The organism is Pseudomonas sp. LPB4.O (genome assembly GCF_038383825.1).
Taxonomy (GTDB): domain Bacteria; phylum Pseudomonadota; class Gammaproteobacteria; order Pseudomonadales; family Pseudomonadaceae; genus Aquipseudomonas; species Aquipseudomonas putida.
Map to the genome: position 1 here is coordinate 127,501 of NZ_CP151298.1, position 230,686 is coordinate 358,186.

A 230,686-nucleotide genomic window follows, 5' to 3' on the forward strand; every position below is an offset into this window, starting at 1 on the left:
GTGAGTTGAGAAGCTTGCTGGAGGTATCAGAAGTGCGAATGCTGACATGAGTAACGACAATGCGAGTGAAAAACTCGCACGCCGAAAGACCAAGGTTTCCTGCGCAACGTTAATCGACGCAGGGTTAGTCGGTCCCTAAGGCGAGGCTGAAAAGCGTAGTCGATGGAAAACAGGTTAATATTCCTGTACTTCCAGTTATTGCGATGGAGGGACGGAGAAGGTTAGGCCAGCCTGGCGTTGGTTGTCCAGGTTTAAGGTGGTAGGCTGAAATCTTAGGCAAATCCGGGATTTCAAGGCCGAGAGCTGATGACGAGTTGCCATTAGGCGACGAAGTGGTTGATACCATGCTTCCAAGAAAAGCTCCTAAGCTTCAGATAACTGGGAACCGTACCCCAAACCGACACAGGTGGTTAGGTAGAGAATACCAAGGCGCTTGAGAGAACTCGGGTGAAGGAACTAGGCAAAATGGCACCGTAACTTCGGGAGAAGGTGCGCCGGCGAGGGTCAAGGACTTGCTCCGTAAGCCCATGCCGGTCGAAGATACCAGGCCGCTGCGACTGTTTATTAAAAACACAGCACTCTGCAAACACGAAAGTGGACGTATAGGGTGTGACGCCTGCCCGGTGCCGGAAGGTTAATTGATGGGGTTAGCGCAAGCGAAGCTCTTGATCGAAGCCCCGGTAAACGGCGGCCGTAACTATAACGGTCCTAAGGTAGCGAAATTCCTTGTCGGGTAAGTTCCGACCTGCACGAATGGCGTAACGATGGCGGCGCTGTCTCCACCCGAGACTCAGTGAAATTGAAATCGCTGTGAAGATGCAGTGTATCCGCGGCTAGACGGAAAGACCCCGTGAACCTTTACTATAGCTTTGCACTGGACTTTGAATTTGCTTGTGTAGGATAGGTGGGAGGCTTTGAAGTGGGGACGCCAGTTCTCATGGAGCCATCCTTGAAATACCACCCTGGCAACTTTGAGGTTCTAACTCAGGTCCGTTATCCGGATCGAGGACAGTGTATGGTGGGTAGTTTGACTGGGGCGGTCTCCTCCCAAAGAGTAACGGAGGAGTACGAAGGTGCGCTCAGACCGGTCGGAAATCGGTCGTAGAGTATAAAGGCAAAAGCGCGCTTGACTGCGAGACACACACGTCGAGCAGGTACGAAAGTAGGTCTTAGTGATCCGGTGGTTCTGTATGGAAGGGCCATCGCTCAACGGATAAAAGGTACTCCGGGGATAACAGGCTGATACCGCCCAAGAGTTCATATCGACGGCGGTGTTTGGCACCTCGATGTCGGCTCATCACATCCTGGGGCTGAAGCCGGTCCCAAGGGTATGGCTGTTCGCCATTTAAAGTGGTACGCGAGCTGGGTTTAGAACGTCGTGAGACAGTTCGGTCCCTATCTGCCGTGGACGTTTGAGATTTGAGAGGGGCTGCTCCTAGTACGAGAGGACCGGAGTGGACGAACCTCTGGTGTTCCGGTTGTCACGCCAGTGGCATTGCCGGGTAGCTATGTTCGGAAGAGATAACCGCTGAAAGCATCTAAGCGGGAAACTTGCCTCAAGATGAGATCTCACTGGGATCTTGAATCCCCTAAAGGGCCGTCGAAGACTACGACGTTGATAGGTTGGGTGTGTAAGCGCTGTGAGGCGTTGAGCTAACCAATACTAATTGCCCGTGAGGCTTGACCATATAACACCCAAGCAATTTGCGCCTAAGACGCCAAATTGTGGTGGTGAAGATGACACGAACCGAAAGTTCGCAACAACCCACAAATATCGCATATCCGGATTCGCTGGGCTGTCCATCTGGACATTCTGGCTACAGAATTTCTTGACGACCATAGAGCATTGGAACCACCTGATCCCATCCCGAACTCAGTAGTGAAACGATGCATCGCCGATGGTAGTGTGGGGTTTCCCCATGTGAGAGTAGGTCATCGTCAAGATTCATTTCGCAAAACCCCTATCTGCACATGCAGGTAGGGGTTTTGTCTTTAAGTAGGAACTACAGAGATTCGCAGGCACGTCCGAGTGACGGGCCAGCACACAGAATTTCTTGACGACCATAGAGCATTGGAACCACCTGATCCCATCCCGAACTCAGCAGTGAAACGATGCATCGCCGATGGTAGTGTGGGGTTTCCCCATGTGAGAGTAGGTCATCGTCAAGATTCAAACCCAAAGCCCCTGTCTGCAATGCAGACAGGGGCTTTGTCTTTTCCGGGCCTTAACTTTCAGCCCGATCGCGACACAAGGCCGCTCCTACACGGACCGCGTATCAGCAGCCACTTTCATTTCAGAACTGATAGCTGACCGTGGCGCTGACATTGCGCTCTTCACCCATGTAGCAGTAGTTCAGGCTGGCACATGAGGTGATGTAGCTTTCATTGGCAATGTTGTTTGCGTTAAGGCGCACATCCACGCCCTTGAGCCCAACCTTGCCCAGGTCATAGCCCAGCGAGGCGTCGAACAACGTGTAGGAAGGAACCTTCATGCTGTTTTCCGCATCCACCCAGCTGTAGCCCACATACCGCACTCCACCGCCCAGCCGCAGGCCATCCAGCGGCCCTTGGCGGAAGTTGTAGTCAGCCCACAGCGAGAACATCTGTTTTGGTGCCTGGGTTGGCGAATTGCCTTTGTTGTCCAGGCTGCCCGACGTCAGGCTCGGCATCGACCTGGAATATTCGATATCGGTGAAGGTGTAGCCGCCCAGCAGTTTGAGGCTGTCGGTCAGCTGCACATGTGCCTCCAGCTCCAGCCCTTGCGAGCGTACTTCACCTACCGGGCGATAGAAGTTTTCATCAGGCTGCTTCGAGGCCAGGTTTTCCTGCTCGATGCGGAACACCGATGCGGTAAACAGGTTGTCGCTGCCCGGAGGCTGATACTTGATACCTGCTTCCCATTGAGTGCCCTCAGTCGGTGCCAGCGGGCGGCCTTCCTGGTCGGACACGGTGTTGGGATTGAACGACTCCGAGTAGCTGACATAGGGCGCAATGCCGTTCTCGAACAGGTAGAGCACCCCGGCCCGGGTGGTGAACTTGGAGCGCTGATCGCTGACCTTGGTGTCGCTGTCGCGATTCTCCTCCGACACCTTCACCCAGTCCTGGCGAAGCCCCAGGGAGAAACGCCACTGGTCCAGCTCCACCAGGTCCTGCAGGTACACACCGGTTTGTTGCAAGCGCCGCTGGTAGCGGTTTTCGCCCAGTACCTGAAGGTTGCCATTGCCGTACTGCGGGTTGCCGGCGTCCAGCGGGTCGACCGAGCCATAACGCCATGCGACATCGGCCTTGCGCCGCTGGTAGTCGGTGCCCAGCAGCAGAGTGTGTTTGGCAGCGCCGGTGAAGAATTCCGCCTGCAGCATATTGTCGATGATGTACGAATGCAGGCGCTCGTCGCCGCCGGTATAGGCGCGGTTGAGGACGTTGCTGTCGGCATCTGCCCAGCCGGCTGAGTACACCTGGTCCATGGACACGTCCGAATCCTGGTAACGGAAGTTCTGCCGCGCCGTGAACACATCGTTGAAGCGGTGCTCGAACTGGTAGCTGAACGACTGTTGCGTACGTTCGTAGTTGTCGATGCCCGGCTCGCCCTCGAAGAAGTGGTCTGACAAGCGCAAGCCATTGCGCTTGTGCAGCATGCCGTCTGCAGGGTTGCCGCCGTGGTACCCTCCGTTAGGGTCGTGCTGCAGGTAAGCCTGAAGCGTGAGCGAGGTATCTTCGGTGAAATCGACGCTGATGGCCGGGGCGATGGTGTAGCGTTCTTCCTTGTTGTGGTCGAACTGGGTGTCGGACGCATCCGCCAGGCCTGTCAGGCGATAAGCGATACGCTGATCGTCATCCACAGGGCCGCTGAAGTCGAAACCCATACCACGCTGGCCTTGGGTGCCAACCGTGGCCTGAATCTGATGGAATGGGGTAAACAGCGGCTTCTTGGTGGTCAGGGCGACCAGGCCCCCCGGCGAGCTTCGCCCATACAGCACCGAGGAGGGCCCCTTCAGAATGTCGATGCGCTCAAGGAAGTACGGGTCTACCTGCATGGTGCTGTAGGTGCCGTTGTCACCCATCGATTTGAGCCCATCGACGTAGATGTTATCCACAGAACCGTCGTTGAAGCCGCGCATGGCCACATAGTCGTAGCGATGGGTGGCACCGTAAGGGTTGGTCAGTACCCCAGGCGTGTAGCGCATGGCCTGGGCAACGGTCTGTGAGCCCTGATCATCCATCTGCTGGCGAGTAACCACCGAGACGGATTGGGAGGTTTCCACCAACGGCGTGCTGGTCTTGGTCGCCACCTGGCTGTGGGTGGCGTTGTAACCCTCCATGCTGCCCAGCGCATTGCCGAGGGTGAACCCACGGATATCAGTGTCTGGCAATGACAGGGCGGCTTCCTGGGGTTGTGTCTGCAACACATAGCTACGTCCATCCTGGCTGACCGCTTCCAGGCCGCTGCCATTGAGCAGTTGGCGCAGCGCCTGGTCGGTAGCGTACTGCCCCTGCAGGCCGTTCGATTGCAGGCCATCGGTGAGCTGAGGCGTACTTGACAGGGTAATTCCGGCCTGGCGAGCGAACTGATTGAGTACGTCGGCCAGTTGTCCGGCCGGAATTGCATAGCGATGACTCACTTGGGCTGTCTCAGCCGCTGCGCAAAGTTGCGGAACAGCGGCCAGGCTCAAGGCAGTACCAAACAGCGCAGCCCGGATGGCATGGCGCAAGCGTGCTGATTGCAGGACAGGTCGATAATCATTCAAGTTGAGAGTGTGGGTTAACACCGGGTTGATAGGCATGAAGGGTCCGTTGAAGTGTTGAGGGCAGAAGGTGTCGCTTACTGTCCTAGCCGGACCGGGATTGAAAACCCGCCAGAAATCGTCAAGGCCTCATCAGGCCATGCTTTCTACACGTACCCACCAGCGTGTACGTTGGCGAAGCCTTACGGGCAGCGTTTGCGGCAGCAACTGAAGCAGCTGCTCCGGGTCTTCGAGGCGGAACACCCCGGACAGGCGCAAATCGGCAATTTCGTCGCTGCAGCCCAGGTAACCGTGGCGGTAACGGCTGACCTGCGCGAGGAAGTCGGACAGGCGTATGTCCTGGGTAACGATCAGCCCTTCAGTCCAGGCCATCGCGTCCATGTCCAGGTGCGTCAGCTGGTGCGCGCCTTGAGCATCCAGGCGCCAGTGCTGGCCGCCTTCAATCCACAGAAGGTGGCCATTGCCAGGCCGGTGGATCGCCACTTTGCCGTGGTTGACACTGACACGTGTGCAATCGTTGTCCTGGTAGGCCACAAAGCGCCCTGCGAACCCTTCCAGCAGTGCATCGCGGGTTTGTACCAGCACTGGATGCCCGGAGTTGCAGGTAATCATCAGCTCCCCCTGCTTCAGGCGAACCAGACGCTGCTGGTCATTGAAGGCCAGGTCCACGGCAGTGCGGGTATTGAGTTGCATCAGTGAGCCATCGGGCAGGGTGAAGACGCGTTGCTCACCGGTGCCGGTGGCATAGTCCGACGCCCACGCACTGATAGCATCGAGGTCTTTGGCCAGCCATGTCGCCGATCCCACCATGACAACGCCGCCAAGCAGCTTCAGCGCTTGCCGGCGGTGCAGGCGTTGCTGGCTGGCTTCCAGGGTTTGCAACGCCAACCCGGCACCGGGGACGGAGCGCAGGTCAAGGTCCTGATGCAGGTGCATCACCCGTTGCCAGGCCTGCTCATGTTCGTGGTGGGCACTGCGCCATTGCGCGCACTGTTGTTGCAGCGTCGGCTCATGCCCGCTCTCGCGCAACCGCAGCAGCCACTGGATGGCCTGTTTGACCGCTTTTGCATCAGGGCGTGCGGCAGTCATTGATTCAACACTCGTCTTCGTAGCGCAGCACATAGCAATGGTAGAGCGCATCGGCGATGTACCGCTCTACGGTACGCACCGAGATCCCCATCTGCTCGGCAATGGCCTGGTGCTTCAGCCCCTCGCATTGGGCCAGCAGGAAGGCGCGACGTACCTTGGGTTTGAGGCCGTCGAGCATGCGCGAGATACGCTCAAGCAATTCCAGCAGCAGCTCGCGGGTTTCGGCCGAGGGATACTGTGCTTGCGGCACATGGGCCAGTGCCTCCAGGTAGGCCCTGTGCAGTTCCTCGCGGCGCCAGTGATCGATGATCAGCCCACGCGCTACCGTGCGCAAGAACGCCCGAGGGGTGTTCAACTGCAGGTGTTCGCGGCGTTGCAGCAAGCGGACGAAGGTGTCGTGGGCCAGGTCTGCGGCATCGGCGGCATTGCCCAGCTTGCTGCGCAGCCAGGCGTGTAACCAGCCGTGGTGGTCACTGTAGAGCGTTTGCACGGAGTCGTTGCTGGGCATAGTGGAGGGCGCTGGCATCAATGGACATGAATGATAATTAGTCTCATTGTTGGCGTGACAGGGTCAATTTGCAACCCATCTCCTCGCGCCGCACGTAAAGCCAGTTACGGGCTAACGCGCCCGTTGCGCATCCAGATAATTGCGGATTACCAGCGCTCCGCTATTGAGGTGCCGGGCCAGCACGGCTACCGCCTCATCCACCAGCTTGTCGCTTGCCGCGTCTACCAGTGCGTTGTGATCGTCCTGGGTCAGCTTGCCCAGGCCCATGGATGAAAGATGAAAACGCAGGAAGCGCTCTTCTTCGTTCAGTTCGTTCTCAATCAGGCGCAGCAGCTTCCTGTTCGACGCCTTGCTGTACAGCGCCATGTGGAACAGGCGGTTCAGGCGGCCGATTTCGGCGTGGCGTGTTTCGTTCTCCAGTTGCTGAATATAGCCACGGGCGCTGGCGATATCGCTGGCATCAAGCAGCGGGATCGACTGGCGCAGCGCTTCGCTCTCAAGCAGTACGCGCAGGGCATAGGTGTCCACCGCATCCTCGCCGATCAGCGGCGCAACCACCGCACCCTTGTGCATCTCAACTTTCAGCAGCGATTGCGCTTCAAGCTGGCGCAGGGCTTCGCGCACGGGCATGCGGCTGACGCCAAACAAGGTGGCGAGCTCTTGTTGTCGCACGGCGGTGCCAGGGGGCAGGCGGCCATCGAGGATGGCGCTACGCAGGCGTTCTTCGATCACGGCACGGGCCTGGTGCGGCGACAGCTGCTCGCTGACCAGCACATTGCTCAATTTGATTTTCTCGGCCACGCGACGTCTGCCTCAACGATGACTAAAGTTGGATCCAATGACACTAGTTACAGCTTGTGGGGGTTGTCAAACCTAGGCCCGCATTGGCACGGGCGCCCAAAAGCGCGGCTATGGTGGATGAAGTCGCCCGCCAAAGGAAGCGGCCTATAGAAGGTTATAAACAGAAAGTGTAGGCCGGCTGACAGGCGGATGCATGATTGCAGGGTGCCATTGTTTTTTGCAGTGGCAAGCCGCACCATCGCTGCTTTCGACTGGCCTGCACAGGGCTTGGCAGTGGCGATATCCTGGATGTTCAAAACCGTTGTGCGACGTGTCGCCTTTGCCGGGCTGCTGGGCAGTCTGCTGCTGGGCGGCTTGCACGCGGATTGGGATTTCTCCCAGATCAGCCGCAAGTCGCAGGCCTTGTATGGTCCTCTGGGTGTCGGGCAGGGCCGTATCGATGCCTGGCAGAACCTGATGGCCACGCAAAAGCAGGGTACTGAGCTTGAGCAGCTGCAAGTGGTCAACCGTTTTTTCAACCAGCAATTGCGCTATGTCGAAGACATTGACCTGTGGCATGAGGTCGACTACTGGGCCACACCGGTGCAGGCACTGATCAAAGGTGCCGGGGACTGCGAGGACTACGCCATCGCCAAGTATTTCAGCCTGCGGCGCATGGGCATCCCCAGCGAAAAACTGCGCATCACCTACGTCAAGGCGTTGCGGCAGAATCGCGCGCACATGGTCCTGACTTATTATTCAAACCCACAGGCCCAGCCTTTGGTGCTCGACAGCCTCATGGATGCCATCAAGCCGGCAAGCCAACGTACCGACCTGCTGCCGGTGTATGCCTTCAATGGCGAGGGGTTGTGGTTGACGGGCGCCGCAGGCAACAAGAAGGTCGGAGACACCAAGCGGCTGTCACGCTGGCAGGATTTGCTGAAGAAAATGCAGGCCGAAGGGTTCCCGGCCGAGCCGGTTTACTGAAGGAGCACAGATGTCACTGTTCAAACAATTGCTGTTGGCCATTTGCCTGTTCCTGGTAGTCGCCTTCAGTGGCAGTTTCATGGTTAGCCTGGAAAGCTCGCGCAGCCAGTACGTCAACCAGTTGCGTTCGCACGCCCAAGATGCAGCGACCGCGCTGGCGCTTTCGCTGACGCCGAATATCGACGACCCGGCGATGGTCGAGCTGATGGTCAGCTCGATCTTCGACAGTGGTTACTATGCAAGCATCAAGGTCGTCGACCTGGGCTCCAACGCCGTACTAGTGGAGCGCCACGCCGAGCCGGACCCTGGCGGGGTACCGCGCTGGTTCGTGCACCTGATCGGCCTTGAGGCCGCCGGTGGCGACGCCATCGTCAGCCGCGGCTGGCAGCAGGCCGCGCGGGTGGAAGTGATCAGCCACCCGATGTTTGCCATTGCCAAACTCTGGCAAAGCGCCTTGGGCAGCCTGGGCTGGTTACTGCTGTGCGGTGCAGCCAGTGCCGTGCTCGGCGCCTTGCTGTTGCGCCGCCAGTTGCGCCCGCTGGACTATATGGTTGAGCAATCCCATGCCATTGCGCGCCGCGAATTTCTCAGCCTGCCCGAGTTGCCCCGCACACCGGAACTGCGCCGTGTGGTGCAGGCGATGAACCAGATGGTCGAGAAGCTCAAGGCGCTGTTTACCGAGCAGGCCGAGCGCAGCGAGCGGTTGCGTGCGGAGTCCTATCAGGACAGCCTGACCGGGCTCTCGAACCGCCGCTATTTCGAAATGCAGCTGAACACCCGGGTAAGCAACCTGGAGGACGCGCGCGCCGGCTACCTGCTGTTACTGCGTGTCCAAGGGTTGGCAGGGCTGAACGCACGCCTTGGCGGACAGCGTACCGACCAGTTGCTGCAGGCCGTGGGTGAGCAGTTGCGCCGTACCTGTGCCAGCTTCCCGGAAACCAACGACCTGATTTCCCGCAGCCGCGGTGGCGAGTTTGCCGTGCTGGCGCCGGGCATGGTGCATGAAGAAGCGGTAAACCTGGCCCAGGCCCTGGAGGCAACGCTGCAGAGCCTGCACGAAACGGGCGCCAGTGATATCGACCCGGTGGCTTGTATCGGCCTCGCGCCATTCAGCCCGGGTGATTCTCCACAGGCTTTGCTGAAGCTCGCCGATGAGGCTCTGGCCCGTGCCGAGAACCAGCCAACGCCGGGGTGGGTATGCCTTGAACAAGGCGTGGCTGCAGTGGCTGCCGATAGCCAGCACGCCTGGCATGAGCGGCTCGATCAGGCGTTCAAAAATGGGCATTTCGAGCTGTTCTTCCAGCCGGTGGTGGATTGCACTACGGTGCAACGGGTACTGCACCACAAGGTGATTTCCCGCTTGCAGGATGGCCAGGGCGAGGCACTGCCGGCGGGTCGCTTCCTGCCTTGGCTGGAGCGCTTCGGCTGGATGCCGCGGCTGGACGTGCTGGTGCTGGAGAAAGTGTTGGCGCACCTGCGTGGGCATGATCAGGTGCTGGCGCTGAACCTGTCCGCCGCTACATTGGCCGACCCCAAGGCCCTGCACCGCATCTTTGAACTGCTGGGCCAGAACGCGGCGCTCGGCCCGCGGCTGGTTTTTGAAATTGGCGAGGAGCAGTTGCCTGAGCAGGCGGCTCTGGAGCAACTCACCCGGCGCCTGCACGGGCTGGGTTTTGGCTTGGCGCTGCAGCGCTTTGGCGGGCGCTTCAGCATGATCGGCAACCTGGCGCACCTGGGCTTGGCGTACCTGAAAATTGACGGCAGCTACATCCGCAACATCGACCATGAGCAGCACAAGCGGCTGTTCATCGAGGCGATCCAGCGTGCAGCGCACAGCATCGACTTGCCGCTGATTGCCGAGCGGGTCGAGACAGAAGGGGAGCGGCGGGAGCTGCAGGAGATGGGGGTAGGCGGCATTCAGGGGCAGCTGGTAGGTGAACCTGCGCCTTGGCGCTGAGTTCTCGTACTGGCAGTTCCGGCCTTATCGCCGGCAAGCCAGCTCCCACAGGTACTGCGCCAACTTCAAAGCCAGTGCGGTACCTGTGGGTGCTGGCTTGCCGGCGATAGGGCCAGAGGAGCCACTGGAAAGCAGTGGCCAAACTGATCAGCGCTCGCGCAGCGCCTCCGAACGCGCCTTCATGATCGGCTTGAGCAAGTAGCTCATGATGGTCTTCTTGCCGGTCATGATATCCACCGTCGCCACCATCCCTGGGATGATCAGTAGCGGTTTCTCGTCAGTCCCCAGGTGGCTGCGGTCGGTGCGCAGCTTGATCAGGTAGTAGGTGGTCTTCTTGTCTTCGTCGGTGATGGTGTCGGCGCCGATCTGTTCCAGCTTGGCCTTGAGCCCACCGTAGATGGTGTAGTCGTAGGCCGTGAACTTGACGGTCGCCTCCTGGCCAGGGTGCAGGAAGGCGATGTCCTTGGGCAGGATCTTCGCTTCGATGACCAGCGTGTCGTCCAGGGGTACCACTTCAATGATATCGCTGCCAGGCTGGATCACCCCACCAATGGTGTTGACCAGCATCTGCTTGACGATACCGCGTACAGGCGAAGTGACCATGGTACGGTGCACCCGATCGTCCAGTGCCTTGCTGGTGGCCGTGGCCTTGTTCAGCTCGGTGCGCGCCTCGTTCAGCTGGGTCAGCGCTTCACTGCGGAATTTGCCTCGGGTTTCCTCGATCTTGCTTTGCACCTCGCGGATGGCCGCCTCGGCACGCGGGATGGCCAGCGCAGTGGAGTCCAGCTGGCCACGGTTCTCCACTTCGGCGCGGCGCAGGCGCAGCACTTCGACCTGGGAGATTGCGCCGGTTGCCACCAGCGGTTCTGACATGCCGATTTCCTTGCGCAGCAACTCCAGGCTGTTGGCGTACTGGGCGCGTTTGGAGCTGTATTCACGCAGCTCTTGCTGGCGCTGAACCAGCTGCTGCTGCAGGCCGCCAATTTCGTCCTGCAGTTGCTGGCGCCGGCTCTGGTACAGCGACTCTTCACTGGCCGCCTGGCTTGGTGCGGCTTTGCGCAGTTCTTCGTCGATCTTCAGCGGGCGGTCCTCTACCTCGGCACTCAGGCGTTCGACCCGCAGGGCCATGGATTGGCGGTCGGCCTCGGTCTCACCAACGTTGGAGGCGAAGCGGGTTTCATCCAGGCGCAGCAATGGCTGGCCCACTTCAACGATCTGCCCTTCCTTGGCGAAGATTTCGGCGACGATACCGCCCTCCAGGTTCTGGATCTTTTGCACCTTGGACGACGGAATGGCCTTGCCTTCACCCCGCGTGACCTCGTCGATGGGGGCGACGCTGGCCCACACGATCAAGAACACGAAGAACAGGATCACGCCCCAGATGGTCAGCCGCACAACCCGCGGTGCATCTTCGATCAGGGCCTTGTTGACCTCTGGCAGCGGCTGGCCGCCCAGTGAGTCGGAACCTTTGAAGTAGCGCCGCAGGCCATCCTTGAATTGCCCCATATCCAGCTTATGCAACACTGATCTGCCCCTTCTTCAGCGCATCCATGACCGCGGCTTTCGGGCCGTCGGCGACAATCTGCCCGCGATCGATCACGATCAGCCGGTCCACCAGCGACAGCAGCGAGGCCCGGTGCGTGACCAACAGTACCGTCTTGCTTTCCACCACCGCTTGCAGGCGCTGCTTGAGGCGCTCTTCGCCGGTGTTGTCCATGGCACTGGTCGGCTCGTCCAGCAACAGGATTTGCGGGTTGAGCAGCAGCGCACGGCCCAGGGCTACGTTCTGCCGCTGGCCGCCGGACAGGTTCTGCCCGCGCTCACCCACTTGCAGCTCGTAACCGTCCGGGTGCAAACGGGCAAATTCATGAACACCCGCCAGCTCGGCGGCCTGCAGGATCAGTTCGTCCTCGATGTAACGGGCACCGCTGACCAGGTTGTCGCGCAGGGTACCGGCCAACAGCTGGATGTCCTGCGGTACATAGCCGATGTTGTGGCGCAGTTCGCTGACGTCGATCTGGCGAATGTCCACGCCATCGACCAGCAGCGAGCCGCCATCGGCCTCGTACAGGCCGACGATGAGCTTGGCCAGCGAGCTCTTGCCCGAGCCACTGCGGCCGATGATGCCGACTTTTTCGCCGGGGCGGATGGTCAGGTTGATGTTCTTCAGCGCCAGGTTCTGCTGGTTCGGGTAGGTGAAATCAACCCCGCGGAACTCGACACTACCCTGCAGTACCTTGCGGCTCAGCGGGCGCTCCTCGAAGTTGCGCTCTTGCGGCAGTTCCATCATGTGGTCTGTGGCCACCATGGTGACCTTGGCTTGCTGGTAGCGGGCAAGCAAGCCGTTGAGCGAGGCCAGTGGCCCGAGCGCCCGACCGCTAAGCATGTAGCACGCCACCAGACCGCCCATGCTCAAGTTGCCGTCGATGATCAGGTACACGCCAACGCAGATCATCGCCACGCCAGCCAGCTGCTGGATGAGCATGGTGATGTTCATCGCCAGGCTCGACAGCACCTTCACGCGCAGTTCCAGGCGGCTGAGGGTGCCCAGGGTCTGCTCCCACATGTACTGGCGTTCACTTTCGGCGTTGTTGACCTTTACCGCATCCAGGCCGGCCAGGGTTTCGATCAGGCTGGACTGGCGCTCGGAGGCCAGGGCCATGGTCCGCTCCATGGTCGCCATCAGCGGCCGTTGCAAGGCATAGCCGATGCCCAGGGCCAGCGGGAAGGCAATGATCGGGATCCACACCAGGTGCCCGCCAATGATGGCGATGACGATCAGGATAAGAATGGTGAACGGCAGGTCGATCAGGCTGGTCAGGGTCAATGAGGCGAGGAAGTCGCGCAGGCCCTGGAACTCGTGAATGTTCTGGGCAAAGCTGCCGACCCTGGCCGGGCGGTACTTCATCGACATGCCGACGATGCGCTCGAACAGCGTCGCCGAGATGATCAGGTCGGTCTTCTTGCCGGCCAGGTCCAGGCAAAGGCCTCGCAGCCCCTTGAGGATCAGGTCGAAGATGTAGGCGCCGGCGATACCGATGGCCAGCACCCAGAGCGTTGACGTTGCCTGGTTGGGCACCACACGGTCATACACGTTCATCACAAACAGCGGCGCAGCCAGGGCGATCAGGTTGATCACCAGGCTGGCGGCGATGGCGTCGATATACAGCCACTTGCTGCGCAGCAGGGTATCGCGGAACCACGACTTTGCCCGCGGGATGAGGTTGCCGTGGTTGACGTCGAACTTGTGCTGCGGCTGGGCGAAGAATACCCGGCCGCTATAGTCGCTTTGCAGGGCTTCGCGGCTGACATGCACCTCGCCGCCGTCGCTCTCGCTGAGCAACAGGCGCGCGGTATCTTCGTTCTCCCAGCCTAGCAGGACGGCACTGCGGCCTTCCTTCAGCAGTAGCATCGCCGGCATGGCGATGCTCGGGATCTGCTCCAGCTTGCGCTGCAGCAGACGCCCTTGCAGGCCGGCCCGGGCGGCGGCACGGGGCAGCAGCTCGGGGCTCAGGCGCTGGGCGGGCAGCGGCAGGCCGGTGGTCAGCATGACCCGGCTGGCGGGTTTCTGGTGCAGGACACACAGGCTCAGCAGGCTATCCAGCAAGGGATCGTCATGCTGACTGCGTGGATCATGGCTGAGTTGGACTCGACTGACTTCAGATTCCACGCGGCGCTCTCTTCATCCTTGTGGTGGGTGGGGTGGGTGTGCCGCCGTTAAGTCTGGCCGGCTCGCCCTGGCTTTCAATGGTGCTGCAAAGCGGTGTAGGTGGGGCTACGACGCCCTTATGGCTGAGCAGACGGCCAATGGTCGCCTCGAATCGACACTGAGTAAACAATTGTACGTCGTTCATTGCTACCAGACTGCTCCCGAGCAGTGGGTGTTTCATTTTTGATCCGGTATGGGTACAGGCTGAAGCACTTTCAGCAGCATAGCCTGCCCGCCAGACAGTGAGTGGGCCGCCTATGATCGATCTTTGTCTTCGTCATTTAATGGGCGCTGATTTGTTGACGGTTTTAAAAGTGCTGATCGTTAAAATTCATCGTACAAAATCTGCTTGCACGCTTGGCGCTGGTTCAGAAATCGTCAAGGGTTTGCCATCATCGCCGTGTCAGTATCTGCGCAATCGTTCTCTATCTATCTGATCTGCGATGAAGCGTTGTTGCAGGCCGGGCGCTGTAAAAGGCTTTGGCGTTGGCTCGAACCCTATACAGCCCCGATGTTGCCTCGTTTGGACGCCCCGGCCTGTCCGGTTTCAGGCAAGGTTTGTGCTTGTATGGAGTTAGCAGCCTGGCGCGCGAAAGTAATCTGAAAATTGACGCGTGCAGGCTTGACGGTTGCCGATGGGCGGCTGTTCTGCAGCATTAGATGCCAATGTCCAGGCGTTAAAAACATTGCTCGAACTAGCGTTAAGCAAGCTTTCGATGATGTACGACATTTGTCCTCAATGAACGGTTGGCTAAGGTACAAATATCAATGTGACATTACATTGCCGATTGTTTAGGATGGCCTCTATAAGGTCAATAGTTTGGCATTTAAGTAATTCCAAATAGTTATAGGCGAAAAATTGACGCAATAAAGCGTCAAGAGATCATCGACATAGTTCCGCCTGCAGTGGCTTGCGAGTGCCGCTCTGGCATGGAAGTACCCATAGGGTCACACGGAGAGTCCAATGAGCAGCGTTGTAGCCATCGTCAAAAGCATTGTCGGCCAGGTTATTGCGGTATCCCCAGAGGGCATTCGTCGTGTGCTCATCGAAGGGGACCGCCTGCTGGCAGGTGAGGAAGTGCTCACTGGCCCGGGCGGCGCAGTTACTTTGGAGCTAGCCGATGGCCGTCTGCTTGACCTGGGCCGCGACAGCCAGTGGAGCGCCGATGCGCCTGACAGCAGCACCGACCTGAGCCAGGCGACCGCACAGGCCGCGCCGTCGGTAGAAGAGCTGCAACAGGCGATCGCGGCCGGTGTCGACCCGACTACCGAACTTGAAGCCACCGCAGCCGGCCCGTCCGCAGCGGGCGGCGGCGGCGCGCTTGGCGGTGGTCACAGCTTCGTGATGCTCGAAGAAACCGCGGGTCGGGTCGATGCTACCGTTGGCTTCCCGACGGAAGGGCTGGGCTTTGCTACCGTGCTCGACAGCGAAGAGGTTGGCTTGCTGGATACCACCAGCAATAACCAGGTGACTACGCCGACGATCGACACCAACGTTGCTACCGACCTGATTCTTGGCGCCACTCCTTCCATCAGCGAAGCGGGTGGCATAATCGTCTATACCGCCACGGTTGGCCAGGCACCGACCACCAACCTGGTCGTCACCCTGTCCAATGGTGCCGTAATCGTCATCCCGGCCGGGCAGACCAGCGGCAGCGTCAATGTCGTGGTCCCGGCAAATGACACGCCTTATATCGACGGTGGCCAGATCTCGGCAACTGTAACGGGTACCACTGGCGGCAACGGCCTGACGGTGACAGTGCCGCAAACGCCGGCAGTCACCCAGGTTACCGATACCATCGACACCACCACTGCGACGCTGACGGCGAATCCGTCGGTGACCGAAGGTGGCGTGATCACCTACACCGTGACCCTGAGCAACCCTGCCCAGACTCCGGTGACCGTTACGCTGTCCAACGGGCAGGTAATCACCATCGAAGCTGGCAAGACCCAAGGCAGCGTCGACTTCCAGACCCCGGCGAACGACGTCTACAACAATGGTTCGACCGTCAGTACCACGATCACCGGCGCTACCGGTGGCAACTTCGAGCAACTGACGCCGAACCCTGCACCGGCTGAGACGGTAATCAGTGACTCGGTCGATAACACGACCGCCACTCTGACTGCTTCGCCGAGCGTCACTGAAGGCGGCGTGATTACCTACACCGTGACCCTGAGCAACCCTGCCCAGACGCCGGTGACTGTGACACTGTCCAACGGCCAGACCATCACCGTTGAGGCCGGCAAAACCCAGGGCAGCGTTGATTTCCAGACCCCGGCGAACGACGTCTACAACAACGGCTCGACCGTCAGCGTCACCATCGAAAACGCCACCGGCGGTAACTTCGAGCAACTGACCCCGAACCCGACTCCGGCTCAGACCACGATCAACGACTCGGTCGATAACACCACTGCGACCCTGACCGCTTCGCCAAGCGTCACTGAAGGTGGCGTAATCACCTACACCGTGACCCTGAGCAACCCTGCCCAGACTCCGGTAACCGTGACCCTGTCCAACGGCCAGACCATCACCGTTGAGGCTGGCAAAACCCAGGGCAGTGTCGACTTCCAGACCCCGGCGAACGACGTCTACAACAACGGCTCGACTGTCAGCGTCACCATCGAAAACGCCACCGGCGGCAACTTCGAGCAGCTGACCCCGAACCCGACCCCGGCTCAGACCACGATCAACGATTCGGTCGACACCACCACTGCGACTTTGACTGCTTCGCCAAGCGTTACTGAAGGCGGCGTGATCATCTACACCGTGACCTTGAGCAACCCTGCCCAGACTCCGGTGACTGTGACCCTGTCCAATGGCCAGACCATCACCGTTGAAGCCGGCAAGACCCAGGGCAGCGTTGATTTCCAGACTCCGGCGAATGACGTCTACAACAACGGCTCGACTGTCAGCGTCACCATCGAAAACGCCACCGGCGGTAACTTCGAGCAACTGACCCCGAACCCGACTCCGGCTCAGACCACGATCAACGACTCGGTCGATAACACCACTGCGACCCTGACCGCTTCGCCAAGCGTCACTGAAGGTGGCGTAATCACCTACACCGTGACCCTGAGCAACCCTGCCCAGACTCCGGTAACCGTGACCCTGTCCAACGGCCAGACCATCACCGTTGAGGCTGGCAAAACCCAGGGCAGTGTCGACTTCCAGACCCCGGCGAACGACGTCTACAACAATGGTTCGACCGTCAGTACCACGATCACCGGCGCTACCGGTGGCAACTTCGAGCAACTGACGCCGAACCCTGCACCGGCTGAGACGGTAATCAGTGACTCGGTCGATAACACGACCGCCACTCTGACTGCTTCGCCGAGCGTCACTGAAGGCGGCGTGATTACCTACACCGTGACCCTGAGCAACCCTGCCCAGACGCCGGTGACTGTGACACTGTCCAACGGCCAGACCATCACCGTTGAGGCCGGCAAAACCCAGGGCAGCGTTGATTTCCAGACCCCGGCGAACGACGTCTACAACAACGGCTCGACCGTCAGCGTCACCATCGAAAACGCCACCGGCGGTAACTTCGAGCAACTGACCCCGAACCCGACTCCGGCTCAGACCACGATCAACGACTCGGTCGATAACACCACTGCGACCCTGACCGCTTCGCCAAGCGTCACTGAAGGTGGCGTGATCACCTACACCGTGACCCTGAGCAACCCTGCCCAGACTCCGGTAACCGTGACCCTGTCCAACGGCCAGACCATCACCGTTGAGGCTGGCAAAACCCAGGGCAGTGTCGACTTCCAGACCCCGGCGAACGACGTCTACAACAACGGCTCGACTGTCAGCGTCACCATCGAAAACGCCACCGGCGGCAACTTCGAGCAGCTGACCCCGAACCCGACCCCGGCTCAGACCACGATCAACGATTCGGTCGACACCACCACTGCGACTTTGACTGCTTCGCCAAGCGTTACTGAAGGCGGCGTGATCATCTACACCGTGACCTTGAGCAACCCTGCCCAGACTCCGGTGACTGTGACCCTGTCCAATGGCCAGACCATCACCGTTGAAGCCGGCAAGACCCAGGGCAGCGTTGATTTCCAGACTCCGGCGAATGACGTCTACAACAACGGCTCGACTGTCAGCGTCACCATCGAAAACGCCACCGGCGGTAACTTCGAGCAACTGACCCCGAATCCGACTCCGGCTCAGACCACGATCAACGATTCGGTAGACACCACCACCGCAACTCTGACGGCGACCCCTTCGGTGACCGAAGGTGGCGTAATCACCTACACCGTGACCCTGAGCAACCCTGCCCAGACTCCGGTAACCGTGACCCTGTCCAACGGCCAGACCATCACCGTTGAGGCTGGCAAAACCCAGGGCAGTGTCGACTTCCAGACCCCTGCGAACGACGTCTACAACAACGGTTCGACTGTCAGCGTCACCATCGAGAACGCCACCGGCGGCAACTTCGAGCAGCTGACCCCGAACCCGACCCCGGCTCAGACCACGATCAACGATTCGGTCGACACCACCACTGCGACTTTGATTGCTTCGCCAAGCGTTACTGAAGGCGGCGTGATCACCTACACCGTGACCCTGAGCAACCCTGCCCAGACTCCGGTGACTGTGACCCTGTCCAATGGCCAGACCATCACCGTTGAAGCCGGCAAGACCCAGGGCAGCGTTGATTTCCAGACTCCGGCGAATGACGTCTACAACAACGGCTCGACTGTCAGCGTCACCATCGAAAACGCCACCGGCGGTAACTTCGAGCAACTGACCCCGAACCCGACTCCGGCTCAGACCACGATCAATGACTCCGTCGACACCACCACCGCGACCCTGACGGCGAGCCCGTCGGTGACCGAGGGTGGCGTGATTACCTACACCGTAACCCTGAGCAACCCTGCCCAGACGCCAGTGACCGTGACCCTGTCCAATGGCCAGACCATCACTGTTGAGGCCGGCAAAACCCAGGGCAGCGTTGATTTCCAGACTCCGGCGAATGACGTCTACAACAACGGCTCGACTGTCAGCGTCACCATCGAAAACGCCACCGGCGGTAACTTCGAGCAACTGACCCCGAACCCGACTCCGGCTCAGACCACGATCAACGATTCGGTCGACACCACCACCGCGACCCTGACGGCTTCGCCAAGCGTCACTGAAGGCGGCGTAATCACCTACACCGTGACCCTGAGCAACCCTGCCCAGACTCCGGTGACTGTAACCCTGTCCAACGGCCAGACCATCACCGTTGAAGCCGGTAAAACCCAGGGCAGCGTCGACTTCCAGACCCCGGCGAACGACGTCTACAACAACGGTTCAACTGTCAGCGTCACCATCGAAAACGCCACCGGCGGTAACTTCGAGCAACTGACCCCGAATCCGACCCCGGCTTCGACTGTTATCAGCGACAGCATCGATACCGTAACCGTAAGCATCGTCAGCAACGGCAATGTGACCGAAGACCAGCAACCTTCCTTTACTGTGAAAGTAAGCCAGGCGCTGGACCGCCCGTTGACCGTAACTCTGTCGAACGGCGACACCGTGACGATCGAAGCCGGTAAGACCGAAGTCGAGTACAAGACCCCGGCTCAGGGCGATGACGTCTATCAAGACGCTGGATCCATCACCCTCAGCGTTACCGACGCTACCGTTCCAGGCGCCACCTTCGAGAAGCTGGACTTGGGTGGCCCGGCTACCGTTGAGGTCTCGGACACTGTCAGTGAAGTTGTGGCCAAGCTGACCGCGACCCCTTCGGTGACCGAAGGCGGCGAAATCACCTACACCATCACCCTGACCAACAAAGATGGCCTGCCGATCAACAACCACGGTGCCTTGACCTTTACGCTGAGCGACGGCAAAACCGTCATCACCGTACCGGCCAATGGCACCAGCGGTTCGATCACCGTCACTGCTCCTGACAACGTCTACGTCGGCAGCAACACCCCGGTGGTGCAGTCGATTGCGACTGTTGCGGGCGCGGATGTCGGCAAGTTCGAACAGCTGACCCTGGACCAGACCCCGGTCAGCACTACTGTCACCGACGAACCAGGTTCGGGCACTCCGGGCACCGGTAACCAGGGCGACCTGGTCCAAGTCACCATTACTGCCGACCAGACTTCGGTGGCCGAGAACGTCAAACCGACGTTCACCGTGCATATCAACCAACCGCTTGCTCACGACCTGGTCGTGACACTGAGCAACAACGCTCAGGTCACCATCAAGGCCGGCGAAACCAGCGCGCCGTACGAGCACGCTGCGCAGGGCGATGACGTTTACCAAGACGCCGGCGAAATTTCCCTCGGCATCAAGTCGGCGGTGGACGCCACCGGCGCTGCCTTCGAGAACCTGCAGTTGGGCGGTGACGCTTCGGTCAAAGTGACCGACACCATCGACGAAGTGGTAGCCAAGCTGACCGCGACGCCTTCGGTCACCGAAGGTGGCGAGATCACCTACACCATCACGCTGACCAACAAAGACGGTCTGCCGATCAACAACCATTCGGAGCTGTACTTCAAGCTGACCGATGGCACGACGGTTGTTGTGGCTGCCAACAGCACCACCGGTTCGGCCACTGCAACCGCACCGGATAACGTCTATGTTGGAGCTAACCAGCCGGTAGTTAACGCTATCGATGCCGTCAGCGGCGCGGATGCGTGGAAGTTTGAAAACCTGAACCTGGACAAGACCCCGGTCAGCACCCAGGTTACTGACGAGCCAGGCACCCCAGGCAACGAAGGCGATATCGTCAAGGTCACCATCACCGCTGACCAGGTTTCGGTCGCCGAGAACGTCAAACCGACCTTCACCGTGCACATCAACACCGCTCTGGCGCACGACCTGGTCGTGACCCTGAGCAACAACGCTCAGGTCACCATCAAGGCCGGCGAAACCAGCGCACCGTACGAGCACGCTGCGCAGGGCGATGACGTTTACCAAGACGCCGGCGAAATTTCCCTCGGCATCAAGTCGGCGGTGGACGCCACCGGCGCTGCCTTCGAGAACCTGCAGTTGGGCGGTGATGCTTCGGTCAAAGTGACCGACACCATCGACGAAGTGGTAGCCAAGCTGACCGCGACGCCTTCGGTTACCGAAGGTGGCGAGATCACCTACACCATCACGCTGACCAACAAAGACGGTCTGCCGATCAACAACCATTCGGAGCTGTACTTCAAGCTGACCGATGGCACGACGGTTGTTGTGGCTGCCAACAGCACCACCGGTTCGGCCACTGCAACCGCGCCGGATAACGTCTATGTCGGGACTAACCAGCCGGTGGTGAATGCCATCGACGCCGTCAGCGGCGCGGACGCGTGGAAGTTTGAAAACCTGAACCTGGACAAGACCCCGGTCAGCACCCAGGTTACCGACGAACCAGGCACCCCAGGCAACGAAGGCGACCTGGTCAAGGTCACCATCACGGCTGACCAGACTTCGGTGGCGGAAAACGTCAAACCGACGTTCACCGTACACGTCAACCAACCGCTGGACCACGACCTGGTCGTGACCCTGAGCAACAACGTGCAGGTCACCATCAAGGCGGGCGACACCAGCGCGCCATACGAGCACGCTGCACAAGGCGATGACGTTTACAATGACGCTGGCCAGATCAGCCTGGGCATCAATTCGGCGGTAGACGCCACTGGTGCTACCTTCGAGAACCTGCAACTGGGCGGTGCCGCTACCGTTCAAGTGACCGACACCGTCGACGAGGTTGTGGCCAAGTTGACTGCGACCCCTTCGGTCACCGAAGGCGGCGAGATCACCTACACCATCACGCTGACCAACAAAGACGGTCTGCCGATCAACAACCATGGCGCCCTGACCTTCACGCTGAGCGACGGCAAAACCGTCATCACCGTACAGGCCAACGGCACTACCGGTTCGATCACCGTGACTGCTCCGGACAACGTTTACGTTGGTAGCAACACCCCGGTGGTACAGTCGATCGCAACTGTTGCTGGCGCTGACGTCGGCAAGTTCGAGCAACTGACCCTGGACAAAACCCCGGTCAGCACCACCGTTACTGACGAGCCAGGCACTCCGGGCAACGAAGGCGACCTGGTCAAGGTCACCATCACTGCCGACCAGACTTCGGTAGCCGAGAACGTCAAACCGACGTTCACCGTGCACATCAACCAGCCGCTGGACCACGATCTGGTCGTGACCCTGAGCAACAACGCTCAGGTCACCATCAAAGCCGGTGATACCAGCGCGCCGTATACCCACGATGCGCAGGGCGACGACGTCTACAACGACGCCGGTGAGATCAGCTTGGGCATCAAGTCCGCTGTGGACGTTGACGGCCGTACCTTCGAAAACCTGGAGTTGGGCGGCTCGGCGAAGGTCGACGTCACCGACACCACCGACGAAGTGGTGGCGAAACTGACCGCCACCCCTTCGGTGACCGAAGGCGGCGAGATCACCTACACCATCACCCTGACCAACAAAGACGGTCTGCCGATCAACAACCATGGCGCCCTGACCTTCACGCTGAGCGACGGTAAAACCGTCATCACCGTACCGGCCAATGGCACTACTGGTTCGATCACTGTCGCCGCTCCGGACAACGTCTACGTCGGCACCAACCCAGCAGTGGTCAACTCCATCGCGACCGTTGCGGGCGCTGACGTCGGCAAGTTCGAGCAACTGACCCTGGACAAAACCCCGGTCAGCACCATCGTTACCGATGAGCCAGGTACCCCGGGCAACCCAGGCGGCAACAACGAAGGCGATCTGGTCAAAGTCACCATCACGGCCGACCAGACTTCGGTGGCCGAGAACGTCAAACCGACCTTCACCGTGCACATCAACACCGCTCTGGCGCACGACCTGGTCGTGACCCTGAGCAACAACGCTCAGGTCACCATCAAGGCCGGCGAAACCAGCGCGCCGTACGAGCACGCTGCCCAAGGCGATGACGTCTACCAGGATGCTGGCGAAATCACTCTGGGCATCAAGTCGGCGGTAGACGCCACCGGCGCTGCCTTCGAGAACCTGCAGTTGGGCGGTGATGCTTCGGTCAAAGTGACCGACACCATCGACGAGGTTGTGGCCAAGCTGACCGCGACCCCTTCGGTTACCGAAGGCGGCGAGATCACCTACACGGTTACCCTGACCAACAAAGACGGTTTGCCGATCAACAACCATTCGGAGCTGTACTTCAAGCTGACCGATGGCACGACGGTTGTTGTGGCTGCCAACAGCACCACCGGTTCGGCCACTGCAACCGCACCGGATAACGTCTATGTTGGAGCTAACCAGCCGGTAGTTAACGCTATCGATGCCGTCAGCGGCGCGGATGCGTGGAAGTTTGAAAACCTGAACCTGGACAAGACCCCGGTCAGCACCCAGGTTACTGACGAGCCAGGTACCCCAGGCAACGAAGGCGATATCGTCAAGGTCACCATCACCGCTGACCAGGTATCGGTTGCCGAGAACGTCAAACCGACCTTCACCGTGCACATCAACACCGCCCTGGCCCACGACCTGGTCGTGACCCTGAGCAACAACGCCACAGTTACCATCAAAGCGGGCGAAACCAGCGCACCTTACGAGCACGCTGCACAGGGCGATGACGTCTACCAGGATGCCGGCGAAATCACCTTGGGCATCAAGTCGGCGGTAGACGCCACCGGCGCTGCCTTCGAGAACCTGCAGTTGGGCGGTGATGCTTCGGTCAAAGTGACCGACACCATCGACGAAGTTGTGGCCAAGCTGACCGCAAGCCAGTCGGTCACCGAAGGCGGCGAGATCACCTACACCATCACGCTGACCAACAAAGACGGCCTGCCGATCAACAACCATGCGGAGCTGTACTTCAAGCTGACCGATGGCACCACTGTTGTCGTCGCGGCCAACAGCACCACTGGCTCGGCCACTGCAACTGCGCCGGATAACGTCTATGTTGGCGCTAACCAGCCGGTAATTAACGCTATCGACGCCGTCAGCGGCGCGGATGCGTGGAAATTCGAAAACCTGAATCTGGACAAGACCCCGGTCAGTACCCAGGTTACCGACGAGCCAGGCACGCCGGGCAACGAAGGTGACATCGTCAAGGTCACCATCACCGCTGACCAGGTATCGGTTGCCGAGAACGTCAAACCGACCTTCACCGTGCACATCAACACCGCCCTGGCCCACGACCTGGTCGTGACCCTGAGCAACAACGCCACAGTTACCATCAAAGCGGGCGAAACCAGCGCACCTTACGAGCACGCTGCACAGGGCGATGACGTCTACCAGGATGCCGGCGAAATCACCTTGGGCATCAAGTCGGCGGTAGACGCCACCGGCGCTGCCTTCGAGAACCTGCAGTTGGGCGGTGATGCTTCGGTCAAAGTGACCGACACCATCGACGAAGTGGTGGCCAAGTTGACCGCCACCCCTTCGGTCACCGAAGGCGGCGAGATCACCTATACCATCACGCTGACCAACAAAGACGGTTTGCCGATCAACAACCATTCGGAGCTGTACTTCAAGCTGACCGATGGCACCACTGTTGTCGTCGCGGCCAACAGCACCACTGGATCGGCCACTGCAACTGCGCCGGATAACGTTTATGTCGGCGCTAATCAGCCGGTGGTCAACGCTATCGACGCCGTCAGTGGCGCGGATGCGTGGAAGTTTGAAAACCTGAACCTGGACAAAACCCCGGTCAGCACCACCGTTACTGACGAGCCAGGCACTCCGGGCAACGAAGGCGACCTGGTCAAGGTCACCATCACTGCCGACCAGACTTCGGTAGCCGAGAACGTCAAACCAACGTTCACCGTGCACGTCAACCAACCGCTGGACCACGACCTGGTCGTGACCTTGAGCAACAACGCTCAAGTCACAATCAAGGCCGGTGAGACCAGCGCGCCGTACGAGCACGCTGCACAAGGCGATGACGTTTACAATGACGCTGGCCAGATCAGCCTGGGCATCAATTCGGCTGTAGACGCCACCGGCGCTACCTTCGAGAACCTGCAACTGGGCGGTGCGGCCACTGTTCAAGTGACCGATACCACCGACGAGGTCGTGGCCAAGCTGACCGCCACCCCTTCGGTTACCGAAGGCGGCGAGATCACCTACACCATCACGCTGACCAACAAAGACGGTCTGCCGATCAACAACCATGGCGCCCTGACCTTCACGCTGAGCGACGGCAAAACCGTCATCACCGTACCGGCCAACGGCACCAGCGGTTCGATCAGCGTGACTGCCCCGGACAACGTCTACGTTGGCAGCAACCCTGCAGTGGTCAACTCCATTGCGACCGTTGCGGGCGCTGACGTCGGCAAGTTCGAGCAACTGACTCTCGACAAAACTCCGGTCACCACCACCGTTACCGATGAGCCAGGTACCCCGGGCAACCCAGGCGGCAACAACGAAGGCGATCTGGTCAAAGTCACCATCACGGCCGACCAGACTTCGGTGGCCGAGAACGTCAAACCGACCTTCACCGTGCACATCAACACCGCTCTGGCGCACGACCTGGTCGTGACCCTGAGCAACAACGCCACAGTTACCATCAAAGCGGGCGAAACCAGCGCACCTTACGAGCACGCTGCACAGGGCGATGACGTCTACCAGGATGCCGGCGAAATCACCTTGGGCATCAAGTCGGCGGTAGACGCCACCGGCGCTGCCTTCGAGAACCTGCAGTTGGGCGGTGATGCTTCGGTCAAAGTGACCGACACCATCGACGAAGTTGTGGCCAAGCTGACCGCAAGCCAGTCGGTCACCGAAGGCGGCGAGATCACCTACACCATCACGCTGACCAACAAAGACGGCCTGCCGATCAACAACCATGCGGAGCTGTACTTCAAGCTGACCGATGGCACCACTGTTGTCGTCGCGGCCAACAGCACCACTGGCTCGGCCACTGCAACTGCGCCGGATAACGTCTATGTTGGCGCTAACCAGCCGGTAATTAACGCTATCGACGCCGTCAGCGGCGCGGATGCGTGGAAATTCGAAAACCTGAATCTGGACAAGACCCCGGTCAGTACCCAGGTTACCGACGAGCCAGGCACGCCGGGCAACGAAGGTGACATCGTCAAGGTCACCATCACCGCTGACCAGGTATCGGTTGCCGAGAACGTCAAACCGACCTTCACCGTGCACATCAACACCGCCCTGGCCCACGACCTGGTCGTGACCCTGAGCAACAACGCCACAGTTACCATCAAAGCGGGCGAAACCAGCGCACCTTACGAGCACGCTGCACAGGGCGATGACGTCTACCAGGATGCCGGCGAAATCACCTTGGGCATCAAGTCGGCGGTAGACGCCACCGGCGCTGCCTTCGAGAACCTGCAGTTGGGCGGTGATGCTTCGGTCAAAGTGACCGACACCATCGACGAAGTGGTGGCCAAGTTGACCGCCACCCCTTCGGTCACCGAAGGCGGCGAGATCACCTATACCATCACGCTGACCAACAAAGACGGTTTGCCGATCAACAACCATTCGGAGCTGTACTTCAAGCTGACCGATGGCACCACTGTTGTCGTCGCGGCCAACAGCACCACTGGATCGGCCACTGCAACTGCGCCGGATAACGTTTATGTCGGCGCTAATCAGCCGGTGGTCAACGCTATCGACGCCGTCAGTGGCGCGGATGCGTGGAAGTTTGAAAACCTGAACCTGGACAAAACCCCGGTCAGCACCACCGTTACTGACGAGCCAGGCACTCCGGGCAACGAAGGCGACCTGGTCAAGGTCACCATCACTGCCGACCAGACTTCGGTAGCCGAGAACGTCAAACCAACGTTCACCGTGCACGTCAACCAACCGCTGGACCACGACCTGGTCGTGACCTTGAGCAACAACGCTCAAGTCACCATCAAGGCCGGTGAGACCAGCGCGCCGTACACCCACGAGGCGCAGGGCGACGACGTTTACAACGACGCCGGCGAAATCAGTGTCGGCATCAAGTCGGCGGTAGACACTACCGGTGCGACCTTCGAGAACCTGGAGTTGGGCGGCGCTGCGAAAGTGGATGTCACCGACACCACCGACGAGGTCGTGGCCAAGCTGACCGCGACCCCTTCGGTTACCGAAGGCGGCGAGATCACCTACACCATCACCCTGACCAACAAAGACGGTCTGCCGATCAACAACCATGGCGCCCTGACCTTCACGCTGAGCGACGGTAAAACCGTCATCACCGTACCGGCCAATGGCACTACTGGTTCGATCACTGTCGCCGCTCCGGACAACGTCTACGTCGGCACCAACCCAGCAGTGGTCAACTCCATCGCGACCGTTGCGGGCGCTGACGTCGGCAAGTTCGAGCAACTGATCCTCGACAAGACCCCGGTCAGCACCATCGTCACTGACGAGCCAGGCACTCCGGGCAACCCAGGCGGCAACAACGAAGGCGACCTGGTCAAGGTCACCATCACGGCTGACCAGAACTCGGTAGCCGAGAACGTCAAACCGACGTTCACCGTGCACATCAACCAGCCGCTGGACCACGACCTGGTCGTGACCCTGAGCAACAACGCTCAGGTCACCATCAAGGCCGGCGACACCAGCGCGCCATATGAGCACGCGGCACAAGGCGATGACGTCTACAACGACGCTGGCCAGATCAGCCTGGGTATCAATTCCGCGGTAGACGCCACCGGTGCGACCTTCGAGAACCTGCAGCTGGGCGGTGCGGCTACCGTTCAAGTGACCGACACCACCGACGAAGTCGTGGCCAAGCTGACTGCGACGCCTTCGGTGACCGAAGGCGGCGAGATCACTTACACCATCACCCTGACCAACAAAGATGGTCTGCCGATCAACAACCACGGGGCCCTGACCTTCACGCTGAGCGACGGCAAAACCGTCATCACCGTGCCGGCCAATGGCACCAGCGGTTCGATCAGCGTGACTGCTCCGGACAACGTCTACGTTGGCAGCAACACCCCGGTAGTACAGTCGATCGCGACTGTTGCGGGCGCGGATGTCGGCAAGTTCGAGCAGCTGACCCTGGACAAGACTCCGGTGAGCACCACTGTCACCGACGAACCAGGTTCGGGTACTCCGGGCACTGGCAACCAAGGCGACCTGGTGCAGGTCACCATCACCGCCGATCAGACCTCGGTGGCGGAGAACGTCAAACCGACCTTCACCGTGCACGTGAACCAGCCGCTGGACCACGACTTGGTCGTGACCCTGAGCAACAATGCCCAGGTCACCATCAAGGCTGGCGAAACCAGCGCACCGTACACCCACGATGCGCAAGGGGACGACGTTTACAACGATGCCGGTGAAATCAGCGTTGGCATCAAGTCGGCGGTAGACTCCACCGGTGCCACCTTCGAGAACCTGCAGCTGGGCGGTGCGGCTACCGTTCAAGTGACCGACACCACTGACGAAGTGGTGGCCAAGCTGACCGCGACTCCTTCGGTGACCGAAGGCGGCGAGATCACCTACACCATCACCCTGACCAACAAAGACGGTCTGCCGATCAACAACCATGGCGCGCTGACCTTCACGCTGAGCGACGGCAAGACCGTCATCACCGTACCGGCCAATGGCACCAGCGGTTCGATCACCGTCACGGCTCCGGACAACGTCTACGTCGGCAGCAACCCAGCGGTGGTCAACTCCATCGCGACCGTTGCGGGTGCTGATGTTGGCAAGTTCGAGCAACTGACCCTGGACAAGACCCCGGTCAGCACCACCGTCACTGACGAGCCAGGTACCCCGGGCAACCCAGGTACCCCAGGCGGCAACAACGAAGGCGATCTGGTCAAAGTCACCATCACGGCCGACCAGACGTCGGTAGCCGAGAACGTCAAACCGACCTTCACCGTGCACATCAACCAGCCGCTGGACCACGACCTGGTTGTGACCCTGAGCAACAACGCTCAGGTCACCATCAAAGCCGGCGGCACCAGCGCGCCGTACCAGCACGCGGCACAAGGTGATGACGTTTACAACGACGCCGGTGAAATCAGCGTTGGCATCAAGTCCGCTGTGGACGTTGATGGTCGTACCTTCGAAAATCTGGAGCTCGGCGGCTCGGCGAAGGTCGACGTCACCGACACCACCGACGAAGTTGTAGCGAAGCTGACCGCGACGCCTTCGGTCACCGAAGGCGGCGAGATCACCTACACCATCACCCTGACCAACAAAGACGGCCTGCCGATCAACAACCATGGCGCGCTGACCTTCACGCTGAGCGACGGTAAAACCGTCATCACCGTACCGGCCAATGGCACCAGCGGTTCGATCACCGTCACTGCTCCGGACAACGTCTACGTTGGCAGCAATCCAGCGGTGGTCAACTCCATCGCGACCGTTGCGGGTGCTGATGTTGGCAAGTTCGAGCAACTGACCCTGGACAAGACCCCGGTCAGCACCACCGTCACTGACGAGCCAGGTACCCCGGGCAACCCAGGTACTCCAGGCGGCAACAACGAAGGCGATCTGGTCAAAGTCACCATCACCGCCGACCAGACGTCGGTAGCGGAAAACGTCAAACCGACGTTCACCGTGCACATCAACCAGCCGCTGGACCACGACCTGGTCGTGACCTTGAGCAACAACGCTCAAGTCACCATCAAGGCCGGTGAGACCAGCGCGCCGTATACCCACGATGCGCAGGGCGACGACGTCTACAACGACGCCGGTGAAATCAGCGTTGGCATCAAGTCGGCGGTAGACGCCACCGGTGCGACCTTCGAGAACCTGCAGCTGGGCGGTGCGGCTACCGTTCAAGTGACCGACACCACCGACGAAGTCGTGGCCAAGCTGACTGCGACGCCTTCGGTGACCGAAGGCGGCGAGATCACTTACACCATCACCCTGACCAACAAAGATGGTCTGCCGATCAACAACCACGGGGCCCTTACCTTCACGCTGAGCGACGGCAAAACCGTCATCACCGTACCGGCCAATGGCACCAGTGGTTCGATCACCGTCACTGCTCCGGACAACGTCTACGTTGGCAGCAACACCCCGGTAGTACAGTCGATCGCGACTGTTGCGGGCGCGGATGTCGGCAAGTTCGAGCAGCTGACCCTGGACAAGACTCCGGTGAGCACCACTGTCACCGACGAACCAGGTTCGGGTACTCCGGGCACTGGCAACCAAGGCGACCTGGTGCAGGTCACCATCACCGCCGATCAGACGTCGGTGGCGGAGAACGTCAAACCGACCTTCACCGTGCACGTGAACCAGCCACTGGACCACGACCTGGTCGTGACCCTGAGCAACAACGCTCAGGTCACCATCAAGGCCGGCGACACCAGCGCGCCGTACGAGCACGCTGCACAAGGTGATGACGTTTACAACGACGCTGGCCAGATCAGCCTGGGCATCAATTCGGCGGTAGACGCCACCGGCGCTACCTTCGAGAACCTGCAGCTGGGCGGTGCGGCTACCGTTCAAGTGACCGACACCACCGACGAAGTCGTGGCCAAGCTGACCGCGACCCCTTCGGTCACCGAAGGCGGCGAGATCACTTACACCATCACCCTGACCAACAAAGATGGTCTGCCGATCAACAACCACGGTGCCTTGACCTTCACGCTGAGCGACGGCAAGACCGTCATCACCGTACCGGCCAATGGCACCAGCGGTTCGATCAGCGTGACTGCCCCGGACAACGTCTACGTCGGCAGCAACCCTGCAGTGGTCAACTCCATTGCGACCGTTGCGGGTGCTGATGTCGGCAAGTTCGAGCAACTGACCCTCGACAAGACTCCAGTCAGCACCACCGTTACCGATGAGCCAGGTACCCCGGGCAACCCAGGCGGCAACAACGAAGGCGATCTGGTCAAAGTCACCATCACGGCCGACCAGACTTCGGTCGCCGAGAACGTCAAACCGACGTTCACCGTGCACGTCAACCAACCGCTGGACCACGACCTGGTCGTGACCCTGAGCAACAATGCCCAGGTCACCATCAAGGCGGGCGAAACCAGCACGCCGTACACCCACGATGCGCAGGGCGACGACGTCTACAACGACGCCGGTGAAATCAGTGTTGGCATCAAGTCGGCGGTAGACGCTACCGGTGCGACCTTCGAGAACCTGGAGTTGGGCGGCGCTGCGAAAGTGGATGTCACCGACACCACCGACGAAGTCGTGGCCAAGCTGACCGCAACACCTTCGGTCACCGAAGGCGGTGAGATCACCTACACCATCACCCTGACCAACAAAGATGGTCTGCCGATCAACAACCACGGTGCCTTGACCTTCACGCTGAGCGACGGCAAGACCGTCATCACCGTGCCGGCCAACGGCACTACCGGCTCGATCACTGTCACTGCTCCGGACAACGTCTACGTCGGCACTAACCCAGCGGTGGTCAACTCCATCGCGACCGTTGCGGGCGCTGATGTCGGCAAGTTCGAGCAACTGACCCTGGACAAAACCCCGGTCAGCATTCAGGTCACTGACGAGCCAGGTACCCCGGGCAACCCAGGTACCCCAGGCGGCAACAACGAAGGCGATCTGGTCCAAGTTACCATCACGGCTGATCAGACCTCGGTGGCGGAAAACGTCAAACCGACCTTCACCGTGCACATCAATCAACCGCTGGACCACGACCTGGTCGTGACCCTGAGCAACAACGCTCAGGTCACCATCAAGGCCGGCGACACCAGCGCGCCGTACGAGCACGCTGCACAAGGTGATGACGTTTACAACGACGCTGGCCAGATCAGCCTGGGCATCAATTCGGCGGTAGACGCCACCGGCGCTACCTTCGAGAACCTGCAACTGGGCGGTGCCGCTACCGTTCAAGTGACCGACACCACCGACGAAGTTGTGGCCAAGCTGACCGCCACCCCTTCGGTGACCGAAGGCGGCGAGATCACCTACACCATCACCCTGACCAACAAAGACGGTCTGCCGATCAACAACCATGGCGCCCTGACCTTCACGCTGAGCGACGGTAAAACCGTCATCACCGTACCGGCCAATGGCACTACTGGTTCGATCACTGTCGCCGCTCCGGACAACGTCTACGTCGGCACCAACCCAGCAGTGGTCAACTCCATCGCGACCGTTGCGGGCGCTGACGTCGGCAAGTTCGAGCAACTGACCCTCGACAAGACCCCGGTCAGCACCATCGTCACTGACGAGCCAGGCACTCCGGGCAACCCAGGCGGCAACAACGAAGGCGACCTGGTCAAGGTCACCATCACGGCTGACCAGAACTCGGTAGCCGAGAACGTCAAACCGACGTTCACCGTGCACATCAACCAGCCGCTGGACCACGACCTGGTCGTGACCCTGAGCAACAACGCTCAGGTCACCATCAAGGCCGGCGACACCAGCGCGCCATATGAGCACGCGGCACAAGGCGATGACGTCTACAACGACGCTGGCCAGATCAGCCTGGGTATCAATTCCGCGGTAGACGCCACCGGTGCGACCTTCGAGAACCTGCAGCTGGGCGGTGCGGCTACCGTTCAAGTGACCGACACCACCGACGAAGTCGTGGCCAAGCTGACTGCGACGCCTTCGGTGACCGAAGGCGGCGAGATCACTTACACCATCACCCTGACCAACAAAGATGGTCTGCCGATCAACAACCACGGGGCCCTGACCTTCACGCTGAGCGACGGCAAAACCGTCATCACCGTGCCGGCCAATGGCACCAGCGGTTCGATCAGCGTGACTGCTCCGGACAACGTCTACGTTGGCAGCAACACCCCGGTAGTACAGTCGATCGCGACTGTTGCGGGCGCGGATGTCGGCAAGTTCGAGCAGCTGACCCTGGACAAGACTCCGGTGAGCACCACTGTCACCGACGAACCAGGTTCGGGTACTCCGGGCACTGGCAACCAAGGCGACCTGGTGCAGGTCACCATCACCGCCGATCAGACCTCGGTGGCGGAGAACGTCAAACCGACCTTCACCGTGCACGTGAACCAGCCGCTGGACCACGACTTGGTCGTGACCCTGAGCAACAATGCCCAGGTCACCATCAAGGCTGGCGAAACCAGCGCACCGTACACCCACGATGCGCAAGGGGACGACGTTTACAACGATGCCGGTGAAATCAGCGTTGGCATCAAGTCGGCGGTAGACTCCACCGGTGCCACCTTCGAGAACCTGCAACTGGGCGGTGCCGCCACCGTTCAAGTGACCGACACCACTGACGAAGTGGTGGCCAAGCTGACCGCGACTCCTTCGGTGACCGAAGGCGGCGAGATCACCTACACCATCACCCTGACCAACAAAGACGGTCTGCCGATCAACAACCACGGCGCCCTGACCTTCACGCTGAGCGACGGCAAAACCGTCATCACCGTACCGGCCAATGGCACCAGCGGCTCGATCTCCGTGACCGCCCCGGACAACGTCTACGTTGGCACCAACCCAGCGGTGGTCAACTCGATTGCGACCGTTGCGGGTGCTGATGTTGGCAAGTTCGAGCAACTGACCCTCGACAAGACCCCGGTCAGCACCACCGTCACTGACGAGCCAGGCACTCCGGGCAACCCAGGCGGCAACAACGAAGGCGACCTGGTCAAGGTCACCATCACGGCTGACCAGAACTCGGTAGCCGAGAACGTCAAACCGACGTTCACCGTGCACATCAACCAGCCGCTGGACCACGACCTGGTCGTGACCCTGAGCAACAACGCTCAGGTCACCATCAAAGCCGGTGATACCAGCGCGCCGTATACCCACGATGCGCAGGGCGACGACGTCTACAACGACGCCGGTGAAATCAGCTTGGGCATCAAGTCCGCTGTGGACGTTGACGGCCGTACCTTCGAAAACCTGGAGTTGGGCGGCTCGGCGAAGGTCGACGTCACCGACACCACCGACGAAGTGGTGGCGAAACTGACCGCAACACCTTCGGTCACCGAAGGCGGTGAGATCACCTACACCATCACCCTGACCAACAAAGACGGCCTGCCGATCAACAACCACGGCGCCCTGACCTTCACGCTGAGCGACGGCAAGACCGTCATCACCGTACCGGCCAATGGCACCAGCGGTTCGATCAGCGTGACTGCCCCGGACAACGTCTACGTTGGCAGCAACCCAGCAGTGGTCAACTCCATCGCGACCGTTGCGGGCGCGGATGTCGGCAAGTTCGAACAGCTGACCCTGGACAAGACTCCTGTCAGCACCCAGGTCACTGACGAGCCAGGCACTCCAGGCAACCCAGGCGGCACCAACGAAGGTGACTTGGTCAAGGTCACCATCACGGCCGACCAGACTTCGGTCGCCGAGAACGTCAAACCGACGTTCACCGTGCACATCAACCAGCCGCTGGACCACGATCTGGTCGTGACCCTGAGCAACAACGCTCAGGTCACCATCAAGGCCGGCGAGACCAGCGCACCGTACACCCACGATGCGCAAGGCGACGACGTTTACAACGACGCCGGTGAAATCAGCGTTGGCATCAAGTCGGCGGTGGACGCCACCGGTGCGACCTTTGAAAACCTGGAGTTGGGCGGCGCTGCGAAAGTGGATGTCACCGACACCACCGACGAAGTCGTGGCCAAGCTGACCGCGACCCCTTCGGTTACCGAAGGCGGCGAGATCACCTACACCATCACCCTGACCAACAAAGATGGTCTGCCGATCAATAACCACGGCGCCCTGACCTTTACGCTGAGCGACGGCAAGACCGTCATCACCGTGCCGGCCAATGGCACCAGCGGTTCGATCTCCGTGACTGCCCCGGACAACGTTTACGTTGGCAGCAACCCAGCGGTGGTCAACTCCATCGCGACCGTTGCGGGCGCTGACGTCGGCAAGTTCGAGCAACTGACCCTCGACAAAACCCCGGTCAGCACCACCGTTACTGACGAGCCGGGCACCCCAGGCAACGAAGGTGACTTGGTCAAAGTCACCATCACCGCCGACCAGACCTCGGTGGCGGAAAACGTCAAACCGACGTTCACCGTGCACATCAACCAGCCGTTGGACCACGACCTGGTCGTGACCCTGAGCAACAATGCCCAAGTCACCATCAAGGCCGGCGACACCAGCGCGCCATATGAGCACGCGGCACAAGGCGATGACGTCTACAACGACGCTGGCCAGATCAGCTTGGGTATCAATTCCGCGGTAGACGCCACTGGTGCCACCTTCGAGAACCTGCAACTGGGCGGTGCCGCTACCGTTCAAGTGACCGACACCACCGACGAAGTTGTGGCCAAGCTGACCGCCACCCCTTCGGTGACCGAAGGCGGCGAGATCACCTACACCATCACGCTGACCAACAAAGACGGTCTGCCGATCAACAACCATGGCGCGCTGACCTTCACGCTGAGCGACGGCAAGACCGTCATCACCGTACCGGCCAATGGCACCAGCGGTTCGATCAGCGTGACTGCTCCGGACAACGTCTACGTTGGCAGCAACACCCCGGTAGTACAGTCGATCGCGACTGTTACGGGCGCGGATGTCGGCAAGTTCGAGCAGCTGACCCTGGACAAGACTCCGGTGAGCACCACTGTCACCGACGAACCAGGTTCGGGTACTCCGGGCACTGGCAACCAAGGCGACCTGGTGCAGGTCACCATCACCGCCGATCAGACCTCGGTGGCGGAAAACGTCAAACCGACGTTCACCGTGCACATCAACCAGCCACTGGACCACGACCTGGTCGTGACCCTGAGCAACAACGCTCAGGTCACCATCAAGGCCGGCGACACCAGCGCGCCGTACGAGCACGCTGCACAAGGTGATGACGTTTACAACGACGCTGGCCAGATCAGCCTGGGCATCAATTCGGCGGTAGACGCCACCGGCGCTACCTTCGAGAACCTGCAACTGGGCGGTGCCGCTACCGTTCAAGTGACCGACACCACCGACGAAGTTGTGGCCAAGCTGACCGCCACCCCTTCGGTTACCGAAGGCGGCGAGATCACCTACACCATCACGCTGACCAACAAAGACGGTCTGCCGATCAATAACCACGGCGCGCTGACCTTCACGCTGAGCGACGGCAAGACCGTCATCACCGTACCGGCCAATGGCACCAGCGGTTCGAGCACCGTGACTGCTCCGGACAACGTCTACGTCGGCAGCAACCCAGCGGTGGTCAACTCGATTGCGACCGTTGCTGGCGCTGATGTCGGCAAGTTCGAGCAGCTGACCCTGGACAAGACTCCGGTGAGCACCACTGTCACCGACGAACCAGGTTCGGGTACTCCGGGCACTGGCAACCAAGGCGACCTGGTGCAGGTCACCATCACCGCCGATCAGACCTCGGTGGCGGAAAACGTCAAACCGACGTTCACCGTGCACATCAACCAGCCACTGGACCACGACCTGGTCGTGACCCTGAGCAACAACGCTCAGGTCACCATCAAGGCCGGCGACACCAGCGCGCCGTACGAGCACGCTGCACAAGGTGATGACGTTTACAACGACGCTGGCCAGATCAGCTTGGGCATCAATTCGGCGGTAGACGCCACCGGCGCTACCTTCGAGAACCTGCAACTGGGCGGTGCCGCTACCGTTCAAGTGACCGACACCACCGACGAAGTTGTGGCCAAGCTGACCGCCACCCCTTCGGTTACCGAAGGCGGCGAGATCACCTACACCATCACGCTGACCAACAAAGACGGTCTGCCGATCAATAACCACGGCGCGCTGACCTTCACGCTGAGCGACGGCAAGACCGTCATCACCGTACCGGCCAATGGCACCAGCGGTTCGAGCACCGTGACTGCTCCGGACAACGTCTACGTCGGCAGCAACCCAGCGGTGGTCAACTCGATTGCGACCGTTGCTGGCGCTGATGTTGGCAAGTTCGAGCAACTGACCCTGGACAAAACCCCGGTCAGCACTCAGGTCACTGACGAGCCAGGCACTCCGGGCAACCCAGGCGGCAACAACGAAGGCGACCTAGTCAAGGTCACCATCACGGCTGATCAGACCTCTGTGGCGGAAAACGTCAAACCGACCTTCACCGTGCACATCAACCAGCCGCTCGACCACGACCTGGTCGTGACCCTGAGCAACAATGCCCAGGTCACCATCAAGGCCGGCGACACCAGCGCGCCCTACGAGCACGCGGCACAAGGCGACGACGTCTACAAAGACGCCGGCGAAATCAGCCTGGGTATCAAGTCGGCAGCCGACATCGGCGGCCGTACCTTCGAGAACCTGCAGCTGGGCGACGCGGCGAAGGTCAATGTCACCGACACCAACGACGAAGTCATCGCGAAACTGACTGCGACCTCGTCGGTCACCGAAGGTGGCGTGATCACCTACACCGTGACGCTGACCAACAAAGACGGCCTGCCGATCGACAAGCACGGTGCGCTGACCTTTACCCTGGACGATGGCAAAACCACCATCACCATCCCGGCTAACGGTACAACCGGCACTGCCACTGTCACGGCTCCGGACAACGTCTACACCGGCACCAACGCTCCGGTCGTGAAGGCTATCCAGTCGGTCACCGGCGCTGACGTCGGCAAGTTCGAGCAGCTGACTCTGGATAAAACCCCGGTCAGCACCGCCGTCACCGACGAGCCAGGTTCGGGCACTCCGGGCACCGGCAACCAGGGCGACCTGGTGCTGGTGACCATCACCGCCGACCAGACCTCGGTAGCCGAGAACGTCAAACCGACGTTCACCGTGCACATCAACACCGCCCTGGCCAACGACCTGGTCGTGACCCTGAGCAACAACGCTCAAGTCACCATCAAGGCGGGCCAAACCAGCGCGCCCTACGAGCACGCTGCCCAAGGCGACGACGTCTACAAAGACTCCGGTGAAATCAGCCTGGGTATCAAGTCGGCAGCCGACATCGGCGGCCGTACCTTCGAGAACCTGCAGCTGGGCGACGCGGCGAAGGTCAACGTCACCGACACCACCGACGAAGTCGTGGCAAAACTGACCGCGACCCCATCGGTAACCGAAGGTGGCGTGATCACCTACACCGTGACGCTGACCAACAAAGACGGCCTGCCGATCGACAAGCACGGTGCGCTGACCTTTACCCTGGACGATGGCAAAACCACCATCACCATCCCGGCTAACGGTACAACCGGCACTGCCACTGTCACGGCTCCGGACAACGTCTACACCGGCACCAACGCTCCGGTCGTGAAGGCTATCCAGTCGGTCACCGGCGCTGACGTCGGCAAGTTCGAGCAGCTGACTCTGGATAAAACCCCGGTCAGCACCGCCGTCACCGACGAGCCAGGTTCGGGCACTCCGGGCACCGGCAACCAGGGCGACCTGGTGCTGGTGACCATCACCGCCGACCAGACCTCGGTAGCCGAGAACGTCAAACCGACGTTCACCGTGCACATCAACACCGCCTTGGCCAACGACCTGGTCGTGACCCTGAGCAACAACGCTCAAGTCACCATCAAGGCCGGCCAAACCAGCGCGCCCTACGAGCACGCTGCCCAAGGCGACGACGTCTACAAAGACTCCGGTGAAATCAGCCTGGGTATCAAGTCGGCAGCCGACATCGGCGGCCGTACCTTCGAGAACCTGCAGCTGGGCGACGCGGCGAAGGTCAATGTCACCGACACCACCGACGAAGTCGTGGCAAAACTGACCGCGACCCCATCGGTAACCGAAGGTGGCGTGATCACCTACACCGTGACGCTGACCAACAAAGACGGCCTGCCGATCGACAAGCACGGTGCGCTGACCTTTACCCTGGACGATGGCAAAACCACCATCACCATCCCGGCTAACGGTACAACCGGCACTGCCACTGTCACGGCTCCGGACAACGTCTATACCGGCACTAACGCTCCGGTCGTGAAGGCCATCCAGTCGGTCACCGGCGCGGATGTCGGCAAGTTCGAGCAGCTGACGCTGGACAAGACCCCGGTCAGCACCGCCGTCACCGACGAGCCAGGTTCGGGCACTCCGGGCACTGGCAACCAGGGCGACCTGGTGCTGGTGACCATCACCGCCGACCAGACCTCGGTGGCCGAGAACGTCAAACCGACCTTCACCGTGCACATCAACACCGCCTTGGCCAACGACCTGGTCGTGACCCTGAGCAACAACGCTCAAGTCACCATCAAGGCCGGCCAAACCAGCGCGCCCTACGAGCACGCTGCCCAAGGCGACGACGTCTACAACGACGCCGGTGAAATCAGCCTGGGTATCAAGTCGGCAGCCGACATCGGCGGCCGTACCTTCGAGAACCTGCAGCTGGGCGACGCGGCGAAGGTCAACGTCACCGACACCACCGACGAAGTCGTGGCAAAACTGACCGCGACCCCATCGGTAACCGAAGGTGGCGTGATCACCTACACCGTGACGCTGACCAACAAAGACGGCCTGCCGATCGACAAGCACGGTGCGCTGACCTTTACCCTGGACGATGGCAAAACCACCATCACCATCCCGGCTAACGGTACAACCGGCACTGCCACTGTCACGGCTCCGGACAACGTCTACACCGGCACCAACGCTCCGGTCGTGAAGGCCATCCAGTCGGTCACCGGCGTGGATGTCGGCAAGTTCGAGCAGCTGACGCTGGACAAGACCCCGGTCAGCACCGCCGTCACCGACGAGCCAGGTTCGGGTACTCCGGGCACTGGCAACCAGGGCGACCTGGTGCTGGTGACCATCACCGCCGACCAGACCTCGGTAGCCGAGAACGTCAAACCGACCTTCACCGTGCACATCAACACCGCCTTGGCCAACGACCTGGTCGTGACCCTGAGCAACAACGCTCAAGTCACCATCAAGGCCGGCCAAACCAGCGCGCCCTACGAGCACGCTGCCCAAGGCGACGACGTCTACAAAGACGCCGGTGAAATCAGCCTGGGTATCAAGTCGGCAGCCGACATCGGCGGCCGTACCTTCGAGAACCTGCAGTTGGGCGACGCGGCGAAGGTCAACGTCACCGACACCACCGACGAAGTCATCGCGAAACTTACTGCGACCCCGTCGGTCACCGAAGGTGGCGTGATCACCTACACCGTGACGCTGACCAACAAAGATGGCCTGCCGATCAACAACCACTCGGCGCTGACATTCACCCTGAACGATGGCAAGACCACCATCACCGTGCCGGCCAACGGCACCGTGGGTACTGCCACCGTGGCTGCCCCGGACAACGTCTACGTCGGTGCAAACGACCCTGTGATCAAGTCGATCGCTTCGGTCAGCGGCACTGATGTCGGCAAGTTCGAGCAACTGACCCTGGACAAGACCCCGGTCAGCACCGCCGTCACCGACGAGCCAGGCTCGGGTACCCCGGGCACCGGCAACCAAGGTGACGTCACCACGGTCGGCATCACCGGCACCGGTTCGCTGACCGAGGGCGAAACCGGCCAGTACACGCTGACCCTGAGCAACGCCTCCAAGGCCGAAGTCACGATCACCCTCAGCTACAGCGGCACCGCCAAAAACGGTGAGGACTTCACCGGTGTCACCACCGTGAAGATCCCGGCCAACAGCACAGGCACCACGTTCAACATCGCTACCATCGACGACAAGCTGGTCGAAGGTACCGAGAACTTCGTGGTGAAAATCGAAACTGCCACCGGTGGCAACTTCGAGAACCTGCAGGTGGATAGCAGCAAATCGAGCGTGACTACCACCATCCTCGACAACGACCACCTGCCAGTTTCGCCTGGTGGCGCGGTGTTTGGCGTGGAAGACACCGACTACGTGTTCGCCTGGAGTGATTTCAAAGTCACCGATGCCGATGGCAACACCGGTCTGTCGGTGACCATTACCTCTATCCCCGGCGCAGGCAGCCTGCAGTTCTTCAACGGTACTGCCTGGGTGAATGTGACCGTTGGCCAGGTGGTGAGCCAAGCTGACATCATCGCCAAGAACCTGAAGTTCGTTCCGCTTCTCAACCAGTCGGGCTCGGATAACTACGGTGGCAATGGCGTGGGTAACCAGAAGGCCGACTACGCACAGTTCAGGTACAAGCCGAACGATGGCACCAACCTGGGCACAGAAGTGACCATGAAGGTCGACATCAGTCCGGTAGCCGACAAACCGACGCTGAGCTTCGGCAGCGCCGATATCGACTCCAAAGGCCTGACCAAGGAAGTCTGGACCAGCCTCAAAGGCCTGGGTACTGGTGGCAATGGCATTACCGGCGAGGACCTGAAGACGGTATTTGCCAACTCTGGCAACGCCAACTCCAGCAGCACTACTACCAACGTGCAGTCCGATGGCAGCGTCACTGCTGGCACCGGCTCGAAAACGTCGGGCCTGATCTACCTGGAAGCCGGCAAGACCTACACCTTCAGCGGTACCGCCGACGACAGCTTCGTGGTCACCATTGGTGGCAAGACTGTGGTCACGGCTACCTGGGGTGCCGGTGGCCAGGTTTCGGGTACCTTCACCCCGAACACCAGTGGCTACTACCCGATCGAGGTCTACCATGCCAACCAGTCTGGTCCAGGCAGCTATGACCTGAACATCCAGGTAGGCTCGGGTGCGGCCACGGACCTGAGCAGCTCGAACATCAAGATGTATCAGAACGTGACCGAGATGGCCAACGCTGGCCTGGGCGTGTCCGACCTGCACACCGTGAATGGTCAGAGCTACTACGACGGCTACAAACTAAACGAAGGGCCGGAAGGTGGCTCGGTGAAACTGGTTGGTATCAATACTGCCCTGACCGACACCGATGGCTCCGAAACCCTGAACGTTAGCCTCAGCGGCATCCCGAAAGGCACTGTACTCAGCGATGGTGCAGGCCACACGGTCACGGTAGGCAGCGCACCGGTGGATGTAACCGGTTGGAAACTCAGCGGCCTGACCCTGACGCCGCCGGCCTACTACAAAGGCTCGTTCGACATCACGGTCACCTCGACTGCCACCGAAAGCCTGGGCGGTTCGGCCATCACCACCGGCAACATCCCGGTGACGGTGTACGGCGCAACCTACAAGGCCAGCGTGGGTACTTCGGGCAACGACACCATGACCGGCAGCGAAGGCAACGACATCATCGTCGCCGACGTGTCGGGCCTGAACGTGGTCCAGGGCAAGAACTACAACATTGCCTTCATGGTCGACAGCTCGGGCAGTATGAGTGACCAGTCTGTTGCCACGGCCAAGGCCCAGCTGGCGTCCGTGTTCCAGACGCTGAAAGCGAGCCTGGGCTCCGACTCCTCCGGTACCGTGAACATCTTCTTGGTCGACTTCGACACCCAGGTCAACAAGAACGTGACGGTGAACCTGAACGATACCGATGCCCTGAGCAAGTTGCAGACGGTACTGGACTCGATGGTGGGCGGTTCTCGCTACGGCGGTGGTACCAACTACGAAGACGCGTTCAAGACCACGTCCAACTTCTTCAAGAGCACTGTGGCCTTGAGCAATTCTGGTGCGGAGAACCTCACCTACTTCATCACTGATGGCAAGCCGACTTACTACCAGAACGGGGAAAGCACCAACCCTCGCCTATGGACCAATGGCAAGTATCTGGATGACGTGGTCAACGTCAACAATTACAAGATTGGCGACACCTTCAGTGCCTGGGCCGACAGTACGCACAAGGTTGAGATCAGCAGTAACGGGCTCATCACCGTCTCTACCTACAGGAGTAATGGCAGGCTCGACTCGACCAAGGAGATCGGGACGATCCATGCCCAAGGTGATGGTACCTACGAGACCTCCGACCTGGCGGGTACTGGCTACGCTGACGCCTGGAACTATTACTACTCAGCGGCAGGTTCCACTGCGAGCTTTGCCGTACTTGGTGGCAAAGATACCGGTCTGAGCAAGGTGCAGGCGATTGGCCTGAACAGCGATGTCTCGCTCAGCGACCTGACAGCCTATGACACTGCTGGCAAGCCACAGGCCAACATCGACCCGGCCGACCTGGCCAAGGCGATTCTGGGCCACTCCGAGGCGATCTTGCCAGGTGCAGACACCATCGATGGCGGCAACGGCAACGACATCATCTTCGGTGACCTGATCACCCTCAATGGTGTCGTCAGCGAGGGGTATCAGGCCCTGCAGACCTACGTTGCGCAGAAAAGCGGTGTCGAAGCCAGTGCTGTTACCACCAGCAACGTGCACCAGTACATCACCGAGCATTACACCGAGTTCGATATCTCCGGTGCCAACGACGGCAAGGACTTCTTGTCCGGCGGCAACGGCAACGACATCCTCTTCGGCCAAGGTGGTAACGACACGCTCGATGGTGGCAGGGGTAACGACATCCTGCTGGGCGGTACTGGCAATGACACCCTGATCGGTGGCCACGGCGACGATATCCTGATCGGTGGCAGCGGTGCCGACACCTTCGTGTGGAAGGCGGGCGATTACGGCAACGACGTGATCAAGGACTTCAAGGTAGGCGAGAAAGACAAGATCGACTTGAGCGATCTGCTGCAAGGTGAGAAGGGCAGCACGATCGACAACTACCTGAAACTCACCACCGTGGAAGGCACGACCACGTTGCAGGTCAGCAGCGAAGGCAAGCTCAACGATGCTGGCGGTCTGGCAAATGCCGATGTGACCATCAAGCTTGAAGGGGTGAACTGGTCCAACACCACGGTCAACTCGTTGATCAGCGGTGCTGACCCGACCATCATCATCCACAACAAAGACAGCTGATGCGCTACAGGGCCGCTACGCGGCCCTTTCGCGACACAAAGGCCGCTCCCACACGGGTCTTTCCTGCCATCTGCTGACAGCGCATACTCTTGCGCCGGGCCTGCGCGCCCGGCGATCTTTGCCTATGCTGCTGTCTACCAACAAGGAACCAACGTGACGAGGGACACCGCCATGTTCTACGTGCAACGCGACGCCGCTGGCCAGTTGCTGCGGGTAGAAGCAGCTGCTTTTGACCAGTTCACCGAAATGCTCCCCGCCGACCATGCCGATATCCAGGAATGGTTTGCCGATGACGCCGTGGAAAACAGCCTCAACCAGCTCAAGCAAAGTGACCTGGACATGATCCGCGTGCTCGAGGACCTCATCGACGTGCTGACCGCCAAGGGGGTGTTCAAGATCACCGACCTGCCCGCCGGCGCACAGGCCAAGCTGCTCAACCGCTCCACCGCGCGCAAGGCGCTCAGCAGCCTTAACAACCTGATCGACGAAGAAGAGCAGGGTGGGCTGATCTGACAGCAGGGCAGCCCCGGCGACAGTGATATGGTTATGCTTTAAAGGTATTTAAAATATCGCGCTTATGACTTTATAGTCACATCCACTGCGTACCCGTCGACCAATCGATGCGCCGCACGACTTGAACCCACACGGGAAATCCCCGTGCGTTTCTGATCGTTGCGCGCCATTGAAGTCGCGCACTGCGTGGGAGTGATAAATGTCAGCCGCCTCGAACGCCTTGTCGACCATCGACAGCGCCCAGCCGCAAGTTTTCGAAATCCGCCCGTTCTCCGGTGCCGTAGGCGCCGAGATCATCGGCCTGGACCTGGCCAAACCGGTCAACGCCGAGGATTTCGCCCGTATCCATCGCGCCCACCTCGACCACCATGTGCTGGTGTTCCGCGACCAGCGCATCAGCCCGGAACAGCAGATTGCCTTCAGCCGCCGCTTTGGTGAGTTGCAGATCCATGTGCTCAAGCAGTTCCTGCTGGCAGGCCATCCCGAGATCCTGATCGTTTCCAACATCATCGAAAACGGTCAGAACATCGGCCTGGGTGATGCTGGCAAGTTCTGGCACTCCGACCTTTCATACAAAGCGCTGCCCAGCCTCGGTTCCATGCTGCATGCCCAGGAACTGCCAAGCGAAGGCGGCGATACGCTGTTCGCCGACATGCACAAAGCCTGGGACGCCGTACCCGACGCCCTGCGCAAAGTGGTCGAGGGCCGCAGTGCTGCCCACTCCTATACCGCCCGTTACGCCGAAACCAAATTTGAAGGTAACTGGCGCCCGAACCTGACCGCCGAGCAATTGGCGCAGGTACAGGAAGTTATCCACCCGGTGGTCCGCACCCACCCGGAGAACGGCCGCAAGGCGCTGTTTGTCAGTGAAGGCTTCACCACCCGCATCGTCGGCCTGCCAGACGATGAAAGCCGCGACGTGCTGCAACAGCTGTACGCACTGAGCGTGCTGGAGCAGAACATCTACCGCCACCAATGGCAGCCCCATGACCTGGTGTTCTGGGACAACCGCTCGTTGATCCACCTGGCCGCCGGCTGCCCCGCACACCTGCGCCGCAAGCTGTACCGCACCACCATCCAGGGCGACGCCCCGTTCTGACGACTGAGGACATCATCATGCGCAAATCCATCAGCCGCCTGGCGGCAAGCATCGGCCTGGGCGCAAGCCTGGTCGTTGGCAGCCTGGCTGCCCCTGCAGTGGCCCAGGCCGAAGGCAAGATCCGCATTGCCGAACAGTTCGGCATCGTCTACCTGCTGCTGAACGTGGTGCGTGACCAGCACCTGATCGAAAAGCACGGCAAGGAGCAGGGCATCGAAATCGACGTCGACTGGGCCCAGCTGTCGGGTGGCTCGGCCATCAACGACGCACTGCTGTCCGGTTCGGTAGACATCGCCGGCGCGGGTGTCGGCCCGTTGCTTACGGTGTGGGACCGCACCAAGGGTCGGCAGAATGTGAAGGCCGTGGCCTCGCTGGGCAACTTCCCGTACTACCTGGTCAGCAGCAACCCCAACGTGAAGACCATCGCCGACATCTCCAACAAAGATCGCATCGCCGTGCCAGCGGTCGGTGTTTCGGTGCAGTCGCGCTTCCTGCAGTATGCCGCCGCCCAGCAGTGGGGCGACAAGGAATACAACCGCCTCGACAAATACACCCTCGCCGTACCTCACCCCGATGCCACTGCCGCGCTGCTGGCCGGCGGTACCGAGCTGAACGGGCACTTCTCCAACCCGCCGTTCCAGGATCAGGTACTGGCCAACAAGGACGTGCATGTGGTGCTCAACAGCTATGACCTGCTCGGCCCCAACTCGCCGACCTTGTTGTTTGCCACCGAGAAATTCCGCAAGGACAACCCTAAAACCTACAAGGCCTTCGTTGACGCCCTGGCCGAAGCCGCAGACTTCGCCCAGAAAGACAAGGCAGCTGCCGCCGACACCTACATCCGTGTGACCAAGGCCAAGATCGACCGCGACGCGTTGATCAAGCTGATCGACAACCCGCAGTACGAATTCACCGTCACGCCAAAGAACACCTACAAGCTGGCCGATTTCCTCTATCGGGTAGGCGCCATCAAGCATAAGCCGGAATCGTGGAAGGACTACTTCTTCCAGGATGAACGCCCGCTGCAAGGGAGCTGATCGATCATGACCGCCCCATTGCCAGGCCACACGGCCAGCAACCTGAGCCGTGTCGCAACGCCGCCTTTGCTCAAGGTGGATAACCTCAGCCTCGAATACCGCACCGCGCAACGCGTGGTGCGGGCCACCCACCAGGTCAGCTTCGAAGTCGACCGTGCCGACCGCTTTGTGCTACTTGGCCCCTCAGGCTGCGGCAAGTCCACCTTGCTCAAGGCCGTCGCCGGTTTCATCCAGCCGCAGGAAGGGCAGATTCTGTTGCAGGGCCAGGCTGTCCGTGGTCCGGGCCCCGACCGCATAGTGGTGTTCCAGGAGTTTGACCAGCTGCCGCCGTGGAAAACGGTAAAGCAGAACGTCATGTTCCCGCTGCTGGTGTCGCGCCAGCTCAAGCGCGCCGAAGCCGAAGAGCGGGCACTGCATTACCTGGAGAAGGTCGGCCTGGCCGCCTTCGCTGATGCCTATCCACACACCTTGTCGGGTGGCATGAAGGCACGCGTGGCGATTGCCCGGGCCTTGGCCACACAGCCGAAGATCTTGTTGATGGATGAGCCGTTCGCCGCCCTTGATGCGCTGACCCGGCGCAAGATGCAGGAAGAGCTGTTGCTGCTGTGGGAGGAAGTACGGTTCACCCTGCTGTTCGTGACCCACTCCATCGAGGAGGCGCTGGTGGTCGGCAACCGCATCCTGCTGCTGTCGCCGCACCCGGGGCGGGTACGGGCCGAAGTGCACAGCCATCAGTACGACCTGGGCAGCCTGGGTGGCAGCGACTTCCAGGCCAGTGCCCGGCGTATCCACCGTCTGCTGTTTGACGAGGCGGACACCCCGCAACAGCCTGACGAGCTTGGCTTTAACGATATTCGCATCGCCTACTGACAGGAGCTTCAGCCATGACCACTACAACTGTACGCCAGGAATACGAGGTGCAGCTGGAGCCCCTGCTCAGTGTGCCTCTGGAACGACAACTGCCGTTGGCCCGGCGCCTGTGGCAGCAAGGCTGGCTGCGCAAGGCGGTTATCCTGCTGGTGATCGCTGTGCTGTGGGAGGCCGTCGCCCGCTATCAGGACAACGACCTGCTGTTGCCAGGCTTTTTGCAAACCGCCGCCGCCCTGTGGGACGGGATGATCAGTGGCGAACTGCCGGCCAAGGTTGGCGTGTCGCTGGTGATTCTGCTCAAGGGTTATGTACTGGGCATCGTCCTGGCATTCGGCCTGACCAGCCTGGCGGTTTCGACCCAGCTGGGCCGCGACCTGCTGGGCACATTGACCTCGATGTTCAACCCGCTTCCGGCCATTGCCCTGCTGCCGCTGGCCTTGCTGTGGTTCGGGCTGGGCGACAATAGCCTGATCTTCGTGCTGGTGCATTCGGTGCTGTGGGCTTTGGCGCTGAATACCTACGCGGGCTTTCTTGGCGTCTCGGAAACACTGCGCATGGCGGGCCGTAACTATGGCCTGAAAGGGCTGCGGCTGGTGCTGCACATCCTGGTGCCGGCGGCTTTGCCGTCGATCCTGTCGGGGCTGAAGATCGGCTGGGCCTTTGCCTGGCGCACCCTGATTGCCGCCGAACTGGTGTTTGGCGCCAGCAGCGGTAAAGGCGGGCTGGGCTGGTACATCTTCCAGAACCGCAACGAGCTGTATACCGACAAGGTATTTGCCGGGTTGGCGGTGGTGATCCTGATTGGTTTGCTGGTGGAAGGGTTAGTGTTCAACACCCTGGAGCGGCTGACCGTGCGGCGTTGGGGGATGCAGCGCTGACCTGTACTGGCCCTATCGCCGGCAAGCTGGCTCCCACAGGTACTCCACAGGTCGTGAGGCTTGTGGCTTTCCAGTGGGAGCTGGCTTGCCGGCGATAGGGCCAGTACAGGCTATCAACTCAGGTACTGAGCCGCCGCATTGCTCAGGATCTTGCCAATCTCTTCCCTCAATACCACAGGCTGCTCCACCACCAACCCATCCCCATGGCTCAACAGCCACCAGCGCAATGGCCAGCCGTCACTCACCGTGGCCCGCAACCGATGCCCATGCTCCAGCGCCGTCAGCTGCATGTCGCTGCTCAACGGTGCAACACGCAGTTGCCGCGCCAGTGCATCGCTGATCCGTGCCACCAGCTCCACCCCCTCACCCTTCGCCGGTTGCAACGCATCCCCCCGTAGGTGCGTCAGCAAGTCGAAGTTACCGCGCAACTCGCCCACCGCACTCGCCGACCAGTGCCAGCCGAACGGGATGCTCTTGTCATTGCGCTCCAGCGGGAATATCAGCGACAGCTCATTGAGGTCGCGCTCGACAGTGCGTTTGCTGACCGTGAAGCCGACATCGCGCAGGCCCCAGACAAGCTCGGCGCTGGTAATGCCGGGGGAGCGGTTGGGCAGCTGGCGCAGCAGCGCCCACTGACGGCTGAGGGTGGCGCGAGTGGTGGCGAACGGCAAAATGTAACGTCCTTGTCTAGGCTTGCCGCAACAGGATGGCGGCACGCGTGCTGTATGGCAATTGGCCACAGCCTGCTCAGATCAAGGAACTCGCATTTGGTTGCCGTGTGCCGATTCGTTCGCGACAGGTTTTGACGTGACGTCACGCAGAATCACGCCTCATCACAGCCGAAGGTTGGGGTTGTGCGTCGTTCAATGAGGATGAACATGTCTGCTGCCAGCAATATCCATTCGCTGCTTGCCCGCCTTCTTCCCGAGCGGGTCATTGCGCCACCGGCCCCGGTCGGGAGGCGACAGTGGCTGTTTGCCGGTGTGGGTCTGCCCAGCCAGCGCTCGATGCTGGTCAACCGCCTGGATGAGGCCAGCGACCTGCAGGCGGTGTATGCCGACCTGCGCCGCCAGGCGTTGCTGGGCAGCGTGGCGGCACTCAACGACCTCGGCTGGATCTGGCTCAACGGCAAGTACTGGCGTGCCGATACCGTGCTGGCCGGCCACCTGCTGCGCATGGCGGCCCTGCAAGGCAATGCCGCCGCTTGGTTCAACCTGGGGCAGCAGCATTACTTTGGCAAAGGCATCGACCCTTCCTACGTGCAGGCAGCGGAGTGCTATCGGCAGGCCTTTGAGCGGGGCATGCTCCACGCGGCCGCGGCATTGGGCGACCTGTATGAGGAGGAGGTGTGCGACGGCGACCTGGACTGGCAGGTCGACCTGGTTCAGGCCTACCACTGGTTCATGCGCGGGGCAGAGCGGGGTGAAGCACGCTGTCGTTTTGAGGTGGGTTACCGGCTGATGCACGGGCTGTATGTAGAGGCCGACCTGAAGGCCGCGCTGTACTGGCTGGAGCTGGCGGCAGCGGCGGGGGTGGTGCAGGCGGCAGAGGAGCTGGCGGTGCATTTCAGCAGCCGTGATGCAGCGCGCTATCAGGAATGGCGGGACCGGGCGGTGCAGATGGGCAGCACGCTGGCACTGACCATGAAGCTGGAAGACCAGATCCAGCCCTGATTTTCTGTTGCCTGTGCCGGCCTCTTCGCGGGAAACCACAAGCCTCAAAATGTGGGGTACCTGTAGGAGCGGGTTTACCCGCGAAGAGGCCGGCACAGGCTAAAAAATGAACAACATTTAACCCGGTTGTCCGTCGCCCACTGTTGACGACAGGGGGAGGGCAAGGCGTATATTGATAGTTAGCAAACTATGAATATCCTTGGTTTCCTTCATGTCCCTTGATCTCCTGCGCCTGCAAGTCAGCAGTGGCATGGTGGTTGCCGCCCGTCATTGGCGGCGCATCTGCCATACCGCCCTGACCGGTTACGGCATTTCCGAAGCCTGCGCTGCGCCGCTGCTGATGATCGTGCGCCTGGGCGACGGTGTGCACCAGGTGGCCGTAGCCCAGGCTGCCGGCCTGGAAAGCCCATCACTGGTGCGCCTGCTCGACCAACTGTGCAAGGCTGGCCTGGTGTGCCGCAGCGAGGACCCACTGGACCGTCGCGCCAAGGCCCTGAGCCTGACCGCCGAAGGCCGTGCCCTGGCCGAGGCCATCGAAGCCGAGCTGGTGCGCCTGCGCCGCGATGTGCTCAACGGTATCGACCAGGCCGACCTGGAAGCCACCTTGCGCGTGCTGCGCGCCTTCGAAGCAGCCGGCCTGGGCGGTACGGGCGGGGTGGCATGAACGGCTTCTTCAGCTCTGTACCACCGGCCCGCGACTGGTTCTACGGTGCGCGTACCTTCGCCGCCTCCATGATCGCCTTGTACATCGCGTTGCTCATGCAGCTGCCGCGCCCCTACTGGGCCATGGCCACGGTGTATATCGTTTCCAGCCCCTTCGTCGGCCCCACCAGTTCCAAGGCGCTGTACCGCGCCGTGGGCACGCTGCTGGGTGCCGGCGGGGCGATTTTCCTGGTGCCGCCGCTGGTGCAGTCGCCGTTGCTGCTGAGCATCGCCATCGCCCTGTGGACCGGCACCTTGCTGTTCCTGTCGCTGAACCTGCGCACGGCCAACAACTACGTGTTGATGCTGGCTGGCTATACCCTGCCCATGATCGCCCTGGCGGTGGTCGACAACCCGCTGGCGGTGTTCGACGTGGCGTCCTCCCGTGCCCAGGAAATTTGCCTGGGGATCGTCTGTGCGGCAGTGGTCGGCGCCATTTTCTGGCCGCGCCGGCTGGCCCCTGTGGTGGTCGGTGCCACCGGTAACTGGTTCACCGAGGCGATCCGCTACAGCGACACCTACCTGGCCCGCGAAGCCAGCGCCGACAAGGTCGGCGGCATGCGCGGGGCGATGGTCGCCACCTTCAACTCGCTGGAGCTGATGATCGGCCAGCTAGGCCACGAAGGTGCCGGCCCACATACCCTGAAGAACGCTCGTGAGCTGCGTGGGCGGATGATTCACCTGCTGCCGGTCATTGATGCGCTCGACGACGCACTTGTGGCCCTGGAGGGCCGTGCCCCGGCCCAGTTCGCCCAGCTTCAACCCGTGCTTGAAGCCGCGCGCGAATGGCTGAAAGGCACTGCTCACAGCGCTTCGGTAACGCGCTGGACCGCGCTGCACGAGCAGATCGACCGCCTGCAGCCCGGTGCCGCCGCGCTCGACCAGCGCGCCGAACTGCTGCTGTCCAACGCCCTGTACCGCCTGACCGAATGGGCTGACTTGTGGCAGGACTGCTGCACCCTGCAGCACGCCTTGCGTACCGACGATGCCAAGCCTTGGCGCGCGGTGTATCGCCACTGGCGCCTGGGCCGCCTGACGGCATTCTTCGACCGTGGCCTGATGCTGTACTCGGTGGCCTCTACCGTACTGGCGATTGTGGTGGCGTGCGGCCTGTGGATTGGCCTGGGCTGGAACGATGGCGCCAGCGCCGTGATCCTTGCTGCCGTGTCGTGCAGCTTCTTTGCTGCCATGGACGACCCGGCGCCGCAGATCTACCGGTTCTTCTTCTGGACGCTGATGTCGGTCATCTTCTCCAGCCTGTACCTGTTCCTGGTGCTGCCCAACCTGCACGATTTCCCGATGCTGGTGCTGGCGTTTGCCGTGCCGTTCATCTGTATCGGCACCCTGACCGTGCAGCCGCGCTTCTACCTGGGCACCTTACTGACCATCGTCAACACCTCGACCTTCATCAGCATCCAGGGTGCTTACGACGCCGACTTCTTCACCTTCCTCAACGCCAACCTGGCCGGCCCCGTTGGCCTGTTGTTCGCGTTCATCTGGACCTTGGTGATGCGCCCGTTCGGCGTGGAGCTGGCGGCCAAGCGCATGACCCGCTTCGCCTGGCGCGACATTGTCGAAATGACCGAGCCGGCGACCCTGGCCGAGCAACGCCAGGTGGGCGTACAGATGCTCGACCGCCTGATGCAGCACCTCCCGCGCCTGTCGCAAACCGGCCAGGACAGCGGCGTGGCACTGCGTGACCTGCGCGTGGGGCTGAACTTGCTCGACCTGCTGGCCTATATGCCGCGCGCCGGCCAGCAGGCCCGCGAGCGCTTGCGCACGGTGGTCGAAGAAGTCGGCGCGCACTACGCCGCCTGCCTGCGGGCCGGTGAGCGCCTGCATGCCCCGGCCGCGCTGCTGCGCAACATGGAACGCGCACGCCTGGCGCTGAACCTGGATGAATTGTACGAGCGTGGCGATGCCCGCACCCACCTGTTGCATGCCCTGAGTGGCCTGCGGCTGGCGCTGTTGCCGGGCGTGGAAGTGATGCTCGAACCCGCCGAACAACCGCAACTGCCCCCCGGCCTCGACGGAGCGCCCCTGTGATTGGTGAACTGGATATCAGCGGGGTGTTTCTACCCACGCTGCTGGTGATGATGTTTGGCACCTACCTGGTGTTCCTGGGGGTGCACGCGGTGCTGGTGCGCCTGCATTTCTACCGCCTGGTCTGGCACCGGGCGTTGTTCAACGTTGCTCTGTATGCCGTGCTGCTTGGCGCGGTGGACCACTTTTGCCGAAACCTGATGCTGCCATGAAAAAACCTTTGTTGACCTTGGGCCGTGTGGTCCTGACGTTGCTGGTAGTGACCTTCGCCGCCGTGCTCGTGTGGCAGATGGTGGTGTACTACATGTTTGCCCCCTGGACCCGCGACGGCCACATCCGCGCCGACGTGATCCAGATCGCCCCCGATGTGTCGGGGTTGATCCAGAAGGTCGAGGTGCGCGACAACCAGACCGTCAAACGCGATGACGTGCTGTTCACCATCGACCAGGACCGCTTCACCCTGGCCCTGCGCCAGGCCAAGGCCACCCTGGGCGAACGCCAGGAAACCCTGGCCCAGGCATCACGCGAGGCGCAGCGCAACCGCAAGCTGGGCAACCTGGTGGCCGCCGAGCAGCTGGAAGAAAGCCAGTCCCGCGAGGCCCGCGCCCGCTCGGCTGTCAGCGAGGCCCAGGTGGCAGTCGATACCGCCCAGCTCAACCTCGACCGTTCGGTGGTGCGCAGCCCGGTGGACGGCTACCTGAACGACCGCGCCCCGCGTAACCACGAATTCGTCACCGCCGGCCGCCCGGTGCTGTCGGTGGTCGACAGCACCTCGTACCACGTCGATGGCTACTTTGAAGAAACCAAGCTGGGTGGCATCCACATCGGTGATGCCGTGGACATTCGCGTAATGGGCGACAACACCCGCCTGCGCGGCCATGTGCAGAGCTTTGCCGCGGGCATCGAAGACCGCGACCGCAGCAGCGGCGCCAACCTGCTGCCCAACGTCAACCCGGCGTTCAGCTGGGTGCGCCTGGCCCAGCGTATTCCGGTGCGCATCGCCTTCGATGAAGTGCCGCAGGACTTCCGTATGATTGCCGGGCGCACCGCCACGGTGTCGATCATCGAGGGCCAGCGCCCATGAAGCAGCTGATCCTGGCCGGCCTGTGCCTGTCGCTGGGGGCCTGCATGATGGTCGGGCCCGACTATGAGGTGCCCAAGGACGCTGCGGTGCAACGCAGCGATCTGAGCGGCCCGCTGCGCCAGGATGCCGATAGCGTGGTCTCGGCGCCGGTGCCCGAGGACTGGTGGCAGCTGTATCAGGACCAGCGGCTGAACGCGCTGGTGCGTCAGGCCCTGGATGCCAACACCGAGTTGCGCGTGGCGGCGGCCAACATCGCCAAGGCCCGCGCCCAGGTCGAAGTGGCCGAATCGCAAGGTGGCTTCAATGGTGGCGTCAAACTCGGCGCCCAGCGGTTGCAGGAGTCGGGCGAAGCCTTCCTGCAGCCCGAGAAGGTACCAGTGGCCAACATTGGCGAGGCTATTATCAGTGCCTCGTACCAATTCGACCTGTGGGGTACCTTCAAGCGCGGCACCGAGGCCGCCAAGGCCAATGCCGACGCGGTGCAGGCCGCTGCCGATACCGCGCGTATCACCCTGGTGGCGGATGTGGTCAAGGCTTACACCCAGGTGTGTTCGGCCAACGAGGAACTCCACATCGCCCGCGAGTCGCTGGACCTGCAGGAGCAGAGCGTCACGCTCAACCAGCGCCTGCGCGATGCCGGCCGCGGTGATGAAACCCAGGTCACCCGTTCGCAGACCCAGTTCAAATCCTTGCGCGCCGAACTGCCACGCTTCAAGGCCGAGCGAGAAACTGGCATGTACACACTGGCCGCGCTGCTGGCCAAACCGGTCGACCAGTTGCCTGTCGGTACCGCCGATTGTGCCGAGCTGCCACACCTGAACCAGCTGGTCCCGGTGGGTGATGGCGCCGCGCTGCTCAAACGTCGCCCAGACGTGCGCCAGGCGGAGCGCCAGTTGGCTGCTGCCACCGCCTATATTGGCGTGGCCACTGGCGCCTTGTACCCGGACATCAGCATTGGCGCCCAGGTTGGCACTATCGGTATCCTGGAGAACCTCGGTGAGCCCGCAACCAACCGCTGGGGCTTTGGCCCGCAGATCAGCTGGAGCATCCCTACCAACGGCACCCGTGCGCGTATTCGCATGGCCGAAGCTTCAACCCAGGCGGCGTTGGCGAACTTCGATGGGGTTGTGCTGAACGCCATCCGCGAAACACAGACCCGCCTGGCGCAGTACAGCGCCCTGCTGGACCGGCGTGATGCCTTGGCCGAGGCAGAAAAATCGGCCAAGGAAGCGGCGGACCAGACCCACCGGTATTACCAGGCAGGGCGTGAATCGTTCCTGGCGGATTTGCAGGCCACACGCACCTATACCGACATGCGTGCGCAGTTGGCAGCGGCCAATAGTCAGGTAGCCATGGGGCAGATTGGGGTGTTCCTGGCGCTGGGTGGAGGCTGGAAGGACACCGCCAAGCCTTGAGGCCCAATCGCCGGCAAGCCAGCCCCCACTGATCAGCGCAGCTTCTGAGGGCGGCGGAATACTTGTCATCTGATTTGTAGCAAGATTTTTCATGAAATCTGCGTGGCACCCTTGAGGGAAGCAAAGTGGGAGTGAACAATGTTCTCTTTCGCATTCCCTTCGAGACTGGCCATGAAAACCCGTTCACGTCTGCTTGCCTGGTTGCCGGCTTTATTACTCGGCCCAGTGCTGGCGCTGTGCAGCTCCCTGGCGCTGGCCGAGTCCCCCGCCGAGGCCGGCAAAGCCCTGCACCTGCTGGACTACATTGGCGCCGACTACCCGCCGACCGTACAAGACGGCAAGGTGATCGACGAGGGCGAATACCGCGAGCAACAGGAATTCAGCGCGGTATTGGCCGAGCTGGTCAAAGCCCTGCCCGCAAATACCGAGCAAGCCGCGCTGGAGCAGGGCGTCCAGGCGTTGCGCCAGGCCATCGATCAGCGCCAGGAGGGCACGGCTGTCGCCAGGCAGGCCCGCCAGCTGGGCGCGCGCCTGGCAGTGGCCTACGAGGTCAGCCAGGCCCCGGTGATTACCCCGGACCCGGCCCGCGGCGCTGCGCTGTACGCGCAAAACTGCTCGATCTGCCACGGCGACACCGGCGCGGGCGACGGCCCGGCTGGCGTGGGCCTGGAGCCTGCGCCCGCCAACCTGCGCGATGTTTCACGCCTGGACCAGTTGAGTCTGTTCGACCTCTACAACACCCTGGCCCTGGGTATCGACGGCACCGAGATGCCGTCCTTTGCCGACCAGCTGGATGACCGTCAGCGTTGGGATATAGCCGCCTATATCGCCAGCTTCACCGCCAAGCCGGAAGCCGGCAAAGGCGACAAGACCTGGAACATCGCCGACCTGGCTCGCCAGACCCCGGCCGAAGTCGCCGCCAACGAAGGCAGCGCGGTCGTGGAAGCGTTCCGTGCCCAGCGAGCCCAGCCGCCGCAAGTCAAGCGCGGCCCGGCGCAACTGCTCGAATACACCGCCAGCACGCTGGACAAAAGCTTGGCCGCCTACCGCGCAGGTGACCACGACCAGGCCTATGACCTGTCGGTAGCGGCCTATCTGGAAGGCTTCGAGCTGGTGGAAAGCTCGCTGGACAACATCGACACCCAGGCGCGCAAGGACACCGAAAGATCCCTGATGGCCTACCGTCAGTCCCTGCAGGATGGCCTGCCCGTGGCCCAGGCCGAGCAGCGTCTGGCTGAGGCAAAAGGCAAGCTCGACCAGGCCGCCAAGCTGTTGGGCAGCGACGGCCTGAGCTGGTCGCTGAGTTATATCTCCGGTTTGCTGATCCTGCTGCGCGAAGGCCTGGAGGCGATTCTGGTGCTGGCCGCGATCCTGGCCTTCCTGCGTAACACCGGGCAGCAGTCGGCGGTACGCAGCGTCAACATCGGGTGGGGGCTGGCGCTGGTCGCCGGGTTCGCCACCTGGGCGGTGGCGGCCTATGTGATCGATGTGGGCGGCGCCCAGCGCGAACTGCTGGAAGGCTGCACGGCGCTGTTCGCCGCGGTGATGGTGCTATGGCTCGGTGTATGGATGCATGACCGCCGCCACGCTGCCGCCTGGAAGGACTACATCAAAAGCAGCCTGGTCAGCGGCGGCGGGCGCTTTGGCTTTGCCATGCTGGCGTTTTTCTCGGTGTACCGCGAACTGTTCGAAGTGATCCTGTTCTACGAAACCCTGTGGTTGCAGGCAGGCCCTGCCGGGCACCAGGCGGTGCTGGCGGGTGGCGCCACGGCGCTGGTGCTGCTGGTGGGCCTGGCCTGGGTGATTTTGCGCGGTTCTGCCAAGCTGCCGCTGACGCTGTTCTTCAGCATCAACGCCGCACTGCTGTGCGCGCTGTCGGTGGTGTTTGCCGGGCATGGTGTGAAGGCGCTGCAAGAAGCCGGGGTGCTGGGCACACGGCCGGTGGCGTTCTTCGAGTTCGATTGGCTGGGCATTCACGCTGATGCCTACTCGCTGTCGGCACAGGCGGTGGCCTTGCTGGCCATTGTGTTCCTGTATGGGCGCTCGTGGCTGGTGGAAAAGCGCAGGGCAACGGCCAACTGACCGGGGGCCGCGCTGCGGCCCATCGCCGGCAAGCCAGCTCCCACCCCGACCGCATCAGTTTCAAGCCATGTGCAATACCTGTGGGAGCTGGCTTGCCGGCGATGGGCTGCATGGCAGCCCCTTGTAATCTCGGTTCAGGCCGGCTGTGGCGCCTTGAGGATGTTCTGCAGCAGCTGGACACTGTCAACGGCGTCATGACCCAGGCTGGTCAGGTAGCCGCCATCGGGTTGATCGGTCAGTCCCTTCTCATGCAGGCGTTGCGCAGCGGCGACCAGGGCAGGGGCGGCGTTGCTGTTTATCTTGATGCCTTCCTGGCTGCTGTCGTGTTTGAACAGCGCGAGTACTTCCAGTTCAGCGATCAGATCGGGGGTAAAAGACATGGCGACTCCTGACTTCCAGACAAGGATGGCGGCACCGCTTACGGTGCCTGACCTTCGAGTGTAGTCGGGTTATTCGTCCTCGCCTTGATCCATCTCAGGGGGCAGCTCCGGCAGCGCCCGCAAGGCGTTCTCGTACCACTCGCCGTCGAACGCGCGGTCTTCCACCAGCATGTTGTCGATTTCGAAGGCCAGCACATGGGCCATCAGGTTGAGGATGTCCTCGCGCTCGTAACCGACCAGGGTCAGCTTGTTGAAGGTGGCCTTGGCCGCAGGCGGTTCGCCGCTTTCAATCTGGTTTTCGATGGCCTGGGTCAGTGTCGCCTCGGCGAAGGCTTCGTCGTCATTGTCGATGTCGGTGGGCTCGCTCATGGCGGTACTCCTGTGATGGGATGCACAGTGTGCCACGCCCGTGGCGGCAATGCCCGGGCATTGACGGGGTGCATGACGCTGGTCAGGGGCGGGCTTAGAGTCTATAAAAGCCGGGCCAACCCCTTACGGCCTGGAGGCTGTTACCTCATGCTCAAGCTTCATGGATTCTCGGTCAGCAACTACTACAACATGGTCAAGCTGGCCCTGCTGGAAAAAGGCCTGCCCTTCGAAGAAGTCACCTTCTATGGCGGCCAGGCGCCACAGGCGCTGGAAGTGAGCCCGCGGGGCAAGGTGCCGGTGCTGCAGACCGAGCACGGCTTCCTCAGCGAAACCAGTGTAATCCTCGACTACATCGAGCAGACCCAAGGCGGCAAGGCACTGCTGCCGGCCGACCCGTTCGGGCAGGCCAAGGTGCGTGAGCTGCTCAAGGAAATCGAGCTGTACATCGAGCTGCCGGCGCGTACTTGCTATGCCGAGTCGTTCTTCGGCATGTCGGTTGAGCCATTGGTCAAAGAGAAAGCGCGGGCCGATTTGCTGGCCGGCTTTGCCACCCTCAAGCGCAACGGTCGCTTTGCACCCTATGTTGCGGGCGAGCAGCTGACGCTGGCAGACCTGATGTTCTGCTTCTCGGTCGACCTGGCTTATGCCGTGGGCAAGAAAGTGCTGAACATCGACTTTTTGGCCGACTTCCCGCAGGCCAAGGCGTTGCTGCAGCTGATGGGCGAGAACCCGCACATGGCGCGGATCGTGGCGGACAAGGAAGCGTCGATGCCGGCCTTCATGGAGATGATTCGCAGCGGTAAACGCTAACCGGAGCTAGCGCTGAACCTGTAGGAGCAGCCTTGTGCTGCGAAGAGGCCGGTGCAAACACCTTCTATCCATGGTGTTTGCACCGGCCTCTTCGCAGCACAAGGCTGCTCCTACAAAAAGCAGGGCAGCGAGGCTGGCTTAACGCGAAGCCAGCAGGGCCTTGCCACGAACAACGGCAGCGCGTACCTGCGCCGGTGCCGTACCACCAATGTGGTCACGGGCATTCACCGAGCCTTCCAGGGTCAGCACGGCAAACACGTCCTGCTCGATCTGGTCGCTGAACTGGCGCAGTTCGTCCAGGCTCATCTCGGCCAGGTCCTTGCCGGTGTCCACGCCGTACTTCACAGCGTGGCCAACGATTTCGTGGCAGTCACGGAACGGCAGGCCACGGCGTACCAGGTAGTCGGCCAGGTCGGTGGCGGTGGAGAAACCGCGCAGGGCCGCTTCACGCATGATGGCGTGCTTTGGCTTGATCGCCGGGATCATGTCGGCAAAGGCACGCAGCGAGTCGCGCAGGGTGTCGGCAGCGTCGAACAGCGGCTCCTTGTCTTCCTGGTTGTCCTTGTTGTAGGCCAGCGGTTGGCCTTTCATCAGGGTCAGCAGGCCGGTGAGGGCGCCGAACACGCGGCCGCTCTTGCCACGTACCAGCTCTGGCACGTCCGGGTTCTTTTTCTGCGGCATGATCGAGCTGCCGGTGCAGAAGCGGTCCGGCAGGTCGATGAACTGGAACTGCGCGCTGGTCCACAGCACCAGCTCTTCCGAGAAGCGCGACAGGTGCATCATCGCCACGCTGGCAGCGGCGCAGAATTCGATGGCGAAGTCACGGTCCGACACGCCGTCCAGCGAGTTGCCGGCCACAGCTTCGAAGCCCAGCAGCTTGCAGGTCAGCTCGCGGTCGATCGGGTAGGTGGTGCCCGCCAGCGCGGCGCTGCCCAGGGGCATGCGGTTGGTGCGCTTGCGGCAGTCGACCAGGCGCTCGTAGTCGCGGCTGAGCATTTCGAACCAGGCCAGCAGGTGGTGGCCGAAGGTGACCGGCTGGGCCGTCTGCAGGTGGGTGAAACCGGGCATGATGGTTTCGGCTTCACGCTCGGCCTGCTCCAGCAGGCCCTGCTGCAGGCGGGTGATTTCGGCCAGGATCAGGTCGATTTCGTCGCGCAGCCACAGGCGGATATCGGTGGCCACCTGGTCGTTGCGGCTGCGGCCGGTGTGCAGCTTCTTGCCGGTGATGCCGATGCGGTCGGTCAGGCGTGCTTCGATGTTCATGTGCACGTCTTCGAGGTCGACGCGCCAGTCGAAGTTGCCGGCTTCGATTTCGTCCTGGATGGTCTTCAGGCCATCGATGATGGTGTCGCGCTCGGCATCGCTGAGCACGCCGACCTGCGCCAGCATGGTGGCATGGGCGATCGAACCCATGATGTCGTGGCGGTACAGGCGCTTGTCGAAATCGACCGAGGCGGTGAAACGGGCGACGAAGGCGTCGACGGGCTCACTGAAGCGGCCGCCCCAGGACTGATTGGTCTTGTCGGTGCTCATGGATTCACTCATTGCAGGCGTGAACGAAAAAGTGGCGCCGATAATAGCAGGGTTGGGCTGGCTGCCGCAGGGCGCCGGTCGAGAGAAATGCCCGGAAAATGGCAGAGAAGGATTTTAAGGAATGAACGGCAGTGTTCCACGGACCGTCTACAGTTGGACAAAGGACTGGCGGTGAATCTGCCGTCCGAGTGAATCTTTGGCCATCGCACCGGTCTAGAGCGTGACCGCAGTGTCGCTCGAACTACACCTGTCTACGCTATACCTGTGCGAGACTCATTCAGGAATCCAGCGCAATTATGAATGTCCTGATCGTTGATGACGAACCCCAAGGCCGTGAACGCCTCAGCCGGCTACTCGGCGAACTGGAGGGTTATACCGTGCTGGAGCCTAGCGCCACCAACGGCGAGGAGGCCCTTGCGCTGATCGAAAGCCTCAAGCCCGATGTGGTCCTGCTGGACATCGGCATGCCAGGCCTGGATGGCCTGCAGGTAGCCGCTCGCCTGTGCGAACGCGAGGCGCCGCCGGCGGTGGTGTTTTGCACCGGGGATGACGAATACGGTGCCGAGGCATTCAAGGAAAGTACCCTCAGCCATGTGACCAAGCCGTTCCAGGCCCAGGCGTTGCGCGATGCCTTGCGCAAGGCCGAAAAACCCAACCGCGCCCAGTTGGCGGCGCTTACCCGGCCGGCCAATGAAGGTGGCGGCCCACGTAGCCACATCAGTGCCCGCACGCGTAAAGGCATCGAGCTGATTCCTTTGCCCCAGGTGATCTATTTCATTGCCGACCACAAATACGTCACCTTGCGTCACGAGGCCGGGGAAGTGCTGCTCGACGAGCCGCTCAAAGCCCTGGAGGATGAATTTGGCGAACGCTTCGTGCGTATTCACCGCAATGCGCTGGTTGCCCGCGAGCGCATCGAACGCTTGCAGCGTACCCCGCTGGGGCACTTTCAGCTGTACCTGAAAGGCCTGGACGGTGATGCCCTGACAGTCAGCCGCCGGCATGTTGCCGGCGTGCGCAAGATGATGCAGACCCTCTGATACGGCGCCCGCATGGCAAGGGCTGCGCCCTTGTTCGCGGCTAAAGCCGCTCCCACAGGTGGATCATTGGCCTGTAGAGCGGCAGCTCACCCTGTGGGAGCGGCTTTAGCCGCGAAGAGGCCCTCAGGTGATCCACATCTGCAAGCGATAAAGGAGATGCTGTTATCATCGGCGGCATTTCTCTGGATCGGGGCGTTCCATGTCCACTCGCGAAATCCGCATTGCCACCCGTAAAAGTGCCTTGGCCTTGTGGCAGGCCGAATACGTCAAAGCCCGCCTCGAGCAGGTCCACCCTGGTCTGCTGGTGACCCTGGTGCCCATGGTCAGCCGGGGTGACAAGCTGCTCGACGCGCCGCTGGCAAAAATCGGCGGCAAGGGCCTGTTCGTCAAAGAGCTGGAAACCGCCCTGCTGGACAACGAAGCCGACATCGCCGTGCATTCGATGAAAGACGTGCCCATGGACTTCCCCGAAGGCCTGGGCCTGTACTGCATCTGCGAGCGTGAAGACCCGCGTGATGCCTTCGTTTCCAATACCTTTGACAGCCTTGAAGCGCTGCCTGCCGGCAGCATCGTCGGCACTTCCAGCCTGCGCCGTCAGGCCCAGTTGCTGGCGCGCCGCCCGGACCTGCAAATCCGCTTCCTGCGGGGCAACGTCAATACGCGCCTGGCCAAGCTGGATGCCGGCGAGTACGACGCCATCATCCTCGCCGCCGCCGGCCTGATCCGCCTCGGCTTTGAAGACCGCATCACCGCCACCATCAGCGTCGATGACAGCCTGCCTGCTGGCGGCCAGGGTGCGGTGGGCATCGAGTGCCGCAGTGCCGACCTCGAGATCCACGCACTCCTGGCGCCGCTGCACCATGCCGACACCGCCGACCGGGTAGTGGCCGAACGCGCCCTGAACAAACACCTGAATGGCGGCTGCCAGGTGCCGATCGCCTGCTACGCGGTGCTCGAAGGTGACCAGCTTTGGCTGCGTGGCCTGGTTGGCCAGCCGAGCGGGGGTACCCTGCTGGTGGCCGAAGCCCGTGCCCCGCGCGCTGCTGCCGAGACCTTGGGCGTACAGGTGGCCGAAGACCTGCTGGGCCAAGGTGCCGAGGCCATCCTCAAGGAAGTCTACGGCGAGGCCGGCCACCCGTGAGCCAATGGCGCCTGCTGCTGACCCGGCCTGCCGAGGACTGTGCGGCGCTGGCGCAAAGCCTGGCGGCAGCGGGGGTGGGCAGCAGCTGCCTGCCGCTGCTGGCGATAGAGCCCGTCACCGTGGAGCCCCGGCAACGTCTGCTGCTGGAAGGCCTGCATGGCTTCCAGGCGATCATCGTGGTCAGCAAGCCGGCTGCCAGGCTGTTGCTTGAGCAGCTGGCCGAAGCCGGCATGCAGCCGCCACGGCAAGGCTGGTTCACCGTGGGTGAGGCAACCGCTGCAGTGCTGCAGGGCGCCGGGCTGGAGGTAAACACTCCGCCGCGTGGCGATGACAGCGAAGCCTTGCTGGCGTTACCGGCCCTGCTTCAGGCCGTTGCCGTGCCTGCAGCGCGTGTCCTGGTCGTGCGCGGCGTCGGAGGTCGCGAACTGCTGGCAGAGCGTCTTGCAGAGCAAGGTGCTAGTGTCGAATATCTGGAACTGTATCGTCGCTGCCTGCCGGATTACCCGGCGGGCACCCTGAAGCGCCGCATCGAAGCGGAACGCCTCAATGGCCTGGTGGTCAGCAGTGGGCAGGGTTTTGAACATCTGCAGCAGCTGGCCGGTGCGGATTGGCCGCAGCTGGCACGCCTGCCGCTGTTCGTGCCCAGCCCACGGGTTGCCGAACAGGCCCGGGCCGCCGGGGCCCAACAGGTTGTGGATTGCCGTGGCGCCAGTGCCACGGCCTTGCTGGTAGCCGTGCAGCGCAGCGCTGCACCTGCCTCTTAAGGCGCTAAGCTGAACGCGATGCGCCCCCATGCAAAGGATGGATACGTGAGCGAGACTGTCTTGTCCAATAATGATCAGCCGTCGGCACAGGCGCCGGCGGAACCCGTCACCGCCCCACCTGCCAAGCGCTCCGGCAGTGGCCTGGCAGCGCTGGCCTTGCTGCTGGGTGCGGCCGGGGTGGCAGTAGGTGGCTGGGGTGTCTGGCAGGTACGTCAACTGCAAGGCAGCGAGTTCAACCAGGGCCAGCACATCGAGGCGCTCACCCAGCGCGCCGAAGCCCTGCAGCAGCGCGAACAGCAGATCAGCGCGCAACTGGCCAGCCTGCCGGCGGCCAGCGAGCTGGAAGACCGCCGGCGCCTGGTGGCGCAATTGCAGGGCGACCAGCAGCGTCTCAGCCAGCGCCTGGAAACCGTGCTAGGCGAAAGCCGCAAAGAGTGGCGCCTGGCTGAAGCCGAGCACCTGCTACGCCTGGCTACCCTGCGCCTGTCGGCCTTGCAGGACATCACCAGCGCCAAGGCCCTGGTCGAGGGCGCCGACGAGATCCTGCGCGAGCAGAGCGACCCAGGCGCATTCGCCGCCCGCGAGCAGCTGGCGCGCAGCCTGGCCACCCTCGGCAGCACCCAGCAACCGGACCGTACCGGCCTGTTCCTGAAACTGGCCGCACAGCGTGAGCTGGTACAGCAACTGAGCGCGCAGTCGCCCGAGTTCGACAGCAATGCCGATGCGCTGGGTGCCCTGACCGCCGACGGCGATGGTGCCAGCCGGCTGTCGCAGTGGTGGGCAGAAATCTCCAAGTACTTCCAGATCGACTTCAACGCGGATGAAAACGTGCGGCCGCTGCTGGCCGGGCAGCAACTGAACCAGCTGCGCCTGGCCCTGAGCCTGACCATCGAGCAGGCCCAGTGGGCGGCGCTCAATGGTGACGCCAAGGTCTACACCCAGGCGCTGGACGACGCCCGCAGCGTGTTGTTGGCCAACTTCAACGCCGACAACCCGCAAAGCAAGGCAATGCTTGAGAGCCTCAATGCCCTGGCCGATCAGCCGGTGTCGGTGGTTACCCCCGACCTAAGCGAAAGCCTGGCGGCCGTGCAGGCCTACATTCAGCGCCGTCACCTGCCGGCTGAGGCTGAAGGGGGCAAACCATGAAGCGTGTCTACCTGCTGGCCGTGCTGGCAATCGTGATTGCCGCGGCACTGGGTATTGCGGTCGCCAAGCACAGCGGTTACGTACTGCTTTCCTATGGAAGCTTCCGCTATCAATCGGGGCTGTGGGCGGCCCTGGCCGGGCTGCTGGCCGTGGTCGCTGTGTTGTGGCTGTTGCGTTACCTGGTCGGCCTGGTGCTGACCTCCAGCGGTGTGGTCAACCCGTGGTCGCGGCGTAATCGCAGCCGGCGCATCCGTCTGGCCATCGAACAGGGCCAGCTGGACCTTGCCGAGGGCCGCTGGGCCAGTGCTCAACGCCACCTGCACCGTGCCGCCGAGGCCGAGCGCCAGCCGCTGCTGTACTACCTCGGTGCCGCCCGTGCTGCCAACGAGCAGGGCCGCACCGAAGACAGCGACAACCTGCTGGAGCGCGCGCTGGAGCGTCAGCCGCAAGCAGAACTGGCCATCGCCCTGACCCATGCGCAGTTGCAGATGGACCGTGGTGAAAGTGACGGCGCCCTGGAAACCCTGCTGGCCATGCAGGAACGCCACCCGCACAACAGCCAGGTGCTGCGCCTGCTGCAGCGTCTGTACCTGGAGCGCGGTGACTGGTCGGCACTGATTCGCCTGCTGCCCGACCTGCGCAAGGGCAAGGTGCTGCCTGCCGCCGAGCTGGCCGCCCTGGAGCAACGCGCCTGGGGCCAGAACCTGAGCCTGGCCACCACCCGTGGCGAAGACGCGCAAAGCGCACGTCAGGCCCTGGAACGCGCCTGGCAGCAGCTGACCGCGGCCCAGCGCCAGGAGCCGCAACTGGTGCTGGCCTACGCTGAGCAATTGCGCCAGGTAGGTGCCCAGAACGAAGCCGAGCAGGTGTTGCGCACCGCCCTCAAGCGTGGATACGAAAGCCACCTGGCCCGCCTGTACGGCCTGGTGCGCGGTGATGACCCGGCGCGTCAGCTGCAAACCGCCGAAGGCTGGCTCAAGGATCACCCGCAAGACGCCAGCCTGTTACTGACCCTGGGCCGCCTGAGCCTGCAGAACCGGCTGTGGGGCAAAGCGCGGGACTACCTGGAAAGCAGCCTGCGCATGGAACGCAACCCCGAGGCCTGTGCCGAACTGGCTCGCCTGCTCGCTGGCCTGGGCGAGACCGAGCGCAGCAACCAGCTGTTCCAGGAGGGCCTTGGCCTGCTGGACGAGCGCCTGCTGGCGCTGCCCTTGCCAGAAGGCGTACGCGCCTGACCCACCCCAAAGCCCGCGCCAAGGTGCGGGCTTTGGGGTTGGGTAACTTTTCTACCGCTGCCAGTTAGATCTGCAGTGCAGTTCCTCAGCCGCCTCCTACCGTATCGCTTGAAATTTCCTACACCATTCAGCGACTTGTCGCTACTGTCGCGCCTTGATACAAAGCGCATCTTTCCTCTACCGTCTCACATCCCAACATCTTCCCCGGGACTTTCACCGCCCATGCTTCCGGCCCGTTTGCGCACCTTTTTCCTTCCTGCCTGCCTGGCCGCATTTGCGGTGCTGGTCGCGTCATACCACCTGGAAAACATACGGGGGTTGATGCCGTGCCCGTTGTGCTTCAGCCAGCGGCTGCTGCTAGCGGTGTACGCACTGCTGAGCCTGGCGGCGGTGCTGCAGGCACCAGGCACGCAGGGCACCCTCCATTACGCGCGGGCGACTCTGGGCTGCACGCTGGCTGGCGCGTTGCTGGCAGCACGGCATGTCTGGTTGCAGGGGGCCAGCGGTGCTATCCCTGTATGCCCGGTACCGATCGGGCGTGTGTTCGAGCAATCCTGGAGCGAGGCGGCGCGGCAATTGCTGCTCGGCGGCCCCGAATGCAGCTCGCTGACCTGGAGCTTTCTCGACCTGACGCTGCCTGAGTGGAGCCTGCTGGCCTTCCTGTTGCTGGCCGTGCCGCCCTTGAGTTGCCTGCTGGCGTATCGTTTCCGCACCCTGGCAAGAAGTTGACCTGGAACAAGGCTGGGCCACTAGCGCGACCAATGGCGTATTAACAGGGTATTAAACACTTGTATGAACTTTGTCCGCTGCGTACCTTGATGGGCAGCACGCGCGGGAATAATCTCCCAGCACGCATACCGAAAATACAACTGCTCGATGCCGTCCTGCTGATGTCACCTTTGTGCTGCGCGGTCGTGGTGCGAGGTGCAGCGGCATCTACCCAGAAGGGAAGAGATTGCCATGCTCGATAGTTGTCAGAATGCCCAGGAACGCTGGGGTGGGGTTCACGACCTGATCGACCGTTGGCTGAAGGCGCGCCAGGACCTGGTGCAGTCTTTCGGCGCACTGCGCGATTTGAAGCCAGCCTTCGCCGACAAGGACACCAACGGGGACTTTTGCGCGCTCCTGGTCGACTACGTTTCGGCGTGGCACTTCGAAGTTTGCGAGCAACTGGTCAGCGAGGCCAAAGCTTTCGGAGACGAGAAGGCGCTGAGGCTGGCCGAAGAAATCAACCCACGGATCAACGACAGTACCCAGATTGCACTGGCCTTCAATGACCAATGCACCAAGGGTGAGTGCAAGGACACCGAACGCTTTGCCGAAAAGCTAGGCAAGTTGGGCGGGCTGTTGCACGAGCGCTTCGAACTTGAAGACTGCCTGATCGAGGTGCTGCACAACGCACACAAGGAAGAGGGTGCGGTCCAGGCATGAGGGTTGGCGTCAGTCGCCAACCGCCAGCAATTCGATCTCGAACACCAAGGGTGTATAGGGTGCGATAAGGTCACCCGCGCCTTCGGCGCCATAAGCTTGCGCCGACGGAATTACCAGGCGCCATTTGGCCCCTGCGTGCATCCTTGGCAAGGCCACTTGCCACCCTTCGATTACCGAATCCAGGCTGAACCACTGGGGCGCCTGGTTCTGGTCGAACACCGAACCATCCGGCAGCCTGCCCACATAGCGTACCTGCACTTTGCCGCCAGCCTTGGGCTGCGCGCCTGTGCCTGGCTGCAGTTCACTGTAGAGCACACCTTCCGGTAGTTCGCGTACTCCATAACGGCCACGCTCGTTGGCCATGAAGCGTGTTTCGGCTGCCTGCAACTTCTGCGTGGCGGCGTCACCTTCCTGCGCTTCGTGTTGCTGGAGCACGGCCTGCATACGAGCCTTGTCGAGCTTCAAGGGTTGCCCCTGATAGGACTGCTTCAAGCCTTCGACCAGTGCGTCCAGTTGCAGGCCAGGCATATCCTGGCGCAGACGCTCACCCAGGCTGGCGCCCAGGCTGTAGGCGAGGTCATGGTCGTTGCTGTCGGCCATTGCAACTGGCACCAGCAGGCATAAACCTAATACAAGATATCGAGGCAATGCCCTGACTCCCAAATATCAGCAATGATTAATTCAGCAACTACACTTTCACGCAGCTGCAAGATAACAACTTTGCCCAGGCATGCAACGCGGCGTAAATATTACTGTCAACATGCCCTAGCGGCGGTAGCAGCAGAAGCATAGTATGAGCCGCAATCTCGTCAGCCAGGAGGTAAACCATGTCGGCCAAAAAGAAGCCAGTAAGTACGCCGTTACACCTGCTCCAGCAACTTTCGGGCAGCCTGCTCGAACACTTGGAAGATGCCTGCTCGCAAGCGCTGGCTGATGCGGAAAAACTGCTGGCAAAACTGGAAAAGCAGCGTGGCAAGGCCCAGGAAAAACTGCACAACGGGCGCCTGAAATTGCAGGATGCCGCCAAGGCAGGCAAAGCCAAGGCGCAGTCCAAAGCGCAAAAAGCCGTTGGTGAACTTGAAGGGCTGCTCGATGCCCTCAAGGAACGTCAAACCCAGACCCGCTCTTATATCCAGCAACTCAAGCGCGATGCTCAGGACAGCCTCAAGCTGGCCCAAGGTGTAGGCAAGGTTCGCGAAGCAGCAGCCAAAGCCCTTGACCAGCGCGCCGTCAAAACCACCAAGGCTGCCGCTGCCAAGCCTGCTGCCAGAACCACTGCAGCCAAACCTGCCGCGAAGCCAGCTGCCAAGGCTACTGCTGCAGCCAAACCTGCTGCGAAGCCAGCTGCCAAGGCTACTGCTGCAGCCAAACCTGCCTCCAAGCCAGCCGCTAAACCGGCTGCCAAGGCTACTGCTGCTGCCAAGCCAGCCGCCAAGCCAGCTGCCAAACCAGCTGCCAAGGCCACTGCTGCAGCCAAACCTGCCGCGAGGCCAGCTGCCAAGGCTACTGCTGCAGCCAAACCTGCCGCGAAGCCAGCTGCCAAGACTACTGCTGCAGCCAAACCTGCCGCGAAGCCAGCTGCCAAAGCGACTGCTGCCGCCAAACCTGCGGCCAAGCCTGCTGCCGCTGCCAAACCTGCAGCCAAGCCAGCGCCAGCCAAAGCCGCTGCCGCGAAACCAGCTGCGAAACCTGCGGCCAAGCCTGCTGCCGCCAAGGCTCCTGCACGTCCGGCCGCCAAGCCAGCTGCCGCCAAGCCTGTTGCCAGCAAGCCAGCCGAAGCCAAACCTGCTACGCCAGCCGTCAGCACCCCGGCCGCAGCAACCAACTCGGCCACCCCGGCCACCCCGGCCGCTTCGGCAGCACCTGCCAGCACCCCGGCTCAGGCACCGTCTTCGGCGTCTTGAAGCGCAGCCGCCGCGACGCGCAACAGATCCAGCGCGTCGTGGTGTCGGGCAGGGTCCGGCGCCAGCCGGGCCAGCCAGTCGTCCGTGGGCTCATGGGAGTCCGCGGGCCACTGTCGCGAGCATTCCTGCATACGCGCCAGCAGCGCTTTTTCTGCCTGTAATTCCAGCCCCTTCACCTGCTCACGCAACGCCGCCAGTTGCGTATCACCCGACGCTGATGCCCGCCATTGCTGGCGCAGGCTGCGTAACGGGCCCACCACTTCCCGCTGCCAGGGCTCGGCAATGTCGTGCAGGGCTTGTGCGCGCGCGTCCAGCAGGGCCACGCCACGTGCCTGCAGCCAGGTGGCGCACAGCAGCAGGCAGACATCGCCACCCTGCGCCTGTAGTTCAAGGCAGGCCGCTTCCACGCCGGGCCTCGCATACAGGGCCAAGGCGTAATTCCACAGGTCGGTGTGCATGGTTCCACTCGCGCTATGGGCCGAGGAAGCTGGTAGACTCCGCGACCATCATGATCAGACTAACCAATCTCACTTTACAGCGTGGTCCGCAGCGCTTGCTAGACGGCGCCGACATGACCCTGCACGCCGGTCACAAAGCCGGCCTGATCGGCGCCAACGGCGCCGGAAAATCCAGCCTGTTCGCCTTGCTGCGCGGTGAGCTGTCGCCCGATGGTGGCGATTGCCAGCTGCCCGGCGACTGGCGCATCGCCCACATGCGCCAAGAGGTCGACACCCTCGACCGCCTGGCCGTGGACTACGTGCTCGATGGCGATCTTCGCCTGCGCAAGGTCCAGGCCGAACTGGCTGCGGCCGAGCAGGCCCACGATGGCACCGCCCTGGCGCGCCTGCACAGTGAGCTGGAAGGCGCGGACGGTTATACCGCTGACGCCCGTGCGCGCAAATTGCTGGCGGGCCTGGGCTTCACCAACGAGCAGATGGACCGCCGCGTCGGCGACTTCTCCGGTGGCTGGCGGATGCGCCTGAACCTGGCTCAGGCGCTGATGTGCCCGTCCGACCTGCTGCTGCTCGACGAGCCCACCAACCACCTGGACCTCGACGCCATCCTGTGGCTGGAAGACTGGCTCAAGGGCTACCCCGGCACATTGTTGCTGATCTCCCACGACCGTGATTTCCTCGACGCCGTGGTCGACCATGTGCTGCACGTCGAGCAGCGCAAGCTGAACCTGTACAAGGGCGGCTACTCCGCCTTCGAGCGCACCCGTGCCGAACGCCTGGCGCAGCAGCAGCAAGCCTACGAGAAGCAGCAGGCACAGCGCGCGCACATGGAAAAGTACATCGCCCGCTTCAAGGCCCAGGCCACCAAGGCCCGTCAGGCACAAAGCCGGATCAAGGCCCTGGAGCGCATGGAGGAGCTGTCGGCGGCGCATGTCGACTCGCCGTTCGACTTCGTCTTCCGCGAGTCGCAGAAAATCTCCAGCCCGTTGCTGAGCCTGTCCGAAGGCCGCCTGGGTTATGGCGACAAGGCCATCCTCGACAAGGTCAAGCTGCAGCTCACCCCGGGTGCGCGAATTGGCCTGCTCGGGCCCAACGGCGCCGGCAAGTCGACCCTGATCAAGAACCTTGCGGGTGAGCTGGAGCCGTTGTCGGGCCGCCTGGTCCGTGGCGAGAACCTGGCGGTTGGCTACTTTGCCCAGCACCAGCTGGACTCGCTGGACGACAAGGCCAGCCCGCTGCTGCACCTGCAGCGTATTGCCCCCACCGAGCGCGAGCAGACCCTGCGCGACTTCCTCGGTGGCTTCGACTTCCATGGTGCCCGCACTGACGAGCCGGTGGTGAATTTCTCCGGTGGCGAAAAGGCCCGCCTGGCGCTGGCGCTGATTGCCTGGGAACGGCCGAACCTGCTGCTGCTCGACGAACCGACCAACCACCTGGACCTGGAAATGCGCCTGGCGCTGACCATGGCGTTGCAGGAGTTTGCCGGTGCTGTGGTGGTGGTGTCGCACGACCGTCACCTGCTCAAGAGCACGACCGATGACTTCCTGCTGGTGGCCGACGGCAAAGTCGAAACCTTCGACGGAGACCTGGACGACTACAGCCGCTGGCTGGTCGAGTACCGCCAGCGCAGCGCGCCGGCCAGTACGGCCCCGGTCAACCCGGACAAGACCGACAAGAAAGCCCAGCGCCAGGCTGCTGCAGCCTTGCGTCAGCAACTGGCACCGCACAAGAAGGCGGCCGACAAGCTGGAAACCGAGCTCAACCAGGTGCACGTGCAACTGGCCGAGATCGAGACCGCGCTGGGTGACGGTGGCCTCTACGAAGCGGCGCGCAAGGACGAGTTGCGTGACCTGCTGGCGCGCCAGACCAAGCTCAAGCAACGCGAAGGCGAGCTGGAAGAAGCCTGGATGGAAGCGCTGGAAACCCTCGAAAGCATGCAGGCCGAGCTCGAGGCGCTGTCCTGATGGAGGAACTGCGTTCGCTGCTGCCAGGGCAATGGATGGACACCTTCTGGCTGGGCTTGCAGATTCTGTTGATCCTGGTGGCGGCCTTCGTCCTGCAGCGCATCGTTGCTCGCGGGTTGAGCCGCCTGGGCCAGCGTTATCCGCTGCCGCCTGAGCTGCTGGTCCCGGTGCGTGGCGGCCTGCGCTGGCTGATCATGGGCAGCGCGCTGCTGTTTGTGCTGGAGCGCCTGGGGGTTTCGGCGACCGTGTTGTGGACGGCACTGTCCGGCTTTGTCGCGGTGGCGGCGGTGGCGTTCTTCGCCATGTGGAGCGTGCTGTCCAACCTGCTGTGCGCGGTGCTGATCTTCACGGTCGGGCCGTTTCGCATCGGTGATGTGGTCGAGCTGGTCGACACGCTGGACAAGCCGGGGGTGAAAGGGCGGGTGATCGCTATAAACCTGCTGTTTACCACCTTGCTGGAAATGCCCGAAGCGGGCGGGGCGCTGGTGCAGGTGCCCAATAGCCAGTTCTTCCAGAAGTCGGTCCGGCGCTGGCGCGGGGCCGAGGTACAGGCCCTGCACAAAGAAACAGCTGCCGAAGCCGACTAAACCTTTAATGGCCTCTTCGCGGGTACAGGCGATAGAAATCCATCAGAAATCGCTGGTTATTTTTTCACCAAAACCTTAGCTTAACCTTTTGCAACAAGTGTTCGAGCGAGGTGTGTGATGTCGATGGAAGTATGGTTGGGCTTCTTTGCCGCCTGTTGGGTGATCAGCCTGTCACCCGGTGCCGGGGCAATTGCCTCGATGTCCAGCGGCCTGCAATACGGCTTCTGGCGTGGTTACTGGAACGCTCTGGGCCTGCAACTGGGCCTGATTGTGCAAATCGCCATTATTGCCGCCGGCGTCGGCGCCATCCTGGCCGCCTCGGCCACCGCCTTCCAGGTCATCAAATGGTTCGGCGTTGCCTACCTCGTCTACCTGGCCTACAAGCAATGGCGCGCCTTGCCGATGGACATGTCCGATGAGTCCGGCGTGCGGCCTATCGGCAAACCGCTGAGCCTGATGTTCCGCGGGTTCCTGGTCAACGTCAGCAACCCCAAGGCGCTGGTGTTCATGCTGGCGGTGCTGCCGCAGTTCATCAACCCGCATGCACCGCTGTTGCCGCAGTATGTGGCAATCACCGTGACCATGATCACCGTGGACATGCTGGTGATGGCGGGGTACACCGGCTTGGCTTCGCGGGTGTTGCGCTTGCTGCGTACGCCCAAGCAGCAGAAGCGCTTGAACCGGACTTTTGCCGGGTTGTTCATTGGGGCGGCGACCTTCCTCGCTACCCTGCGTCGCGCGCCGATCTGATCGGGCCACGGGCGCAAACACAGACTCTGTAGGAGCAGCCTTGTGCTGCGAAGAGGGCATTGCAGCCGAAGATGATCTTTAGCCTTACCGGCCTCTTCGCAGCACAAGGCTGCTCCTACAGGGATTGCGGAGCGGCCTTTATTTTTTCTGCTTGTCTACCAAGCCCGTCAGCAAGTCCACCGGCATCGGGAAGACAATGGTCGAGGTCCTGTCGCCCGCAATCGCCCCCAGCGTCTGCATATAGCGCAACTGCATCGCCCCAGGCTCCTTGCCCAGCATCTGCGCCGCCTGCATCAGCTTCTCCGACGCCTGCAATTCCCCCTCGGCATGGATCACCTTGGCCCGCCGTTCGCGTTCGGCCTCGGCCTGCCGGGCGATGGCGCGTACCATCGATTCGTTGAGGTCGACATGCTTGATCTCGACGTTGGCCACCTTGATGCCCCAGGCATCGGTTTGCGCGTCCAGCACCTGGCGAATATCCGCATTCAGTTGCTCACGTTCGGCGAGCAGCTCATCCAGTTCGTGCTTGCCCAGCACCGCACGTAGCGTGGTCTGGGCCAATTGGCTGGTCGCCACCAGAAAGTCCTCGACCTGGATGATCGCCTTTTGCGGGTCGAGCACGCGGAAGTAGAGCACCGCGTTGACCTTGACCGAAACGTTGTCGCGGGTGATTACATCCTGTGGTGGCACATCCAGCACCACGGTGCGCAGGTCTACCCGCACCATTTGCTGGATCACCGGGATCAACAGGATCAGCCCCGGCCCCTTCACCTGCCAGAAGCGCCCCAGCTGGAACACCACGCCGCGTTCGTATTCGCGCAGGATGCGAAACGCCGACAACAGCAGCATCGCCAGCACGATCAGCACGGCAGTGAAACCCACTTGCATGAACATGGTTATTCTCCTTGCGCCGCAGGCGCGGCGGCGCTCACGTCCAGCATCACGCCATGGCGCGCGGTCACCCGCACGTTCTGGCCAGCTTGCAGCGGCGTTGCGCACTGCACTTGCCATTCCTCGCCCTGGGCCAGTACCACGCCACGGAACGGGTTGCCTGCCATCACTTGGGTGACGGTGACCAGGCTGCCGACCAGGCTGGCGTCACCGCTGACCAGCGCCCGTTGACGTGCCTTGAGGGCCATGCCCAGCACGCCGCCGATCAACAGCGCCGAGAGCACTGCCAGGCTACCGATCAAGGCCAGCGGGATGCCGTAGCCGGGTGCGTCGGTGTCGATCAGGATCAGCGCGCCGACCACAAAGGCAACGATGCCGCCAAACCCGACCACGCCGAAACTGGGCAGGAAGGCTTCGGCGATCATGAAAGCGATGCCCAGCAAGATCAGCGCCACCCCGGCGAAGCTCACCGGTAACAGCTGTAGGGCGTACAGTGCCAATAGCAGGCAGATGCCGCCGACCACGCCTCCCACGGTAGAGCCGGGGCTCATGAATTCGAACAACAGGCCGTACACCCCGACCATGATCAGGATCAGCGCCACGCTCGGGTTGGTAATGACCGCCAGTACCCGGGTGCGCCAATCCGGCAGGTGCTCCACCAGGCTGGCGCCGGCTGTCTGCAACTGGTGTGGCTGGCCGGCGGCCTCCAGCGTTTTGCCGTCGAGTTTGCGCAGCAGGGCGGGCAGGTCGTCGGCTACCTGGTCGATCACATTCAGCCGCAAGGCTTCGCTGGCAGGAAGGCTGACAGCCTCGCGCACGGCCTTCTCCGCCCAATCGGCATTGCGCCCGCGCAGCTGCGCCAGGCCGCGGATGTACGCAGCGGCATCGTTGACCTGCTTGCGTGCCAGGGTTTCATCATCGCTGCCTTTGGTCTTGTCGTCCTTGGGCGCACCTGGGGGGGCGCCAATCTGTACGGGTGTGGCGGCCCCCAGGTTGGTCCCGGGGGCCATCGCGGCAACATGGCTGGCGTAGAGAATATAGGTGCCGGCGCTGGCAGCGCGGGCACCGCTTGGGGCCACGTAGGTGGCAACCGGCACGGGGCTGGCGAGAATCGCCTTGATCATCTGGCGCATGGCGCTGTCCAGGCCACCTGGGGTGTCCATGCGGATCACCACCAGTTGCGCGCCCTGGGCCTGGGCCTGGTCGAGGCTGCGTACCAGGTAGTCGGCGCTGGCCGGGCCGATGGCATCATCGATGCCCAGCACCCACACTGCACCGGGCGCTGCCTGGCCACCTGGCGTGATGCCAAGCAGCAACAGCAGCAACAGCCAGCGCCAGCAGCGGGCGATCACCTGTCGTCACCTCGTTTGGCCCTATTACACAAGTTTAGCCCTGGCTGGCGCCAGCCGGCCTAAAATTGGAGATTGGGGGGCGAAACCGGAGGTGCATCATGCGTATGGCAAAGACCCTGCAGGCCCGCCTGGACAAGGCCAACTGCGACTACGACATCATTCCCCATCCACACTCGGCCACCAGCCTGGAGTCGGCCCGTACGGCCGGCGTGCCCGCCGAGCGGGTCGCCAAGTCGGTGATGCTCGATGACCGGCATGGCAACTACATCATGGCCGTGCTACCGGCCAACCGGCATCTGGACATGACCAAGGTGCGCATGTCCGGGGCCTGGCAATTGACCCGAGAAAGCGGCCTGCCGAGCTTGTTCGGCGACTGCGAGCGCGGCGCCGTGCCGGCCCTTGGCGACGCCTACCAGATAAAAATGCTGCTTGATCCGAGTCTTACTCGCCAAGGCGATGTCTATCTGGAGGCGGGTGACCACGATCACCTGATCCACATGAGCATGGAGCAGTACATGAAATTGGTGCCGCACGCCGAAGTGCGCGAGCTGTGCTGATGTTTTCACACCCATGCCAGACGGGCGTCGTGGACGGCCTGCCTGGCGCTCAGGAGGAACCATGGAAGCGCCGACCCATCCCTTTGCCGACCTGTTCAAGCAGTTGGGCTTGCCCGACGATCCCGAGAGTATCGATCAGTTCATCACCAGCCATTCTCCGCTGAAGAACGAGATAAAGCTGGTGGATGCGCCGTTCTGGACCGACTCCCAGCGTGCTTTTCTCAAGGAAAGCATCATTGAAGATTCCGATTGGGCCGTGCCCTTCGATCAACTCAACGAAGCGTTGCGCCGCCCCCGAAAATAAAGCGCCGAGCGGCACCTGACGAGTGATTGGTCGTTGCTATGCTCAGGAAAACAATAAGGGGATAGCGCGATGAAAGATCCCTATGCACCAGGTTTCTGGTGCTCCGTGACGATCCTGGGCACCCTGACGGCCAGTTACTTCTATGGCATCAGGCAAACGCAACAGATGAACCAGGCTGTGCACTTCCTGTATGCGGCTGCCGCTGTCACGGTGGCGGTGGTATTGGTGGCGCTGACCTGGATCGCCTGGCAACAGTTGCACCTGAACAAGCGCGAAGTGATTCAGGGACGAACGTTGCTCACCATCTGGAACACCAAGGTGGCGCTACGCCGCGTCGAGACAGTATTCGACCGCTATTTCTGGGGCAGCTACTGGCATTCGGGGCGCACGTTCGAAGAAGTCATGGGCGAGCTCAAGGGCACGCCGCTGGAGCAGAGCCTGGATGCGCTGAAGCGACAGTGCCGGGTACTCGACCGTGAAATCCATGACCACCATCACCATTGGCTGGCCAATGCCCGCGACCTGTCCAGCGTGGCCCAGGCCATGGCTCGTGAACGCTACCAGCTGGACCTGGGCGAGCCAACCTGCAGCGGCAATGGCAATACTGCCGTGCTCAACCGTGACCTGGAGGTGCTGGTGTACACCTGGTCGGCGCGCCTGCGCAGCTTCGACCATCAACTGGACGAGCTGGAGCGCGCCTACCATTGAGGGGCGTCATTCGCCGCGGATGTACTGCTCCAGCTGCTGAATCAGGCTGGCTTGTTCGGTGATGGTTTCCTTTACCAGGTCGCCGATCGACAGCAGGCCGAGCAGCTTGCCGTTGTCGACCACCGGCAGGTGACGCAGGTGACGGTCGGTCATCAGGTTCATGCAGAAATCGAGATTCCGCTTCGGTTCCACGGTGACCACGGGTGCGCTCATGATTTCGCGCACCGGGGTGGCGGCGGAAGAGCGGCCCTTGAGGACCAGTTTGCGCGCATAGTCCCGTTCACTGACGATACCCACCACCTGGTCGCCCTCGACCACGGGCAACGCACCGACGTTTTTCTCCGCCAGCACTTTCAGGGCGTCGAGCACCGAGTCATCCGGGCCGATGGTGTAAACGGTCTGGTGCTGGGACTTGGTCTTGAGGAGTTGTTCGACGGTCTTCATACGGGCCTCTGCGGGTGAAAAAAGCGCTGTCTCGGAGTAACTAAAGCATCCGGCACGGCGCTCTGCACGGCAATGCAGGAAACGGCATGGAGTCGATTGAAAAACGTCATCAGCCGACATTGCGCCTACGGGCAACCGGTCGCGGCCACCTCCTGGCTCGCTTCCTTGAGTGCCGCGGCCACAGCGGCGGCATCGTTGGCGGTATACACCCGCCCGCCGGTGTTGCTGGCTGCGCAGTTGGAGCCGGTGCTGGCGCTGATGTTGACTACGTTGATGCGCAGGCGCGGCTGGTTTTTGGCGATCTGTTCCGACACGCTGCACACACTGGTACCGCAACTGTCCCGGCCATCCACGAACATCACGATCACGCCATCCCGATCACGGCCGTTCATCTTGCTGGCGGCTGCTTGCAGGCTGATACCCAGCCCCGTCCCGCCACGTGCGTTCAGGTCGGCCACCCGCTTGACCAGGTCTGCGCGCTGGCCTTGGCCAAAGACGCCGTGGTCCACCGGGCTGCGGCAGCCATCGAAGGTTACCAGGCGCATGTCCACGGCCTTGTCCAGGTCGCCGATCACTGCGGTCAGCGAGCTTTTTGCCACGTCCATGCGGGTGAGCCGTTGCGGCTGGTTGTTGGCCAGCAGTTCGTCAACGTAAGGAATGCGGGCCAGCAGGCCGATGTACCAAGGGTCATCTTCCTTTTTCACCCTGATGCGCTGGTCCATGGAGCCCGAGGTGTCCAGCACCACCGCAAACTCCGATGCCTGGAAGGCGCCCCCCGGGGTACAGATTGCAGTCTGCGTATAGCCCTGCCAGCGCTGGTACAGCACAGGCCAGCTGCTGTACAGCCAGTAGAGCAGGAGCAGTAACAGGCCAAACAGCAGCCAGGGCCACAGGCGCAGGCGGCGGCGTTCGGTCATCACCACGGTTCGTGTCCGGGTGGGCTTGGGGGTTGATGCGGGTTTTGGCTTGGCCGGCGCTGGCTGTCGCGGTGCCGGAGGTGGCGACACCACGGGCGGCGCAGCGACAGGTGCCGGCTGCCCCCAGCGAATCACCAGGGGTTCGTCGTTGATGCTGTACAGGTTGGCAAGGTCGGGTCGGCCGATCAGTGTGCGCAACGCTTCGGCTGCGGGCGCCTGGCCGCGCCGTTGCAGCTCATCGGCCAATTGGCTGACGGCTGCCTGGCGCTCTTCATAGCGCTTGAGCAAGGCAGCCTGCTGCTCTCGGCCGAGGGTGGCATACAGATGCGGTTGCCCCTCCAGTTCAGACCACCATTCCAGCACACCGTCGCGGCCCTGCCGGGGTATTGCGTACAGGTGAGCGATGCCCGGCGGAAAGTGCTGACGGATCAACGCCACCCTGAGTTCGAGCGCGCTGGCAGCATCCTGGCTGGCGTGGGTGTCGCGGTTTACCCTTTGCATGTTTTGTCCTAGTCGCAATCGGCTGTGCTGGAGACTTCCTGGCTGGCAAGCTTGATGGCCGCGGCAACCTGCCCGGCATCGCTGGCGGAATAGATGCTCCCACCCGTACTCTCGGCCACACAGCTGGCCAAATTGCTGTTGCTGATGTCGACCAGATTGACGCGCAACCTCGGCTGCTCGCGGGCAATCCGCTGCGCCACTGCACACACGTCCTGTTCACAGCCGTCGGCACCGTCGATGAACATCAGGATCACCCCATCGCGGTCGCGACCGTTCATTGTTTTGGCCGCCACATCAAGGCTGGCCGCCAGGGCGGTGCCATCATTGGGTACCAGTGCCTGGATACCTTTGATCAATGCCGGGCGCTGGGCCAGGGTGAACACGCCGTGGTCCAGCGGCGCGCGGCAGCCATCGAAGGTCACCACGCGCATATCCACCGCCGGGTGCAGGTCGTTGATCAGGTGGGTCAGGCTGCTCTTGGCCACGTCCATACGCACCGGGGCCCGGGTAAGTTGCGCGACACGCTGCTGATCGATGTTCGGGTCGTCATTGATGTGCTGGAAGAACCATTGTTCGTCTTCAAGGGTGGTGGCGACGTTGAGTTGCATTGAACCCGATGTGTCGAGCACCACGGAAAATTCGGGCGGCTGTATGCGGGTGTCTTTCACGCAGGCGAAGGGCGTGGCGGGGCGGTTGCCAAGCCAATGCTGCAGGTAGGGCCAGCCGAACCACAAGGCCAGGGCCAGCAACAGCAGGCCGAGCAGTGGCAACAAGAACCATGGCAGCCATACCCAGCGCCGACGTACCACGGGCGCGGGGCGTGGCGGCAGCGGTGTGGGCGACGGCTTGACCGGGGCAGGTTCGGCCCAGCGCACGACCAGCGGTTGGCCGTTGATGCTGTACAGGTTGTTCAGGTCGGCAGGCCCGATGAGCTTGCGCAGCAGCGCCGCATCGTTGGCCTGGCCCAGGCTTTCCAGTTTGCTTACCAGCTGGTGTACGGCTTCCTGGCGCTCGTCGTAGAGGCGCAGCAAAGCGGCCTGTTGCTCGGCGCCGAGGTCATGGTATCGGTGCGGTTGGCCTTGCAGTTCCGACCACCATTCGCGCAGGCCATCCTTGCCGTTGCGTGGGGTGGCAAACAGATGAGCGATGCTAGGCGGAAAATGCCTGACGATGATCGCCATGGCCTGTTCGAGCACCCGCAGGTCGTCCTTGGCGGGGCTGGTGTCGCGGGTGACCCGCTGCATGTGGATATCCTGAGAAGATTCGGCAGCCGAAGCTGCCGATGAGGTTTTACTCGTAACCCAGGCTCAGCTGAAGGCGGCTGACCTGTTGTTGAAGGGCCGCGAGCTTCTGCTTGCGGGCTTCGATCTGGGCGTTGCTGGCATTTTGCGAGGGTGCGGCCTGGTTAGCCTTGAGCTGTTGCTCCAGGCCGGCGATCTGCTTTTGCACATCGCTCTTGTTGCCATGGCGCGCCTTGAGCGTGCCCAGCAGGTCGTTCAACGATTTTTCCAGGCTGGCCTGCTGCCGCTGCTGGCTTTGCAGGTCCTGGCGGGTCGAGGCCTGCAGTGCACTCAGTTGTGCGTACACCTCGTTGAACTGGCGGTTCTGCTCCTTGGCGCTGAGCAGCTCCTGTTCGCTGTTGCGTACACCCTCGGCATAACCTCCGCCGTAATCGCAGTTGAGCTTGCCGATCAGGCTGGCGCTGCTGTCGGAGGCATTGCACTGGGAGGCAGTGGTCGCACAACCGGCAAGGCTGGCCAGCAGTGCCAGGCACAGGCAGTTACGTAGAAACATGGCGTGCACTCCTTCAGCCCAGGGTGATTGCCGAACGCTGGCTGTAGAGGCCATCGACCTCCTGCTGCAGCGAGGCGACCTTGGTGTTCATCTTGGTGATCTCGGCTTCGACCTTTTGCACTTCGGCCTGGCTGGCGCCGCCATCACGTTCAAGCTTGGCCACCTGCTGGTATTCGGTAACGCGTTTTTTCATGTTGGTCAGGTCTTTGCGCATCAACCCGATGTTCTGGTCGATGTTGGCGATATCCCGCTGGGCCTTGGCCTTGTCCAGGGTCTTGGCTTTCATGCTCTGCTGGATGCTGGCAATTTGTTGCTTGTCGTCGTTGATGACGCGTTGCAGCGTATCGCTGCGCTGCGCGACCTTGGCGGTTTCACCCTGCACTTCGGTAGTCATCGCGTTCAGGCGCTCGGTGGTATCGGCATATTTCGCCCGGCGCTGATCAAGGTAGTAGTTGGCGCCCATGGCCACACCGCACGCGCCGACACCGGCAATGATCGAGCAGGCTGCCTTATTGCCGGAGTTGGACAGCATGCAGGCAAGAATGCCAGCGCTGGCCGCGATGGCACAGGCCTGGAAGCCCGATGTGGTAAAGAACTTGGCATCGTTGCCGCTGGTCAGGCGCGGATCGACAGTGCCCTGGCTACCTGTCATCGAGCTACCGGTATTGGCACAACCGGTAACGGCCAGGCAAGCAGCCATCAGCAGACCCAACCAAGGGTTGATACGGGTGGATGTAGGGAAGTTCATGGTGGCTCCTGGATGTCCTTGGGTCAGTGTGCGACGGTCTTGCAGCTGTTCAGCCATGCGTTGGCATCAATCTTCTGTGTCTTGAGGAACGACATCTGGTTGGCCCAGTGGGTACGCAGGTAGGGCGACAGGTCCTTGAGGTTCTTGTTGGCTTTGAACGAACCGTCCAGCACCGGCACCTGGGCTTCGAGCAAGTCCTTGCCGTACAGCGAACCCGACTCCACCAGGGAGCTGGCGTAGTAGCGGCTGAGCTTGTGCAGGCGCTCCTGCTGCTCTTCGAGCTTGACCTTGCGCACGCCACAGGTCGGGTCTTCTTCGCCGGCTTTGCAGTTGCTGGCGTAGTTTTTCTGCAAAAAGTCCAGGTACTGGCCGTCGTCGAGCATCTTGGTGCACAGGAAGGCGCCCAGGTTGAGGCTGGCGCGAATCGCCTGGTCTCGGGCTTCCTGCTGCTGCTGGTTGCTGGCGCGCAGTTGGTTCTCGACGGTCTTGAGCTGGTTCTTCAGGGCTTCGTCTTCCACGTTGGAGGCGAGCTCTTCCAGCGCCTTGACGGTGCCTTTCTGCTTGCTTTCGGCAGCCGGTTGATCGCTGCCCAGGTTGCTCCAGCTCTTCTCGATGTTTTTTACCCGGTCGCGCGAGGTGAGGGTCGGGGAAACCATGGCCAGGCGCAGGCCGTTGGTTTTCTTGGCCACTGCACCCTCGGCGTTGTAGTACGGCTCTTCCTGGCGCAGCGAGGTGCGCAGGTCGCCTTCGCTGGTCAGGTAGTTGCCACCGCGCACCACATAGCCACCGGCCTGGCCGTGCTGGCGGTCGAGCTTGTTCAGGCGGAACGGCTCGAACATCATCTCGCTGGCATTGCCGAGCATGTCATGCAGGCCCAGCGGGTTGGGCTTGAGCAGCCCGCTCAGTTGCAACTGGCCGTTGGCGGACTGCGCGCCGGCGAACCACTCGTAGGCATTCAGGCCTTCGGGCATGGGGTAGCGGCCATCGCGGAACTCGGCCGTGCTGACTTGCAAACCGCCACGCGCGGCGAATTCCCACTCCACCTCGGTTGGCAGGCGCAAGAAGCCTTGGGCGCCATCTTCTCGGGGCAGCTTGTCGGGTGCATTGGCACGCAACCAGCGGTTGTACTTGTCGGCAGCCTGCAGGGCGTCCAGCCACGACACCGATACAATCGGCAGGCGCTGCTTGTTGGAGGCGGTCGGGCAGGTTTCGTCCATCAACGCCCTGTACTGCAGCTGGCTCATCTCGTATTTGGCCAGCAGGTAGTAGCGCGACTTCTCACCTTTGGCACTGGTGAAACTGCCGGCAATGAACGCCGGGCGGGTCTGCTCGACATAGCCCCACTCGGCGCTGTCCTGGCCGATGTTGATGGGGTAGTCGTCCAGCGGGCCGGCCACCGGGATCATCACCTTGCGAAACACCATGGCGCCGTCACACGGCATGGGCAGCACCACGTCATCGGCGTCGGCCATGGGGTTGTAGTATTTCTCTTCCCAGGTCGCCGCTGTGGCTTGCAGCGCAAAGCCGAGAGCAAGTGGCGCCAGAAGCAGGCGGCTGTAGGCTTTAGAGTTCACGTAGGCTCTCCGCAGGTTGTATGCGTATGGCACGCAAGGCGCCGATCAGGGCGACCAGGCCGGCGACCAGGAAGGCCAGCAGCAGGGCGACCAGGCCATGCCATACGGTGATGTGACAAATGAAGGCGCCGGTTGCCTGGCTGCTGACCAGCAAGCGGTCGAACAGCAGGCTGCCGAGGTAGTAGCTGCCAAGGCCGCCCAGGTAGCCCACCAGGCTCAGCACGAGTGCTTGAAGCACCACGTAGGCCGATACCGCGGGGCTGCTGAAGCCCAGCAGGCGCAGCACGGCCAGGTGGCGGCGCTTGCGATCGATGTTGGCCAGGAAGGCGCCGACCAGCGAGGCGATGCAGCCGATCAGGGCGGCCCCGGCAATAACGCTGAAAATCAGCCCGAGCACGTGGTTGATTGCCTTGACGCTGTTGATTTCTGCCAGGCGGCTGGCGGTTTCGATGCGCTGTTCGTTAAGCCAGCGCTCCAGCGGTGCCACGCTGTCGATGTCCCGCGCATAGACCCGGGCCCGGGCGTAGCCGACGTTCAGGGCATCAAGGGCCTGGCCACTGCTTGCCCCGAGGCTGGCGACCAGATAACCGTCGCGATAGTGTTCCAGCTCCATCAGCAGCTCGGGGCTGACGAAGGCTGCAGGGCGGGCGAAGCGCACCGAGCTGACGATGGCACGTACCTGCAACGTGCGCTCGCCACGCTCGTTGACTTCGTTCAGGCGCCGGGCAACGCGCAAGCGCAGGGTGTCACCGGCCTTGGCGTCGAGCCGTTCGGCGGCTCGTTCGCTGAGAATCACCTGGTCGGGCGCCAGCTCACTCAGATCTGTTGCCAACAAGGGATCGCCGGCCCGGGTAGGGATGACCTCGACGTTGTCGGCGAAGCGGCCGTGTGTACCCAGCAGGTCGGCCTGGGTGTTCAGCGAGCGGGTCTGGCCGATGGCGAAGCCCACCTCCGGGCGTGCCTGCAACCGTTGCAGCCAGGCTTGGTCGAAATGGCCGCTGCTGAGCATCTTGACCTCAAGGTTTCGGGGGTCGCTGAGCAGTTCCTGTTGCAGTTGGCTGACCACCCCGTGCTTGAGGCCGAACAGCAACAACAGCGGGGCAATGACAGCGACCAGCGAGGCCGCCATGCACAAGGAAACGTTACGGTCGTGCCAGAGATCGGCCAGGGATAACCGTGCCAGCAGTGCCAGGCGTTTATGCCACGGGTTCAAAGCGTGTTTCCCCTTGACCGTTGATGGCACCCAGGCGCGGCAGGCCGAAGCGTTCGACCAGTGCCCAGTCGTGGGACACGACCAAGGCGCTCAGCCCTAGCTCAGCCACCAGCTGCAGCAGCAGTTCGAACAGCCGCTCTGCATTGTGCGGGTCGAGCGCGGCGGTGGGCTCGTCGGCCAACAGCACCCGGGGTTCATGGGCGATGGCACGCACGCAGGCCACCCGCTGACGCTCGCCGATGGACAGCGCCTGGGGCAGCTTGCCCAGCAGCGGCGCCAGGCGCAGTGCCTCGACAGCCTTGTCCACCGCCGTGCTGGCAGGTGGCAGGCCGAGCAGGCGGCGTGGCAGCAGGATGTTGTCGCGCACACTGAGAAAAGGCAGCAGCCCGCCGTTCTGCAGCACAAAGCCCAGCTCGCGCGAACGCAATGCCGCCAACGCTGGCTGCTGGTCGCTGGCCAGCAGGCTGGCCACGTCCTGGCGTTGCGGGCCAAGCCTGTAGTGCGTCAGTTGCTCAGGCTTGAGCAGCAGGCCAATGGCCTCCAGCAGTGTGCTCTTGCCGCAGCCGCTCTCGCCCGTGATGGCACGCACTTCGCCGGGTTGCAGGCACAGGGCGTCCAGCCGTACCCGGTGAGCCTGCGATCCTTCGCCTCGAACGACTAGTAGTCCCTTGATATCGAGCATATGGGGTCAGGGCATCATTTCCAGCGGTACCGGGTAGACGTTGTCGCGGCTGTCACTGCCCGGCGCCAGGGCAACCCAGCGGTCGACATCGGCGTTGTAGCGTTGGTAATGGCGCAGCTTGGTGCTCAGGCTACGGATGAATTTCTCCTGGGCCAGGCCATCCCAGCCCTTCCAGGTTTCTTCGTCCAGGTTCAGCACTTCGCTCTGGTAGGGCAGGTCTTGCAGGTACTCGCCAAGCACGCCCAGGTCTGCCACGCGAGTGGTCGAGCCTTGCTTCAGCTGGTTCGGGTCGGCACCCATGGTCGCGGCAACCGAGCGCAGGCGGGTGAACATTTCGTCTGGTGAAATCATGCCTTCGTTGGCGGCATCCAGGATCTGCTTGAGTACATCGCTCAGGTCGCTGAGTTGGGCCTTGGTCAGCAGGACGCGCACATCGGTGGTCGGCACGTTCTGTTTGATCAGGTCGCGGTCGCTGATCCAGGCCTGGAACACCGGCGGCGCCTGGGTACCGTTGGCCTTGCCCAGGTAGGCCAGCTGCATGGCGTGGCCGATCAGTGCGGCATCCTCGAGCATTTTCTTTTCGGCAGGGTCGGCCTTGGCATTGTTTGCGCTGCCGATGGCCGCCTCGCCCATGTAGGCCGCCCGCACTTGCTGGGTGATGGCGGCAGCCAGGCCGTCGACCTTGCGGCCAAAGGCCTCCACATCGCCGGCATTGACCGGGTAGTACAGCGAGGTGTTGGTGCCCGGGTAGTTCGACAGGGTGCGGTACTGCGCTTCGGCGGAGCTGTGGTTCTTGGCGCCGCTGGGGGTTTTCAGGTGCAGGGTGTACAGGGCCACGCCAGGGTTGCTGGCTTCGATCTTGACCTGTTCGGCGCCAAGGCCGGTGCTCGACAGCTTGTCACCCCCGTCAATGGCGCCGGCATCGGTGATCAGCACCACATAGCGTGCGCCAAACTGGCTCCAGTCGATCTGGTCGACGGCAGACATGACACCGGCGTAGGCATCTTCGTTGAACTCGCTGCTCGACACCTTGGCTTGCTTCAGGTCCGCGACCTTGGCCATGAAGTCGGCACCGTCCTTCACCGTGTTGGGGTCGGCGTACATCTTGCTGACGTATTCCAGGCCCGGCACGGCTTTGGTGCTGGAGCGGTAGGCGACCAGGCCGAACTTGACCTGCTTACCGAGGTTTTCCTTCTCGATCTGCCCGTACACGCGCTTGATCGCCTCGCGGGTGCGGTCGATGTACGGGTCCATCGAAATGGTCGAGTCGATGACGAACACCACGGCCGCGCTGAACGCCTTCAACTGCTGGTTGGCAGCGGCCTGGGCAGGCGCAGGTGTGGCGGCTGCGGCACTGTCGGCCTTGCTGACCGAAGCCACATTGAGGATGCGCGTGCGGAAGCCTTCCTCGGTCATCACTTCTTCGCCGCTGAGCACGGGCAGCAGGTAGAAGTTTTTCTGCAGGTCGACGAAGTATTCGGGCTCTTCGGCCAGCACGCCGGGCGCCTCGGTGCCGTGCTTGAGCTTGGCGCGTAGCGGGGCCACATGGCTGACCGGGTCGGGGGCGTTGAGAATGCCTTCGAGCTGGTTGCGCTCCTTGAAGAACATCAGCCGATCACGGTTGGCGGGGTTGGTAAACGCCAGGGTCAGCTGCATTTTCCATTCGACGGTGCAATCGGCAGGCAGCCAGCCGATGCTCTTGCCCTGCGTGTCAGGGCCGACCCGCAGCCACTCGCGGGCGTCAGCCTGGGCGCGTTCGTACACGTAGAAGCGGCTGAAGGTGGGTTGCGCGGCGCCAGGGGCAGCCCCGGCGTTATCGCTCAGCTTGCAGCCCGGCGTGGTCAACACGCGCTGGAACAGGGTTTTCTTGCCGTCCTGCAGCAGGGGCTTGTCGGCCGCCTGCAGGGCAGGGCTGAGCGACAAGGCCAGCAGCGCGGCGCCAATGCTACGCATCTTCATGGCTTGAGCTCCTCGTAGCGCTGCTTGGCTTCGGCGTTGTTTTCATCGAAGCTGAGGATGGTCTCGTACCAGGAGGCTGCGGTGGCGGCTTCCGGCGCCTTGAAGCAGTTGCTTGGCTGGTGGTACTTGGGGTCGTATTCGTGAGCGTAGGCCGTGGCGATCTGGATGTCACCGGCATTGGCGCGGTTGGCATACAGGCGCTGGGCCACATCGCACTGGTCGTTGGCCTTGGCCAGGCTGATCACTTCAAGCAGTGCGGCGCTGTCCGGTTTGCTCTGGATGCACGACTGCAGGAACGCCAGTGACGTCTGGCCTTGCATGCTTTCCAGCGAACAAGGTTTGGCCGCGTCGGCCTGTGCGACGGGCTTGTCTTCAGGCGGCACGGCTGCAGTTGCTTCGCCTGCGCTGCGGTTGAACCACCACCAACCGCCCCCGGCGGCAAGCGCCAGCAGGATCAGGGCCAACAGGGGCAGCACCCACTTCTGGCCTTGCTTGGCAGGCGCCTTCGGCGGCGGTGCCACAGGTGCCGGCTGGGGGGCTGGCGCGGCTTCGGGCTCGGGTTCTGGCGCCACTGCCGGAGCAGGCTCAGGGGTGGTCACCGCAGGTGGCTCGACAATCACCGTCGCGCTGGGCAACGGTGCCGGGGGCGGCGATTTCTCCAGCGCTGGCCCAGACTCGACAGACGCGATGATGGCGCTGTTGATACGCACCATGCCAAGGTCGCTGCGCCCGGTCTGCGGGTCGCTGACCTCGATGCGGAAGGTGGCGGTACCGCTGGCTTGCAGCAATGGGTTGATCAGGTTGGGGCCGATCCGCGTTTCGATGGCCGGGGCGCCTGCGACAGCATTCATGCCATCCAGGCGGAACCAGTGAGCCACTTTGGCCCAGTGCCCGCCATCATGAAGAAACTCGTGGGACTGGCTACTTTGCAGAGAGCATTGCAGCCCTTCGCTGGTGCCTTCCCAGCCGGTGATCCGCAACAGGCCTTGGCCTGGTGTGTTCACGTCCAGTGGCAGCACATCAACTCTGATACCCATTGCAATCAACTCGCTTGAAAGGTGTTCAGCAGCACCGCCAGCTGGCGTCGCTGCTCGGTGGTGATTTCCGGGTCCGCGCCACTTTTGGCGTTTTCCTGGGTCAGCCAGGCCAGGCTCGACAGCCAGTCGATCTGGAAGCTCTGCTCCTGGTTGGACGGCTCTTTCGGGAGCACTGGCAATTCGCCCTGGGCGAAGGTCTGGTAGGCGCCGAATACGGGTTGGCCCTCACCCAGCAGGGCGGTCGGGCGCTCGCTGACAGGTTTGCCCAGCAGGTCGAACCAGGACAGGAAGTCCCGCATGGCCAGTTGCACGGTCAGGACCTGGCGCTGGACTATCTGGTCACGGCGCACGCCGTTGAAAATCCGGCGCATGACGGCGGCATCCAGTTGTTCGATGAAGGCCGGTCGGCGTACTGCACTGACCAGTTCCTCGACCAGGGCCTCGACCACTTCGCGGCTCATGCGCAGGCTGCTCAGGCGCAGCGGTTGCGTACCCAGCTCGCGCATATGCTTGATCCACGCCTTCAGCGCCGCGCGTACAAAGCGTTGCTCGGAGTTGAGGCGCTTGGCCACAGGCTTGGGGGCAACTGCTGGCGTTGCCGAGGCAGTGTTGCCGAACACGTTGCCGAAGTTGAGTGCCGGGGCCTTGTTGGCCGGGGCCCTGACGGCGGGTTCCGGCTCTTCGCCGGCCTCGCCGTCAATGCCGTCGATGTCGTACACACCGCCCAGGTACAGTTCACGCAGCTGTTCGACAGGCACCTGCAAGGCATGGATCAGTTCGCTGATCGCATCCGGGTCGGCGCCCAGGTTGTCGAGCAGGTACTGGGTTTTTTCACGCTTCTTGTTCAGCAGTTGCTCGAAGTCTTCCTCGCGCCAGGTGTTCAGGCCGTGCTCCAGCAGGTCGGTGCGGCACTGTTCCAGCTGTTCTTCGATACGGGTGAGCTTGAAGTCGATGTTGCTGATGCCCCGGAAGCTGCCACTGAAGCGGGTGATCCCGCCGTCATTCAGTTCGAGCATCGCGGCCCAGGCGTCAGCCGGGTCCTTGATGTGCCGCAGCACCGACGGGCTTTGCGCGAAGCATTGTTGTAACTGTACAAGGCGCGGTGCATGGCGCTCGTTCAGGCTGGTTTCTTCGCCGTTGCCGATATCGCGCTCGATGAACGCGGTATCCAGGCGCGGCTTGCGCACCAGGTAGGTGTTGTTGAACGGTACCCCGGACCAGTCTTTCATCCACTCCTGGCTGCCGAAGCGCTCGATCATGGTCAGCTTCATCATGTTCTCGCAGCCTTCGGGCAGCTGCCCTTCGCTCAGGGCGAGCGTGTTGCCGATGAAGCCATCGAGCATGGTCAGCGCCCAGATCAGGCCGGGGGTGCGCTGGCTGCGTTCTTTGGGCGTGGCGCCCTGTGTCTTGTGGATCCAGCGGGTCAGCACCGGCCCCACGCTGACCACTTCGCTTTGCTTGAACGAACTGGTGCACAGCACCAGGCCATTCATCTGCTGGGCGTCGGTATAGCGCTCGAACAGATAGGCGACCTTGCCCCGCAGGATCAGGCTGGCGGCCGGGTTGACCTCTTCGACCACGTCCGGGCTTGCCGCATCTTCGATACGCAGCAACTTCTGGCGAGTGCGGTAACCGGGGAAGTCGAGCAGGTCGACTTCTTCAACGACCGGGTCCTTGGGGCTGTTGGTCAAGCGGAAGGTCATCTCGGCAGTCAGTGCCGCCAGTTGCGCGACCGACAGTGTCACGCTCCCCTGCACCTTGTCGCCCTGCAGCGGCAGTACGTTTACTGGCAGGTCGCGGCCAGTACCCAGGCGGCCGAGAATATCGACGTTCATGATGCTGTTGGCCTGGGTGTAGGCGCCGTTTTCTTCCTTCACCAGCACGCTCAAGGGGGCGTAGACGGTGTCGGGGAAACCCAGTTTCTGCAGGCTGCCGACCAGCAGTTCATAAATTTCGGTGAGGGCGTCCTGTTCGCCCCACAGTACTGAAAACAGCTTGGCACGCTGGCGCGGGTTCAGGCGTGGTGCCAGCTTGATCACCCGTGGCCAGTAAAGCTCGTTGAGCTTGCGCACCGACTTTTCGTAGTTGCCTTTGAGGTAGTCCCACAGGGCGACCACGTCATCGCCGTTGACGCCCGGTTGCAGGCCTTCGTTCTCGCGGCCCTCGAAGCCGGCCAGCAGGGTCTGGATGCGTTCGTCTGTATAGGTGTAATCCAGCTTTTCCTGGTCGAAATCCTCGAACCAGGCATTGGACAGGATCTTTGCCACTTCGATTTCGCTGAACAGCTTCAGCTCGACCGGATGGTTGGCATCCGGGCTGGGTCTGGCGCGCCGGCTGAAACGGGTGACCAGGCCGGTGGCTTCCTTGCCTAGGCCGGTCGGGTTCACATGTTCGATGAAGTCCAGGGTGCGGCCGCCGAAATCGGTTTCCAGGCGGCCACTGCGGTCAGCGGCCAATGCCGAGATCAGGTACGACTTGCCCGCCTGGGACAGGCCGAAGAAGCCGATCACCATGGGTGTGGAAGCGGCACGCTGCAGGTCCTTGGCGCGGTTGCGGGCCTGGCGTAGGCGCAGGTTGAGGCCATCGGCCTCGGCCTCGACACTGGCGGCATTGCCACGCACCTGCTCGATCCATTCCAGCGCCTCGCCGGCGCCTTTGTGAATGGCGCCCCAGGCACCCATCAACTGCTGTTGCTTTGGCGTAAGGTCGCTCATTTTCCTTTGACGTTCCCGCTGTCGAGCCAATAGTCGCTGTCACTCAAGCTCATGGTTGGCATGGTGTTGAGTGAGAGTTCAAGATCCCGGTCGAAGTCGAAGTCGGCATCCTGGATGTTCGATTCCAGCTTCTGGATGACCAGCTTGTCGCTGATCAGCCCCTGGTCGCGTTCTTCCTGTTCGAACTGCTCGACTTCAAGGCGGATGCGCAAAACCGGCGCTTCGCCATTCTTGCCGATCGCCCTGGAGAACGCTGCCTTGCCCGAGGGGGTGAAACGCAGCGTGTAAAGCGGTGAGGCCGACCAGCGCTCGGTGGCCAGTTGGCGGTAACCCAGGTGCAGGTCGCCGCGCATCTCCAGCCAAGGCGTACCACGCTCATCGCCTTCGCCGACGATGGGCAGTTCGATCAGGCCTTTATCAGACTTCAGGTCGTGGTAGAGCACGTCGTGATACTTGATGGTGCCGGCAGCGTCGATCTGGCCAAAGTGCTTGATGATCGAGTAAGGCTTCAGCGCGGCGGTGCGGAAATAGAAGTTCGGCACACTGTGGTTGGAGCACAGCAGGCAGATCATCGCGCCCACCGATGCGGTGCTCTTCGGGTCGTCGATCAGGCCGTTGCGATGGAACGGGTACCAGCCGCCGGTGCGGTAGTTCTGCATCGGCAGAATGCGCCCGGGCGGCAGCGGCAGGCGCTGGCGGATGAACGCCTGAATGCCTGGCAGGCGCGATGGCCGCCCCGTCAGCAGCAGCATGTCGCAAGGGTACTTGGCGACCACTTCGCACAGTTCGGCAAGTGCTCTGGTGACGTTGATCTGGCCGCCGATGAACGCGGCGTGCACCTGTTCGAGGTCGAAGGTGATCGGCGTCTGCAGCAGGTCAAGCGTGCCATCGCGGCCCACTTCGCGGCGCACGGCGGCGTCGACGTACGCCAGCACCTTGTCGCTGACAACGGCTTCACCCAGCGCCTGCTGCCAGGTTTGCTCGACCGCGGCGGGTGGCAGGGCCGGGTCGAACTGCTCGTAGGCCTTCAGCAGTGCGAGGCCCAGCGGCACGAACACTTGCAGGTTCAACTGCTGGCGCAGCAGGCGTTCCTGGACGGTGGCTCCGCCGTTCCCGCACAGGCTCGACATCAACGCATCCGGTGCCGGCACGCCGGCATTGCGCAGCGCGTTGGCGAAGGAGGGCAGGATGAACTCCTGGATCACATCCAGCAGGATGTCATCGCCCGCAATCTTGAAGCCGTCACGGAAGCGCTGGTTCGGCACGATGTGCGCGTTGGCGCCGGCGCCACCGCCGGTGCCCCGATCCAGGCGGTAATCGGTAATCACCAGGTCCGTGGTGCCGCCGCCTATGTCGATGGTCGCCAGGGTGATCTGTTCGTGCTCAAGCTTGTCCGGGCGGGCCAGCGTGGCAAAGAACTCCTCCGGGTGACCGGCAAAGTTCTCGTTGACCTCGTTGTACAGGTAGACCAGCTGGCCGCAGCTGGCTTCGTCCCACTCCACACGCACGCTAGGGAACGGGGTGCGGGTCGTGACGCCCTTGCCTTTGAACGGGTTGCTCTCGTCCTGGTGCCAGCCCAGGCTCTTCCACACCAGGCCAATGGCCTCGTACAGGCGGTTGCTGAGCAGGCTGCGCTCGGCCTGGGGCATGCCTGGTGGAACGGTCAGGGTAATGCTGTTGAGCAGGCGCGGCACCCGCGCATGGCCCTGGCGCGAGCGCTGCGCCGGGCTGTTGATCTGGGTCAGCGCCTGGGTCACCACTTCGGCCAGCATGAAGGTCATCAGGTTGCTGCGCGAATAGCGCGGGTTGAAGACCGGCATGTCGAAGGGCTTGAGGTACAGCGGCTGGCCACGGTCGTTGATCAGGTTGGCGAACGGCGCGGCGACGGCCATTGGCTCCTTGTCGGTCTTGACGTAGGCGGTGTTGAAGCGCCAGCCATGGCCGTAGGCCTTTTCATCCCACAGGTAGCGTTTGGGGCTGGAGAGGCCGGTCGAGCCTTCGGTGCCGCGGTTGCGGCTGGCCAGGCGGCTGGCTTCACCGCCGACACGGGCGATGGTCGGCCACTGGAAGGCATTGTGGCGGCCGCTCTTGATCGACAGGTGGTCTTTGCCGAAGGCGGCGTGGGTGAACTCGACCCGGCTCTCGAAAGCCTGGTTGTAGACTTTTTCCGGCTCGCTCAGGTCGCGCAGTGCCAGTACGTAGTTGTGGCGCATGCCCGAACCCGCCTGGCCATGGTCCTCGATGAGGATGCCGCAGGTGCGCGAGTTGCCGACGTCCAGCACCAGGTCTACCGGGATCGGCTTGACGATGCCATTGGCCTCGTTGGCGATCACCTTGATTTCCGGGATCTCGACCTTTGGCTTTTCGTTGCTCTGCTCGGCCGGGACCGGGCGGCGCAACAGGCTCAGCAGGTTCAGATAGTGGCCAAGGTGGCGGTTGCCCTGCAGGTCACGATCCAGGCGTTCGCGCGTCCACTCGGCACGCGCCTCGGTGTACACCTCCACCAGCCAGTCGCGGATCCATGTGTGCGTCAGGAACCAGCCATATTCGCGGGCACTGCACGCCAGCTTGAACGCCACGCCCGAGCGCACGTCGTCTTCGTTGGGCGCCAGGTACGGTGCGCCGGTAACCACTGGCATGGTGCGGCTGTCGAAGCCGAGGGTGAGGCGGTGGGTGTTGCCGTCGACATCGGGCTCCGCGAGCTTGACCAGGCGCATGCGCGCCCAGTTGTTCGGGCCTTCGTCAAAGCGATAAGGCGGCGTGAAACGCAGGACCGGGATCGGCAACCAGATCCCGTCCAGCAGCTTCAGGCTGTCTTCCATGGGCAAGCGGAAGTGGCTCTCTTCGCTGGTGTCGAACTCCACCTGCACCACTTTGTCTGGCTCGGGCTCGTAGAAGTCCTTGTACTCCTTGGACCACAGCAGGCGTGTCGGCACCATGCCGTTGTTGAGCTGGACGAATTTGCCGGTCTGCTCGCCATCCGGGCCAAGACGCAGGGCGAAATCCATGAATTGAATTCCGGTATCGCTGACCAGCGTGACCGTTTCTTCGAACTGGGTGATTTCGGGCAACATCTTCTGCGTTTCTCGTCTGATTAGCCGGCTTTTTTCATTTGAATGTCGAAGCCTTTGGCACCGTAGTTGGCGTTGCAATCGGCAGCGCCGTTGGCGTTGGCTTTGCAACCCACTTGCGGCAGGTCATAGCTGCTGCCATCGGCGCAGGCGGCCTGGCCGGAACTGTTGATCGACAACAGGCCGCCTTGCATGGCTGCGGCAACTGGCGCATGGCACTGCACGTTGTCCGGGCGGGTGACCGTGGCCTGGCCCTTGCCGTTCTGGAAGTCGTACTTCAGGCGCAGGGGTTTGCCAGTGCCGGCTTCTTGAATGCCTGCACCCGCCCAGTTGCCGTTGAGGAAGTCCGCGTTGCCGTCGGCCGCATCTGGCGGAATGCTCAAGTCATCAGGTTGCGGCGGCTGAGCGCTGGTTTGCGCTTGCTCATCGGCCAGCTGTGGTGGCGCAGGGGGCGTGTTCCCTGGCGTTGATGCCTCGGGCCCGCCTGGCGGTGGCGTGTCGGATGCTTGCTCTGGCGCTGGCGGCTGCTCCGGCGCTGGCGGTGTTTCTGGCTTGCCCTGCGCAGGGGTGTCGGCATTATCCGCCGGCGCTTGGCTATCGCCTTGTGGCGCGGCACCGCCTGCATCGGCTGAGCCGCCCGGCAGGCCCGCCGGGTTGCCATTACTCACCGCCACGTCCGGGGCAGCTACACCCGTTGCACCGTTCGCAGCGCCAACAATGCCCGACGATTGTGTAGGCACTTGGGCTTGGTAGTTGTTTGATGCAGAGGTATCGCGGCCAAAGTCCGGGATGCCTGGACCGGAAAGGTTGACCCCAGGGATGCAGCCGCGCAGCCCGAACAACAGCAGGAGCAGCAGCGCCAGCAGCAACAGCAAGGGCAGCAGCCAGCGCCAGTTGCGCCACCACGGCAGGCGTGCGACGGCAGCGGCTGGCGCTACCGCTGCTGCTGCCGCCGGCGCAATGGGCGCGGCTGGGGGAACCGGCGGCGTGGCCACGGGTTCGGCGATGGGTGCGGTGCGCGGATACAGGCAGTGCAGGGGCTGTCGGCTGCGCTCGGCACCGGCATGGATGAAGCCCCAGAAGGTCAGTACAGGGCGGCCATCGACCAGGTAGACGAAGTTTTCGTCAGGGAAGGGCACGACACAGGTCAGCAGCTTGCCGAACACCGCGTTATCACCTTCGGCGGCCTTTCTGGCCGTTGCCGAGGGTTGGCCGTTGGCATCCAGGCCAAGCAAGGTGTTGCTCAGGGCGTTGATCTTGGTTTGCAACACCTCGAGCTGCGCACGTGCTGGCGCGCGTTCTTCCTCGGTGGCGCTGCTCCAGGGGATTACATCGCCTGGGCGGTCGCTGTACCAATCGATGGTGCGGCCCTGCTCATCGCTCTGCGGGATGGCCAGGTGCTCGATCAGCTCCGGGTGCTCCGGGTACTTGCGCCGAATCGCTTCGCGAATCTGCAAAGCAGCGCGATAGACGGGTTGGCCAGTCTCGCCCAATGCGGTGAAGTGCTCACTTCTACCGCTGCGTAGTAATACTCCGCGCATCCTTGTAGACCTACCTAGTCTATTAGCCGAATCCATTCGGTATCCATTAAACAATACCGAAAAACCGAGTCACACTAATGGCAAAGTGCTTTTTTCGTCAATTCATATGGATGGCTTTTTGACGTCAAAGGACGTTTTATCCGGTTACACTCCGCCTGGTCCGATCAACGGCATCGGCAACTCATCATCGACGAATGGAGCACGAAGAGCATGAGCCTTTGGGATGACCTGAAGAAAAAGGCCTACGATGCCAACCCGGAGCTGGCCGCCAAGGCCGCCCAGGCGTTGGAAAAGGCCAAGGACCTGGCGGTGGAGGCCGGGCAGAAAGCCGCGCCCTTGATCAAGGAAGCCAGTGACAAGGCCGCAGGCTACGCGCAAGAGAAAACGCCGTTGCTCAAGGCCCAGGCCCTGAAGGCGATTGACGATGCCAAGCAGCGTCGTGCCCAGCTGCAAGAGCAGGCCAAGCGCGACAAGGCCGCGCGCGCGGAAATGATCCGCACCATGTATGACATCACCCTAACCCCGGAAGACGTCAATTTCGTCGAGGAACCGTTCAACCATTTTGAGCGGCAGTTGATGTTTTTCGTGCGTAACGGCGAGGTGCTGGAAAGCGAAAAGCGCAACCAGACGCACCTGGACGCCTACCACTCGCACCGCACCACCGGTGGCCACATGTGGCAGGGCACGGGCCATACCGGTAGCAGCTCATCGACCATGCAGGTCACTGCGCACAATGTTCAGGAGCACGAGTTCTGGGTGCGCCTGGAGAATGGCACCGAGGCGTGTTTCCAGCTGAACAACAATGGTGTGCGCCTGCGCCCTGGGCAGTATGTGAGCATGGCGTTTGTGCGCAACGCCAATCAGGACATGGGGCAGATGGTGGCGCTGTACAACCATAACGCCGGGCAGAACTTCGTGACCCTCTCGCCGAGGCAGATCAACCAGCAGTTCCAGCTTTACTTGAAAGAGCCTGGCATTTTCAACGCCAACGAAGTGAACGGTACGCGCGACAGGCTGCTGCAGGCGCTGGACAAGCGTCTGGGCGAACTGGCCAGGTACATGGCGTTGCACGGTGACAGGCGTGCCGGCCAGTTGATAGAAGGGCAGGCGGAATAAACGAAAAAGCCCCGGGAGATGTCCCAGGGCTTTTTTGATATGGCGCACTCGGCGGGATTCGAACCCACGACCCCTGCCTTCGGAGGGCAGTACTCTATCCAGCTGAGCTACGAGTGCAACGCGCACGCATGATACCCATCTGTGTCGTTGACGTCCATCGCCTTGATCTGTGGCCTTTTTCCTCTTTTTGCGCAGGCGGCTTTTGCGGGCCACCGGCCTGCGCAAATTTATCTATCCATATGCGATATCAATATTTCCCACACCCTTCTTATGCCCTCTATCCTCTGGTCACAACTTGTCATAACAAGTCATCGATCAGCGAAGAGACCCCATGGCCGAACTGCTCCCCCTGTCCCCGGTACCGCTCTATACCCAGCTCAAGGAACTGCTGCGCGAGCGCATCCTCGACGGCACTTATCCACCGCATAGCCGCATGCCCTCGGAAAGCGAACTGGGCAAGGCCTTCGACGTCAGCCGCATCACCGTGCGCCAGGCGCTGGGCGACCTGCAGAAGGAAGGGCTGATCTTCAAGATCCACGGCAAAGGCACGTTCGTCGCCAAGCCCAAGGCGTTCCAGAACGTCAGTACCTTGCAGGGCTTGGGCGAGTCGATGACGCAGATGGGCTACGAAGTGATCAACCGCCTGCGCAGCTTCCGCCATGTGCCGGCCAACGCATTGGTTGCCGCCCGGCTGCAGGTCGAGGAGGGTAGCCTGGTCACCGAGATCCGCCGGGTGCGCCTGATCAACCGCGAGCCGGTGTCGCTGGAGCTGACCTGGCTGCCCAAGGCTGTCGGCGAAAAACTGGAGAAGGCCGACCTGGTCACCCGCGACATCTTCCTGCTGCTGGAAAACGACTGCGCCATCGCCCTTGGCCACGCCGACCTGGCCATCGATGCGGTACTGGCCGACAGCGACCTGACCCAGGCGCTGGATGTTGAAGAAGGCTCGCCGATCATGCGCATCGAGCGCCTGACCCATGCTGCCGACGGCACGCCGCTGGACTTCGAACACCTTTATTACCGCGGCGATGCCTTCCAGTACCGCCTGCGCATTGATCGCCAGAAAGGGGGCAAGGCATGAGCATCCAGACCCAGGACTACGACATCATCATCATCGGTGGCGGCACGGCCGGGCCGATGGCGGCGATCAAGGCCAAGGAGCAGGACAAAAGCCTGCGCGTGCTGCTGCTGGACAAGGCCAACGTCAAGCGCAGCGGTGCCATCAGTATGGGCATGGACGGCTTGAACAACGCCATCATCCCCGGCCACGCCACCCCCGAGCAGTACACCAAGGAAATCACCGTGGCCAATGACGGCATCGTCAACCAGGCCACCGTGCATGCCTACGCAACCCACAGCTTTGAAACCATCGAGCAACTCGACCGCTGGGGGGTGAAGTTCGAGAAGGACGAGACCGGCGACTACGCGGTGAAGAAGGTTCACCACATGGGCGCCTACGTGCTGCCAATGCCCGAAGGCCACGACATCAAGAAGGTGTTGTACCGCCAGCTGAAGCGTGCCCGGGTGGAGATCAGCAACCGCATGGTCTGCACCCGTGTGCTGCTCGATGGCGAAGGCGCCGCCGCGGGTGTGCTGGGCTTCGACTGCCGAAGCGGCGAGTTTCGGGTGGTGCGGGCCAAGGCGGTAATCCTTGCCTGCGGCGCCGCCGGGCGCCTGGGCCTGCCGTCGTCAGGCTATTTGATGGGCACCTACGAGAACCCGACCAACGCCGGTGACGGCTACGCCATGGCCTACCATGCAGGCGCCGAGCTGGCCAACCTCGAGTGCTTCCAGATCAACCCGCTGATCAAGGACTACAACGGCCCGGCCTGTGCCTACGTCACCGGCCCGCTGGGTGGGTACACCGCCAACAGCAAGGGCGAGCGCTTCATCGAGTGCGACTACTGGAGCGGCCAGATGATGTGGGAGTTCCACCAGGAGCTCGAAGGCGGCAATGGCCCGGTGTTCCTCAAACTGGACCACTTGGCCGAAGAGACCATCCAGAACATCGAAGAGATCCTGCACAGCAACGAGCGCCCCAGCCGTGGCCAGTTTCACGCCGGGCGTGGCACCGACTACCGCCAGCACATGGTCGAGATGCATATCTCCGAGATCGGTTTCTGCTCCGGGCATTCGGCGTCGGGCGTGTGGGTCAATGAAAAGGCCGAGACCAGCGTCAAAGGGCTGTATGCCGCGGGCGACATGGCTGCGGTGCCGCACAACTACATGCTCGGCGCCTTTACCTATGGCTGGTTTGCCGGTGTGAACGCCGCGCATTACGTGGCCGGGCGCGAACTCGCCGAGGTCGATGCCGCGCAGGTCGAACGCGAGCGCGCGCGGGTGTTTGCCCCGCTGCAGCGTGAGCATGGCCTGCCGCCAGCCCAGGTCGAGTACAAGCTCAGGCGCATGGTCAACGACTACCTGCAGCCGCCGAAGGTGACCAAGAAGATGGAAATCGGCCTGGCGCGCTTTGCCGAGATCGAGCGTGATCTGGAGCAGATGAAGGCCAGCAACCCTCATGAACTGATGCGTGCGATGGAAGTGTCGGTGATTCGCGATTGCGCCGAGATGGCGGCGCGGGCCTCGTTGTTCCGCGAGGAAAGCCGCTGGGGCCTGTACCACCACCGGGTGGACTTCCCTGAGCGCAACGATAGCGAGTGGTTTTGCCATTGCCACCTGAAAAAGGGCGAGAACGGTGAAATGACCAGTTTCAGGAAGGCCGTCGAACCCTACCTGATCGCCCTGGATGCCGATGAACAGACCGCCTATGACCGGTTGCGAGTGAAGGCTGATGCAGCGTGAATGAGGCCATCAGCCTCTGCAAAAAACAGAACGAGGGCCACAGGCCCCAAGGACTCCGTGAAATGGCCTACCAGCCGCAAGAAATCTTCTTCCGCAGCAGCGCCCCGGTCACCATCGACGAAGACAAATGCATCGCTGAAAAAGGCTGCACAGTGTGTGTCGAGGTCTGCCCCATGGACCTGCTGGCGATCAACCCGGCCACGCAGAAGGCCTACATGGCTTTCGACGAATGCTGGTACTGCATGCCCTGCGAGAAGGACTGCCCCACCGGTGCGGTGAAGGTCGACATCCCGTACCTGCTGCGCTGATTCATCCTGCCATCCGGCGAACCACCGGACGCCCTCCTGCTGTGCCCCTCGTTTCCCACCACCCAAGCCGGGCGGCGGAGACGACCCCAACTCTTATAACGATTCGAGGGGAAACACCCATGCGCCTTGTTGCAACCGCGGCCGGCCTTGCGCTGGCGCTCACTGGCCTGAGCGCCAGTGCCGAAACCATACGCATCGCCATCGGCACCCAGGACACCACCATCAACTGCGCCACCGGTGGCCTGCTGATCCGTGAGCTGGGCCTGCTGGACAAGTACCTGCCGCACGACGGCAAGTACAAGGATGCCACCTACCAGATCGAGTGGAAGAACTTCACCAGCGGTGCGCCGCTGACCAACGAAATGGTCGCCGGCAAGCTCGACTTCGGCGCCATGGCCGACTTCCCGGGGTCGTTTAACGGCGTTGCCCACCTGGATGCCGGCAAGCGCAGCCTGTTCATCAGTGTGCTGTCGGGCAGCGTGCATGGCAGCGGCAACGGCATCGTCGTGCCCGCCGCCTCCAGCGTGCAGTCGCTGGCTGAACTCAAGGGCAAGACCATTTCGGTGCCGTTCGCCTCCACTGCCCACGGCATGCTGTTGCGCGCCGTCGCCGCTCAGGGCTGGGACCCACAGAAGGATGTGCGGATCATCGCTCAGGCACCGGAGATCGCCGGTTCCGCGCTGCGCAGCAACCGCATCGAGGCCCACGCCGACTTTGTACCGTTCGCCGAGTTGTTCCCCAACCGCGGCTTCGCCCGCAAGATCTATGACGGCGCCCAGGCCAACGCACCGACCTTCCATGGTGCCCTGGTCGAAGCCGATTACGCGAAGAAGTACCCGGAAGTGGTCACCGCCTACCTGCGCGCCAGCCTTGAAGCCGACCGCCTGATCGCTGCGCAGCCTGAAAAGTACAGCGAGTTGATCGAGAAGGTCACGGGGATCGAAGCCGAGGTCAATTACCTGTTCCATGGCCCGCTCGGCCTGCAGACCCGCGACCTGACCTGGAAGCCTGAATACCGGCAGGCAGTGGCTACATCCATCGATACGCTCAAGCTGCTTAAAAAGACCGACCGGGGCCTGGACACCGACAAGTTCATCGACGACCAGTACATTCGTGCGGCCTTCAAGGAGGCTGGCCTGGACTACGACAAGGCGCTGAAAAATTACGACCCGCTGCCACTCAAGGCCAATGACGCGCTGACCGGCAAACCGATCACCGACTTCAGCCGCCTGGCGCAGATCTGGGTGCGTGGTGAAGACAAGGTCCGCCACTACGCTTCGCCGGAAGCGGCCCTTGGCGCCCTGGCCCAGTTGGAGCAGGAGGGCAAGGACATCCGCGCCATCTACGCCCAGGCCGCCGACAGCGGCATCAAGTTGCTGGCAAACCAGGCCTGGTTCGTGCGCAACGGTAAAGGCGAACTGGCGGCGTTCCTGCTCAAGGACCAGGCCGAGCAGTATGCCAAGGCCCATGGTGGCGAGGCGCTGGACTTCGTCAGCGCCAACCAGAAGCTGGTCGCCCAGCGCTGACCGGGAGGCACCGACATGACCCGCAACCTCAAGCGCTGGCCGGTGCGCCTGGCGTCGCTGCTGGCCTGCCTGCTGTTCTGGCAGGTGGCGGCAAACGTGAAACTGGACCTTGGTCTGCTGACGTTCACCTATGTCCCCACACCCAGGGCGGTGCTGGACGCTGCCTGGCAGTTGCTGACCTCCAGCACCCTGCTGGCGCACCTGGGCAGCAGCCTGTCGCGGGTATTTGCCGGTTATGCCACTGCGGCACTGGTTGGCGTGGCCCTGGGGTTGCTGATCGGCCGCTTGAAATGGGCTGAAGATACCCTGCTGCCGCCGCTGGAAGTGCTGCGGCCGATTCCGGCGGTGGCGTGGATCCCGCTGGCAATCCTGATGTTCCCGTCGTCGGAACTGTCGATGGTGTTCATCACCTTCACCGGTGCGTTGTTCCCCATCCTGCTCAACACCGTGCATGGCGTCGAGGCCGTCGACCCGCGCCTGGTGGCATCGGCGCGCAGCCTCGGTGCCGGGCGCTGGGCGATCCTGCGCGAAGTGGTGTTGCCTGGGGCGTTGCCGAGCATCGTCACGGGCCTTGCCATCGGCATGGGTACGTCATGGTTCTGCCTGGTCACTGCCGAGATGATTTCCGGGCAGTTCGGCATCGGCTACTACACCTGGGAGTCCTACACCTTGCAAAACTACCCGGACATCATTGTCGGCATGCTGCTGATCGGCGTGCTGGGCATGGGCAGCAGCGCCCTGGTCAAGCGCCTGGGGGCGTTGGCCACGCCGTGGTACCGCACGCGGGGGGCCAGTTGATGAACAGTCATCAACAGGCGCAGGGGCGTATCGATGGTCGTGGCCTGTCGATTCGCCTGGGGCACGGCAGCGAAGCGTTCGAGGCGGTGCAGCGCCTGGACTTTGCCGTGGAGCCGGGCGAGTTCGTCTGCATCCTCGGCCCCTCCGGTTGTGGCAAGTCGACGTTGCTCGGCGCCCTGGCCGGCCACCTGGTGCCCAGCAGCGGCCAGTTGAAGGTGGACGGCCAGACCGTTGCCGGGCCGTCACCGCAGCGGGGCATGGTGTTTCAGCATCACACCTTGCTGCCCTGGCGTAGCGTACTCGACAACGTGGCCTTCGGCCTGAAGATGCAGGGCCTGGGCCGCGCCGAACGTCACCGGCAGGCTCGCGAGATGCTGCAACTGGTGGGGCTGGCCGACTTTGCCGGGCGCTGGCCCAACCAGCTGTCCGGCGGTATGCAGCAGCGGGCCGAAATCGCCCGGGTGCTGATCAACCGCCCACGGCTCTTGCTGATGGACGAACCTTTCGGCGCACTGGATGCGCAAACCCGTGCCCGCATGCAGGAGCTGTTGCTGGATATCTGGGCCAGCATCCGCACCACCGTGGTGTTCGTCACCCACGATATCGACGAAGCGCTGTTCCTCGCCGACCGCATCCTGGTGATGAGCCCGCGCCCCGGTCGCTTTATCGAAGACCTGCGCCTGGACTTTGCGCGCCCGCGCCGCGCCAGCCTGCTGACCAGCCCTGAATTCACTCACCTCAAGCGTCACTGCCTGGCGTTGCTGCGCCACGAGGAAGGCCGCGAACTGCCGCGCCTGACCCCGCTGGGCCTGCCGGACACTGACCACCCACCGCTACGGATCGCGCTATGACTGACCGAACGACCGACAACCCCGACATTCTTGCCCTGTTGCCTCGTCTTGATGCCAGCGACGCTGGCGTGCGCCGCATTGCCCTGATCGAGCTGGCCGACCTGGAAGACCCGGATGGCTTGCCTTGGCTCACCGATGCCCTGCTGGTGGACGCCGCCGACGAGGTGCGTGCCGAGGCCGCGCGCCTGCTTGAGGCCTGGGAAGAACCCGAAGTTGTGCAAGCCCTGTGCGCTGCGCTGGCCGATGGCGCCGAGCCGGTACGTCTGGCAGCTGCGCAGAGCCTCAGCGAACTCAAGAGCCTTGAGGCCGGCCAGCTGATCCTCCCGTGGGTCAAACACGCCGATGCCTTCGTCCGCGCCAGTGCCCTGCGAGCCTTGCGCGAGCTGCGCCTGCAGGATGCCGCCGACCCTGCGCTGCTGGCGCTGGCCGATGACGACGCCACTGTGCGGCGTGAGGCAGTGGGCATTCTTGGCTGGCTCAAGCACCAGCCGGCGTTGCTGGCGCTGGCAGCGCTCGCCGAGGCCGAGCCGGACACCGAGGTGCGCCGCGCGGCCATCGGCGCGCTGGGCCTGGCCCGGGACAACTCGGTGTTGCCTGCGTTGGTGGGGGCATTGACTGACCAGGCCTGGCAAGTGCGCGAGGAAGCCGCCACCACGTTAGGCAAGGTCGGTCAGGACCAAGCAGGGCCGGCGCTGGTGGATGCCCTCGCCGATGACTTCTGGCAGGTACGCCTACGGGCAGCGCGCTCACTGGGTCGGCTGCGCTATGCCGCTGCACTGGACGCGCTTGGCGCGTTGCTTGGCCATGGCATCGCCAACCTGCGCAAGGAGGCGGCGCTGGCGCTGGGCGAGCTGGGCCAGGCGCGTGCTTTGCCGGTGCTGCAGGCCGCCGAGGCCGACAGCGATCCCGAGGTGCGCAAGGCTGTGCGGATTGCCTTGGCGCAACTGCGCGGGGCTGCCTGATGAACGCCCCGCAAGCCATTCGCAACCTGCGCGGGCCAGGGCAGTTGGTACTGCAATGGGAAGACGGCGAGCGCAGCCTCAGCCACACCCGGTTGCGCGGTGCTTGCCCTTGCTCACAATGCCGAGCGGCGCGCCTGTCGGGGGAGATCAGCCTGGTGCGCGACGATGTGCGCGTGGTGCAAATCGAGTCGCAAGGGTATGGGGTGCAGCTGGTGTTCAGCGATGGGCATGAGCGCGGGATCTACCCTTGGGCTTACTTGCGTGACCTGGTCAGCAAGTGAAGCTGATCCCTCAGGCTACCGCATCCCCTTGTAGGAGCAGCCTTGTGCTGCGAAGAGGCCGGTAAGGCTAAAGATTATTTTCAGCTGCGATGGCCTCTTCGCAGCACAAGGCTGCTCCTACAGGGCTTGTGTCTGCATTGAAATTGTCGCCGGTCATTCACAATGCAATCAGCTCCGGCCGCAGCCCTTCGACCCGTCGCACCGGCGGTGGCAGGTAGCCGCCATCCCCCGTGATCTGGTGCAGCACCTTCTCGCGCAGCCCATGCAGTGCAACACCGGTGCGCAACCGTGGGTGCGGCAGGTCTATCTCGACCACCGATTTGATCCTGCCCGGACGTGGCTCCAGCACCACAACCCGATCAGCCAGGTACGTCGCCTCCTCGGCATCATGGGTCACCAGTAAGGTTGTGATACCTGCCCGTTCGCGAATGGCCAGCAGCTCGTCCTGCAGTTGCTGGCGGGTCAGGGCATCCAGGGCGCCGAACGGCTCGTCTAGCAGCAGGATACGCGGGCTGGCTACAAGGCCACGGGCAATGGCCACGCGCTGCGCCATGCCGCCCGACAGCTGGTGCGGATAAGCCGACTCGAAGCCGACCAGCCCCACCAGTTGCACGAATTCATGCACCCGCCGGGCACGTTCACCCTGGGTGAGCGACTCGTTGACCAGCCCCAGGGCAATGTTCTGTTCCACGTTCAACCACGGGAACAGCCGGTGCTCCTGGAACACGATGCCGCGTTCGCCACCAATGCCGCTGACGGCGCGGCCATCGACGCGGATGCTGCCGCTGTATTCGGTATCCAGCCCCACCAACAGGCGTAGCAGGGTGGACTTGCCGCAACCGGAAGCCCCGACGATGGCAATGAACTCGCCCTCGTTAATCGACAGGTTGAAGTTGCGGATAGCCTCCAGCGGCTGGCCGTTCACGCTGAACACCTTGCCGACCCCCTCGAAGCTGACCAGCGGCGGGGTGGTGTCGGGCTGGTTGGCCGCCTGCAGGTGCGAAGTGTTGAATGCGTTCATGCGGTTCTCCAGCGCGTGGCGCGCGATTCGAGGCGTTGTCCAAGGGTGCCGAGCAGGGCGCCGACCAGGCCGATCAGGACCATGGCGGCCATCACCTGGTCCATGCGGAACAGTTGCTGGGCGCCGATCATCAGGCTGGCGATGCCGCCGTCCGACGGCATGAAGTATTCGGCGCCGATGGTGCCCAGCCAGGCGTAGATCAGCGACAGGCGCAGGCCGGCGAAAATCGCCGGGGCCGCGCCGGGCAGCACCAGCAGGCGCAGGCGTTGCCACAGGTTCAGGCGCAGGCTGCGGGCCGCCTCGCCCAGCTGCGGCGAGAGGCTGGCGATACCGCGCTGGGTAGCGATCAGCAGCGGGAAGAATGCGGCCAGGCCAACGAACACAAGCTTGGCCCCTTCACCCAGGCCGAACCACGCAGTGAGCAAAGGCACCCAGGCGAACAGTGCCACTTGGCGCAAGGCCGACAGGCTTGGCCCGAAGACGCGTTCGGCTGCACTGGAAAGCCCCAGCAGCAATCCGGCCAGCAAGCCTGCGGCGCCGCCCAGCAGCAGGCCGCTCAGGGTACGTTCCAGGCTCAGCAACAAGGCCTGCGGCAACGACCCATCGGCCAGGCCGACCAACAGCGTGCGCAGTACCTCAAGTGGCGAGGTGAGGATGTTCGGGTCAACCCAGCCAAAGCTGTTACTGGCCTGCCACAGCGCCAACAGCCCCAGGGGCAGCAACAGGCTTTGCCAGCCGCGGGGCACAGGCCCGCGCTGCTGCTCGCCAGTGGCTGGTTGCGGCCAGTACAGCAGGCGTTTTTCCAGGGCTGAGAAGCTGCGCTCCAGCACGGCGCCGACCAGGCCGATCACCAGAATGCACAGCATCACCAGGTCGAGCATGAACAGTTGCCGGCCCCACACCATCAGGTAACCGATCCCCTCGCTGGAGGCCAGCAATTCGACCGCCAGCAGCGAGGTCCAACCGGTGGTCAGCGCCAGGCGCACGCCGGTGAGGAAGGCAGGCAGGGCAGCCGGCAGTAACAGGCGCAGGAACAGCAGGTGCCGGGGCAGGCGCAGCGCCGCAGCGGCCTCACGCAGTTTTGGCTGGGCATCGCGCACACCCACCAACGTGTGCAAGGTGACCGGGACCACCACGGCCTTAACCAGCACCACCAGCTTCAGCACCTCGCCAATGCCGAAGAACAGCATGAACAACGGAATCCAGGCCAGGGTAGGGATCTGGGCCAGCGCCACGAAAGTCGGCAGTACCAGCGTCTGTGCCCGCCGCGAAGCCCCCAGGCACACACCCAGCAGCAAGCCGCTGGCAATGCCCGCCGCCAGCCCCCAGAACAACCGTTGCAGGCTTATCCACAGGTGCCCCCACAGCTCCCCGGAGCCAAACTCCAGCGCGCTCTGCCACACCAGCGCCGGTGCCGGCAGGATCTGCTCGCTCATCCAGTGCTGCCGGCTCGCAACAATCCACAGCAGGGCAATGAGCACAGGCAGCAACCAGGGTAGCACCCGCTCCCCAGAGAAGATGCGACCCCTGTAGGAGCGGCCTTGCGCCGCGAATGGGTCGCGTAGCGCCCCCCCCCGATTCCTGCTCAGAACTCCATTCATCGGCCATCTCTCGAAGCGTTGTTAGGTTATTCACTTATGGAATTAAAAAAACAGTAATGTGAATTTCAAGAGATAAGAGCATGCGTTCCCTGCATACGGAAGCCCCTCGCCGTTGCGTTTTCCTCATATTTTCCATGCGTTTTCCGCAAGCTCCCCGCCGGCCCGCATGCCGCTTGGTTTATGCCTTTCAGTTACTAAAAAATGAAGTTTTGATCTTTGTAGGTTCTAACCAGACCTGCCTAGCTTCTGGCCAAAGCGCCGGCCTTCGCCGGTGGCAGCCTGCCAAGGAGCCTTGCCATGAAAACCCCATTGCGCCACCTGATCACCGCCCTTGGGCTGGCCTTCAGCCTCGGTGTCCACGCGGCTGAACCCGCCAAGCCAGAAAGCATTCGCATCGCCGTGCCCGACCTTAGCGCCGGCAGCAAGCCCAGCGCCGGTGGCGTGGTCGATGTGCTGCGTGACCAGCAACTGCTGGAGAAGGCATTCGCCAAGGACGGTATCCGCATCGACTGGCACTTCTTCAAGGGCGCCGGCCCCGTGGTGAACGAGGCGCTGGCCAACGGCCAGGCCGACTTCGCCTACCTGGGCGACCTGGCCGCGATCGTCGGCAAGGCCAACGGCCTGGACACCCGCGTGCTGTCGGCAGGCGTGCGTGGGGTCAAAAGCTACCTGGGCGTGGTGCCCGGCTCTGGCATCAAGACCCTGCATGACCTCAAGGGCAAGCGCGTGGCGGTGTTCCGCGGCACGGCCAACCAGCTGTCGTTCGCCAGCGCTCTGGCAAGCCAAGGGCTGACCGAGCGCGAGCTGAAAGTCATCAACCTGGACTTCAACGCCGCCAATGCCGCACTGGCCGCCAAGCAGATTGACGCCACCTGGGGGCTGTCCAACCTGCTGTCGCTACGTGAGCGCGGGCTGGTCGAACTGCCGGTCAACTCGCGGGATCTCGAAGGCGCCGGCAGCACCCAGGCGGTGCTGCTGGGCACCGGCGATTTCATTCGCAAGTACCCCGAGCTGGTCCAGCGCCTGGTTAACGCCCAGGAGCAGGCCAGTACCTGGCTGCGGGATGAACACAACCGCCAGGCCTACATCGAGCTGGTGGCCAGCAACGCCAACTGGCCGCGCAGCATCCTCAGCGATGACCTGGCCAAGGAAGACCTCGCCCACTACTTCGACCCACGCCTGGACGCTGGCTTCGTCGGCCAACTGCAGCAGGGCGTAGACCTGGCGGCCAAGGAACGCCTGATCCGCCGCGGCTTCCAGGTAGCCGAGTGGATCGAACCGCGCTTCCTCGATGCTGCGCTGAAACAGGAACAGGCCGTGCAGGCCGCCCGCTAAACCTTCAAAAACCCGACAATGACCGCAAGGACCACGACCATGAGCAATGCCGCCCTGGCCACCGCGCCACAACCCCTCGAACTCGACATTCACCCGGTTGCCGGCCGTATCGGCGCCGAAATCCGCGGTGTGCAACTGTCCGCCGACCTCGATGCAGCCACCATCGAGGCTATCCAGGCTGCACTGGTGCAGCACAAGGTGATCTTCTTCCGCGACCAGACCCACCTGGATGACCAGAGCCAGGAAGGCTTTGCCAAACTGCTCGGCGAGCCGGTCGCCCACCCCACCGTACCGGTGGTGGATGGCACCAGCTACCTGCTGCAACTTGATGGCGCCGAAGGCCAGCGGGCCAACTCCTGGCACACCGACGTGACCTTCGTCGACGCCTACCCCAAGGCTTCGATACTGCGCAGCGTGGTAGCGCCGGCTTCGGGTGGCGATACCGTCTGGGCCAACACCGCCGCGGCTTATCAGGAACTGCCCGAGCCGCTGCGCGAGCTGGCCGACAAGCTGTGGGCGGTGCACAGCAACGAATACGACTACGCCAGCATCAAGCCGGATGTCGACCCGGCCAAGCTGGAGCGCTATCGCAAGGTGTTCACATCGACCGTTTACGAGACCGAGCACCCGGTAGTGCGTGTGCACCCGATCAGTGGTGAGCGGGCGCTGCAACTGGGGCATTTCGTGAAGCGCATCAAGGGGTATTCGCTGGCGGATTCGCAGCACCTGTTCGCTGTGCTGCAAGGGCATGTGACGCGCCTGGAAAACACCGTGCGCTGGCGCTGGCAGGCGGGAGACGTGGCGATCTGGGATAACCGCGCGACGCAGCATTATGCGGTGGATGATTACGGCACCCAGCCGCGTGTGGTGCGGCGTGTGACATTGGCGGGCGAGGTGCCGGTCGGGGTGGATGGGCAACTGAGCCGGACTACCCGCAAGGGCTGAGCCCAGCAGAGAACCCTGTGTAGGAGCAGCCTTGTGCTGCGAAGAAGCCGGTGCAGGCACCGCAGATTGATGGTGTCAGCTCCGGCCTCTTCGCAGCACAAGGCTGCTCCTACATCTGGCTGCGCAAGCCTTCACATTTCGGTATCACAGGCAATCAACTGCCTGACCAGCCCCTGCGCCAACGGCGACAAGCCATACCCCACCCGGCTCACCACCCCATAGCGGGTATGGCACGCCTCTTCCTGCTCGGGCGTCAGGTCTGCCAGCTTCAACTGCACCAAACCGCCCTCGCGTTGATACGGCCGCAAGTTGGCATTGCAGGCAATGCCGATGGTGTCCGAGTGCATCACCACATTCAGTAGCGCATACCCGTGCTCGCACTCTACCGCTGGCAGGAAGTCCTGCCGCCCGCTGAGGTCGCTGAGGATCTTGCGGATGTTCGGCGGGCGGAAGGTGGTAGCCATCGGGTAGTCGAACAGGTCTCGCGCCTGCACGGCCTCCTGCTCGGTCAGCGGGTGCCCGGCGCGGCAGCAGAAGTGCCAGCGCTGGGGCGTCAGCTTGTGCACCTGGTAGTCCGGGTCGGACTCGAACTGGCGGGTGTCGGCGACAAAGAACTCGATCTCTTCGGCCACCAGCTTGCGGTTCAGCGCCTGCCAGTTGTCCACCTGGAAGCAGGTGCGCGCCGCCGGGTACTCGGCCACGAAGCGCGCCACCGCGCGCGGCACCAGGCCACCGGCTGGCGCAGGGCCTGAGCCAAAGCGTACCACCCCGGTGGTGGCGCCATTGAACTGGTGGATTTCGTTGACCAGATTGTGCGCCCCGTGCACCAGCCGCCGCGAATGCTCCAGCACCAGCAAGCCCTGGCGGGTCGGCGCCAGCTCTTTGCTCGCGCGGTCCACCAGCCGGCAGCCGATGTTGTGCTCCAGGGTCTGGATGCTGCGGCTGAAGGCCGATTGCGACAGGTTCACGGCCGCCGCAGCGGCCACGAAACTGCGGTGCTCGACAAGGGCGATGTAGTGACGCAACTGACGCAGATCGATATGCATTTTTTACATTAAAACCTTCGGTCAAATGCAATTGCTGACAAGGGTGAGTCCCCTTATAAAGGGTGTTACTTATTCCACTAAATATGAATTACAAATATTTATATTACTTAAAAGAATATAAGCCCGACTGACCGCGATTCGGTTCCGCCAACGGAAATGCTCGCCAGGGCCCACGCCTCAAGGAGCATTTGCATGTCCGGACTTTCCAGTTGGCCTGCGCGCGCGTCGCGTTTCACCTTGCAACCCTTGGCCGCCGGCGTGTTGCTGGCGGCGTCCTCTGGCAGCTTCGCCGAAGAGCCGGTCAGCGCCACCCCGGCGGTAGAGCAGGAAGCCAAGCTCGGCACCGTCACCGTCAATGCCCGCCGCCGTGAAGAAACCGCGCAAAGCGTGCCCACGCCCATCAGCGTGCTCGACAGCGAAACCCTGGAAACCCAGCGCATCTACCGCGTGCAGGATTTGCAACAGCTGGTGCCCAGCACCAACGTCGCCTACGTGCATGCACGCCAGTCGAGCATCTCGATCCGTGGCTTGGGCAACAACCCGGCCAGCGATGGCCTGGAAGGCAGCGTCGGCATCTACCTGGACAACGTCTACCTCGGCCGCCCGGGCATGGCGGTTTTCGACCTGCTGGATGTGGAGCAGCTGGAAGTGTTGCGCGGCCCTCAGGGCACGCTGTTCGGCAAGAACACCACGGCCGGCGTGCTCAACATCAACACGCGCAAGCCCACCTTCCACCGCGAAGGCAGCATCCAGCAGTCGATTGGCGAAGACGGCTATCTGCAAACCCAGGGCAGCTTTTCGGGGCCGATCAGCGAGACCTTGGCCGGACGCATTAGTGCTTACCGCACCGAAGACGACGGCTATGTGAAGAACATCCACAACGGTGACGACCTCAACGGCGGCAAGCGCCAGGGCTTTCGCACCCAGCTGCTGTTCAAGCCCAGCGACACCTTCAACCTGCGCTGGATTGGCGAATACAACGAAGAAGACTCCAATAACGGCATCCTCAGCCTGTACAGCACCGGCCCCACCATCAATGGCGTCAACCGCTACGAAAGCCTGGCCGCCCAGGCGGGGGCGACGCTGGTGTCGGGCAAGGACCGCAAGGTCAATTTCGACGCCGACCAGCAGGTGACGGTGTTCCAGGGCGGCACCTCGGTGGAAGCCAACTGGACCTTGCCTAACGACTTCACCCTGACCTCGATCACTGCCTACCGCTGGTGGGACTTTACCCCGCGCAACGACGATGGCCTGGACGTGCCGGTGTTCTACAGCGCCGGGGTATCGGTACGCGACAAGCAGTACTCGCAGGAAATCCGCCTGGCTTCGCCTACCGGTGGCGCCTTCGACTACGTGCTGGGTGCCTACTACTTCAAGCAGGACCTGGACAACAAGTCCTTCACTTACTACGGGCCGCAGGCGGATGTCTGGAACCTCACCCCGGCCGGTGCGCTGAACAACGTCAACACCATTGGTGACGGGCACATTGATACCGACAGCTATGCGCTTTTCGCCCAGGGCACCTGGCATGTCACCGACCGCCTGGATTTCACCGCCGGCGTGCGCGGTACCTATGAAGAAAAGAGCGCCTGGGTGACCCGCGATGCACCTGACGGTGGCACCGCTGTAACCGGGGCTGCTGCCACCGCGCGCCAGGCGCGGATAGGGGCCTACGATTCGGGCGATCTCAACCAGTACAGCTTCAGCCCTTCCGGCCTGCTGGGCCTGAGCTACCGCTTCAACGAACAGCTGCTGGGCTACGCCACCCTGACTCACGGTGAGAAGTCTGGTGGCGTCAACCTAACCGTCGGCGCCGCACCACGGCTGGGGACCGATTCGCTGCTGGTGGGTACCGAGCGGGTCAACAACGCCGAACTGGGCTTGAAAAGCACCCTGTTCGACGGTCGCCTGCAACTCAACAGCAACCTGTTCTGGGCCGAGGTGCATGGTTACCAGGCCAACGTCTACGACCAGATCAACCGCGTGCAGTACCTGGCCAACGCCGGCAGCGTGCGCTCGCGCGGCCTGGAGTTCGAAGCCACGGCGCTGCCGGTCCGTGGCCTTACGGTCAACTTCAACGGCTCGTGGAACGACGTGCGCTACACCGAGTACAAGGATGCCCCATGCCCGCCTGAGGTGAGCCTGGCCAATGCCACCGCCACCTGCGACCTGTCTGGCCACCAGGTGGTCGGCGCCTCCAAGTACATCGCCAACCTCAACACCCAGTACAAGTGGCAAGCCACCGACCATGTCGAGCCCTACGTCACTGCCAGCTACGCCTTCCGCTCGAAGGCCGTGGGCACCATCGACGATTCCGATTTCGGCCAGATCCCCAGCTACGCGCTGGTCAACCTTTCCGCTGGTGTGCGCCTGGACCAGGGCGACGGCGTGGTCGACCTGTCGCTATGGGTGAAAAACGCCGGCGACAAAACCTACTTCACCAGCCTGTGGAACTCCGCCAACGGTGGTTATGCCGGCGTGCTCGGCACCCCGCGCACCTTCGGCGCCACCGCCCGTTACGATTTCTGAGCACAAGGAGCTTTGCCATGAATGCCAAGACCCAAACCCCTGCACTGCCTGAAGGCGCCTGCCTGACCGCCAAGGTCCCCGAGCGTGACGAGGCGCTGCTCGGCGATGTGGTTGTGAACCCGTACCGCCTGGCGCCGCTGACCGCGATCATCCGCGACGGTGGGCGCAGCCTGAGTGACGCGCATGTGCGTGTGCTGGGGCGTGGCGAGCGCGGTGTGGACATTGTCTATGACGTGTCTGATCGTTCGTTGTGGACCTACGGCGGCATCCCGGTATTCGGGCTGTACCCGGACTACGTCAACCAGGTCGAGGTGACCTACAAGCTCGACGGCGAGCGCATTCGCGAGCAGTACCAGGTCTACGCCCCGGCCGTGCGCCTGCCGGTGGTGGCCAGGCAGACCGCCGCGTTGCCGGAAGTGCAGCCGGTCAAGGTGACGCCTGGCTTTGAAAGGCGCCTGTACCTGTTCAACCACCTGCAGGGTGACATCCCGGGCGGCCGCGCCTTCAAGTGGAATGCCCTGGGTGGCGCAGCGGAATGGGACCAGGTGGGCAACAACTGGATTGCCGACAGCAATGGCGATGTGCGCTGGTACCTGGATATCGAGCAGATCCACGACTCCAACCGCCGCGACGGCCTGGGCGGCACCATGGGCTTCCAGCAGACCCGCGACGGCAAGCTGATCTGGGGCCAGGGCCAGACCTACTCCAAGTACGACCTGCTGGGCCGGCGCATATGGCAGCGCAGCCTGCCCGACAAATTCGCCGACTTCTCCCACGAAATCCGCGAAACCGCCAACGGCACCTACCTGCTGCGGGTGGGCACCAGCGACTACCGCCGCCCGGACGGCAAGCGTGTGCGTTCGATTCGCGACCACATCATCGAGGTCAGCGAAGCCGGGGATGTACTGGACTTCTGGGACCTCAACCAGATCCTCGACCCGTACCGCGGCGATTTGCTGGAAACCCTCGGCAAGGCCGCTATCCAGTTGCCGGAAGGGGTGCAGAAGCAGGACGACCGCCTGGCCAACGAACTGGCCGAGGGTAACCTGCCGTTTGGCGACACCCCGGGGGTGGGTACCGGGCGCAACTGGGCACACGTCAATGCCATCGATTACGACGCTGATGACGACAGCATCATCGTTTCAGCACGGCATCAGGGCGTGGTGAAGATTGGTCGCGACAAGCAGGTGAAGTGGATTCTTGCCTCGCCCCAAGGCTGGCCTGAGCGCCTGCGCGACAAAGTGCTGACACCGGTTGCGAGCGAAAACTTCGACTGGTCGTGGACCCAGCACACTGCCTGGCTGACTGGCAAAGGCACGCTGACCGTGTTCGACAACGGCTGGGGGCGCGACTTTGCGCCGACCAAGCTTGCCGGCAACTACAGCCGGGCGGTGGAGTACCGCATCGACGAAGCCAAGGGCACGGTCGAGCAGGTGTGGGAGTACGGCAAGGAGCGCGGCGACGAGTGGTACAGCCCGGTGACCTCGGTGGTGGCCTACCGGCCGGAGACCGACACCCAGTTCATCTACTCGGCTTCGGTGAACTTCCTCACCCCCGAGAAACTGACCACCACCGTCCTCAACGAGGTGCGGCGCGGGACCCAGGAGGTGCTGGTGGAGTTGAAGGTGCACAGCCGGCAGCCGGGCAGTGTTGGCTACCGGGCACTGGTGATCGACCTGGCCAAGGCATTTTGAGCTTGGTAGGCCTGACGTAAATTTTGTGTTGATGCGTACATCGAGCGCCGCCCGCGCGGCGCTTCGCAGCACAAGGCTGCTCCTACATTTGTTTCGGGCCAGTGACGCCTGCACCAACGCGCGCGACCGCCTTGTTTGTTCGACACGATATTGAGGTGAGCACCAAAGGGCCGCGCGCCTTGACCTCAGGAATAATTGGCCCGAAACAAATGTAGGAGCAGCCTTGTGCTGCGAAGCGCCGCGCGGGCGGCGCTCGTTTTCATAGGCGCTGAAGATCTCACGGCAACCACTCCCCCTTTCACATTTCTTTCTGCTTGATCGTCTACCCTGCAGGGGCCGTTTTTCGGGCGATTTCAGATGGACTGTTCAACCATTCGTTCTTTTTTTCGAACAGCCTATTGTCCAACACCCCAGCAGCCGCTTAGCATTCGTTTGAGATTTCAAACGCTCGATGCCCTGCCTTGGGCGCTTTTCAACAATCAACAATTCGGGAAGCCGACATGCAGCTCAAAGACGCTCAGTTGTTCCGCCAGCAAGCCTACATCAACGGTGAGTGGCTGGATGCGGACAATGGCCAGACCATCAAGGTGACCAACCCGGCCACCGGTGAAGTCATCGGCACCGTGCCGAAGATGGGTACTGCGGAAACCCGCCGTGCCATCGAAGCTGCCGACAAGGCCCTGCCGGCCTGGCGTGCACTGACCGCCAAAGAGCGTTCGGCCAAGCTGCGTCGCTGGTTCGAACTGATGATCGAGAACCAGGACGACCTGGCTCGCCTGATGACCACCGAGCAGGGCAAGCCACTGGCCGAAGCCAAGGGCGAAATCGCCTATGCCGCTTCGTTCATCGAGTGGTTCGCCGAAGAAGCCAAGCGCGTCTACGGTGACACCATTCCGGGCCACCAGCCAGACAAGCGCCTGATCGTCATCAAGCAGCCAATCGGCGTTACTGCGGCCATTACCCCGTGGAACTTCCCGGCTGCCATGATCACCCGTAAAGCCGGCCCGGCCCTGGCCGCTGGCTGCACCATGGTGCTCAAGCCTGCATCGCAAACCCCTTACTCCGCCCTGGCGCTGGTCGAGCTGGCACACCGTGCCGGTATCCCGGCTGGCGTGCTGAGCGTCGTTACCGGCAGCGCTGGCGAAGTTGGCGGCGAACTGACCGGCAACTCCCTGGTACGCAAGCTGTCCTTCACCGGCTCGACCGAAATCGGTCGCCAGCTGATGCAAGAATGCGCCAAGGACATCAAGAAGGTTTCCCTGGAGCTGGGTGGCAACGCCCCGTTCATCGTGTTCGACGACGCCGACCTGGACAAGGCTGTCGAGGGCGCGATCATCTCCAAGTACCGCAACAACGGCCAGACCTGCGTCTGCGCCAACCGTATCTACGTGCAGGACGGCGTCTATGACGCGTTCGCCCAGAAGCTGGCCGCTGCAGTTGCCAAGCTGAAGATCGGTAACGGCCTGGAAGACGGCACCACCACTGGTCCGCTGATCGACGGCAAAGCTGTCGCCAAGGTTCAGGAACACATCGAAGACGCCGTCTCCAAAGGCGCCAAGGTGCTGTCCGGTGGCAAGCTGATCGAAGGCAACTTCTTCGAGCCGACCATCCTGGTCGACGTGCCGAAAACCGCAGCTGTCGCCAAGGAAGAGACCTTCGGCCCACTGGCGCCTCTGTTCCGCTTCAAAGACGAAGCCGAAGTCATCGCCATGTCCAACGACACCGAGTTCGGCCTGGCTTCGTACTTCTACGCCCGCGACATGAGCCGTGTGTTCCGTGTTGCCGAAGCCCTGGAATACGGCATGGTGGGTATCAACACCGGCCTGATCTCCAACGAAGTAGCACCGTTCGGTGGCATCAAGGCTTCGGGCCTGGGCCGCGAAGGTTCCAAATACGGTATCGAGGACTACCTCGAAATCAAATACCTGTGCATCAGCGTCTGATAGCACGGTAAAGGCTTTACCTCTGCCAGCGGGGCGCGAGAGCGACGTCTCGCTGGCCTTTTTTACATCGCAGTACCTGGTGGCCAGGGCGTTTACGGCAGTCGATCAACGAATACTGTGCGCGAGCACTCCCAGCCACCCCCGAATAAAAGCGCCATTCCTGTCGGCGCAATGAGGGCATTATGAGCAAGACCAACGAATCCTTGATGCAACGTCGTGTAGCTGCCGTCCCACGTGGCGTTGGCCAGATCCACCCGATCTTCGTCGACACCGCGAAGAACTCGACCGTGATCGACGTTGAAGGCCGCGAACTGATCGACTTCGCCGGCGGCATCGCAGTACTGAACACCGGCCACCTGCACCCGAAAGTGGTTGCAGCCGTGCAAGAGCAGCTGACCAAAGTCAGCCACACTTGCTTCCAGGTGCTGGCCTACGAACCCTACGTAGAGCTGTGCGAAAAGATCAACAAGCTGGTACCAGGCGACTTCGACAAGAAGACCCTGCTGGTCACCACCGGCTCCGAAGCTGTTGAAAACGCCGTCAAGATCGCCCGTGCCGCCACTGGCCGTGCTGGCGTCATCGCTTTCACCGGCGGCTACCACGGCCGTACCATGATGACCCTGGGCCTGACCGGCAAGGTCGTGCCGTACTCCGCTGGCATGGGTCTGATGCCAGGTGGCATCTTCCGCGCCCTGTTCCCGAGCGAACTGCACGGTGTAAGCGTTGACGACGCCATCGCCTCGGTCGAGCGCATCTTCAAGAACGACGCCGAGCCGCGCGATATCGCCGCGATCATCCTCGAGCCGGTACAAGGCGAAGGCGGCTTCCTGCCAGCGCCGAAAGAGCTGATGAAGCGCCTGCGCGCCCTGTGCGACCAGCACGGCATCCTGCTGATCGCCGACGAAGTACAGACTGGCGCTGGCCGTACCGGTACCTTCTTCGCCATGGAACAGATGGGCGTTGCGCCTGACCTGACCACCTTCGCCAAATCCATTGCTGGCGGCTTCCCGCTGGCCGGTGTGTGCGGCAAGGCCGAGTACATGGACGCCATCGCGCCGGGCGGCCTGGGCGGCACCTACGCCGGTTCGCCGATCGCTTGCGCTGCGGCCCTGGCTGTGATCGAAGTGTTCGAAGAAGAAAAACTGCTGGACCGCAGCAAGGCTGTAGGTGAGCGTCTGACCACCGGCCTGCGCGAAATCCAGAAGAAGTACCCGATCATCGGCGACGTCCGTGGTCTGGGCTCGATGATTGCTGTTGAAGTCTTCGAGAAAGGCACTCACACCCCGAACGCTGCTGCTGTTGGCCAGGTTGTTGCCAAGGCACGCGACAAGGGTCTGATCCTGCTGTCCTGCGGCACCTACGGCAACGTTCTGCGTATCCTGGTACCGCTGACTGCCGAAGACGCACTGCTGGACAAAGGCCTGGCCATCATCGAAGAGTGCTTCGCTGAACTCGCTTGATGTGATGCGCTTCTGAAAAAGCCCGCTTCGGCGGGTTTTTTTTGTGCCCAGAAAAGCCATGGGGCGCTATGGTTAGCGGAGGATTTGCTTTGGAAGCTGCGACGGAATGTGTGTCAGGCTATTCAGGAGTAGTTGGCGATGAGCGCTGTAGACCCCACCCCACCCAGCGTACTGATTGTCGAAGGCGACCCTTGGGTGCGTGACATGCTCAGCGAGATGCTGCTAAGCGTGCGCTGCGATGCCCGCCTGCAGGTATGCGTCGATGGGGCGCAGGCACTCAGCGCCCTGTCCAGCAAGCCAGACCTGATTATCGCCGCCCGCGAGCTGGCCGGTGTCGATGGCCTGGACCTGTTGCGCAAGGTGCGCGCCAAAGGGCCGGGGTTGCCGTTCATCCTCATGAGCAACCGCAGCGACAGCGCCAGTGTGCACGAGGTATTGCCCCTGCACCCTACCGCCTACCTGAGTAAACCACTGAATCTGGACAACCTGCGCAAGCGCCTGGAAGAGCTGCTGCTGGCCGTTGGCGAAGAAATCGCCTGCCCGGTGCCAGCCTTGCAGGCAGGTGCCAGCTTGTTCGCCTACCTTGAGCAGCGCCGTGCTACCGCCGATGGCGGGCCGCTGTTGGCCGATGTGCAGGTCGCGATCAAGCAAGCGCTCAACCCTCAGGGCCTGAACCTGAAGGTGCTCGAAGAGGAAGTGCGTAGCGACCCTCAGGTTACCGCCGTGTTGATCGCGGCCGCCAACAGCGCCGCGCTGCACCGGGAAGCACCGGTGCAAACGTTGCTGCAGGCCCTGAACAAGCTTGGCAGTACCCAGAGCATGAACCTGATTCTTGGCATGGCCCTCAAGCGCAGCGCACGGCTCAGCGACCCGTTGCTGGCGCAGCACGCGGCCGGCTACTGGGACCTTTCCCTGCATACGGCCGAATATGGCCGTACCTTGGCACGCATGCTCGAGCTGGACGAAGGGCGCTGCTATTGCGCGGGGTTGCTGCATTGCCTGGGCGACCTGGCGGTGTTGCGTTGCCTGCAAGAGTGGCGGTTGGCCGGGGGCGAGCTGGACGAACGCAACGTGCAGCAATCGCTGGATGAGTTTGGTGCGGCGTTCGGTTCGGCGCTACGCACGCGCTGGCGCTTGCCGCTGGCATTGCGCGAGTTGATCGCGGCGATCTACCAGTTGGGCGGCGGCGTGTATTCGCGGGAGATCCTGGCGATGAACCTGGCCGGGCAGTTGTCGCGGCTGCCGGCCGAGCAGGGGCTGGAGAAAGTGGCCAGCGGCAAGACCGCGCGCTTGCTCAAGCTTGGCCTGCCGGAGCTGAACCGGCTGCGCAAGGTGGATAACCCGGAGGTGAAGCCCCAGGAAGAGCCTCCTGTGGCGGAGGCTGAAGCGCCCAGCTGAGTTTTTGGGGCTGCTTTGCAGCCCCAGTTATACCTTTCCAGCGGGGGATGGGTCAGCCACGGACGATCTGGTTCTTGCCCTGCCGCTTGGCCTGGTACATCGCCGCATCGGCCCGGGCATACAGGCTGTCCAGGGCCACATCTTCTTCGGTCAGTCCGGTCAGCCCCTGGCTCACTGTCACCCCGTATGTCTGCTCGCCATGGTTGAAGCTCAAACGCTGAATCTGCCGCTGCAAGCGTTCGGCAATCTGCTCTGCCACCTGCGTGTTGCAACCCGGGAACACCGCCGCAAACTCCTCGCCGCCAATGCGCCCGAACAGGTCGCCACGGCGTAGTACGGCCTTGCCGCTGTCGGCAATGTGTTGCAGCACCTGGTCCCCTTCCTGGTGGCCATAGCTGTCGTTGATGCGTTTGAAGTCGTCGATGTCCAGCAGCAGAAAGGCCAGCGGCGTGCCGTCTTCGCGGGCGCTGTCAAAGGCCTGCTGGGCGCATTCGAAGAAGTGCCTGCGGTTGCTGCTCTGGGTCAGCACATCAGTGGTGGCCAGGCGCTGCAATTCGCCTTCAAGCTGCTTTTTCTCGGTGATGTCTTCGGCGATACCGACAATGATTACTCGGTCGCCCTCGTGTTGCTGGTTGATGTAGCACTTGTCGCTTAGCCAGCGCAGTTGCCCGTCGGCATTCAGTATGCGGTACTCGCGGTCTTCCACCGAGCCCTTGAGCAGCACCTGTGCCAGGCTGCGTTCGGCGAACTCGAGGTCGTCAGGGTAGATGCTGTCGCGCCATTCGTTGTAGTCGGCCAGCACCAGGCTGGCCGGGCGGCCAAAGATGCGCTCGTAGGCGGGGCTTACGTACAGCACCTGACGGGTTTCCCAGTCGAAGGCCCACAGCACCGCGTTAACGCTGTCCAGCAACGAGCTGAACAACTGGTCGCGCTCGCTCAGGCGGGCTACCTCGCCTTGGGCGTGGAGTAGCGCCAGTAAAGTCTGGGCGGCTTCGGGAGGTGGGGTGCCGGGCAATGTCGTTGGAATGTTCTTGGCCATGTGCACGAAGCGGGTCTCGACGTAAAAGCGTGCGGCCAGCATCTGGCCCGCCACGCGGGCGATGTGCCAAATTTGAGTCAAGTCGAGGTGGCTAAGTTCCGAAAGGCACGCACCGCAATGGGGCGTGCCGATCAACGGCGGTCAGGCGCCGGAGGGGCGCAGGGAGTAGGTCTTGAGCTGCGCCGCGAAGTCGCGCAGGGCGTGGATGCCGCTGGTTTCGGCCTCGTGTATCCAGTCCTTCATGGCAGCCAGCATGTCGTGGCCGTTGGCGCTGGTGCGCGCCCAGATCTGCTGCAGGGCCAAGCGTTTTTCGTAAATGGTCTTCAGCGCCTGGCTATGGGCAAGCATCGACTCGATACGCACATGGTGGCGGTCTTCCAGCAAGCTGGTTTCGCGCGACAGCAGGCGCTTGGCGCGGCGGAAATGGTGGCGCACCGAGGCGTCCACCCGGGCCAGCTCCTGCTTGACCAGCGGGCCGATCACCAGCTTGCGGTACTGGGCCATGATCTGGAAGCGGTTGTTGAGGATGGCCATGGCAGTGTCCATGTCCAGGCTGGCCTTGCCCGCCACACGGTGGGCAATCGGCGCCACGCGCTGCACCTTGGCCAGGCGCAACAGGCAGAACAGGCGGATCCACGCCCAGCCCATGTCAAACTCCCAGCGCTTGACCGACAGTTTGGCCGAGTTGGGGTAGGTGTGGTGGTTGTTGTGCAGCTCTTCGCCACCGATGACGATGCCCCATGGCACCAGGTTGGTGGCAGCGTCGCGGCATTCGAAGTTGCGATAGCCGAGCGCGTGGCCCAGGCCGTTGACCACGCCGGCGGCCCAGAACGGGATCCACATCATCTGTACTGCCCAGATGGTAATGCCGGCGGTGCCGAACAGCAGCAGGTCGATCACCGCCATCAGCGCGATGCCACCCAGCTTGTAGCGCGAGTAGAGGTTGCGCTCGATCCAGTCATCCGGGCAGTTCTTGCCGTAGATGCGCAGGGTTTCGGGGTTGCGCGCCTCTTCACGGTACAGCTCGGCGCCCTTGCGCAGCACCGTGCCCAGGCCCTTGAACACCGGGCTGTGCGGGTCGTCCGGGGTTTCGCACTTGGCGTGGTGCTTGCGGTGGACGGCGGTCCATTCGCGGGTGTTCTGCGCCGTGGTCAGCCACAGCCAGAAGCGGAAGAAATGCTTGAGCGCGCCATTGAGCTCCAAGGCCCGGTGCGCGGAATAGCGATGCAGGTAGACGGTGACGCTGACAATGGTCACGTGGGTCATCAGCAGCGTGATGCCGACCAGTTGCCAGGCCGACAAGTCGAGCAGGCCGTTGTACCACATAGGTGTAAATACCCTCGAAATGCGGGGGGGAAGGGCTGATTATCCCTTGGCAGGGAAATAAAACCAGTCAAAGCTGACCACGCGATGTTTCACGCGATCGATGTGGGAGCGGGCGTGCCCGCCCCCATAGAGCACCAGAACCTTTATAATCGCCCTTCCTTTCTGATGGTCAATCCCACCCGACATGTCTGTTTCCGTTCGCGACGCCTTGCGCATGGCTGCGCTGTATGTGGTGCTCTCGATCCTCTGGCTGGCGCTCGCCGAGGTGATGCTGCACGGCATGACTGACGATCCCCTGGCACTGACCGTGGGGCGGCAGATCAACGTGGTGCTGTGGGTGTTGTTCAGTGCCGTGCTGATTTATGTGTCGCGCGTGCGGCTGCTGAACTTCATCGGTGTCGGTGCGCGCCTGCGCTACGAGGACCGCGAGCGGCTGCGAATGGCCGCTGCGGTGTTCGACAGTACCCTCGAAGGCGTACTGGTTACCGACCGCCAAGGCCTGATCGTGCATGTAAACCGTGCCTTCATGCGCATCACCGGCTACCAGCAGGACGAGGTGATCGGCCAGCGCCCGAGCAAGTTCAAATCGGGCCGCCACGGCCAGGCGTTCTACCAGCAGATCTTTGCCACCCTGGCCGAGCAGGGCGAATGGAGCGGCGAAATCTGGAACCGGCGCAAAAGCGGCGAAATCTACCCGCAATGGCAGACCATCTGCGCCATCCGCGATGACGACGGTGAGCTGAGCCATTACGTAGCGGTGTTCAGTGACATCAGTGCGATCAAGCATTCGGAACAGGAGCTGGCCTACCTGGCGCACCACGACCCGCTGACCGGCCTGCCCAACCGCCTGCTGTTCAGCGACCGGGTCGAGCAGGCCCTGGCGGCCGCCCAGGCCAACAAGCGCGGTTGTGCCCTGCTGCTGTTGGACCTGGACCATTTCCAGAGTATCAACGACGGCCTGGGCCACACCATCGGTGACCAGTTGCTGAAGCTGGTGGGCGAGCGCCTGGGCGAGGTGCTGGGCAATGGCGTGACCCTGGCACGCCTGGGTGGCGACGAGTTCGGTGTGCTGGCCGAGAACTGCCAGCAGGTCGGCCAGGCGGGCAAGCTGGCGCAGTGCATTATCGAACGCATGCGCGAGCCGTTCGTGTTCGAGGAAAATCGCCTGTTCATAAGTGCCAGCGTCGGTATCAGCCTGTTCCCCAGCGACGCCTTGAGCGCCGAGCAGTTGCTGCGTAATGCCGATGCGGCGTTGTACAAGGCCAAAAGCAACGGGCGTGCCTGCTATGCGCTGTACACCGAAGAGCTGACCGCTCACGCCCAGCACCGGGTCGAGACCGCCGGTGAGCTGCGTCGGGCACTGGAGCAGGATGAGCTGCGGGCCTACTTCCAGCCGGTACATGATCTGGCAACAGGCCGACAGGTAGGGGTCGAGACACTGGTACGCTGGCAGCACCCCCAGCGCGGCCTGGTGCCGCCGGGCGAGTTCATCCCGATTGCCGAGCGCACCGGGCTGATTGCCGAAATCGACACCTGGGTGCTGCGCCAGGCCTGTCGGCAAATGGTGCAGTGGCAGGCCGAAGGCCGGCAGCTGGCGTTTGTGGCAGTGAACATCTCCAGCCGCCTGTTTGGCCAGCATGAACTGTACGGGCAGGTGGCCGAGGTGCTGCACGAGACTGGCCTGGCTCCGGCCCTGCTGGAATTGGAAGTGACCGAAAGCGCGGTGATGGAAGACCCGGAGGTGGCGCTGGAGCAACTGCATCGGCTACGCGAGCTGGGGGTGACCCTGGCCATCGACGACTTTGGCACCGGGTATTCGTCGTTGCTGCGGCTCAAGCGTTTGCCGGTGCAGAAGCTGAAGATCGATCAGGGCTTCGTGGCCGGGTTGCCTCTGGATGAGGATGACATCGCGATCGTGCGGGTAATCATTGCCCTGGCACGCAGCATGGGCATGCAGGTGCATGCCGAGGGCATCGAGCAGGCGGAGCAGGCCAGCTTCCTGCTGCTGGAGCAGTGCCAGCTGGGGCAGGGGTACTGGTTTGGTCGGCCGGTGCCGGCTGCGGATCTGCGCTGGGATTGAGACCCAGGGGCCGCTTGCGGCCCCCTGGCTATCGTTTGTTCAAGCCCTTCGCCAGGCGATCACCGCCCAGCTGGATCAACGCCACCAATGCCACCAGCATGGCAATCACGGTCAGCATGATCTGGCTGTCGAAACGCTGGTACCCATACCGATAGGCAATGTCGCCCAAGCCCCCGGCACCGATCGCCCCGGCCATGGCCGAGGAGTTGATCAGGGTCACCAGGGTAATGGTGAAACCCCCGACGATGCCCGGCAGCGCCTCGGGCAACAGCACGTGCCAGACGATGTGCCAGCGCCGGCAGCCCATGGCCTGTGCAGCTTCCACCAAACCCTGGTCGACCTCGCGCAGGCTGACCTCGGCAATCCGCGCAAAAAACGGCGTGGCGGCAATGGTCAGCGGCACCACCGCCGCCCACACGCCGTAGGTGGTACCTACCACCAGGCGGGTGAAGGGGATCAGCGCGACCATCAGGATCAGGAACGGGATCGAACGGAACAGGTTGACGAAGGCGCCCAGCACCCGGTTCAGCAACGGTGCCTCGAAGATTCCGCCCTTGTCGCTGGTGACCAGCAGCACCGCCATCGGCACCCCCACCAGCAGGGCGATCAGCGACGACACGCCGACCATCAGCAAGGTATCGAGCAAGCCTTCCAGCAGGCGATCAAACCACATGGCCCAGTACCTCCACGTCCTCGGCCCAGCGGCGGGCACGTTCCAGCAGTTGATGGGTATCGTGCGGCGAGTGTTGCACCGACAGGATCAGTTGCCCCAAGGCATGCTCGCCAATGGTTTCCACGCCGCCCTGCAGCAGGCGCACGCGGCCGCCCAGGTCGTTGAACAGGGCAGACAGCTCGGGTTCGCCGAGCAAGGTCAGTTTCAGTACCAAAGCGCTGTCGCGGCTAACCGGGCTCGCCCGCAAGCTGGCTTGCAGCGCGGCAGGCAACCTGGCCTGCAACGGTGCAAGCAGGGTGCGGGTGACCTCATGGCGTGGTGCGCCGAACACCCGCCAGACTTCGCCCTGCTCGACCACTTCGCCGCGCTCCAGCACGACCACCCGGTGGCAGATATCGCGGATCACCGCCATTTCGTGGGTGATCAGCACGATGGTCAGGCCCAGGCGCTGGTTGATGTCGCGCAGCAACTCAAGGATCGAAGCGGTGGTTTCCGGGTCCAGCGCCGAGGTGGCCTCGTCGCATAGCAAAATCTCGGGGTCGTGCACCAGCGCCCGGGCAATGCCCACGCGCTGTTTCTGCCCGCCGGACAGTTGCGCCGGGTACACGTGGTGTTTTTCCTGCAAGCCGACCAGCTCCAGCAGCTCGCGCACCTTGCGTTGGCGCTCGGCCTTGGCCACGCCGGCCACTTTCAACGGCAGCTCGACGTTCTGCCACACGGTCTTGGCCGACATCAGGTTGAAGTGCTGGAAGATCATGCCGATGCGCCGGCGCAGCGCCACCAGGTGGTCCTCGTCGAAGGGCGCGATGTCCACCTGGTCGATCAGTACCCGGCCCTGGCTGGGTTGCTCCAGGCGGTTGATGGTGCGCAGCAGGGAAGACTTGCCGGCACCGCTGCGGCCGATGATGCCGAAGATCTCGCCATGGCGGATGTTCAGGTCGATGCCTTGCAAGGCCGGTTGCGTCTGGCCAGGGTAGGTCTTGCCCAGGCCGATGAAGCGCACATGGGCTTCATTGACTTCCGGGCGCAGGGCCTGTTCCTTGACCGTTGGCGGCAATGGTTGTGGTGTAGGCGCCCTGAGCGCGCTGGCCTGGCCCATGTCAGCCTTCCCAGCCGGCTTGGTAGAGCTTGCCGTGGGCTTTGTCCAATGCTGCGCGCACCACCGGCGAATGCTGGTAGATGTCGACGAACCTGGCCAGCCGTGGGTCGTCCTTGCTTTGCGGGCGGATGACGAACTGGATCACGTATTCCTTGTTTTCCAGGCCGTCGAACAGCAATGCCGAGGTGGCATCGAAGGTGTTGGCCAGGCGGATGTAGGCGGGGTAGCCCTGCACCAGGTCGGCGTCGTCGTAGGCGCGTACCAGCTGAACCGCCTCGACCTGAAGGATTCTCAGCTTTTTCGGGTTGGCGACGATGTCGTCTTCGGTGGCCTTGTAGCCAACGCCGGGCTTCAGGGTGATCAGCCCGGCCTTGGCCAGCAGTTGCAGGCCACGGCCGCTGTTGATCGGGTCGTTGGCGATGGCGACGCTGGCGCCCTCAGGCAGCTCGGCGAAGCTTTTGTAATTTTTCGAGTACAGGCCAACGTTGTTGATGATGCCCGAGGCGTAAGGCACCAGGTTGAAGCCCGCAGCAGCCTTGGCGTTTTCCAGGAACGGGATGTGCTGGAAGTAGTTCACGTCGATGTCGCCGCTGTTGAGGCTGACATTGGGCGCAATCCAGTCGCTGAATTCGATCAGCTTCACTTCCAGGCCTTGCTTGTGCGCTTCTTCCACTGCGGCTTCCAGCGGAATGGCAAAGGCCGAGGTGGTGCCGATCTTCAGCGGTTCGGCAGCCAGGGCGCTGGCAGAAAGGCCCAGGGTGAGGGCAATGGCCGCGACGGGCCGGAACAGTCTCTCAAGCATGGTGCAGGGCTCCAGTCGGGGCAGGGGTTGGGGTAAAGCGGTAGGTCGAGCCCGGGTGATCGGCGGGCAGGTGCGGGTGGTCGGCCTGGAACAACTTCTCGCGCAGGGTGCCTTCGGCGTAGGCGGTCTTGTAGCGGCCACGCTGTTGCAACTGCGGGATGACCAGGTCGATGAAGTCCTCGAAGCTTTCCGGGGTGACGGTGCGGGTCAGGTTGAAACCGTCCAGCCCGGTTTCGTCGATCCAGGCGATCAACTGTTCGGCCACCTGTTCCGGTGAGCCGACCAGGGTTACGTAGCGGCCACCCAGGGCGTGCTGTTCAAGCAGCCGACGGCGGGTCCAGGCGTTGTCCTGCAACTGGCGCGTGGCGGACTGGATGGCATTGCCCTGGCTGAAGCCAATCGGCTCGTCCAGCTCGTAGGCCGCAAAGTCGATGCCGGTGGATGCGGCGAAGTGCGCGACGCCGGCCTCGGGGCTTGCATGGCCCAGGTACTCGGCATGCTTGGCCTGGGCCGCTTGCTCGGTGGCGGCGACGATCACCGTGATGCCCATGAACACTTTGACCGCTTGCGGGTCGCGCCCGGCGGCCTGGGCGGCAGCGCGTACCTTGTCGACCTGGGCGCGGGTGGTGGCCTTGTCCTGGCCGCTGATGAACACGCATTCGGCATGGTTGCCGGCGAAGGTCAGGCCACGCTGCGAGCTGCCGGCCTGGAACAGTACCGGGGTGCGTTGCGGCGAGGGTTCGCTCAGGTGATAGCCCTCGACGTCGTAGAACTCGCCGTGGTGGCTGACCTTGCGCACCTTGTCGGGCTGGGCGTACACACGCTGCTCGCGGTCTGCGACCACGGCGTCGTCGGCCCAGCTGCCTTCCAGCAGCTTGTAAAGCACTTGCAGGTATTCGTCGGCCTGGTCGTAGCGGCGGTCGTGCTCGGGTTGCTGCTCAAGGCCCATGGCGCGGGCGGCGCTGTCGAGGTAGCCGGTGACGATGTTCCAGCCCACCCGGCCATTGCTCAGGTGGTCGAGGGTGGAAAGGCGCCGCGCGAACAGGTACGGCGCCTCGTAGGTGAGGTTGGCGGTAAGGCCGAACCCTAGGTGGCGGGTGACCGCAGCCATGGCCGAAACCAGCAGCAGCGGGTCGTTGACCGGTAGCTGGATCGACTCCTTAAGGGTGACGTCCAGCGACTGGCCGTAGATGTCGTAGGTGCCGACGATGTCGGCAATGAACAGCCCGTCGAACAGGCCGCGCTCCAGCAGGCGCGCCAGGTTGGTCCAGTATTCCAGGGACTTGTACTGGGTCGAGGTATCCCGTGGGTGGGTCCACAGGCCGTGGTTGATGTGCCCGATGCAGTTCATGTTGAAGGCGTTGAGCAGAATCTGCCTGGTCATCAGATGGTCCCCCGGCGCGGTGGGTTGGCATCGTTGAGGTAGTAGTTGCCAATCGCGTGATACTTCCAGCGCACCGGGTCGTGCAGGGTGTGCACGCGGGCGTTGCGCCAGTGGCGGTCGAGGTTGTGCTCGGCAAGCGTTGCCTGGCTGCCGCCCAGTTCGAACAGGGCGGTGCCGGCGGCGAGGGAAATCTCGGTGCTGATGGCCCGCGCTTCGGCCACGGCGATGGAGGCGGCGGCCACGTTGTCGGCGGTGCTGTCGTCACGGGCGCGGTCGAGGTATTCGCCGGCGCGCTCCAGCAGGGCTTCGGCGGCATGCAGGCGGATCGCCAGGTGACCGAAGCTCTTCAGCGTCAGCGGATCATCCGTGGCCTTGTCCAGGCCGGAGTCGACCCACGGGCGGCTGCGTGTGCGCACGAAGTGCAGGGCGTCTTCATAGGCGGCGCGGGCGATGCCGGTGTCGATGGCGGCATGGAGGATTTGCGCCAGCGGCCCAACCGGGGTGGGGCGCTCGAAAGCGCTCTGGAACGGCACCACGTCGGCGGCGCTGACATACACGTTGTCGAACACCACCGAACCGCTGCCGGTGGTGCGTTGGCCGAAGCCGCTCCAGTCGTCGATCACCTGCAGGCCCTGGCTGTCGGCCGGGACGAAGGCCAGCTGCTGTACGCCTTGGTCGTCGACGACCGAGGTAGGAATGCGCTGGGCGTAGATGGCGCCGGTGGAGTAGAACTTGCGGCCGTTGATGCGAAAGCCCTCGCCGTCTCGGCTCAGGCGGGTGGTGCGCTCGTTGGCGGTCTTGGTGCCCAGCTCGGCCAAAGCATTGCCGAAGCGGCGGCCGGCGAGTACTTCGGCGTACAGGCGCTGTTGCTGTTCGGGGCTGCCGTTTACCCGCAGCACTTCCAGGCCGTAGAAATGGTTTTGCGGGATCTGCCCCAGCGAGCCGTCGGCCTGGGCGATACGGGCGATGACCTTGGCCAGGGTGACGTTGGACACGCCGGCGCCGCCAAAGGCCTTGGGCACGCTGATGGCCCACAGGCCGGAGCGGGTGAACAGCTCCAGTTCGGCGTGGGGCAGGCGGCGCTCGCGGTCGCGCAGGGCGCTGTCGCGGCGCAGTTGCTGGGCGATGTCCTCGGCGACATTCAGGGCTTCGGTGTCGCTGGTGATGATTTTTGTAGTCATGTTGTTTCTCCGGGGCCATTGGGGCCGCGTTGCGGCCCTTTCGCGGCACAAGGCCGCTCCTACAGGAATGCGCGATCCCATGTCGGTACGCGATCCCGTGTAGGAGCGGCCTTGTGCCGCGATGGGCTGCAAAGCAGCCCCCAAGGCCTAAAAAATCAGATCCAGGAATGCCGCGCAGGCAGGGTGCCGTTGAGGTGGTACGCGCCCACCGCGTGGTACTTCCAGCGCACGGGGTCGTGCAGGGTGTGCACCCGGGCATTGCGCCAGTGGCGGTCGAGGTTGAACTCGGCAAGGGTGGCGCGGCTGCCGGCCAGCTCGAACAGCTTCTCGCTGGCCTGCAGGGCAATTTCGGTGGTCAGCACCTTGGCCTCGGCTACCGCAATCGAGGCCCGGGCCGCGCTGGCTGCGTCGATGGGCGCAGCATTGACCTCGTCGAGTACCCGGGCGGCCCTGCGCAGCAGCGCTTCGGCGGCGTGCAGCTCAAGTTTCAGCCTGCCGATGTCGGCGATCACATAAGGGTCGTCGCTGGCGCGGTCCACGTTGGCTTCAATCCACGGGCGCGACTTTTCACGCACGAAGGTGATCGCATCATCGATTGCCGCTTCGGCAATGCCGGCGTCGATCGCCGCCTGGATCAGCTGCGAGGCTGCGCCCTGGATGTTGGGGATATCGCGCTGGCGCCAGTTGTCGATCACCAGTTCCGCGTCGACCGGCACCTGGTCCAGCAGCACAGTGCCGCTAGCGGTGGTGCGCTGGCCGAACCCGGACCAGTCATCGACGATGCGCAGCCCCGGGCTGCCACGGCGCACGAACGCCAGGCGCTGGCGGCCTTCGTCATCCAGTGCCTTCACTGCTACCCAGTGGGCGAACAGCGCACCGGTGGAATAGAACTTTTCGCCGCTGATGCGATAGCTATCGCCCGCGCGGGTGATCCGGGCCTTGAGGGTGAGCGTGTCCTTGGTGCCGCGTTCGGGGCCGGCGTTGCCGATGCGCCAACCGTCGAGCACGCTGCGGAAGATCAGCGCCTGTTGCGCCTCGGTGGCCGTCAGGCGAATCAGTTGCAGCATGCCGAACTGGTTCTGCGGGATCTGCCCCAAGGCCGGGTCGGCGGCGCTGATCAGGCGGAACACTTCGGCTACGGTTTCGAACGACACGTCGGGGCCGCCGTGGGCCTTGGGTACGCTGATGCTGCCCAGGCCGCTGCGGGTGAACAGCTCGATCTCCGCCCACGGCAGTTTGCGTTGCTGGTCGCGGCGGGCGGCTTGCTCGCGGGCAACCTCGGCCAGCTCGCGGGCCGCTTGCAAGGCTTCGGCGTCGTTGCGCAGTACCTTGGCCGGCAGCAGCAGGGGCGAGCTGTCGAGATCGCTATGGAATTGGGTATTTGGCTGGCTGGACATCAGTACCGCTCCTTGGCTGCACTCAATGCCCTGGCGATACGCACTGGGGTGATTGTGATCCTGACCATTCCTGACCTCACAAAAAAGTTGTGTCGCTACAGCTGGTCGCGACAAAAGTGTGCTGGTCCGGTGGTCCGGTTTATATACCCTAATGCTTTATAAAAAGTTTATGAACTAACTCTTTGGAATATGTATAGATGGAAGGGGGAGAGTGGCTGTTTCAGGCAGGCGCGATCGGTGTAGGAGCGGCCTTGTGCCGCGAAAGGGCTGCGCAGCAGCCCCGGCAATCTCAGCGGTGTTGCTGAAACCTGGGTGCAGCTGCGCAGCCCTTTCGCGGCACAAGGCCGCTCCTACAGGGATCTGCGTCTGTGCGTGATTACTCGGAGGCAGCAGTACCGAGGAACTTGCGCAGGAACTGGCGGGTACGCTCTTCCTTCGGCGCCGCAAACAGTGCCTTGGCCTCGCCCTGTTCCACGATCACGCCCTTGTCGAAGAAGATCACCCGGTTCGCCACGTCCCGGGCAAAGCTCATCTCGTGGGTGACGATGATCATGGTGCGTTTCTCTTCGGCCAGGCCGCGGATGGTCGCCAGCACTTCACCCACCAGCTCCGGGTCCAGTGCCGAGGTGGGTTCGTCGAACAGGATCACCTCCGGCTCCATGGCCAGGGCGCGGGCGATGGCCACCCGTTGCTGCTGCCCGCCGGACAGGCGCCGTGGGTAGGCGTCTTCCTTGCCCGCCAGGCCGACCTTGGCCATCAGGCGCCGCCCCAGCTCGATGGCCTGCTCGCGGGGCGTCTTCTTGACGATCACCGGCCCTTCGATCACGTTCTCCAGGGCGGTGCGGTGTGGGAACAGGTTGAAGTTCTGGAACACGAACCCGGCCTGCTGGCGCAAGCGGCGTATCGCACTCTGCTGGCCACCCAGCGGGCGGTTGGCATCAATGCTGATGGCGCCGATCTTGATCTGCCCGGCGTCGGGGGTTTCCAGCAGGTTCAGGCAGCGCAGGAAGGTGGTCTTGCCCGAGCCGCTGGGGCCGATGATAGCCACCACTTCGCCGGGCTGCACGGTCAAGTCGATGCCGTTGAGCACGGTCTGGCCCTTGAAGCGCTTGGTCAGGCCTTTGACTTCAATCATGCTCATTGCTCCTGGTCATGCTGGTTGACCCGCGCTTCCATGCGGTTCTGGAAGTGCGCGAGGATGCTGCACAGCACCCAGTAGATGACCGCGACCGCCACGTACATGGTGAACACTTCGAAGGTGCGTGCGGTAATCAGCTGCGCCTGGCGGAACAGCTCGGGCACCTGGATGGTCGCCGCCAGGGCAGTGTCCTTGACCAGCGAAATGAAGCTGTTGCCCAGCGGGGGCAGGGCGGTACGCAAGGCCTGCGGCAGGATCGCCCGGCGCATGGCCTGGACGCGGGTCATGCCGATACTGGCGGCGGCTTCCCACTGACCACGGTCGATCGAGGAAATTGCAGCGCGCAGGATTTCGCAGATGTAGGCCGCCATGTTCAGCGACAGGCCGATCAGCGAAGCCGGGATGGGGTCGAGTTCGATGCCGATCTGCGGCATGCCGAAATAGATCACGAACAGCTGCACCAGCAGCGGCGTGCCGCGGAAGAACGACACGTAGATCCGCGCCAGCCAGTTCAGTGGCAAGATCTTCGACAGCCGCATCAACGCCAGGGCAAAGCCCAGCAGCAGGCCGAAGAACATGCCGCCGACACTGAGCAGCACTGTATAACCCGCGCCCTTCAGCAGGAAGGGCGCGGAGTCGACAACGAGTTGCAGGCTTTCAGCAATCATTTGGTGACATCGGCACCGAAGTATTTCTCGGACAGCTTGGGCAGCGTACCGTCAGCCTTGAGCTTGTCGATGGCCTTGTTGATGGCCGCCAGCAATTCAGGCTCGCCCTTGCGCAGGGCCACGCCGCTTTCCAGGCGCGAGAAGGCATCGCCGGCCAGTTCGGTGTCTTTGGCTTTTTGCGCGTATTCCAGCGCGGCCAGGCGGTCGATCAGGATGGCGTCGATACGGCCGTTGCGCAGGTCGGCGAACTTGCTCGGGTCGTCTTCATAGGTGCGCACTTCGGCTTTCGGGACGTCTTGCTTGACCCACTGCTCGTAGTTGGTGCCCAGGCCCACGCCGACTTTCTTGCCAGCCAGGTCTTGCGCAGTCTTGATGTTCAGGTCCGCGGCTTTCTTCTTCAGGATCAGGGCCTGGATACCCGAAACGGTGTAGGGCTCGGAGAAATCGTATTTCTTCTTGCGCTCCTCGGAGATGGTCACCTGATTGACCACCACGTCCAGGCGCTTGGATTCCAGCGCGGCAAGGATGCCGTCCCACTTGGTCGGCTGGATCTTGGCCTTGACCCCCAGCTCCTTGGCCAGCAGTTCCGAAAGCTCCACCTCGAAGCCGGCCAGCTTGCCGTTCTCGTCCTGGAAGCTGAACGGTGGGTAGGTGCCTTCGAGGCCGACGTTGATCACGCCTTTTTCCTGGATGGTCTTCAACTGCTCGCCGGCGAACGCCTGGCTGAGCAGGCCGGCACCCAGCAGGATGGCCAGGCTGGCGTTGAGTAGCGGTTTGGCGAATTTCGACATGTCAGAGCCCCGCGCTTGTTGTGTAAGTAGTGAGGTGGCGACTATAGGGTTGGCTGCTTAGGTCAGGAAATAATAAAAAATTATTTTGTTATTCCATTCTTAGTTTATACCAGGTGTTGGCTGCTTTGAGGGTAGGCGAGGATGCTCGCTACGTCATCGCGGCTTATGCCTGACTTAGCGCAGGATGGAATAAAGCGTTGTTTTTTCCAAGGGACGGATTTGCCGTAGAGTGGATTGCATGTAGGCAGGCTCGGCCTCTTCGCGGGTGAACCCGCTCCCACAGGGACCGCGAAAGGCTCGGGCCTGGCGAAAAAAACCAGATGGCCTATACGGCAGGAGAAAACCGTGAGCGAACAACCTTCATCCGCGCACTGGCAGTTGCACAGCATTGTCACCGGCCTGCGCGGCGCCCGTGAGCAATGGCGCACCCGCAATGGCCGCAGCATTGGTGAGCAGGGCGGGCGCGAGTTGCCGTCGCGCGAAGCAATGCGACAAATTCTCGAGCAACTGTGCGGGGCGTTGTTCCCCATGCGCCTTGGGCCGGTGGACCTGCGCGAAGAGAGCGAAGACTTCTACGTTGGCCATACCCTGGATGCCGCGCTGACCGCCTTGCTGACCCAGGCGCGCCTGGAATTGCGCTATGCCGCTCGGCAAAGCAAGGCCGAGCTGGCCAGCGTCGATGCCCAGGCGTTGAGCCTGATCCAGGGCTTTGCCGCGGCGCTGCCAGAATTGCGGGTGCTGCTCGACACCGACGTGCTGGCTGCCTACCACGGCGACCCGGCGGCGCGCAGCGTCGATGAGGTACTGCTGTGCTACCCGGGTATCCTGGCGATCATCCATCACCGCCTGGCGCATCACCTGTACCAGGCCGGCCTGCCGCTGCTGGCGCGGATCAGTTCGGAGCTGGCACATTCGGCCACCGGTATCGACATTCACCCCGGCGCACAGATCGGCCCGAGCTTCTTCATCGACCACGGCACCGGCGTGGTCATCGGCGAAACCGCGATCATCGGCGAGCGCGTGCGCATCTACCAAGCGGTGACCCTGGGCGCCAAGCGCTTCCCCAGCGATGAGTCCGGCACCCTGCACAAAGGCCTGCCGCGCCATCCGATTGTCGAGGACGATGTGGTGATCTATGCCGGGGCCACGGTGCTGGGGCGTATTACCATCGGCAAGGGTTCGACCATTGGCGGTAACGTGTGGCTGACCCGCAGTGTGCCTGCTGAAAGCAACATCACCCAGGCCAACCTGCAGCTGGATTGCCAGGACAAGAACTGATCTGGCATTGATATTAGCTGCACTGGCCTCTTGGCGGGCAAGCCCGCGAAGATGCCAGTGCAGGAGGACGCCAATCAGCGGCCCAATTCGCATTGAAATCCGATCCATGTTTAACTTGAACGCTTGTTCAATGTAAAAACGCTGGTCCGCTGCCGGTGTTCAACAGGAGGATTCCTTTGCTGAACCCGTTCATTCCGAACCTCACGTCATTCGACGAGGTGCACGCCCGATGAGTGCACCGAACCCTTCCGCCGCTAACGGCAAAATCCGCATGAACCCCCCGGTGTTCTATTTTGCGGCAAGTTTCATCCTCATCTTTGGCCTGGTAGTCATCTCCAACCCGCAAGCCGCAGGCGACTGGCTGCTGGCGGCGCAGAACTGGGCGGCCAACACGGTCGGCTGGTACTACATGTTGGCCATGACGCTGTATCTGGTCTTCGTGGTGGTCACCGCCTTGTCCGGCTACGGCAAGATCAAGCTCGGTGCCGACCACGACGAACCCGAGTTCAGTTACCTCTCGTGGGCCGGCATGCTGTTCGCCGCCGGTATCAGCATTACCCTGTTCTTCTTCTGCGTTTCCGAACCGCTGACGCACATGCTGCAACCGCCCCAGGGCGAAGCGGGCACGGCCGAGGCCGGGCGCCAGGCGATGCAGATCCTGTTCCTGCACTGGGGCCTGCATGGCTGGGGCGTATTCGCCTTTGTCGGCATGGCGCTGGCCTACTTCGCCTACCGCCACAACCTGCCGCTGGCGTTGCGTTCGGCGCTGTACCCACTGATCGGCAAGCGCATCAACGGCCCTATCGGCTACGCAGTGGATGGCTTCGGTATCATTGCCACGGTGTTCGGCCTGGGTGCCGACATGGGCTTTGGCGTACTGCACCTGAACGCCGGCCTGGACTACCTGTTCGGTATCAGCCACAGCCAGTGGGTACAGGTGATCCTCATCACCCTGATGATGGGCGCGGCAGTGGCCGTGGCCGTTGCCGGGGTGGAGAAGGGCGTGCGGGTGATGAGCGACATCAACCTGTTCCTGGCCTGCGCATTGCTGTTGTTCGTGCTGTTTGCCGGGCCTACCCAACACTTGTTCAACACGCTGATCCAGAACCTGGGTGATTACCTGGGCGCTCTGCCACGCAAGAGCTTTGATGTGTATGCCTACGGTGATAACCGCGACTGGCTGGGCGGCTGGACAGTGTTCTACTGGGCCTGGTGGATTGCCTGGGCACCGTTCGTGGGCCTGTTCATCGCGCGCATTTCCCGCGGCCGCACCATCCGCGAGTTCGTGTTTGGCGTGCTGCTGATTCCGCTGGGCTTTACCCTGGCGTGGATGTCGATCTTCGGCAACAGCGCCCTGGACCAGGTCATCAACCACGGCATGACCGCGCTGGGCCAGTCGGCACTGGATAACCCGTCGATGAGCCTGTACCTGCTGCTGGAAACCTACCCGTGGAGCAAGGTGGTGATCGCCACCACGGTGTTCATCAGCTTCGTGTTTTTCGTGACCTCGGCCGACTCGGGCACTGTGGTGCTGTCGACTCTGTCGGCCAAGGGTGGCGACGCGGACGAGGACGGGCCGAACTGGCTGCGCATCTTCTGGGGCGCGATGACGGCGCTGATCACCAGTGCACTGCTGTTCGCGGGCAGCATCGATTCGCTGAAGTCTGCGGTGGTGCTGACCTCGTTGCCGTTCTCGCTGATTCTGCTGTGCATGATGTGGGGGCTGCACAAGGCGTTTTACCTGGAGTCGCAACGGCAGATCGCGCAGATGCACTCGCTGGCCCCGTTCGCCCAGTCACGTCGCGGCCGTGGCGGCTGGCGCCAGCGCCTGAGCCAGGCCGTGCACTTCCCGTCGCGTGATGAGGTGTACCGCTTCATGGACGACGTGGTGCGCCCGGCGATCGCTGATGTCCGCGAAGTGTTCGAGCAGAAGGGCCTGGTGCTGATTACCCAGGACGACCCGAGCCACGATAACGTCAGCCTGAAGATTGGCCATGGCGAGGAACAGCCGTTCATTTACCAGGTGCAGATGCGTGGCTACTTCACGCCGTCGTTCGCCCTGGGTGGGCTGGGTACGCAGGAGTTGAAGAACCGCCGCTATTACCGGGCGGAGGTGCACCTGAGCGAAGGCAGCCAGAACTATGACCTGGTGGGCTACAGCAAGGAGCAGATCATCAACGACATCCTCGACCAGTACGAGCGGCACATGCAGTACCTGCATCTGGTACGTTAGATTACCGGGGCCGCTTTGCGGCCCATTCGCAGCACAAGGCTGCTCCTACAGGGGTACGCGATCCCCTGTAGGAGCAGCCTTGTGCTGCGAATGGAGGCCAAAGGCCTCGCAAAAACTGTCAGAAAGGTGCATCCCCCAGGATGGTCGCCCGGTGCATCACCCGCCGGTTCGGCCGGTAATCATCCACCGCAAAATGCTGGGTGACGCGGTTGTCCCAGAACGCCACGTCATTCTCCTGCCAACGCCAGCGAATGCTGAACTCCGGTCGCGTCGCATGGGCGAACAGCAGCCTCAGCAGCGCATCGCTTTCCAGCTCGCTCAGCTCGTTGATGCGCGTAGTAAACCCTTCATTGACGAACAACGCCTTGCGCCCGCTCACCGGATGCGTGCGCACCACCGGGTGCGACAGCGGCGGGTTGTTGCGCCGCGTGGCCTCCCAGCGCGCCAGGTCTTCCGGCGTGGTGCCAAAACGCTCCAGCGGGAACGACTTGGTAAAGTCGTGGGTGGCGGTCAGCCCGTCGAGCATTTCGCGCAGCGGCGCCGACAAGGCCTCGAAGGCCGCGATACCGCTGGCCCACAGGGTATCGCCACCGTAGGCCGGCAACTGCTTGGCGCTGAGCACCGCGCCCAGTGCCGGGGTCGGCAAAAAGGTCACGTCGGTGTGCCACACGGCGTTGTCGCGTACATCGGTGACTGCCGTATCGAGCACCAGCACCTGCGGGGTTTCCGGCACGTTGGGGTAGATCGGGTGAATGTGCAGGTCGCCGAAGCGGGCGGCAAAGCGCGCCTGCTGCTCGGGGTTGATCGGCTGGTCGCGGAAGAACAGCACCTGATGCTTGAGCAGCGCCTGTTCGATGGCGTCGCGTTCTTCTGCAGTGATATCGCGGCTGATGTCCACGCCGCTGATCTGGGCACCGAGGGCCGGGCTGAGAGGGGTAACGGTCAGGCTCATGTCTTTTCTCGTTCTAGGCGCCGGGTTGCCGGCGTGGTCAGTCGGCAATCAGTGGCTCTGCCCGTGCCAGGGCACCAGTTTGCGTTGCAGGGCACGCAGGCTCATTTCCAGGGCGAAGGCGATCAGGGCGATCAGCAAAATACCCAGCACCACCACATCAGTGACCAGGAACTGCGCCGCCGACTGGACCATGAAGCCCAGGCCGCTGGTGGCGGCAATCAGCTCGGCGGCGACCAGTGTCGACCAGCCCACCCCCAGGCCGATGCGGATGCCGGTGAGGATGTCGGGCAGCGCACTGGGCAGGATCACATGGCGGATCAGCTGCGCCTTGGTCGCGCCCAGCGACTGTGCCGCCCGCAGCTTGGCCGGGTCGACCGTGCGCACACCGGTGGCGGTGGCAATGGCGATCGGGGCGAAGATTGCCAGGTAGATCAGCAGCACCTTCGACAGCTCGCCGATACCGCACCAGATGACGATCAACGGCAGGTAGGCCAGCGGCGGGATGGGCCGGTAGAACTCGATCAGCGGGTCGAGGATGCCGCGGGCCACGCGGTTGTAGCCGATGGCGATGCCGACCGGGATCGCGGTCAGGGTCGCGGCCACCAGCGCCAGGCCGATGCGGCCCAGGCTTGCGCCCAGGTGCTGCCACAGGCTGGCGTCCATGTAACCTTGGGTCAGCAGGGTCCAGGCCCTGGCCAGGATGTCACCGGGCGAAGGCAGGAACAGGGGTTCGATCCAGCCGGCGGCCGTCACCAGCCACCAGACCAGCAGCAGGCTGGCCAGGGTCAGGGTGCTGATCCAGCGAGTCGACAATGGCCGGCGCTGCTTGGCGGCTGGCCGGGTTTGGGCGTTGTGTTTGCCGGCGACCGGCAGGTCCAGGCTGCTCATGCGCGCTCCTGCAGGCTTTGGCGTTGGGAGAACACCCGCGCCAGTACATGCTCGCGGGTTTCGATGAAGGCGGGGTCGGACTTGATGGCCCGGGCCGATTCGCCAGCGGCATAGCGCTGACCGAAGTCCAGTTGCAGGCGCTCCACTACGCGCCCCGGGTTGGGCGCCAGCAGTACCAGTTCGCTGGCAAGGAACACCGCTTCTTCGATGTCGTGGGTAATCAGGAACACCGGCTTGGCGGTGCGCTGCCACACCTGCAGCAGCAGTTCCTGCATCTGCTCGCGGGTGAACGCGTCGAGGGCGCCGAACGGCTCATCCATCAGCAGTACCCGTGGGTCGGCCGCCAGCGCCCGAGCCAGCCCGACGCGCTGCTTCTGGCCACCGGACAATTGCCAGATGCGCCGTTCGCCAAAGCCATCGAGGTCGACGAGGGCGAGCATTTCGCGGGCCTTGGCCTCACGCTGGGCGCGGGGCACGCCGGCCAGTTCGAGGCCGAAGGCGACATTGCCCAGCACGTTCTGCCATGGCAGCAGGGCATCGTCCTGGAACACCACACCGCGCTCGGCACCAGGGCCCTGCACCGGTACGCCGTCGAGGGTGATGCGCCCGCCGCTGGGGGAGACGAAGCCGGCGATCAGGTTGAGCAGCGAAGTCTTGCCGCTGCCGGAAGGCCCCAGGGCCACCAGCAGCTGGCGTGGCCCCAGGCTCAGGTTGATGTCGGCCAGCACCGGGGTGCTGGCGCCAGGGTACTGTGCGCTGATGCGCTCCAGCTCGAGCAAGGCCATGACGGGCTCCGGATCAGTTTGGAAGGAACTTGGCGCTGACGTACGGCGAGTAGTCCGGCAGTACGGCGTCGACCTTGCCTTGCTGCTTGAGGAAGTTGGCCGTGTCGGTCAGTGCCTGGGTGGTCGGCGCGCCCAAGGCGTTGGCCTGGTCTGCGGCCAGGGGGTACACGTTGCCCTCCAGCAGCACCGGGATGTCGCTGGCCTTGGCGCCGGACAGCTTCACCAGCTTGTCTACGTTGCCCTTGTCGGCCAGCCAGGCTTTCGGGTCCTTGCGGTAGTCGGCGTAGGCATCGAGGGTGACCTTGGCAAAGGCCTTGACCACTTCAGGGTGCTTGTCGGCGAAGTCCTTGCGCACAATCCAGGCATCGAAAGTGGGTGCGCCTTTCTGGGCCAGTTCGCCCGAGGTGATCAGCACCTTGCCGTTTTCCTTGGCCACGCCCAAGGCTGGGTCCCAGACGTAGGTGGCATCGATGTCGCCGCGCTTCCAGGCGGCAATGATGGCCGGTGGCGCCAGGTTGAGGATCTGTACCTTGGACGGGTCGATGTTCCAGCTTTTCAGGGCGGCCAGCAGGCTGTAGTGGCCGGTGGAAACGAACGGCACGGCGACCTTCTTGCCGATCAGGTCTTGCGGAGTCTTGATGCTGTCGCGGGCGACCAGCGCTTCACCGGCGCCAATCTGGGTGGCAATGAGGAAGGTCTCGACCGGCAGCTTGCGGGTGGCGGCAGCGGCCAGCGGGCTGGAACCCAGGTAGCCGATTTGCACGTCGCCGCTGGCCACCGCAGTGATCACGTCGGCGCCGTTATCGAACTTGCGCCAGTCGATGCTGGCCTTGCTGGCTTTTTCATAGTCGCCATCGACCTGAGCCACTTTGGCCGGGTCGACGGTGGTCTGGTAGGCCACGGTCAGGTCGGCGGCCTGGGCAACCCAGCTGGTGCTGGCGAGGGTCAGGGCGGCGAACAGGCGCAGCGGAGCGTGCGGGATCATGGTGAACCTCTCGTCAGGCAATCAGGGCGATGGATGGCGAGAAGACTAAATGATCTAAGAATTTAGAAATAAATAACCTTTTTGCATTAGCTTAGGAGCCAAATGCTTTAAGCCCAGGGGTAGTGCGCTCCCACATTGACCGTAAAAGGCCCCCGCTACTTTGGGGCAACCCTGCCCGGTGGCGAAATCAGAGCGCGCTGCTAGGCTTTTTCGTCCCTATAGAACGTTACGGTATTAGGTTATGAGCAAACGTTTGCAAATAACCAATGGTTATAATTGGCGGGATTGCTACAACGTTTGGCTGTAAAGGTTCCAACCATATTCCGTAAAAATCTTACCAATTCATAAAACGGTCATTTTGGATTTATAGGATTGTCATTATCCTGTAGCGCAGCTGGCGTCTTAGACCAAAGTCGCGAAACGTTTAGAAACGATTGACTTAGTAGTCACGCTTTGGGACTAAATCGCCAATCCACGGTGAGAAGGGGCAGCAGATCCCTCCGCCAGAGATACACAAAAATTAGAACGTAGAGGAGCAAAACATGTACAAGTCCAGCCTGGCTCTGGCCGTGGCACTGGGGGTTCTCGCCCAACAAGCAGGCGCTGCCGGTTTCGTTGAAGACAGCAAACTGTCGCTCAGCTCGCGCACCATGTACTTCAACAACGACAACCGTGATGGCGGTGCTGACAACCGCGAGTCGGGTCAGGGCTTCAAGCTCGACTACATCTCCGGCTTCACTGAAGGCACCGTTGGTTTCGGTGTCGATGCCCAGGCCCTGTGGGGTATCCACCTGGATGGTGGCCGTGGCAAGCACCCAGACAACAGCAGCTTCTTCCCGAGCGACAGCGACGGCTCTGCTGAAAGCCAGTGGGCTCGCGTTGGCGCCAACGCCAAGGCGCGCTTCTCGAAGACCGAAGTTCACTACGGTAGCGCCCTGGCGCCGAACCTGCCGATCCTGGTCTCCAACGATGGCCGTCTGCTGCCGCAAACCTTCGAGGGTGGCACCATCCAGTCGAAGGAAATCGACAACCTGACCATCAACGCCGGTCAGCTGACCCACGCCATGGGCCGTGCTTCGAGCAACCGTACCGGCCTGTCGGTAGCCGGTGCTACCCAGGACAGCAACAAGTTCCGCTACGGCGGCCTGGACTACAAGCTCACTCCAGACCTGACCCTGCAGTACTACTACTCGAACCTGGAAGACTTCTACAAGCAGCACTTCCTGGGCGCGACCCACGTGTTCAAGATTGCTGACGACCAGTCGTTCAAGACCGACCTGCGTTACTTCGACAGCAGCAGCGACGGCAAGAACGGTGAGGCCGGCTACCGCTTCAGCAACAACGGCGGTTATGCCAAGAACACTGGCGAGGTCGACAACAAGACCTGGTCCGCGATGTTCACCTACACCCTGGGTGGCCACTCGCTGATGCTCGGCCACCAGCGCGTCAATGACGATGGTGGTTTCGTCTGGCTGAACCAAGGCAACGTGGTTGACGGCAACGGCCGCAACGAAGGCGCCGGTGGCTCCAGCTTCTACCTGTTCACCGACAGCATGATCAACCAGTTCGCCAAGGCTGGTGAAAACACCACCTTCGGCCAGTACGCCTACGACTTCGCTCGCCTGGGCGTGCCGGGCCTGAAAGCATCGGTTGCCTACCTGAAAGGTGAAGATGGCAAGAACGCCAACGGCAACGGCCATTTCAGCGAGTGGGAGCGTGATGCCCGTATCGACTACGTCATCCAGGAAGGCACCTTCAAGGGCCTGGGCGCCAGCCTGCGTCACGGCGTATACCGTGGCACCGGCACCAGCTCACTGGCTGACCAGGATCAGACCCGTCTGATCTTCAACTACACTTACAACTTCCTGTAAGCCGTAGCTGAAAAAGAAGCCTCGCCTAGTGCGAGGCTTTTTTGTGCCCGTAAATTTGTATGCATTATGGTTATAAATAAATCGTTATTTATTCTTTTTGTTTTTAACCGAATGCAGGCACATTGAACCCATACGGTACAAAACCCAGCCAAGGAGCCGCAGCCCATGAGCCTCAAACTCGGCGATATCGCCCCCGATTTCGAACAGGATTCCAGCGAAGGCAAAATCCGCTTCCACGAGTGGCTGGGCAACAGCTGGGGGGTGTTGTTCTCTCATCCGGCCGACTTCACCCCGGTGTGCACCACCGAGCTGGGCCTGACTGCCAAGCTCAAGGACGACTTCGCCAAGCGTGGGGTCAAGGCCATCGCCCTGTCGGTAGACCCGGTCGACTCGCACCATAAATGGATCGAGGACATCAACGAGACCCAGAACACCGTGGTCAACTTCCCGATCATCGCCGATGCCGACCGCAAGGTGTCCGACCTGTACGACCTGATTCACCCGAACGCCAGCGACACCCTGACGGTGCGCTCGCTGTTCGTCATCGACCCGAACAAGAAGGTGCGCCTGACCATTACCTATCCGGCCAGTACCGGGCGCAACTTCAATGAAATCCTGCGGGTGATCGACTCGCTGCAGTTGACCGACAACCACAAGGTCGCCACGCCAGGTAACTGGCAGGACGGCGACGAGGTGGTGATCGTGCCTTCGCTCAAAGATGAGGAAGAAATCAAGCAGCGCTTCCCCAAAGGCTACCGGGCGGTCAAACCCTATCTGCGTCTGACCCCACAGCCAAATCGTTAATGGATTCCTCGTTGCATTGCTCTTAGCCAAGCAGGGATTTTCGGGCCGTTTCGACGGCCCTTTTTTATGCCTGAACAAAAGTGTGGCCGTCTTCGCGGTTAAAAGATAGAAATGGAATAAACAAATGAAAAAATATGATTTCTAGATATATGTGGCAGCTGTTAATGTCATTTCCAACAGAACACAAGGAAGCGCAGCAATGCTGGTCGTCTCAATCGGTGGTAGCCCAAGTCCTCGTTCACGCTCCGGCGTGCTGCTCGAGCGTTCGCGCCAGTGGCTGCAGGGCCGGGGCGTTGAAGTGGTGACGTTCCAGGTACGTGACTTCCCCGCCGAAGACCTGCTGCATGCCCGTTTCGACAGCCCGCATGTGCAGCACTTCCAGCAGCTGGTAGCCCAGGCCGATGGCATGATCGTTTCCACCCCGGTGTACAAGGCTTCGTTTGCCGGTGCACTGAAGACTTTGCTGGACCTGCTGCCCGAACGCGCCCTGGCCCACAAGATCGTGTTGCCGATCGCCACCGGCGGCAGCATCGCCCACATGCTGGCGGTGGATTACGCATTGAAACCCGTGCTGTCGGCACTCAAGGCACAAGAGACCCTGCAAGGGATCTTCGCCGACGACAGCCAGGTGGCTTATGCAGACGGCACGAAGCCCGCGCAGTTGGTGCCAGCACTGGAAGAACGCCTGCTGGACTCGCTGGAAACCTTCCACGTTGCCCTGGCCCGTCGGCCACGCCCCGTGGCCCCCGGCGTACTGAACGAACGCCTGATCAGCGCCCGCTGGAGCATCTGACCGGCACAACCCGCTTCACCACCTTACTCGCCCGATAACGAGGCAAGCAGGTGCAACCCGAACCTCATTCGCACAGGAGAGCGCCATGCGCACAGTCTTCTTGCGTCGCGGTCTGGTCGCCCTGTTTGCGGCGGCTGTGTCCTTCGGCGCCATTACCCAAGCCCAGGCCGAAAGCCTGCGTATCGGTTACCAGAAATACGGCACCCTGGTGCTGCTCAAGGCCAAGGGCACGCTGGAAAAGCGCCTGGCCGAGCAGGGCGTGCAGGTGCAGTGGACCGAATTCCCCGGCGGCCCGCAGCTGCTTGAAGGGCTGAACGTCGGCTCCATCGACTTTGGTGTTACCGGCGAAACCCCGCCCGTATTTGCCCAGGCCGCCGGCGCCGATCTGCTCTATGTGGCCTACGAGCCGCCAGCGCCGCACAGCGAAGCGATCCTGGTGCCGAAGGGTTCGTCGATCCAGTCGGTCAAGGAACTCAAAGGCAAGAAAGTCGCCCTCAACAAAGGCTCCAACGTCCACTACCTGCTGGTCCGCGCCCTGGAAGACGCCGGCCTCAAGTACAGCGATATCCAGCCGGTGTACCTGCCCCCAGCTGATGCCCGCGCTGCGTTCGAGCGTGGCAGTGTCGATGCCTGGGTGATCTGGGACCCGTACCAGGCCGCCGCCGAGCAGCAGTTGCAGGCGCGTACCCTGCGTGACGGCAAGGGCCTGGTCGACAACCACCAGTTCTACCTGGCCACCCGCAATTACGCGACCCAGCACCCGGCGGTGATCAACACCCTCATCGAGGAAGTGCGCGCCGTGGGCGAGTGGTCGCAGGCCAACCCGCAGGAAGTGACCGACCAGGTGGCACCGCTGCTCGGCCTGCCTGCCGACATCACCCTGACCTCGGTCAAGCGCCAGGGCTACGGTGCAGCACCGCTAACCCCCGAGGTAGTGGCCGCGCAACAGAAGATTGCCGATGCCTTCCAGGCGCTCAAGCTGATACCCAAGCCGCTGAGCATCAAGGACGTGATCTGGACACCCCCGGCCAAGGTCGCTAGCGCGCCTTGATTGATTCGCCTGTGCCGGGGCGCCGCCCTGGCTGAGCCACCCTTGAGGAGACAACTCCAATGAGCCTTAACATTTTCTGGTTCCTCCCGACCCACGGTGACGGCAAGTACCTGGGCACTTCCGACGGCGCACGTGCGGTCGATCACGGTTACCTGCAGCAGATCGCGCAGGCCGCCGACCGTCTGGGCTTTGGTGGGGTACTGATCCCTACCGGCCGTTCCTGCGAGGATTCCTGGCTGGTGGCCGCGTCGCTGATCCCTGTGACCCAGCACCTGAAATTCCTGGTTGCCCTGCGCCCGGGCATCATTTCGCCGACCGTGGCAGCACGCCAGGCGGCGACCCTCGACCGCCTGTCCAATGGCCGTGCGCTGTTCAACCTGGTAACCGGTGGCGACCCGGATGAACTGGCCGGTGATGGCCTGCACCTGAACCACCAGGAGCGCTACGAAGCTTCGGTCGAGTTCACCCGTATCTGGCGCAAGGTGCTGGAAGGCGAAAACGTCGACTACGACGGCAAGCACATCCAGGTGAAGGGCGCCAAGCTGCTCTACCCGCCGATTCAGCAACCACGCCCGCCGCTGTATTTCGGCGGTTCGTCCGAGGCCGCTCAGGACCTGGCCGCCGAGCAGGTCGAGTTGTACCTGACCTGGGGCGAGCCGCCGTCAGCCGTTGCCGAGAAAATCGCCCAGGTGCGCGAAAAAGCGGCCGCTCAAGGCCGTGAAGTGCGCTTCGGTATCCGCCTGCACGTGATTGTGCGGGAAACCAACGAAGAAGCCTGGGCCGCCGCCGACCGCCTGATCTCGCACCTGGACGATGACACCATCGCCCGTGCCCAGGCCTCGCTGGCGCGCTTCGACTCGGTGGGCCAGCAGCGCATGGCTGCCCTGCACGGCGGCAACCGCGACAACCTGGAAGTCAGCCCCAACCTGTGGGCAGGCGTTGGCCTGGTACGTGGTGGCGCCGGTACCGCGCTGGTAGGCGACGGCCCGACTGTCGCGGCGCGGGTGAAGGAATATGCCGACCTGGGGATCGATACCTTCATCTTCTCGGGTTATCCACACCTCGAAGAGTCTTACCGCGTTGCCGAGCTGCTGTTCCCGCACCTTGATGTTCAGCGCCCGGAGCAACCGAAAACCGGTGGCTACGTAAGCCCGTTCGGCGAGATGGTGGCCAACGACATCCTGCCCAAATCCGTGTCGCAGAGCTGAGGGCCGGGCCATGAGTCGTGTAACTTCCTCCACCCTGACCCAGCGCCTGGCGCCGTGGGCGCTGCCGGTGCTGCTGCTGGCAGTCTGGCAACTGGCGGTCAGCGCTGGCTGGCTGTCGACCCGCATCCTGCCGGCACCTAGCGCAGTGGTCAGCGCCGGCGTCGAACTGGTGCGCAGCGGCGACATCTGGACCCACTTGGCCATCAGTGGCTGGCGTGCCGGCCTGGGCTTCGCCATCGGCGGCAGCATCGGCCTGGTACTGGGCTTCATCACCGGCCTGTCGAACTGGGGCGAACGCCTGCTCGACAGCTCGGTGCAGATGATCCGTAACGTGCCGCACCTGGCGCTTATCCCCCTGGTGATCCTGTGGTTCGGTATCGACGAGTCGGCGAAGATCTTTCTGGTCGCGCTGGGCACGCTGTTCCCGATCTACCTGAACACCTACCACGGTATCCGCAACGTCGACCCGGCGCTGGTAGAGATGGCCCGCAGCTACGGCTTGTCCGGCTTCAGCCTGTTCCGCCAGGTGATCCTGCCGGGTGCGTTGCCTTCGATCCTGGTAGGTGTGCGCTTCGCCCTGGGTTTCATGTGGCTGACCCTGATCGTTGCCGAAACCATTTCGGCGAATGCCGGCATCGGTTACCTGGCGATGAACGCCCGTGAGTTCCTGCAGACCGACGTGGTGGTACTGGCCATCGTCCTGTATGCCGTGCTTGGCAAACTCGCCGACCTCGCCGCCCGCGGCCTGGAGCGTGTATGGCTGCGCTGGCACCCGGCCTATCAAGTGGCCAAGAAGGAGGGCGCATGACCGTGCTCAAGGAACAGCCGCCACGCCTGCTGCGTGGCATCCCGCTGGCCTCCAATGGCCTGCGCAAGACCTTTGGCCAGCGCGAAGTGTTGAAGGGCATCGACCTGCACATTCCGGCCGGCCAGTTCGTTGCCATCGTTGGCCGCAGCGGCTGCGGCAAAAGCACCCTGCTGCGCCTGCTGGCCGGGCTCGACCAGCCCACTGCCGGGCAGTTGCTGGCCGGTGCTGCGCCGCTGGAAGAGGCCCGTGAAGAAACCCGCCTGATGTTCCAGGACGCACGTCTGCTGCCGTGGAAGAAGGTGATCGACAACGTTGGCCTGGGCCTGTCGGGTGATTGGCGCCCACGTGCGCTGGAAGCGCTGGATGCGGTTGGCCTGGCCGACCGCGCCAATGAATGGCCGGCAGCCCTCTCGGGTGGCCAGAAGCAGCGTGTGGCCTTGGCTCGCGCCTTGATTCACCAGCCACGCCTGCTGCTGCTGGATGAGCCGCTGGGTGCGCTGGATGCATTGACCCGTATCGAAATGCAGCAACTGATCGAACGCCTGTGGCGTCAGCACGGCTTCACTGTGCTGCTGGTCACCCACGATGTCAGCGAGGCAGTTGCCGTGGCTGACCGGGTGATCCTGATCGAGGACGGCGAAGTCGGGCTTGACCTTACGGTCGACCTGGCACGGCCCAGGGCACGTGGTTCGCACCGCCTGGCCGCGCTGGAAAGCGAAGTGCTCAACCGTGTTCTGTCGGCCCCGGGCACTGCGCCCGAGCCGGACCCTGTAGCCCCTCTGCCCACGCAACTGCGTTGGGCGCACTGAACCACTCACTTACCTGACTGAAGCCATAGAGAAGGAATGACATCATGACCATCAAAGCCATCAACGTCCGCAACCAGTTCAAAGGCACCGTGAAAGAAATCCTCGAAGGCCCGGTACTGTCAGAAATCGACGTGCAGACTGCCTCGGGTATCGTCACTTCGGTCATCACCACCCGCTCGGTAAAAGAGCTGGAGCTGCAGGTTGGCAGCGAAGTGATTGCCTTCGTGAAATCGACTGAAGTGTCTATCGCCAAGCTGTGATGCTGCTCGATATTGGGGCTGCTTGGCAGCCCTATCGTGACACAAGGCCGCTCCTACACGGGAATGCGATCTCCTGTAGGAGCGGCCTTGTGCCGCGAATGGGCCGCAACGCGGCCCCAATAACTTCAGCTGGAACGCTTGGCCAGAAACGGCGGCAGGTATAACCCCAGATACGCCTCGAACACCCGCTTGCCTTCTTCGGCCATGCGCGGGGTGATCGCCTCGTGCAACTGCACCGACCGCGCATATACCCGGTCGCTCAGTTCCATGGCCAGGGCGAACACATCCACATCCAGCGGCATCACCGGCAGGTGAAAATGCTGGTCGAACAACTTGTGCATCAAGTCGCCCAGTTCCATGTCGTGCTGCCGGTCGGCCTGCACCACTTCGCTCAGGCCGTGCTGGGCCAGAATCAGCTGCCGCGCCGCAGCATCTTCGGTATAGATATCCAGCATGCGCTGCTCGATCAGCCGTGACAGCTGGTGCCAGGTGCTGAACGCGCTGCTGTCGAACGGTGCGCTCAGGGCTTCACGAAACGCCCGGTGTACATCGGCCGTCAGCGCTTCCAGCAAGGCCGGCACGCTGGCGAAGAAGTGATACACCGACGACGGTGGAATCTGCGCCCGCTCGGCCACGCTGTAGATGGAAAGTGCCGCCACCCCTTGTTCGGCCAGCAGCTCACGCGCAGCCGCCAGGATCGCCTCGATCCTGGCCTGGCTGCTGGCGCGCGGCTTGCGGGAGGCGACGGCGCGGCTCATCAGTTGCTGATCGCCAGGATGCTGGCCTGATAGGCGCCGACGAACAGGTCGAAGTCACCGACCTCTTCCTGCTCCAGCTCGGACTGCTTGGTGAGCGATTCGCGGGCCAGTGTTTCGAACGCCTGTTGCTGTTCGTTGCTCAGTGGCTGTTCGCGGAATGTCTCGGCGTGGACACGGCTCTGGCGCAGGGAGAACTGGATGAAGGTTTCGTCGTGCTCGGTCATGCGTGCCAGCACCTGGGCTGACGGGGTCAGCGCGGCATCATCCACCTTGGCCTGCTGGGCATCCAGGGCTTTGCCGTGGGCATCGCCGCCTTGCGCCTGGTCGAGCAGGTCGGCCAGCGGCCGGATACGCTCAATCAGCTCGCTGGCCCAATCCTTCAGGGTGATCGGCTGGCCATCACGATGCAGCTCCAGGCCCGGGCGACGGCCTTCCTTCACCACGGTCAGGAAGTTGTCGGTGCACTGGCGGCATTCGCCGTTGTCCAGCTGCGGGCTGTCTTCCAGGGCGCAGAACAGCAGGAACGCGTCGAGGAAGCGCGCCTCGGTCAGGTCGATACCTACCGGCAGGAACGGGTTGATGTCCAGGCAACGTACTTCCACATACTGCACGCCCCGCGAGGTCAGGGCCTGGATCGGCCGCTCGCCGGTGTAGGTGACGCGCTTGGGGCGGATGTTCGAGTAGTACTCGTTCTCGATCTGCAGAATGTTGGTGTTCAGCTGCACCCATTCGCCGTCCACGTGCGTACCGACCTCGACATAAGGCGGGTAGGGCGTGCCCACGGCCTTGCGCAGGCTGTCGGTGTAGCTGGCCAGGTTGTTGTAGCAAGGCGTGAGGCCGGCCTGGGCGTTGCTCTGGTAGCCCAGGTCGCTCATGCGCAGGCTGGTGGCGTAGGGCAGGAACAGGGTTTCGGCGTCCAGCTCTTCGAGCTGGTGCGGGCGGCCACGCAGAAAGCCTTTGTCCAGCGCTGGCGAGGCGCCGAACAGGTACATCAGCAACCAGCTGTAGCGGCGGAAGTTGCGGATCAGGGCGATGTAGGCTGACGACTGGTAGTCGCGGTTGTCTTGCGTGCTGCCTTCGGCTTCGCGCAGCAGAGGCCACAGGGCTTCGGGCAGCGAGAAGTTGTAATGGATACCGGCGATGCACTGCATGGTGCGGCCGTAGCGCAGGGCCAGGCCCTTGCGGTAGACGTGCTTGAGCTTGCCGATGTTCGAGCTGCCGTACTCGGCGATCGGGATGTCCTCCTCGGCCGGCAGCGTGCACGGCATCGACGGGCTCCACAGGTATTCGTCGCCCAGCTTGCTGTAGACGAAACGGTGGGTCTGTTCGAGGCTTTCGAGCACTTTGGCCGGGTCGGGCAGCGCTGGGGTGATGAACTCCAGCAGCGACTCGGAATAATCAGTGGTGATCTGCTCGTTGGTCAGCGCCGACCCCAGAGCTTCCGGGTGTGGGGTCTGGGCCAGGCGACCTTCGTCGGTCACGCGCAGGCATTCGCGCTCAATACCGTGCAGGCACTGCTTGAGCAGGGGAAGATTGGCGCCGAGCAGGCTCAGGCGGCGGTTGAGGAGTTCGCTCAAGATGTATTCCTTCACGCGTCAGTCGCCCCAATATGGGGGTAGAGATAACGGTCTACAAGGGTAGGAAGAAAGGAACTGGCGTTGTCGCCTGGTTTACGCGGTTCCAGCAGTGCCAGCGCACTGCTGAAAATACCGCAGATACTGCTTGGTGAGCTAGAGAACCGCGAAGGTTCCTTGCGCTTTGGCCACCAGCTTGTCGCCCTGGACTACGTCGGCGTCGACCACCAGGGTACGCCGCCCGGCGTGCAGCACACGGGCGGTGCACAGCACTTCGCCGTCGCTGACGGCGCGCATGTAGTTGATCTTGCACTCGATGGTGACACTTTGCTGGTCAAAGCCATGGCTGGCCGAGCAGGCCAGGCCCATGGCGATGTCCACCAGGCTGAAGATCGCCCCGCCGTGCAGCTTCTGGCCACGGTTGCGCAAGTGCGGCTCGAGGGCCAGGGCCACCTCGGCAACACCCGTGTCCAGGCGTTGCAGGCGGCAGCCCAGCAGCTGGCTGAAGGCGCTTTCGACGTATTCGCGGGGTACCTCCATCACTTCTTCTTCAACTGCTTGGCGTTGGCGAACAGCGAGGCCATGGCATTGTTGGCCGGTGCGGCAGTGGCGGTTTCACGCGGGCGTTGGGCCTGCTGCTGGCGGTTGCCGCCATTGCCACGGTTGCCACCGCGGTTGCCTTCGACCTTCTCGCCCGGGGTGTCGCCCATGCGCATGGACAGGCCGACGCGCTTGCGCGGGATGTCCACTTCCATGACCTTGACCTTGACCACGTCGCCGGCCTTGACCGCTTCACGCGGGTCTTTGATGAACTTCTCCGACAGCGCCGAGATGTGCACCAGACCGTCCTGGTGTACGCCGATGTCGACGAAGGCACCGAAGTTGGTGACGTTGGTCACCACGCCTTCCAGGATCATGCCGGGCTCCAGGTCCTTGAGGTCTTCGACGCCGTCCTGGAAGGTGGCGGTCTTGAACTCGGGGCGTGGGTCACGGCCAGGCTTGTCCAGCTCTTGCAGGATGTCGGTGACGGTCGGCAGGCCGAAGGACTCGTCGGTGAACTTCTTCGGGTCCAGGCGCTTGAGGAAGCTGCTGTCGCCGATCAGCGAGCGGATGTCGCGGTCGGTGTCGGCGGCGATGCGCTGCACCAGCGGGTAAGCCTCCGGGTGTACTGCGGAGGCGTCCAGCGGGTTGTCGCCGTTCATCACACGCAGGAAGCCGGCGGCTTGTTCGAAGGTTTTTTCACCCAGGCGGCTGACCTTTTTCAGCGCTGCACGGGTGGCGAACGGGCCGTTGGCATCGCGATGGGCGACGATGTTCTGTGCCAGCGTGGCGTTGAGGCCGGAGATTCGGGTCAGCAGCGCGACCGAGGCGGTGTTCACGTCCACGCCCACGGCGTTCACGCAGTCCTCGACCACGGCGTCCAGGCCACGCGCCAGTTTCAGCTGGGAAACGTCGTGCTGGTACTGGCCGACGCCGATGGATTTCGGGTCGATCTTCACCAGCTCGGCCAGCGGGTCCTGCAGGCGGCGGGCAATCGACACGGCGCCACGGATCGATACGTCCAGGTCCGGGAACTCGCGGGCGGCCAGTTCCGATGCCGAGTACACCGACGCACCGGCCTCGGAGACCATGATCTTGGTAATTTTCAGCGCTGGGTATTTTTTGACCAGTTCGGCCACCAGCTTGTCGCTCTCACGGCTGGCGGTGCCGTTGCCGATGGCGATCAGTTCCACCGAGTGCTTGGCGCACAGTGCGGCCATGATGGAAATGGTGCGGTCCCAGTCATTCTTTGGCGCGTGCGGGTACACCGTGGTGTAGTCAAGCAGCTTGCCGGTGGCATCGACCACGGCGATCTTGCAACCGGTGCGCAGGCCTGGGTCGAAGCCCAGGGTGGCGCGCGGGCCGGCCGGGGCGGCCAGCAGCAGGTCGTGCAGGTTGTGGGCGAATACGTTGATCGCCTCGCCTTCGGCGTTGTCGCGCAGTTCGCCGAACAGGTCGGTTTCCAGGTGGGTGTACAGCTTGACCTTCCAGGTCCAGCGCACCACCTCGCCCAGCCACTTGTCGGCCGGGCGGCTGCGGTTTTCGACGCCGACGTGGTTGCCGATCATCACTTCACACGGGTGCAGGGTGCCAGGCAGTTCTTCGCCCACTTTCAGCGAAGCGCTCAGCACGCCTTCGTTGCGCCCGCGGAAGATTGCCAGGGCACGGTGCGACGGCGCGTTGCGCAGCAGTTCATCGTGGGCGAAGTAGTCGCGGAACTTGGCGCCTTCTTCTTCCTTGCCGGCCACCACACGGGCACTGAGCACGGCTTCCTGCTTGAGGAAGCTGCGCAGCTTGTCGAGCAGGGCGGCGTCTTCGGCAAAGCGCTCCATGAGAATGTACTTGGCGCCTTCCAGCGCGGCCTTGACGTCGGCTACGCCTTTTTCGGCGTTTACGAAGCGTGCGGCTTCGCTTTCCGGGGCCAGGGTGGGGTCGTTGAACAGGCCGTCGGCCAGGTCGCCCAGGCCGGCTTCCAGGGCGATCTGGCCCTTGGTGCGGCGCTTCTGCTTGTACGGCAGGTAGAGGTCTTCGAGGCGGGTCTTGGTGTCGGCCAGCTTGATTTCGCGGGCCAGTTCCGGGGTCAGCTTGCCCTGTTCCTCGATGCTGGACAGGATGCTGGCGCGACGGTCGTCGAGTTCGCGCAGGTAGCGCAGGCGCTCTTCCAGATGGCGCAGCTGGGTGTCGTCCAGGCTACCGGTCACTTCCTTGCGGTACCGGGCGATGAAGGGCACGGTCGAGCCTTCGTCCAACAGGCCCACGGCCGCCTCGACCTGCTGGGGGCGTACGCCCAGTTCCTCGGCGATACGGCTGTTGATGCTGTCCATGTAAACCACCTGACATTTGTGAATACGGGGGTCGCCTGTGGGCTTTTCGCCCGGCGGCGCTGGATGAAAGCCGCGCATTATACCCATCGCAAACGGCTTGCGGTGATGGCGCCCAGCCAGCTGGAACTGGCGCCGGGGGAAAAATCTGCTAACAATGCTCACGCAACGTGCAGCAATGGCTACGCCATAATGCGCGGCGATATCAGAGGAGTTATTCATGACCGGCACCGCAAACACCGCTGAAGGTGACAAGATTCTCATCGTCGACGACGATCCGGGGCTTAGCAGCCTGCTGGAACGTTTCTTCACCAGCAAGGGCTACCGTGCCCGCGCGGTGCCCAACACCGAGCAGATGGACCGCCTGCTGCAGCGCGAGGTGTTCAACCTGGTGGTACTCGACCTGATGCTGCCGGGCGAGGATGGCCTGTCCGCGTGCAAGCGCCTGCGCCAGCAGAACAACCAGATCCCGATCATCATGCTCACCGCCAAGGGCGACGAGCTGAGCCGTATCAAGGGCCTGGAGCTGGGCGCTGACGACTACCTGGGCAAGCCGTTCAACCCGGACGAGCTGATGGCCCGCGTCAAGGCTGTGTTGCGCCGCCAGGCGCCCGCCGTGCCGGGTGCACCGGGCAGCGAGGACGAATCGGTCACCTTTGGCGACTACGAGCTGTCGCTGGCCACCCGCGAGCTCAAGCGTGGCGATGAAGTGCACATGCTTACCACCGGCGAGTTTGCCGTGCTCAAGGCCCTGGTGATGCACGCCCGCGAGCCGCTGACCCGCGACAAGCTGATGAACCTGGCCCGTGGCCGCGAGTGGGATGCACTGGAGCGCTCCATCGACGTGCAGATCTCGCGCCTGCGCCGCATGATCGAGCCGGACCCGTCCAAACCGCGTTACATCCAGACCGTCTGGGGCGTGGGCTACGTGTTCGTGCCAGACGGAAACGCGGGTAAATGATGCTGCGTCGTCCATGAAAACGCCGCTCTGGTTTCCGCAGAGTTTCTTCGCCCGCACCCTGTGGCTGGTGTTGATCGTCGTCCTGTTCAGCAAGGCTTTGACCCTGGTCTACCTGCTGATGAACGAGGACGTGCTGGTCGACCGTCAGTACAGCCACGGTGTGGCGCTGACCTTGCGCGCCTATTGGGCTGCCGACGAAGAAAACCGCGACAAGATTGCCGAGGCGGCGGGCCTTATCCGCGTGACCGGCTCGGGTGTGCCCGAGGGCGAGCAGCACTGGCCCTACAGCGAAATCTACCAACGGCAGATGCAGGCGGAGCTGGGCGAAGACACCGAGGTGCGCCTGCGTATTCATGCGCCACCGGCATTGTGGGTCAATGCGCCAAGCCTGGGCCCCGGCTGGCTGAAAGTGCCGCTGTACCCGCACCCGCTGCGTGGGCAGAAGATCTGGAACGTGCTGGGTTGGTTCCTGGCCATCGGCCTGTTGTCCACAGCCTCTGCCTGGATCTTCGTGCGCCAGTTGAACCAGCCGCTCAAGCGCCTGGTATTCGCCGCTCGTCAGCTGGGCCAGGGGCGCAGCGTGCGCCTGCCGATCAGCGATACACCCAGCGAGATGACCGAGGTGTACAAGGCCTTCAACCAGATGGCCGAAGATGTCGAGCAGGCCGGGCGCGAGCGCGAGCTGATGCTGGCCGGGGTTTCCCACGACCTGCGCACACCGTTGACGCGCCTGCGCCTGTCGTTGTCATTGCTGGACAGCGACAGCGACCTGAGTGACGACATGGTCCGCGATATCGAGGACATGGATGCGATCCTCGATCAGTTCCTGGCGTTCATCCGCGATGGCCGCGACGAGCCGGTGGAAGAGGTCGACCTGGCTGAACTGGTGCGTGAAGTGGTGGCCCCGTACAACCAGCCGAAAGAACGTGTGCGCCTGTGCCTGGAGCCAATCCCGCCGTTCCCGCTGCGCCGTGTTTCGCTCAAGCGCATGCTGGGCAACCTGATCGGCAACGCCCTGCACCATGCCGGCAAGGGCGTGGAAGTGGCTGCCTATGTGTCGGGTGACGAGAGTGCACCATACGTGGTGCTGAGCGTGCTGGACCGTGGCACCGGGATCGACGAATCGGAGCTGGAGACCATCTTCAACCCGTTCATTCGTGGGGACCGTGCACGGGGCGGCAAGGGCACCGGTCTGGGGTTGGCGATAGTCAAGCGCATCGCGGCCCAGCATGGCGGGAATGTGGAGCTGCGTAACCGGTCCGGTGGCGGGATCGAGGCGCGGGTTCGGTTGCCGCTTGGGCTGCTGTTACCCCGGAACGCCGTGTGAGGGTCGGGGCCGCTTTGCGGCCCATTCGCAGCACAGGGTTACGCGATCCCCTGTAGGAGCAGCCTTGTGCTGCGAATGGGCTGCAAGGCAGCCCCCAAAATCTCAGCCCTTGCCCTTGGTCCGGGTCTGATTAGGCCCGCCGTTCTTCTCAAGGTGCTCGATGATCATCCCGGCCACGTTCTTGCCGGTGGTCACCTCGATCCCCTCCAGCCCCGGCGATGAGTTCACCTCCATCACCAACGGCCCATGGTTGGAGCGCAGGATATCAACACCCGCCACGCTCAACCCCATCACCTTGGCCGCACGAATGGCGGTAATCCGCTCTTCCGGGGTGATCTTGATCAGGCTGGCGACGCCCCCCCGGTGCAGGTTGGAGCGGAACTCGCCCGGCTTGGCCTGGCGCTTCATCGAGGCAATCACCTTGTCTCCCACCACGAAGCAGCGAATATCGGCGCCGCCGGCCTCCTTGATGTACTCCTGAACCATGATGTTCTGCTTCAGGCCCATGAACGCCTCGATCACCGACTCGGCCGCCTGGGTGGTTTCGCACAGCACCACGCCGATGCCCTGGGTACCCTCCAGCACCTTGATCACCAGCGGGGCGCCATTGACCATCTGGATCAGGTCGGGGATGTCGTCCGGTGAGTGGGCGAAGCCGGTAATGGGCAGGCCGATACCACGGCGCGACAGCAATTGCAGTGATCGCAGTTTGTCGCGCGAGCGGGCAATGGCCACCGATTCGTTGAGCGGGTACACACCCATCATTTCGAACTGGCGCAGCACTGCGCAGCCGTAAAAGGTGACCGAAGCCCCGATGCGCGGGATCACAGCATCGAAGCCCTCCAGCGGCTTGCCGCGGTAGTGGATCTGCGGCTTGTGGCTGGCAATGTTCATATAGGCCCGCAGGGTGTCGATCACCACCATTTCGTGGCCACGCTGGGTACCGGCTTCGACCAGGCGGCGGGTGGAATACAGACGCGGATTGCGCGACAGCACAGCGATCTTCATGCAGCACCTGTGACAGGGGAAAGGGTGGCCGGAAAGGCCGGTTTATCTTGGACGTACTTCAAGCCGGGGTTCACCACCAGCTGGCCCTGGATCAAGGCCTTGGAACCGAGCAGCAGGCGGTAGCGCATGTTCTTGCGACAGGCCAGGGTGAACTCCACCTCCCACACACCATCGCCCAGCGCCAGTGACGTGCGGATGACATAGCGGGTCTGGGCGTGGCCGTTGGAGCTCTTGATGGTTTTCATGGTGACCAGCGGGGCCTCGCAACGCCGGTGACGCAACTGCACCACCGAGCCCAGGTGCGCAGTGAAACGGACCCAGGGCTGGCCGTCGCGCTCGAACGGTTCCACCTCGGTAGCGTGCAGGCTTGAGGTGCTGGCGCCGGTGTCGATCTTGGCGCGCAGCCCGGCGACACCAAGGTCGGGCAGGGCTATCCACTCACGCAGGCCGATCACAGTCAAATGGTCAAATGTCTTCACGAAGCGCACCCTGCGAGTAAGGTGGTGAACTGTAAGCATGGCGGGGACTTTTTGCATCCGTATGTGAAGGTAGTACAGTTCGATGAAAGACAGAATCCGAGGTAACGGGATGGCACAAAAAGCCGAAGACGACGACAAGGTTCGCCTCGACAAGTGGCTGTGGGCGGCGCGTTTCTACAAGACGCGGGCGCTGGCCAAGGCGGCGATCGAGAGCGGCAAGGTGCATTGCCGCGGCGAGCGTTGCAAACCGGGCAAGGAGCCACGGGTGGGCGACGAATTTTTGCTGCGCACCGGGTTCGATGAACGCACCGTGGTGGTGAAGGCGTTGTCGGTGGTGCGGCGTGGGGCGCCAGAAGCGCAGACGCTGTACGAGGAAACCGAAGAAAGCGTGAGGCGGCGTGAGCAGGCGGCCGAAATGCGCAAGGCCGGGGCCATGGGCGTGACTACCGATGGCCGGCCGACCAAGAAGCAGCGCCGACAGATTCACCAGCTGCATGGCAGCTATGAATAGCCGGGGCCGCTCTGCGGCCCATCGCCGGCAAGCCAGCTCCTCACCGAGCATTGTGAGAGCGGCCTTGCCGGGGCGCCGGCCCGGTCGGAAAGGGCTGCGTAGCAGCCCCAAGTATCTAGCGGAGCACGGCCAACCGCCCGACAAGCGGTAGTCTGGCCAGCAGGGTGAACAACGGTGCCGTCCAGCGTATCAACGCTTCACTGCCTTTGGCCGCCAGCGGCGTGTAGTAGCTCCAGCCCAACGCCAGCACTGCCATCAGCAACCCGCCAATGTAGTCATCCTGCCCCCAGTGGGCGCCGGCCACCAGGCGCGGCAGCATGAACAGCACCGCCAGCCCCCAGATCACCAGGAACTGCACCAGTCGGCGGCTGAATACGCTCATGAACAGCGCCCAGATCAGCAGCACCGAAGCGTGATCCCCCGGGAAACTCTTGCTGGATCGGTCCTTGAGCTCCCAGGCCGCCTCCAGGTTCGGGTAGTAGTCGCTGAGGTGCACCACGTCGTCGAAGATCATCGACGGGCTCTTGTGCTGCCAGCCGGCTGCATCCACCCACTTGGAAAACAGCGCGCGAATCACCACTAAGAGGAGTAGCGTGACCAGAAAGCCGAAAAAGGCCTGGCGAACCTGAGCTGCCTTGAACACCCAGTCACCACGGATAAGCACTGCCAGAAGGATCAGGCCAACGACGATGTCGAACGGGCGCAGGCTGCCGACGGTCCAGATGTAGCGCCAGGTAGTGTTGTCGGCCAGCGGCGCATTCAGGCTGTGGAACAGCCACTCGTCGAAAGTCAGGCACAGGATCTGGCCAAAAGGCCATAACCAGAAACACAGTAGAGCGATGGGAAGCAGCGTGCAGGCTGCCAATGGCCCCAAGGACCACCTTGCTTGGAACAGTGGTCGATTGTCCATAAGATACCTCTATTGCAAACAGGAATCGGAGCGCCATGTGAGCGCTCTGTCACGGGTTTTCGAAGGTTTTCGACAACCGCTGTAACCATTTTGTCATCATTTTTTAGATAGCCAAAACCTATGAGCGATTTGCCTGATACCGATTTCACTCAACGTTTCATCTTCGACGAGCGCGATGTGCGCGGCGAGTGGGTGTCTCTCGATGACAGCTATGCCGCGGTGCTGGCGCGTCATGAATACCCACAGCCGGTGCAGGCGCTGCTCGGCGAACTGATGGCCGCCACCGCCTTGCTGGTGGGGGCATTGAAGTTCGATGGCCTGCTGATTCTGCAGGCGCGCTCCGAAGGGCCGATCCCGCTGCTGATGGTGGAATGCTCGGGCGATCGCGACATCCGTGGCGTGGCGCGCTACGAGGCCGATCAGATCGCCGCTGACGCCACGCTGGCGCAGTTGATGCCCGAGGGCCACCTGACCCTGACCATCGACCCGGTCAAGGGCCAGCGCTACCAGGGTACAGTGGACCTCGACGGTGCCAACCTGTCGGAGTGCTTCACCAACTACTTCGTCCAGTCGCAACAGCTCAATACCCGCTTCTGGCTCAACGCCGAAAACGGCAAAGCCCGTGGCCTGCTGCTGCAGCAACTGCCGCGTGATCGCCAGCCTGACGACGAAGAACGTGAAGACAGCTGGCAGCACGTGATCGCCCTGGCCAAGACCCTCAAGCCTGAAGAATGGGCCGAAGGTAACGAAACCCTGCTGCACCGCCTGTACCACGAAGATGCCGTGCGCCTGTTCGACATTCAGCCGTTGCGCTTCAATTGCAGCTGCTCGCGCGAACGCTCCGGTAATGCGCTGGTGAGCCTGGGCGAGCATGACGCCAAGGCGCTGGTGCAAGAGTGCGGCGGCCAGGTAGAGATCGATTGCCAGTTCTGCAACGAGCGCTATTTCTTCGATGCAAGCGATGTGGCGCAACTGTTTGCCGGTGGCGGTACAGACACCGCCTCAGAAACTCGCCACTGAAACGTTTAATTACAGGGGAATCTCCTGTCGAATTGCGCAAAAGCGCGGTTACGACAGGAGGGGCCTACTTTTTTTGGGCGTTTCTGGCATAATCCGGCCACTTTTTTCGCTGTAGTAGTTTTTTCAAGACAACTACAAAACGTTTGGAGCACTCGGCCTCGGGCCGGATGGGGTATCTCATGACGCAAGCCAACAACACCGTGTACACCGACCTGAGCGTCGATGAGCTGGTAAAAGAAGCGCTGCAACGCGGTGAAGGCGTACTAGCCGATACTGGCGCACTGGTCGTAGAGACTGGTCACCGTACTGGCCGTTCGCCGGCTGACCGTTTCATCGTCGAAGAACCTTCCACCCAGGACGCCATTTCCTGGGGCCCGATCAACCGCAAGTTCCCGGCCGACAAGTTCGATGCCCTGTGGGACCGCGTCGAGGCGTTCAACAACGCCCAGGATCACTTCGTTTCCTACGTTCACGTAGGGGCAGCCGCCGAGCACTACCTGCCGGTGAAGATGACCACCCAGACTGCCTGGCAGAACCTGTTCGGCCGTTGCCTGTTCATCAACCCGGAGCAGTTCAACCCGGCTGGCCGCGACCAGTGGCAGGTGCTCAACGTTGCCAACTTCGTGTGCGAGCCTGAGCGTGACGGCACCAACTCCGACGGTTGCGTGATCATCAACTTCGCCGCCAAGAAAGTGCTGATCGCTGGCATGCGTTACGCCGGCGAAATGAAGAAAGCCATGTTCTCGGTGCAGAACTTCCTGCTGCCGGCGGCCGACGTACTGCCAATGCACTGCGCGGCCAACATCGGCGAAGAAGGCGATGTAACCCTGTTCTTCGGCCTGTCCGGCACTGGCAAAACCACCCTGTCGGCCGACGAAAGCCGTTACCTGATCGGTGACGACGAGCACGGTTGGGGCGAAGGCGTTGTCTTCAACATGGAAGGCGGCTGCTACGCCAAGTGCATCGACCTGTCCGAGAAGAACGAGCCGGTCATCTGGAAAGCCATCAAGCACGGCGCTGTGCTGGAAAACGTCGTTCTCGACGCCAACAAGCACGCCGACTACACCGACGTCAGCCTGACCCAGAACAGCCGTGCAGCGTACCCGCTGGAGCACGTTGCCAAGCGTTCCGAAGCGAACCTGGGCGGCGAGCCTAATGCGGTCATCTTCCTGACCTGCGACCTGACCGGTGTTCTGCCTCCGGTTTCGATCCTGAACAACGAACAGGCGGCCTACCACTTCCTGTCCGGTTACACCGCGCTGGTGGGTTCTACCGAAATGGGTTCGGGCGGCGGCATCAAGTCGACCTTCTCCACCTGCTTCGGCGCACCGTTCTTCCCGCGTCCGGCTGGCGAGTACGCCGAGCTGCTGATCAAGCGTATCAATGGCTTCAACTCCAAGGTCTACCTGGTCAACACCGGCTGGACCGGCGGTGGCTACGGCGTTGGCAAGCGCTTCAGCATCCCGACCACCCGTGCGGTGATCGCTGCGATCCAGAGCGGCGCGCTGGTCGGTGCCGAAACCGAGCACCTGGACATCATCAACCTGGACGTGCCAAAAGTTGTCCCGGGCGTTGAAACCGAGCTGCTCAACCCGCGCACCAACTGGGCTGACAAAGCTGCCTACGACGAGGCCGCCAAAGGCCTGGCCAAGCTGTTCATCGAAAACTTCAAGAAGTTCGAAGTTTCCGACGCCATCAAGGCCGCTGGCCCGCAGCTGTAAGCTGAGCCCAGCGCGACAAGAAAGCCGCCCTTTGGGGCGGCTTTTTTTTGAACGATATCCTGAGCCGGCCTCTTCGCGGCGATTCCTGTGGGAGCGGGTTTACCCGCGAAGAGGGCGGCTCAGGCAGCGGAAATCTGGAATTTCTGTTTCACTGTCAGCATCATTTGCGAAGACAAGAGCCAGACAGATGACCGAATCCCCTCAGCGCAGTGCCTTCAACCACTTCCACCCCATCCTCACCCGCCCTTCGGACAACGACGTCAACGGCCATATCGCCGGAGCGACCGTGCATGGTTTTTTCGAAACGGCTATCCAGGCCTTCCTTGTCGAACAGGCCGAGGTGGACCTGCGTGACGGCGAGCTGGCGGCATTCGTGGTCAGTTCGGCGGCGGATTTCTTCGCGCTGCCGGGCTTCCCCGACGTTCTCGAAGTGGGCTTGGGGGTGACGCGCCTGGCGGGTAGTACGGTGGAGTACCGCCTGGCGCTGTTCCGCCCGGGCGAGCCGGAGGCGTGTGCGGCAGGTACGGTGGTTCAGGTGTTCATCGAACGGGCCAGTGGTCGTCCAGTGGTGTTGCCTGAGCCGCTGCAAGTGATCCTGTCTGGCCTGGTGCTGGGACAGCAGGCATAAAAAAGCCCCGCCGAAAGGGGCGGGGCTTTTGCTGCCGGGGCGAGGCCCTCAGGCATCAGTCGCGCCAGTGGCGCTTGTGCTTGCGGTGGCCGTAGTGGTGGCCACGGTCGTAGTGACGCCGGTCGTCGTAGCCGCGACGGTAGCGACGATCGTCATCGCGGTCGTCGTCATCGGCTTTGTTGCCCATGTAGTTGCCGAGTGCGCCACCGGCGCCGCCGCCTGCGGCTGCACCAATGTAGCTACCGGTGGTGCCGCCCACCGAGCGACCGACCACGTTACCGCCTGCAGCGCCCAGCGCGCCGCCGATAGCAGCCTCGCCACGCTGGCGCTTGTCGGCACCCAGGGCACCGCCGGCTGCGCCGCCCAGACCGGCACCAATGGCACCGCCCGTGCTACCGCCGATGGAGTTGCCCACTACGGAGCCGAGTACCCCACCCAATGCGCCGCCAATGCCGGCCTCGGTATTGCCGCCTGCCATGGCAACGCCGCTGAGCAAGCTGAAAGACAACAACAAAATCGAGGAGTACTTCTTCATCAAGAGAGCCTCATAGGGATGACGAGGCGAATTTGAGGCTAAGCGGCGCGGCTGGCAACGGAAATCCGACGAGTAACACGAGTTGTACACAATTCGCTAAGTTACTGTATTTGCTGTGAAACTTTATGCATTTTCGGCTGTCTGAGACCTTTATGACAAAGCCCTGAACCGCAATGGAACAGGGCTTTTTCGTTTCTACAGGATACGCCCGTCGTCCCGTGCCCGCTCCAGTTTGATGGCAATGAACTTCGATGTCGGCGTATGGCTGCCATCGCCAATGCTCTCCAGCGGCACCAGCGGGTTCACTTCGGGGTAGTACGCCGCTGCCTGCCCGGCCGGGATGTCGAAGGCCAGCAGGGTGAAGCCCTGCACCCGGCGCACATGCTCATCCCCCCACAGCGACACGATGTCGACCTTCTGCCCCGGCTGGAAGCCCAGGCGGATGATGTCGGCTTCGTTGGCGAACAGCACCTCGCGCTGGCCGCGCACGCCGCGGTAGCGGTCGTCCAGGCCGTAGATGGTGGTGTTGTACTGATCGTGCGAGCGCATCGACTGCATGATCAGGTCCGGCAGCTGGCCACTGGCGCGCACGCGCTCATCGAGCAACGAATCCGGCAGCAGGTTGGCCTTGAAGTTGGCGCGGCCGGTGCTGGTCTTCCATTCGCGGCTGCCGGCGCTGTTACCCAGGTAGAAGCCGCCTGGGTGTTGCAGGCGCTGGTTGAAACCGCTGAAGCCGGCGATGGTATCGCCGATCAGGTCGCGGATGCGGTCGTAGTCGGCCACCAGCCAGTGCCAGTCCACCGGTTGCTTGCCCAGGGTCGCGGCGGCGATGCCGGCAACCACTGCCGGTTCCGAGCGCATTTGCGTAGACAGTGGCTTCAGCTGGCCGTTGGAGGCGTGCACCATGCTGAACGAGTCTTCCACCGTCACCGCTTGTGGCCCGTCGGCCTGCAGGTCGATGTCGGTGCGGCCCAGGCACGGCAGGATCAGCGCCTGCTTGCCATGCACCAGGTGGCTGCGGTTGAGCTTGGTGCTGATATGTACGGTCAGCTCGCAATTGCGCAGTGCCTGTGCGGTACGCTCGGTGTCCGGCGTGGCTTGTGCGAAGTTGCCGCCCAGGCCGATGAATACCTTGGCCCGCCCATCGAGCATGGCGTGAATCGCTTCGACGGTGTTGTGGCCGTTGTGCCGGGGCACGGGGAAGCCAAAACGCTTTTCGATGGCGTCAAGCAGGGCCACCGGCGGGCGCTCGTTGATGCCCATGGTGCGGTCGCCCTGCACGTTGCTGTGGCCACGCACCGGGCACAGGCCGGCGCCGGGAGCGCCGATGTTGCCGCGCAGCATCTGCAGGTTGACGATTTCCTGGATGGTCGGCACCGAATGGCGGTGCTGGGTGATGCCCATCGCCCAGCACATGATCACCCGCTTGCCGCGGCAGTACATGCGGGCGGCCAGCTCGATGTCGACTAGGGCCAGGCCGGACTGCGCCTGGATGTGCTCCCACGGCGTGGCATCTACCACTGCCAGGTACTCGTCGACGCCATGGCCATGTTCGGCAATGAAAGCATGGTCGAACACGGCCGGTTCGCCTTTGGCCTGGGCTTCGCGTTCCCATTGCAGGGCGAACTTGGCCATGCCGCGCAGCATCGCCATGTCGCCGCCGAGTGCCGGGCGGAAGAACGCGGTGTTGGTCGGCCGGTCACTGTTGGTCAGCATCTCCAGCGGGTTCTGCGGGTGCTGGAAACGCTCCAGGCCACGTTCCTTCAGCGGGTTTACGCACACCACCTGGGCGCCACGCTTCACCGCATCGCGCAGCGGGTCGAGCATGCGCGGGTGGTTGGTGCCGGGGTTCTGGCCCCAGACGAAAATCGTGTCGGCATGCTCGAAATCGTCGAAGGTGACGGTGCCCTTGCCAACCCCGACGCTTTGCCCGAGGGCCACGCCACTGGCCTCGTGGCACATGTTCGAACAGTCGGGGAAGTTGTTGGTGCCGTAAGCACGCACGAACAACTGGTACAGGTACGCCGCTTCGTTGCTGGCGCGCCCCGAGGTATAGAACTCGGCCTGGTCAGGGTTGGCCAGCTTGTTCAGCTCGCGGGCGATCAGGGCGAACGCGGCATCCCAGCTGATTGGCAGGTACCGGTCGCTGGGCGCGTCGTAGACCATCGGTTCGGTCAGGCGCCCTTGGTACTCCAGCCAGTAGTCGCTCTGCTGCAGCAGCGAGGTGACGCTGTAACGGGCGAAGAAGGCAGCATCGACGCGGCGCTTGGTCGCCTCCCAGTTCACTGCCTTGGCGCCGTTCTCGCAGAACTTGACCATGCCGCTTTCCGGCGAATCGCCCCAGGCGCAGCCCGGGCAGTCGAAGCCGCCGTGCTGGTTGGTCTTGAGCAGCGCGCGAATGTTCTTCAGCGCGTTGTCGCTGCCGACCCAGGCCTTGGCCACGCTGCGCAACGCGCCCCAGCCACCGGCGGGGCCGTGGTAGGGCTTGTAGCGAGGGGGGGAGGCTGGGGCGTTGTCCGGGAGGTGCTGGTAGGAGGTCACGGGTATTACGACTCCGCCGCCGGGCTGTAGACCCGCGGTGCGCTGTGCTTGGGCAGATGGATGAGGTTGAGGTTGTGCTTGCGTGCCCATTGCAGGGCAAGGCCGGTGGGCGCCGACAGGCTGACCAGGGTCTGGATGCCGGCACGCAGTACTTTCTGGATCAGCTCCAGGCTGCAGCGGCTGGTGACGATGGCCAGGCCGCCCTGGCTGTCTATGCCTTGGCGCAGCAGGGCGCCGATCAGCTTGTCGAGGGCGTTGTGCCGGCCGATGTCTTCACGGCCGAGCAGCAGCTCGCCATGGCGGTCCATGAACAGTGCGGCATGCACCGCCCCGCAATGCTGGCCCAGCGGCTGGAAGGCATCGATGCGTTCACGCAGGCCAACCAGCCACTGGGGCGGGGGCAGGGGCGCGCCCGGCAGTTCGGGCAGGTCCGGTAGCGCCTGTTCAAGCGCTTCGACCCCGCACAGGCCGCAACCACTGGTGCCGGCCAGCTGGCGGCGCTGATTTTTGAGGTTCCAGAACGCCCGGCTGGAAATTTCCAGGTCGGCATACATTGCCGAGCCGCTGCCGGAAAGCTTCAGGTCGTAGATTTCTGCGGTGCCTTCGACAATGCCGCTGCCAACGCTGAAACCGACGGCGAAGTCTTCCAGGTCGGTGGGGCTGACCAGCATCACCGCCTGGTTGAGGCCGTTGTAGACAATGGCCAGGGCCACTTCTTCGGCCAGCGGGGTGCTGTCGCGTTGGGCGTCGCTGAGCTGGACGTAATCGTAGGTGTTGCTGGCGGCGGGCATGGACAAGGGCGATGATGCCGCGCAGACCGGAGGTTTGCTGTTCATCGGGGCGTTGAATACCGGCGGCTTTCTGATAGCACAAGCCTAGGCTTGCGGGCCGGCGGCGTCTAATCGCTAGGGTCTATGCCTTGATAGACCGTGTCGATTGGTCGCACAGGGGGCGGGAGTGGAAAAGCTGGCCTAGACTCGTGAGTCCGAGGTTTCGTCAACAAGGAGAGCGCAATGAGCCTGTTCAGTTTCGTGAAGGAAGCCGGCGAGAAGTTGATCGACCTGCTGACCCCTGGCAATGCCAATGCCGAGGAGCAGCTGAAAAAACACGTGCAAGACGTTGGCCTGGGCAACCCGAACATCACCGCCACTGTAGAGGGAGACACGATCACCCTCAAGGGTGAAGTGGCCAGCCAGGAAGAGAAGGAGAAGATCATTCTTGCAGCCGGCAACATCAATGGTGTAGCCAGCGTGGATGACCAGATCACCGTGACCGGGCCGGTTGTGAAGGCGGCCCGGTTCGTTACGGTGAAAAAGGGCGACACGCTATCGGCCATTTCAGTCGTGGTTTATGGCAACGCCAACCAGTACAACAAGATATTCGAGGCCAACAAGCCGATGCTCTCGCACCCGGACAAGATCTACCCGGGGCAGGTGCTGCGTATTCCCGAGTAATCTTCCTCCCACAGTTGTTGCACTGCTTTCAATGCGGTGAAGTGCTTGTAGGAGCAGCCTTGTGCTGCGAAGAGGCCGGTACTGTCACAGACAATTTTCTGTCATACCGGCCTCTTCGCAGCACAAGGCTGCTCCTACAAGCCTGCCAGTAAGTCCCGGTAATCCTCGACCGCCGCAAACTCTTCGGTATCCCGCGGCCCTGCCTTGCTATCCGGCTGGCGCACCGCCAGCAGGTGGCCCACCCCAAATCGCTGTGCACTGCGCAGTATTGCCAGCGTGTCATCGATAAACAGGCTGCGCCCCGGCTCAAAACCGATGTCCGCCTGCAAGGCATCCCAGAACTGCGGGCTTTCCTTCGGGTAGCCATAATCGTGCGAGCTGATCAGCCGTTCGAAATACGGCGCCAGTTCCACCCGCTCCAGCTTCAGCGACAGCGAGTCGCGGTGCGCATTGGTGATCATCACCACGCGTTTGCCCGCCTTGCGGATTGCCGCAAGGAAGGTGTCGGCGTCTGGGCGCAGGGCGATCAGGTCGGCGATTTCCTGCTTCAGCTCTCGGATTGGCAGGCGCAGCTCGCGGCTCCAGAAATCCAGGCAATACCAGTTCAGCGTGCCGGCATTGCGCTCGAACAGTGGCTGCAGCTCCATTTCCGCCATGGTCCGGCTCACCCCGTGCAGCTCGGCATAGCGCTGGGGCAGGTGCTCCAGCCAGAAGCGGTTGTCGTAATGCAGGTCGAGCAGGGTGCCGTCCATGTCCAGCAGGACGGTATCGATGGCAGACCAGGGAATAACAGGCATGGGAAACTCTCGATCAGTCGGCTAGCCACGGTATAGTAACCCGTTCACGCCAAGGAGCCGCCCCATGCGCCAGAAACCCACCGTCCTCAGCCGCGAAATCGTCGCCAGCAGCCGCCTGTTCCGCGTCGAAGCCGTGCAATTGCGCTTCAGCAATGGCAATGAGCGTACCTACGAGCGTTTGGTGGGCCGGGGTAACGGCTACGGCGCGGTGATGATCGTGGCCATGCTCGACGCCGAGCATGCCGTGCTGGTGGAGGAATACTGCGGCGGCACCGATGAATACGAGCTGTCGTTGCCCAAGGGCCTGATCGAGCCGGGCGAGGATGTGCTGGCGGCAGCCGACCGGGAGCTCAAGGAAGAAGCCGGTTTTGGCGCACGCCAGCTGGAGCACCTGACCGAGCTGTCGCTGTCGCCGGGCTACATGAGCCAGAAGATCCAGGTAGTGCTGGCCACCGACCTGTACGAAGAGCGCCTGGAAGGCGATGAGCCAGAGCCGATGCGGGTCGACAAGGTCAACCTGCGCGAGTTGTCGGCATTGGCCATGCACCCACAGTTCACCGAGGGCCGCGCCCTGGCGGCGCTGTACCTGGCCCGTGACCTGATGATCCAGCGGGGGCTGCTGGAGCTATGAACGACCTGCAACTGATGCACGAAGTGGTCAAGCTGGCACTGACCGCAGGCGAGGCGATCCTGCCGTTCTGGCGTGCCGACGTGGCCGTGACCAACAAGGCCGACGATTCGCCGGTGACCGCCGCCGACCTGGCAGCGCACCGGGTGATTGCCGATGGCCTGCTGGCGCTGGCGCCGCACATTCCGGTGCTGTCCGAGGAAGACTGCAACATACCGCTGGCCGAGCGTCAGGGTTGGAGCCGCTGGTGGCTGGTCGACCCGCTGGACGGCACCAAGGAGTTCATTGCCGGCAGCGAAGAGTTCACGGTCAACATCGCCCTGGTCGAAAACGGCGAGGTGGTGTTTGGCGTGGTGTCGATGCCCACCAATGGGCGCTGCTATTTTGGTGGGCGCGGCATGGGGGCCTGGCGTGCAGATGCCGGTGAGGTAGCCCAGCCGATCCAGGTACGCAACGCACCCGCGCAGGGCGAGCGTTTTACCGTGGTGGCCAGCCGTCGGCATTCCAGCCCGGAGCAGGAAGCGCTGTTGGCCGGCCTTGGGGCTGCGGTGGGTGAGCTGGAGCTGGCCAATATCGGCAGTTCGTTGAAGTTCTGCCTGCTGGCTGAGGGCAGCGCAGACTGCTATCCGCGCCTGGCGCCGACTTCGCAGTGGGACACTGCTGCGGCGCAGGGTGTGGTGGAAGGGGCCGGTGGCGAAGTGATCGGGCTGGATGGCTTGCCGTTTCGGTACCCGCCACGCGAGTCGCTGCTCAATCCGCATTTCCTGGCATTGCCTGCCAATGCTGCATGGCGCCAGGCCTTCCTGAACCTCATCTAACTGCCTGGCACGATCCTGTGGGAGCGGCCTTGTGTCGCGAAAAGGCCGCTCCCACAAAGGCCGCTTTAGTCGCATTAGCGGTGCAGCACGTACTGGCCGCTGAATTTCACTGCCGGCTCGTCACTACCGGCATTGCTCACGGTGGTTTCCAACGTCAACCGCGCCCGCCCACGGCGCTGGTACATGGCCAGGAATCGCTCCCAGGTCTTTTCGTCGGGCGCTACACAACGCGCCACCGCCGCACCGGTAACCGGCAACGGATAACTGATCTGCCCTTCCTGGATGACGATATGCCCGTCATCGATCCCCAGCGCCCTCAGGCGCAGGTGCAGCCAGCCCCAGCCCGCCAGCACGGCGGCGCAGTACAGGCTGCCGCCAAACATGGTGCTCTTGTGGTTGACGTTGGCCGCCAGCGGCAGTTGCAGGCGCAGGGTGTGCTGCTGCCAATCGATCACTTCCAGGCCCATTTCGCGGGTCAGGGGGATGTCGCTGTGCAGTACGGACTGCAGGTACTGGCTATCGGTGCTCATTAACGGTGGTCCTCTTGGTCGTCATGCCCGCCGCTGCCGCCGTCGAAGCTCAAGCTGTGCTTGCGCAGCTTGTCGTGCAGGGTCTTGCGGGGGATGCCCAGCGCCTCGGCCAGGCTGCGCATGGAGCTGTGTGGCTGGGCCAGTTCGGCAGCGATCAGCGAGCGTTCGAACTGCTCGACCTGCTCGCTGAGGTTGCCGCTCAGCATTGGCACAGCAGCTGCTGTCGCCGGCGGCGCCTGGCCGTCCAGGGCCAGCTCCAGGCCAAGGGCGAAACGCTCGGCGGCGTTTTGCAGCTCGCGCACATTGCCTGGCCAGGGGTGGCGCAACAGCACGGCACGCTGCGCCGGTTGCAAGGTGTGCGGGGGCAGGCCATGGCGCTGGCTGGCGGCGTCGGCGAAGTGCTGGAACAGCACCAGAATGTCATCGCCGCGCTCGCGCAGCGGTGGAATACGCAGCGGCGCCACGTTCAGGCGGTAATACAGGTCGGCACGGAAGCGCCCTTGGTCGGCGGACTGTCGCAGGTCTTCCTTGGTCGCGGCAATGATGCGGATATCCAGCGGGATCAGCTGGTTGCCGCCGAGTCGCTCGACCACCCGTTCCTGCAACATGCGCAGCAGTTTTACCTGTACATCCAGGCTCATGCTCTCGATTTCGTCGAGGAACAGCGTGCCGCCGTTGGCGAACTCGAACTTGCCGATACGGCGTTTTTGCGCGCCGGTGAAGGCGCCAGGCTCATGACCGAACAGCTCGCTTTCCACCACTGACTCGGCCAGCGCGCCGGCGTTGATCGCCACGAACGGGCCGTCGCGGCGGCTGGACAGGTCGTGCAGGGCGCGGGCCACCACCTCTTTGCCCGCGCCGGTTTCACCCAGTATCAGCACATCGGCGCGGGTGCCGGCCAGGGCACCGATCTGCTCGCGCAGGCGCAGCATGGACGGCGAATGGCCGACCAGCCGGGTGGCCAGTTGCTGGCGGTCGCTCAGTGCCAGGCGCAGGCTGCGGTTGTCCAGCACCAGGCGGCGCAGGGCCAGGGCGCGGCGCACGCTGTCGAGCAGGGCGTCTGTGGCAAAGGGTTTTTCCAGGAAGTCATAAGCCCCGGCGCGCATCGCCTGCACCGCCAGCGGCACATCGCCGTGGCCGGTAATCAGCAGCACCGGCAGCTCGCTGTCGCGGCCGTGCAGTTGCTCCAGCAGCTGCAGGCCATCGATACCGGGCATGCGGATGTCGCTGACCACCACACCGGGCCAGTCGGCCTCGATACGCTCGGCCAGGCCTTGGGCATCGGCCAGGGCGACCACCTTGAGCCCGGCCAGGTCCAGGGTCTGGCTCAGCGCCTGGCGCAGGTGCGGGTCATCGTCCACCAGGATGACCTGGGCTTGGCTGTCGATCAGTGTCTCGGTGGTCATGCCGAGGAGTCCTCCGAATTGGGCAAAGTAGCGCCAGGCGCGGCCACACGCAGCTGCAGGGTCAGCAGTGCGCCACCTTCCGGGTGGTTGGCCAGCAGCAGTTCACCGCCCAGGGCGCGCATCAGGCTTTCGCAGATGGCCAGGCCCAGGCCCAGGCCCTGGGTGCGGGTCTTGGTGGTGAAGAACGGCTCCTTGGCATGCTCCAGGGCCTGGCGGCTGAAGCCGGGGCCGTTGTCGCGGATGTACAGGTAGACGCAGTCATCGCGCTGCTCGGCACTTAGCCACAAGCGGCGCGGGTTGGCCTTTTCGGTCAGGGCGTCGAGGGCATTGGCCAGCAGGTTGCCGAGCACCTGGCGCAGGCGGGTTTCACCGGCTTGTACCCACAAGGTCGCCTCCGGCAGGTCGCGGATCAGCTCCACGGCCATCGCCCGGCGGCGCTTGGCCAGCAGTGCCAGGGCATCGTCCAGGGCTGGCTGCAAGGCCACGCTTTCCGGGGCATGGCGGTCGCGGCGGGCGAAGGCGCGCAGGTGGGCGATGATCGAGGCCATGCGCCCGGTCAGCTCGCCGATCAGCTTGAGGTTGCCGCGGGCGTCATCGGTGCGTTGGTGGTCCAGCAGGATTTCGGCGTTTTCCGCGTAGCTGCGGATGGCCGCCAGCGGCTGGTTCAGCTCGTGGCTGATGCTGGCCGACATGGTGCCGAGTACCGACAGCTTGCCCGCCTGCACCAGTTCGTCCTGGGCGCGCACTGCTTCTTGCTGGGCGTTTTCGCGTTCCAGCACGGCATTTTTCAACCGTGTGTTCAGGCCTTCAAGGTCGGCGGTACGTTGGGCCACGCGCTTTTCCAGCTCCTGGCGGCCACGGGCTTCGAAGTCGATGCGGTCGATGTAGTGGCGCCGTCGTTGCATCACCAGGCCGGCCAGCAGCATCAGTACCAGCAGCGTACCGGCACCGATGGCCATCACCGTTTGCACCGAGCGATCGACGAGCATGCGCGGCGCGAGGATGCTGACCTGCCAGCCGGTCTCCTTGATGTCGCGGGTCTGGGTGATCCAGGCGTCCGGGCTGAGCACCAGCGGTTGCGGGGCCTGGGTCGGGTAGGGCTGGATGGCGATGATGGCCTGGCGCTCGGCCTCGGTCAGCGTGCGCGTAGCACGGAAGCGCCAATCGGGCCGCGACGTCAGGATGACCACACCATTGTGATCGGTCAGCAACAGCTGCTCGGGCGTGCGGCCCCAAAGGGTTTCGGTGTGGTCGAGGTCGACCTTGACCACCAGCACGCCAACGATCCGCTCGCGGTCCCGCACGGCTGCGGCAAAGAAGTAGCCGCGCTTGGCCGAGGTGGTGCCCTGGCCGAAGAAGCGGCCCAGGTGGCCGGCCATGGCTTCGTTGAAATAGGGGCGGAAGGCGAAGTTGCGGCCGACGAAGCTGTCGTGCTTGTCCCAGTTGGACGCGGCCAGGGTGTTGCCGCTGACGTCCATCAGGTACATCACCTCGGCACCGGTCTGCTGCACGATGCCCTTGAGCAGGCGGTTGGCGTTGGTCACCGCTTCCAGGCGGAACGGGTCTGCCAGCACGCCACGTAGCGCCGGCAGGTCACCGAGGATCTGCGGCAAGGTTTCGTAGCGGTGCAGGGTGCCGAGCAGGTTGGCGACGTACAGGTCGAGGGTCTGGCGGTTCTGCGAGGCCAGCTCTTCCTGGTAGTAGCGTTCGGCCAAGTGATGCAGGGGCCACAACAACGGGGCCAGGCACAGGGCCAACAAGGCCAGGCTGCGCCAGCGGGGACGGCGTGGGGGCGTGGGTTTTGCAATCATCACGTAAATGCGCCAGAAAAGTCTGGCGCAATTATGCGCTAGTTAAGGCAGCAGTTCCGCCTCTGCCAGTGGCAGGCCGAGCTTGTCCTTGTCCGACAGCACCGGTGGTTGCTGCAACCCCCAGTCGATGGCCAGTTGCGGGTCGTCCCAGCGGATGCAGCGGTCGGCGCCGGGGTTGTAGTAATCGGTGGTCTTGTAGAGGAACTCGGCCGATTCGCTCATCACCGCAAAACCGTGGGCGAAACCGGGAGGTACCCATAGCTGGCGGTGGTTGTCGGCCGACAGGTGCACGGCGACCCATTGGCCAAAGGTTGGCGAGCTTTTGCGCACGTCCACGGCGACATCGCGGATTTCCCCGTGTACCACCCGCACCAGCTTGCCTTGGGTGTTCTCGACCTGATAGTGCAGCCCGCGCAGTACACCCTTGATGGAGCGAGAGTGGTTGTCCTGCACGAACTCGGCCTTCACACCGGTTTGCCGCGCGAACTCACGCGCGTTGAATGCCTCGAAGAAAAAACCACGGCTGTCACCGAAAACCTTCGGCTCGATGATCAGTACTTCAGGGATTGCGGTAGGGATGATGTTCATAGTGGCTCGCTGGCCCGTTGCCCAAGTATTGACCCTAGTCGGCCCCGCTGGAATTGTCCGCATGCCGATGCAACAGGATGCATAAGGTATGGCTATGGTAGACGTCAGACCGGTAGCGGCACCAGGCACGGCTTTGCATGATTCGATTGTTATCGATTTAATTGCGGGTAATTAGCGAGTCATTCCCGACTGCCGGGCTTCAAATCTCGATATATATCGGTTATAAATTGACAAACGCCCCAGCACACTCCGGCTCAGGGCCATCATAGAGGTCACCCATGAAAACCCTCAACTCCACGCCCCGTGCCGATGGTTTCCACATGCCCGCCGAGTGGGCCCCGCAAACCCAGGTGTGGATGGTCTGGCCGGAGCGCCCGGACAACTGGCGCCTGGGCGGCAAGCCGGCACAGGCTGCGCATGTGACCCTGGCCAAGGCCATTGCCCGCTTCGAACCTGTCACCGTCGCGGCCTCCGCCGGCCAGTACGAAAATGCCCGTCGCCAGCTCGACCAGCCGAACATTCGCGTGGTCGAAATCAGCAACGACGACGCGTGGGTGCGTGATACCGGCCCAACCTTCGTCATCAACGACCAAGGTGAAGTGCGTGGTGTGGACTGGGGCTTCAATGCCTGGGGCGGCTTCGACGGCGGCCTGTACGCGCCGTGGAACCGCGACGAGGAACTGGCCGCCAAGGTGCTGGAAATGGAGCGCTGCCAGCGCTACCAGACTGAGGGCTTCGTGCTGGAAGGCGGCTCGATCCACGTGGACGGTGAAGGCACCGTGATCACCACCGAGGAATGCCTGCTCAACCGTAACCGCAACCCGCACCTGAACCGCGAGCAGATCGAAGCGGTGCTGCGCGATCAGCTGGCGGTCGACACCGTGGTTTGGCTGCCCGATGGCCTGTACAACGACGAAACCGACGGCCACGTCGACAACTTCTGCTGTTACGTGCGCCCGGGTGAAGTGTTACTGGCCTGGACCGATGATTCCAACGACCCCAACTATGCGCGCTGCCACGCGGCCATGGAGGTGTTGAAGAACACCCGCGATGCCAAGGGCCGCGAGTTCATCGTGCACAAGATGCCGATCCCGGGCCCGCTGTTTGCCACCGCTGAAGAGTGTGCCGGTGTCGATCAGGTGGCCGGCAGCCAGGAGCGAGACCCGTCGGTGCGCCTTGCCGGTTCGTACGTGAACTTCCTGATCGTCAACGGCGGCATCATTGCGCCAAGCTTCGACGACCCGGCAGATGCCGAAGCCAGAGCGATCCTGGCAAAGATCTTCCCTGACCATGAAGTGGTGATGATCCCTGGCCGCGAATTGTTGCTGGGTGGCGGCAACATCCACTGCCTGACTCAGCAGCAGCCCGCGCCGGTCAAGCGTTGAGCGCAGCTGGAATGAAAAAAGGCCCGTCATTTGACGGGCCTTTTTTTTCGGGCGACATCCGGCGCCCAGGCTGGCATAGGTTTTGTATTGTTTTTCAAGCAGATAGCTCGGCCGGGCCGCGCTCTTGGATCTGTAACATTACCTACGTAAATTAGCCGCTCACGGGCCAGGGAGTACGTGTAGACATGAACGCAGCAAGTGAGTCGGCTTTGCGCCCATCGGCAGTGAATCACCAATCGCTCAAGGTTGTGGCGAAGTGGTTGAAACACCATGGAAGCATCAGGGTCAGGACGACCGACCCACGACGTCTGCTTGCCGGGCGCTACCCCCAAGGGCTGATCAGCGAAGCAGAGATGCAGGCGCTGATGGCGGTGTGGCACTGATCGAATTGGTATTTCTGTGCCGGCCTCTTAGCGGGTGAACCCGCTCCCACAGGTACTCCACATGTCTCGAAACCTGTGGTGACCCTGTGTGTGCAGCTTCAGCCGCGAAGAGGCCGGTACAGCAATAAAGATCAGAAGCTGTAGCTACCCGTGACCACCAGGCTACGCGGGTCCCCCACCTGAATCTGCGCCGCACTGGTCGCCGAGCTGTAGTAGGTCTTGTCGGCAATGTTGCTCAACGCCGCCCGCACATCCCAGTCATGGGTGCGGTACCCCGCCAGCGCATCCCAACGGCCATACCCTGGCAACACCGTGGTGTTCTGGTTGTCCGCATAACGCTCACCTACCAGCGTAACGCCGGTTTCGGCGTACCAGCCCAGCTCTGGTTTCCAGGTCACGAACAGGCTGGCGTTGCGCTTGGCCACATCGTTGATGCGGTTGCGTTCCTGGCCGTTGTTGTCCTTGACGATGATCGCATCCTGCAGGCCGATGCCGCCGCGTACATACCAGTTGCCGACGATATTGCCGGTGGCCGTCAACTCGATGCCGCGCGAACGCTGCAAGCCGCTGAGCAAGATGTTATTCGGGTTTTCCGGATCACGGGTGCGGCGGTTGTACAGTTCCAGCTCGTAGATGGCCAGGGTGGTGGTCAGGCGCTGGTCGAGCCAATCGCTTTTCACCCCGATTTCTTTCTGCCGGGTCTCTTCCGGCTTGGCGTCGTTGCCGTTGCCCGGCGCATCCGGGGTGATGCCGATCAAGCCGCCGCCCACCGGCGAGAAGGTCTTGCTCCACGAGGCGTAGAACGAATGATCCCGCCATGGCGTGTAGACCACGCCCAGGCGCGGGCTGGTGCTGTTGCTGTCCTGCGGTTCGCGCACGCCATCCTTGTTGGTGGTTTCCACGTCGAACTGGTCGAAGCGCACGCCAGCCAGGATTTGCCATTGATCGTTCAGGCGGATCTGGTCTTGCAGGTAAAGGCCGCGGCTATCGACCACAGTGTGGTTGTTACTCGACAGCACCAGTGTGCCATTGTGCTGCTGGTTGCTACCGGGTTTGCCCAAGCCCGGGAGCGGCTGGCTACCAGCGGTATACAGCACAGGGTCACGCTTCTGGTTGCCGAACTCCAGGCCCACCAGCAGCTTGTGCTCCAGGCCCAGGGTGTCGAAATCGCCCTCGGCCTCCAGGTTGTTGAACAGGTTGCGGGTGTTCAGGTCCTGCTGCCAGCGCTGGCGGGTCAGGACATTGGTGCTGGCGTTGTAGCCCGTGACGTAGGTGTTGTCGAACTCGCTGTCGAGCTTGAACAGGCCCAGGGTATGGCGCAGCTGCCAGGTTTCGTTCAGCTGGTAGTTCAGGCGTGAGCGCAGGGACTGGGCGCGGTCATCGATGTAGTCGCGCTGGTCGCCGTAGGTGGTGCCGCGGCTGACGTCGGCCGGGCGGCCATTCACCCCGGGGATGCCCCGGTCGGGCGTGCGGTTGTAGCGGCTGTATTCGTACTGCACCAGCCAGTTGAGGTCGGGGGTGATCTGCCAGCTGAGCGACGGGGCGAACAGCTGGCGGCTGCCGTCGATACCCTCGCGGAAGCTGTTGTTGTCCTGGTTACCCATGTTCAGGCGCAGGCTTACGGTATCGCTGGGGTCGGCGCTGAGGTCGGCATACAGGCTGCGCAGGTCTTCGCTGCCGGCCTGTGCTTCGATGCTCGAGCGGCGGCCCTGCTCCGGAGCCTTGCTGACCCGGTTGACGATGCCGCCCTGGCTGCCACGGCCATACAGCACCGCCGCCGGCCCCTTGAGCACCTCGACCCGCTCGATGTTGTGCAGGTCGCGGATGTACTGGCTGTCGTCGCGAATGCCGTCCAGGTAGAAGTCGTTGCTGGCCTCGAAGCCGCGGATGCGCACGCTGTCAAAGCGGGTGTCGGCGCCGCTGCTGACGTTGGGGATCCCCTCCAGCGCCTTACCCAGGGTGTTACTGCCGTAGTCCAGCACATTGGCGGTTTTCACCGTGTCGATGGCCTGCGGCACATAGCGTACCGGCGTCGAGGTGCGGGTGGCGGTGCTCACCTCCTTGACTCGCGGGTTGTCCTTCTCACGCTCGCTGTCGGCGGTAACCGACGACTCTGGCAGCGTGGTGGTGGCGGCACTGGCCAAGCCGGCGCTGAACAGCAGCGACAGGGCAAGCGTCAAGGGGGAAAGGCGGCAGGGTACGAGCATGGACACATCCGGACCGGGCAGGTGAAAAAGAAGGCGCGAATGGTAATGCTTGCTATTTACTCTTGCTTGAGTATTTGTAAAGGGTTGTCTTTACATATGTATCTCTTTGTAACAGCCTCTGCCGCCACGGTTTGCCCGCTCTCGGGAAATTGTCCGTTCGATCAAAAGGTAATTTCCCACACGAGATAAATTGCCCGCTGATAGCGCAAACCTGCATGGAAATGCACCAGCTCTGCCGATAATTTTGGTTATATCAACCTGCATTTCACGACTTTTTGACATTTGTAATCGCACACGGCTAGGATTCGGCCAACGCCTGCTGGCCATTATCTTGGCCATGCTGCTGCCGAGGGCTGCCGTGTACTTACCAGCTGGCCCACCAGGCGGGATCCGCATAGCGTCGAACCTACGAAGGGGCGTTGGTTCCTGGCGTCATATTGCAGAGCGTTTTTGATTAAGAAATAAGGAAAACAACATGTTGAAAACCAGGATCAGCCTGGTCGCCTTGGCGATGATCGCCGCGACCCAGGCACAGGCCAATGACCAGGCCGACAGCAAGGGCTTCATCGAGGACAGCCACGCCAACGTCCTTCTGCGCAACGCCTACATCAACCGTGACAAGAAGCACGGCACCGATGACCAGATCGAATGGGGCCAGGCGTTCATCGCCAACTTCTCCTCCGGCTTCACCCAGGGCACCGTTGGCGTCGGCGTCGACGCATTCGGGCTGTACGCCGTGCGCCTTGATGGCGGCAAAGGCCACAACGGTGGCGGCGGCGTCGACTTCTTCAAGCCGCACGAAACCACCAATGCCGAAGGCAATGCCAGCTCGCCGCACAACCTGGCCCGTGGTGGCGCAGCAGTAAAATTCCGCATTTCCAACACCGTGCTGAAGTACGGTGACCAGATGCCAGCACTGCCAGTGCTGCAGTACGACGACGCGCGTCTGCTGCCAGAAAGCTTCACCGGTACCCTGATCACCTCGAAAGAGATCGAGGGCCTGGAACTGAACGCCGGCCGCTTCACCCAGGAAGCGCGCAAAAGCGCCGAGCGCCGTGACGGTGGCGGCCTGAAGTCGATCAACGTCTTCGGTGGTAGCTACAAGTTCACCGACAACTTCACCGCTTCGCTGTACACCGCAGACAACGAAGACGTGATGAAGAAGCACTACCTGGGCTTGAACTACGTCTTCCCGATCGCCAGCGACCAGTCCCTGACCCTGGACTTCAACGGCTACAAGTCGGACATCGACAACAAGTACGTACAAGCCGCTGGCCTGAATGGCGACTCCAACACCATCTGGAGCCTGGCAGCCACTTACGCGTACGGTGCGCACTCGTTCACCCTCGCGCATCAGCGCAGCACCGGCAGCACCGGTTACAACTACGGTTTCTACCAGAACGCCGGTGGCGTGGGTGACGGTGGTTCGACCATCTACCTGGCCAACTCGTACTGGTCCGACTTCAACGCCGAAGACGAGCGCTCCTGGCAGCTGGGCTACGGCCTGGACTTCGGTGCCTACGGCATCCCGGGCCTGACCTACAAGCTGGCCTACGTGGTGGGTGACAACATCAACACCCGCAACGTCGCCAACCCGCAGGGCTTCGGCGAAGGTAAAGAGCGCGAGATCTTCAACCAGATCCGTTACGTGGTGCAGGACGGCCCGGCCAAGGACCTGTCCATCAAGCTGCGTAGCTCGTTCCTGCGCACCAACAACGCCGTGCAGCAGAACGGTTACAACGACGACGGCAACGAAGTCCGCGTATTCGTCGAGTACCCGATCAGCATCTTCTGATCCTGATCTGGAGCATCGAACAGCCCTGGCTTATGCCGGGGCTGTTTCTTTTCGGCGCACGGTTTTTGCTGCAACGGGCATCAGTTCTCCTGTCTCCGGCGCAAAACTGTCGCTACGCGCCATCCGCCACATCCGCGCATAAAACTCGCTTTCAATCGAGCCACTGAGCAATTCGCCTGGCTTGAGGAACGTGTGCAGGTCCGAAAACAGCCCGATCTCGCTGGGGCTGATGCGCCGGGCAAGGTGCTTGGGCTTAAGCTCCGAAGGGTGCTCCAGGCCGGCAGCAGCCAGCATTTCGGCCAGTGCGTGCAGTGTGTTGCGATGGAAGCTGGCCACCCGTTCGGCTTTGTCTGGCACCACCAGGGCGCGCTGGCGCAGTGGGTCTTGCGTGGCCACGCCGGTCGGGCATTTGTTGGTGTGGCAGCTTTGCGACTGGATGCAGCCAATGGCAAACATGAAGCCGCGCGCCGAGTTGACCCAGTCAGCGCCGATGGCCAGTACGCTGGCGATGTCGAAGGCACTGACAATCTTGCCCGCAGCGCCAATGCGAATGCTGGAGCGCAGGTTCAGGCCGACCAAGGTGTTGTGCACGAACATCAGGCCTTCGCGCATGGGCACGCCCATGTTGTCGCTGAATTCGCGGGGGGCTGCGCCGGTACCGCCTTCTTTGCCATCGACAACGATGAAGTCCGGGGTGATGCCGGTGGCCAGCATGGCTTTGGCAATGCCCATGAACTCCCACGGGTGACCCAGGCAGAACTTGAAGCCTACGGGCTTGCCACCCGACAGCTCGCGCAGGCTGGCCACGAATTGCAGCAACTCGACTGGCGTGCGGAAGGCACTGTGCGCGGCCGGAGAGATGCAGTCTTCACCTGCGCGCACGCCACGGGTCTCGGCGATTTCGGCGCTGACCTTGTGCCCTGGCAGGACACCGCCGTGGCCTGGCTTGGCGCCTTGGCTGAGCTTGATCTCGATCATCTTCACCTGCGGCGAGCGGGCCTGTTCGGCGAAGCGGTGCGGGTCGAAACGACCGTCCTCGGTACGGCAGCCGAAGTAGCCACTGCCGATTTCCCAGATCAGGTCACCGCCATGTTCGCGGTGGTAGGGGCTGATGCTGCCTTCACCCGTGTCATGGGCAAAACGGCCCATGCGCGCACCGCGGTTTAGCGCGGCGATGGCATTGGCGCTGAGGGCGCCAAAGCTCATGGCGGAGATGTTGAAGATCGAGGCCGAGTAGGGCAGGCGGCATTGCGGCCCGCCAATGGCGATGCGGAACGAGGCCGGGTCTGGCGTGGCCACTGGCAGCATCGAATGGCTGATGAATTCGAAACCGGGTTTGTAGGCATCGTTCAGGGTACCGAAGGCTTTCTCGGCGCTTTCGTTCTTGGCGCGTGCGTACACCAGCGAGCGCTGCGAGCGGGAGAACGGCAGCTTGTCGTCGTCACCCTCGATCAAGTACTGGCGGATTTCCGGGCGGATGGTTTCGATCAGGTAGCGGATATTGCCCAGGATCGGGTAGTTGCGGCGCACGGCGTGGTGGCTTTGGCGCAGGTCGTTGAGCCCGACCAGGCTGAGCAGGGCAGTGATCAGTGTGATTGGCCAGAGCCAGGCATGTTGGGGCAGCAGCGGCAGGCTGGCAAAGGTGAACAACAGGCAGATGACGAGGCAGGCGTAGCGGCTGGGCAGAGAGTGATTCATGGGTCCATCGCAGGCAGGATGACCGGGCATAGGATAGGCAAAGGCGCGGAGGGGAAAACCTGGGTAATCGGTAAAAGACTGTTACCTGATAGCGTATTCCCACAGAAAATAGCGTTAGCCAGGCAGCAGTATGCTGACCCGCAACCCACCGCCCTCGCGGTTCGCCACCATCAGCTCACCGCCATGGCTGTTGGCAATCCGCTGGGCAATGCTCAACCCCAGCCCATACCCGCCGGATGCCTGGTTGCGCGACCCTTCACCACGCACGAACGGGTCGGTGATGGTTGTCAGCAGGCCCGGCGCAATCCCCGGCCCGCGGTCGTCGATGTGGATGAACACCCCATCTACAGCCCGTTCCAATGTGACCGAGATGTCCTTCGCGTAGCGCAACGCATTGACCAACAAGTTTTGCAGGCAGCGTTGCAGCAACAGGGCATCCACCTGCGAACACCCCACCTTGCCATGCACCGGCAGCGCTTCTTCGGCGCTGGCCAGCTCGGCGCACTGGCGTGCCACCAGCCGGTCCAGGTCCACCTGCTGCAAATTCAGCTGCTCGCCTGCGCGCAGGTAATCGAGTACCTGGCCGATCATGTCGTCCATCTGGGTAATGTTCTGCCGCAGGCGCTGGCGGTGTTCGTCGTCCGGCAGGCGCTCCAGACGCAGGCGCATGCGGGTCAGCGGGGTGCGCAGGTCGTGGGACACGGCGGCCAGGAAGTAGGCCTTGTCATTGACCATGGCAATCAGCCGCTGCTGCATGGCGTTGAACGCCTGGGCCGCCTGGCGCACTTCTTCCGGGCCATCCAGCGCCAGGGGAGGCTGTTCGAGGTTGCCGCCCAGGCCGCGCGCTGCGTCGGCCAGCCGTCGCAACGGGCGCAGGCACAGGCGCACGGCAATCAGGCACACCAGCAATACCGCGACAATCCGCAGCGCATACACCCGCAACAGGTAGTCGCTGATCAGCACCCAGGCCGATTCGCCACTCCAGCCCTGCAGTTCCTGGCACTCGATGGTCAGCCAGTGGCCGTCGGCCAACGGCACCGCGAACTGCACATGCGCCTGGGCCGTACGCAGGCCGAACAGGCTGCGCCAGACAATCGGCTGGCCCAGCTCATCGGTCAGTCGCACCTTCAGCAGGCGCACGTCTTGGGCATGCCCCAGTTCGTACTTGAGGGCCTGCTGTAGCAACAGTTCGACGCGCCTGCGCCCCCGGCGCTCGTCATGTTCAGGTGTGGGTAGCGTTTCGGCGCAGCGCAACTGATAGTGCGCGGGCACCTTCAGCGTGCCGGCCTGGCAATTGGCCTGGGCGATCAGGGGGGCACTGCGCGCGGCGATCAGGCGAATGGGCGCCTCCAGTACCTGGGCGAAACGCACATCGAACCAGATGCTGCTCGACATCAACTGGATCACCAGCGTGCCGCTGATCATGATCAGCAGCAGCTGGCCAAACAAGGTGCGCGGCCACAGCCGGCGAAGCCAGCGCATGTCAGGCATCGGCCGCGAGGCTGGCGATACTCAGCAGGTAGCCTTCATTGCGGATGGTGAGGATTTGCGCGGCACCTGCTGGCGCACGCCGCAGTTGCTGGCGCAGGCGGCTGACGCACATGTCCACCGAACGGTCGTCGGGCAGGTGGTCGCGGCCAAACGCGCTGCGGGTCAGCTGGTCGCGGGAGACCACCCGGTTGTTGGCTTCCAGCAGTTGGCGCAGCACGCGGTAGTCGGAGCGCGGCAGGGTCAGGGTTTCGCCATCGGGGCGGGTGAGCAGCCGCTTGACGTGTTCAAGGCGAAAGCCGGCGAACAGCTGCGCATCCACCACGGCGCGCTCTTCGGCGGGGGTATCCAGGCGTTGCGGGCGACGCAGCACGGCCTTGATCCGGGCGATCAGCTCGCGGGGCTCGAAAGGTTTGGCCAGGTAGTCGTCGGCACCCACTTCCAGGCCGATGATGCGGTCCAGCGTGCTGCCCTTGGCCGACAGCATGATCACCGCCAGGCCTGGCGTCGCTTGTAACTGGCGGCACAGGCTAAGGCCATCTTCACCCGGCAGCATCAGGTCGAGCACCACCAGGTCCACCTTGTGCCGGACCAACTGTTCGCGCATCTGCTCACCATCGGCTGCGGCTAGCACGTTGTAGCCGGCATCGGTCAGGTAATCACAAAGAAGTTCGCGGATCTCGTCGTCATCGTCGACAACCAGCAAAGTCGTGCTCATGCGGGAAAACACCTGTTCGGTGAGGGCCGGTGGCGCTCGTTACGTTCAATTACATCCCCGTACATGTCGGGTCTGGAGCCGGGAGGGCCGATCCCTAGAATCCTAACAAAAAATCATCTGCAAATACGAAGCCTTCCCAAATGAATCCCAAGCGCATCCCGAAAGTGTTCACCCCCATCAGCCAAAGTGGCAATCGCCTCAAGCCGCTGGCGTTCTTCGTTGCCGTCGCCATCAGTGGCGGGGCCATGGCTGCCGACGGCAAACCCCTTGAACTCGACGCTACACAGATCGAAGACAGTGCATTACTGCCTGCCGACGATGCCGGCCAGTTGGGCTACACGGTCGAGAGCACCCGCAGCTCCACTGGCCTGGCACTGACGCCACGGCAGACACCGCAATCGGTTACCACCATCACCCGCCAGCAGATGGATGACCGCGACATCCATACCATCGAGCAGGCATTGGAAACCGCCCCAGGCGTAACGGCCAACAAGTCCGAGGTGGGTGGGCGTACCGACTACCGTGCCCGGGGCTACTCGATCAGCAACTGGAAGGTCGACGGCCTGCAGACCCAGGGCGGTTCCGACTTCAGCGGCAGTGGCAACGCACTGAACATGGACCTGTACGAACGCATCGACATCGTGCGCGGCGCCAACGGCCTGCTGGGCGGCACCGGCGACCCCTCCGCCACCGTCAACCTGATCCGCAAGGCACCGACCAAGACGTTCGGCGGCAGCGCCTACGCCACTTACGGCAGCTGGGACAAGCGTCGCCTGGGTGCGGACCTGAATCTGCCCCTGTCCGAGGATGGCCGCCTGCGTTCGCGCTTCGTGATGACCCAGCAGGATGCCAACTCCTTCCGCGACAACCAGTCCGAACGTTCCCCCGCCGCGTTGGCCAATTTCGAGTTCGACCTGGACGACGCCACTACCTTGGGCGCTGGTTACCAGTATGAATACAACAAGATCGTGGGGGGCGGCTGGGGCGCGAACGTTCCGATCTGGTACCGCGACGGCAGCAAGACCGACTTGCCGCGCAGCACCAACGTGGTGCCCAGCTGGAGCTTTGGCGAGTACACCACCCGCACTGCGTTCGGTTCGCTCGAGCACCGCTTCGACAACGACTGGACGTTGGACCTGAAAGCCGCCCAGGCCACCACCGAAGCCCTGAACCATCGCGGCCTTGCCAAGGTGAACTCGGCTGGGCGCGGCAGCTACGGCGGCTATTGGGACCAGGACGGCAGCGGCGCCGTACTGAATGGTTTGCACAGCTCCAGCGACACCACCCAGCAGTCCGCGCAGATCGACCTGTCCGGCCCGTTCCAGCTGTTCGGCCGTACCCACCAGGCCATGGTCGGCTACAACGACAGCCGCACCGTCGGCTGGTCGCCTCAGTACACCTGCACCATGGTCGGCGACGGCATGACCAGCGCGCCTGCAGTGGGTTGCCAGTTCCGCGCCAACAACGGCTTCCCGGTGACCGACTGGCACAATGGCGTAGATGACGACTACGACCTCATCGCCTCGCGCACCGGCCTTCACAGCAAAACCACCACCCGCCTGCAGGGCATGTACGCCGCCACCCGCCTGAGCATTACCGACCCGTTGTCGGTGATCGTTGGCGTGCGCACCAGCAACTATTCTTCGGTCGCCCGCAGCGTGGCCGGCGAGCGCAGCAGCCAGGAAGAGAACGGCATCGTCACCCCCTACCTGGGCGCGGTGTATGACCTCAACGACAACTACTCGGTGTATGCCAGCTACACCGACATCTTCACCCCGCAAACCTCTGAAACCAGCAGCGGCAGCAAGGTCGAACCGATTCGTGGGAAAAGCTACGAAACAGGTATCAAGGGTGAGTGGTTCGATGGCCGCCTGAACGCCTCGGCGGCCTACTTCCGCACCAAGCAGGAAAACAAAGCCGTGCTCGACGGCGACCTGACCACACCGACCGGGGCCAGCGCCTACAAGGCGGGCTCTGGCGTGGAAACCGACGGTATCGACCTGGAAGTGGCAGGCGCGCTGACGCCCAACTGGAACGTCTACGCCGGTTACACCTACCTGCACTTCCGCCGCGTCGACAGCGACGGCCGCAGCGACCCGTCGCACCTGTTCAAGGCCTCGACCACCTACCGCCTCAGCGGCCCGCTCGACCGCCTGACCCTGGGCGCCGGCGTGACTGCGCAGACCAACATCCGCGCCATCTCCAGCCCAGCTGGCCAGCCCACGAACGGTGTGAGCAATGGTGCCACTGACGTGAACTGGTCCGGTTATGCCATCTGGAATGCCATGGCCAAGTACCAGCTGACCGACAACACCAGTGTCAGCCTCAATGCCAACAACCTGTTCGACAAGCACTACTACAGCCAGTACGGGTTCTATGCCGGGGCGATTTATGGCGACCCGCGTAACCTGTCGTTGACGGTAAGCACTGCGTTCTGATCAAGCCCTTCCACAAGGCCTGGCGCTGTACCTGTAGGAGCGGGTTCACCCGCGAACACCGGCGAAGCCGGTGCCTGCACGCGCATCGCCCGCTCCCACAGAACCAGCGCTGGGTTCAAGGCCTGCGCTGGGCCGCCAAGCGGCCCTTTCTTACCTGGGCTCTACCGCTTGCCCTGGATCAACCGGCTTCTCCAACTGGCCCTCGAAGCTATCCCAATCCTCGCCAAACAGCTCCACCGGATGCATGGTCCGGTCTGCGCCATTGCCACAGGCTAGCGCCTTGGCAGGGCAGTACAGGTCGCAACCCCAGCAGATACGCTCGGGGTGGCGAGGGTTTGTGGGGAATCTCTTGGCCATGCTCATCCTCCCTCAGGGCTGCCTGATCTGAACGTAAACCCCTCGCCCAGCCCGTCGTTTGACCGCCATCAATCCATTGGCGAACCACTGAGGTGAATGTTTTACAATCTTGCGAGCCTCGCTTTGGCGGGGTATCGCAGGGGCGATGATGCAACTTGCTGTATCGCAAAAGGAGTTGCTTTGGTGCACCATTCAACCGGCAAGCGCGGCGTGAGTTACGATCCGCCGCAACGGAGGCAACGCAGGGACATTCCATCCATCGTGCGCTGGGTGACGCTGGGCGTTGTGGTCGTCTGGTTGGCACTTGTGGCAAGCCTGGGCGGCTGGATAACACAGCGCCTTACGGCAGAAGAACTCGACAACCTGGCGGCAGGCGCCGAATACGAAGCCCAGATTACGGGGCGAATCGTAGACCGCCTGTTCACCGAAATGGCCAGCGTGGCCAACATGGTGGCCCGTCAAAGCGAAGTGATCCAACTCGCTGCCCGATATCGCCATGATCCGCCCGGCTTCGCCGCACTCACGCGTGAGGAGCGCGCTTCGAAGTTCACCCGTGACCCGCTGGTGCGAAGCGTGGGTGATTTCATGGATAGATTGGCCAGCGATCTCCACTATGGCCGTATCTACATGAACAATCTCTCAGACGATACGGTGACGGCCAGCAACTGGGCGGAGTCATTCAGCATCGTTGGCCAGATCTATACGGGCAGGGCCTACCTCATCGACGCATTGCGCACCGGCAGTGGTGAGATGTTCGGCATCGCCCGCTTGAACAAAACCCCCTCCTATTTCGTCGCCAGCCGCATCGACGATGCTAACGGCAAGCCACTTGGCTCTGTCACGGTCAAGTTCGATGCCCCGGACATAGCCCTCTACCTGACAGGGCGTCACATTGCCTTGATAGTGAACCGTCAGGGCCGTGTGACCACCGCGTCCAGCGAACTTTTCATGCTGCGTAACGTGGTGACACTGCTCCCGCCCGATATTCGCAGGCCTCTGGATGGCGACGAAGAGCCGGGCGAGCCCATGGATATCCGCGCTGTGGCAGACGCGGGTCAGGCCAATCAATGGCTCATTGACGGGCACCCTTATCTGGTGCATCGCCAGCCTCTGAACGACGCGCAATATCAGCTGCTGACGCTGGCAAAGCTTGATCACCTGCAGCCGATGCGTCAGCAGTACTACTGGACCGGAGCCTCTGTGGCAGCGCTCGGGTTGATCTTGATCTTGCTCTCCAGCCGTGTGGCCGGGCAGATGCTATTGCGCCGCCAGGAAGAACGCTATGCAGCCAACTATGACGCGCTGACCGGGTTGAAGAACCGGCGCGCGATCCTGGCTGCCTTGCATCGGCATTTCGCGTTGGCGAAGCGAACGGGCCAGGGGGTGCTGGTGGCATTTATCGACCTCGATGAATTCAAGGCCATCAACGACACCTACGGGCACGAGGTGGGGGACAAGTTCCTGATCGAAGGCAGCCGGCGCTTGCAGAGCGGGTTGCGAGCAACAGATGAACTTGGGCGCTGGGGTGGTGACGAGTTCGTTGTGATCGGCTTGACCGCTTCGATCAACCCGGACGAAATGGCCAAAACTGCCGCAGCGATGCGCAGACGGCTGGTGCCGCTGCTGATTGGTAGCTACGAGTTTGACGACTACCGGTTCGATTACGCGGGTGCGAGTTTTGGTATTACGAGTGTTGATCCCGCTGCGACTTCGCTGCAGGCCGCGCTTAAAGCGGCGGATCAGTTGATGTATGCCGATAAAGAGGTGCGGCGGGGGTTGCGGAGGGTTTGAGAGGGGGCTGCTGGATCGAAAGCAAGCACCAAGCTTTCGGGAGTGGCCTTCGCAGCCCGCCCCTAAGCCAGCAGTCTCTCGCAGCTTGTTGCATCCACCGCCGCATCCAGCTCAGCCCCAGCCAAATGCATTGCATAGTGTTCCATCAGCTCCGACTCCCAAGAGGCGACCTCATCCAATATGCCTGCCGCCTCATCTTCCGTCAGTGCAAAATGCTTATGCTGGCTAAGCAAGTTGGCTCGACTTAGAAGGGGACCGTTGATACCAACATCCATTGACAGTCCCTGTGCAGGCCCCTCTCCCAGTACTGGAAGAACGTCATACATTGGCGAGAGGCGCCAAGCGCCTTCCTGCCATATCACAGCGTGGTTACGAGGATGATCGTCACTGTTCCCTACGAGAGCGTTATAGGCCATTCGCCTGTAGAGCTCCTGCCTATCAGCATCTGGCGCGCCTCTGCGGTACAACTCATCGGCGAGCGCCGCGTAGATCCACCCATTGTTGCGCTGCGCATGCCATTCGGCATCGAGAAGAGTTAAGCCACTCATCATCGGGATGCGCCGAAACCGCGCATCATTCTCTGACCATTTTCGGTCAAATCGCTCTACTAGCAGCGTGTTGCCTTTTTCACTTTGATGGAGTGCTGTCCGGGCGACACTCATTCCCTTGGTAGCCGCAAAAGTCATGCAGGCATACTCAAATTTCGGTAGGTCGTAGTGATCAAATTTATCGCGTGGCTTAGCTAGAACCAGCTTGTGATCAAAACGGTACGTACGCTTGGGCCTGGCACCACCCACTGCTGAGCGCTGATCCCGTATTCTCAATGCCTCCAGCTGCTCTGCGCTCAGCTGGCTGTCATAGATCGCAGCGCAAACCTCTATGAAGTGATCGAGCCCTTTGGCTTCAAGCATTTTCACCGGCCTTTCGCCTATGCCTGGCCGCGGTGTGCGAACTTCGCCAGCCATGATATTTCCGGCGCGATCTTCGTTGGGAGACAGCAGCAGGAGCTGGATCGGAGTGAGTTCTCCCTTTAGGGTGCGGCGCAGCAGTCGTTCCCCCCAGCCATCTGGCATCGCATCATCAATGAACCCAGGAACACCGCCATTCTTATGTACCGGAAAGGGTCGAGCGGAGAGCGGATATCGTATCGGGTCGGGCACCCAACGCTTGGCATCCACGATCTCCGGCGCATAGACGAAGGTTCCCGTGCGACCAGCAAGGGTCAGCCTACCCAACGTCACAGTCTCACCTGTTTCCGGACACTCCATGTAGATGTAAGCGCGTGACATCAGAAGTCCTCCGCGTTGCTGCGCGGCAACTTTACGCGCTTGGTCGTGTTGGTTTCTAAAGAGTTGAGATCAAGCGCAGGGTCATCAATCAGCGCCTGGAAAACCCGGTCAGAGATTCCAACGGTGAACAGCGCGAGCATGAAATCGCGCAACGAAACACCGTCAGCCTTACCCCTCTCGAGGTGACGAACAGTGCGGAGAGAAATTCCAGCCAGGTCCGCAAGGTCAGCTTGCCGCATTCTCATGCGAAGACGAGCCTCCTTCATCAGAAGGCCTATACGGTGAAGCACCGAGGTGCTTTGAACAGGGAAAAAGTCTTTCATAAGGTGGCACCAACCGACATCCTACAGAGGATAAGGTACTACCAATCGCACACTAAGAGAATTTTGCAGGGAGTTAAGAGTTCATTAAGTAGTACCTTATAGGCGTTAAGATGTCATGAAGTGATACCTTATAAGGGGATTGAACTAGCACAGGTAAGCCACGGTTGTGGTTCTGGACGATAGATCTGCGTCGCTTCGGCACCAGTCCAGGCCAGATCAGGCTTCTGCTGCGACTGGCGGTTTCTGGCCAATTGCGCTCAGCGTGACCATCAGGATCACTGTGCCATTGGCTTTTAATAAGGTTAGGTGCATGGGAGCGGGGCAGTTCTGTAGCCTCGTTCCAATGAAGCCGCTGGGACTAGTGCGATCGGTGGATAACTTCATAGCGAGCTTGAGGAAGAATGCGGCGGGCTACTCGGTTCGCATGGCACTGCTGAGGCGCGTGAGATTCTCAGGCGCCTGGTTCGCGAACTGATGCTGCGTCACACATGCTCATCGCGGTTTGCCTCCAGAAACGGGCTCCATCAGGTTGTGATTATCGGGGGGTTGGGGCTGCTGCGCAGCCCATCGCAGGCAAGCCAGCTCCTACACCGATCGTGGTGGCTTCAGGGCATCTGGAAGGCAGGGGCTTGGGGGCTGCGGGGGGAAAACAAAAAAGGCCCACCTTTCGGTGAGCCTTTTTTGATACTGCGTATGGTGCCGGCACCAGGAATCGAACCCGGGACCTACTGATTACAAGTCAGTTGCTCTACCATCTGAGCTATACCGGCAATGGGGCGTCATTATAACGATCGTTTGGCGCCTGTAAACCACTTCCTTGCGAATGTTCGCAAAAGACCTAAGTCACCGGCCTAAAAGGAGAATTTTCCTACCAGCCGCGGTGGATGGTGTTGACGCTTGGCTCGCTTTTGCCTGGGTTGAAGAACAACTTGTCGTTGTCGCAGCCGCGCTTGCGGCAGGGGCTTTCGGTGCGCAGGGGCAGGCCGTTGTCGCCGCCCAGTTGCATGCCGGGGTGGTTCCAGCCCAGGTTGCTGTTTGGGTGAGGCGAGGTGCCGCCGGCGCAGCCGGTCAGGGCCAGGGCGAGGGCGAGGGTCAACAGGGCGAGGGGTTTGGCTTGGGTCACGATGGTCAGGTCCGTTGGTCCATTGTCGGTTCTGGCGCAACGCCAGAAGGCCGCGAGGCTGGCGGGCAGCGCGCGACGTCACTTTTTAATGATTTGGGGGGCGGATGATACACCGTTACGGCGGTGGGGCATTAGCCTTGTGTTGCCTGATAGGGCCTCTTCGCGGGTGAACCCGCTCCCACAGGGATCGTGTGAGTGCGGCAATTTGCGTAAGGAAATTCTGAACCATGGGGCCAAAAGCTTCTGGGTTTGGATGCTTCGGAAGTATCCTACGCGCGCCGCCGAAGTATCGCTGTTGTCGGGGAAGTGGCTCACAGATACCGTTTTCGGGTCGCTCAGGCGACCGGGTGTGAGAGCCCGACTTTGAATAAGCGCTACCTGTCATGGTGGCCGTACGTGGGCAGACCTCGGTCTGGCCGGGCTTCCTTATTCACTCGGTTTCTCACCCCGCGTACGGCTGCCGCCCCAAATCCGTGAGAAAGATTTTTGGCAGCCTCCTTTCGTGAATGAGGATTTGCCATGAAACAAGATGAGCCAGTCACCACCGCAGGCGTGGAAACCTTCCTCGCTGCCGGTAACCCATCCCTCAATCTGCTACGCGTGGAGCCCGGTGTCCCTGTGGATGCTGCCTACGAGCATGTCTCGATCCTGATGGGCTACATCAAGCACCTGGTGCGTGAGGGAGATATGGAAGACGACCATAAATTCCTGGGTGCTGCCGATTACCTGTGCGACATGGCCAAGGCGCTAATGAACGATATCGAGATCGCCAAAGGTAAGGCGCACTGAAATTTTTGCTCCCACAAAAGCCGCTTGCGCCAACCACAACAAATGTTTATGCACAAGTGGCATTTGGGACTTGCGCGAAAGGCATGCCGGATCGCTCCGCCGCTTGTCTTTGCGCAAACGCCTGTTTTTACTGGCCTTGAGCTGCAACCCGGAATAAGCCAAACGCTTGAAATAGCGCTTGGATCCAACAGGTAATCAAAAGCTTGTTCACAGACTTATCCACAGGTTGTGCTGCGGCTAACGGTCGCGTTCCGCGAGGATAAGCAGGTTGCGTGGGGTCAGTGGATAGTCGCAAAACAGGCCCAGGCGAACGGCGTAGCCTTGTTCTTCGAGGAACAGGGCGCGATCGAGTACCAACCACAACTCCAGCGGCCGGCGGAACAGGTTGCGTACGCGCTCCAGGTTGCGTACCTCGGCCAGGCGCTGCCAGCCGGCGACCTCGAGGGCGGCCCAGTCCGGGTTGCCGGTCAAGGGCAGCTGTTTGAGGTCGGCCAGGTCGCGGCAGTATTGCTCGAAGGGCTTTTCCAGCCAGGCTACCGGCAGCGACGGCGTTGGCAGGTATTCGCTGCTTTGGCGCTGCTGGCGTTGCAGCAGGTCGAAGCCCAGGCGCCGGGCCATCGAGGTGTCGCGCTGGCGCCGCACGCGGGCGCCGGCGGTGACGGTTTCGCTCAGGGGCAGGCCCAGGTCGTCCAGCGATAGTCTTAGGGCCGACGCCTGCGCGGCTGTGGATAACGCCTGATACTGCAGCGCCGCGATGCGGTTGTAGCAGCAGGGGGCTACGGCGAGTTGCCGGCAGCCTTGCTGGCTGGCCAGTTGCATCAGGCGTACATGCAGGTCGCCACAGGCATGCAGGGCGACCACGCTTTTGCCGCCGGCCAGGTGGCGGGCGCTGTCGCTGGCCATCACATCCTGGTGTACGTGCTGTGCTGGCAAGTGATGGTGGGCGCTCAGGGCCTGGCCGGCGGCGACCAGTTCGGCGTCGTACTCCAGGCAGGTCAGCTGTTGGCCAGGTTGCAGCAGGCGACGGCCGAGGTGGCCTTTGCCGGAGCACCAGTCCAGCCAGTGGCGGGGCGGCTCGCGAAAGGCCAGGTGGCTGGCGAAGGCTTCGATCTGCTGCCATTTGCGGCCGGGGACGGCGACGTCCAGGCGGTGAGCGGCAGGTGGCAAGTCGGTTTGAGGGAGGCTGCCGAGGGCGGCGAGCTTTTGGGCTTGTTCGGCCAGTTGCGGGAAGGGCGCGGGCAAGCGGTCAGCGGCGCTGTCGGCTTCGGCGTCTGCCAGGGAACATTGGCGCAGGTGGGCGGCAAGCTCTGGGTGGGTGGTTTCCCAGGCCAGTTGCAGGGTGGTGAAGGGGCGGGGTTTCCACAGCTGTTGGTGCTCGATCAGGAACTGGTCGAGGGCCTGGAAGCGGGTGCTTAGGTGGTGGCTGTGGAGGTGGTTGGACATGGGTAGATGTGTGTTGGTTTTTAGGGCCTCTTCGCGGGCATGCCCGCTCCCACAGGTATAGTGCACAGGCTAAGCATTGTGCAGTACCTGTGGGAGCGGGCGTGCCCGCGAAGAAGGCCAGGAGATGTCAGCGCCCTTGGCAGGCATCCACGCGCAGCCAGCGCTCCAGCAGCTTGAAGCCTTGTACCAGCAGGAACGAGATCACCAGGTAGAACACGCCTGCGGCAAAGAAGATTTCCACCGGCAGGTAGGTGCGGGCGATGATGGTACGGGCCATGCCGGTCAGTTCCAGCAGGGTCACAGTACTGGCCAGCGCACTGGCCTTGAGCATCAGGATCACTTCGTTGCTGTACGCCGGCAGGCCGATGCGCGCAGCACGGGGCAGCATGATGTAGAACAGCGCCTTGCCACGCGACATGCCCAGCGCCCGCGCCGCTTCAATCTCACCTTTGGGGATCGACTGCAGGGCGCCGCGCAGGATCTCGGCAATGTACGCGGCGGTGTGCAGGGTCATGGTCAGCACCGTGCACCAGAACGGATCGCGCAGGTACGGCCACAGCGAGCTGGAACGCACCGCATCGAACTGCGCCAGGCCGTAGTAGACCAGAAACAGCTGCACCAGCAGCGGCGTGCCGCGGAAGAAGAAGATGTAGCTGAACGGCACGGCGCGCACGTACCAGCGGCGCGAGGAGCGGGCGATGCCCAGCGGGATGGCCAGGATCAAACCGGCAACCACGGCAATGGCTACCAGCTCCAGGGTCAGGACCGCACCCTCGGCCAGGCGCGGCAGCCATTTGAAGATGACTTCCCAATTCATTATTCAGCCCTCGCAAAGCCGCGAGCGGCGCGTTTTTCCATGAAGTACATGCCGGTCATGGCAATGACGGTCAGGCCCAGGTAGATGCAGGCCGCGACCATGTAGAAGGTGAACGGCTCCTTGGTCACGGTCACGCCAATTTGCGAGTGACGCATGATTTCTTCCAGACCGATCACCGACACCAGGGCGGTGTCCTTCATCAGGATCATGAACAGGTTGCCAAGGCCGGGCAGGGCGATGCGCCACATCTGCGGCAGGATGATCCGCGAAAGGATGCGGCCCTTGGACAGGCCCAGCGCCAGGCCAGCTTCACGGTGGCCCTTGGGGATCGCCAGGATGGCCCCACGGAACACTTCGGTGGCGTAGGCGCCAAAGCACAGGCCCAGGGCGATTACACCCGCCGCGAAGGCGCTAAGCTCCAGGCCCGGCATGTTCAGGGCTTCGCCGAGGCTGTTCATCAGCCCGACGGTGCCGAAATAGATAAGCAGCACCCACAGCAGTTCCGGCACGCCGCGAACCAGGGTGGAGTAGAAGCCGCCAAGCCATTGCAGCGGCTTGAGCGGGGAGGTCTTGGCCAGGGCGCCGAGCAGGCCCAGCACCAGCCCCAGCAGCAAGGCGCAAAGCGCCAGTTTTACGGTCATCAGGGTGCCGGCCATCATGGCCGGACCGAATCCGTGCAGGTCGATATTCATGGGCAGGTCATTTTAGGGACTGGCGCGCCACGTGGGCGCGCCGGTCAGGGCGGGTCATTCGATGCTGAACGGGAAGTACTTGTCGTTGATTTTCTTGTACGTGCCGTCGGCCTTGATTTCGGCCAGGGCTTTGTTCAGGTCGTCGCGCAGCTTGGTGTCACCTTTGCGCACGGCAATGCCGATCTTGTCGCTGTCCATCACCGGCTCGCCCTTGAACTCGAAGTTCGAGCCGTCTTTGCTCTTCAGCCACTCGTACTGCACGTACTTGTCGGCCAGGATGCCGTCGATGCGACCGGACACCAGGTCCAGGTAGGCGTTTTCCTGGGTGTCGTACAGCTTGACGTCGACGCCCTTGAAGTTGTCTTCAAGGTAGGTGCCGGCCAGGGTTGCACGCTGGGTGCCGATGACCTTGCCCTTCAGCGACTCTTTGTCAGTCTTGAAGTCGACGTTTTTCGGTGCGATGAACTGCAGCTTGTTGGAGTAGTACGGCTCGGTGAAGTCCACGGCCTGCTTGCGCTCGTCGGTGATCGACAGCGAAGACACCAGGAAGTCGAACTTCTTGGCGTTCAGGGCCGGGATGATGCCGTCCCAGTCGGAGGTGACGACCGAGCATTCGACTTTCATCTTGGCGCACAGGGCGTCGCCGATGTCTTTGTCGAAACCAACCACGTTACCGCTGGCATCCTTGTTGTTGAACGGTGGGTAGGCGGCTTCGATACCCATGCGCAGTTTTTCTGCGGCCATGGCGTTTGCCGACATCACCAGCGTGGCAGCAGCTGCCAGGAGGAACTTCTTGTAAGTGTGCATGTATTGCTCCGTTAGCGGTGGCTTGACATGAATTGCTTGCAACGCGCCGAGTTCGGGTTCTCGAAGACCTGCTGCGGCGATCCCTGCTCTTCGACCAGGCCCTGGTGCAGGAAGACGACTTCACTGGACACATGGCGGGCAAAGCTCATCTCGTGCGTTACCAACAGCATGGTACGGCCTTCTTCGGCCAATGCGCGGATAACGTTTAGCACTTCCTGGACCATTTCCGGATCGAGGGCCGAAGTGGGCTCGTCGAACAGGATGACTTTAGGCTTCATGGCCAGGGTACGGGCAATGGCGGCACGCTGTTGCTGGCCACCGGAAAGCTGGGCGGGGTAGCTGTGGCGCTTGTCGTAGATGCCAACCTTGTTCAGCAGCGCTTCGGCGGCTTCGATGGCCTCGGCCTTGCTCTGGCCGAGCACGCGGCGTGGCGCCTCGATGATGTTGTCGAGGATCGACATGTGCGGCCACAGGTTGAAGTTCTGGAAGACAAAGCCGATTTCGCTGCGCAGGCGGTTGATCTGGCGGTTGTCGGCGGCGACCAGGTCGCCGTTTTTGGCAGCCTTGAGCTTGAGGGCTTCGCCGGCCACCAGGATTTCGCCCTGGTGCGGGTTCTCGAGCAGGTTGATGCAACGCAGCAGGGTGGACTTGCCGGAGCCGGACGACCCCAGGATGGAGATCACGTCACCGTCGCGTGCGGTCAGCGAAATGCCCTTGAGAATTTCCTGCTCGCCGTAGCGTTTGTGCAGATTGCGGATTTCCAGCGCGGGCGTGGCCTGAGCCATGTGCGGTCCTCATGTGTTCGGGTGCGTTCCCAGCTATTGGCTGCCTTCCTGGCGTGCGCCAAGCTAGCATAGCGGCATTATGGCGGCCAACAGGGTTGCCAGGGACTCGGGGCACTGGTGGGGCAGTTTGTCGCATCGCTGCAGCGCAACGTCGCGCAGATGTCCGCGAAGGTGTCGCCCAGCACCAGAGCCTTGATGAAAAAAGGCGCGATGGTGCCAGCTTTAGCCTGCTCATGGAAGCGGTTTTGGCCCATTCGAGGGGTAAACCCGACCTTTAGGTCAGGCCACTCCAGTGTGAGCGGGGCTACCCGCGAATACGCAGTCAGGCTGAACGGTTGTACCTCAAGGTTGCACTTTTTGGCATTGCGTTGGTGCACAGGTGTTACCGGGGAGCACCTTTGGTGCGTTTGTAAGTGGGTATTTCAGTAATCCGACGATTTGGCGTCCTTTCGGTCAAGGTCTGGCCGAAAGCCCTCCAAACCGCGTCCTAAAAGGCCCGCAGAATTTTCTGACGAATGCATTCAGCAGGTGGCGCGCTTATTGCCAGTAGGAAACCGCCGATTGCAGCGACGCCTAGGTCAACCCCTGGCGCGCTCCGTTTCCGCAGTCGGAGTGGTCCACTCCTTACAAAGGTAGTTTCAATGAGCGGTAACAATTCCAATGACCTCGCTCAGGGGCTCAAACAACGGCATGTGACCATGCTGTCCATCGCTGGCGTCATCGGTGCCGGCCTGTTCGTAGGCTCCGGCCACGCCATCGCAGCTGCCGGCCCGGCCGTGCTGCTGGCTTACGCCGCCGCCGGTACGCTGGTCGTGCTGGTCATGCGCATGCTGGGTGAAATGGCGGTCGCCTCGCCAGACACCGGTTCGTTCTCAACCTATGCCGACCGCGCCATCGGGCGTTGGGCCGGTTTTACCATTGGCTGGCTGTACTGGTGGTTCTGGGTGCTGGTGATACCGCTGGAGGCCAACGCCGCCGCGGCCATTCTGCATGCCTGGTTCCCTGCAGTTGACCTGTGGGCCTTCTCCCTCATCATTACCCTGGCGCTTACCCTGACCAACCTGTGCAGCGTGAAGAACTACGGTGAGTTCGAGTTCTGGTTCGCCCTGCTCAAGGTGCTGGCGATCATCGGCTTCATCGCCGTGGGCTGTGCGGCCTTGTTCGGCTTTGTGCCGAGCAGCCAGGTGAGCGGTGCCAGCCACCTGTTCGACACCCAAGGCTTCATGCCTAACGGCCTGGGCGCAGTGCTGGCAGCCATGCTGACCACCATGTTCTCGTTCATGGGTACCGAAATTGTCACCATCGCCGCTGCCGAGTCGAAGGACCCGGGCAAGCAGATCAGCCGCGCCACCAATTCGGTCATCTGGCGTATCTGCCTGTTCTACCTGGTGTCGATCTTCCTGGTCGTTGCCCTGGTGCCGTGGAACGACCCGGCCCTGGCCGAAACCGGTTCCTACCAGACCGTGCTGAGCCGTATCGGCGTGCCGAATGCCAAGCTGATTGTCGACATCGTCGTGCTGATTGCCGTGACCAGCTGCCTGAACTCGGCGCTGTACACCTCTTCGCGCATGCTGTTCTCGCTGAGCAAGCGTGGCGACGCCCCAGCCATCGCCCAGCGCACCACCAAGGCGGCGACCCCGTACGTGGCGGTATTGCTGTCCACTGCAGCGGCATTCCTCTGCGTGTTCGCCAACTTCGTGGCCCCGGCCCAGGTGTTCGAATTCCTGCTGGCCAGTTCTGGTGCCATTGCGCTGCTGGTGTACTTGGTGATTGCCATTTCGCAGCTGCGCATGCGTGCCAAGCGTGAAGCCAGTGGCGAGAAGATTGCCTTCAAGATGTGGCTGTTCCCGGGCCTGACCTGGGCGACCATTGCCTTTATCGTTGCCATTCTTGTGGTAATGGCCCTGCGTGAGGATCACCGTGCGGAGATCATCGCGACTGCGTTGCTGAGCATTGGTGTGGTAGCGGCTGGCTTGCTGGTGCACCGCAAGCGCGAAGCTGCCGGGCGGGTGGCGCTGGATAACTGATCCGCGCTGTCTGAAATGAGAAGGCCGCGCCCTGTGAAGGGTGCGGCCTTTTTTTGTTGCCTGTACCGGCCCTATCGCCGGCAAGCCGGCTCCTACAGGAATCTTGCTGCACTCAGGCCTGTCATGAACCTGTGGGAGCTGGCTTTCCGGCGATAGGGCCCTTGCAGGTTAAATGGCCCTGTCAGCCAAACTGCTTCTGCTGTTGCTGCTGCTTGGCCACCAGTTCGGATGCGGCGATGTAGGCATCCTGGAACTCATCGCTTTCCAGCCAGGCCATGGTGGCCTCTTCGTCAGCGCCGTCCAGCCATTTGCGGTAGGCATTGAACACCAGCACGATGTAGTCGGTAGCGTGCTCTTCCTTGTGCCCCTTGAGCACCAGGGCCAGCAGCGGGTCCACCAGGAACACCGAGATCATCGGCACCAGGCCGCCTGCCTGGGCTTCCTTCATCTTCTCGAACATCGCGTCGTAGCTGCCCGACTCCATCGCCTTGTTGTACACCTGCTCGACGCTGGCGCTGTCGCCGGCACTGGGCTTGACCGCCTGGCCGCTGCGTACCATGCGGTTCTGCTTGGCCTTGCTGGCGGCGCGCTTGGCGCGTTTCTGTTGCTTGGTAGGGGTGGCCATGGGGTGAATCCTTGGGGTGTCTGAAAAGTGCGCGTATTGAAGCGCAGTTGCAGGGGAAACCCAAGTGTTGTGCAAAGGGGCTGAAAGGCAGCCCCGGCAATCAACTGGCTACGCCTATCGGTTCATCCTCATCGAATCCCCGCGATGCCCGACCCGCCAGCAGTGCATCGGAGCATAGGCCGCGCTGTGGTCCTGGTGGGTAATCCAGTGAATGCACGTGCTCATAAACGGTTTGAAACAGCTGCCAATTGGCTGTAGTGTTAACTGTGGTTTACATTTTCTCCCCATGCGTACATTAATTCAAACCGAAACCTACCGAAGGTGGTTCGCTGCTTTGCGGGACTCGCGTGCAAAAGCTCGCATAAACCTCCGTTTGCGTCGGGTGGAGCTTGGAGGGATGGGGGACTGTAAGCCGGTTGCTGAGGGAGTGTCCGAGCTTCGGATCGACTATGGTCCGGGCTATCGGGTGTATTTCGTTCAGCGAAGTCATGAAGTGATCATCCTCCTGGCGGGTGGCGACAAAGCTAGCCAGGCCAGGGATATCAAATCTGCTCTTACTATGGCTCGCGACCTCTAGGAGGCCACCATGACAAATATCAAACTGACCAAATGGGACGTTGTGGACCATTTGAAGACGGAAGAGGACATGGCCTTGTACCTTGAAGCCTGCCTGGAAGAGAACGATCCGGCACTGCTTGCGGCTGCGCTGGGTGATATCGCTCGTGCTCGCGGCATGGCGCAACTGGCACGTGATACCGGGCTGACGCGGGAAGGGTTGTACAAGGCGCTGTCCGCTGAAGGTAACCCGAGCCTGGCGACCATCATGAAAGTGATGGCAGCGCTTGGGGTGAGGCTGCATGCCGAGGTGTTGCCACGCTCTACCGGGTAAAGCCATGTTCGGGTTTGGCAGCAGGTGGGATAGCTGCCGTATGCACAGCACAAATCACAGGCAACAAAAAACCCGCACTAGGCGGGTTTCTTGTTGTCGCTTCGGGTAACTTTGCAACCACCAGAAGCTGAAGGTGGTGCCCAGAGACGGAGTCGAACCGCCGACACGAGGATTTTCAATCCTCTGCTCTACCGACTGAGCTATCTGGGCGACGAGGTGAATTAAATAGATTTCCGGACCGCTCGTCAACGACTTTTTGAAAAAATTTTAAATTAATTCCGTCGCTTACGATTTTTGGGGTCATTCGGCCGGTGGAACGTAGCCTTCCGCCTGGGCGTATTCTTCGCCGGCGAAAAACTTGTCCATCTCTGCCTGGAGGAATTTGCGGTCCTCGGCGTTCATCATGTTCAGGCGCTTTTCGTTGATCAGCATGGTCTGGTGCTTCTGCCAGTCGGCCCAGGCTTTCTGCGAGATGTGTTCGAAGATGTCCTGGCCCTTGGCGCCGGGGTAGGGCGGGCGCTCCAGGCCTGGCAATTCTTCGTTGTACTTGCGGCACATCACGGTGCGGGTCATGGGGCATCTCCTGCAATCAGTTCGTCGGCTGCGCGTTCAAGCAGCTTTTTGACCGGGGCGGCGAGGCCCAGGCGCGGCGGGGTGGCGAGGTTATACCAGAGCCAGTCGGCCTCGGCCATGTGCTCGCCGACCAAGTCGACGCGCACCAGCCAGGGCTCGATTGCCAGCTGGAAGTGGCTGAAGGTATGGGTCAGGCCTTCCATGGCCCGGCTGCCTGCCAGGCGCAGGCCGTGCTGATAGGCCAGGTCGTCGAGCTGTGCGAGGTCGTCCAGCTCCGGCAGGCTCCACAAACCACCCCAAAGGCCGCTGGAGGGGCGGCGATAAAGCAGGATGGCGCCTTCGTGGTTGGCCAGCAGTGGCATCAGCGTGCGCCGTTGTGGCAACGCCTTGCGCGGCTTGGGCTCCGGGTAGCGGGTTTCTTCGCCGTGCAGGTGCGCCTCGCAGCCGCGCTGCAACGGGCAGATCAGGCAACTGGGCTTGCTGCGGGTGCACAGCGTGGCGCCCATGTCCATCATGGCCTGGGTGTAATGGTTGGCGCGCTGCAGCGGGGTGAAACGCTCGGCCGTGGCCCACAGCTGGTTGGCCACCTTGGGCTCGCCGGGGTAGCCGGCCTGGGCGGTGTAGCGGGCCAGCACGCGCTTGACGTTACCGTCCAGGATCGGCGCGCGTATGCCCATGCTGATGCTGGCGATGGCGCCAGCGGTGGAGCGGCCGATGCCGGGCAGCTCGGTGAGCTGCTCGACACTGCGCGGGAATTCGCCGCCATGTTGCTCGACGACGATCTTTGCCGCCTTTTGCAGGTTACGTGCGCGGGTGTAATAGCCCAGGCCCGTCCACAGGTGCAGCACTTCGTCCTCCGGCGCCTCGGCCAGGGCCTGCACGGTTGGCAGGGCCTGCATGAACCGGTCGAAGTAGTTGAGCACGGTGCTGACCTGGGTCTGCTGCAACATGATTTCCGACACCCACACCCGGTACGGGGTGATGCCCTGTTGCCAGGGCAGGTCGTGCCGGCCGTGCTCGTCGTACCAGTCCAGCACAGCGCTGGAGAACTGCTCGGGGCTCATCGCTTGAACAGCCCCTTGAGTGCGTCTTTTACTTCCGGGCTCACTTTGTCTCCGAGTTTCTCTTCGAGCTTTTCATCAATCTTGTCTTGCAGGCGGTTGCCGGCCAGCTTGGCGGCAACTTTGCCCATGCCGCCCTGGTCCAGGCGGCAGGCCTTGGCGCCCAGCTCCAGCGGGCCACGGCAGCGCAGCGGCACTTCAACGCCCACGTAGCGTTCGTTGACCTGGCAGGCCGGGTCCGGCATGGCCCGCTGGTCGCCTTCGACAATCACGCCGACGTTGTAGTCCATGCCCAGCACGCGCAGGTCGAGGTCGCCATGGCCGTTGACGGTCAGGCCCGGGATGCGCGCCTTGAGGTCCGGGTTGCTGGCAACGCCATTGCGCACCACCAGGCTGCCGCGCAGTTCCTGGAACGGGGTGTCCTTGCCGCGAGGTTCGCCGCTCAGGGTCTTGCGGTTGAGGGTGGCGATGGCCTGGCACAGCTGCTGTTCCAGGTTGGCATTGACCAGCACGCCATCATTGATGGTGAACTTGGCGCTGCCATTGAGGGTGTCGACCAGGGCTTTCTGGCTGTTGCCGGTGGCGGTCAGGTCGCTGGTCAGGGTCAGCAGGCCTTTGACCGGTGGTACCTGGTCCGTGCCTTCGGTCTTGATGAAGTGCTCTACCGGCACCCGCTGGATGTTGGTGTTCACACCCAGTTGCGGTACGGCAGGGCGCACGTCGACCGTGCCCTTGGCTTCGAAGGTACCGTTGTACAGCTCGCCGCGCAGGGTTTGCAGGGTCAGCAGGCCGCCTTGGCCAATGGCCTTGAGCTGGGCGTCTTCGATCGGCAGCTTGTCCACGGTCAGCGAGCCAAAGGCCAGGTCGGCTTGCAGGTCGAGGGCGCGCAGGCGGTCGACCGGCAGCAGCTTGTCGTCGCTCCAGGCCACCTGGGTCGGGGCGTTGGGCAGTGGTGTGGTGCCGGCACCGGCCACGGCGCTGGCTTCTTGCTGCTTGACCTCGGCCTGGCGCGCGGCAGTGGCGCCCTTGGCCTCTTCGCTTTTGGCTGGCAGGTAGCGGTCAGCGTCGAAGGTATCGCCCTTCAGTTGCAGGCGCAGGGCCTGCTTGGCGAAGTCTTCCACGGCCACACGGCCACTGAAGGTACTGTCGTCCAGCTTCACGGCCAGGTCTTCCAGGGCCAGGCTGTTTGCTGTGCCCTGCAGACGGGTCACCAGCTCCAGCTTGGCGAAGGCTGCCGGGTCGTTGGTGGCCGGCAGCGTGCGGCCGATGCTGTCGAGGAAGGTGCGCAGGTTGAACTGGGCGATGGACAGGCCACCGCTCAGCTGTGGTGCCTTGTCCAGGTCGCGCACATTCAGCTCGCCCAGGGCGCGCAGCTGGTTGGCCGAGACTTTCAGGCCGTTCCACGAGGCGACATTGGCTGCCAGGTCGACCAGCAGCTGGCCTTGGGCGGCGAAGGTCACGGTCTTGCCGCCGGTTGGCTCACCCGAGGTTTCGCCCGACAGGCGCATGTCTTCGAAGTTGTAGCGCTTGAGCTTGCGGTCGAAACGCAGCTCGCCGGCCAGTTCGGTGCGGGCCTTGATGTTCGGCTCGCTGGCGCTGATGAAGGCACTGGCCTTGAGCGGAATGTTGGCGCCTTCGTGGACCGGCCCCGTGCTCAGCTGGATGCTCTCGGCGCTGTAGCTCTGGCCGGTCTTGGCATCGGTGTACTGCACGCGGGCGTTGTTCACGGTCAGGCTGTCGATGTCCAGCTTGACGGCCCGCTCGTTGCCGTTCGCAGGCGCCGGCTTCTGTTCGGCAGTTGCCTGGGCGGGGGCATTGGCCTGCGCATCGGCAGGGGTGCCCTTCTGCGCGGGCAGCGGCTTGCCGATGTCTTCCCAGTTGCCATGGCCTTGCTCGTCGCGGGCCAGGGTCAGGTTCAGGCCTTCGACGCGCACGTCGCTCATCTGCACTTCGCGGCGCAACAACGGCAGCACACGCACGGACAGGCCGAGCATTTGCAGGTCGGCGAACGGCTCCTTGGGTTTGGCCAAGGTGGCGATGCTTGCCTCGTGCAACTCCAGGCCCAGCCACGGGAACAGGCTCCAGCCGATGTCGCCGTTGAGGGTCAGCTCGACGTGAGCCTTGTCCCGTGCCAACTGGCGAATCTCGTCTTTGTAGTCGTTGGGATCAAAGAGGTGGGTCAGGGCGAAGCCCAGCGCCACGATGATCAGCAGCAACCCGAGAAGCCCCAGTCCCAGGATTTTGCCGAACGCTTTCATGGGCGAGTCCTTGTAGTCCGTTAGTGAATTCAGGCGACAGAGTATAACGCCGCGGTGGTTGTCCCTGCTTATTCGACTAGAGATACAGGGCATTTCCTACGGTTGAAGCAGATGGTACGGCTTTCGGTGGGCAAATGTTTGCCTGTGCTGGCCTCTTCGCGGGCATGCCCGCTCCCACAGGTACTGCAAAGGCCTGAAGGGTGTTGAAAATCCTGTGGGAGCGGGCGAGCCCGCGAAGAGGCCGGCACAGGAGAGAGGACCGTTTCAGCAACGCGAAAAATCACGATATCAGATTGCTTTCACGCCACTTGGCTCTGCTAATCTTGCGCCGCTTTGCGAGCACCCACCCTATAAGAAGGATCAGATCCATGACCAGTACCGTCGCGGCGGGGGCCTTGGCCAGTGCGCCAGGCTTCCTGTCGAAGGAGCGCATCATCGCCCGCCCGGGCTTCAACCGCTGGCTGGTCCCGCCAGCCGCCCTGGCCATCCACCTGTGCATCGGCATGGCCTACGGTTTTTCGGTGTTCTGGCTGCCGTTGTCGCAAGCCCTCGGTATCACTGCCCCCGTCGCCTGTGCGCCAGACATGGGCTTCATTGCCCGCCTGTTCAGCGCCGAATGCGACTGGCCGATCTCGATGCTGAGCTGGATCTACACCCTGTTCTTCGTCTTCCTCGGCTGCTCTGCGGCAGTACTGGGTGGTTGGCTGGAGCACGCCGGGCCGCGCAAGGCCGGCCTGGTGTCGGCCCTGTGCTGGTGCGGCGGCATGCTGATCTCGGCCATTGGCGTAAAAACCCACCAACTGTGGCTGATGTGGCTGGGCTCCGGCGTGATCGGCGGTATCGGCCTGGGCCTGGGCTATATCTCGCCCGTGTCCACGCTGATCAAGTGGTTCCCGGACAAGCGCGGCATGGCCACCGGCATGGCGATCATGGGCTTTGGCGGCGGGGCCATGGTGGGTGCACCGCTGGCCACCGCGCTGATGGGGCATTTTGGCAACGAGCACGAAATGGGCGTATGGCAGAGCTTCGTCGCGATGGCGGCGATCTACTTCGTGTTCATGACTGCTGGCGCGCTGGCTTACCGTGTGCCGCCGACCGGCTGGAAGCCCGAAGGCTGGACCGCCCCGGCGAAAAAAGCCGGTAACACCATGGTTACCGATCGCCATGTGCACGTTAGTGTGGCGTGGAAAACCCCTCAGTTCGCGCTGATCTGGCTGGTGCTGTGCCTGAACGTGTCGGCGGGTATCGGTATTCTCGGCATGGCGTCGCCCCTGCTGCAGGAAGTGTTCGCCGGCAAGTTGCTGGGCAACGAACTGACCTTCAGCCAGCTGAATGCGGCCCAGTTGGCACAGATTGCCGCGATCGCCGCCGGCTTCACCGGTTTGCTGAGCCTGTTCAATATCGGCGGGCGGTTCTTCTGGGCATCGTTCTCCGACTACATCGGCCGCAAGAACACCTACTTTGCCTTCTTCGCCTTGGGCGTCGGCCTTTACAGCCTGGTGCCGAACATGGGGCACCTGGGTAACGTGGCGCTGTTCGTGGCCGCGTTCTGCATCATCCTGTCGATGTATGGCGGCGGTTTCGCGACCGTGCCGGCGTACTTGGCTGACCTGTTCGGCACGCAGATGGTCGGCGCCATTCATGGTCGCCTGTTGACTGCCTGGGCTGCGGCGGGCGTGCTGGGGCCGGTGTTGATCACTTACCTGCGCGAGTCTCAGCTGGCAGCGGGGGTAGAGCGCGCAGCGGCTTACGACATGACCTTGTATATCCTCGCCGGCCTGCTGGTGCTGGGCTTTATCTGCAACATGCTGGTGCGCCCTGTGGCCGACAAGCACTTCATGAGCGATGCCGAACTGGCGGCCGAGCGCGCGCTGAGCCATGACAAGGGTGCCGATGGAGCGCGGTCGCTGGAGTGGAAGGCGGCGCCGGGGAGCCTGCCGTTGGTGCTGCTGGCCTGGGCGGTGGTGGTCGTGCCGCTGGCCTGGGGGGTGTGGGTTACCTTGCAGAAGACTGCGGTGCTGTTTCATTGATGTAATCCTGGGCAGGCCCATGGGGCGCTTTGCGCCCCATTCGCGGCACAAGGCCGCTCCTGCAGGTGAGCGGCTGCCCCAATTACCGGGTTGTATAGACCTGTAGCGGTATCCAGCCCCCGTAATTGCTTGGTTTGCCATATGTCATCCGCGTTTCAAGCTGGCGCGTTCTGGGCCTATAATGGAGCCCTTTTCGCCCAATGATTTTGCGGAGCTGGTGATGGTCGAACGTAAGGCTTCCGTCGAGCGCAATACCCTGGAAACCCAGGTCAAGTGCTCGATCAACCTCGATGGCAGTGGCAAGGCCCGATTCGATATCGGCGTGCCTTTTCTTGAACACATGCTGGACCAGATCGCCCGCCATGGCCTGATCGATCTGGATATCGAGTGCAAGGGGGACACGCATATCGACGATCACCATACCGTCGAGGACGTTGGCATCACCCTGGGCATGGCATTCGCCCAGGCCATCGGTGACAAGAAAGGTATCTTCCGCTACGGCCACGCCTACGTGCCGCTGGACGAAGCGCTGTCGCGTGTAGTCATCGACTTCTCCGGCCGCCCCGGCCTGCAGATGCATGTGCCGTATACCCGTGCCAGTGTTGGCGGCTTCGATGTCGACCTGTTCCAGGAGTTCTTCCAGGGCTTCGTCAACCACGCGCTGGTAACCCTGCACATCGACAACCTGCGTGGCCACAACACCCACCACCAGATCGAAACCGTGTTCAAGGCATTCGGCCGCGCGCTGCGCATGGCTGTCACCCTCGACGAGCGCATGGCCGGGCAGATGCCGTCGACCAAAGGGTGCCTGTAAATGCAGACGGTAGCCGTAATCGACTATGGCATGGGCAACCTGCACTCGGTGGCCAAGGCGCTTGAGCACGTTGGTGCCGGTAAAGTGCTGGTCACCAGCGATGCCGCAGTGATTCGTGAAGCCGACCGCGTGGTATTTCCGGGCGTAGGTGCGATCCGCGATTGCATGGCCGAAATCCGCCGCCTGGGCTTCGACAGCCTGGTGCGCGAAGTCAGCCAGGACCGCCCGTTCCTCGGTATTTGCGTGGGCATGCAGGCGCTGCTTGAACACAGCGAGGAAAACGCCGGTGTCGACTGCATCGGCATGTTCCCGGGCCAGGTGCGCTTCTTCGGCAAAGATCTGCAAGAAGACGGCGAGCACCTGAAGGTGCCGCACATGGGGTGGAACGAAGTCAGCCAGACCATCCACCACCCGCTGTGGCACGACATCCCCGACCAGGCGCGTTTCTACTTCGTGCACAGCTATTACATCAATGCCGGCAAGCCGGGCCAGGTAGTCGGCCGCGGCCACTACGGCGTCGATTTCGCCGCTGCGCTGGCGGACGGCTCGCGCTTTGCCGTGCAGTTCCACCCGGAGAAGAGCCATACCCATGGCCTGCAGTTGCTGCAGAACTTCGTCGCCTGGGACGGGCGCTGGTAAATGAGCAGGTCGAAAGCCAAGGCCCCGGTCATCACACTGGCCCCCGAGCAGGAGCGCGATGCGCTCGACACGCTCAAGCGCTTCCTCGAAGACCGTTTCGAGCTGGAGCTGGGGTCGTTCGAGGTGGCCGAGGTGCTTGAGCTGTTCAGCAAAGAAATTGCACCCCTTTACTACAACAGGGCGATTGCCGATGTTCAGCTGCACCTCAAGGAGCGGTTCGAAAGCATCGAAAGCGATCTGTGGGCGCTCGAAAAGCCCTGAAACCCTAAGAACAGACAGGTTCCCAAGATGCTGATTATCCCCGCTATCGATCTGAAGGACGGTGCTTGCGTGCGCCTGCGCCAGGGCCGCATGGAAGACTCCACGGTATTTTCCGACGACCCGGTGAGCATGGCCGCCAAGTGGGTCGAGGGTGGCTGCCGCCGCCTGCACCTGGTCGACCTCAACGGTGCCTTCGAAGGCCAGCCGGTCAACGGTGAAGTGGTTACCGCCATTGCCAAGCGCTACCCGACCCTGCCGATCCAGATCGGCGGTGGCATCCGTTCGCTGGAAACCATCGAGCACTACGTCAAGGCTGGCGTCAGCTACGTGATCATCGGCACCAAGGCGGTCAAGCAGCCAGAGTTCGTCGCCGAAGCGTGCAAGGCCTTCCCCGGCAAGGTCATCGTTGGCCTGGATGCCAAGGACGGCTTCGTCGCCACCGACGGCTGGGCCGAAGTGAGCACCGTGCAGGTCATCGACCTGGCCAAGCGTTTCGAGGCCGATGGCGTCTCGGCGATCGTCTACACCGACATCGCCAAGGACGGCATGATGCAGGGCTGCAATGTACCTTTCACCAAGGCACTGGCTGAAGCCACCCGCATTCCGGTGATCGCCTCGGGCGGCATCCACAACCTGGGCGACATCAAGGCCCTGCTGGACGCCAAGGCCCCCGGCATCATTGGCGCCATCACCGGCCGTGCCATCTACGAAGGCACCCTCGATGTCGCCGAGGCCCAGGCCTTCTGCGACAACTACCAAGGCTGAGGACTGAACCATGGCACTGGCCAAGCGCATCATCCCTTGCCTGGACGTGGACAACGGCCGGGTGGTCAAGGGCGTCAAGTTCGAGAACATCCGTGATGCCGGCGACCCGGTGGAAATTGCCCGTCGCTACAACGAGCAGGGGGCCGACGAAATCACCTTCCTCGACATCACTGCCAGCGTCGATGGCCGCGACACCACCCTGCATACCGTCGAGCGCATGGCCAGCCAGGTGTTCATCCCGCTGACCGTGGGCGGTGGCGTGCGCACCGTGCAGGACATCCGCAACCTGCTCAATGCCGGTGCCGACAAGGTTTCGATCAATACGGCTGCGGTGTTCAACCCGGAGTTTGTGGGCGAGGCGGCGGACCGTTTCGGTTCGCAGTGCATCGTTGTCGCCATCGATGCCAAGAAGGTGTCCGGGCCAGGTGAAACGCCGCGCTGGGAAATCTTCACTCACGGCGGGCGCAAGCCGACCGGGCTGGATGCCGTCGAGTGGGCGAAGAAGATGGAGGGCCTGGGCGCTGGCGAGATCCTGCTGACCAGCATGGACCAGGACGGCATGAAGAACGGCTTCGACCTGGGTGTTACCCGCGCCATCAGTGATGCGCTGGGCATTCCGGTGATTGCCTCGGGGGGTGTGGGTAACCTGCAGCACCTGGCTGACGGCATTCTGGAAGGGCATGCCAGCGCGGTGCTGGCGGCCAGTATCTTCCACTTTGGCGAGTACACGGTGCCGGAGGCCAAGGCCTACATGGCTTCGCGCGGTATCGTCGTTCGCTGACAGATTGCCGGGAGGGCTTTGCCCTCCATTCGCAGCACAAGGCTGCTCCTACAGGGATACGCATTCCCCTGTAGGAGCAGCCTTGTGCTGCGAATGGCCCGCAAAGCGGGCCCCGGGGCATCACCCGTGGTTCTTGCCGAGCAACGCGTGATAAAGCTCGGTATCCCCAAGAATCCCCACCACCCTGTCGTTATCCTGCAGCACCAGCTTGTTGCCGGTCTGATAACGAATCTGCAGCGCCTCACGCATGCCGATGTCGGCGTGCACCACGGTCGGCCTGCGCTCCAGCAGCTCCACATCCTGCCCCGGTGCCCAGTTCTGCATGTCCAGCCCGTTCTGGCCCTGGCGTGCACGCTTGAGCGCGCCACCTTCGCCCAGGTCCAGCCACGAATCGATTCCCGGGTCCAGGCACACCGAGCCATTGACCCGCTTGCAGTTGTCCAGGCTACGCATCAGGCTGCGGCCGCACAGCACGTTCAGCGGGTTGGTGTGGGCGACGAAGGTACGCACATACTCGTCGGCCGGGTTTAGCACGATTTCCTCCGGCTTGCTGTACTGGATGATCCGCCCGTCCTTCATGATCGCAATGCGGGTACCCAGCTTCAGTGCCTCGTCCAGGTCGTGGCTGACGAACACGATGGTCTTGCTCAGCTTGGCCTGCAGGCCCAGCAGCTCGTCTTGCAGGCCCTGGCGGATCAGCGGGTCGAGGGCCGAGAACGGTTCGTCCATCAGCAGGATGTCGGCATCCATCGCCAGCGCCCGGGCTAGGCCCACGCGCTGCTGCATGCCGCCAGACAGCTCGTCCGGCTTCTTGTTGCGCCACTGGGTCAGGCCCACCAGCTCAAGCTTCTCGTCCACCAGCTTGCGCCGTTCCTTTTCCGGGCGGCCCTGCATTTCCAGGCCAAAGCTGATGTTCTCGCGCACCGTCAGCCAGGGCATCAGGGCAAACTTCTGGAACACCATGGCAATGCGCTTGGTGCGCATCATCTTCAGCTCGGCCGGGCTGCAGTGGGCAATGTCGATGTGCTTGCCTTCGTGCTCGACAAACAGCTTGCCGCGGCTGACGGTGTTGAGGCCGTTGATGCAGCGCAGCAGGCTCGATTTGCCCGAGCCGGACAAGCCCATCAGCACGCAGATCTCACCCTTGTTGATATCAAGGTTGGCCTTTTCGACGCCGACCACCAGGCCGGTCTGCTTGAGGATCTGTTCGCGGGTCTTGCCCTGGTCCAGCAGCGACAGCGCCTCGCGCGGCTTGTTGGAGAAAATGACGTCGACGTCTTCGAAACGAATGATGCTCATGCCTCACCCCTTACCGGCAGTTCCGGTTGCTTGCAGATACGGTCGAGCATGATTGCCAGCAGCACGATCGCCAGGCCCGCTTCGAAGCCCAGGGAGATATCGGCGGTGTTCAGTGCGTTGACCACAGGTTTGCCCAGGCCGTCAGCGCCCACCAGGGCGGCGATTACTACCATCGACAGCGACAGCATGATGCACTGGGTGACGCCGGCGGCGATGCTGGGCATCGCATGCGGCAGTTCGATACGGGTAAGCAATTGGCGACGCGAGCAGCCAAAGGCCTTGCCAGCGTCCATCAGCTCCTGCGGGACGTCGCAGATGCCCAGGTAGGTGAGGCGGATTGGCGCCGCAATGGCGAAGACCACGGTAGAGATCAGCCCCGGTACCACACCCAGGCCGAACAGGGTCAGGGTAGGGATCAGGTAGACGAAGGTGGGCACCGTCTGCATCAGGTCGAGTACCGGGCGCATGGCGGTATAGAACATCGGTTTGTGCGCAGCGAGGATGCCCAGCGGCACGCCAATCACCACGCACACCACCGTGGCGAAGGTCACTTGCGCCAGGGTTTCCATGGTTTCCTGCCAGTAACCCAGGTTGAAGATCAGCAGGAATGACAGGGCAACGAACGCGGTCAGCCCCCACTTGCGCTGGATCAGGTGCGCCAGGCCGGCGAACAGGGCGATGAGGACGAACGGGTTGAACCAGGTCAGGGCACTGGTGACCCCATGGATCATGAATTCCAGGCCTTGCGCGATGGCGTCGAAGTAATTTGCGCCGTTCTGGGTCAGCCACTCGACGAACGACGCGATGTACTGGCCCAGGGGTATTTTCTGATCGATAAGCATGATAGCGAGCTTCCACCTGCATAGATTGAAATCAACCCGGGGCAGGCACGGTCCTGCCCCGAGGTAGCGCTATTGCGTGGTGCGTTATTGCGCCAGCTTGGCCTTGGCCGCCTCAAGGCCGGGTTTGCCATCAACAGTGGTAACGCCGGCAAGCCAGGTGTCCAGCTTGCCGGGGTTGTCTTTAAGCCACTTCTTGGCGGCTGCTTCGGGTTTCATCTTGTCGTCCAGGACATAGCCCATCATGGTGCTTTCATCCTTGAGCTCGAACGACAGGTTCTTGAGCAGTTGGCCAACGTTGCTGCATTCCTGCGCGTAGCCCTTGCGGGTATTGGTCAATACGGTCGCCTTGCCGAAATCGGGCCCGAAGAAATCGTCCCCGCCGGTCAGGTATTGCATCTTGAAGCGGGTGTTCATCGGGTGCGGTTCCCAGCCCAGGAACACCAGGGCCTCGCCACGTTTCTGCGCGCGGTCGACCTGCGACAGCATGCCGGCCTCGCTCGATTGCACAATCTTGAAACCGGCGTCCTTCAGGCCGAAGGCGTTCTTGTCGATCATGCTCTGGATGGTGCGGTTGCCATCGTTGCCGGGCTCGATGCCGTAGATCTTGCCGTCCAGTTCCTTCTTGAACTTGGGAATGTCGGCGAAATCTTTCAGGCCCTTGTCGTACAGCGCCTGAGGCACGGCCAAGGTGTACTTGGCGTTTTCCAGGTTGGCGCGCACCGTTTCCACGGTGCCAGCGTCGCGGTACTGCTTGATGTCGTTCTCCATGGTCGGCATCCAGTTGCCGAGAAACACGTCCAGGTCCTTGCCGGCGGCCAGCGACTTGTAGGTCACGGGTACCGAGATCATGGTGGTGTGGGTTTTGTAACCCAGGGCTTCGAGCACAACGCTGGTGGTCGCGGTCGTGACTGTGATGTCGGTCCAGCCGACGTCGGAGAAACGTACCGTCTGACACTGCTCGGGTTCGGCGGCCTGGGCCAGCAAGGGCGTGGACAGCAACGCAACCAGCAACAGCGAGGGTGAACCTTTCATGGATGGACTCCTGAGATATTGTCTTCGGGTTCGCGTGGGTCGCCGGGCTTTCTGAGGGTCCGGTCGACCAGGCCTGCAGAGGGCAGGATGCGTGGCCGTGCTTTACGAGTCGCTTTCGATAATCCTCCAGCGCCGGGCAATCGCCTACTGGTAGGGTCGTATCCAGTACGGAACGGGTCGTATCCAGTAAGGGCGATGTCGCTTATGGGTTTATCCACCCCCTCGGCCGCATTTTTGCGTCACCAGGCCGCCGGAAAGCGGCGTGGTGAGGGCCGCTCCTTGAGCAAAAACAGCGCGGCGCGGCTGGACAAAAGTACGTCGGTTGCAGACGGCGAGGGGTGCGGTAAAAGCCCGATGATGCTGGCATTCAAGGCGGCCCGCTGTTTGAGCCTAGCAGTTGCCCCGCCCTGCGCATGGCGCGCAGAGACAAGCCCAGCAAGAGGTGATTCGACAATGGCCATCAGCGTGTTCGACCTGTTCAAGATCGGTGTCGGGCCTTCCAGCTCCCACACCGTCGGCCCCATGCGTGCTGGCGCCCTGTTTGTTCAGGGCCTTCGCGAACGCGGCGAGCTGGAACGTGTGAAACGGATCGAGGTGCGCCTGTATGGCTCGCTGTCGGCCACCGGTATCGGTCACGGCACCGACAACGCCACCATCATGGGCTTGATGGGCGAGTGGCCTGACGCCATTGACCCGACCCAGATCGTGCCGCGCATTGCCGACCTGCGCGAAACCAACACCCTGCAGCTGGACAGCCGCCTGCCCATAGAATTCGTCTGGGCCCGCGACATGCTGCTGCTGGACGAAAACCTGCCGTACCACCCCAACGCCATGACCCTGGTTGCCGAGGGCGAGCAGGGCGAGTTGCACCGCGACACCTACTACTCGGTGGGTGGCGGCTTTGTGGTGGATGCCGCCCAGGCCGCCAGCGGTGTGCTGGATGCCGACCAGACGGTGCTGCCGTACGACTTCAACAGCGCCGCCGAACTGCTGCGGCTGTGCAAGCAAAACGACCTCACCGTGTCGCAATTGATGATGGCCAACGAGAAGGTCTGGCGCAGCGAAGAAGAGATCCGCGCCGGCCTGCACAAACTCTGGGAAGCCATGCAGGAATGCGTCAACAACGGCCTTAAATACGAAGGCACGCTGCCCGGCGGGCTGAACGTGCGCCGCCGCGCTGCCAAGCTGCACCGTAGCCTGCAAGAGATCGGCAAGCCCAACGTGATCGGCTCGACCATGAGCGCCATGGAATGGGTCAACCTGTTCGCCCTGGCCGTCAACGAAGAGAACGCCGCCGGTGGGCGCATGGTTACCGCACCCACCAATGGCGCGGCCGGCATCATCCCGGCGGTGCTGCACTACTACATGCGCTTCAGCGATGAGGTGAACGAGTCCAGCATTGTCGATTACTTCCTGGCTGCGGCTGCCGTGGGCATCCTGTGCAAGAAGAACGCCTCGATCTCTGGGGCTGAAGTGGGTTGCCAGGGGGAAGTCGGCTCGGCCTGCGCCATGGCCGCAGCGGGCCTTGCCGAAGTGCTCGGTGCCACCCCGCCACAGGTAGAGAACGCCGCCGAGATTGCCTTGGAACACAACCTTGGCCTGACCTGCGACCCGGTCGGCGGGCTGGTGCAGGTGCCATGCATCGAGCGCAACGCGATTGCTGCGGTAAAAGCCATCAACGCGGTGCAAATGGCGCTGCGCGGTGACGGCGAGCACTTCATTTCCCTCGACCAGGTGATCCGCACCATGCGCGATACCGGGGCCGACATGCACGACAAGTACAAAGAGACCTCACGCGGTGGCCTGGCGGTCAGCGCTATCGAGTGCTGATCTTTACCAGGTTTGCTGGCCCCTTCGCGGGTTCACCCGCGAAGGGGCCTTTTAAGGTTGATGCAGGTGCAACATAACCACAAATGCCTCCTTATGGTGCGCCCGCCGCCTACCGATCGTCGGGTGTCGCTATCAGTGCGGGCATTGTCGGTGACACTCAAGAGTGTCGTTTCTGGGCAACTTACGCTGCACGTGTCACCAAATTGCTCAGCCGTTACACGCACGGCGCCTAGCACGCCTGTTTTGCGACTATCTGCCAACTCGGCCGAAGCCCTTGATTTGCCTGATGAAGGTGTCGTTTTCAGGTTTTTTTGGATAGCCGTTCAATTTCAGGCACGGCGTTTGCGTTGAGATTGGCAACCTACCCCCGGAAAATGACCGAGGGGTCATAACAAGAAATCAGTGCCCGCCTGAGGCACACCCTGCATTTGTGTGAGGAGAAATCGCGATGACGTCGTACACCTCCGGGACCCCAACCCAGAACCGCACAGCACCCCAGTCCATCGGGTTTCTTCTACTGGACAATTTCACCCTGATTTCCCTGGCATCGGCCGTCGAGCCGCTGCGCATGGCCAACCAGCTGTCCGGCCGCGAGCTGTACCGCTGGCACACCCTGACGGTCGACGGCGGCCAGGTCTGGGCCAGCGACGGCCTGCAGATCACCCCCGATGCCGCCATGCACAGCGCGCCGCCCATCGATACCGTGATCGTCTGCGGCGGCGTGGGCATCCAGCGCACCGTTACCCGTGAGCATGTCACCTGGCTGCAGGCCCAGGCCCGCCAGTCGCGCCGCCTTGGCGCGGTGTGCACCGGCAGCTGGGCCCTGGCCTGTGCCGGGCTGCTCGACGGTTTCGATTGCAGTGTGCACTGGGAGTGCCTGGCGGCCATGCAGGAAGCCTACCCGCGGGTGAACATGAGCACCCGCCTGTTCACCCTCGACCGTAACCGCTTCACCAGCTCCGGCGGCACTGCGCCGCTGGACATGATGTTGCACCTGATCAGCCGCGACCATGGCCGCGAGCTGTCGGCGGCCATCTCCGAGATGTTCGTCTATGAGCGCATCCGCAACGAGCAGGACCACCAGCGCGTGCCGCTCAAGCACATGCTCGGTACCAACCAGCCGAAGTTGCAGGAAATCGTCGCGCTGATGGAGGCCAACCTCGAAGAGCCGATCGACCTGGACGAACTGGCGGTGTACGTGGCGGTGTCGCGACGCCAGCTTGAGCGGTTGTTCCAGAAGTACCTGCACTGCTCGCCATCGCGCTACTACCTGAAACTGCGCCTGATCCGTGCGCGGCAGCTGCTGAAGCAGACACCGATGTCGATCATCGAAGTGGCGTCGGTGTGTGGTTTTGTGTCCACGCCGCACTTCTCCAAGTGCTACCGCGAGTACTTCGGCATTCCGCCGCGTGACGAGCGTGTGGGTTCCAACACCGCGCAGCAGGTAGCGATGATGCCGATTCCGCAGGCCATGACCCTGTCGCCACACAGCGGGCCGATGGCGGCACTGAGCCAGGCGCGCAACGAGTCGACCTTTGCCAGCGTAAGGCTCTGATACCGAGTCGGCCTCTTCGCGGGCACGCCCGCTCCCACAGGTACTGCACAGGCCTCGAGCTGTGTGTAGTCACTGTGGGAGCTGGCTTGCAGGCGAGAGGGCCAGTACAGGAAAAAGAATCAGGCCCGCTTGTTGAAACTCGCCAGCGCCGGCAACAGCTGCTTGTCGATGGCCTGGCGCACAGCAGGCAGGATCGTCGCACTACCGGTGTACATCTGCTCCACCATCCCCTTCAGCGCCCGCGCATTGGGCTCGGTCAGCCCCCGCACCACCGCTTCACACGCCTGTTCGGCACTGGCCCCGGCCGGAATATCGAAACCGCGCGCGCGCAAATGGCCGGCGAGGTCGTCCTGATCAATCAAATCCGCATGCATCATGGCTGTTGTCCCTTTTATCGCTAAGAGAGTGCTGCTGTGATTTACGACCGATTCTGTGACGTGCGCGACAGCCTCGCAAGAACAGAATGTCGCCATGGCTGCTTTGGCTAAGAACAGGTCGTTTACGGCTAAATCCCCCGCCCGGCAAGCCCGCACACTGAAGCCATTCACGGTACCCGAGGGTTTGGTCACCCTCGCTCACGCACAGTGGATGTTGCTCGCTCTTGGCCCCGGTAGCTCACGGCTTTCCGGGGTTTTTTTGCAACTGTTATTTATGTCAGTTGTTGGGAATCGATGCCCATGCTCAAGTGAGGCTCCGATATCTGGAGCATGAACATGAACCGGAAACAATTGAAATTCTGCTTGCTAGGTGCTGTGTTTCTTTTTGGAGGATGCACAGCTTCGGACCCTACAAACCATCTCGAAAGTTCGGCGGATACGCTGTTTCAGATCAAGCCAGACCAGAACCGCGCCGCCCTCGAGAGGCAATCTAGTACTGACAAGTATTTGAAGCTTTTGTTGAATTGGTCAGAAGAAGCTGAAGTTAAAGAAGTGCAGGTCAAGCCTGGGCTTGTATCGAAAGATACGACGATGCTCTCAATGCCTCTGACTGACGGCAGAACGGTGAGTTTCCAGTTATCAAGAAGCGATAGTGTTGCTCCAGGAATGCTAGGGTGGGTTGGCGATATGCCTTCCAACCGTAGACAACTTTACCCCTCACCGGCGGAAGTCGATATGGATCCGCTCAACTGGGTTTCATTGGTGAGCGACGGTAACCTGGTCGTTGGGGATATCCGGGTGGATGGGCAGCTCTACCGGTTAACGGCGGTTGGCAAAGGCCAGCAAGTCTTGGTCAAGGTTGATGAATCAAAACTACCACCAGAAGCAGCGCCGATAGCTGCTCCGGTGCAACCACAGGGCAATACCCAGTTGGTCACTGCTCCTCTGTCGTCAAAAAGTACGATTAGGGTGCTACTCGTGACAACCCGGCAGTCCAGGGCGTTATTTCCAAATTACAAGATCGAATTGGCGCAGGCGTTACAGAACGCCAATCAATACTTTATAAATAGCAAAGTCGATGCCGTGTACGAGCTGTCTGATATTTACGATTCTGACTACGATGAAACAGGCAAAACGCCCGAAACTCAGATCGGTGATATGGCAGCTGGTAAACCCTTGGGGGCTAAAATTCATATTGAACGTGAAAAGGGGCGCGCCGATCTGGTATCAATGCTTTCGACGTTTAGCGTTTACTGTGGCATAGCGAACGTTAACGCTACCGTGTACAGGGCTTTTTCGGCCATTAGTTGCTTTGCTGCGTTAGGACACGAATTAGGACATAACATGGGGGCCGATCATAAGGACGAGGCTCCAGTTGGGTCTCTACCCCTTTACGCCTATGGCTACCAGCGTACAGCGCCAAATTTCCATACTCAGATGCGAACGTCGCATGGCGCCATTCCCTACCATTCAAACCCGCGTTTGCAGTATCAAGGGGTTCCTATGGGTACGGTAGATAAAAATGATGTGGCGCGGGCTTTCAATGAAAATCGTGACACTGTTGCCAATTTTTATCCGGACCCTGCTCATCCTGTTCGTTTGTGGTTGTACGGGGCGAACCGGGGTTGCTTCATTGATTTGAACCCGGGTGAACAAGCCCTGCTCTCATGGTATACCGAATGCAAGGATAATGATGTCGATCCCGTACAAGTCGTGGTAAAAGACTTTTACAGTGGTTCCACGCCGAGAAAGCTGTGTTTCTCCAATATCCTCTATTGGGTACACAGTTGTTATAAGGCAGGCAATTTTTCTGGGGACTTTGAAATAACTAGCGTACATTCGGGTGGTGGTAAGCCCGAGGGGTTCGAATTCACGAGAAGACTAATCGGGCCAGTATACAGAGTGTCCTATGAGTAAACCTAGGGCTTGATCGTATCTGGCGAGGGCGCCAAGGTGCTTGGTCTTTATATACACCTTGGCGCCAACTCCATGGTCATTCAAGAGGGAAGTTGTAGGGTACGCCCCAGGTATCGCGGCGCCAGCGTCCCCTCCTGTTGCTTTACCAAGTGATTCAATTGGCAAACAGTCGTGTGCCCAAAAGGTGCTGACTGCGGCCCCGCCAGGTCCACGTGCAATAACATCTGCTCGCTCGCCGCCAGGACCTCGTCGAACCCTGCCCGGTGCAGGCTGTGATACACGTGAAGACGCTTGCGATCAAAGCCGATGATATGCGTCTGCACCCACACCTCGGTGCCCAGCTTCACCTCGTGCAGATAATTGATATGCGCCTCCAGCGTGAACAGTGAATTACCGCTTTGCCCGCGGCTGTCGGCGTCCAGGCCAATGCGCTCCATCAGGGCATCGGTCGCGTAGCTGAAGATCAGCAGGTAGAAGGCATCCCGCAGGTGGCCGTTGTAATCGACCCAGTCCTCCTGGACCGTGGTGCGGTAAGTGATCAGAGCGGGCATCTTGGTCTCCTTAATCGCCAAACGACATTCCGTGGCTGGCCTTGCTGGTTTTCACCGCTTCCAGTACCGCCAGCAGGGTGTCGTCACGGTAGCGCTCCAGTGCAGCGATACTGCGCTCGCCCTGTTGCTCAGAGGTACCGTTCACCACATCGCCGATCAGCTTGTCGGTCAGTTCCGGTGCTGGCAGGTAGGTCCAGGGCAGCTTCAGGGCAGGGCCGAACTGTGACATGAAGTGGCGCATGCCAGCATCGCCACCGGCCAGGGTGTAGGTAAGGAACGTGCCCATGAACGACCAGCGCAAGCCTGCGCCGAAGCGAATCGCGTCGTCGATTTCGCCCGTGGTGGCAACGCCGTCGTTGACCAGGTGCAAGGCCTCGCGCCAGAGCGCTTCGAGCAGGCGGTCGGCGATGAAGCCTGGCAGTTCCTTGCGCACATGCAGCGGGCGCATGCCGAGTGCGGTGTAGATGGTTTTGGCAGCTTCAATGGCCTCGGGTGAGGTGCGGCTACCGCCGACAATCTCGACCAGCGGCAGCAGGTACACCGGATTGAACGGGTGGCCGACAACGCAGCGTTCTGGGTGAGTCGACGACTCATAGAATTCGCTGGGCAGCAGGCCTGAAGTGCTGGAACCGATGATGGCATCGGGCTTGGCGGCGGCGCTGATTTTTGCGTGCAGGTCGAGCTTGAGGTCCAGCCGCTCCGGTGCGCTTTCCTGGATGAAATCGGCATCGCGCACGCATTCCTCGATGGTGCTGACGAACTTCAGCCGGTTTTGGGAGGCACCTTGGGTCAGGCCTTGTTTTTCTAGTGCCGGCCAAGCGTTGGCGATGCGCTTGCGCAGTGCTTGCTCGGCACCGGGGGCCGGGTCCCAGGCGACCACGTCCAAGCCGTGGGCGAGGGCGCGGGCAACCCAGCCGCTGCCGATTACGCCGCTACCCAAAGCGGCGAAGGTCTTGATCTCAGTGATGAAGGGCATATCAGTCTCCTGAAGTGTCAGCGGCGCTTGAGATTCATTTTTTCCCGGCCTTCTGCCGGGGACAGGATGCGGCCACCCATGCGGGTGATGATCTCGCTCGCGCGTTCGACCAACTGGCCGTTGCTGGCCAGCACGCCGCGGTCCAGGTACAGGTTGTCTTCCAGGCCGACCCTCACGTTGCCGCCGAGTAATACCGCTTGTGCGGCCATCGGCATCTGCATGCGGCCGATGCCAAAGCCCGCCCAGGTGACGTTGGCCGGCAGGTTGTCGACCATCGCCTTCATGGTGGTGGTGTCGGCCGGTGCGCCCCAAGGGATGCCCAGGCATAGTTGGAACAGCGGGTCTTCGAGCAGGCCTTCCTTCATCATTTGCTTGGCGAACCACAGGTGGCCGGTATCGAAGATTTCCAGCTCGGCCTTCACCCCCAGTTCGGTAATGCGCTTGGCGCCGGCACGCAGTTGGGCCGGGGTGGACACGTAGATCGAGTTGCCGTCGCCGAAGTTGAGGGTGCCGCAATCGAGTGTGCAGATTTCCGGCAACAGCGCTTCGACATGGGCCAGGCGCTCCAGCGGGCCGATCAGGTCGGTGCCCGGGCCGAACTCCAGCGGCGTTTCACCCGGGCCGATTTCCAGGTCGCCGCCCATGCCGGCAGTGAGGTTGACGATGATGTCCACGTCGGCTTCACGGATGCGTTCCATGACTTCGCGGTAGAGGTTTACGTCGCGGCTGAAACGGCCGGTTTGCGGGTCGCGAACGTGGCAGTGGACCACCGTGGCGCCGGCTTTGGCAGCTTCGACGGCGGCTTCGGCGATCTGCTTGGGGGTGACCGGGACCAGGTGGCTTTTCGAGGCGGTGTCGCCGGCGCCGGTGAGGGCGCAGGTGATGATGACGTCGTGGTTCATGGCGGGGTTCCTTGTGTTGTCGGTGCTGGCCCTATCGCCGGCAAGCCAGCTCCCACAGGGTTCGCGTGAACCCTGGGCGTAGGGAGAACCTGTGGGAGCGGGCGTGCCCGCGAAAGGGCCGGATCAGTTGGCAGTAAGCTTGAGGTTGTCCGCAGCCGGCTTGCCATCGAAGGTGGTCACGCCCTCAAGCCAGCGCGCCTTGTCATCGGGGTGGTCCTTGAGCCACTGGCGGGCCGATTCCAGCGCATCCTTGTGGTCGAGCAGCGGCTGCATCATGCGGCTCTCGTCCTCGGCGCTGAAGTTCAGGTTGGCCAGCAGGCGGTGGGCGTTGGGGCAGCGTTCGGCGTAATCCGGGGCAGTCACCGTCCACACCGTTGCGCGGCCTTCGTCCGGGCCCAGGGCGTCCTGGCTCTCGCCCAGGTAGGCCATGTCGATGTTCACGTTCATCGGGTGCGGCGCCCAGCCGAAGAACACCACGGCCTCCTTGCGCCGCACGGCGCGGTCGACGGCAGCAAGCATGCCGGCCTCGCTGGACTCGACCAGCTGGAACTTGCCCAGGCCGAACTGGTTCTTGGTGATCATCGCCTTGATCTGGGTGTTGGCGCCGGAGCCGGGCTCGATGCCGTAGATCTTGCCGCCCAGCTCCTTCTCGAACTTGTGGATGTCGGCGAAGGTCTTCAGGCCTTTGTCATACAGGTACTTCGGCACTGCCAGGGTCGCCCGGGCATCTTCCAGGCTGGGCTTTTCCAGCACCTTCACCTGCTGGGCATCGATGAACGGGGTGATGGTCTGGGTCATGATCGGGTTCCAGTAACCCAGGAACATATCCAGGCGCTTGTCGCGGATGCCGGCAAAGATGATCTGCTGCGAGGCGCTGGTCTGTTTGGTCTGGTAGCCCAGGCCGTCGAGCAGCACCTGCGCCATGGCGCTGGTGGCGATGACGTCGGTCCAGTTGACCACGCCCAGGCGGACGTTCTTGCAGGCCGCAGGTTCGGCGGCGTAAAGCGGGGAAGTGGCGATGCTGCTCAGGGCAAGGGTCAACAGGCTGCGGCGGATCAAGCTGTGCATGGTGGCTCTCCATCGGCAGTGCATATTGTTATGGGGTTCGGTCTCTCTGGGCCGTGTGAACACGCTACGCTGCACGCAGGGTGAAAAATCGCACCCTGGCGACCAACACTTGCACGGAGGCGACCACCTTTGCCGTGGAGCATGCAATGCTGCAAAACATTCAATTTCTGCTGTTGCCCGGGTTCTCGGCCATGGGCTTCATCAGTGCCCTGGAGCCGCTGCGGGTAGCCAATCGGTTCAAGGGGCCGTCCTACCGTTGGCAGGTATTGAGCCTGGATGGCGGTGCGGTGCAGGCCAGCAACGGCATGTCGGTAAACGCCGATGCGGCGCTGGCCGCGGGCGAGCCTGCCGGCATCCTGCTGATCGTGGCCGGTTTCGATCCCTTGGCCTGTTATGGCCCGGCGCTGCAACAGGTGCTACGCCGCCTGGATCATGAAGGGGTGATACTCGGCGGCATCGACACGGGTGCAGTGGTACTGGCCGAGGCCGGCCTGCTCGACGGCCATCGCGCCACCGTGCACTGGGAGGCGCTGGAAGCGTTCAAGGAAAACTACCCGAGCCTGCAGGCGACCCAGGAGTTGTTCGAGATCGACCGGCGGCGCATCACCTGCGCTGGCGGTACGGCGTCGATCGACCTGATGCTCGACCTTATTGCACAGGCCCATGGCAGCGAACTGGCGGTGCAGGTGTCGGAGCAATTCGTGCTCGGGCGTATCCGCCAGCGACAGGACCACCAGCGCATGCAGATTGCCAGCCGCTATGGCATCAGTAACAAGAAACTGGTGAAGGTGATTGGCGAAATGGAGCGCAATACCGAGCAGCCACTCAATACCCAGGTGCTGGCTGAAGCGGTGCAGGTGACCCGGCGCCAGCTGGAGCGGCTGTTTCGTGTGCACCTGGACGACACGCCCAGTGGGTTCTATTTGCGACTGCGGCTGGACAAGGCGCGGCAGTTGTTGCGCCAGACCGACATGAGTGTGCTGGAGGTGGGGGTGGCTTGCGGGTTTGAGTCGGCCTCGTACTTTACCCGCTGTTATCGGGCGCGGTACCAGCGTTGCCCGCGGGAGGACAGGTTGGCCAGGGCAGTTTGATTTCCTCCTGCACTGGCCCTATCGCCGGCAAGCCAGCTCCCACAGGTATTGCACAGGCTTTGAGTGCCGTGGGGTACCTGTGGGAGCTGGCTTGCCGGCGATAGGGCCTGCGCAGGAAACAGGGATTTCACTGCTGGCCGATGGACTGCAAATACTCCGACCGGTCATCACTGCGCTGGGCCACGCAGGTATCCCAGGCCGCCTGGAATGCCTTGCTCCCCTGCTTCTCGGCATAGGTCTCGACCTTGCAATCAGCATCGCGCAGTTGCGTCCACAGCTTCTCTGCCGCGTCCATGCGCCCGATCAGGGCAGTGGCCTGGTCGCCTTCGTCGGCATATTGATCGCGGATGCGCTGGATCAAGTCATCGTAAGCCGACTTCAACTCCCGCTCGGCCGTCTGCTTGTTGAACGCCGCGCAGGCGTAGGTCTGCTGGTCGGTGTCGACGTTGTCGCACGGGGTGCTTTCTTCCTCGCCGGCCTGGGCGCCCGATACGACGGCCAGCAGCGCCAGCCATGCCAATGATTTCATCCCTTTTCTCCTCAACAGGCTGACGAATCGCAGGGATTCTCGCTCAGACGAAGGCGCGTGGGTAGCCACCTGTCCAAATGTTCATAAAGCAGCCCGAAAGGTCGTTAACGCGACTGCCTCTCATCGCCAGACGGCGTGCCAGAGGGCGTGTTGTCGCGCATTGACGCTTTCGGCAAACCCCCTGTCGTTTTTGCATCGGGGCGCCTTTGGGCACAGGCATATGCTGGCCCCAAAGCGCCGACACAAGGTTTGGCGCCAACCATTCAATAAAAGGGGACAGCCTGATGAGCCCAGCCGAACTTCACGCCGACAGCATCGTCATCGACGGCCTGATCATTGCCAAATGGAACCGCGAGCTGTTCGAGGACATGCGCAAAGGCGGGCTGACTGCGGCCAACTGCACGGTGTCGGTCTGGGAAGGCTTCAAGGCAACCGTCGACCAGATCGCCGCCAGCCAGAAGCTGATCCGCGACAACAGCGACCTGGTGATGCCGGTGCGTACCACCGCCGACATCCGCAAGGCCAAGGAACTGGGCAAGACCGGCATCCTCTTCGGCTTCCAGAACGCCCATGCGTTCGAAGACCAGATCGCCTATGTGGACGTGTTCAAGCAGCTGGGCGTAGGCATCGTGCAGATGTGCTACAACACCCAGAACCTGGTGGGCACCGGCTGCTACGAGCGTGACGGCGGGCTGTCGGGCTTCGGCCGCGAGATCGTGGCGGAAATGAACCGCGTCGGCATCATGTGCGACCTGTCCCATGTCGGCTCCAAGACCTCCGAAGAGGTCATCCTCGAATCGAAAAAACCGGTCTGCTACTCCCACTGCCTGCCGTCGGGCCTTAAAGAGCACCCGCGCAACAAGTCGGACGCAGAGCTGAAATTCATCGCCGACCACGGCGGCTTCGTCGGCGTGACCATGTTCGCGCCGTTCCTGGCCAAAGGCATCGACTCGACCATCGACGACTACGCCGAAGCCATCGAGTACACCATGAACATCGTCGGTGAAGACGCCATCGGTATCGGCACCGACTTCACCCAGGGCCATGGCCAGGACTTCTTCGAGTACCTGACCCACGACAAGGGCTACGCCCGTCGCCTGACCAACTTCGGCAAGATCATCAACCCGCTGGGCATCCGCACCGTGGGCGAATTCCCCAACCTCACCGAAACCTTGCTCAAGCGCGGCCACTCCGAGCGTGTGGTGCGCAAGATCATGGGCGAGAACTGGGTCAACGTCCTCAAGGACGTCTGGGGCGAGTAAGCCGCTCTCCAAGCCTGATAGCCCCTGCCAGCAACGCCGGGGCACCCACATAAAAATTTGTATGGAGTTGAGTTTCCATGGCCAAGATCGCCCCGCAATTGCCAATCGAAGTCGACAGCGAGACCGGTGTCTGGACCAGTGACGCCTTGCCGATGCTGTACGTGCCGCGCCATTTCTTCGTCAACAACCACATCGGCATCGAGGAAGTGCTGGGTGCCGACGCCTATGCCGAGATCCTCTACAAGGCCGGCTACAAGTCCGCCTGGCACTGGTGTGAAAAAGAAGCCGAGTGCCATGGCCTGGAAGGCGTGGCGGTGTTCGAGCACTACATGAAGCGCCTGAGCCAGCGTGGCTGGGGCCTGTTCGAGATCCAGGACATCGACCTGGACAAAGGCACCTGCAGCGTCAAGCTCAAGCATTCGGCGTTCGTGTACGTGTACGGCAAGGTTGGCCGCAAGGTCGACTACATGTTCACCGGCTGGTTCGCCGGCGCAATGGACCAGATTCTCGCTGCCCGCGGCAGCTCGATCCGCACCGTGGCCGAACAGGTCTACGGTGGGTCGGAAGAAGGCCACGAAGATGGCCTGTTCGTTACAAAGCCGTTGTAAGCCGGAGATAGCGTCATGGCATTCGAAGCAATGTTCCAGCCGATCCAGATCGGCAAACTGACCATCCGCAACCGTGTGCTCAGCACCGCGCACGCCGAGGTCTACGCCACTGACGGCGGCATGACGACCGACCGCTACGTGAAGTACTACGAAGAGAAGGCCAAGGGCGGCATCGGCCTGGCGATCTGCGGCGGCTCGTCCGTCGTCGCCATCGACAGCCCGCAGGAATGGTGGGCGTCGGTCAACCTGTCGACCGACCGCATCATCCCGCACTTCCAGAACCTGGCCGACGCCATGCACAAGCATGGCGCCAAGATCATGATCCAGATTACCCACATGGGCCGTCGCTCGCGCTGGGACGGCTTCAACTGGCCGACCCTGATGTCGCCGTCGGGCATCCGCGAACCGGTGCACCGCGCCACCTGCAAGACCATCGAGGTGGAAGAGATCTGGCGCGTCATCGGCAACTACGCGCAGGCTGCGCGGCGTGCCAAAGAGGGCGGCCTGGACGGCGTGGAACTGTCGGCCGTGCACCAGCACATGATCGACCAGTTCTGGAGCCCGCGGGTCAACAAGCGTACCGACGAATGGGGCGGCACGTTTGAAGGCCGCATGAAGTTCGGCCTGGAAGTACTTAAAGCCGTGCGCGCTGAAGTGGGCGACGACTTCTGCGTGGGCATGCGCCTCTGTGGCGACGAGTTCCACCCTGATGGCCTCAGCCACGAGGACATGAAACAGATCGCCGCGTATTACGACGGCACCGGCATGCTCGACTTCATTGGCGTGGTCGGCTCGGGTTGCGACACCCACAACACCCTGGCCAACGTCATCCCGAACATGAGCTACCCGCCAGAGCCGTTCCTGCACCTGGCAGCCGGCATCAAGGAAGTGGTCAAGGTCCCGGTACTGCACGCGCAGAACATCAAGGACCCGAACCAGGCCACGCGCATTCTTGAAGGCGGCTACGTGGACATGGTCGGCATGACCCGTGCGCACATGGCCGACCCGCACCTGATCGCCAAGATCAAGATGGGCCAGATTGACCAGATCAAGCAGTGCGTCGGTGCCAACTACTGCATCGACCGCCAATACCAGGGCCTGGATGTGCTGTGCATCCAGAACGCCGCGACCTCCCGTGAATACATGGGTGTGCCGCACATCATCGAAAAAACCACCGGCGTCAAACGCAAGGTGGTGGTGGTTGGCGCCGGTCCTGCCGGCATGGAAGCAGCCCGCGTGGCTGCCGAACGTGGCCACGATGTGACCCTGTTCGAGAAGAAAGACCAGATCGGCGGGCAGATCACCATTGCCGCCAAGGCACCGCAGCGTGACCAGATCGCCGGCATCACCCGCTGGTACCAGCTGGAGCTGGCGCGCCTGAAAGTGGACCTGCGCCTGGGCACCGCTGCCAGCGTGGACGCCATCCAGGACCTGCGCCCGGACGTTATCGTGCTGGCGGTGGGCGGCCATCCGTTCGTCGAGCAGAACGAGCACTGGGGCGCTGCCGAAGGGCTGGTGGTCAGCAGCTGGGACGTGCTCGACGGCAAGGTTGCGCCGGGCAAGAACGTGCTGGTGTACGACACCATTTGTGAATTCACCGGCATGTCGGCAGCAGACTACATTGCCGACAAAGGCAGCCAGGTCGAGATCGTCACCGACGACATCAAGCCGGGCGTGGCCATGGGCGGCACGACCTTCCCGACCTACTACCGCAGCATGTACCCGAAAGAAGTGATCATGACCGGCGACATGATGCTGGAAAAGGTCTACCGCGAAGGCGACAAGCTGGTGGCGGTGCTGGAGAACGAGTACACCGGTGCCAAGGAAGAACGCGTGGTCGACCAGGTGGTGATCGAGAACGGTGTGCGGCCTGATGAAGCGCTGTACTACGCGCTGAAAGAGGGCTCGCGCAACAAGGGCCAGATCGATGTGGAGGCGCTGTTTGCCATCAAGCCACAGCCGATCCTCAGCCAGCCGGGCGAAGGTTACCTGCTGTACCGCATCGGCGACTGCGTGGCCCAGCGCAACGTGCATGCGGCGATCTACGACGCCTTGCGCCTGTGCAAGGATTTCTGATCGCACCGCCTTTCTAGAGGCGGGACTGGCCCCCCTGTAGGAGCGGCCTTGTGCCGCGAAAGGGTCGCGAAGCGGCCCCAGCATTTCATCAGTATCAAGGATGCTGGGGCCGCTACGCGGCCCTTTCGCGGCACAAGGCCGCTCCTACAGGGGTCCGCGCTGGCCTTTGGGGTGGCGCAAGAATCTAGCTGTTGTGGGAGCCTCCCATGTTGAACACCCTTCTACCCATCCTGCTGTTCGCTGCCCTTGGCCTGGCGGTGCTCGGCGCCCTGCGCCGGGTGCGCATGTGGCGGCGTGGCCGGGCCTCCAAGGTCGACCTGATCGGCGGCCTGCTGGCCATGCCGCGCCGTTACCTGGTGGACCTGCACCACGTCGTCGAGCGCGACAAGTACATGTCCAAGACCCACGTGGCCACCGCTGGCGGCTTCGTGCTGTCGGCCGCGCTGGCGATCCTGGTGCATGGCTTCGGCCTGCAGAGCAAAATCCTCGGCTACGCGCTGCTGGTGGCCACGGTGATCATGTTCACTGGCGCCATCTTTGTCTTCAAGCGCCGCCTCAACCCGCCTGCGCGCCTGTCCAAAGGCCCATGGATGCGCTTGCCGAAGAGCCTGTTGGTGTTTGCCGCAAGCTTCTTCATTGCCACCCTGCCGGTCGCCGGCATCCTGCCTGCCAACACGGGTGGCTGGGTGATGGTGGCAGTGCTCGGCCTGGGCGTGCTGTGGGGCGTGTCGGAGCTGTTCTTCGGCATGACCTGGGGCGGCCCGATGAAGCACGCCTTCGCCGGTGCGCTGCACCTGGCCTGGCACCGCCGCGCCGAGCGCTTTGGCGGCGGACGCTCCACCGGCCTCAAGCCGCTGGACCTGGAAGACCCGACCGCTCCACTGGGCGTGGAAAAGCCGGCGGACTTCACCTGGAACCAGCTGCTGGGCTTCGACGCCTGCGTGCAGTGCGGTAAATGTGAAGCCATGTGCCCGGCCTTTGCCGCTGGCCAGCCGCTGAACCCGAAAAAGCTCATCCAGGACATGGTCATCGGCCTGGCCGGTGGCACGGACGCCAAGTTCGCCGGTAGCCCGTACCCGGGCAAACCGATCGGTGAACACGGCGGCCACCCGCACCAGCCGATCGTCAATGGCCTGGTCGACGCTGAAACGCTGTGGTCGTGCACCACCTGCCGTGCCTGCGTCGAGGAATGCCCGATGATGATCGAGCACGTCGATGCCATCGTCGACATGCGCCGCCACCTCACCCTGGAAAAGGGCGCCACCCCGAACAAGGGCGCCGAGGTGCTGGACAACCTGATCGCCACCGACAACCCCGGCGGCTTCGCCCCAGGCGGTCGCATGAACTGGGCAGCTGACCTCAACCTGAAACTGCTGTCGGAGGTGAAAACCACCGAAGTGCTGTTCTGGGTTGGCGACGGTGCCTTCGACATGCGCAACCAGCGCACCCTGCGTTCGTTTGTCAAAGTACTGAAGGCTTCGGGCGTGGACTTTGCCGTGCTCGGGCTGGAAGAACGCGACAGTGGCGACGTGGCCCGCCGCCTGGGCGACGAAGCGACCTTCCAGCAACTGGCCAAACGCAACATCCAGACCCTGGCCAAGTACCAGTTCCAGCGCATCGTCACCTGCGACCCGCACAGCTTCCATGTGCTGAAGAACGAGTACGGCGCATTGGGCGGCGAGTACCAGGTGCAGCACCACAGCACCTACATGGCCGAACTGATCGCGGCCAACAAGCTCAACCTCGGCCAGCACAAGGGCGGCAGCGTCACCTACCACGACCCGTGCTATCTGGGCCGCTACAACGGTGAGTACGAAGCGCCGCGTGAAGTGCTCAAGGCGCTGGGTATCGAAGTGCGCGAGATGCAGCGCTCGGGCTTCCGTTCCCGTTGCTGCGGCGGTGGCGGCGGTGCGCCGATCACCGACATCCCGGGCAAGCAGCGTATCCCCGACATGCGCATGGACGACATTCGCGAAACCGAGGCCGAGTTGGTGGCCGTGGGTTGCCCACAGTGCACCGCCATGCTCGAAGGCGTGGTCGAGCCGCGCCCACAGATCAAGGACCTGGCCGAGTTGGTGGCCGACGTGCTGATCGAAGAGGACGCACCGTCTGCCGCAAAGCCGCAAACGGCCAAACGTGAACCTGCGGAGGTGCACTGATGAGCGATATTATCCGCCGCGACCCACGCGCCGAGTGGATCGCCCGTAACCGCCTGCACCCGCTGCATGCGGCCATGCAGACGCAACAAACCAGCTGGATGGGGCCCAATGGCCTCATCCGCAAGAACCCTCATGCGATTGCTGCAGGCTTCATCGGGCCGGCCGGCATCAAGCGCATCGACCGTAGCGGCGCCCAGCAGGGTACCGGTGTGGGCGGGCGGCGCACGGCGGCGGCAGAGGTCAAGCTGCCGCTGCACCAGGTACCGGCGCCGGCGTTCTACATCGCGGTGGTGCCGGACATGGTCGGTGGCCGCCTGAGCAGCCACGACCGCGACCTGCTCGGCCTGGCCCACAGCCTGGCCGGTAGTGACGGCGCGGTGCTGGCGGTGGTCTTTAACGAGCACAAGGAAAGCAACTTTTCCACAGCTGGCGTCGACCGTCTGCTGGTCGTCGAGGGCGAGGCCTTCGAGGGTTATGCACCGGAGCAACTGGTGCAGGGCCTGCGGGCTGTGGATAACCAGTTCACCCCGCGCCACTGGCTGCTGCCTGACAGCCGCACCGGGGGCGGCGAACTGGGTCGACGCCTGGGCGCGGCGCTGGGCGAACGCCCCGCCACGCGCGTATGGCAGGTCAAGGACGGCCAGTGCATCGGCCGCGCCGGTGCCGGCCAGCAAGACCTGCAACGCGCGGTGCCACGCCTGATCCTGGCGGCTGCCGAGTGCGCCGAGCCGGTTAGCGAAACCCGTCACGAAGCCTTGCCGGTGGAGTTGTCCACAAGCGTGGCGCGCAGCCTGTCGCGCATCGAAGACCTGGGCTCGGTGGCCGTGGACCCGGCCACCATTGCCATGGCCGAGGCCGAGTTCATCATCTCGGGCGGCAACGGGGTCAAGGACTGGGACCTGTACCACCAGGCCACCGCAGCCCTTGGCGCCACCGAAGGCGCCTCGCGGGTGGCGGTGGACGACGGCTTCATGCCGCGCAACCGCCAGGTGGGTGCTACCGGCACCTGGGTTACCGCGCGGGTGTACGTGGCTGTGGGTATCTCGGGTGCCATCCAGCACCTGCAGGGCATCGGCGCCTGCGACAAGGTGGTGGCGATCAACATGGACCCGGGTTGCGACATGATCAAACGGGCGGACCTGTCGGTGATTGGCGACAGTTCGGCGATTCTCAAGGCATTGATCGAGGCTGTGGACAACTACCGCAGCGGCGGTCAGCGCGACGCGGCATAAGGGCACGAGCATGAGTACGAAAGTGATCAGCCTGGTTTCCATCGGTGCTCACCCAAGCTCCGGGCGCGCCCGCCGCGCCGAGCAGGATGCCCGCGCCGTGGAACTGGGTTTGCAGCTGGCTGGGGATAACTTGCAGGTGGTACATGCCGGCAACCCACAGGAAGAAGCATTGCGCGCCTACCTGGGCATGGGCCTGGACCATCTTGACGTGCTGGAGCAGCCGGCCGGTGCCGATGTGCTGGGCGTGCTGGGGGATTACCTGCGCGACGCCGGAGCACAGCTGGTGCTGACCGGTAGCCAGGCCGAGACGGGGGAAGGGTCGGGCATGTTGCCATTTCTGCTGGCCGAAAAGCTTGGCTGGCCGTTGATCGTGGGGTTGGCCGAGGTGGAGTCGATCGAGAACGGCACCGCTCAGGTATTGCAGGCCTTGCCGCGGGGCCAGCGGCGCCGGCTGAAAGTGCGCCTGCCGTTGCTGGCGACTGTGGATAACGCTGCGCCCAAGCCGCGCCAGAGCGCTTTTGGGCCTGCGCGTCGGGGGGTATTGGCGGCGCGTAACGTGGCCATTGTCGAAGATGAGCTGTTGGCTGACGCCGAGCTGCAACCGGCCCGTCCAAGGCCCAAGCGCTTGAAGGTGATCAAGGCCAAGAGTGGCGCCGACCGCATGAAGGCCGCGACGGCCAAGGCCAGTGGCGGTGGTGGCAAGGTGCTGAAGGACGTTTCGCCGCAGGAAGGCGCTGAGGCAATCCTCAAGTTGCTGGTGGAAGAGGGCGTATTGCGCTGAGTCCCCTGGGGGCGGCCTGTGTGACGCGATGGGCCGCTTGGCAGCCCCCTGACAATCCTGAGGCAGAATCCAGATCCTGGGGCCGCGCTGCGGCCCCTGCGGCACAATCCATAGCCCAGTCCCCTGTGTATAAGTTATTCATTTCCCCCGTCACATGCCTGGATTCCGGCAAACTGGACGAACTGTCAGGTACGCTCCGTTTTGCCCACGGAATCTGTTCGCCAAGGTGTGGATAAATTGTTGGTGCATGGCTAGGAGCCTTATATAACGGCGCTTACACGGTTTAGATCATAAAATGATCAGCTTCCGTCGGCTTCGCCTGAGGCGGTCAATGCTGGTTCTTGTCGAGGCTTTCCCACAATCTCTGTTAGCCGCTCTGTGGATAATCTGTTTGAGAGCGGCTGTAGGCCCCGCCGTTCCTGTCTTCGAATGCTTTGATCAGAAAACAGCCAATCGGGCTCTAACACTGCTCTGGCTTACGTTCTCGGTGAGTGCAGGTAAAAACTCAGGATCACCCAAGTCAGAACCTGTGAATAAGTACCAAGAACCTATCATTTCTATCAGTTAGCAGTCCTGTTTCAGGCGAGTAGAATGAGCGATCACTATCGGCTGAGCGTTCATCATGCATGGCATGCTGCAACCCGTTATCCCTACCCACATGGGCGGGACTCCAAGGTCGTATTCAGCATACGGGGCCTATGCTGGTGCAAGGAATATTGCCTTCGCCGGGCAGATGGTCGATCGCCTGACGGGTTGCTATCACCTGGGCAATGGCCGGCGAACCTACAACCCTGTGCTGATGCGCTTTCACTCTGCCGACTCACTCAGCCCTTTCTCGGAGGGTGGGCTGAATGCCTATGCCTACTGCGGTGGCGACCCGATCAACCGGGTCGACCCCAGTGGCGCCGTCCCGGCCACCCGGTCCGCCCGCCCCCAGGTCGACGTGATTAGCCCGGTGCTCAGTGGCATAAGCATGTTTTCAAGTTCGGTGACGCTGGGCGGGGCTGTCACACGAACGGCCAGAAACGTGGTCGCCCGCTTGCAAAGCCAGCATTCCGGTACGCCCTACACCGAGCCGAGCCTAAGATCCCGGATTGGTAATACAAGCCTTTTCTACACAGGAGGAATGGGGGTTGCAGGCACCGCATTGAGCGGTGTCGAACAAGGGTGGATTGGTAATGTACTGACCAGTAACGGCCGTCGCCTGGGGCTGGGCAACGCAATTGGGAACATCAGCGGTGGCTTGTTCTCCAACGCCGAGGCGGCACAGGCTGTATGGAGGGGGGTAGGACAGCCCGGAGTGTCGGGGGTAAGGGTAGCCTGGGAGACATTCTATGAAGTCACCGGTGTGCGCATGGTTGTCGAAGGGGCTTCGTACGTGTGGGGCAGAGGCACGGCACTCGGGGCCAGGATCGCTTCGGCAGGTCGAGCAGCTATTGATGCATGGCGTCGCTGGGGTACTGAACCCAGTGCGCCGCCTCCGTCTCCGAATCGGGACATAAGGCGACGATAAACCCACTGGCACGGCAATTTGCCCTGCCAGTGGGTGGTACGGGTTACTGCGCCTGCACCTCCTTCAGATACGGCGCCGGTTCCGCCCCCAGGTTGTTCAAAACCCGCTGGCTGTACCAGTCAATGAAGTTCACCACGCCAAACTCGTAGGTTTTCGAGTACGGCCCAGGCTGGTACGCCGTGGAATTAATGCCACGCTGGTTTTCTTCCGCCAGGCGGCGGTCCTGGTCGTTGGTGGCGTCCCACACCTTGCGCATGCGCTCTGGGTCGTAGTCCACACCTTCCACGGCGTCCTTGTGCACCAGCCACTTGGTGGTGACCATGGTTTCCTGGGCACTGATCGGCCACACGGTGAACACGATCATGTGGTCGCCCATGCAGTGGTTCCACGAGTGCGGCAGGTGCAGGATGCGCATCGAGCCCAGGTCCGGGTTCTTGATGCGGCCCATCAGTTTCTGGCAAGCCTGCTTGCCGTCCATGGTCATCGATACCGTGCCTTTGAGCAGCGGCATGCGCACGATACGGTTACGCAGGCCGTGGCTCTTGTGCAGATACGGGATCTTTTCGGCTTCCCAGGCGGCGGCCGAAGCGGCCACGTGGTCCTTGAATTCCTGGCTGGCGCGCGGGTCGTTGGTGTCGTCCCACTCCAGCAGGGTTTGCAGCAGCTCCGGGTGCGAACCGCTGCAGTGGTAGCACTCGCGGTTGTTTTCCAGCACCAGCTTCCAGTTGGCCTTTTCCATCAAGGTGGTGTGCACCGCCACCTTGGTGTTCTCCATGTCGTACGGTTCCATGTAGTGTTCCAGGGTGGCCAGGAACTCGTCGATGGCAGGCGGGTTTTCTGCCAGGCTGATGAAGATGTAGCCACCGGCCACCTTCACATGCACTGGCTTCAGGCCGTACTCCTTCATGTCGAAGTCGGCGCCCATTTCGGTGCCAGCGAACAGCAGGCGGCCGTCCAGTTCGTAGGTCCACTGGTGGTAATGGCAGACCAGCTTGGCCACCTTGCCTTTGTCGCTGACGCACAAACGCGAACCACGGTGGCGGCAGACGTTATGGAAGGCGTGCACCTTGCCTTCGGCACCACGCACCACCAGGAT

179 protein-coding genes, 3 tRNA genes and 3 rRNA genes (2 of these 185 running past the window's edge) are annotated in these 230,686 nt (G+C 62.4%); 95 read left to right on the forward strand and 90 right to left on the reverse strand.

What is annotated here, in order from left to right:
- From MRBLPB4O_RS00610 to rrf (MRBLPB4O_RS00620), 3 genes are all read left to right on the forward strand, one after another.
- A 23S ribosomal RNA gene (locus MRBLPB4O_RS00610) occupies nt 1–1,688 on the forward strand; it begins 1,205 nt to the left of the window's first position.
- Nucleotides 1,689–1,828: 140 nt separating this feature from the next.
- Nucleotides 1,829–1,944: ribosomal RNA gene (gene rrf / locus MRBLPB4O_RS00615) — 5S ribosomal RNA — on the forward strand.
- Between the two features lie 109 nt (nt 1,945–2,053).
- A 5S ribosomal RNA gene (gene rrf / locus MRBLPB4O_RS00620) occupies nt 2,054–2,169 on the forward strand.
- A gap of 125 nt (nt 2,170–2,294) precedes the next feature.
- On the opposite strand, the gene MRBLPB4O_RS00625 is transcribed toward rrf (MRBLPB4O_RS00620), so the two are convergent.
- From MRBLPB4O_RS00625 to MRBLPB4O_RS00640, 4 genes are all read right to left on the reverse strand, one after another.
- The gene (locus MRBLPB4O_RS00625) at nt 2,295–4,709 is read right to left on the reverse strand and encodes a TonB-dependent siderophore receptor (RefSeq protein WP_341797243.1); all 2,415 of its coding nucleotides are present in this window, start codon (nt 4,707–4,709) and stop codon (nt 2,295–2,297) included.
- 165 nt (nt 4,710–4,874) lie between these two features.
- Complete coding sequence (locus MRBLPB4O_RS00630) at nt 4,875–5,831, reverse strand: FecR domain-containing protein (protein ID WP_341797244.1); 957 nt, start codon at nt 5,829–5,831, stop codon at nt 4,875–4,877.
- Between the two features lie 4 nt (nt 5,832–5,835).
- Complete coding sequence (locus MRBLPB4O_RS00635) at nt 5,836–6,339, reverse strand: sigma-70 family RNA polymerase sigma factor (RefSeq protein ID WP_341797245.1); 504 nt, start codon at nt 6,337–6,339, stop codon at nt 5,836–5,838.
- 111 nt (nt 6,340–6,450) lie between these two features.
- On the reverse strand, nt 6,451–7,140 hold the full coding sequence (locus MRBLPB4O_RS00640) for a GntR family transcriptional regulator (RefSeq protein ID WP_016497456.1): 690 nt from the start codon (nt 7,138–7,140) through the stop codon (nt 6,451–6,453).
- A 204-nt stretch (nt 7,141–7,344) separates the two neighbouring features.
- On the opposite strand from MRBLPB4O_RS00640, the gene lapG reads away from it, so the two are divergent.
- Nucleotides 7,345–8,106 (forward strand): cysteine protease LapG, encoded by a 762-nt coding sequence (gene lapG / locus MRBLPB4O_RS00645; protein WP_341797246.1) that lies wholly within the window; start codon nt 7,345–7,347, stop codon nt 8,104–8,106.
- 10 nt (nt 8,107–8,116) lie between these two features.
- Nucleotides 8,117–10,063, forward strand: coding sequence for a cyclic di-GMP receptor LapD (lapD, locus tag MRBLPB4O_RS00650; RefSeq protein ID WP_341797247.1), 1,947 nt, complete (start codon nt 8,117–8,119; stop codon nt 10,061–10,063).
- Between the two features lie 147 nt (nt 10,064–10,210).
- On the opposite strand, the gene MRBLPB4O_RS00655 is transcribed toward lapD, so the two are convergent.
- Together MRBLPB4O_RS00655 and MRBLPB4O_RS00660 are read right to left on the reverse strand one after the other, a co-directional pair.
- On the reverse strand, nt 10,211–11,569 hold the full coding sequence (locus tag MRBLPB4O_RS00655) for an HlyD family type I secretion periplasmic adaptor subunit (RefSeq protein WP_341798847.1): 1,359 nt from the start codon (nt 11,567–11,569) through the stop codon (nt 10,211–10,213).
- A gap of 7 nt (nt 11,570–11,576) precedes the next feature.
- Nucleotides 11,577–13,733, reverse strand: coding sequence for a type I secretion system permease/ATPase (locus MRBLPB4O_RS00660; protein ID WP_341797248.1), 2,157 nt, complete (start codon nt 13,731–13,733; stop codon nt 11,577–11,579).
- Nucleotides 13,734–14,736: 1,003 nt separating this feature from the next.
- Between MRBLPB4O_RS00660 and MRBLPB4O_RS00665 the strand changes: the two genes are divergently transcribed.
- The 6 genes from MRBLPB4O_RS00665 (at nt 14,737) to MRBLPB4O_RS00690 (ending at nt 47,639) form a co-directional block, all read left to right on the forward strand.
- The gene (locus MRBLPB4O_RS00665) at nt 14,737–43,242 is read left to right on the forward strand and encodes an immunoglobulin-like domain-containing protein (RefSeq protein ID WP_341797249.1); all 28,506 of its coding nucleotides are present in this window, start codon (nt 14,737–14,739) and stop codon (nt 43,240–43,242) included.
- A 171-nt stretch (nt 43,243–43,413) separates the two neighbouring features.
- Nucleotides 43,414–43,755, forward strand: a complete 342-nt coding sequence (locus MRBLPB4O_RS00670) for a tryptophan synthase subunit beta (protein ID WP_341798848.1) — start codon at nt 43,414–43,416, stop codon at nt 43,753–43,755.
- 199 nt (nt 43,756–43,954) lie between these two features.
- Nucleotides 43,955–44,854 carry a TauD/TfdA family dioxygenase gene (locus MRBLPB4O_RS00675; protein WP_338745735.1) on the forward strand — a complete coding sequence of 300 codons (900 nt, stop codon included), beginning with the start codon at nt 43,955–43,957 and terminating at the stop codon, nt 44,852–44,854.
- A gap of 17 nt (nt 44,855–44,871) precedes the next feature.
- A complete protein-coding gene (locus tag MRBLPB4O_RS00680) occupies nt 44,872–45,891 on the forward strand; it encodes an ABC transporter substrate-binding protein (protein ID WP_341797250.1) in 1,020 nt (339 codons plus the stop codon).
- 6 nt (nt 45,892–45,897) lie between these two features.
- Nucleotides 45,898–46,761 (forward strand): ABC transporter ATP-binding protein, encoded by an 864-nt coding sequence (locus tag MRBLPB4O_RS00685; protein ID WP_341797251.1) that lies wholly within the window; start codon nt 45,898–45,900, stop codon nt 46,759–46,761.
- 14 nt (nt 46,762–46,775) lie between these two features.
- Entirely contained in the window at nt 46,776–47,639 is an 864-nt protein-coding gene (locus tag MRBLPB4O_RS00690; RefSeq protein WP_341797252.1) for an ABC transporter permease, read from the forward strand.
- A 113-nt stretch (nt 47,640–47,752) separates the two neighbouring features.
- On the opposite strand, the gene MRBLPB4O_RS00695 is transcribed toward MRBLPB4O_RS00690, so the two are convergent.
- Entirely contained in the window at nt 47,753–48,310 is a 558-nt protein-coding gene (locus MRBLPB4O_RS00695) for a WYL domain-containing protein (RefSeq protein WP_063426220.1), read from the reverse strand.
- 207 nt (nt 48,311–48,517) lie between these two features.
- Between MRBLPB4O_RS00695 and MRBLPB4O_RS00700 the strand changes: the two genes are divergently transcribed.
- The 7 genes from MRBLPB4O_RS00700 (at nt 48,518) to MRBLPB4O_RS00730 (ending at nt 56,638) form a co-directional block, all read left to right on the forward strand.
- Nucleotides 48,518–49,312 carry a tetratricopeptide repeat protein gene (locus MRBLPB4O_RS00700; protein ID WP_341797253.1) on the forward strand — a complete coding sequence of 265 codons (795 nt, stop codon included), beginning with the start codon at nt 48,518–48,520 and terminating at the stop codon, nt 49,310–49,312.
- A gap of 211 nt (nt 49,313–49,523) precedes the next feature.
- Entirely contained in the window at nt 49,524–49,976 is a 453-nt protein-coding gene (locus tag MRBLPB4O_RS00705; protein WP_341797254.1) for a MarR family transcriptional regulator, read from the forward strand.
- The gene (locus tag MRBLPB4O_RS00710) at nt 49,973–52,060 is read left to right on the forward strand and encodes an FUSC family protein (protein WP_341797255.1); all 2,088 of its coding nucleotides are present in this window, start codon (nt 49,973–49,975) and stop codon (nt 52,058–52,060) included. The genes MRBLPB4O_RS00705 and MRBLPB4O_RS00710 overlap by 4 nt, the downstream gene beginning before the upstream one ends.
- Nucleotides 52,057–52,269, forward strand: coding sequence for a DUF1656 domain-containing protein (locus MRBLPB4O_RS00715; protein WP_016497473.1), 213 nt, complete (start codon nt 52,057–52,059; stop codon nt 52,267–52,269). Before MRBLPB4O_RS00710 ends, MRBLPB4O_RS00715 begins: the two co-directional genes overlap by 4 nt.
- Nucleotides 52,266–53,141 carry an HlyD family secretion protein gene (locus tag MRBLPB4O_RS00720; RefSeq protein ID WP_341797256.1) on the forward strand — a complete coding sequence of 292 codons (876 nt, stop codon included), beginning with the start codon at nt 52,266–52,268 and terminating at the stop codon, nt 53,139–53,141. The genes MRBLPB4O_RS00715 and MRBLPB4O_RS00720 overlap by 4 nt, the downstream gene beginning before the upstream one ends.
- Nucleotides 53,138–54,556 carry a TolC family protein gene (locus MRBLPB4O_RS00725; RefSeq protein ID WP_341797257.1) on the forward strand — a complete coding sequence of 473 codons (1,419 nt, stop codon included), beginning with the start codon at nt 53,138–53,140 and terminating at the stop codon, nt 54,554–54,556. The genes MRBLPB4O_RS00720 and MRBLPB4O_RS00725 overlap by 4 nt, the downstream gene beginning before the upstream one ends.
- Before the next feature lie 138 nt (nt 54,557–54,694).
- Nucleotides 54,695–56,638, forward strand: coding sequence for an FTR1 family protein (locus MRBLPB4O_RS00730; protein WP_341797258.1), 1,944 nt, complete (start codon nt 54,695–54,697; stop codon nt 56,636–56,638).
- A 134-nt stretch (nt 56,639–56,772) separates the two neighbouring features.
- On the opposite strand, the gene MRBLPB4O_RS00735 is transcribed toward MRBLPB4O_RS00730, so the two are convergent.
- Both MRBLPB4O_RS00735 and MRBLPB4O_RS00740 read right to left on the reverse strand, forming a co-directional pair.
- Complete coding sequence (locus tag MRBLPB4O_RS00735) at nt 56,773–57,018, reverse strand: TIGR02647 family protein (RefSeq protein ID WP_016484337.1); 246 nt, start codon at nt 57,016–57,018, stop codon at nt 56,773–56,775.
- 69 nt (nt 57,019–57,087) lie between these two features.
- Nucleotides 57,088–57,387, reverse strand: a complete 300-nt coding sequence (locus tag MRBLPB4O_RS00740; protein WP_258654554.1) for a hypothetical protein — start codon at nt 57,385–57,387, stop codon at nt 57,088–57,090.
- Between the two features lie 147 nt (nt 57,388–57,534).
- On the opposite strand from MRBLPB4O_RS00740, the gene MRBLPB4O_RS00745 reads away from it, so the two are divergent.
- Nucleotides 57,535–58,197 (forward strand): glutathione S-transferase, encoded by a 663-nt coding sequence (locus tag MRBLPB4O_RS00745; RefSeq protein ID WP_016484339.1) that lies wholly within the window; start codon nt 57,535–57,537, stop codon nt 58,195–58,197.
- A 138-nt stretch (nt 58,198–58,335) separates the two neighbouring features.
- On the opposite strand, the gene argH is transcribed toward MRBLPB4O_RS00745, so the two are convergent.
- Nucleotides 58,336–59,730, reverse strand: a complete 1,395-nt coding sequence (gene argH / locus MRBLPB4O_RS00750; protein ID WP_341797259.1) for an argininosuccinate lyase — start codon at nt 59,728–59,730, stop codon at nt 58,336–58,338.
- Between the two features lie 296 nt (nt 59,731–60,026).
- On the opposite strand from argH, the gene MRBLPB4O_RS00755 reads away from it, so the two are divergent.
- The 7 genes from MRBLPB4O_RS00755 (at nt 60,027) to MRBLPB4O_RS00785 (ending at nt 66,487) form a co-directional block, all read left to right on the forward strand.
- Nucleotides 60,027–60,770, forward strand: coding sequence for a LytTR family DNA-binding domain-containing protein (locus MRBLPB4O_RS00755; RefSeq protein WP_341797260.1), 744 nt, complete (start codon nt 60,027–60,029; stop codon nt 60,768–60,770).
- Nucleotides 60,771–60,969: 199 nt separating this feature from the next.
- Nucleotides 60,970–61,911: a hydroxymethylbilane synthase gene (hemC, locus tag MRBLPB4O_RS00760; RefSeq protein ID WP_341797261.1), complete on the forward strand. Its 942-nt coding sequence runs from the start codon at nt 60,970–60,972 to the stop codon at nt 61,909–61,911.
- Complete coding sequence (locus tag MRBLPB4O_RS00765) at nt 61,908–62,675, forward strand: uroporphyrinogen-III synthase (RefSeq protein WP_341797262.1); 768 nt, start codon at nt 61,908–61,910, stop codon at nt 62,673–62,675. The genes hemC and MRBLPB4O_RS00765 overlap by 4 nt, the downstream gene beginning before the upstream one ends.
- A 45-nt stretch (nt 62,676–62,720) precedes the next feature.
- The gene (locus tag MRBLPB4O_RS00770) at nt 62,721–63,821 is read left to right on the forward strand and encodes a uroporphyrinogen-III C-methyltransferase (protein WP_258654561.1); all 1,101 of its coding nucleotides are present in this window, start codon (nt 62,721–62,723) and stop codon (nt 63,819–63,821) included.
- The gene (locus tag MRBLPB4O_RS00775; RefSeq protein ID WP_341797263.1) at nt 63,818–65,056 is read left to right on the forward strand and encodes a heme biosynthesis protein HemY; all 1,239 of its coding nucleotides are present in this window, start codon (nt 63,818–63,820) and stop codon (nt 65,054–65,056) included. Before MRBLPB4O_RS00770 ends, MRBLPB4O_RS00775 begins: the two co-directional genes overlap by 4 nt.
- A gap of 222 nt (nt 65,057–65,278) precedes the next feature.
- Entirely contained in the window at nt 65,279–65,785 is a 507-nt protein-coding gene (locus MRBLPB4O_RS00780) for a disulfide bond formation protein B (protein ID WP_341797264.1), read from the forward strand.
- 231 nt (nt 65,786–66,016) lie between these two features.
- Complete coding sequence (locus MRBLPB4O_RS00785; RefSeq protein WP_019471710.1) at nt 66,017–66,487, forward strand: Rsd/AlgQ family anti-sigma factor; 471 nt, start codon at nt 66,017–66,019, stop codon at nt 66,485–66,487.
- A gap of 9 nt (nt 66,488–66,496) precedes the next feature.
- Here MRBLPB4O_RS00785 and MRBLPB4O_RS00790 read toward each other — a convergent pair whose 3' ends face one another.
- On the reverse strand, nt 66,497–67,135 hold the full coding sequence (locus MRBLPB4O_RS00790) for an FKBP-type peptidyl-prolyl cis-trans isomerase (RefSeq protein ID WP_341797265.1): 639 nt from the start codon (nt 67,133–67,135) through the stop codon (nt 66,497–66,499).
- 179 nt (nt 67,136–67,314) lie between these two features.
- Here MRBLPB4O_RS00790 and MRBLPB4O_RS00795 point away from each other — a divergent pair, with 179 nt between their 5' ends.
- Nucleotides 67,315–68,391: an AlgP family protein gene (locus MRBLPB4O_RS00795; RefSeq protein WP_341797266.1), complete on the forward strand. Its 1,077-nt coding sequence runs from the start codon at nt 67,315–67,317 to the stop codon at nt 68,389–68,391.
- On the opposite strand, the gene MRBLPB4O_RS00800 is transcribed toward MRBLPB4O_RS00795, so the two are convergent.
- A complete protein-coding gene (locus tag MRBLPB4O_RS00800) occupies nt 68,367–68,849 on the reverse strand; it encodes a TIGR02444 family protein (protein WP_341797267.1) in 483 nt (160 codons plus the stop codon). The genes MRBLPB4O_RS00795 and MRBLPB4O_RS00800 overlap by 25 nt on opposite strands.
- 50 nt (nt 68,850–68,899) lie before the next feature.
- Here MRBLPB4O_RS00800 and MRBLPB4O_RS00805 point away from each other — a divergent pair, with 50 nt between their 5' ends.
- The 3 genes from MRBLPB4O_RS00805 to MRBLPB4O_RS00815 all read left to right on the forward strand — a co-directional run bounded on the left by MRBLPB4O_RS00805 (nt 68,900) and on the right by MRBLPB4O_RS00815 (nt 72,147).
- Nucleotides 68,900–70,810, forward strand: a complete 1,911-nt coding sequence (locus MRBLPB4O_RS00805; protein WP_049274583.1) for an ATP-binding cassette domain-containing protein — start codon at nt 68,900–68,902, stop codon at nt 70,808–70,810.
- Nucleotides 70,810–71,397 carry a mechanosensitive ion channel family protein gene (locus MRBLPB4O_RS00810; RefSeq protein WP_016497491.1) on the forward strand — a complete coding sequence of 196 codons (588 nt, stop codon included), beginning with the start codon at nt 70,810–70,812 and terminating at the stop codon, nt 71,395–71,397. The genes MRBLPB4O_RS00805 and MRBLPB4O_RS00810 overlap by 1 nt, the downstream gene beginning before the upstream one ends.
- 117 nt (nt 71,398–71,514) lie before the next feature.
- The gene (locus MRBLPB4O_RS00815; RefSeq protein WP_341797268.1) at nt 71,515–72,147 is read left to right on the forward strand and encodes a LysE family transporter; all 633 of its coding nucleotides are present in this window, start codon (nt 71,515–71,517) and stop codon (nt 72,145–72,147) included.
- Nucleotides 72,148–72,285: 138 nt separating this feature from the next.
- Here the strand turns inward: MRBLPB4O_RS00815 and MRBLPB4O_RS00820 are convergent, their stop codons facing one another.
- The gene (locus MRBLPB4O_RS00820; protein WP_341797269.1) at nt 72,286–73,041 is read right to left on the reverse strand and encodes a slipin family protein; all 756 of its coding nucleotides are present in this window, start codon (nt 73,039–73,041) and stop codon (nt 72,286–72,288) included.
- 2 nt (nt 73,042–73,043) lie between these two features.
- On the reverse strand, nt 73,044–74,390 hold the full coding sequence (locus MRBLPB4O_RS00825; RefSeq protein WP_341797270.1) for a nodulation protein NfeD: 1,347 nt from the start codon (nt 74,388–74,390) through the stop codon (nt 73,044–73,046).
- Between the two features lie 98 nt (nt 74,391–74,488).
- Here MRBLPB4O_RS00825 and MRBLPB4O_RS00830 point away from each other — a divergent pair, with 98 nt between their 5' ends.
- The 3 genes from MRBLPB4O_RS00830 to MRBLPB4O_RS00840 all read left to right on the forward strand — a co-directional run bounded on the left by MRBLPB4O_RS00830 (nt 74,489) and on the right by MRBLPB4O_RS00840 (nt 75,959).
- The gene (locus tag MRBLPB4O_RS00830) at nt 74,489–74,947 is read left to right on the forward strand and encodes a YbaK/EbsC family protein (RefSeq protein ID WP_016484356.1); all 459 of its coding nucleotides are present in this window, start codon (nt 74,489–74,491) and stop codon (nt 74,945–74,947) included.
- Nucleotides 74,948–75,008: 61 nt separating this feature from the next.
- Nucleotides 75,009–75,251 (forward strand): DUF2789 domain-containing protein, encoded by a 243-nt coding sequence (locus MRBLPB4O_RS00835; protein ID WP_016497495.1) that lies wholly within the window; start codon nt 75,009–75,011, stop codon nt 75,249–75,251.
- Nucleotides 75,252–75,320: 69 nt separating this feature from the next.
- Nucleotides 75,321–75,959, forward strand: a complete 639-nt coding sequence (locus MRBLPB4O_RS00840; protein WP_019473112.1) for a hypothetical protein — start codon at nt 75,321–75,323, stop codon at nt 75,957–75,959.
- A 6-nt stretch (nt 75,960–75,965) separates the two neighbouring features.
- Here the strand turns inward: MRBLPB4O_RS00840 and MRBLPB4O_RS00845 are convergent, their stop codons facing one another.
- From MRBLPB4O_RS00845 to MRBLPB4O_RS00905, 13 genes are all read right to left on the reverse strand, one after another.
- Nucleotides 75,966–76,403, reverse strand: a complete 438-nt coding sequence (locus MRBLPB4O_RS00845) for a CBS domain-containing protein (RefSeq protein WP_341797271.1) — start codon at nt 76,401–76,403, stop codon at nt 75,966–75,968.
- 125 nt (nt 76,404–76,528) lie between these two features.
- Nucleotides 76,529–77,821, reverse strand: coding sequence for a hypothetical protein (locus tag MRBLPB4O_RS00850; RefSeq protein WP_341797272.1), 1,293 nt, complete (start codon nt 77,819–77,821; stop codon nt 76,529–76,531).
- A gap of 8 nt (nt 77,822–77,829) precedes the next feature.
- A complete protein-coding gene (locus MRBLPB4O_RS00855; protein WP_341797273.1) occupies nt 77,830–79,065 on the reverse strand; it encodes a VWA domain-containing protein in 1,236 nt (411 codons plus the stop codon).
- Nucleotides 79,066–79,111: 46 nt separating this feature from the next.
- Complete coding sequence (locus tag MRBLPB4O_RS00860; RefSeq protein WP_016497500.1) at nt 79,112–79,615, reverse strand: hypothetical protein; 504 nt, start codon at nt 79,613–79,615, stop codon at nt 79,112–79,114.
- Between the two features lie 13 nt (nt 79,616–79,628).
- Entirely contained in the window at nt 79,629–80,363 is a 735-nt protein-coding gene (locus tag MRBLPB4O_RS00865; RefSeq protein ID WP_049274575.1) for a hypothetical protein, read from the reverse strand.
- Nucleotides 80,364–80,386: 23 nt separating this feature from the next.
- A complete protein-coding gene (locus MRBLPB4O_RS00870) occupies nt 80,387–81,937 on the reverse strand; it encodes an SUMF1/EgtB/PvdO family nonheme iron enzyme (protein ID WP_341797274.1) in 1,551 nt (516 codons plus the stop codon).
- Nucleotides 81,927–83,150 (reverse strand): ABC transporter permease, encoded by a 1,224-nt coding sequence (locus tag MRBLPB4O_RS00875; RefSeq protein ID WP_341797275.1) that lies wholly within the window; start codon nt 83,148–83,150, stop codon nt 81,927–81,929. Before MRBLPB4O_RS00875 ends, MRBLPB4O_RS00870 begins: the two co-directional genes overlap by 11 nt.
- Complete coding sequence (locus tag MRBLPB4O_RS00880; protein WP_341797276.1) at nt 83,134–83,832, reverse strand: ABC transporter ATP-binding protein; 699 nt, start codon at nt 83,830–83,832, stop codon at nt 83,134–83,136. Before MRBLPB4O_RS00880 ends, MRBLPB4O_RS00875 begins: the two co-directional genes overlap by 17 nt.
- A 6-nt stretch (nt 83,833–83,838) precedes the next feature.
- Entirely contained in the window at nt 83,839–85,791 is a 1,953-nt protein-coding gene (locus MRBLPB4O_RS00885) for a vWA domain-containing protein (protein ID WP_059395017.1), read from the reverse strand.
- On the reverse strand, nt 85,788–86,828 hold the full coding sequence (locus MRBLPB4O_RS00890; protein ID WP_341797277.1) for a hypothetical protein: 1,041 nt from the start codon (nt 86,826–86,828) through the stop codon (nt 85,788–85,790). Before MRBLPB4O_RS00890 ends, MRBLPB4O_RS00885 begins: the two co-directional genes overlap by 4 nt.
- 5 nt (nt 86,829–86,833) lie before the next feature.
- Complete coding sequence (locus MRBLPB4O_RS00895; RefSeq protein WP_341797278.1) at nt 86,834–89,542, reverse strand: virulence factor SrfC family protein; 2,709 nt, start codon at nt 89,540–89,542, stop codon at nt 86,834–86,836.
- Nucleotides 89,539–92,616: a virulence factor SrfB gene (locus tag MRBLPB4O_RS00900; RefSeq protein ID WP_341797279.1), complete on the reverse strand. Its 3,078-nt coding sequence runs from the start codon at nt 92,614–92,616 to the stop codon at nt 89,539–89,541. The genes MRBLPB4O_RS00895 and MRBLPB4O_RS00900 overlap by 4 nt, the downstream gene beginning before the upstream one ends.
- Nucleotides 92,617–92,636: 20 nt before the next feature.
- Nucleotides 92,637–94,154 carry an SrfA family protein gene (locus MRBLPB4O_RS00905; RefSeq protein ID WP_341797280.1) on the reverse strand — a complete coding sequence of 506 codons (1,518 nt, stop codon included), beginning with the start codon at nt 94,152–94,154 and terminating at the stop codon, nt 92,637–92,639.
- A gap of 210 nt (nt 94,155–94,364) precedes the next feature.
- Between MRBLPB4O_RS00905 and MRBLPB4O_RS00910 the strand changes: the two genes are divergently transcribed.
- A complete protein-coding gene (locus MRBLPB4O_RS00910) occupies nt 94,365–95,270 on the forward strand; it encodes a hypothetical protein (protein ID WP_063423190.1) in 906 nt (301 codons plus the stop codon).
- Nucleotides 95,271–95,310: 40 nt separating this feature from the next.
- On the opposite strand, the gene MRBLPB4O_RS00915 is transcribed toward MRBLPB4O_RS00910, so the two are convergent.
- Nucleotides 95,311–95,387 (reverse strand) — tRNA-Arg (locus tag MRBLPB4O_RS00915).
- Between the two features lie 214 nt (nt 95,388–95,601).
- Between MRBLPB4O_RS00915 and MRBLPB4O_RS00920 the strand changes: the two genes are divergently transcribed.
- From MRBLPB4O_RS00920 to MRBLPB4O_RS00955, 8 genes are all read left to right on the forward strand, one after another.
- Nucleotides 95,602–96,351 (forward strand): GntR family transcriptional regulator, encoded by a 750-nt coding sequence (locus MRBLPB4O_RS00920; protein ID WP_016497511.1) that lies wholly within the window; start codon nt 95,602–95,604, stop codon nt 96,349–96,351.
- Nucleotides 96,348–98,072 (forward strand): fumarate reductase/succinate dehydrogenase flavoprotein subunit, encoded by a 1,725-nt coding sequence (locus MRBLPB4O_RS00925; protein ID WP_341797281.1) that lies wholly within the window; start codon nt 96,348–96,350, stop codon nt 98,070–98,072. The genes MRBLPB4O_RS00920 and MRBLPB4O_RS00925 overlap by 4 nt, the downstream gene beginning before the upstream one ends.
- Nucleotides 98,073–98,134: 62 nt before the next feature.
- Nucleotides 98,135–98,380, forward strand: a complete 246-nt coding sequence (locus tag MRBLPB4O_RS00930; protein WP_008096634.1) for a ferredoxin family protein — start codon at nt 98,135–98,137, stop codon at nt 98,378–98,380.
- 119 nt (nt 98,381–98,499) lie between these two features.
- Nucleotides 98,500–99,906, forward strand: a complete 1,407-nt coding sequence (locus tag MRBLPB4O_RS00935; protein WP_341797282.1) for an ABC transporter substrate-binding protein — start codon at nt 98,500–98,502, stop codon at nt 99,904–99,906.
- A 15-nt stretch (nt 99,907–99,921) separates the two neighbouring features.
- Nucleotides 99,922–100,704 carry an ABC transporter permease gene (locus tag MRBLPB4O_RS00940; RefSeq protein ID WP_341797283.1) on the forward strand — a complete coding sequence of 261 codons (783 nt, stop codon included), beginning with the start codon at nt 99,922–99,924 and terminating at the stop codon, nt 100,702–100,704.
- Nucleotides 100,704–101,555, forward strand: a complete 852-nt coding sequence (locus MRBLPB4O_RS00945; protein WP_341797284.1) for an ABC transporter ATP-binding protein — start codon at nt 100,704–100,706, stop codon at nt 101,553–101,555. Before MRBLPB4O_RS00940 ends, MRBLPB4O_RS00945 begins: the two co-directional genes overlap by 1 nt.
- Nucleotides 101,552–102,517, forward strand: a complete 966-nt coding sequence (locus MRBLPB4O_RS00950; protein WP_341797285.1) for a HEAT repeat domain-containing protein — start codon at nt 101,552–101,554, stop codon at nt 102,515–102,517. The genes MRBLPB4O_RS00945 and MRBLPB4O_RS00950 overlap by 4 nt, the downstream gene beginning before the upstream one ends.
- Nucleotides 102,517–102,798, forward strand: a complete 282-nt coding sequence (locus MRBLPB4O_RS00955; RefSeq protein WP_341797286.1) for a gamma-butyrobetaine hydroxylase-like domain-containing protein — start codon at nt 102,517–102,519, stop codon at nt 102,796–102,798. The genes MRBLPB4O_RS00950 and MRBLPB4O_RS00955 overlap by 1 nt, the downstream gene beginning before the upstream one ends.
- 157 nt (nt 102,799–102,955) lie before the next feature.
- On the opposite strand, the gene MRBLPB4O_RS00960 is transcribed toward MRBLPB4O_RS00955, so the two are convergent.
- Together MRBLPB4O_RS00960 and MRBLPB4O_RS00965 are read right to left on the reverse strand one after the other, a co-directional pair.
- Entirely contained in the window at nt 102,956–103,819 is an 864-nt protein-coding gene (locus tag MRBLPB4O_RS00960; RefSeq protein ID WP_341797287.1) for an ABC transporter ATP-binding protein, read from the reverse strand.
- Entirely contained in the window at nt 103,816–105,420 is a 1,605-nt protein-coding gene (locus tag MRBLPB4O_RS00965; RefSeq protein ID WP_341797288.1) for an ABC transporter permease, read from the reverse strand. Before MRBLPB4O_RS00965 ends, MRBLPB4O_RS00960 begins: the two co-directional genes overlap by 4 nt.
- A 297-nt stretch (nt 105,421–105,717) precedes the next feature.
- Here MRBLPB4O_RS00965 and MRBLPB4O_RS00970 point away from each other — a divergent pair, with 297 nt between their 5' ends.
- Complete coding sequence (locus tag MRBLPB4O_RS00970; RefSeq protein ID WP_341797289.1) at nt 105,718–106,755, forward strand: ABC transporter substrate-binding protein; 1,038 nt, start codon at nt 105,718–105,720, stop codon at nt 106,753–106,755.
- A gap of 39 nt (nt 106,756–106,794) precedes the next feature.
- Nucleotides 106,795–107,700: a TauD/TfdA family dioxygenase gene (locus MRBLPB4O_RS00975; protein WP_229610014.1), complete on the forward strand. Its 906-nt coding sequence runs from the start codon at nt 106,795–106,797 to the stop codon at nt 107,698–107,700.
- Between the two features lie 131 nt (nt 107,701–107,831).
- Here the strand turns inward: MRBLPB4O_RS00975 and MRBLPB4O_RS00980 are convergent, their stop codons facing one another.
- Nucleotides 107,832–108,746, reverse strand: coding sequence for a LysR family transcriptional regulator (locus tag MRBLPB4O_RS00980; protein WP_016484372.1), 915 nt, complete (start codon nt 108,744–108,746; stop codon nt 107,832–107,834).
- Between the two features lie 192 nt (nt 108,747–108,938).
- On the opposite strand from MRBLPB4O_RS00980, the gene MRBLPB4O_RS00985 reads away from it, so the two are divergent.
- The 5 genes from MRBLPB4O_RS00985 to MRBLPB4O_RS01005 all read left to right on the forward strand — a co-directional run bounded on the left by MRBLPB4O_RS00985 (nt 108,939) and on the right by MRBLPB4O_RS01005 (nt 117,770).
- Nucleotides 108,939–111,275: a TonB-dependent receptor gene (locus MRBLPB4O_RS00985; RefSeq protein ID WP_341797290.1), complete on the forward strand. Its 2,337-nt coding sequence runs from the start codon at nt 108,939–108,941 to the stop codon at nt 111,273–111,275.
- Nucleotides 111,276–111,292: 17 nt separating this feature from the next.
- On the forward strand, nt 111,293–112,969 hold the full coding sequence (locus MRBLPB4O_RS00990) for an aryl-sulfate sulfotransferase (RefSeq protein WP_341797291.1): 1,677 nt from the start codon (nt 111,293–111,295) through the stop codon (nt 112,967–112,969).
- Nucleotides 112,970–113,469: 500 nt separating this feature from the next.
- The gene (gabD, locus tag MRBLPB4O_RS00995; protein ID WP_016484375.1) at nt 113,470–114,912 is read left to right on the forward strand and encodes an NADP-dependent succinate-semialdehyde dehydrogenase; all 1,443 of its coding nucleotides are present in this window, start codon (nt 113,470–113,472) and stop codon (nt 114,910–114,912) included.
- A 182-nt stretch (nt 114,913–115,094) separates the two neighbouring features.
- A complete protein-coding gene (gabT, locus tag MRBLPB4O_RS01000) occupies nt 115,095–116,372 on the forward strand; it encodes a 4-aminobutyrate--2-oxoglutarate transaminase (RefSeq protein ID WP_341797292.1) in 1,278 nt (425 codons plus the stop codon).
- A 138-nt stretch (nt 116,373–116,510) separates the two neighbouring features.
- Nucleotides 116,511–117,770, forward strand: a complete 1,260-nt coding sequence (locus MRBLPB4O_RS01005) for a response regulator (RefSeq protein ID WP_341797293.1) — start codon at nt 116,511–116,513, stop codon at nt 117,768–117,770.
- Nucleotides 117,771–117,822: 52 nt separating this feature from the next.
- Here the strand turns inward: MRBLPB4O_RS01005 and MRBLPB4O_RS01010 are convergent, their stop codons facing one another.
- Together MRBLPB4O_RS01010 and desA are read right to left on the reverse strand one after the other, a co-directional pair.
- Nucleotides 117,823–118,851, reverse strand: a complete 1,029-nt coding sequence (locus tag MRBLPB4O_RS01010; RefSeq protein WP_258654621.1) for a sensor domain-containing diguanylate cyclase — start codon at nt 118,849–118,851, stop codon at nt 117,823–117,825.
- A 99-nt stretch (nt 118,852–118,950) separates the two neighbouring features.
- Nucleotides 118,951–120,135 (reverse strand): delta-9 fatty acid desaturase DesA, encoded by a 1,185-nt coding sequence (desA, locus tag MRBLPB4O_RS01015; RefSeq protein WP_341797294.1) that lies wholly within the window; start codon nt 120,133–120,135, stop codon nt 118,951–118,953.
- A gap of 184 nt (nt 120,136–120,319) precedes the next feature.
- Here desA and dibA point away from each other — a divergent pair, with 184 nt between their 5' ends.
- On the forward strand, nt 120,320–122,215 hold the full coding sequence (gene dibA, locus MRBLPB4O_RS01020) for a phosphodiesterase DibA (protein WP_341797295.1): 1,896 nt from the start codon (nt 120,320–120,322) through the stop codon (nt 122,213–122,215).
- Nucleotides 122,216–122,243: 28 nt separating this feature from the next.
- Here the strand turns inward: dibA and MRBLPB4O_RS01025 are convergent, their stop codons facing one another.
- From MRBLPB4O_RS01025 to tcyJ, 9 genes are all read right to left on the reverse strand, one after another.
- A complete protein-coding gene (locus tag MRBLPB4O_RS01025) occupies nt 122,244–122,888 on the reverse strand; it encodes a methionine ABC transporter permease (protein ID WP_341797296.1) in 645 nt (214 codons plus the stop codon).
- Nucleotides 122,878–123,987, reverse strand: a complete 1,110-nt coding sequence (locus MRBLPB4O_RS01030; RefSeq protein ID WP_341797297.1) for an ATP-binding cassette domain-containing protein — start codon at nt 123,985–123,987, stop codon at nt 122,878–122,880. Before MRBLPB4O_RS01030 ends, MRBLPB4O_RS01025 begins: the two co-directional genes overlap by 11 nt.
- A gap of 1 nt (nt 123,988) precedes the next feature.
- Nucleotides 123,989–124,789: a MetQ/NlpA family ABC transporter substrate-binding protein gene (locus tag MRBLPB4O_RS01035; RefSeq protein WP_341797298.1), complete on the reverse strand. Its 801-nt coding sequence runs from the start codon at nt 124,787–124,789 to the stop codon at nt 123,989–123,991.
- Nucleotides 124,782–126,173, reverse strand: a complete 1,392-nt coding sequence (locus tag MRBLPB4O_RS01040) for an LLM class flavin-dependent oxidoreductase (protein WP_341797299.1) — start codon at nt 126,171–126,173, stop codon at nt 124,782–124,784. The genes MRBLPB4O_RS01035 and MRBLPB4O_RS01040 overlap by 8 nt, the downstream gene beginning before the upstream one ends.
- Nucleotides 126,173–127,354 carry an SfnB family sulfur acquisition oxidoreductase gene (locus tag MRBLPB4O_RS01045; protein WP_341797300.1) on the reverse strand — a complete coding sequence of 394 codons (1,182 nt, stop codon included), beginning with the start codon at nt 127,352–127,354 and terminating at the stop codon, nt 126,173–126,175. The genes MRBLPB4O_RS01040 and MRBLPB4O_RS01045 overlap by 1 nt, the downstream gene beginning before the upstream one ends.
- 155 nt (nt 127,355–127,509) lie before the next feature.
- On the reverse strand, nt 127,510–128,751 hold the full coding sequence (locus MRBLPB4O_RS01050; protein ID WP_341797301.1) for an SfnB family sulfur acquisition oxidoreductase: 1,242 nt from the start codon (nt 128,749–128,751) through the stop codon (nt 127,510–127,512).
- Between the two features lie 376 nt (nt 128,752–129,127).
- Nucleotides 129,128–129,886, reverse strand: a complete 759-nt coding sequence (gene tcyN / locus MRBLPB4O_RS01055) for an L-cystine ABC transporter ATP-binding protein TcyN (protein ID WP_016497536.1) — start codon at nt 129,884–129,886, stop codon at nt 129,128–129,130.
- A 2-nt stretch (nt 129,887–129,888) separates the two neighbouring features.
- Nucleotides 129,889–130,557: a cystine ABC transporter permease gene (tcyL, locus tag MRBLPB4O_RS01060; protein ID WP_016497537.1), complete on the reverse strand. Its 669-nt coding sequence runs from the start codon at nt 130,555–130,557 to the stop codon at nt 129,889–129,891.
- A complete protein-coding gene (gene tcyJ / locus MRBLPB4O_RS01065) occupies nt 130,554–131,348 on the reverse strand; it encodes a cystine ABC transporter substrate-binding protein (protein WP_341797302.1) in 795 nt (264 codons plus the stop codon). Before tcyJ ends, tcyL begins: the two co-directional genes overlap by 4 nt.
- Nucleotides 131,349–131,693: 345 nt before the next feature.
- Here tcyJ and epsC point away from each other — a divergent pair, with 345 nt between their 5' ends.
- Nucleotides 131,694–132,626 carry a serine O-acetyltransferase EpsC gene (epsC, locus tag MRBLPB4O_RS01070; RefSeq protein ID WP_341797303.1) on the forward strand — a complete coding sequence of 311 codons (933 nt, stop codon included), beginning with the start codon at nt 131,694–131,696 and terminating at the stop codon, nt 132,624–132,626.
- 229 nt (nt 132,627–132,855) lie between these two features.
- Complete coding sequence (gene betT / locus MRBLPB4O_RS01075; RefSeq protein WP_341797304.1) at nt 132,856–134,859, forward strand: choline transporter BetT; 2,004 nt, start codon at nt 132,856–132,858, stop codon at nt 134,857–134,859.
- A gap of 118 nt (nt 134,860–134,977) precedes the next feature.
- Here betT and tauD read toward each other — a convergent pair whose 3' ends face one another.
- Genes tauD through tauA form a run of 4 tightly spaced genes read right to left on the reverse strand, consistent with a single transcriptional unit; the run spans nt 134,978 to nt 138,469 of the window.
- Complete coding sequence (gene tauD / locus MRBLPB4O_RS01080) at nt 134,978–135,811, reverse strand: taurine dioxygenase (RefSeq protein WP_016497541.1); 834 nt, start codon at nt 135,809–135,811, stop codon at nt 134,978–134,980.
- 48 nt (nt 135,812–135,859) lie between these two features.
- Nucleotides 135,860–136,699, reverse strand: a complete 840-nt coding sequence (gene tauC / locus MRBLPB4O_RS01085; protein WP_341797305.1) for a taurine ABC transporter permease TauC — start codon at nt 136,697–136,699, stop codon at nt 135,860–135,862.
- Nucleotides 136,696–137,484 carry a taurine ABC transporter ATP-binding subunit gene (gene tauB, locus MRBLPB4O_RS01090; protein ID WP_341797306.1) on the reverse strand — a complete coding sequence of 263 codons (789 nt, stop codon included), beginning with the start codon at nt 137,482–137,484 and terminating at the stop codon, nt 136,696–136,698. Before tauB ends, tauC begins: the two co-directional genes overlap by 4 nt.
- A 13-nt stretch (nt 137,485–137,497) precedes the next feature.
- The gene (tauA, locus tag MRBLPB4O_RS01095; RefSeq protein WP_016497544.1) at nt 137,498–138,469 is read right to left on the reverse strand and encodes a taurine ABC transporter substrate-binding protein; all 972 of its coding nucleotides are present in this window, start codon (nt 138,467–138,469) and stop codon (nt 137,498–137,500) included.
- Nucleotides 138,470–139,011: 542 nt separating this feature from the next.
- Here tauA and MRBLPB4O_RS01100 point away from each other — a divergent pair.
- The 8 genes from MRBLPB4O_RS01100 (at nt 139,012) to MRBLPB4O_RS01135 (ending at nt 146,073) form a co-directional block, all read left to right on the forward strand.
- Entirely contained in the window at nt 139,012–140,340 is a 1,329-nt protein-coding gene (locus MRBLPB4O_RS01100; protein WP_016497545.1) for an OprD family porin, read from the forward strand.
- 165 nt (nt 140,341–140,505) lie between these two features.
- Nucleotides 140,506–141,144, forward strand: a complete 639-nt coding sequence (locus MRBLPB4O_RS01105) for a peroxiredoxin (protein ID WP_016497546.1) — start codon at nt 140,506–140,508, stop codon at nt 141,142–141,144.
- Nucleotides 141,145–141,343: 199 nt separating this feature from the next.
- Nucleotides 141,344–141,937, forward strand: a complete 594-nt coding sequence (gene ssuE / locus MRBLPB4O_RS01110) for an NADPH-dependent FMN reductase (protein WP_341797307.1) — start codon at nt 141,344–141,346, stop codon at nt 141,935–141,937.
- Nucleotides 141,938–142,022: 85 nt separating this feature from the next.
- Nucleotides 142,023–142,988 (forward strand): sulfonate ABC transporter substrate-binding protein, encoded by a 966-nt coding sequence (locus tag MRBLPB4O_RS01115; RefSeq protein WP_338745778.1) that lies wholly within the window; start codon nt 142,023–142,025, stop codon nt 142,986–142,988.
- Between the two features lie 59 nt (nt 142,989–143,047).
- Complete coding sequence (gene ssuD / locus MRBLPB4O_RS01120; protein ID WP_016484400.1) at nt 143,048–144,196, forward strand: FMNH2-dependent alkanesulfonate monooxygenase; 1,149 nt, start codon at nt 143,048–143,050, stop codon at nt 144,194–144,196.
- 10 nt (nt 144,197–144,206) lie between these two features.
- Entirely contained in the window at nt 144,207–145,004 is a 798-nt protein-coding gene (ssuC, locus tag MRBLPB4O_RS01125) for an aliphatic sulfonate ABC transporter permease SsuC (protein WP_341797308.1), read from the forward strand.
- Nucleotides 145,001–145,813 carry an aliphatic sulfonates ABC transporter ATP-binding protein gene (ssuB, locus tag MRBLPB4O_RS01130; RefSeq protein ID WP_019472320.1) on the forward strand — a complete coding sequence of 271 codons (813 nt, stop codon included), beginning with the start codon at nt 145,001–145,003 and terminating at the stop codon, nt 145,811–145,813. The genes ssuC and ssuB overlap by 4 nt, the downstream gene beginning before the upstream one ends.
- 44 nt (nt 145,814–145,857) lie before the next feature.
- Entirely contained in the window at nt 145,858–146,073 is a 216-nt protein-coding gene (locus tag MRBLPB4O_RS01135) for a molybdopterin-binding protein (RefSeq protein ID WP_008095172.1), read from the forward strand.
- Nucleotides 146,074–146,198: 125 nt separating this feature from the next.
- On the opposite strand, the gene MRBLPB4O_RS01140 is transcribed toward MRBLPB4O_RS01135, so the two are convergent.
- The 4 genes from MRBLPB4O_RS01140 to MRBLPB4O_RS01155 form a co-directional block, all read right to left on the reverse strand.
- The gene (locus MRBLPB4O_RS01140; protein WP_341797309.1) at nt 146,199–146,831 is read right to left on the reverse strand and encodes a TetR/AcrR family transcriptional regulator; all 633 of its coding nucleotides are present in this window, start codon (nt 146,829–146,831) and stop codon (nt 146,199–146,201) included.
- Nucleotides 146,831–148,408, reverse strand: coding sequence for a glutamate--cysteine ligase (gene gshA / locus MRBLPB4O_RS01145; RefSeq protein WP_016497552.1), 1,578 nt, complete (start codon nt 148,406–148,408; stop codon nt 146,831–146,833). Before gshA ends, MRBLPB4O_RS01140 begins: the two co-directional genes overlap by 1 nt.
- Before the next feature lie 153 nt (nt 148,409–148,561).
- Nucleotides 148,562–148,945, reverse strand: a complete 384-nt coding sequence (locus MRBLPB4O_RS01150) for a PaaI family thioesterase (RefSeq protein WP_069943168.1) — start codon at nt 148,943–148,945, stop codon at nt 148,562–148,564.
- The gene (locus tag MRBLPB4O_RS01155; protein ID WP_341797310.1) at nt 148,945–151,269 is read right to left on the reverse strand and encodes a Tex family protein; all 2,325 of its coding nucleotides are present in this window, start codon (nt 151,267–151,269) and stop codon (nt 148,945–148,947) included. The genes MRBLPB4O_RS01150 and MRBLPB4O_RS01155 overlap by 1 nt, the downstream gene beginning before the upstream one ends.
- A 217-nt stretch (nt 151,270–151,486) precedes the next feature.
- Here MRBLPB4O_RS01155 and ompR point away from each other — a divergent pair, with 217 nt between their 5' ends.
- Together ompR and MRBLPB4O_RS01165 are read left to right on the forward strand one after the other, a co-directional pair.
- Nucleotides 151,487–152,227, forward strand: coding sequence for a two-component system response regulator OmpR (gene ompR, locus MRBLPB4O_RS01160; protein ID WP_016484407.1), 741 nt, complete (start codon nt 151,487–151,489; stop codon nt 152,225–152,227).
- Nucleotides 152,228–152,240: 13 nt separating this feature from the next.
- Nucleotides 152,241–153,554 carry an ATP-binding protein gene (locus MRBLPB4O_RS01165; RefSeq protein ID WP_059394994.1) on the forward strand — a complete coding sequence of 438 codons (1,314 nt, stop codon included), beginning with the start codon at nt 152,241–152,243 and terminating at the stop codon, nt 153,552–153,554.
- 102 nt (nt 153,555–153,656) lie between these two features.
- On the opposite strand, the gene rimK is transcribed toward MRBLPB4O_RS01165, so the two are convergent.
- Both rimK and MRBLPB4O_RS01175 read right to left on the reverse strand, forming a co-directional pair.
- The gene (gene rimK, locus MRBLPB4O_RS01170) at nt 153,657–154,562 is read right to left on the reverse strand and encodes a 30S ribosomal protein S6--L-glutamate ligase (RefSeq protein WP_012316721.1); all 906 of its coding nucleotides are present in this window, start codon (nt 154,560–154,562) and stop codon (nt 153,657–153,659) included.
- Nucleotides 154,559–155,041: an ATP-dependent zinc protease gene (locus MRBLPB4O_RS01175; RefSeq protein WP_016497556.1), complete on the reverse strand. Its 483-nt coding sequence runs from the start codon at nt 155,039–155,041 to the stop codon at nt 154,559–154,561. The genes rimK and MRBLPB4O_RS01175 overlap by 4 nt, the downstream gene beginning before the upstream one ends.
- Nucleotides 155,042–155,150: 109 nt before the next feature.
- On the opposite strand from MRBLPB4O_RS01175, the gene MRBLPB4O_RS01180 reads away from it, so the two are divergent.
- A complete protein-coding gene (locus MRBLPB4O_RS01180) occupies nt 155,151–155,552 on the forward strand; it encodes a S4 domain-containing protein (RefSeq protein WP_338747467.1) in 402 nt (133 codons plus the stop codon).
- A gap of 115 nt (nt 155,553–155,667) precedes the next feature.
- On the opposite strand, the gene MRBLPB4O_RS01185 is transcribed toward MRBLPB4O_RS01180, so the two are convergent.
- Nucleotides 155,668–156,462 carry a phosphatase PAP2 family protein gene (locus tag MRBLPB4O_RS01185; RefSeq protein ID WP_341797311.1) on the reverse strand — a complete coding sequence of 265 codons (795 nt, stop codon included), beginning with the start codon at nt 156,460–156,462 and terminating at the stop codon, nt 155,668–155,670.
- Between the two features lie 120 nt (nt 156,463–156,582).
- Here MRBLPB4O_RS01185 and hslO point away from each other — a divergent pair, with 120 nt between their 5' ends.
- The 3 genes from hslO to MRBLPB4O_RS01200 all read left to right on the forward strand — a co-directional run bounded on the left by hslO (nt 156,583) and on the right by MRBLPB4O_RS01200 (nt 159,831).
- A complete protein-coding gene (hslO, locus tag MRBLPB4O_RS01190; protein WP_049276053.1) occupies nt 156,583–157,482 on the forward strand; it encodes an Hsp33 family molecular chaperone HslO in 900 nt (299 codons plus the stop codon).
- A gap of 179 nt (nt 157,483–157,661) precedes the next feature.
- Nucleotides 157,662–159,203 carry a phosphoenolpyruvate carboxykinase gene (locus MRBLPB4O_RS01195; RefSeq protein ID WP_063423222.1) on the forward strand — a complete coding sequence of 514 codons (1,542 nt, stop codon included), beginning with the start codon at nt 157,662–157,664 and terminating at the stop codon, nt 159,201–159,203.
- 187 nt (nt 159,204–159,390) lie between these two features.
- Complete coding sequence (locus MRBLPB4O_RS01200) at nt 159,391–159,831, forward strand: thioesterase family protein (RefSeq protein ID WP_341797312.1); 441 nt, start codon at nt 159,391–159,393, stop codon at nt 159,829–159,831.
- A gap of 55 nt (nt 159,832–159,886) precedes the next feature.
- Here MRBLPB4O_RS01200 and MRBLPB4O_RS01205 read toward each other — a convergent pair whose 3' ends face one another.
- The 3 genes from MRBLPB4O_RS01205 to fdhD form a co-directional block, all read right to left on the reverse strand.
- A complete protein-coding gene (locus MRBLPB4O_RS01205; protein ID WP_174371285.1) occupies nt 159,887–160,366 on the reverse strand; it encodes a glycine zipper domain-containing protein in 480 nt (159 codons plus the stop codon).
- Nucleotides 160,367–160,561: 195 nt separating this feature from the next.
- Complete coding sequence (locus tag MRBLPB4O_RS01210) at nt 160,562–162,907, reverse strand: FdhF/YdeP family oxidoreductase (protein WP_341797313.1); 2,346 nt, start codon at nt 162,905–162,907, stop codon at nt 160,562–160,564.
- A 5-nt stretch (nt 162,908–162,912) separates the two neighbouring features.
- Nucleotides 162,913–163,743, reverse strand: coding sequence for a formate dehydrogenase accessory sulfurtransferase FdhD (fdhD, locus tag MRBLPB4O_RS01215; RefSeq protein WP_041167489.1), 831 nt, complete (start codon nt 163,741–163,743; stop codon nt 162,913–162,915).
- A 177-nt stretch (nt 163,744–163,920) separates the two neighbouring features.
- Between fdhD and lysM the strand changes: the two genes are divergently transcribed.
- Nucleotides 163,921–164,361, forward strand: coding sequence for a peptidoglycan-binding protein LysM (lysM, locus tag MRBLPB4O_RS01220; RefSeq protein ID WP_341797314.1), 441 nt, complete (start codon nt 163,921–163,923; stop codon nt 164,359–164,361).
- Between the two features lie 134 nt (nt 164,362–164,495).
- On the opposite strand, the gene yrfG is transcribed toward lysM, so the two are convergent.
- Nucleotides 164,496–165,158 carry a GMP/IMP nucleotidase gene (gene yrfG / locus MRBLPB4O_RS01225; protein ID WP_341797315.1) on the reverse strand — a complete coding sequence of 221 codons (663 nt, stop codon included), beginning with the start codon at nt 165,156–165,158 and terminating at the stop codon, nt 164,496–164,498.
- Between the two features lie 64 nt (nt 165,159–165,222).
- Between yrfG and nudE the strand changes: the two genes are divergently transcribed.
- Entirely contained in the window at nt 165,223–165,789 is a 567-nt protein-coding gene (gene nudE / locus MRBLPB4O_RS01230) for an ADP compounds hydrolase NudE (protein WP_043200325.1), read from the forward strand.
- Nucleotides 165,786–166,604: a 3'(2'),5'-bisphosphate nucleotidase CysQ gene (cysQ, locus tag MRBLPB4O_RS01235; RefSeq protein WP_341797316.1), complete on the forward strand. Its 819-nt coding sequence runs from the start codon at nt 165,786–165,788 to the stop codon at nt 166,602–166,604. Before nudE ends, cysQ begins: the two co-directional genes overlap by 4 nt.
- A 74-nt stretch (nt 166,605–166,678) precedes the next feature.
- On the opposite strand, the gene MRBLPB4O_RS01240 is transcribed toward cysQ, so the two are convergent.
- The 4 genes from MRBLPB4O_RS01240 to rfbC are packed head-to-tail and all read right to left on the reverse strand — an operon-like array spanning nt 166,679 to nt 170,939.
- The gene (locus MRBLPB4O_RS01240) at nt 166,679–167,134 is read right to left on the reverse strand and encodes a YiiD C-terminal domain-containing protein (protein WP_341797317.1); all 456 of its coding nucleotides are present in this window, start codon (nt 167,132–167,134) and stop codon (nt 166,679–166,681) included.
- On the reverse strand, nt 167,134–168,540 hold the full coding sequence (locus MRBLPB4O_RS01245) for a sigma-54 dependent transcriptional regulator (RefSeq protein WP_341797318.1): 1,407 nt from the start codon (nt 168,538–168,540) through the stop codon (nt 167,134–167,136). The genes MRBLPB4O_RS01240 and MRBLPB4O_RS01245 overlap by 1 nt, the downstream gene beginning before the upstream one ends.
- Nucleotides 168,537–170,351, reverse strand: coding sequence for an ATP-binding protein (locus tag MRBLPB4O_RS01250; RefSeq protein ID WP_341797319.1), 1,815 nt, complete (start codon nt 170,349–170,351; stop codon nt 168,537–168,539). Before MRBLPB4O_RS01250 ends, MRBLPB4O_RS01245 begins: the two co-directional genes overlap by 4 nt.
- 42 nt (nt 170,352–170,393) lie before the next feature.
- Entirely contained in the window at nt 170,394–170,939 is a 546-nt protein-coding gene (gene rfbC, locus MRBLPB4O_RS01255) for a dTDP-4-dehydrorhamnose 3,5-epimerase (protein ID WP_063423229.1), read from the reverse strand.
- A 278-nt stretch (nt 170,940–171,217) separates the two neighbouring features.
- Between rfbC and aguA the strand changes: the two genes are divergently transcribed.
- Together aguA and MRBLPB4O_RS01265 are read left to right on the forward strand one after the other, a co-directional pair.
- Nucleotides 171,218–172,324 (forward strand): agmatine deiminase, encoded by a 1,107-nt coding sequence (gene aguA / locus MRBLPB4O_RS01260; protein WP_016497575.1) that lies wholly within the window; start codon nt 171,218–171,220, stop codon nt 172,322–172,324.
- 185 nt (nt 172,325–172,509) lie between these two features.
- The gene (locus MRBLPB4O_RS01265) at nt 172,510–172,707 is read left to right on the forward strand and encodes a hypothetical protein (RefSeq protein ID WP_026034717.1); all 198 of its coding nucleotides are present in this window, start codon (nt 172,510–172,512) and stop codon (nt 172,705–172,707) included.
- Between the two features lie 131 nt (nt 172,708–172,838).
- On the opposite strand, the gene MRBLPB4O_RS01270 is transcribed toward MRBLPB4O_RS01265, so the two are convergent.
- A complete protein-coding gene (locus MRBLPB4O_RS01270) occupies nt 172,839–174,914 on the reverse strand; it encodes a TonB-dependent siderophore receptor (RefSeq protein ID WP_341797320.1) in 2,076 nt (691 codons plus the stop codon).
- A gap of 475 nt (nt 174,915–175,389) precedes the next feature.
- Here MRBLPB4O_RS01270 and MRBLPB4O_RS01275 point away from each other — a divergent pair, with 475 nt between their 5' ends.
- Nucleotides 175,390–176,709 carry an OprD family porin gene (locus MRBLPB4O_RS01275; RefSeq protein ID WP_059394988.1) on the forward strand — a complete coding sequence of 440 codons (1,320 nt, stop codon included), beginning with the start codon at nt 175,390–175,392 and terminating at the stop codon, nt 176,707–176,709.
- A gap of 30 nt (nt 176,710–176,739) precedes the next feature.
- On the opposite strand, the gene MRBLPB4O_RS01280 is transcribed toward MRBLPB4O_RS01275, so the two are convergent.
- The 3 genes from MRBLPB4O_RS01280 to MRBLPB4O_RS01290 all read right to left on the reverse strand — a co-directional run bounded on the left by MRBLPB4O_RS01280 (nt 176,740) and on the right by MRBLPB4O_RS01290 (nt 180,613).
- Complete coding sequence (locus MRBLPB4O_RS01280) at nt 176,740–178,407, reverse strand: FMN-binding glutamate synthase family protein (protein ID WP_341797321.1); 1,668 nt, start codon at nt 178,405–178,407, stop codon at nt 176,740–176,742.
- Nucleotides 178,408–178,521: 114 nt separating this feature from the next.
- Nucleotides 178,522–179,889, reverse strand: coding sequence for an ATP-binding protein (locus tag MRBLPB4O_RS01285; protein ID WP_341797322.1), 1,368 nt, complete (start codon nt 179,887–179,889; stop codon nt 178,522–178,524).
- 1 nt (nt 179,890) lies between these two features.
- A complete protein-coding gene (locus MRBLPB4O_RS01290) occupies nt 179,891–180,613 on the reverse strand; it encodes a response regulator (RefSeq protein WP_341797323.1) in 723 nt (240 codons plus the stop codon).
- A 140-nt stretch (nt 180,614–180,753) separates the two neighbouring features.
- Here MRBLPB4O_RS01290 and MRBLPB4O_RS01295 point away from each other — a divergent pair, with 140 nt between their 5' ends.
- Nucleotides 180,754–183,051, forward strand: coding sequence for a TonB-dependent siderophore receptor (locus MRBLPB4O_RS01295; protein WP_341797324.1), 2,298 nt, complete (start codon nt 180,754–180,756; stop codon nt 183,049–183,051).
- A gap of 150 nt (nt 183,052–183,201) precedes the next feature.
- Here MRBLPB4O_RS01295 and MRBLPB4O_RS01300 read toward each other — a convergent pair whose 3' ends face one another.
- A complete protein-coding gene (locus MRBLPB4O_RS01300; protein ID WP_014860378.1) occupies nt 183,202–183,408 on the reverse strand; it encodes a DUF3079 domain-containing protein in 207 nt (68 codons plus the stop codon).
- Between the two features lie 180 nt (nt 183,409–183,588).
- Between MRBLPB4O_RS01300 and MRBLPB4O_RS01305 the strand changes: the two genes are divergently transcribed.
- A complete protein-coding gene (locus MRBLPB4O_RS01305; RefSeq protein WP_341798849.1) occupies nt 183,589–185,199 on the forward strand; it encodes a diguanylate cyclase in 1,611 nt (536 codons plus the stop codon).
- A 62-nt stretch (nt 185,200–185,261) separates the two neighbouring features.
- Here the strand turns inward: MRBLPB4O_RS01305 and MRBLPB4O_RS01310 are convergent, their stop codons facing one another.
- The 4 genes from MRBLPB4O_RS01310 to MRBLPB4O_RS01325 form a co-directional block, all read right to left on the reverse strand.
- Nucleotides 185,262–186,488: a type II toxin-antitoxin system HipA family toxin gene (locus tag MRBLPB4O_RS01310; protein ID WP_341797325.1), complete on the reverse strand. Its 1,227-nt coding sequence runs from the start codon at nt 186,486–186,488 to the stop codon at nt 185,262–185,264.
- The gene (locus MRBLPB4O_RS01315; protein ID WP_019750201.1) at nt 186,488–186,811 is read right to left on the reverse strand and encodes a helix-turn-helix domain-containing protein; all 324 of its coding nucleotides are present in this window, start codon (nt 186,809–186,811) and stop codon (nt 186,488–186,490) included. The genes MRBLPB4O_RS01310 and MRBLPB4O_RS01315 overlap by 1 nt, the downstream gene beginning before the upstream one ends.
- 694 nt (nt 186,812–187,505) lie before the next feature.
- Nucleotides 187,506–187,581, reverse strand: a tRNA-Thr gene (locus tag MRBLPB4O_RS01320).
- Nucleotides 187,582–187,679: 98 nt separating this feature from the next.
- The gene (locus tag MRBLPB4O_RS01325; RefSeq protein WP_341797326.1) at nt 187,680–187,934 is read right to left on the reverse strand and encodes a hypothetical protein; all 255 of its coding nucleotides are present in this window, start codon (nt 187,932–187,934) and stop codon (nt 187,680–187,682) included.
- A 519-nt stretch (nt 187,935–188,453) separates the two neighbouring features.
- Here MRBLPB4O_RS01325 and MRBLPB4O_RS01330 point away from each other — a divergent pair.
- Entirely contained in the window at nt 188,454–188,723 is a 270-nt protein-coding gene (locus tag MRBLPB4O_RS01330; RefSeq protein WP_016497590.1) for a DUF3077 domain-containing protein, read from the forward strand.
- A gap of 237 nt (nt 188,724–188,960) precedes the next feature.
- Here MRBLPB4O_RS01330 and MRBLPB4O_RS01335 read toward each other — a convergent pair whose 3' ends face one another.
- From MRBLPB4O_RS01335 to MRBLPB4O_RS01355, 5 genes are all read right to left on the reverse strand, one after another.
- Complete coding sequence (locus MRBLPB4O_RS01335; protein WP_341797327.1) at nt 188,961–190,166, reverse strand: methyltransferase; 1,206 nt, start codon at nt 190,164–190,166, stop codon at nt 188,961–188,963.
- A gap of 127 nt (nt 190,167–190,293) precedes the next feature.
- Nucleotides 190,294–190,983: an ABC transporter permease gene (locus MRBLPB4O_RS01340; protein WP_016484493.1), complete on the reverse strand. Its 690-nt coding sequence runs from the start codon at nt 190,981–190,983 to the stop codon at nt 190,294–190,296.
- A complete protein-coding gene (locus MRBLPB4O_RS01345; RefSeq protein ID WP_016497593.1) occupies nt 190,983–191,675 on the reverse strand; it encodes an ABC transporter permease in 693 nt (230 codons plus the stop codon). Before MRBLPB4O_RS01345 ends, MRBLPB4O_RS01340 begins: the two co-directional genes overlap by 1 nt.
- A 54-nt stretch (nt 191,676–191,729) precedes the next feature.
- Nucleotides 191,730–192,482: an ABC transporter substrate-binding protein gene (locus MRBLPB4O_RS01350; protein WP_003255747.1), complete on the reverse strand. Its 753-nt coding sequence runs from the start codon at nt 192,480–192,482 to the stop codon at nt 191,730–191,732.
- A gap of 11 nt (nt 192,483–192,493) precedes the next feature.
- Nucleotides 192,494–193,267, reverse strand: a complete 774-nt coding sequence (locus tag MRBLPB4O_RS01355) for an ABC transporter ATP-binding protein (RefSeq protein ID WP_016484496.1) — start codon at nt 193,265–193,267, stop codon at nt 192,494–192,496.
- A 641-nt stretch (nt 193,268–193,908) separates the two neighbouring features.
- Between MRBLPB4O_RS01355 and gabP the strand changes: the two genes are divergently transcribed.
- Complete coding sequence (gene gabP / locus MRBLPB4O_RS01360; protein WP_258654705.1) at nt 193,909–195,294, forward strand: GABA permease; 1,386 nt, start codon at nt 193,909–193,911, stop codon at nt 195,292–195,294.
- Nucleotides 195,295–195,475: 181 nt separating this feature from the next.
- On the opposite strand, the gene MRBLPB4O_RS01365 is transcribed toward gabP, so the two are convergent.
- Complete coding sequence (locus MRBLPB4O_RS01365; protein ID WP_151326440.1) at nt 195,476–195,919, reverse strand: hypothetical protein; 444 nt, start codon at nt 195,917–195,919, stop codon at nt 195,476–195,478.
- Between the two features lie 286 nt (nt 195,920–196,205).
- Between MRBLPB4O_RS01365 and MRBLPB4O_RS01370 the strand changes: the two genes are divergently transcribed.
- The gene (locus tag MRBLPB4O_RS01370; RefSeq protein WP_341798850.1) at nt 196,206–196,496 is read left to right on the forward strand and encodes a type II toxin-antitoxin system RelE/ParE family toxin; all 291 of its coding nucleotides are present in this window, start codon (nt 196,206–196,208) and stop codon (nt 196,494–196,496) included.
- 9 nt (nt 196,497–196,505) lie between these two features.
- Nucleotides 196,506–196,808 (forward strand): addiction module antidote protein, encoded by a 303-nt coding sequence (locus MRBLPB4O_RS01375; protein WP_341797328.1) that lies wholly within the window; start codon nt 196,506–196,508, stop codon nt 196,806–196,808.
- Nucleotides 196,809–196,942: 134 nt separating this feature from the next.
- On the opposite strand, the gene MRBLPB4O_RS01380 is transcribed toward MRBLPB4O_RS01375, so the two are convergent.
- The 4 genes from MRBLPB4O_RS01380 to MRBLPB4O_RS01395 form a co-directional block, all read right to left on the reverse strand.
- Nucleotides 196,943–197,018 (reverse strand) — tRNA-Phe (locus MRBLPB4O_RS01380).
- Nucleotides 197,019–197,108: 90 nt separating this feature from the next.
- A complete protein-coding gene (locus MRBLPB4O_RS01385) occupies nt 197,109–197,381 on the reverse strand; it encodes an oxidative damage protection protein (RefSeq protein ID WP_086976938.1) in 273 nt (90 codons plus the stop codon).
- On the reverse strand, nt 197,378–198,445 hold the full coding sequence (gene mutY / locus MRBLPB4O_RS01390; RefSeq protein ID WP_341797329.1) for an A/G-specific adenine glycosylase: 1,068 nt from the start codon (nt 198,443–198,445) through the stop codon (nt 197,378–197,380). The genes MRBLPB4O_RS01385 and mutY overlap by 4 nt, the downstream gene beginning before the upstream one ends.
- Entirely contained in the window at nt 198,442–200,700 is a 2,259-nt protein-coding gene (locus MRBLPB4O_RS01395; RefSeq protein WP_341797330.1) for an AsmA family protein, read from the reverse strand. Before MRBLPB4O_RS01395 ends, mutY begins: the two co-directional genes overlap by 4 nt.
- Nucleotides 200,701–201,068: 368 nt before the next feature.
- Between MRBLPB4O_RS01395 and MRBLPB4O_RS01400 the strand changes: the two genes are divergently transcribed.
- The 6 genes from MRBLPB4O_RS01400 (at nt 201,069) to hisF (ending at nt 205,990) form a co-directional block, all read left to right on the forward strand.
- Nucleotides 201,069–202,730, forward strand: coding sequence for an OFA family MFS transporter (locus MRBLPB4O_RS01400; RefSeq protein WP_341797331.1), 1,662 nt, complete (start codon nt 201,069–201,071; stop codon nt 202,728–202,730).
- A gap of 220 nt (nt 202,731–202,950) precedes the next feature.
- The gene (gene hisB / locus MRBLPB4O_RS01405) at nt 202,951–203,544 is read left to right on the forward strand and encodes an imidazoleglycerol-phosphate dehydratase HisB (protein ID WP_009682881.1); all 594 of its coding nucleotides are present in this window, start codon (nt 202,951–202,953) and stop codon (nt 203,542–203,544) included.
- The gene (gene hisH, locus MRBLPB4O_RS01410; protein ID WP_016497603.1) at nt 203,545–204,183 is read left to right on the forward strand and encodes an imidazole glycerol phosphate synthase subunit HisH; all 639 of its coding nucleotides are present in this window, start codon (nt 203,545–203,547) and stop codon (nt 204,181–204,183) included.
- Nucleotides 204,184–204,444, forward strand: a complete 261-nt coding sequence (locus tag MRBLPB4O_RS01415; protein WP_043203968.1) for a DUF2164 domain-containing protein — start codon at nt 204,184–204,186, stop codon at nt 204,442–204,444.
- A 27-nt stretch (nt 204,445–204,471) separates the two neighbouring features.
- On the forward strand, nt 204,472–205,209 hold the full coding sequence (gene hisA, locus MRBLPB4O_RS01420) for a 1-(5-phosphoribosyl)-5-[(5-phosphoribosylamino)methylideneamino]imidazole-4-carboxamide isomerase (protein ID WP_016484508.1): 738 nt from the start codon (nt 204,472–204,474) through the stop codon (nt 205,207–205,209).
- A gap of 10 nt (nt 205,210–205,219) precedes the next feature.
- On the forward strand, nt 205,220–205,990 hold the full coding sequence (gene hisF / locus MRBLPB4O_RS01425; RefSeq protein ID WP_008091498.1) for an imidazole glycerol phosphate synthase subunit HisF: 771 nt from the start codon (nt 205,220–205,222) through the stop codon (nt 205,988–205,990).
- A 120-nt stretch (nt 205,991–206,110) separates the two neighbouring features.
- On the opposite strand, the gene choV is transcribed toward hisF, so the two are convergent.
- The 3 genes from choV to MRBLPB4O_RS01440 form a co-directional block, all read right to left on the reverse strand.
- Nucleotides 206,111–207,289: a choline ABC transporter ATP-binding protein gene (choV, locus tag MRBLPB4O_RS01430; RefSeq protein ID WP_012270095.1), complete on the reverse strand. Its 1,179-nt coding sequence runs from the start codon at nt 207,287–207,289 to the stop codon at nt 206,111–206,113.
- Entirely contained in the window at nt 207,286–208,134 is an 849-nt protein-coding gene (gene choW / locus MRBLPB4O_RS01435) for a choline ABC transporter permease subunit (protein WP_169725175.1), read from the reverse strand. The genes choV and choW overlap by 4 nt, the downstream gene beginning before the upstream one ends.
- Before the next feature lie 81 nt (nt 208,135–208,215).
- Nucleotides 208,216–209,163 carry a choline ABC transporter substrate-binding protein gene (locus tag MRBLPB4O_RS01440; protein WP_341797332.1) on the reverse strand — a complete coding sequence of 316 codons (948 nt, stop codon included), beginning with the start codon at nt 209,161–209,163 and terminating at the stop codon, nt 208,216–208,218.
- A gap of 453 nt (nt 209,164–209,616) precedes the next feature.
- Here MRBLPB4O_RS01440 and MRBLPB4O_RS01445 point away from each other — a divergent pair, with 453 nt between their 5' ends.
- Nucleotides 209,617–210,993 (forward strand): L-serine ammonia-lyase, encoded by a 1,377-nt coding sequence (locus tag MRBLPB4O_RS01445; RefSeq protein ID WP_341797333.1) that lies wholly within the window; start codon nt 209,617–209,619, stop codon nt 210,991–210,993.
- Between the two features lie 448 nt (nt 210,994–211,441).
- Nucleotides 211,442–212,548 (forward strand): GlxA family transcriptional regulator, encoded by a 1,107-nt coding sequence (locus MRBLPB4O_RS01450; protein ID WP_016497607.1) that lies wholly within the window; start codon nt 211,442–211,444, stop codon nt 212,546–212,548.
- A gap of 119 nt (nt 212,549–212,667) precedes the next feature.
- Here MRBLPB4O_RS01450 and MRBLPB4O_RS01455 read toward each other — a convergent pair whose 3' ends face one another.
- Nucleotides 212,668–212,925: a hypothetical protein gene (locus MRBLPB4O_RS01455; protein ID WP_016497608.1), complete on the reverse strand. Its 258-nt coding sequence runs from the start codon at nt 212,923–212,925 to the stop codon at nt 212,668–212,670.
- A 336-nt stretch (nt 212,926–213,261) separates the two neighbouring features.
- Between MRBLPB4O_RS01455 and MRBLPB4O_RS01460 the strand changes: the two genes are divergently transcribed.
- Nucleotides 213,262–214,842 carry a zinc-dependent metalloprotease family protein gene (locus MRBLPB4O_RS01460; RefSeq protein WP_341797334.1) on the forward strand — a complete coding sequence of 527 codons (1,581 nt, stop codon included), beginning with the start codon at nt 213,262–213,264 and terminating at the stop codon, nt 214,840–214,842.
- Nucleotides 214,843–214,922: 80 nt separating this feature from the next.
- Here MRBLPB4O_RS01460 and MRBLPB4O_RS01465 read toward each other — a convergent pair whose 3' ends face one another.
- From MRBLPB4O_RS01465 to choX, 4 genes are all read right to left on the reverse strand, one after another.
- Complete coding sequence (locus tag MRBLPB4O_RS01465; protein WP_341797335.1) at nt 214,923–215,393, reverse strand: thioesterase family protein; 471 nt, start codon at nt 215,391–215,393, stop codon at nt 214,923–214,925.
- A 10-nt stretch (nt 215,394–215,403) separates the two neighbouring features.
- On the reverse strand, nt 215,404–216,369 hold the full coding sequence (locus MRBLPB4O_RS01470) for an L-carnitine dehydrogenase (protein ID WP_341797336.1): 966 nt from the start codon (nt 216,367–216,369) through the stop codon (nt 215,404–215,406).
- Nucleotides 216,370–216,386: 17 nt separating this feature from the next.
- A complete protein-coding gene (locus MRBLPB4O_RS01475; RefSeq protein ID WP_341797337.1) occupies nt 216,387–217,271 on the reverse strand; it encodes a 3-keto-5-aminohexanoate cleavage protein in 885 nt (294 codons plus the stop codon).
- 123 nt (nt 217,272–217,394) lie between these two features.
- Nucleotides 217,395–218,339, reverse strand: a complete 945-nt coding sequence (choX, locus tag MRBLPB4O_RS01480) for a choline ABC transporter substrate-binding protein (RefSeq protein WP_016497615.1) — start codon at nt 218,337–218,339, stop codon at nt 217,395–217,397.
- 146 nt (nt 218,340–218,485) lie between these two features.
- On the opposite strand from choX, the gene MRBLPB4O_RS01485 reads away from it, so the two are divergent.
- Nucleotides 218,486–219,430: a GlxA family transcriptional regulator gene (locus MRBLPB4O_RS01485; RefSeq protein ID WP_341797338.1), complete on the forward strand. Its 945-nt coding sequence runs from the start codon at nt 218,486–218,488 to the stop codon at nt 219,428–219,430.
- Nucleotides 219,431–219,557: 127 nt separating this feature from the next.
- Here MRBLPB4O_RS01485 and MRBLPB4O_RS01490 read toward each other — a convergent pair whose 3' ends face one another.
- Nucleotides 219,558–219,959 (reverse strand): lysozyme inhibitor LprI family protein, encoded by a 402-nt coding sequence (locus tag MRBLPB4O_RS01490; RefSeq protein ID WP_306381436.1) that lies wholly within the window; start codon nt 219,957–219,959, stop codon nt 219,558–219,560.
- 284 nt (nt 219,960–220,243) lie between these two features.
- On the opposite strand from MRBLPB4O_RS01490, the gene MRBLPB4O_RS01495 reads away from it, so the two are divergent.
- The 7 genes from MRBLPB4O_RS01495 (at nt 220,244) to MRBLPB4O_RS01525 (ending at nt 229,590) form a co-directional block, all read left to right on the forward strand.
- Nucleotides 220,244–221,221 carry a dipeptidase gene (locus tag MRBLPB4O_RS01495; protein ID WP_009682902.1) on the forward strand — a complete coding sequence of 326 codons (978 nt, stop codon included), beginning with the start codon at nt 220,244–220,246 and terminating at the stop codon, nt 221,219–221,221.
- Between the two features lie 77 nt (nt 221,222–221,298).
- Nucleotides 221,299–221,829: a DUF5943 domain-containing protein gene (locus MRBLPB4O_RS01500; RefSeq protein ID WP_016497619.1), complete on the forward strand. Its 531-nt coding sequence runs from the start codon at nt 221,299–221,301 to the stop codon at nt 221,827–221,829.
- A gap of 15 nt (nt 221,830–221,844) precedes the next feature.
- Nucleotides 221,845–223,905, forward strand: coding sequence for a dimethylglycine demethylation protein DgcA (gene dgcA / locus MRBLPB4O_RS01505; protein ID WP_341797339.1), 2,061 nt, complete (start codon nt 221,845–221,847; stop codon nt 223,903–223,905).
- 206 nt (nt 223,906–224,111) lie between these two features.
- On the forward strand, nt 224,112–226,064 hold the full coding sequence (gene dgcB / locus MRBLPB4O_RS01510) for a dimethylglycine demethylation protein DgcB (protein ID WP_341797340.1): 1,953 nt from the start codon (nt 224,112–224,114) through the stop codon (nt 226,062–226,064).
- Complete coding sequence (locus tag MRBLPB4O_RS01515) at nt 226,064–227,296, forward strand: electron transfer flavoprotein subunit alpha/FixB family protein (protein ID WP_016497622.1); 1,233 nt, start codon at nt 226,064–226,066, stop codon at nt 227,294–227,296. Before dgcB ends, MRBLPB4O_RS01515 begins: the two co-directional genes overlap by 1 nt.
- Before the next feature lie 10 nt (nt 227,297–227,306).
- A complete protein-coding gene (locus MRBLPB4O_RS01520; protein WP_016484524.1) occupies nt 227,307–228,077 on the forward strand; it encodes an electron transfer flavoprotein subunit beta in 771 nt (256 codons plus the stop codon).
- Between the two features lie 658 nt (nt 228,078–228,735).
- The gene (locus MRBLPB4O_RS01525; protein WP_341798851.1) at nt 228,736–229,590 is read left to right on the forward strand and encodes an RHS repeat-associated core domain-containing protein; all 855 of its coding nucleotides are present in this window, start codon (nt 228,736–228,738) and stop codon (nt 229,588–229,590) included.
- Nucleotides 229,591–229,633: 43 nt separating this feature from the next.
- Here the strand turns inward: MRBLPB4O_RS01525 and gbcA are convergent, their stop codons facing one another.
- Nucleotides 229,634–230,686: the 3' portion of a glycine-betaine demethylase subunit GbcA gene (gbcA, locus tag MRBLPB4O_RS01530; RefSeq protein ID WP_059394973.1), read on the reverse strand. The gene runs 240 nt beyond the window's last position; the window shows 1,053 of its 1,293 coding nt (coding positions 241–1,293); its start codon lies off the right edge, out of view; it ends in the stop codon at nt 229,634–229,636.

What these genes read in the sequence shown, in the direction of transcription:
- MRBLPB4O_RS00630 (WP_341797244.1), bottom strand. Translation starts at nt 5,831, where the DNA reads ATGACTGCCGCACGCCCTGATGCAAAAGCGGTCAAACAGGCCATCCAG.
- MRBLPB4O_RS00635 (WP_341797245.1), bottom strand. Translation starts at nt 6,339, where the DNA reads ATGCCCAGCAACGACTCCGTGCAAACGCTCTACAGTGACCACCACGGC.
- lapD (WP_341797247.1), top strand. Translation starts at nt 8,117, where the DNA reads ATGTCACTGTTCAAACAATTGCTGTTGGCCATTTGCCTGTTCCTGGTA.
- MRBLPB4O_RS00655 (WP_341798847.1), bottom strand. Translation starts at nt 11,569, where the DNA reads ATGGGGCAATTCAAGGATGGCCTGCGGCGCTACTTCAAAGGTTCCGAC.
- MRBLPB4O_RS00665 (WP_341797249.1), top strand. Translation starts at nt 14,737, where the DNA reads ATGAGCAGCGTTGTAGCCATCGTCAAAAGCATTGTCGGCCAGGTTATT.
- MRBLPB4O_RS00670 (WP_341798848.1), top strand. Translation starts at nt 43,414, where the DNA reads ATGTTCTACGTGCAACGCGACGCCGCTGGCCAGTTGCTGCGGGTAGAA.
- MRBLPB4O_RS00675 (WP_338745735.1), top strand. Translation starts at nt 43,955, where the DNA reads ATGTCAGCCGCCTCGAACGCCTTGTCGACCATCGACAGCGCCCAGCCG.
- MRBLPB4O_RS00680 (WP_341797250.1), top strand. Translation starts at nt 44,872, where the DNA reads ATGCGCAAATCCATCAGCCGCCTGGCGGCAAGCATCGGCCTGGGCGCA.
- MRBLPB4O_RS00685 (WP_341797251.1), top strand. Translation starts at nt 45,898, where the DNA reads ATGACCGCCCCATTGCCAGGCCACACGGCCAGCAACCTGAGCCGTGTC.
- MRBLPB4O_RS00690 (WP_341797252.1), top strand. Translation starts at nt 46,776, where the DNA reads ATGACCACTACAACTGTACGCCAGGAATACGAGGTGCAGCTGGAGCCC.
- MRBLPB4O_RS00700 (WP_341797253.1), top strand. Translation starts at nt 48,518, where the DNA reads ATGTCTGCTGCCAGCAATATCCATTCGCTGCTTGCCCGCCTTCTTCCC.
- MRBLPB4O_RS00705 (WP_341797254.1), top strand. Translation starts at nt 49,524, where the DNA reads ATGTCCCTTGATCTCCTGCGCCTGCAAGTCAGCAGTGGCATGGTGGTT.
- MRBLPB4O_RS00710 (WP_341797255.1), top strand. Translation starts at nt 49,973, where the DNA reads ATGAACGGCTTCTTCAGCTCTGTACCACCGGCCCGCGACTGGTTCTAC.
- MRBLPB4O_RS00720 (WP_341797256.1), top strand. Translation starts at nt 52,266, where the DNA reads ATGAAAAAACCTTTGTTGACCTTGGGCCGTGTGGTCCTGACGTTGCTG.
- MRBLPB4O_RS00725 (WP_341797257.1), top strand. Translation starts at nt 53,138, where the DNA reads ATGAAGCAGCTGATCCTGGCCGGCCTGTGCCTGTCGCTGGGGGCCTGC.
- MRBLPB4O_RS00730 (WP_341797258.1), top strand. Translation starts at nt 54,695, where the DNA reads ATGTTCTCTTTCGCATTCCCTTCGAGACTGGCCATGAAAACCCGTTCA.
- MRBLPB4O_RS00735 (WP_016484337.1), bottom strand. Translation starts at nt 57,018, where the DNA reads ATGTCTTTTACCCCCGATCTGATCGCTGAACTGGAAGTACTCGCGCTG.
- MRBLPB4O_RS00740 (WP_258654554.1), bottom strand. Translation starts at nt 57,387, where the DNA reads ATGAGCGAGCCCACCGACATCGACAATGACGACGAAGCCTTCGCCGAG.
- MRBLPB4O_RS00745 (WP_016484339.1), top strand. Translation starts at nt 57,535, where the DNA reads ATGCTCAAGCTTCATGGATTCTCGGTCAGCAACTACTACAACATGGTC.
- argH (WP_341797259.1), bottom strand. Translation starts at nt 59,730, where the DNA reads ATGAGCACCGACAAGACCAATCAGTCCTGGGGCGGCCGCTTCAGTGAG.
- MRBLPB4O_RS00755 (WP_341797260.1), top strand. Translation starts at nt 60,027, where the DNA reads ATGAATGTCCTGATCGTTGATGACGAACCCCAAGGCCGTGAACGCCTC.
- hemC (WP_341797261.1), top strand. Translation starts at nt 60,970, where the DNA reads ATGTCCACTCGCGAAATCCGCATTGCCACCCGTAAAAGTGCCTTGGCC.
- MRBLPB4O_RS00775 (WP_341797263.1), top strand. Translation starts at nt 63,818, where the DNA reads ATGAAGCGTGTCTACCTGCTGGCCGTGCTGGCAATCGTGATTGCCGCG.
- MRBLPB4O_RS00780 (WP_341797264.1), top strand. Translation starts at nt 65,279, where the DNA reads ATGCTTCCGGCCCGTTTGCGCACCTTTTTCCTTCCTGCCTGCCTGGCC.
- MRBLPB4O_RS00785 (WP_019471710.1), top strand. Translation starts at nt 66,017, where the DNA reads ATGCTCGATAGTTGTCAGAATGCCCAGGAACGCTGGGGTGGGGTTCAC.
- MRBLPB4O_RS00795 (WP_341797266.1), top strand. Translation starts at nt 67,315, where the DNA reads ATGTCGGCCAAAAAGAAGCCAGTAAGTACGCCGTTACACCTGCTCCAG.
- MRBLPB4O_RS00800 (WP_341797267.1), bottom strand. Translation starts at nt 68,849, where the DNA reads ATGCACACCGACCTGTGGAATTACGCCTTGGCCCTGTATGCGAGGCCC.
- MRBLPB4O_RS00805 (WP_049274583.1), top strand. Translation starts at nt 68,900, where the DNA reads ATGATCAGACTAACCAATCTCACTTTACAGCGTGGTCCGCAGCGCTTG.
- MRBLPB4O_RS00810 (WP_016497491.1), top strand. Translation starts at nt 70,810, where the DNA reads ATGGAGGAACTGCGTTCGCTGCTGCCAGGGCAATGGATGGACACCTTC.
- MRBLPB4O_RS00815 (WP_341797268.1), top strand. Translation starts at nt 71,515, where the DNA reads ATGTCGATGGAAGTATGGTTGGGCTTCTTTGCCGCCTGTTGGGTGATC.
- MRBLPB4O_RS00820 (WP_341797269.1), bottom strand. Translation starts at nt 73,041, where the DNA reads ATGTTCATGCAAGTGGGTTTCACTGCCGTGCTGATCGTGCTGGCGATG.
- MRBLPB4O_RS00830 (WP_016484356.1), top strand. Translation starts at nt 74,489, where the DNA reads ATGCGTATGGCAAAGACCCTGCAGGCCCGCCTGGACAAGGCCAACTGC.
- MRBLPB4O_RS00835 (WP_016497495.1), top strand. Translation starts at nt 75,009, where the DNA reads ATGGAAGCGCCGACCCATCCCTTTGCCGACCTGTTCAAGCAGTTGGGC.
- MRBLPB4O_RS00840 (WP_019473112.1), top strand. Translation starts at nt 75,321, where the DNA reads ATGAAAGATCCCTATGCACCAGGTTTCTGGTGCTCCGTGACGATCCTG.
- MRBLPB4O_RS00845 (WP_341797271.1), bottom strand. Translation starts at nt 76,403, where the DNA reads ATGAAGACCGTCGAACAACTCCTCAAGACCAAGTCCCAGCACCAGACC.
- MRBLPB4O_RS00850 (WP_341797272.1), bottom strand. Translation starts at nt 77,821, where the DNA reads ATGCAAAGGGTAAACCGCGACACCCACGCCAGCCAGGATGCTGCCAGC.
- MRBLPB4O_RS00855 (WP_341797273.1), bottom strand. Translation starts at nt 79,065, where the DNA reads ATGCAGCGGGTCACCCGCGACACCAGCCCCGCCAAGGACGACCTGCGG.
- MRBLPB4O_RS00860 (WP_016497500.1), bottom strand. Translation starts at nt 79,615, where the DNA reads ATGTTTCTACGTAACTGCCTGTGCCTGGCACTGCTGGCCAGCCTTGCC.
- MRBLPB4O_RS00865 (WP_049274575.1), bottom strand. Translation starts at nt 80,363, where the DNA reads ATGAACTTCCCTACATCCACCCGTATCAACCCTTGGTTGGGTCTGCTG.
- MRBLPB4O_RS00880 (WP_341797276.1), bottom strand. Translation starts at nt 83,832, where the DNA reads ATGCTCGATATCAAGGGACTACTAGTCGTTCGAGGCGAAGGATCGCAG.
- MRBLPB4O_RS00885 (WP_059395017.1), bottom strand. Translation starts at nt 85,791, where the DNA reads ATGAAGATGCGTAGCATTGGCGCCGCGCTGCTGGCCTTGTCGCTCAGC.
- MRBLPB4O_RS00890 (WP_341797277.1), bottom strand. Translation starts at nt 86,828, where the DNA reads ATGGGTATCAGAGTTGATGTGCTGCCACTGGACGTGAACACACCAGGC.
- MRBLPB4O_RS00895 (WP_341797278.1), bottom strand. Translation starts at nt 89,542, where the DNA reads ATGAGCGACCTTACGCCAAAGCAACAGCAGTTGATGGGTGCCTGGGGC.
- MRBLPB4O_RS00900 (WP_341797279.1), bottom strand. Translation starts at nt 92,616, where the DNA reads ATGTTGCCCGAAATCACCCAGTTCGAAGAAACGGTCACGCTGGTCAGC.
- MRBLPB4O_RS00905 (WP_341797280.1), bottom strand. Translation starts at nt 94,154, where the DNA reads ATGCGCGGAGTATTACTACGCAGCGGTAGAAGTGAGCACTTCACCGCA.
- MRBLPB4O_RS00910 (WP_063423190.1), top strand. Translation starts at nt 94,365, where the DNA reads ATGAGCCTTTGGGATGACCTGAAGAAAAAGGCCTACGATGCCAACCCG.
- MRBLPB4O_RS00920 (WP_016497511.1), top strand. Translation starts at nt 95,602, where the DNA reads ATGGCCGAACTGCTCCCCCTGTCCCCGGTACCGCTCTATACCCAGCTC.
- MRBLPB4O_RS00925 (WP_341797281.1), top strand. Translation starts at nt 96,348, where the DNA reads ATGAGCATCCAGACCCAGGACTACGACATCATCATCATCGGTGGCGGC.
- MRBLPB4O_RS00930 (WP_008096634.1), top strand. Translation starts at nt 98,135, where the DNA reads ATGGCCTACCAGCCGCAAGAAATCTTCTTCCGCAGCAGCGCCCCGGTC.
- MRBLPB4O_RS00935 (WP_341797282.1), top strand. Translation starts at nt 98,500, where the DNA reads ATGCGCCTTGTTGCAACCGCGGCCGGCCTTGCGCTGGCGCTCACTGGC.
- MRBLPB4O_RS00940 (WP_341797283.1), top strand. Translation starts at nt 99,922, where the DNA reads ATGACCCGCAACCTCAAGCGCTGGCCGGTGCGCCTGGCGTCGCTGCTG.
- MRBLPB4O_RS00945 (WP_341797284.1), top strand. Translation starts at nt 100,704, where the DNA reads ATGAACAGTCATCAACAGGCGCAGGGGCGTATCGATGGTCGTGGCCTG.
- MRBLPB4O_RS00950 (WP_341797285.1), top strand. Translation starts at nt 101,552, where the DNA reads ATGACTGACCGAACGACCGACAACCCCGACATTCTTGCCCTGTTGCCT.
- MRBLPB4O_RS00955 (WP_341797286.1), top strand. Translation starts at nt 102,517, where the DNA reads ATGAACGCCCCGCAAGCCATTCGCAACCTGCGCGGGCCAGGGCAGTTG.
- MRBLPB4O_RS00960 (WP_341797287.1), bottom strand. Translation starts at nt 103,819, where the DNA reads ATGAACGCATTCAACACTTCGCACCTGCAGGCGGCCAACCAGCCCGAC.
- MRBLPB4O_RS00965 (WP_341797288.1), bottom strand. Translation starts at nt 105,420, where the DNA reads ATGAATGGAGTTCTGAGCAGGAATCGGGGGGGGGCGCTACGCGACCCA.
- MRBLPB4O_RS00970 (WP_341797289.1), top strand. Translation starts at nt 105,718, where the DNA reads ATGAAAACCCCATTGCGCCACCTGATCACCGCCCTTGGGCTGGCCTTC.
- MRBLPB4O_RS00975 (WP_229610014.1), top strand. Translation starts at nt 106,795, where the DNA reads ATGAGCAATGCCGCCCTGGCCACCGCGCCACAACCCCTCGAACTCGAC.
- MRBLPB4O_RS00980 (WP_016484372.1), bottom strand. Translation starts at nt 108,746, where the DNA reads ATGCATATCGATCTGCGTCAGTTGCGTCACTACATCGCCCTTGTCGAG.
- MRBLPB4O_RS00985 (WP_341797290.1), top strand. Translation starts at nt 108,939, where the DNA reads ATGTCCGGACTTTCCAGTTGGCCTGCGCGCGCGTCGCGTTTCACCTTG.
- MRBLPB4O_RS00990 (WP_341797291.1), top strand. Translation starts at nt 111,293, where the DNA reads ATGAATGCCAAGACCCAAACCCCTGCACTGCCTGAAGGCGCCTGCCTG.
- gabD (WP_016484375.1), top strand. Translation starts at nt 113,470, where the DNA reads ATGCAGCTCAAAGACGCTCAGTTGTTCCGCCAGCAAGCCTACATCAAC.
- gabT (WP_341797292.1), top strand. Translation starts at nt 115,095, where the DNA reads ATGAGCAAGACCAACGAATCCTTGATGCAACGTCGTGTAGCTGCCGTC.
- MRBLPB4O_RS01005 (WP_341797293.1), top strand. Translation starts at nt 116,511, where the DNA reads ATGAGCGCTGTAGACCCCACCCCACCCAGCGTACTGATTGTCGAAGGC.
- MRBLPB4O_RS01010 (WP_258654621.1), bottom strand. Translation starts at nt 118,851, where the DNA reads ATGCTGGCCGCACGCTTTTACGTCGAGACCCGCTTCGTGCACATGGCC.
- desA (WP_341797294.1), bottom strand. Translation starts at nt 120,135, where the DNA reads ATGTGGTACAACGGCCTGCTCGACTTGTCGGCCTGGCAACTGGTCGGC.
- dibA (WP_341797295.1), top strand. Translation starts at nt 120,320, where the DNA reads ATGTCTGTTTCCGTTCGCGACGCCTTGCGCATGGCTGCGCTGTATGTG.
- MRBLPB4O_RS01025 (WP_341797296.1), bottom strand. Translation starts at nt 122,888, where the DNA reads ATGTGGTTTGATCGCCTGCTGGAAGGCTTGCTCGATACCTTGCTGATG.
- MRBLPB4O_RS01030 (WP_341797297.1), bottom strand. Translation starts at nt 123,987, where the DNA reads ATGGGCCAGGCCAGCGCGCTCAGGGCGCCTACACCACAACCATTGCCG.
- MRBLPB4O_RS01035 (WP_341797298.1), bottom strand. Translation starts at nt 124,789, where the DNA reads ATGCTTGAGAGACTGTTCCGGCCCGTCGCGGCCATTGCCCTCACCCTG.
- MRBLPB4O_RS01040 (WP_341797299.1), bottom strand. Translation starts at nt 126,173, where the DNA reads ATGACCAGGCAGATTCTGCTCAACGCCTTCAACATGAACTGCATCGGG.
- MRBLPB4O_RS01045 (WP_341797300.1), bottom strand. Translation starts at nt 127,354, where the DNA reads ATGACTACAAAAATCATCACCAGCGACACCGAAGCCCTGAATGTCGCC.
- MRBLPB4O_RS01050 (WP_341797301.1), bottom strand. Translation starts at nt 128,751, where the DNA reads ATGTCCAGCCAGCCAAATACCCAATTCCATAGCGATCTCGACAGCTCG.
- tcyN (WP_016497536.1), bottom strand. Translation starts at nt 129,886, where the DNA reads ATGATTGAAGTCAAAGGCCTGACCAAGCGCTTCAAGGGCCAGACCGTG.
- tcyL (WP_016497537.1), bottom strand. Translation starts at nt 130,557, where the DNA reads ATGATTGCTGAAAGCCTGCAACTCGTTGTCGACTCCGCGCCCTTCCTG.
- tcyJ (WP_341797302.1), bottom strand. Translation starts at nt 131,348, where the DNA reads ATGTCGAAATTCGCCAAACCGCTACTCAACGCCAGCCTGGCCATCCTG.
- betT (WP_341797304.1), top strand. Translation starts at nt 132,856, where the DNA reads ATGAGTGCACCGAACCCTTCCGCCGCTAACGGCAAAATCCGCATGAAC.
- tauD (WP_016497541.1), bottom strand. Translation starts at nt 135,811, where the DNA reads ATGAGCCTGACCGTTACCCCTCTCAGCCCGGCCCTCGGTGCCCAGATC.
- tauC (WP_341797305.1), bottom strand. Translation starts at nt 136,699, where the DNA reads ATGAGCAGCCTGGACCTGCCGGTCGCCGGCAAACACAACGCCCAAACC.
- tauB (WP_341797306.1), bottom strand. Translation starts at nt 137,484, where the DNA reads ATGGCCTTGCTCGAGCTGGAGCGCATCAGCGCACAGTACCCTGGCGCC.
- tauA (WP_016497544.1), bottom strand. Translation starts at nt 138,469, where the DNA reads ATGATCCCGCACGCTCCGCTGCGCCTGTTCGCCGCCCTGACCCTCGCC.
- MRBLPB4O_RS01100 (WP_016497545.1), top strand. Translation starts at nt 139,012, where the DNA reads ATGTACAAGTCCAGCCTGGCTCTGGCCGTGGCACTGGGGGTTCTCGCC.
- MRBLPB4O_RS01105 (WP_016497546.1), top strand. Translation starts at nt 140,506, where the DNA reads ATGAGCCTCAAACTCGGCGATATCGCCCCCGATTTCGAACAGGATTCC.
- ssuE (WP_341797307.1), top strand. Translation starts at nt 141,344, where the DNA reads ATGCTGGTCGTCTCAATCGGTGGTAGCCCAAGTCCTCGTTCACGCTCC.
- MRBLPB4O_RS01115 (WP_338745778.1), top strand. Translation starts at nt 142,023, where the DNA reads ATGCGCACAGTCTTCTTGCGTCGCGGTCTGGTCGCCCTGTTTGCGGCG.
- ssuD (WP_016484400.1), top strand. Translation starts at nt 143,048, where the DNA reads ATGAGCCTTAACATTTTCTGGTTCCTCCCGACCCACGGTGACGGCAAG.
- ssuC (WP_341797308.1), top strand. Translation starts at nt 144,207, where the DNA reads ATGAGTCGTGTAACTTCCTCCACCCTGACCCAGCGCCTGGCGCCGTGG.
- ssuB (WP_019472320.1), top strand. Translation starts at nt 145,001, where the DNA reads ATGACCGTGCTCAAGGAACAGCCGCCACGCCTGCTGCGTGGCATCCCG.
- MRBLPB4O_RS01135 (WP_008095172.1), top strand. Translation starts at nt 145,858, where the DNA reads ATGACCATCAAAGCCATCAACGTCCGCAACCAGTTCAAAGGCACCGTG.
- MRBLPB4O_RS01140 (WP_341797309.1), bottom strand. Translation starts at nt 146,831, where the DNA reads ATGAGCCGCGCCGTCGCCTCCCGCAAGCCGCGCGCCAGCAGCCAGGCC.
- MRBLPB4O_RS01150 (WP_069943168.1), bottom strand. Translation starts at nt 148,945, where the DNA reads ATGGAGGTACCCCGCGAATACGTCGAAAGCGCCTTCAGCCAGCTGCTG.
- MRBLPB4O_RS01155 (WP_341797310.1), bottom strand. Translation starts at nt 151,269, where the DNA reads ATGGACAGCATCAACAGCCGTATCGCCGAGGAACTGGGCGTACGCCCC.
- ompR (WP_016484407.1), top strand. Translation starts at nt 151,487, where the DNA reads ATGACCGGCACCGCAAACACCGCTGAAGGTGACAAGATTCTCATCGTC.
- MRBLPB4O_RS01165 (WP_059394994.1), top strand. Translation starts at nt 152,241, where the DNA reads ATGAAAACGCCGCTCTGGTTTCCGCAGAGTTTCTTCGCCCGCACCCTG.
- rimK (WP_012316721.1), bottom strand. Translation starts at nt 154,562, where the DNA reads ATGAAGATCGCTGTGCTGTCGCGCAATCCGCGTCTGTATTCCACCCGC.
- MRBLPB4O_RS01180 (WP_338747467.1), top strand. Translation starts at nt 155,151, where the DNA reads ATGGCACAAAAAGCCGAAGACGACGACAAGGTTCGCCTCGACAAGTGG.
- MRBLPB4O_RS01185 (WP_341797311.1), bottom strand. Translation starts at nt 156,462, where the DNA reads ATGGACAATCGACCACTGTTCCAAGCAAGGTGGTCCTTGGGGCCATTG.
- hslO (WP_049276053.1), top strand. Translation starts at nt 156,583, where the DNA reads ATGAGCGATTTGCCTGATACCGATTTCACTCAACGTTTCATCTTCGAC.
- MRBLPB4O_RS01195 (WP_063423222.1), top strand. Translation starts at nt 157,662, where the DNA reads ATGACGCAAGCCAACAACACCGTGTACACCGACCTGAGCGTCGATGAG.
- MRBLPB4O_RS01200 (WP_341797312.1), top strand. Translation starts at nt 159,391, where the DNA reads ATGACCGAATCCCCTCAGCGCAGTGCCTTCAACCACTTCCACCCCATC.
- MRBLPB4O_RS01205 (WP_174371285.1), bottom strand. Translation starts at nt 160,366, where the DNA reads ATGAAGAAGTACTCCTCGATTTTGTTGTTGTCTTTCAGCTTGCTCAGC.
- fdhD (WP_041167489.1), bottom strand. Translation starts at nt 163,743, where the DNA reads ATGAACAGCAAACCTCCGGTCTGCGCGGCATCATCGCCCTTGTCCATG.
- lysM (WP_341797314.1), top strand. Translation starts at nt 163,921, where the DNA reads ATGAGCCTGTTCAGTTTCGTGAAGGAAGCCGGCGAGAAGTTGATCGAC.
- yrfG (WP_341797315.1), bottom strand. Translation starts at nt 165,158, where the DNA reads ATGCCTGTTATTCCCTGGTCTGCCATCGATACCGTCCTGCTGGACATG.
- nudE (WP_043200325.1), top strand. Translation starts at nt 165,223, where the DNA reads ATGCGCCAGAAACCCACCGTCCTCAGCCGCGAAATCGTCGCCAGCAGC.
- cysQ (WP_341797316.1), top strand. Translation starts at nt 165,786, where the DNA reads ATGAACGACCTGCAACTGATGCACGAAGTGGTCAAGCTGGCACTGACC.
- MRBLPB4O_RS01240 (WP_341797317.1), bottom strand. Translation starts at nt 167,134, where the DNA reads ATGAGCACCGATAGCCAGTACCTGCAGTCCGTACTGCACAGCGACATC.
- MRBLPB4O_RS01245 (WP_341797318.1), bottom strand. Translation starts at nt 168,540, where the DNA reads ATGACCACCGAGACACTGATCGACAGCCAAGCCCAGGTCATCCTGGTG.
- MRBLPB4O_RS01250 (WP_341797319.1), bottom strand. Translation starts at nt 170,351, where the DNA reads ATGATTGCAAAACCCACGCCCCCACGCCGTCCCCGCTGGCGCAGCCTG.
- rfbC (WP_063423229.1), bottom strand. Translation starts at nt 170,939, where the DNA reads ATGAACATCATCCCTACCGCAATCCCTGAAGTACTGATCATCGAGCCG.
- aguA (WP_016497575.1), top strand. Translation starts at nt 171,218, where the DNA reads ATGAAAACCCTCAACTCCACGCCCCGTGCCGATGGTTTCCACATGCCC.
- MRBLPB4O_RS01265 (WP_026034717.1), top strand. Translation starts at nt 172,510, where the DNA reads ATGAACGCAGCAAGTGAGTCGGCTTTGCGCCCATCGGCAGTGAATCAC.
- MRBLPB4O_RS01270 (WP_341797320.1), bottom strand. Translation starts at nt 174,914, where the DNA reads ATGCTCGTACCCTGCCGCCTTTCCCCCTTGACGCTTGCCCTGTCGCTG.
- MRBLPB4O_RS01275 (WP_059394988.1), top strand. Translation starts at nt 175,390, where the DNA reads ATGTTGAAAACCAGGATCAGCCTGGTCGCCTTGGCGATGATCGCCGCG.
- MRBLPB4O_RS01280 (WP_341797321.1), bottom strand. Translation starts at nt 178,407, where the DNA reads ATGAATCACTCTCTGCCCAGCCGCTACGCCTGCCTCGTCATCTGCCTG.
- MRBLPB4O_RS01285 (WP_341797322.1), bottom strand. Translation starts at nt 179,889, where the DNA reads ATGCGCTGGCTTCGCCGGCTGTGGCCGCGCACCTTGTTTGGCCAGCTG.
- MRBLPB4O_RS01290 (WP_341797323.1), bottom strand. Translation starts at nt 180,613, where the DNA reads ATGAGCACGACTTTGCTGGTTGTCGACGATGACGACGAGATCCGCGAA.
- MRBLPB4O_RS01295 (WP_341797324.1), top strand. Translation starts at nt 180,754, where the DNA reads ATGAATCCCAAGCGCATCCCGAAAGTGTTCACCCCCATCAGCCAAAGT.
- MRBLPB4O_RS01300 (WP_014860378.1), bottom strand. Translation starts at nt 183,408, where the DNA reads ATGGCCAAGAGATTCCCCACAAACCCTCGCCACCCCGAGCGTATCTGC.
- MRBLPB4O_RS01310 (WP_341797325.1), bottom strand. Translation starts at nt 186,488, where the DNA reads ATGTCACGCGCTTACATCTACATGGAGTGTCCGGAAACAGGTGAGACT.
- MRBLPB4O_RS01315 (WP_019750201.1), bottom strand. Translation starts at nt 186,811, where the DNA reads ATGAAAGACTTTTTCCCTGTTCAAAGCACCTCGGTGCTTCACCGTATA.
- MRBLPB4O_RS01330 (WP_016497590.1), top strand. Translation starts at nt 188,454, where the DNA reads ATGAAACAAGATGAGCCAGTCACCACCGCAGGCGTGGAAACCTTCCTC.
- MRBLPB4O_RS01335 (WP_341797327.1), bottom strand. Translation starts at nt 190,166, where the DNA reads ATGTCCAACCACCTCCACAGCCACCACCTAAGCACCCGCTTCCAGGCC.
- MRBLPB4O_RS01340 (WP_016484493.1), bottom strand. Translation starts at nt 190,983, where the DNA reads ATGAATTGGGAAGTCATCTTCAAATGGCTGCCGCGCCTGGCCGAGGGT.
- MRBLPB4O_RS01345 (WP_016497593.1), bottom strand. Translation starts at nt 191,675, where the DNA reads ATGAATATCGACCTGCACGGATTCGGTCCGGCCATGATGGCCGGCACC.
- MRBLPB4O_RS01350 (WP_003255747.1), bottom strand. Translation starts at nt 192,482, where the DNA reads ATGCACACTTACAAGAAGTTCCTCCTGGCAGCTGCTGCCACGCTGGTG.
- MRBLPB4O_RS01355 (WP_016484496.1), bottom strand. Translation starts at nt 193,267, where the DNA reads ATGGCTCAGGCCACGCCCGCGCTGGAAATCCGCAATCTGCACAAACGC.
- gabP (WP_258654705.1), top strand. Translation starts at nt 193,909, where the DNA reads ATGAGCGGTAACAATTCCAATGACCTCGCTCAGGGGCTCAAACAACGG.
- MRBLPB4O_RS01365 (WP_151326440.1), bottom strand. Translation starts at nt 195,919, where the DNA reads ATGGCCACCCCTACCAAGCAACAGAAACGCGCCAAGCGCGCCGCCAGC.
- MRBLPB4O_RS01370 (WP_341798850.1), top strand. Translation starts at nt 196,206, where the DNA reads ATGCGTACATTAATTCAAACCGAAACCTACCGAAGGTGGTTCGCTGCT.
- MRBLPB4O_RS01375 (WP_341797328.1), top strand. Translation starts at nt 196,506, where the DNA reads ATGACAAATATCAAACTGACCAAATGGGACGTTGTGGACCATTTGAAG.
- MRBLPB4O_RS01385 (WP_086976938.1), bottom strand. Translation starts at nt 197,381, where the DNA reads ATGACCCGCACCGTGATGTGCCGCAAGTACAACGAAGAATTGCCAGGC.
- mutY (WP_341797329.1), bottom strand. Translation starts at nt 198,445, where the DNA reads ATGAGCCCCGAGCAGTTCTCCAGCGCTGTGCTGGACTGGTACGACGAG.
- MRBLPB4O_RS01395 (WP_341797330.1), bottom strand. Translation starts at nt 200,700, where the DNA reads ATGAAAGCGTTCGGCAAAATCCTGGGACTGGGGCTTCTCGGGTTGCTG.
- MRBLPB4O_RS01400 (WP_341797331.1), top strand. Translation starts at nt 201,069, where the DNA reads ATGACCAGTACCGTCGCGGCGGGGGCCTTGGCCAGTGCGCCAGGCTTC.
- hisB (WP_009682881.1), top strand. Translation starts at nt 202,951, where the DNA reads ATGGTCGAACGTAAGGCTTCCGTCGAGCGCAATACCCTGGAAACCCAG.
- hisH (WP_016497603.1), top strand. Translation starts at nt 203,545, where the DNA reads ATGCAGACGGTAGCCGTAATCGACTATGGCATGGGCAACCTGCACTCG.
- MRBLPB4O_RS01415 (WP_043203968.1), top strand. Translation starts at nt 204,184, where the DNA reads ATGAGCAGGTCGAAAGCCAAGGCCCCGGTCATCACACTGGCCCCCGAG.
- hisA (WP_016484508.1), top strand. Translation starts at nt 204,472, where the DNA reads ATGCTGATTATCCCCGCTATCGATCTGAAGGACGGTGCTTGCGTGCGC.
- hisF (WP_008091498.1), top strand. Translation starts at nt 205,220, where the DNA reads ATGGCACTGGCCAAGCGCATCATCCCTTGCCTGGACGTGGACAACGGC.
- choV (WP_012270095.1), bottom strand. Translation starts at nt 207,289, where the DNA reads ATGAGCATCATTCGTTTCGAAGACGTCGACGTCATTTTCTCCAACAAG.
- MRBLPB4O_RS01440 (WP_341797332.1), bottom strand. Translation starts at nt 209,163, where the DNA reads ATGAAAGGTTCACCCTCGCTGTTGCTGGTTGCGTTGCTGTCCACGCCC.
- MRBLPB4O_RS01445 (WP_341797333.1), top strand. Translation starts at nt 209,617, where the DNA reads ATGGCCATCAGCGTGTTCGACCTGTTCAAGATCGGTGTCGGGCCTTCC.
- MRBLPB4O_RS01450 (WP_016497607.1), top strand. Translation starts at nt 211,442, where the DNA reads ATGACGTCGTACACCTCCGGGACCCCAACCCAGAACCGCACAGCACCC.
- MRBLPB4O_RS01455 (WP_016497608.1), bottom strand. Translation starts at nt 212,925, where the DNA reads ATGATGCATGCGGATTTGATTGATCAGGACGACCTCGCCGGCCATTTG.
- MRBLPB4O_RS01460 (WP_341797334.1), top strand. Translation starts at nt 213,262, where the DNA reads ATGAACCGGAAACAATTGAAATTCTGCTTGCTAGGTGCTGTGTTTCTT.
- MRBLPB4O_RS01465 (WP_341797335.1), bottom strand. Translation starts at nt 215,393, where the DNA reads ATGCCCGCTCTGATCACTTACCGCACCACGGTCCAGGAGGACTGGGTC.
- MRBLPB4O_RS01470 (WP_341797336.1), bottom strand. Translation starts at nt 216,369, where the DNA reads ATGCCCTTCATCACTGAGATCAAGACCTTCGCCGCTTTGGGTAGCGGC.
- MRBLPB4O_RS01475 (WP_341797337.1), bottom strand. Translation starts at nt 217,271, where the DNA reads ATGAACCACGACGTCATCATCACCTGCGCCCTCACCGGCGCCGGCGAC.
- choX (WP_016497615.1), bottom strand. Translation starts at nt 218,339, where the DNA reads ATGCACAGCTTGATCCGCCGCAGCCTGTTGACCCTTGCCCTGAGCAGC.
- MRBLPB4O_RS01485 (WP_341797338.1), top strand. Translation starts at nt 218,486, where the DNA reads ATGCTGCAAAACATTCAATTTCTGCTGTTGCCCGGGTTCTCGGCCATG.
- MRBLPB4O_RS01490 (WP_306381436.1), bottom strand. Translation starts at nt 219,959, where the DNA reads ATGAAATCATTGGCATGGCTGGCGCTGCTGGCCGTCGTATCGGGCGCC.
- MRBLPB4O_RS01495 (WP_009682902.1), top strand. Translation starts at nt 220,244, where the DNA reads ATGAGCCCAGCCGAACTTCACGCCGACAGCATCGTCATCGACGGCCTG.
- MRBLPB4O_RS01500 (WP_016497619.1), top strand. Translation starts at nt 221,299, where the DNA reads ATGGCCAAGATCGCCCCGCAATTGCCAATCGAAGTCGACAGCGAGACC.
- dgcA (WP_341797339.1), top strand. Translation starts at nt 221,845, where the DNA reads ATGGCATTCGAAGCAATGTTCCAGCCGATCCAGATCGGCAAACTGACC.
- dgcB (WP_341797340.1), top strand. Translation starts at nt 224,112, where the DNA reads ATGTTGAACACCCTTCTACCCATCCTGCTGTTCGCTGCCCTTGGCCTG.
- MRBLPB4O_RS01515 (WP_016497622.1), top strand. Translation starts at nt 226,064, where the DNA reads ATGAGCGATATTATCCGCCGCGACCCACGCGCCGAGTGGATCGCCCGT.
- MRBLPB4O_RS01520 (WP_016484524.1), top strand. Translation starts at nt 227,307, where the DNA reads ATGAGTACGAAAGTGATCAGCCTGGTTTCCATCGGTGCTCACCCAAGC.
- MRBLPB4O_RS01525 (WP_341798851.1), top strand. Translation starts at nt 228,736, where the DNA reads ATGGGCGGGACTCCAAGGTCGTATTCAGCATACGGGGCCTATGCTGGT.